General features: G+C 64.8%; 183 protein-coding genes and 5 tRNA genes (1 of these 188 only partly in view). 95 read left to right on the top strand and 93 right to left on the bottom strand.

Annotated features, from left to right (window positions below):
• From BLP96_RS07495 to BLP96_RS07410, 18 genes are all read right to left on the bottom strand, one after another.
• Positions 1 to 267, bottom strand: a 267-nt coding sequence (locus BLP96_RS07495) for a hypothetical protein (protein ID WP_218118588.1), incomplete at its 3' end; no start/stop codon positions are given.
• The gene (locus BLP96_RS07490) at positions 268 to 603 is read right to left on the bottom strand and encodes a hypothetical protein (protein ID WP_089684660.1); all 336 of its coding nucleotides are present in this window, start codon (positions 601 to 603) and stop codon (positions 268 to 270) included.
• A gap of 3 nt (positions 604 to 606) precedes the next feature.
• Positions 607 to 1,284: a phage tail protein gene (locus tag BLP96_RS07485; RefSeq protein ID WP_089684658.1), complete on the bottom strand. Its 678-nt coding sequence runs from the start codon at positions 1,282 to 1,284 to the stop codon at positions 607 to 609.
• Between the two features lie 18 nt (positions 1,285 to 1,302).
• Positions 1,303 to 1,926 (bottom strand): phage tail protein I, encoded by a 624-nt coding sequence (locus BLP96_RS07480; RefSeq protein WP_089684656.1) that lies wholly within the window; start codon positions 1,924 to 1,926, stop codon positions 1,303 to 1,305.
• Positions 1,919 to 2,830, bottom strand: a complete 912-nt coding sequence (locus tag BLP96_RS07475) for a baseplate assembly protein (protein ID WP_089684654.1) — start codon at positions 2,828 to 2,830, stop codon at positions 1,919 to 1,921. Before BLP96_RS07475 ends, BLP96_RS07480 begins: the two co-directional genes overlap by 8 nt.
• Positions 2,827 to 3,156 carry a GPW/gp25 family protein gene (locus BLP96_RS07470; RefSeq protein WP_245682192.1) on the bottom strand — a complete coding sequence of 110 codons (330 nt, stop codon included), beginning with the start codon at positions 3,154 to 3,156 and terminating at the stop codon, positions 2,827 to 2,829. Before BLP96_RS07470 ends, BLP96_RS07475 begins: the two co-directional genes overlap by 4 nt.
• Positions 3,157 to 3,167: 11 nt before the next feature.
• Entirely contained in the window at positions 3,168 to 3,458 is a 291-nt protein-coding gene (locus BLP96_RS07465) for a PAAR domain-containing protein (RefSeq protein WP_089684650.1), read from the bottom strand.
• A 9-nt stretch (positions 3,459 to 3,467) separates the two neighbouring features.
• Entirely contained in the window at positions 3,468 to 3,971 is a 504-nt protein-coding gene (locus BLP96_RS07460) for a phage baseplate assembly protein V (protein ID WP_089684647.1), read from the bottom strand.
• 73 nt (positions 3,972 to 4,044) lie between these two features.
• Positions 4,045 to 4,491 carry a phage virion morphogenesis protein gene (locus BLP96_RS07455; RefSeq protein ID WP_089684645.1) on the bottom strand — a complete coding sequence of 149 codons (447 nt, stop codon included), beginning with the start codon at positions 4,489 to 4,491 and terminating at the stop codon, positions 4,045 to 4,047.
• Complete coding sequence (locus BLP96_RS07450; RefSeq protein ID WP_089684642.1) at positions 4,481 to 4,975, bottom strand: phage tail protein; 495 nt, start codon at positions 4,973 to 4,975, stop codon at positions 4,481 to 4,483. Before BLP96_RS07450 ends, BLP96_RS07455 begins: the two co-directional genes overlap by 11 nt.
• Complete coding sequence (locus BLP96_RS07445; protein WP_218118587.1) at positions 4,972 to 5,406, bottom strand: 3TM-type holin; 435 nt, start codon at positions 5,404 to 5,406, stop codon at positions 4,972 to 4,974. Before BLP96_RS07445 ends, BLP96_RS07450 begins: the two co-directional genes overlap by 4 nt.
• Positions 5,403 to 6,218 carry an N-acetylmuramidase domain-containing protein gene (locus BLP96_RS07440; RefSeq protein ID WP_089684640.1) on the bottom strand — a complete coding sequence of 272 codons (816 nt, stop codon included), beginning with the start codon at positions 6,216 to 6,218 and terminating at the stop codon, positions 5,403 to 5,405. The genes BLP96_RS07445 and BLP96_RS07440 overlap by 4 nt, the downstream gene beginning before the upstream one ends.
• A complete protein-coding gene (locus BLP96_RS07435; RefSeq protein ID WP_089684638.1) occupies positions 6,215 to 6,493 on the bottom strand; it encodes a hypothetical protein in 279 nt (92 codons plus the stop codon). Before BLP96_RS07435 ends, BLP96_RS07440 begins: the two co-directional genes overlap by 4 nt.
• Before the next feature lie 38 nt (positions 6,494 to 6,531).
• Complete coding sequence (locus tag BLP96_RS07430) at positions 6,532 to 6,744, bottom strand: tail protein X (protein WP_089684636.1); 213 nt, start codon at positions 6,742 to 6,744, stop codon at positions 6,532 to 6,534.
• Positions 6,744 to 7,214 carry a head completion/stabilization protein gene (locus BLP96_RS07425; protein WP_089684634.1) on the bottom strand — a complete coding sequence of 157 codons (471 nt, stop codon included), beginning with the start codon at positions 7,212 to 7,214 and terminating at the stop codon, positions 6,744 to 6,746. The genes BLP96_RS07430 and BLP96_RS07425 overlap by 1 nt, the downstream gene beginning before the upstream one ends.
• 102 nt (positions 7,215 to 7,316) lie before the next feature.
• On the bottom strand, positions 7,317 to 8,018 hold the full coding sequence (gene gpM, locus BLP96_RS07420; protein WP_089684632.1) for a phage terminase small subunit: 702 nt from the start codon (positions 8,016 to 8,018) through the stop codon (positions 7,317 to 7,319).
• Between the two features lie 9 nt (positions 8,019 to 8,027).
• Positions 8,028 to 9,038 carry a phage major capsid protein, P2 family gene (locus BLP96_RS07415; protein WP_089684631.1) on the bottom strand — a complete coding sequence of 337 codons (1,011 nt, stop codon included), beginning with the start codon at positions 9,036 to 9,038 and terminating at the stop codon, positions 8,028 to 8,030.
• 13 nt (positions 9,039 to 9,051) lie between these two features.
• On the bottom strand, positions 9,052 to 9,873 hold the full coding sequence (locus tag BLP96_RS07410) for a GPO family capsid scaffolding protein (RefSeq protein ID WP_089684629.1): 822 nt from the start codon (positions 9,871 to 9,873) through the stop codon (positions 9,052 to 9,054).
• 159 nt (positions 9,874 to 10,032) lie between these two features.
• Between BLP96_RS07410 and BLP96_RS07405 the strand changes: the two genes are divergently transcribed.
• Complete coding sequence (locus BLP96_RS07405) at positions 10,033 to 11,811, top strand: terminase large subunit domain-containing protein (RefSeq protein WP_089684627.1); 1,779 nt, start codon at positions 10,033 to 10,035, stop codon at positions 11,809 to 11,811.
• A complete protein-coding gene (locus tag BLP96_RS07400) occupies positions 11,808 to 12,905 on the top strand; it encodes a phage portal protein (RefSeq protein ID WP_089684625.1) in 1,098 nt (365 codons plus the stop codon). The genes BLP96_RS07405 and BLP96_RS07400 overlap by 4 nt, the downstream gene beginning before the upstream one ends.
• Before the next feature lie 868 nt (positions 12,906 to 13,773).
• Here the strand turns inward: BLP96_RS07400 and BLP96_RS07395 are convergent.
• The 6 genes from BLP96_RS07395 to bioB all read right to left on the bottom strand — a co-directional run bounded on the left by BLP96_RS07395 (position 13,774) and on the right by bioB (position 18,441).
• A tRNA-Leu gene (locus tag BLP96_RS07395) sits at positions 13,774 to 13,858 on the bottom strand.
• A gap of 44 nt (positions 13,859 to 13,902) precedes the next feature.
• Entirely contained in the window at positions 13,903 to 14,604 is a 702-nt protein-coding gene (bioD, locus tag BLP96_RS07390; protein WP_089684623.1) for a dethiobiotin synthase, read from the bottom strand.
• Between the two features lies 1 nt (position 14,605).
• Positions 14,606 to 15,409, bottom strand: a complete 804-nt coding sequence (locus BLP96_RS07385) for a malonyl-ACP O-methyltransferase (protein ID WP_089684621.1) — start codon at positions 15,407 to 15,409, stop codon at positions 14,606 to 14,608.
• The gene (locus BLP96_RS07380; protein WP_089684619.1) at positions 15,406 to 16,152 is read right to left on the bottom strand and encodes an alpha/beta fold hydrolase; all 747 of its coding nucleotides are present in this window, start codon (positions 16,150 to 16,152) and stop codon (positions 15,406 to 15,408) included. The genes BLP96_RS07385 and BLP96_RS07380 overlap by 4 nt, the downstream gene beginning before the upstream one ends.
• The gene (gene bioF / locus BLP96_RS07375) at positions 16,149 to 17,327 is read right to left on the bottom strand and encodes an 8-amino-7-oxononanoate synthase (RefSeq protein ID WP_089684617.1); all 1,179 of its coding nucleotides are present in this window, start codon (positions 17,325 to 17,327) and stop codon (positions 16,149 to 16,151) included. The genes BLP96_RS07380 and bioF overlap by 4 nt, the downstream gene beginning before the upstream one ends.
• A gap of 7 nt (positions 17,328 to 17,334) precedes the next feature.
• The gene (gene bioB, locus BLP96_RS07370; protein WP_089684615.1) at positions 17,335 to 18,441 is read right to left on the bottom strand and encodes a biotin synthase BioB; all 1,107 of its coding nucleotides are present in this window, start codon (positions 18,439 to 18,441) and stop codon (positions 17,335 to 17,337) included.
• A 70-nt stretch (positions 18,442 to 18,511) separates the two neighbouring features.
• Between bioB and BLP96_RS07365 the strand changes: the two genes are divergently transcribed.
• Both BLP96_RS07365 and BLP96_RS07360 read left to right on the top strand, forming a co-directional pair.
• A complete protein-coding gene (locus BLP96_RS07365; protein WP_245682191.1) occupies positions 18,512 to 19,225 on the top strand; it encodes a ComF family protein in 714 nt (237 codons plus the stop codon).
• A 67-nt stretch (positions 19,226 to 19,292) separates the two neighbouring features.
• The gene (locus BLP96_RS07360) at positions 19,293 to 20,279 is read left to right on the top strand and encodes a serine/threonine protein kinase (RefSeq protein WP_089684613.1); all 987 of its coding nucleotides are present in this window, start codon (positions 19,293 to 19,295) and stop codon (positions 20,277 to 20,279) included.
• A gap of 61 nt (positions 20,280 to 20,340) precedes the next feature.
• Here BLP96_RS07360 and BLP96_RS07355 read toward each other — a convergent pair whose 3' ends face one another.
• Complete coding sequence (locus tag BLP96_RS07355; RefSeq protein ID WP_089684612.1) at positions 20,341 to 20,901, bottom strand: hypothetical protein; 561 nt, start codon at positions 20,899 to 20,901, stop codon at positions 20,341 to 20,343.
• A gap of 286 nt (positions 20,902 to 21,187) precedes the next feature.
• Here BLP96_RS07355 and folE point away from each other — a divergent pair, with 286 nt between their 5' ends.
• From folE to BLP96_RS07340, 3 genes are all read left to right on the top strand, one after another.
• Positions 21,188 to 21,745 carry a GTP cyclohydrolase I FolE gene (gene folE, locus BLP96_RS07350; RefSeq protein ID WP_089684610.1) on the top strand — a complete coding sequence of 186 codons (558 nt, stop codon included), beginning with the start codon at positions 21,188 to 21,190 and terminating at the stop codon, positions 21,743 to 21,745.
• A 64-nt stretch (positions 21,746 to 21,809) separates the two neighbouring features.
• Entirely contained in the window at positions 21,810 to 22,220 is a 411-nt protein-coding gene (gene folX / locus BLP96_RS07345; protein WP_089684607.1) for a dihydroneopterin triphosphate 2'-epimerase, read from the top strand.
• Between the two features lie 79 nt (positions 22,221 to 22,299).
• Entirely contained in the window at positions 22,300 to 23,757 is a 1,458-nt protein-coding gene (locus tag BLP96_RS07340; RefSeq protein ID WP_089684605.1) for an NAD-dependent succinate-semialdehyde dehydrogenase, read from the top strand.
• 133 nt (positions 23,758 to 23,890) lie between these two features.
• On the opposite strand, the gene purH is transcribed toward BLP96_RS07340, so the two are convergent.
• The 7 genes from purH to dsbD form a co-directional block, all read right to left on the bottom strand.
• A complete protein-coding gene (gene purH / locus BLP96_RS07335; RefSeq protein WP_089684603.1) occupies positions 23,891 to 25,474 on the bottom strand; it encodes a bifunctional phosphoribosylaminoimidazolecarboxamide formyltransferase/IMP cyclohydrolase in 1,584 nt (527 codons plus the stop codon).
• Positions 25,475 to 25,532: 58 nt separating this feature from the next.
• Positions 25,533 to 25,883, bottom strand: coding sequence for a DNA-binding transcriptional regulator Fis (fis, locus tag BLP96_RS07330; protein WP_245682190.1), 351 nt, complete (start codon positions 25,881 to 25,883; stop codon positions 25,533 to 25,535).
• Entirely contained in the window at positions 25,880 to 26,935 is a 1,056-nt protein-coding gene (gene dusB, locus BLP96_RS07325; RefSeq protein WP_089684601.1) for a tRNA dihydrouridine synthase DusB, read from the bottom strand. The genes fis and dusB overlap by 4 nt, the downstream gene beginning before the upstream one ends.
• A gap of 118 nt (positions 26,936 to 27,053) precedes the next feature.
• Positions 27,054 to 27,968: a 50S ribosomal protein L11 methyltransferase gene (gene prmA / locus BLP96_RS07320; protein WP_089684599.1), complete on the bottom strand. Its 915-nt coding sequence runs from the start codon at positions 27,966 to 27,968 to the stop codon at positions 27,054 to 27,056.
• Between the two features lie 72 nt (positions 27,969 to 28,040).
• Positions 28,041 to 29,381 (bottom strand): acetyl-CoA carboxylase biotin carboxylase subunit, encoded by a 1,341-nt coding sequence (gene accC / locus BLP96_RS07315; protein ID WP_089684597.1) that lies wholly within the window; start codon positions 29,379 to 29,381, stop codon positions 28,041 to 28,043.
• 26 nt (positions 29,382 to 29,407) lie between these two features.
• Entirely contained in the window at positions 29,408 to 29,869 is a 462-nt protein-coding gene (accB, locus tag BLP96_RS07310) for an acetyl-CoA carboxylase biotin carboxyl carrier protein (protein WP_089684595.1), read from the bottom strand.
• Positions 29,870 to 30,077: 208 nt separating this feature from the next.
• Complete coding sequence (gene dsbD / locus BLP96_RS07305; RefSeq protein ID WP_089684593.1) at positions 30,078 to 31,946, bottom strand: protein-disulfide reductase DsbD; 1,869 nt, start codon at positions 31,944 to 31,946, stop codon at positions 30,078 to 30,080.
• Between the two features lie 190 nt (positions 31,947 to 32,136).
• Between dsbD and BLP96_RS07300 the strand changes: the two genes are divergently transcribed.
• Positions 32,137 to 33,276 (top strand): DUF2333 family protein, encoded by a 1,140-nt coding sequence (locus BLP96_RS07300; RefSeq protein ID WP_089684591.1) that lies wholly within the window; start codon positions 32,137 to 32,139, stop codon positions 33,274 to 33,276.
• A gap of 70 nt (positions 33,277 to 33,346) precedes the next feature.
• Here the strand turns inward: BLP96_RS07300 and ppa are convergent, their stop codons facing one another.
• Positions 33,347 to 33,877 carry an inorganic diphosphatase gene (gene ppa / locus BLP96_RS07295; protein ID WP_089684589.1) on the bottom strand — a complete coding sequence of 177 codons (531 nt, stop codon included), beginning with the start codon at positions 33,875 to 33,877 and terminating at the stop codon, positions 33,347 to 33,349.
• Between the two features lie 475 nt (positions 33,878 to 34,352).
• Here ppa and BLP96_RS07290 point away from each other — a divergent pair, with 475 nt between their 5' ends.
• Complete coding sequence (locus BLP96_RS07290) at positions 34,353 to 36,083, top strand: bifunctional protein-serine/threonine kinase/phosphatase (RefSeq protein ID WP_089684586.1); 1,731 nt, start codon at positions 34,353 to 34,355, stop codon at positions 36,081 to 36,083.
• Between the two features lie 137 nt (positions 36,084 to 36,220).
• Here BLP96_RS07290 and BLP96_RS07285 read toward each other — a convergent pair whose 3' ends face one another.
• A complete protein-coding gene (locus tag BLP96_RS07285; protein ID WP_089684585.1) occupies positions 36,221 to 37,480 on the bottom strand; it encodes a 6-phosphofructokinase in 1,260 nt (419 codons plus the stop codon).
• Positions 37,481 to 37,653: 173 nt separating this feature from the next.
• Here BLP96_RS07285 and mpl point away from each other — a divergent pair, with 173 nt between their 5' ends.
• From mpl to BLP96_RS07270, 3 genes are all read left to right on the top strand, one after another.
• Entirely contained in the window at positions 37,654 to 39,036 is a 1,383-nt protein-coding gene (gene mpl, locus BLP96_RS07280) for a UDP-N-acetylmuramate:L-alanyl-gamma-D-glutamyl-meso-diaminopimelate ligase (RefSeq protein WP_089684583.1), read from the top strand.
• Complete coding sequence (locus tag BLP96_RS07275) at positions 39,026 to 39,640, top strand: flavin prenyltransferase UbiX (RefSeq protein WP_089684581.1); 615 nt, start codon at positions 39,026 to 39,028, stop codon at positions 39,638 to 39,640. The genes mpl and BLP96_RS07275 overlap by 11 nt, the downstream gene beginning before the upstream one ends.
• Positions 39,641 to 39,729: 89 nt before the next feature.
• The gene (locus BLP96_RS07270; RefSeq protein ID WP_176761482.1) at positions 39,730 to 40,356 is read left to right on the top strand and encodes a LysE family translocator; all 627 of its coding nucleotides are present in this window, start codon (positions 39,730 to 39,732) and stop codon (positions 40,354 to 40,356) included.
• 5 nt (positions 40,357 to 40,361) lie between these two features.
• On the opposite strand, the gene BLP96_RS07265 is transcribed toward BLP96_RS07270, so the two are convergent.
• The 3 genes from BLP96_RS07265 to BLP96_RS07255 are packed head-to-tail and all read right to left on the bottom strand — an operon-like array spanning position 40,362 to position 43,581.
• Entirely contained in the window at positions 40,362 to 41,759 is a 1,398-nt protein-coding gene (locus BLP96_RS07265; RefSeq protein ID WP_089684579.1) for a bifunctional DedA family/phosphatase PAP2 family protein, read from the bottom strand.
• A gap of 33 nt (positions 41,760 to 41,792) precedes the next feature.
• Positions 41,793 to 42,725 carry a diguanylate cyclase domain-containing protein gene (locus BLP96_RS07260; protein WP_089684577.1) on the bottom strand — a complete coding sequence of 311 codons (933 nt, stop codon included), beginning with the start codon at positions 42,723 to 42,725 and terminating at the stop codon, positions 41,793 to 41,795.
• On the bottom strand, positions 42,718 to 43,581 hold the full coding sequence (locus BLP96_RS07255) for a hypothetical protein (RefSeq protein ID WP_089684575.1): 864 nt from the start codon (positions 43,579 to 43,581) through the stop codon (positions 42,718 to 42,720). The genes BLP96_RS07260 and BLP96_RS07255 overlap by 8 nt, the downstream gene beginning before the upstream one ends.
• 95 nt (positions 43,582 to 43,676) lie before the next feature.
• On the opposite strand from BLP96_RS07255, the gene BLP96_RS07250 reads away from it, so the two are divergent.
• From BLP96_RS07250 to lipB, 11 genes are all read left to right on the top strand, one after another.
• Complete coding sequence (locus tag BLP96_RS07250; RefSeq protein ID WP_089684573.1) at positions 43,677 to 44,981, top strand: glutamate-5-semialdehyde dehydrogenase; 1,305 nt, start codon at positions 43,677 to 43,679, stop codon at positions 44,979 to 44,981.
• Between the two features lie 5 nt (positions 44,982 to 44,986).
• The gene (gene nadD / locus BLP96_RS07245; protein WP_089684571.1) at positions 44,987 to 45,646 is read left to right on the top strand and encodes a nicotinate-nucleotide adenylyltransferase; all 660 of its coding nucleotides are present in this window, start codon (positions 44,987 to 44,989) and stop codon (positions 45,644 to 45,646) included.
• A 67-nt stretch (positions 45,647 to 45,713) separates the two neighbouring features.
• A complete protein-coding gene (rsfS, locus tag BLP96_RS07240; RefSeq protein ID WP_089684567.1) occupies positions 45,714 to 46,091 on the top strand; it encodes a ribosome silencing factor in 378 nt (125 codons plus the stop codon).
• Positions 46,088 to 46,555, top strand: a complete 468-nt coding sequence (gene rlmH, locus BLP96_RS07235; protein ID WP_089684566.1) for a 23S rRNA (pseudouridine(1915)-N(3))-methyltransferase RlmH — start codon at positions 46,088 to 46,090, stop codon at positions 46,553 to 46,555. Before rsfS ends, rlmH begins: the two co-directional genes overlap by 4 nt.
• Positions 46,556 to 46,597: 42 nt before the next feature.
• Positions 46,598 to 48,508, top strand: a complete 1,911-nt coding sequence (mrdA, locus tag BLP96_RS07230; protein WP_089684711.1) for a penicillin-binding protein 2 — start codon at positions 46,598 to 46,600, stop codon at positions 48,506 to 48,508.
• Positions 48,509 to 48,511: 3 nt separating this feature from the next.
• Entirely contained in the window at positions 48,512 to 49,672 is a 1,161-nt protein-coding gene (gene rodA, locus BLP96_RS07225) for a rod shape-determining protein RodA (RefSeq protein WP_089684564.1), read from the top strand.
• 44 nt (positions 49,673 to 49,716) lie between these two features.
• Positions 49,717 to 50,781 (top strand): lytic murein transglycosylase B, encoded by a 1,065-nt coding sequence (gene mltB, locus BLP96_RS07220; RefSeq protein ID WP_089684562.1) that lies wholly within the window; start codon positions 49,717 to 49,719, stop codon positions 50,779 to 50,781.
• Positions 50,778 to 51,755 (top strand): septal ring lytic transglycosylase RlpA family protein, encoded by a 978-nt coding sequence (locus BLP96_RS07215; protein ID WP_089684560.1) that lies wholly within the window; start codon positions 50,778 to 50,780, stop codon positions 51,753 to 51,755. The genes mltB and BLP96_RS07215 overlap by 4 nt, the downstream gene beginning before the upstream one ends.
• A gap of 96 nt (positions 51,756 to 51,851) precedes the next feature.
• Positions 51,852 to 52,994: a D-alanyl-D-alanine carboxypeptidase family protein gene (locus tag BLP96_RS07210; protein ID WP_245682195.1), complete on the top strand. Its 1,143-nt coding sequence runs from the start codon at positions 51,852 to 51,854 to the stop codon at positions 52,992 to 52,994.
• A complete protein-coding gene (locus BLP96_RS07205; RefSeq protein ID WP_089684709.1) occupies positions 52,994 to 53,302 on the top strand; it encodes an HP0495 family protein in 309 nt (102 codons plus the stop codon). The genes BLP96_RS07210 and BLP96_RS07205 overlap by 1 nt, the downstream gene beginning before the upstream one ends.
• The gene (lipB, locus tag BLP96_RS07200; protein WP_089684557.1) at positions 53,302 to 53,976 is read left to right on the top strand and encodes a lipoyl(octanoyl) transferase LipB; all 675 of its coding nucleotides are present in this window, start codon (positions 53,302 to 53,304) and stop codon (positions 53,974 to 53,976) included. Before BLP96_RS07205 ends, lipB begins: the two co-directional genes overlap by 1 nt.
• Here lipB and lipA read toward each other — a convergent pair.
• Complete coding sequence (gene lipA, locus BLP96_RS07195; protein WP_089684555.1) at positions 53,963 to 55,018, bottom strand: lipoyl synthase; 1,056 nt, start codon at positions 55,016 to 55,018, stop codon at positions 53,963 to 53,965. The genes lipB and lipA overlap by 14 nt on opposite strands.
• 338 nt (positions 55,019 to 55,356) lie before the next feature.
• On the opposite strand from lipA, the gene BLP96_RS07190 reads away from it, so the two are divergent.
• The 7 genes from BLP96_RS07190 to BLP96_RS07160 all read left to right on the top strand — a co-directional run bounded on the left by BLP96_RS07190 (position 55,357) and on the right by BLP96_RS07160 (position 63,660).
• A complete protein-coding gene (locus BLP96_RS07190; RefSeq protein WP_089684553.1) occupies positions 55,357 to 57,759 on the top strand; it encodes a DUF3141 domain-containing protein in 2,403 nt (800 codons plus the stop codon).
• 443 nt (positions 57,760 to 58,202) lie between these two features.
• On the top strand, positions 58,203 to 60,830 hold the full coding sequence (gene topA, locus BLP96_RS07185; protein ID WP_089684552.1) for a type I DNA topoisomerase: 2,628 nt from the start codon (positions 58,203 to 58,205) through the stop codon (positions 60,828 to 60,830).
• Complete coding sequence (locus BLP96_RS07180; protein WP_089684550.1) at positions 60,827 to 61,291, top strand: DUF6586 family protein; 465 nt, start codon at positions 60,827 to 60,829, stop codon at positions 61,289 to 61,291. Before topA ends, BLP96_RS07180 begins: the two co-directional genes overlap by 4 nt.
• Before the next feature lie 181 nt (positions 61,292 to 61,472).
• Positions 61,473 to 61,937 carry a hypothetical protein gene (locus BLP96_RS07175; protein WP_089684548.1) on the top strand — a complete coding sequence of 155 codons (465 nt, stop codon included), beginning with the start codon at positions 61,473 to 61,475 and terminating at the stop codon, positions 61,935 to 61,937.
• Between the two features lie 45 nt (positions 61,938 to 61,982).
• A complete protein-coding gene (locus BLP96_RS07170; protein WP_089684546.1) occupies positions 61,983 to 62,441 on the top strand; it encodes a hypothetical protein in 459 nt (152 codons plus the stop codon).
• Between the two features lie 153 nt (positions 62,442 to 62,594).
• Entirely contained in the window at positions 62,595 to 63,209 is a 615-nt protein-coding gene (locus BLP96_RS07165) for a L,D-transpeptidase family protein (RefSeq protein ID WP_089684545.1), read from the top strand.
• A gap of 187 nt (positions 63,210 to 63,396) precedes the next feature.
• Positions 63,397 to 63,660, top strand: coding sequence for an Lpp/OprI family alanine-zipper lipoprotein (locus BLP96_RS07160; protein ID WP_089684543.1), 264 nt, complete (start codon positions 63,397 to 63,399; stop codon positions 63,658 to 63,660).
• A gap of 82 nt (positions 63,661 to 63,742) precedes the next feature.
• Here BLP96_RS07160 and BLP96_RS07155 read toward each other — a convergent pair whose 3' ends face one another.
• Both BLP96_RS07155 and mfd read right to left on the bottom strand, forming a co-directional pair.
• Positions 63,743 to 64,750, bottom strand: coding sequence for a L,D-transpeptidase family protein (locus BLP96_RS07155; protein WP_089684541.1), 1,008 nt, complete (start codon positions 64,748 to 64,750; stop codon positions 63,743 to 63,745).
• Positions 64,751 to 64,884: 134 nt separating this feature from the next.
• A complete protein-coding gene (mfd, locus tag BLP96_RS07150; protein WP_089684707.1) occupies positions 64,885 to 68,334 on the bottom strand; it encodes a transcription-repair coupling factor in 3,450 nt (1,149 codons plus the stop codon).
• Between the two features lie 209 nt (positions 68,335 to 68,543).
• On the opposite strand from mfd, the gene BLP96_RS07145 reads away from it, so the two are divergent.
• On the top strand, positions 68,544 to 70,007 hold the full coding sequence (locus BLP96_RS07145) for a glyceraldehyde-3-phosphate dehydrogenase (protein WP_089684539.1): 1,464 nt from the start codon (positions 68,544 to 68,546) through the stop codon (positions 70,005 to 70,007).
• 16 nt (positions 70,008 to 70,023) lie between these two features.
• On the opposite strand, the gene BLP96_RS20485 is transcribed toward BLP96_RS07145, so the two are convergent.
• Entirely contained in the window at positions 70,024 to 70,146 is a 123-nt protein-coding gene (locus BLP96_RS20485) for a hypothetical protein (RefSeq protein ID WP_281182591.1), read from the bottom strand.
• A gap of 236 nt (positions 70,147 to 70,382) precedes the next feature.
• Here BLP96_RS20485 and BLP96_RS07140 point away from each other — a divergent pair, with 236 nt between their 5' ends.
• The 8 genes from BLP96_RS07140 (at position 70,383) to sthA (ending at position 78,411) form a co-directional block, all read left to right on the top strand.
• On the top strand, positions 70,383 to 71,732 hold the full coding sequence (locus tag BLP96_RS07140; protein ID WP_089684537.1) for a Na(+)-translocating NADH-quinone reductase subunit A: 1,350 nt from the start codon (positions 70,383 to 70,385) through the stop codon (positions 71,730 to 71,732).
• Complete coding sequence (locus tag BLP96_RS07135) at positions 71,732 to 72,958, top strand: NADH:ubiquinone reductase (Na(+)-transporting) subunit B (protein WP_089684536.1); 1,227 nt, start codon at positions 71,732 to 71,734, stop codon at positions 72,956 to 72,958. Before BLP96_RS07140 ends, BLP96_RS07135 begins: the two co-directional genes overlap by 1 nt.
• Positions 72,958 to 73,776, top strand: coding sequence for a Na(+)-translocating NADH-quinone reductase subunit C (locus BLP96_RS07130; protein WP_089684534.1), 819 nt, complete (start codon positions 72,958 to 72,960; stop codon positions 73,774 to 73,776). Before BLP96_RS07135 ends, BLP96_RS07130 begins: the two co-directional genes overlap by 1 nt.
• Before the next feature lie 2 nt (positions 73,777 to 73,778).
• Positions 73,779 to 74,447: an NADH:ubiquinone reductase (Na(+)-transporting) subunit D gene (locus BLP96_RS07125; protein WP_089684532.1), complete on the top strand. Its 669-nt coding sequence runs from the start codon at positions 73,779 to 73,781 to the stop codon at positions 74,445 to 74,447.
• A 1-nt stretch (position 74,448) separates the two neighbouring features.
• The gene (gene nqrE / locus BLP96_RS07120; protein ID WP_089684530.1) at positions 74,449 to 75,066 is read left to right on the top strand and encodes an NADH:ubiquinone reductase (Na(+)-transporting) subunit E; all 618 of its coding nucleotides are present in this window, start codon (positions 74,449 to 74,451) and stop codon (positions 75,064 to 75,066) included.
• 71 nt (positions 75,067 to 75,137) lie between these two features.
• Positions 75,138 to 76,370, top strand: coding sequence for an NADH:ubiquinone reductase (Na(+)-transporting) subunit F (gene nqrF / locus BLP96_RS07115; RefSeq protein WP_089684527.1), 1,233 nt, complete (start codon positions 75,138 to 75,140; stop codon positions 76,368 to 76,370).
• A gap of 315 nt (positions 76,371 to 76,685) precedes the next feature.
• Positions 76,686 to 76,937: a (Na+)-NQR maturation NqrM gene (gene nqrM / locus BLP96_RS07110; RefSeq protein WP_089684525.1), complete on the top strand. Its 252-nt coding sequence runs from the start codon at positions 76,686 to 76,688 to the stop codon at positions 76,935 to 76,937.
• 82 nt (positions 76,938 to 77,019) lie between these two features.
• Positions 77,020 to 78,411, top strand: a complete 1,392-nt coding sequence (gene sthA, locus BLP96_RS07105) for a Si-specific NAD(P)(+) transhydrogenase (RefSeq protein WP_089684523.1) — start codon at positions 77,020 to 77,022, stop codon at positions 78,409 to 78,411.
• A gap of 14 nt (positions 78,412 to 78,425) precedes the next feature.
• Here sthA and BLP96_RS07100 read toward each other — a convergent pair whose 3' ends face one another.
• The 8 genes from BLP96_RS07100 to leuS all read right to left on the bottom strand — a co-directional run bounded on the left by BLP96_RS07100 (position 78,426) and on the right by leuS (position 86,328).
• Positions 78,426 to 78,851, bottom strand: a complete 426-nt coding sequence (locus tag BLP96_RS07100) for a DUF488 domain-containing protein (RefSeq protein ID WP_089684521.1) — start codon at positions 78,849 to 78,851, stop codon at positions 78,426 to 78,428.
• A 30-nt stretch (positions 78,852 to 78,881) separates the two neighbouring features.
• Complete coding sequence (locus BLP96_RS07095) at positions 78,882 to 79,856, bottom strand: PA2778 family cysteine peptidase (RefSeq protein ID WP_089684519.1); 975 nt, start codon at positions 79,854 to 79,856, stop codon at positions 78,882 to 78,884.
• A 12-nt stretch (positions 79,857 to 79,868) separates the two neighbouring features.
• Positions 79,869 to 80,264 carry a PA2779 family protein gene (locus BLP96_RS07090; RefSeq protein ID WP_089684516.1) on the bottom strand — a complete coding sequence of 132 codons (396 nt, stop codon included), beginning with the start codon at positions 80,262 to 80,264 and terminating at the stop codon, positions 79,869 to 79,871.
• Between the two features lie 117 nt (positions 80,265 to 80,381).
• A complete protein-coding gene (locus BLP96_RS07085) occupies positions 80,382 to 81,512 on the bottom strand; it encodes a GGDEF domain-containing protein (protein ID WP_176761479.1) in 1,131 nt (376 codons plus the stop codon).
• On the bottom strand, positions 81,509 to 82,009 hold the full coding sequence (locus BLP96_RS07080; RefSeq protein ID WP_089684513.1) for a hypothetical protein: 501 nt from the start codon (positions 82,007 to 82,009) through the stop codon (positions 81,509 to 81,511). Before BLP96_RS07080 ends, BLP96_RS07085 begins: the two co-directional genes overlap by 4 nt.
• 148 nt (positions 82,010 to 82,157) lie before the next feature.
• Positions 82,158 to 83,216 carry a DNA polymerase III subunit delta gene (gene holA, locus BLP96_RS07075; protein ID WP_089684511.1) on the bottom strand — a complete coding sequence of 353 codons (1,059 nt, stop codon included), beginning with the start codon at positions 83,214 to 83,216 and terminating at the stop codon, positions 82,158 to 82,160.
• Between the two features lie 10 nt (positions 83,217 to 83,226).
• The gene (locus BLP96_RS07070) at positions 83,227 to 83,718 is read right to left on the bottom strand and encodes an LPS-assembly lipoprotein LptE (RefSeq protein ID WP_089684510.1); all 492 of its coding nucleotides are present in this window, start codon (positions 83,716 to 83,718) and stop codon (positions 83,227 to 83,229) included.
• Positions 83,719 to 83,733: 15 nt separating this feature from the next.
• The gene (gene leuS, locus BLP96_RS07065; protein ID WP_089684508.1) at positions 83,734 to 86,328 is read right to left on the bottom strand and encodes a leucine--tRNA ligase; all 2,595 of its coding nucleotides are present in this window, start codon (positions 86,326 to 86,328) and stop codon (positions 83,734 to 83,736) included.
• A gap of 227 nt (positions 86,329 to 86,555) precedes the next feature.
• Between leuS and BLP96_RS07060 the strand changes: the two genes are divergently transcribed.
• A complete protein-coding gene (locus BLP96_RS07060; RefSeq protein ID WP_089684506.1) occupies positions 86,556 to 87,071 on the top strand; it encodes a zinc ribbon-containing protein in 516 nt (171 codons plus the stop codon).
• 4 nt (positions 87,072 to 87,075) lie between these two features.
• Here the strand turns inward: BLP96_RS07060 and BLP96_RS07055 are convergent, their stop codons facing one another.
• Together BLP96_RS07055 and BLP96_RS07050 are read right to left on the bottom strand one after the other, a co-directional pair.
• Positions 87,076 to 88,401 (bottom strand): hypothetical protein, encoded by a 1,326-nt coding sequence (locus BLP96_RS07055; protein WP_089684504.1) that lies wholly within the window; start codon positions 88,399 to 88,401, stop codon positions 87,076 to 87,078.
• Between the two features lie 29 nt (positions 88,402 to 88,430).
• Complete coding sequence (locus BLP96_RS07050; RefSeq protein WP_089684502.1) at positions 88,431 to 89,336, bottom strand: LysR family transcriptional regulator; 906 nt, start codon at positions 89,334 to 89,336, stop codon at positions 88,431 to 88,433.
• Positions 89,337 to 89,502: 166 nt separating this feature from the next.
• Here BLP96_RS07050 and leuC point away from each other — a divergent pair, with 166 nt between their 5' ends.
• The 17 genes from leuC to BLP96_RS06965 all read left to right on the top strand — a co-directional run bounded on the left by leuC (position 89,503) and on the right by BLP96_RS06965 (position 108,477).
• Positions 89,503 to 90,939, top strand: coding sequence for a 3-isopropylmalate dehydratase large subunit (gene leuC / locus BLP96_RS07045; protein WP_089684499.1), 1,437 nt, complete (start codon positions 89,503 to 89,505; stop codon positions 90,937 to 90,939).
• 11 nt (positions 90,940 to 90,950) lie between these two features.
• Positions 90,951 to 91,604, top strand: a complete 654-nt coding sequence (gene leuD, locus BLP96_RS07040) for a 3-isopropylmalate dehydratase small subunit (RefSeq protein ID WP_089684497.1) — start codon at positions 90,951 to 90,953, stop codon at positions 91,602 to 91,604.
• Positions 91,605 to 91,760: 156 nt separating this feature from the next.
• Entirely contained in the window at positions 91,761 to 92,840 is a 1,080-nt protein-coding gene (leuB, locus tag BLP96_RS07035) for a 3-isopropylmalate dehydrogenase (RefSeq protein ID WP_089684495.1), read from the top strand.
• 72 nt (positions 92,841 to 92,912) lie between these two features.
• A complete protein-coding gene (gene asd, locus BLP96_RS07030) occupies positions 92,913 to 94,025 on the top strand; it encodes an aspartate-semialdehyde dehydrogenase (protein ID WP_089684494.1) in 1,113 nt (370 codons plus the stop codon).
• Between the two features lie 263 nt (positions 94,026 to 94,288).
• Complete coding sequence (locus BLP96_RS07025; RefSeq protein WP_089684492.1) at positions 94,289 to 96,820, top strand: FimV/HubP family polar landmark protein; 2,532 nt, start codon at positions 94,289 to 94,291, stop codon at positions 96,818 to 96,820.
• Positions 96,821 to 96,857: 37 nt separating this feature from the next.
• Positions 96,858 to 97,772, top strand: a complete 915-nt coding sequence (gene truA / locus BLP96_RS07020) for a tRNA pseudouridine(38-40) synthase TruA (protein WP_089684705.1) — start codon at positions 96,858 to 96,860, stop codon at positions 97,770 to 97,772.
• A gap of 48 nt (positions 97,773 to 97,820) precedes the next feature.
• Positions 97,821 to 98,462, top strand: a complete 642-nt coding sequence (locus BLP96_RS07015; RefSeq protein ID WP_089684703.1) for a phosphoribosylanthranilate isomerase — start codon at positions 97,821 to 97,823, stop codon at positions 98,460 to 98,462.
• A 71-nt stretch (positions 98,463 to 98,533) separates the two neighbouring features.
• Positions 98,534 to 99,748, top strand: coding sequence for a tryptophan synthase subunit beta (trpB, locus tag BLP96_RS07010; protein WP_089684490.1), 1,215 nt, complete (start codon positions 98,534 to 98,536; stop codon positions 99,746 to 99,748).
• A gap of 8 nt (positions 99,749 to 99,756) precedes the next feature.
• Positions 99,757 to 100,572: a tryptophan synthase subunit alpha gene (gene trpA / locus BLP96_RS07005; RefSeq protein ID WP_089684701.1), complete on the top strand. Its 816-nt coding sequence runs from the start codon at positions 99,757 to 99,759 to the stop codon at positions 100,570 to 100,572.
• Between the two features lie 72 nt (positions 100,573 to 100,644).
• The gene (gene accD / locus BLP96_RS07000; protein ID WP_089684489.1) at positions 100,645 to 101,673 is read left to right on the top strand and encodes an acetyl-CoA carboxylase, carboxyltransferase subunit beta; all 1,029 of its coding nucleotides are present in this window, start codon (positions 100,645 to 100,647) and stop codon (positions 101,671 to 101,673) included.
• A gap of 71 nt (positions 101,674 to 101,744) precedes the next feature.
• Positions 101,745 to 102,974 (top strand): bifunctional folylpolyglutamate synthase/dihydrofolate synthase, encoded by a 1,230-nt coding sequence (locus BLP96_RS06995; RefSeq protein ID WP_245682189.1) that lies wholly within the window; start codon positions 101,745 to 101,747, stop codon positions 102,972 to 102,974.
• A 30-nt stretch (positions 102,975 to 103,004) separates the two neighbouring features.
• The gene (locus BLP96_RS06990; RefSeq protein WP_089684485.1) at positions 103,005 to 103,712 is read left to right on the top strand and encodes an SPOR domain-containing protein; all 708 of its coding nucleotides are present in this window, start codon (positions 103,005 to 103,007) and stop codon (positions 103,710 to 103,712) included.
• A gap of 2 nt (positions 103,713 to 103,714) precedes the next feature.
• Positions 103,715 to 104,266: a CvpA family protein gene (locus BLP96_RS06985; protein ID WP_089684483.1), complete on the top strand. Its 552-nt coding sequence runs from the start codon at positions 103,715 to 103,717 to the stop codon at positions 104,264 to 104,266.
• 69 nt (positions 104,267 to 104,335) lie between these two features.
• Entirely contained in the window at positions 104,336 to 105,859 is a 1,524-nt protein-coding gene (purF, locus tag BLP96_RS06980; protein WP_089684481.1) for an amidophosphoribosyltransferase, read from the top strand.
• 11 nt (positions 105,860 to 105,870) lie between these two features.
• Positions 105,871 to 107,064: an O-succinylhomoserine sulfhydrylase gene (locus BLP96_RS06975; RefSeq protein ID WP_089684479.1), complete on the top strand. Its 1,194-nt coding sequence runs from the start codon at positions 105,871 to 105,873 to the stop codon at positions 107,062 to 107,064.
• A 234-nt stretch (positions 107,065 to 107,298) separates the two neighbouring features.
• A complete protein-coding gene (locus tag BLP96_RS06970) occupies positions 107,299 to 107,850 on the top strand; it encodes a cytochrome b (RefSeq protein WP_089684476.1) in 552 nt (183 codons plus the stop codon).
• Between the two features lie 42 nt (positions 107,851 to 107,892).
• Positions 107,893 to 108,477, top strand: coding sequence for a YceI family protein (locus BLP96_RS06965; protein WP_089684474.1), 585 nt, complete (start codon positions 107,893 to 107,895; stop codon positions 108,475 to 108,477).
• Positions 108,478 to 108,569: 92 nt separating this feature from the next.
• Here the strand turns inward: BLP96_RS06965 and BLP96_RS06960 are convergent, their stop codons facing one another.
• The gene (locus BLP96_RS06960) at positions 108,570 to 109,364 is read right to left on the bottom strand and encodes a 2OG-Fe dioxygenase family protein (RefSeq protein WP_089684472.1); all 795 of its coding nucleotides are present in this window, start codon (positions 109,362 to 109,364) and stop codon (positions 108,570 to 108,572) included.
• Between the two features lie 283 nt (positions 109,365 to 109,647).
• Here BLP96_RS06960 and BLP96_RS06955 point away from each other — a divergent pair, with 283 nt between their 5' ends.
• A complete protein-coding gene (locus tag BLP96_RS06955; RefSeq protein ID WP_089684470.1) occupies positions 109,648 to 111,486 on the top strand; it encodes a putative bifunctional diguanylate cyclase/phosphodiesterase in 1,839 nt (612 codons plus the stop codon).
• Positions 111,487 to 111,617: 131 nt separating this feature from the next.
• Positions 111,618 to 112,913 (top strand): MATE family efflux transporter, encoded by a 1,296-nt coding sequence (locus tag BLP96_RS06950; protein ID WP_089684700.1) that lies wholly within the window; start codon positions 111,618 to 111,620, stop codon positions 112,911 to 112,913.
• Positions 112,914 to 112,949: 36 nt separating this feature from the next.
• On the opposite strand, the gene BLP96_RS06945 is transcribed toward BLP96_RS06950, so the two are convergent.
• Together BLP96_RS06945 and BLP96_RS06940 are read right to left on the bottom strand one after the other, a co-directional pair.
• Positions 112,950 to 114,491, bottom strand: coding sequence for a SulP family inorganic anion transporter (locus BLP96_RS06945; protein ID WP_245682188.1), 1,542 nt, complete (start codon positions 114,489 to 114,491; stop codon positions 112,950 to 112,952).
• Between the two features lie 199 nt (positions 114,492 to 114,690).
• Positions 114,691 to 115,878, bottom strand: coding sequence for an amino acid aminotransferase (locus BLP96_RS06940; RefSeq protein WP_089684468.1), 1,188 nt, complete (start codon positions 115,876 to 115,878; stop codon positions 114,691 to 114,693).
• A 381-nt stretch (positions 115,879 to 116,259) separates the two neighbouring features.
• Here BLP96_RS06940 and BLP96_RS06935 point away from each other — a divergent pair, with 381 nt between their 5' ends.
• Positions 116,260 to 116,868, top strand: coding sequence for a hypothetical protein (locus tag BLP96_RS06935; RefSeq protein ID WP_089684466.1), 609 nt, complete (start codon positions 116,260 to 116,262; stop codon positions 116,866 to 116,868).
• A gap of 29 nt (positions 116,869 to 116,897) precedes the next feature.
• Here BLP96_RS06935 and BLP96_RS06930 read toward each other — a convergent pair whose 3' ends face one another.
• Together BLP96_RS06930 and cfa are read right to left on the bottom strand one after the other, a co-directional pair.
• On the bottom strand, positions 116,898 to 117,806 hold the full coding sequence (locus tag BLP96_RS06930; RefSeq protein WP_245682187.1) for a GGDEF domain-containing protein: 909 nt from the start codon (positions 117,804 to 117,806) through the stop codon (positions 116,898 to 116,900).
• Between the two features lie 183 nt (positions 117,807 to 117,989).
• Positions 117,990 to 119,141: a cyclopropane fatty acyl phospholipid synthase gene (cfa, locus tag BLP96_RS06925; RefSeq protein ID WP_089684463.1), complete on the bottom strand. Its 1,152-nt coding sequence runs from the start codon at positions 119,139 to 119,141 to the stop codon at positions 117,990 to 117,992.
• Positions 119,142 to 119,290: 149 nt separating this feature from the next.
• On the opposite strand from cfa, the gene pyrF reads away from it, so the two are divergent.
• Entirely contained in the window at positions 119,291 to 119,989 is a 699-nt protein-coding gene (gene pyrF / locus BLP96_RS06920; protein WP_089684461.1) for an orotidine-5'-phosphate decarboxylase, read from the top strand.
• On the opposite strand, the gene lapB is transcribed toward pyrF, so the two are convergent.
• Genes lapB through BLP96_RS06905 form a run of 3 tightly spaced genes read right to left on the bottom strand, consistent with a single transcriptional unit; the run spans position 119,990 to position 121,860 of the window.
• The gene (gene lapB, locus BLP96_RS06915; protein ID WP_089684459.1) at positions 119,990 to 121,177 is read right to left on the bottom strand and encodes a lipopolysaccharide assembly protein LapB; all 1,188 of its coding nucleotides are present in this window, start codon (positions 121,175 to 121,177) and stop codon (positions 119,990 to 119,992) included.
• On the bottom strand, positions 121,178 to 121,483 hold the full coding sequence (locus tag BLP96_RS06910) for a LapA family protein (protein ID WP_089684457.1): 306 nt from the start codon (positions 121,481 to 121,483) through the stop codon (positions 121,178 to 121,180).
• Between the two features lie 32 nt (positions 121,484 to 121,515).
• On the bottom strand, positions 121,516 to 121,860 hold the full coding sequence (locus tag BLP96_RS06905; protein WP_176761478.1) for an integration host factor subunit beta: 345 nt from the start codon (positions 121,858 to 121,860) through the stop codon (positions 121,516 to 121,518).
• A gap of 155 nt (positions 121,861 to 122,015) precedes the next feature.
• Here BLP96_RS06905 and BLP96_RS06900 point away from each other — a divergent pair, with 155 nt between their 5' ends.
• Together BLP96_RS06900 and BLP96_RS06895 are read left to right on the top strand one after the other, a co-directional pair.
• Positions 122,016 to 122,312, top strand: a complete 297-nt coding sequence (locus BLP96_RS06900; RefSeq protein WP_089684453.1) for an FAD assembly factor SdhE — start codon at positions 122,016 to 122,018, stop codon at positions 122,310 to 122,312.
• A gap of 37 nt (positions 122,313 to 122,349) precedes the next feature.
• Positions 122,350 to 122,670 (top strand): hypothetical protein, encoded by a 321-nt coding sequence (locus BLP96_RS06895; RefSeq protein ID WP_143005082.1) that lies wholly within the window; start codon positions 122,350 to 122,352, stop codon positions 122,668 to 122,670.
• A 20-nt stretch (positions 122,671 to 122,690) separates the two neighbouring features.
• Here the strand turns inward: BLP96_RS06895 and nadB are convergent, their stop codons facing one another.
• The 8 genes from nadB to uvrY all read right to left on the bottom strand — a co-directional run bounded on the left by nadB (position 122,691) and on the right by uvrY (position 128,967).
• Complete coding sequence (gene nadB, locus BLP96_RS06890) at positions 122,691 to 124,268, bottom strand: L-aspartate oxidase (protein WP_089684449.1); 1,578 nt, start codon at positions 124,266 to 124,268, stop codon at positions 122,691 to 122,693.
• A complete protein-coding gene (locus BLP96_RS06885) occupies positions 124,252 to 125,397 on the bottom strand; it encodes an FUSC family protein (RefSeq protein ID WP_089684446.1) in 1,146 nt (381 codons plus the stop codon). The genes nadB and BLP96_RS06885 overlap by 17 nt, the downstream gene beginning before the upstream one ends.
• A gap of 59 nt (positions 125,398 to 125,456) precedes the next feature.
• Positions 125,457 to 125,543 (bottom strand) — tRNA-Leu (locus BLP96_RS06880).
• 39 nt (positions 125,544 to 125,582) lie between these two features.
• Positions 125,583 to 125,656, bottom strand: a tRNA-Cys gene (locus tag BLP96_RS06875).
• 36 nt (positions 125,657 to 125,692) lie between these two features.
• Positions 125,693 to 125,767, bottom strand: a tRNA-Gly gene (locus BLP96_RS06870).
• A 66-nt stretch (positions 125,768 to 125,833) separates the two neighbouring features.
• Positions 125,834 to 126,382 carry a CDP-diacylglycerol--glycerol-3-phosphate 3-phosphatidyltransferase gene (pgsA, locus tag BLP96_RS06865; RefSeq protein ID WP_089684445.1) on the bottom strand — a complete coding sequence of 183 codons (549 nt, stop codon included), beginning with the start codon at positions 126,380 to 126,382 and terminating at the stop codon, positions 125,834 to 125,836.
• Between the two features lie 67 nt (positions 126,383 to 126,449).
• On the bottom strand, positions 126,450 to 128,264 hold the full coding sequence (uvrC, locus tag BLP96_RS06860; RefSeq protein ID WP_089684696.1) for an excinuclease ABC subunit UvrC: 1,815 nt from the start codon (positions 128,262 to 128,264) through the stop codon (positions 126,450 to 126,452).
• Between the two features lie 55 nt (positions 128,265 to 128,319).
• Positions 128,320 to 128,967, bottom strand: a complete 648-nt coding sequence (gene uvrY / locus BLP96_RS06855) for a UvrY/SirA/GacA family response regulator transcription factor (protein WP_089684443.1) — start codon at positions 128,965 to 128,967, stop codon at positions 128,320 to 128,322.
• A gap of 216 nt (positions 128,968 to 129,183) precedes the next feature.
• On the opposite strand from uvrY, the gene BLP96_RS06850 reads away from it, so the two are divergent.
• A tRNA-Ala gene (locus BLP96_RS06850) sits at positions 129,184 to 129,259 on the top strand.
• 133 nt (positions 129,260 to 129,392) lie between these two features.
• Here the strand turns inward: BLP96_RS06850 and BLP96_RS06845 are convergent.
• The gene (locus BLP96_RS06845) at positions 129,393 to 130,214 is read right to left on the bottom strand and encodes an AraC family transcriptional regulator (RefSeq protein ID WP_176761477.1); all 822 of its coding nucleotides are present in this window, start codon (positions 130,212 to 130,214) and stop codon (positions 129,393 to 129,395) included.
• Entirely contained in the window at positions 130,214 to 131,227 is a 1,014-nt protein-coding gene (locus BLP96_RS06840) for an AraC-like ligand-binding domain-containing protein (protein WP_089684439.1), read from the bottom strand. The genes BLP96_RS06845 and BLP96_RS06840 overlap by 1 nt, the downstream gene beginning before the upstream one ends.
• A 303-nt stretch (positions 131,228 to 131,530) precedes the next feature.
• On the opposite strand from BLP96_RS06840, the gene BLP96_RS06835 reads away from it, so the two are divergent.
• From BLP96_RS06835 to BLP96_RS06800, 8 genes are all read left to right on the top strand, one after another.
• Positions 131,531 to 132,868: a TolC family outer membrane protein gene (locus BLP96_RS06835; protein ID WP_245682186.1), complete on the top strand. Its 1,338-nt coding sequence runs from the start codon at positions 131,531 to 131,533 to the stop codon at positions 132,866 to 132,868.
• Between the two features lie 67 nt (positions 132,869 to 132,935).
• Positions 132,936 to 133,775, top strand: coding sequence for a hypothetical protein (locus tag BLP96_RS06830; protein WP_143005081.1), 840 nt, complete (start codon positions 132,936 to 132,938; stop codon positions 133,773 to 133,775).
• A 19-nt stretch (positions 133,776 to 133,794) separates the two neighbouring features.
• Positions 133,795 to 134,610 carry a SapC family protein gene (locus tag BLP96_RS06825; protein ID WP_089684434.1) on the top strand — a complete coding sequence of 272 codons (816 nt, stop codon included), beginning with the start codon at positions 133,795 to 133,797 and terminating at the stop codon, positions 134,608 to 134,610.
• Between the two features lie 99 nt (positions 134,611 to 134,709).
• The gene (locus BLP96_RS06820; RefSeq protein WP_089684432.1) at positions 134,710 to 161,334 is read left to right on the top strand and encodes an LEPR-XLL domain-containing protein; all 26,625 of its coding nucleotides are present in this window, start codon (positions 134,710 to 134,712) and stop codon (positions 161,332 to 161,334) included.
• On the top strand, positions 161,331 to 163,190 hold the full coding sequence (locus BLP96_RS06815) for a GAF domain-containing protein (protein WP_089684430.1): 1,860 nt from the start codon (positions 161,331 to 161,333) through the stop codon (positions 163,188 to 163,190). Before BLP96_RS06820 ends, BLP96_RS06815 begins: the two co-directional genes overlap by 4 nt.
• 26 nt (positions 163,191 to 163,216) lie before the next feature.
• On the top strand, positions 163,217 to 165,367 hold the full coding sequence (locus BLP96_RS06810) for an HlyD family efflux transporter periplasmic adaptor subunit (protein ID WP_089684427.1): 2,151 nt from the start codon (positions 163,217 to 163,219) through the stop codon (positions 165,365 to 165,367).
• Between the two features lie 4 nt (positions 165,368 to 165,371).
• A complete protein-coding gene (locus BLP96_RS06805) occupies positions 165,372 to 167,336 on the top strand; it encodes a preprotein translocase subunit SecA (RefSeq protein WP_089684425.1) in 1,965 nt (654 codons plus the stop codon).
• Positions 167,337 to 167,384: 48 nt separating this feature from the next.
• The gene (locus tag BLP96_RS06800; protein WP_089684424.1) at positions 167,385 to 168,140 is read left to right on the top strand and encodes an efflux RND transporter periplasmic adaptor subunit; all 756 of its coding nucleotides are present in this window, start codon (positions 167,385 to 167,387) and stop codon (positions 168,138 to 168,140) included.
• A 15-nt stretch (positions 168,141 to 168,155) separates the two neighbouring features.
• Here the strand turns inward: BLP96_RS06800 and BLP96_RS06795 are convergent, their stop codons facing one another.
• Positions 168,156 to 169,871 carry a GGDEF and EAL domain-containing protein gene (locus BLP96_RS06795; RefSeq protein WP_089684422.1) on the bottom strand — a complete coding sequence of 572 codons (1,716 nt, stop codon included), beginning with the start codon at positions 169,869 to 169,871 and terminating at the stop codon, positions 168,156 to 168,158.
• A 241-nt stretch (positions 169,872 to 170,112) separates the two neighbouring features.
• On the opposite strand from BLP96_RS06795, the gene BLP96_RS06790 reads away from it, so the two are divergent.
• Positions 170,113 to 172,143 (top strand): diguanylate cyclase, encoded by a 2,031-nt coding sequence (locus BLP96_RS06790; RefSeq protein ID WP_245682185.1) that lies wholly within the window; start codon positions 170,113 to 170,115, stop codon positions 172,141 to 172,143.
• Between the two features lie 117 nt (positions 172,144 to 172,260).
• On the opposite strand, the gene BLP96_RS06785 is transcribed toward BLP96_RS06790, so the two are convergent.
• From BLP96_RS06785 to flgA, 3 genes are all read right to left on the bottom strand, one after another.
• On the bottom strand, positions 172,261 to 172,716 hold the full coding sequence (locus BLP96_RS06785; RefSeq protein ID WP_089684420.1) for a flagella synthesis protein FlgN: 456 nt from the start codon (positions 172,714 to 172,716) through the stop codon (positions 172,261 to 172,263).
• Positions 172,713 to 173,003, bottom strand: a complete 291-nt coding sequence (gene flgM / locus BLP96_RS06780; RefSeq protein WP_089684418.1) for a flagellar biosynthesis anti-sigma factor FlgM — start codon at positions 173,001 to 173,003, stop codon at positions 172,713 to 172,715. Before flgM ends, BLP96_RS06785 begins: the two co-directional genes overlap by 4 nt.
• A 123-nt stretch (positions 173,004 to 173,126) precedes the next feature.
• Entirely contained in the window at positions 173,127 to 173,765 is a 639-nt protein-coding gene (gene flgA / locus BLP96_RS06775) for a flagellar basal body P-ring formation chaperone FlgA (RefSeq protein ID WP_245682184.1), read from the bottom strand.
• A gap of 246 nt (positions 173,766 to 174,011) precedes the next feature.
• On the opposite strand from flgA, the gene flgB reads away from it, so the two are divergent.
• From flgB to flgL, 11 genes are all read left to right on the top strand, one after another.
• Positions 174,012 to 174,425, top strand: a complete 414-nt coding sequence (gene flgB / locus BLP96_RS06770; protein WP_089684413.1) for a flagellar basal body rod protein FlgB — start codon at positions 174,012 to 174,014, stop codon at positions 174,423 to 174,425.
• A gap of 41 nt (positions 174,426 to 174,466) precedes the next feature.
• Positions 174,467 to 174,874, top strand: coding sequence for a flagellar basal body rod protein FlgC (gene flgC / locus BLP96_RS06765; protein WP_089684411.1), 408 nt, complete (start codon positions 174,467 to 174,469; stop codon positions 174,872 to 174,874).
• Positions 174,875 to 174,879: 5 nt separating this feature from the next.
• Positions 174,880 to 175,590 (top strand): flagellar hook assembly protein FlgD, encoded by a 711-nt coding sequence (gene flgD, locus BLP96_RS06760; protein ID WP_089684409.1) that lies wholly within the window; start codon positions 174,880 to 174,882, stop codon positions 175,588 to 175,590.
• Positions 175,591 to 175,656: 66 nt separating this feature from the next.
• Positions 175,657 to 176,943 carry a flagellar hook protein FlgE gene (gene flgE / locus BLP96_RS06755; RefSeq protein ID WP_089684407.1) on the top strand — a complete coding sequence of 429 codons (1,287 nt, stop codon included), beginning with the start codon at positions 175,657 to 175,659 and terminating at the stop codon, positions 176,941 to 176,943.
• A 26-nt stretch (positions 176,944 to 176,969) separates the two neighbouring features.
• A complete protein-coding gene (locus tag BLP96_RS06750) occupies positions 176,970 to 177,725 on the top strand; it encodes a flagellar basal body rod protein FlgF (RefSeq protein ID WP_089684405.1) in 756 nt (251 codons plus the stop codon).
• A 27-nt stretch (positions 177,726 to 177,752) separates the two neighbouring features.
• Entirely contained in the window at positions 177,753 to 178,535 is a 783-nt protein-coding gene (gene flgG / locus BLP96_RS06745; RefSeq protein ID WP_089684403.1) for a flagellar basal-body rod protein FlgG, read from the top strand.
• A gap of 90 nt (positions 178,536 to 178,625) precedes the next feature.
• Entirely contained in the window at positions 178,626 to 179,249 is a 624-nt protein-coding gene (locus BLP96_RS06740; protein WP_089684692.1) for a flagellar basal body L-ring protein FlgH, read from the top strand.
• 80 nt (positions 179,250 to 179,329) lie between these two features.
• Entirely contained in the window at positions 179,330 to 180,421 is a 1,092-nt protein-coding gene (locus tag BLP96_RS06735) for a flagellar basal body P-ring protein FlgI (RefSeq protein WP_281182598.1), read from the top strand.
• Complete coding sequence (flgJ, locus tag BLP96_RS06730) at positions 180,421 to 181,542, top strand: flagellar assembly peptidoglycan hydrolase FlgJ (RefSeq protein ID WP_089684400.1); 1,122 nt, start codon at positions 180,421 to 180,423, stop codon at positions 181,540 to 181,542. Before BLP96_RS06735 ends, flgJ begins: the two co-directional genes overlap by 1 nt.
• A gap of 102 nt (positions 181,543 to 181,644) precedes the next feature.
• Positions 181,645 to 183,567: a flagellar hook-associated protein FlgK gene (gene flgK / locus BLP96_RS06725; RefSeq protein ID WP_089684398.1), complete on the top strand. Its 1,923-nt coding sequence runs from the start codon at positions 181,645 to 181,647 to the stop codon at positions 183,565 to 183,567.
• Positions 183,568 to 183,588: 21 nt separating this feature from the next.
• Complete coding sequence (flgL, locus tag BLP96_RS06720) at positions 183,589 to 184,812, top strand: flagellar hook-associated protein FlgL (protein ID WP_089684396.1); 1,224 nt, start codon at positions 183,589 to 183,591, stop codon at positions 184,810 to 184,812.
• A gap of 91 nt (positions 184,813 to 184,903) precedes the next feature.
• Here flgL and fliR read toward each other — a convergent pair whose 3' ends face one another.
• The 13 genes from fliR to fliF all read right to left on the bottom strand — a co-directional run bounded on the left by fliR (position 184,904) and on the right by fliF (position 196,313).
• Entirely contained in the window at positions 184,904 to 185,704 is an 801-nt protein-coding gene (gene fliR, locus BLP96_RS06715) for a flagellar biosynthetic protein FliR (RefSeq protein WP_089684393.1), read from the bottom strand.
• A gap of 7 nt (positions 185,705 to 185,711) precedes the next feature.
• Positions 185,712 to 185,981 carry a flagellar biosynthesis protein FliQ gene (gene fliQ, locus BLP96_RS06710; protein WP_089684391.1) on the bottom strand — a complete coding sequence of 90 codons (270 nt, stop codon included), beginning with the start codon at positions 185,979 to 185,981 and terminating at the stop codon, positions 185,712 to 185,714.
• Positions 185,982 to 186,027: 46 nt separating this feature from the next.
• Positions 186,028 to 186,774, bottom strand: coding sequence for a flagellar type III secretion system pore protein FliP (fliP, locus tag BLP96_RS06705; protein WP_089684389.1), 747 nt, complete (start codon positions 186,772 to 186,774; stop codon positions 186,028 to 186,030).
• A complete protein-coding gene (fliO, locus tag BLP96_RS06700) occupies positions 186,774 to 187,214 on the bottom strand; it encodes a flagellar biosynthetic protein FliO (RefSeq protein ID WP_089684388.1) in 441 nt (146 codons plus the stop codon). Before fliO ends, fliP begins: the two co-directional genes overlap by 1 nt.
• Entirely contained in the window at positions 187,211 to 187,798 is a 588-nt protein-coding gene (gene fliN, locus BLP96_RS06695) for a flagellar motor switch protein FliN (RefSeq protein WP_089684386.1), read from the bottom strand. Before fliN ends, fliO begins: the two co-directional genes overlap by 4 nt.
• Complete coding sequence (fliM, locus tag BLP96_RS06690; protein ID WP_089684385.1) at positions 187,791 to 188,837, bottom strand: flagellar motor switch protein FliM; 1,047 nt, start codon at positions 188,835 to 188,837, stop codon at positions 187,791 to 187,793. The genes fliN and fliM overlap by 8 nt, the downstream gene beginning before the upstream one ends.
• Before the next feature lie 15 nt (positions 188,838 to 188,852).
• A complete protein-coding gene (fliL, locus tag BLP96_RS06685) occupies positions 188,853 to 189,329 on the bottom strand; it encodes a flagellar basal body-associated protein FliL (protein WP_089684383.1) in 477 nt (158 codons plus the stop codon).
• A 150-nt stretch (positions 189,330 to 189,479) separates the two neighbouring features.
• Positions 189,480 to 190,904 carry a flagellar hook-length control protein FliK gene (locus BLP96_RS06680; RefSeq protein ID WP_176761476.1) on the bottom strand — a complete coding sequence of 475 codons (1,425 nt, stop codon included), beginning with the start codon at positions 190,902 to 190,904 and terminating at the stop codon, positions 189,480 to 189,482.
• A gap of 19 nt (positions 190,905 to 190,923) precedes the next feature.
• The gene (fliJ, locus tag BLP96_RS06675) at positions 190,924 to 191,382 is read right to left on the bottom strand and encodes a flagellar export protein FliJ (RefSeq protein ID WP_089684381.1); all 459 of its coding nucleotides are present in this window, start codon (positions 191,380 to 191,382) and stop codon (positions 190,924 to 190,926) included.
• Positions 191,379 to 192,773, bottom strand: a complete 1,395-nt coding sequence (gene fliI / locus BLP96_RS06670) for a flagellar protein export ATPase FliI (RefSeq protein ID WP_176761475.1) — start codon at positions 192,771 to 192,773, stop codon at positions 191,379 to 191,381. Before fliI ends, fliJ begins: the two co-directional genes overlap by 4 nt.
• Before the next feature lie 12 nt (positions 192,774 to 192,785).
• Entirely contained in the window at positions 192,786 to 193,535 is a 750-nt protein-coding gene (locus BLP96_RS06665) for a flagellar assembly protein FliH (protein ID WP_089684378.1), read from the bottom strand.
• Entirely contained in the window at positions 193,528 to 194,538 is a 1,011-nt protein-coding gene (fliG, locus tag BLP96_RS06660; RefSeq protein ID WP_089684376.1) for a flagellar motor switch protein FliG, read from the bottom strand. The genes BLP96_RS06665 and fliG overlap by 8 nt, the downstream gene beginning before the upstream one ends.
• Entirely contained in the window at positions 194,535 to 196,313 is a 1,779-nt protein-coding gene (gene fliF / locus BLP96_RS06655; RefSeq protein ID WP_089684374.1) for a flagellar basal-body MS-ring/collar protein FliF, read from the bottom strand. Before fliF ends, fliG begins: the two co-directional genes overlap by 4 nt.
• Positions 196,314 to 196,613: 300 nt before the next feature.
• Between fliF and fliE the strand changes: the two genes are divergently transcribed.
• Complete coding sequence (gene fliE / locus BLP96_RS06650) at positions 196,614 to 196,943, top strand: flagellar hook-basal body complex protein FliE (protein WP_089684372.1); 330 nt, start codon at positions 196,614 to 196,616, stop codon at positions 196,941 to 196,943.
• Between the two features lie 33 nt (positions 196,944 to 196,976).
• Here fliE and BLP96_RS06645 read toward each other — a convergent pair whose 3' ends face one another.
• Entirely contained in the window at positions 196,977 to 197,345 is a 369-nt protein-coding gene (locus tag BLP96_RS06645; protein ID WP_089684370.1) for a flagellar protein FlaG, read from the bottom strand.
• A gap of 259 nt (positions 197,346 to 197,604) precedes the next feature.
• Here BLP96_RS06645 and BLP96_RS06640 point away from each other — a divergent pair, with 259 nt between their 5' ends.
• The 5 genes from BLP96_RS06640 (at position 197,605) to BLP96_RS06620 (ending at position 206,789) form a co-directional block, all read left to right on the top strand.
• Positions 197,605 to 199,260 carry a methyl-accepting chemotaxis protein gene (locus BLP96_RS06640; RefSeq protein ID WP_089684368.1) on the top strand — a complete coding sequence of 552 codons (1,656 nt, stop codon included), beginning with the start codon at positions 197,605 to 197,607 and terminating at the stop codon, positions 199,258 to 199,260.
• 56 nt (positions 199,261 to 199,316) lie between these two features.
• Positions 199,317 to 201,095 carry a putative bifunctional diguanylate cyclase/phosphodiesterase gene (locus tag BLP96_RS06635; RefSeq protein ID WP_245682183.1) on the top strand — a complete coding sequence of 593 codons (1,779 nt, stop codon included), beginning with the start codon at positions 199,317 to 199,319 and terminating at the stop codon, positions 201,093 to 201,095.
• A gap of 34 nt (positions 201,096 to 201,129) precedes the next feature.
• A complete protein-coding gene (locus BLP96_RS06630; protein ID WP_089684366.1) occupies positions 201,130 to 203,643 on the top strand; it encodes an EAL domain-containing protein in 2,514 nt (837 codons plus the stop codon).
• A gap of 192 nt (positions 203,644 to 203,835) precedes the next feature.
• Entirely contained in the window at positions 203,836 to 204,816 is a 981-nt protein-coding gene (locus tag BLP96_RS06625) for an OmpA family protein (RefSeq protein ID WP_245682182.1), read from the top strand.
• Between the two features lie 149 nt (positions 204,817 to 204,965).
• Positions 204,966 to 206,789 (top strand): methyl-accepting chemotaxis protein, encoded by a 1,824-nt coding sequence (locus tag BLP96_RS06620; protein WP_089684362.1) that lies wholly within the window; start codon positions 204,966 to 204,968, stop codon positions 206,787 to 206,789.
• Between the two features lie 88 nt (positions 206,790 to 206,877).
• On the opposite strand, the gene BLP96_RS06615 is transcribed toward BLP96_RS06620, so the two are convergent.
• Genes BLP96_RS06615 through BLP96_RS06600 form a run of 4 tightly spaced genes read right to left on the bottom strand, consistent with a single transcriptional unit; the run spans position 206,878 to position 211,731 of the window.
• The gene (locus BLP96_RS06615; protein ID WP_089684360.1) at positions 206,878 to 208,167 is read right to left on the bottom strand and encodes a CsgG/HfaB family protein; all 1,290 of its coding nucleotides are present in this window, start codon (positions 208,165 to 208,167) and stop codon (positions 206,878 to 206,880) included.
• Entirely contained in the window at positions 208,167 to 209,558 is a 1,392-nt protein-coding gene (locus tag BLP96_RS06610) for a DUF6844 domain-containing protein (RefSeq protein WP_089684358.1), read from the bottom strand. Before BLP96_RS06610 ends, BLP96_RS06615 begins: the two co-directional genes overlap by 1 nt.
• 9 nt (positions 209,559 to 209,567) lie before the next feature.
• Positions 209,568 to 210,167: a penicillin-binding protein activator LpoB gene (gene lpoB / locus BLP96_RS06605; RefSeq protein ID WP_089684357.1), complete on the bottom strand. Its 600-nt coding sequence runs from the start codon at positions 210,165 to 210,167 to the stop codon at positions 209,568 to 209,570.
• A gap of 55 nt (positions 210,168 to 210,222) precedes the next feature.
• Complete coding sequence (locus tag BLP96_RS06600; RefSeq protein WP_089684354.1) at positions 210,223 to 211,731, bottom strand: COG3014 family protein; 1,509 nt, start codon at positions 211,729 to 211,731, stop codon at positions 210,223 to 210,225.
• A 384-nt stretch (positions 211,732 to 212,115) separates the two neighbouring features.
• On the opposite strand from BLP96_RS06600, the gene fliD (BLP96_RS06595) reads away from it, so the two are divergent.
• The 5 genes from fliD (BLP96_RS06595) (at position 212,116) to BLP96_RS06575 (ending at position 221,121) form a co-directional block, all read left to right on the top strand.
• Positions 212,116 to 213,480 carry a flagellar filament capping protein FliD gene (fliD, locus tag BLP96_RS06595; protein ID WP_089684352.1) on the top strand — a complete coding sequence of 455 codons (1,365 nt, stop codon included), beginning with the start codon at positions 212,116 to 212,118 and terminating at the stop codon, positions 213,478 to 213,480.
• A 131-nt stretch (positions 213,481 to 213,611) separates the two neighbouring features.
• A complete protein-coding gene (gene fliD / locus BLP96_RS06590) occupies positions 213,612 to 214,985 on the top strand; it encodes a flagellar filament capping protein FliD (protein ID WP_089684350.1) in 1,374 nt (457 codons plus the stop codon).
• Between the two features lie 268 nt (positions 214,986 to 215,253).
• Entirely contained in the window at positions 215,254 to 216,204 is a 951-nt protein-coding gene (locus tag BLP96_RS06585) for a flagellin N-terminal helical domain-containing protein (RefSeq protein WP_089684348.1), read from the top strand.
• Positions 216,205 to 216,351: 147 nt separating this feature from the next.
• Positions 216,352 to 217,233 (top strand): flagellin N-terminal helical domain-containing protein, encoded by an 882-nt coding sequence (locus BLP96_RS06580; protein ID WP_089684346.1) that lies wholly within the window; start codon positions 216,352 to 216,354, stop codon positions 217,231 to 217,233.
• 129 nt (positions 217,234 to 217,362) lie between these two features.
• A complete protein-coding gene (locus BLP96_RS06575) occupies positions 217,363 to 221,121 on the top strand; it encodes an O-linked N-acetylglucosamine transferase family protein (RefSeq protein ID WP_176761474.1) in 3,759 nt (1,252 codons plus the stop codon).
• A 47-nt stretch (positions 221,122 to 221,168) separates the two neighbouring features.
• Here the strand turns inward: BLP96_RS06575 and BLP96_RS19825 are convergent, their stop codons facing one another.
• Together BLP96_RS19825 and rfbB are read right to left on the bottom strand one after the other, a co-directional pair.
• The gene (locus BLP96_RS19825; RefSeq protein ID WP_143005079.1) at positions 221,169 to 222,293 is read right to left on the bottom strand and encodes a hypothetical protein; all 1,125 of its coding nucleotides are present in this window, start codon (positions 222,291 to 222,293) and stop codon (positions 221,169 to 221,171) included.
• A gap of 91 nt (positions 222,294 to 222,384) precedes the next feature.
• On the bottom strand, positions 222,385 to 223,063 hold the 3' portion of the coding sequence (gene rfbB, locus BLP96_RS06570; protein ID WP_245682181.1) for a dTDP-glucose 4,6-dehydratase. It continues 341 nt past the right edge of the window; only the last 679 of its 1,020 coding nucleotides appear in the window; its start codon lies off the right edge, out of view; the stop codon is at positions 222,385 to 222,387.

Raw genomic sequence — 223,063 nt, 5'->3', positions numbered from 1 at the left:
GACCAGGGCGGCCAGTCCGCTGTAGTCGCGCACGGCGTAGAGGTAGATGTCGTCGCCCAGGGCGAGGCTCGAGAAGCTGCCATCGCTGTTGGCGGCGGGGTCCCAGTTGGCCCGCGAATCGAGCAGGAAGCCGAGGCCGTTACCGCCGATATTGAGCATCCCCTCCGGAATATGGAGGGTGTCGCCGGTGCCCTTCTCGATGTGGCCGAATAGGCTGGCAAAGCCGGCGGCCTGGGCGGGGATGATGAACTTGTCGCCAGTGGCCATTTACTGTGCTCCCTCGATGGTGGTGATCAGGCTGTCGACTTCTTCCACGGTGAAGCCGAGGCGGAAGATGGGGGCGCGCGGGTTTTCCTCTAGTCGGTACTGGTGGCGCTCGCCTTCCTCGTCTTGCATGACGCGATAGGCGGGCTCGGCGCCGTCGGGTTCCTCGCCCTCGGCCAACGCCCGGTCGAAGACATAGACGGTGGTGTTGTCGCGCAGGCCGCGCAGGAAAGCGAGGCCGCGGGCGATGTTCTCTTGCGTGGCCCATTTGCTGCCCAGGTAGCCGACGAGGTACTCCACGTCGTGCCGGGTCTGGATGATCTTGGGGTAGCCGTACATGGGTTAGATCTCCTCCATGGCGAGGGCGCCGTTGATGACGACGAGCTTGTGACTGGTGATGGGCATGCGGTTGTCCAGGGCAGCCTTGAGGCCGGCAGGGTGCACGGCGCGGTCGGTGCGGGTGCCGTCGCGGTGCTGCTGGCTGGTGGCGAGTTGCAGCATGCCCTGGGCGGCTTCGGTGGCGGCCGGGTGGGCGCGACTGGCCTCGTGCTCGGCGCGCTCGTCATCCACGTATTCGCGGGTGGCGAGCACCACGCTGGGATCGACCTTGAGGGTGACGGCGGCGGTGTCGCTGACCTCGAGGACGAAGCGCACGGTCTGGGTGCGCGAGCTGCCTTCGCTGAGCACCGGCTTGTAGGTCTCGGGGTAGTTGCCGTAGCCGATCAGGTCGCCGTCGACGTCATATATGCCGATCTCGCGGATCGTCCAGCCACCGACGTCGGGCGGCAGCACCTGCTCGACCACGATCCAGCTGGGGTTGTCGGGGTGGGTCTGGCTGGCGTTGATGGCCGCGCGGCGCACCTCGTTGACGAGTGATTCGGCGCTGCTATCCGGCGTAGGCAGGCTGCCGCCGCCGTCGCCGACGGCCAATTCGGTGATCTCGATCGTGCCGCCCAGGGCGACGGCATTAGCCAGCTTGTTCTGACCAACGTCCGTGAGCAGGGTGTAGAACTGGGGCATGCGTGGCTCCTCTCGCTATCAGAGCGGGTAAACGGTGGCGGTATCGATGCTGTCGGTGGCGGCGCCGAGATACATGAGCCCGGTGACCTCGGTCTCGGTGGCGACGAAGGGCATGACCGAGGTGACGTCGCCGTCGTAGGCGGCGGTGGCCACGTAGGTTTTGCCGCGGCTCTCGCCGGCGAGATCGAGTCCGACGATGTGGCGTGTCAGCGGCTTGGCGTCGTCGATGAGCCGCTCGAGCTCTGTGTACATGGCCTCGGTGATGCCGGTGTCGAGCACGCCGATGCGCAGCGAGAAGGTGCCGGGCGTGCCGGCCGGCTCGGTTTCCCACCATTCCACGACCTCGAGCAGATAGCCCAGCGGCTCGACCACCCGGCGCAGCGCCGAGATGGTGCCTTTCTTGCGATGCACATAGAACGCGGTGGCGATGACGTCGCGCTTGGCGGCCTCGGACCAGGCGGGATCCCAGCGGTCCACCGAGAAGGCCCAAGCCAGATAGGGCAGCAGGTGGGCCGGGCAGGTGGCCGGGCGCCACAGATCGCGCAGCGGTACCGGCACGCGCTGGATCTCGGCCAGTGCCTCGGCGGCGGCACGCTCGAGCGGCGTGCCGTTGGGCGGCAGCAGCGGCCGGCGATCACTCATCGCTGCCCCCGATCACGAGCTCGACGCCGGTGCAGTGGGCGGCCTGGGTATCGTCGAGCACGACGTCGGCGGCGGGCGCGGCGAGCTCGACGCGCTGAACCCCCTCGACGTGCAGGGCGGCGTGGATGGCAGAGATGCGGATGTCGCGGCCGAGGCGTCGCTGCTCGGTGATGTAGGTGGCGAGCGCCGCCTCGGCGGCCTCGAGGATGGGCTCCTGCTCGGGCCCCGGGTAGACGTAGAGGGTGGCGTCGATGGCGTAGTCGGTGATGGCGGCCGACTGCACGGTGAGGCGGTCGCCCACGGGGCGGATGTCCTCGGCGGAGAGGGCCTTCTCGACGATCTCGATCAGCTCGGCATCGGCGCGGCCGTTGCCCTCGGTGCTGAGCAGGGTGACCAGGGCCTCGCAGGGCTCGGGGCTGATGGCGGTGGCATCGGCCACGCGCCCATCGGCGGAGAGGGCGTGGTACTCGTAGGCGCCGCGCGGGCCGGCGACGCTCAGGCCCTCCCAGGCCTGCTGGGCGCGCAGGCGCAGGTCGTCGTCAGACTCATAGGTTGGCGGTACCGGCGGGGTGGCGTCGGGGTCGCCCTCGTCGATCACAAGGCGCTCGACCTCGTAGTTGGCCACCAGGTTGTCGAGGTCATCCTCGCGGGCGTAGGCGAGCATGACGGCCTTGGCGGCCTCGTTGACGCGCTGCCGCCAGACCAGTTCGCGGTAGGCCGACTCCTCCAGCAGCTTGGTCAGCGGCTCGCTTTCCAGCGCGAGGGTTTCCTCGACCTCAGTGCGCTGGCTGGCCGGTACCAGATCGAGCAGGCGCGCCTTGCGCTCGGCCAGCACGCTATCGAAGTCGAGCGCTTCGACGACCCGAGGCGCGGGGAGCTGGGAGAGATCGATGGTGCCGCTCATGCGATGGGCGCCTCCACGCGGATGGGCTGGCCGTCGACGGTCTGGCCGTCGATCTCGAGCGTGGCGCGGCCAGACTGGCTGGCCGAGACGCTACGGCGCACGGCGGTGACGCGGATGCGCGGCTCCCAGCGGATGATCGCCATCACCGCCGCGGCGTAGGCCTGCAGCAGCAGGGCGTCGGTGAGCGGCCGGTCGATCAGCTCGGGCAGCAGGCTGCCGTACTCGCGGCGCATGACGCGTGTACCAATGGGCGTAGTGAGGATATCGCGCCCGGACTGGCGGATGTGCTCGAGGCGTTCGAGGCGGCGGCCGGTGGTGGCGTTCATGCCTGACATGCTCAGCCCCCCGCGTAGACGTTGCCGGAGCCGGCGGCGACAGACGAGCCGCAGTCGACGGGGTCGCCGATGCGGCCAAGCTGGGCGCCGTTGGCGTAGACGCTGGAAGAGCCGGCGGCCAGGCTGCCGCCGTGGCAGCTGGGCACGCTGTTGCAGTGCGTGGCCCAGCCATCACCCTGGCGGTGCACGGCGATGCCGTTGGCATAGACGTTACCGCTGCCGCCGGTGCTGGCCCGGGGCGGAAAATCGCCGTGGCCGGTGCAGCTGTCGCCTTTGCGTGTCACTGCGGGCATGCGGTGTCCTCAGTTCAGGTGAATCTCGGCGCCATTCAGGCGGATGCCGCTTTCGTCCAGCTCCAGGGTGCTGCCGTTGCTGGAAAGCAGGATGCGGTCGCGGTCCATGGTGACGCGGCTGCTGCCGGTCTCGGCGATGTACTCGTGGGCGGCGCTGTCGTACTGAAACCGCGCGCCGTCGTCGAACTCGATCAGGTCGAGGTCGGGGTTGTCAGAGGGTGCAGAAAGCGCCGAGCTGTACAGCATGCCGGTGATCTTGGCCTGGACGAGATCGCCCCCGGGGCACGAGAGCACGACCTGTTGGCCCTTCCTCAGCGGCCGCCAGCGGCGATAGTTGCGGCCCATTTCGACGGGCCAGTCGAGCCAGGCAGTGGTGATCTCGCCCGCCCGACCCACCTGCACGCGCAGCTTGCGCGCGGAATGATCCACCTCGGCGATGGTGCCCAGGCGGACCAGGTTGTGGATCAGGCGCAGCAACTCGGCGGCGCTGTGCGATGCGGGGGATCGGCTCATGCGGCCATGCTGTGCGGGCCGCGCGCGCAGGGGTAGCGCCGGGCGTTGTACCGGCGGGGCGGGACAACAGCGGCTAGGTGAGGTGGTCGATCAGGCTGTCACGGATGAACTCGCGGTCCTCGCGGCTGACGCCGAGCAGGCGCCGCTCGGGGTAGTGGTGGGTGGGCCCGCCGGGCTCGACGCGGTCGCGCAGGCCGTAGTGGTGCACGCGGGCGATGCGGGCCACGCGGCCGATGAAGCTGATGGTCGCCGCCGAGGCGCTGCCCTTGGCCTTGAGGTACTTGGCGGTGCGTAGCTTCGAGAACATGGCCTTGCGGCGGATGCTGCCGCTCTGGCCGCGCAGGGTGGCACGCGGCTCGTAGGCGGTGCCGTCGGGGTTCTGCTGGGCCTTGATGCGTTGCCGCTGGTTGATGCGCAGCTGCCGGGCGATCTGGCGGGCGAGGCGGGCGCGCTCGCGGGGTTCGATTCGCTCGAGCAGCGGATCGACCCAGTCCTCCAGGGCGCGCAGATCATCCGCCATCGGTTGGGCTCTCCCACTCGCTGGCGAGCCGGTAGTCGTCGTCGCCGGGGGCTTTGACGTGCAGCTGCCAGCTGAGTGCCGGGCAGGCCTCGATGGGGTAGGCGGGCATGCGGTGCTCGGCGTTGATGGTGCCGGCGTCGCAGTCCACCAGGGCGACGACGCGCTCGGTGAGGCGCACCGTCAGGGCGAGATCCCACGACTGATTGCTGAGGATCTCCGCTTCGAGGCGAATGGCCTCGTCGGGCTCGAGGTCGGGCTGGTAGCGGCTGAGCCACTGCAGCAGCGGGATCATGAGCGTGTCGAGAGAGCCCGAATAGTCGGTGACGACGAGCTGGGCGTCGACGCGGTACTCATGGCTCAAGTGCTGGCCGCGGGCGAAGGCGATGGTGCCGTCCTGCACGAAGGTGAGCAGCTTTTCCGGACCGCGCTTGAGCTCGGGCACGGCGTCGATCAGGTGCTTACGCAGGGCGTGGAGCTTGTTCACTTGTCGACCTCATCCAGGAAGTTGCCGCGCTTTCCCTTGATCTGGCCGACGATCTTCTCGCCGCTGCGCCCGGCGATGTAGCCGCCCACGCCGAGGGTCATCAGGTTCCACAGCGCCTCGGGCAGCTCGAGCTGCAGGCCGACGCCGAACATCGCGCCGAGGTAGGGGGCGAGCAGGTAGTTGTTGGCGACGATGGCAACGATGGTGAGCATCAGCACCGGGCGCCAGTTGCGCTGCGCCCAGCTTTCGCCGGTGGCCTCGGCCAGGATGATCTTCATCTGTGCCTGCAGGGCGGCGTCCTGCTGGTCGATCAGGCGGCGCTGGATCTCGGCCTTGAGGCGGTTGGCTTCGTCCTTGTCGGTGACGGCCTTGTCGATGACGTCGAACATCGGGCCGGCGACGGTGCCGAGGATATTGCCGATCAGTTTCATGCGGCGCGCTCCAGGTCGTGGCTGTGCCGCCGATGGGCGGCGGCGAGCTTGGTGTCGTAGTCGTTCTTGGCGTAGGCGGGGCCGTTATAGCGGCGGGCGAAATCGCGCCAGTCGTGCTCCTTCAGGGCGCGGTGCAGGGCGCGGTCGGCTTCGATGAAGCGCACGAAGGCCTCGAGCTGGCGGGCTTCGCTGTGCGCCATGGCGTTGGCCCAGTCACCGACAGTGCGGTAGCCGAGCCGCTCCCAGTGGAATCCCATGATCTGGAATAGCCCCCAACTGGCGGATTCGATGGCAGAGGTGGGGTGCAGGTAGGCGGCCTGGTCGAGCCGGTCGTGCTCGCGGTGGCCGCCGATGTAGCCGCCCGGCTTTGCGTTGACCAGGCTGGGATGGCTGCGCTCGTACTCGACGGGGCTCACGCCGTGGTGCTCGAGCCGGCGGCGCATGATGTGGCGCTCGAAGAGGATCACCGGCTCGCCATTGCGTGGGCCGCCGTGGTGCATGCCCACGCCGCGGCTCTCGACTTCGTTGACGGCCATCACCGCGGCGAGATCGACCTCGAGGGTCTCGGCGGCGCCGACCAAGTCGATCTGGCGCAGGGCTTTGGGGTCGTCGCCTTGGGTGAGGGCGCGGCGCGTCTTGCGGCCGACCACGCCGTCGATCACCAGCCCGTGTTCGCGCTGGAAGCGGCGCACGGCGGCCTCGGTGGCGGGGCCGAATACGCCGTCGATGGCCAGGTCGAGGCCGTGGCGCGCGAGATCGCGCTGGATGGCCTCGACGGGGTAGCCGGTGTCGCCGTGGCGAATCAGGGTCATGGCTCGCGCTCCTCCAGATCGGTGACGCGCTCGCCCAGCCGCTGGACGTCGCGCTTGAGGTTGCCGATTTCGCGGTCGGCGTCGCTCTTGCGGTAGTAGAGGTTGCTCCAGTCGCGCAGCTCTTTTCGCAGCTCTTCGATGAGCTGGCCTTGGTAGGCGAGGCGCTCTTGCAGCACGGCGGTATTCTTGCCGAGGTTGACGAGCTCGAGCCCGGCCCAGCCGAGCAGGGCGACGAGCAGTATCTGAATGCCGGTTTGCAGGTGTCGCTCGAACATGGTCGGGTTTCCGTCGGTCCGGGGCATGCGAGTCCTTATCAGCTCCAGAGGTTGATGGTGTCATTGCGCTCGGGCTGAGGGGCGGCCTCGGGCAGGGTGACGGCGTGGCCCTCGGGCAGCACCGGACCGAGCTCGGCCAGGCCCGGGTTCAGCGCGAGCGCCTGCTCGGTGACGGCGGCCGTGGCGCGCAGATGGCGGTGGCAGAGCGCGTCGAGGGTGTCGCCTTGTTGGGCGCGTACCGTGATCGTCATCAGATCAACTCCACCGTGGTGTGGGTGCGTCCGGTGAGCTCGGCGATGGCCCAGCGCGCGTCGGCGCGCACGTCGTCAGCGGCGAGATCCTTGGCTTCGCCGCGCTCGTCGCCCTCGGCGGTGGCGGAAACGTCGCGGTAGCGCTCGAGCAGCTCGGCGTGGGCCTGGCTGTACACGGCGCGGCGGTAGAGCTGGGCGTGGTGGCCCTCGATGTGCCAGGGCTCTAGGGGAATCTCCGCGACGGTGGCGATGCCCTCGGCCTGCTGCTCGAGCTGGTAGTCGGCGAGCTGGCGGTTGACGTCGGCCATGGCCACGCGCAGGGCGTGCAGCAGGCGGGCGTCGGTGACGGTGCCGTCGATGCGCTGCACGTCGCGGAACTCGGTCGGTGAGACGGCAGGCCAAAAGCCGTTGTTGGCCAGCTCTTCGAGTGGCGTTTCGGCGGTTCCGGTACCGGCGGCGATGAGGGACATGGCGGCGTCTCAGATAAGAAGGGGGTGGGCCGGGATCGACGAGATGGGGCGTTTGGCCCGCTCTCCCCCGGCGCCCCCTTGGCGTCGGCGTACGACTCGGTGTCAGCCCTGGGCGGTGTCGCCCTGGGCGGTGTCGCCCTGGGCAGCGTTCTTCAGCTCGCGCTCGAGCTTTTCGATGTCCTTCTTCACGCCCACGCGCTCGTTGAGGGCGAGGGCTTCCTGGAGGTGATTCAGCGCTTCCGTCGGGTATCCGCCTGCACGGAAGGCGTAGCCGAGGGCCTTGTGCAGCTTGGCGCGAATCTCGTCGTGCATGTCGTGGTCGTCGGTGATGCGCCGTGCGCGGACGAGGATGTCGACCAGGGCAGGGGCGTCGGCGCCTTCCTCGGCGAGCATGCGCAGGGCCTGGTCGGCGATCTCCTCGGCGATCAGGCTGGGGGTGTCGCGCTCGTAGCGGTCGGGCGTCTGCAGGTTGTGCTTCATGGCGTACTCGGCGATGTCCAGGGCGTCGGCGAGGTCGCCGGTATCGATGCGCCACACCAGGGCGGTCATCAGCACGTCGTCTTGGGCGCCGTTGCCGGCGGCCAGAACGCCCTCGATGTAGGGCGTGAACTCGGGCAGCAGCTCGCGCTTTTTCTCGATCTTGGCCTGGACGGACTTGATGCCCTTGAGCGTGCGGCGGGCTTCCCAGAGAACGGCGGCCATCAGCTCGTACTGCTCGCCGTTCTGGGGGAGTGTGGGCTCGGCGGCCCCCGCCGCTTTCGCGGCGCGGGCACGCTGGTAGTGCTTGCGGGCGGGGCTCAGCATGTCGGATCCTTACTCGGCGAACTCGATGTTCTCGACCACGCAGCCGAACCCGTAGTCTTCGACGACATAGGCGTCGTTGCTTGACTCGTAGTTCTCGATGCGGTTGCGCTTGGGGTTGTCGAGAATGTGCCGACGGCGCGAGCCGCGCTGCCAGTACATGGAGAGGTTGGCCAGCGAGGTGATCAGCAGGGTGCCGTCGGGAACGAAAGGCACCCGCACCGCCTGCAGGCCGCCGACACGCTTCTGGCTGATGATCAGATCGAGGGCACGCGCTTCGGTGGGCGTCTCGGCGTGCTGCTGAATCAGCGGGAAATATTTGTCGGCCAGAAGCTGGCGGCCCATGATCGCGACGAGATCGGTGCTCTCGCGGTGCCAGGGATCGACCATCTCGTTGACGGCGTCGAACACCAGGGCATCGAGGTTTTTGTAGTCACCTGAAGGTCCGATGACGACCTTGCCGGCCGTGGCACCTTCGGTGAGCACGCGCTCTGAGGAATGGTCGCGGTACTTCTGCAGCCAGCCCTTGTTGACGTCCTGCAGCATGGGGTTGGCGCCGCGGTCTGTCTCGGTGGCAGCGGAAGTGCCGTTGAAACCGATCATGATGCGGTCGAGTGCCTGCTGGCGAACGATGGCGTTGCGCACCCGGGTCTGGAAATCGCGAAAGCGCGACCAGGCGTCGAGCTGAGCCCAGCGGATGTAGGTATCGAACTCGGTCGACACACACTCATAGGTGGCATCGGTGAGTTCTGACACGTCGCGCGGTGAGCGGTCATTGGCCGTGACATCCGTGCGCCCGGCGATGGGGCCGGTAACGCCCAGGCCGATCTTCTGGCCCTTGAGCTCGTCGACGCCGACCACGTTGATGCGGCCCAGGAACTCGGAGCTCTCCTGGATGCGGCTTTCCAGCGTCTGCTGGACGCTGGGCTCTACCGCGAACTGCTCGGCCGCCGAGGTGACGCCGGAGAGATGCGCGACGCGTTCGCGCATCTGGTTGAATTGCTTGCGGGTATCGTTGCGCATGGGGTGGTGATCCTCAGCAGTCGGTCAGTTGGGCGTCGCCACCGCCGGTAGCCGGCGTGCGGGGCGGGGTGTCCGGGGTTTGGTCGAGCTTGGTGTAGAGCTCGTCGAGCTTGGCCTTGGTGGCCTCGTGGGCCTCTTTCAGCTCGTTGAACGCCTCGGCGGTGGGGCGTGCTTCGAGATCGGCGGCCAGGGCGCTGTGCTTTTGCACGAACAGCTCGAGGGTCTGCTCTAGCTCGCCGCGGAAGGCGGCGAACCCTTCCTTCGTCTTGGCGTCGTGCTTCCTGAACAGCGCCTTAACGCGGTCGGCCAGGCTCGGGCCCTGGTCCGCCGGCGGCGTGGCGTCGGAGAAATCGAGCTCGGTTTCCACCGCCTCGGAGAAGAGGTTGTCGGGGTGCTGCTTGCGCGCAGCGAGCGGCGACTTGTCGCCGGCGCCGCGGCTGAACTGCAGCATCTCGGTGCCGAGGCTCGCAGGGGAGTCGGTCACCGCCAGGCCCTCGAGGTAGGCTTCGCCGGTGTCGGCGAACTTGGGGTTCACCTCGATGCTGGTGTAAACCTTCTGGCGCTGCTTGTTGATCTCTTTCAGCCGCTCGGTGGGGTCGAGCTGCACGAACAGCGCGAGCTTGCCGTCCTCGACCTCTTCGGCCTTTGCGGCGATGACGTCGCCCAGGGCGCCGAAATGGCTGTCAGCCCCCAGGGCGCGCATGTGCTCCATCCACACGCGGGCGCCGTACTTCTTGGGGTCGTAGTTGTCGGCCATCTGCTGGATCCACTCGCGTGAGATCTCGCGGCCGTCTGTCGTGGCGCCTTGTGTGGCGACGCGGAACCATTTATCCATGTGGGGCCTCGGTGCTGGCTGGTCGGCAGTCGGTCTTTAGTGCTAGTGCCGTCAGGTTCCGCGCGCGGCGTTGCGGGCTCAATGCGGGGGCGTTGTGCCGGCGGGGCGGGACAACATGCCCGCCACGGCGCGATTTACGCGCGCGGGTACGCTGGCGGCATGACAACCGTGCCCCCCGACACCCTGGATTCACCGCGCGTCACCGCCCGCCATCTCTATTGGCAGGGGTGGCGCATCGCGCGTATCGCCGAGCTGCTCGGCGAAAAAGTGAAGACGATCCATAGCTGGAAACGCCGCGACGACTGGGACAGCGCCACGCCCATCGAGCGGGTCGAGGGCGCGCTCGAGGCGCGGATGGTCCAGCTGATCGGCAAGGATCCCAAGGAGGGGAAGGACTACAAGGAGATCGACCTGCTGGGCCGGCAGATCGAGCGGCTGGCCCGGGTGCACAAGTACAGCGAGACCGGGCGCGAGGCGGACCTGAACCCCAACATCAACGCCCGTAATGAAGCCCCGCGCCGCAAACAACGCCGCAACGCCCTCGACGAGGAACAGATCGAGCAGCTCAAGGCGGCGTTCCTCGAGACCTGCTTTCAGTACCAGCTCACCTGGTATGAGGCGGGCCAGAAGCACCGCATCCGCAACATCCTGAAGTCACGCCAGATCGGCGCGACCTTCTTCTTTGCCCGCGAGGCGATCGTCGACGCCTTCGAGACCGGCAGGAACAAGATCTTTCTCTCGGCGAGCAAGGCGCAGGCGCACATCTTCAAGAGCTACATCGTCCAGTTCGTGAAGGAGGTGTGCGACGTCGACCTCAAGGGCGACCCGCTGATTCTCGACAACGGCGCCGAGCTGCACTTCCTGGGCACCAACTCGAAAACCGCTCAGGGCTATCACGGCGACGTATACCTCGACGAGTATTTCTGGATTCACCGCTTCCAGGAGTTCCGCAAGGTCACGTCGGGCATGGCCATGCACAAGAAGTGGCGGCAGACCTACTTCTCGACGCCGAGCTCGCTGGGCCACGAGGCCTACCCGTTCTGGTCGGGCGATCTGTTCAACTCTCGCCGGCCCAAGGCCGAGCGGCAGGAGTTCGACGTGAGCCACGCCGCCCTGGCCGAGGGGGCGCTGTGCCCCGACGGCCAGTGGCGGCAGATCGTCACCGTGGAGGACGCCATCGCCGGCGGCTGCGACCTGTTCGACCTCGAGCAGCTGCGGCTTGAGTACAGCGTCGACGAGTTCAACAACCTGCTGATGTGCCAGTTCGTGGACGACAGCCAGTCGGCGTTCCCCCTGGCGATGGTCCACCCCTGCATGGTCGACAGCTGGGAAGAGTGGGACGACTACCGGCCGTTCGCGCCTCGCCCGGTGGGCGACCGCGGCGTGTGGATCGGCTACGACCCCACCGGTACCGGCGAGGATGGCGACGGTGCCGGCCTGGTAGTGGTGCTGCCGGCGCGCACCCGTGATGAGCGGCACCGCATCCTCGAGCGGCACAGGCTAAAGGGCGAGGACTACGAGGCCCAGGCGGCTTTCATCAAGAGCTTCCGCGAGAAGTACAACATCGAGCATATCGGCATCGACATCACCGGGCTGGGCGAGGCAGTGGCCGAGCACGTGGAGAAGTGGTTCCCCACCCTAGTGCGCTTCCGCTATGACCCGGCGGTCAAGGGCATGCTGGTGATGCAGGCGCAGCAGATCATGCGGAAAAACCGACTGGAGTTCGATGCCGGTTGGGCTGACATGGCCCAGTCGTTCATGGCCATCAAGAAAGAGCTGACCCCGAGCGGGCGCCAGTGGACCTACAACAGTGGGCGCAGCAAGGCGACCGGCCACGCGGATCTCGCGTGGGCCACCATGCACGCCCTCAGTCACGAACCTATCGACGGCCCGGAAGAGACAGGCACCGGGCAGTCCATCATGGAGATGTCAGAATGAGCGAGACCATTACCGCCAAGCCACGCGTGCGCGTGCCGGCCTACCGGGCCGAAGAACCCGGTGCCGTGTCAACCGAATCGGGCAACCTGTCAACGGGAACGGCGGAGGCGTCACGCTCGCACATGGAGGCGTTCACCTTCGGCGATCCCGAGCCGGTGACCAGCATGCGCGACATCTGGTATGAGGGCGTCTGGCTCTCGCCCGACGAGTGGTATGAGCCGCCGATCCCGCTCTCGATCCTGGCGCAGAGCTACCGCGCCACCGCACACCACGGCAGCGCCATGCAGGTGAAACGCAACATCTTGCTTCGCACATTCGAGCCCCACCCTCTGCTGAGCCGGCAGGTATTCAGCGGCCTCGCCCTCGACTACCTGGTGTTCGGCAACGCCTACCTCGAGGACGTGCGCGGCCGGCTCGGGCGGCGGCTGCCGTTCCGCCATCTGCGCGCCAAATATGTTCGCCGCGGCGGCATCGAGGCTGACCGCTACTGGTGGGTGCCCAATTACCTGGACCGAGTCGAACTCCCCCAGGGGCGGGTGATCCACCTACTCGAGCCGGACATCGATCAGTCGATCTACGGCGTGCCCGACTACATCGGCAGCCTGCAGTCGGCCTGGCTCAACGAGAGCGCGACGCTGTTCCGGCGGCGCTACTACCTCAACGGCAGCCATGCCGGGTTCATCCTCTACGTCAACGACCCCGCCCAGGACCAGAAGGACATCGACGAAATGCGCCAGGCCCTGAAGAATTCAAAAGGACCGGGCAACTTCCGCAACCTCTTCCTGTATTCGCCCAAGGGAAAGAAGGACGGGGTGCAGCTGATCCCTATCAGTGAGGTGGCCACCAAGGACGACTTTCTCAACATCAAGAACATCACCCGGGACGACCAGCTCGCCGGCCACCGGATCCCCCCGCAGTTGATGGGCATCATCCCCATGAACACCGCCGGATTCGGCGATGTAGAGAAAGCCGCTCGCGTGTTCGTGGCCAACGAGCTCGAGCCGCTCCAGGAGTCAATGAGGGAGATCAACGAGATCGTCGGCGAAGAGGTCGTGCGCTTCCGGCCCTACTCCCTGCAGGCCGAGAGCGTTTGATACTCATGATGGATGCGCCTATCATCTCCGTAGCCAGGAAGCCGTGCCCCGTGGCGAGCGGATGAACGGGGCCGCCAGCCCAGCTTGGGCGGGTTAGAAGACGTTCCCGATATACGTCGTCACCGCACTGGCCAAAAAGCCGCCCATCTTGGGCGGCTTTTTCGTGCGCGCTTGCCAAACGCTACTCACCGCCCCGAAGCCCCTGGCCACCCCCCTGGCGCCCCACGGCGCGCCGTCGACACCCCGCCCCGCCTGCGGTCTTCGCGTGTCATTTTTTCTGCGCGCCTGCGGCTGCGCTGGAACAGCGTCAGCAGAGGCGGAAGCAATGATTGTAAGTGCTTGGGAATGCTTGCGTTTTTCTGCGAAATCGGCGGGATCGACAGCGTAGAAGCCAGCGGGCCGACTCTGAGAAGGTGGGGGGGGGCTCGGAAAAAGGTAATATCGGTAATATCGCCGATTTTCAGCCGTAACCCACTGAAATAACAGGGCATGCGCATTACCCCCAAAAGGTAAGAAGAGGTAATGCAAAAGGTATTTTCCTCGTAAGCATCTGATTTCATTGGGTTAGAGAAAACAAAGAAATCACCTTTCCAAAAGGTACGATCTTACCTTTACGATACCTTTTTAATACCTTTTGGACGCCCGTTCGAATCGCTGAGAAATCATACGGTTAGGCTAGTTTTCGGCCTCGCATTACCTTTCGTACCTTTTTCCGAGCCCCCCACGGATTCTAGGATTCCTGCGCGCATGACGTGTGCACGCACGCGTCATGCGCATCGTCTTCGTGCTCGCGGGGACTCGGCGGGGACTAGAATCGAGAAGGGAAGCGACTGTATGCCTATATAAAACAGTAGGTTAAAGCGATAAATGGTGCGGATGGGGAGACTTGAACTCCCACGCCCGAAGGCACCAGAACCTAAATCTGGCGTGTCTACCAATTCCACCACATCCGCACGGACAGGCAGGCGACCACATTGTACGGACGCCCCCTGGCAAGTCAATCGACATCGGGTAGCTCCAGGTAAGCGGAAGCGGCCGCAGCCATGCCGCCCGGGTCGCTCGCGGTCAGGCGAGGCAGGATGCCCAGGCAGGGGGCATCGAGCGTGCGCGCCAGAGTGGCCAGGTTGTCGTCATGGAGCGTGCGGTCGGCGGCAAAGGCAGGGTCTACCAGGCTCCCGGCCCAGCCGGCCAGGCGCAGACCGGAGGCCGCGATCGCCTCTGCCGTCAGTCGCGCATGGCTGATACAGCCCAGCCGCAGACCCACCACGAGAATCACCGGGAGCCGGAGGTGCAACGCCAGCTCGGCGAGGTCCTCGCGGTCGTTCAGCGGTACGCGCCAGCCACCGGCGCCCTCCACCAGGGTCAGGTCGCGACGGCGGGACAGGCCCTCCCGAATCCGCTGTGCCAGGGTGTCGAGGGTGATCGTGACTCCCGCACGGCGAGCGGCCAGGTGGGGCGCGATGGCCGGGGCGAAAGCATGGGGATTCACCACGGCATAGGGCACGGTGGGATGGCTCTGGGCCTGCAGGGCCAGGGCGTCGGCATTGCGTAGACCTTGGGGTGTCGTCTCGCAGCCCGAGGCGACGGGCTTGAGGCCGAGCGTAGTGAGCCCGCGGCGCCGAGCCAGGGCGAGCAGGCCGGCGGTGACCAGGGTCTTGCCGGCGTCGGTGTCGGTACCGGTGACGAAGTAGGCAGCCATGTCAGCGTTTCAGCTCCAGGGTCAGCAGCCGGTAAGTGACCGGCAGTCCCGCGGGCTCGCGCAGCGCCTCGTAGCGCTCTGTGGCGCGGGCCAAGTCGGCGCGTGTCAGCCCGGTTCCGCGTCCGGCGGTCTGGGCGCCGATGCCCTTGATGGAGGCCATGACCCCTGCCAGGTCGGGATAGTGGAAGCGCGGTCGACCGTCCGTGACCGTTACCCGTCGGAAGTTGGCCAGACGGGCGGCGGCCAGATGCCGGTCGCGGTTGCGAAAGTCGAGCAGATCGGCAGGGCGCCCAGGGCGCGCCCAGGCATGGGCCACCTCGGCCAGGGTGCCAGGGCCCAAGGTGTTGATCAGCGCGAGGCCGCCGGGCCGCAGGATGCGGTAGAGTTCGGCTAGCACCTCATCCAGGTCAGGGCACCACTGGATGGCCAGGTTCGAAAAGACCAGGTCGTGGCTGGCGTCGGCCAGGGGCAGGGCACCGGCATCGGCGCACAGCCAGCTCACCCGCCGCCCTGAGCCCTGGCCACGGCGCGCTACCGCGAGCATGCCTTGAGCCAGATCGAGCCCGGTGACATGGCCGTCCGGCGCATATCGTTCGGCGAGCCGGGCGCTCCACTGCCCTGGACCGCAACCCAGATCGAGGATGCGTGTCGCCCGCTCCGGCAAACGGCTCCAGAGCCGTTCGCCCATGGCGTGCTGGGCGCTGGCCAGACGCGCGTAGTCGGGAGCGGCGCGCGAGAAAGCGTGTGCCACCCGACGCGGCCAGTCGGTTGGTGTCGCGGTGCGTGGCTGCAGTGCGTTGCTCATGTCGGATATGCCTCATGACGCGCCGCGCTGCCGCCTGCCGGGTGGCACTCTCGGGCCAGTGCCGTCAGGACATCGGCCAGGCGGCGCGGCCGCGAGAGCATGGGACAGTGCCCGGCGTCGTCGAGGCACCGGTCGGCCGCCTCACGCAGGGATGGCGCCAGGAGCGGGTCGTTGGCGCCTACCAGGCGGTGGACGGGACAGGGGACTTCGGCGATTGGGCGTTCGACATCGAGCGTCGCGAGCCAGTCGAGACCGGCAGCCAGGGTGAGCGTGTCGGCATTGAGGGCATCGCCCAGCAGATCGCGCAGGCGCCGGTGCGTGAGGAGCGGTGCCGGCTCGCCGGCAAGTTGCCAGCGCCTGAAGTGGATCAGCGCGGCTGCGGGGTCGCGGAGGAAGGCGCGTCGGAAGGCGGCGAGTTCGCCGGCCGTGATGCCGCAAGGGTGACAGAACCGTGGCCCCATCCCCAGCAGGATCACGCCTGCCGGGGCGGGAAGGTGGTCGAGGAGGGCGCCGGCCAGCAGACCGCCCAGCGACCAGCCTACCCAGACGGCGTCTTGCGGCAGGTCGTCGGCCATCGCCTCGGCCAGAGCCGCGATGGAGGTGGGGTCGGCGAGAGCCTCGCGGCCCGCGTAGCCCGGCCAGTCCGGAGTGTGGATTTCCCAGCCCTCCGGCAAATGGGGCGCCAGCAGCTCCCAGATGCGCGCATCGCAGCCCCAGCCCGCGAGGAGTACCAGTCGTTTCATGGGGCCGTCTCCCGTATCACGGCACCCTCCTTGGCCTGGCAGGCGCTCAGCGCGTCCAGCAGGGCGTCCAGGTCATCGTCGCTGTGGGCGGAGGAGAGGGTGATGCGCAGGCGGGCCTGGCCGCTGGGTACCGTGGGTTCGCGGATGGCCCCCACCGCTAGGCCTTGTTCGGCGAGCCGTTTCGCCCAGGCCATCGCCCGGGCGCTGTCGCCCAGCATCAATGGCTGGATTGGCGTGTCGCTCTCGCGCAGTGGCAGGCCCAGGCGGCCGGCTTCATGGCGGAAGCGGGCGATCCGAGTGTGCAGCCGCTGTCGGCGTTCCGGTTCGGTAGCGAGAATGTCCAGCGCTGCCAGGGTGGCTGCCGCCAGCCCCGGCGATTGGGCCGTGGTGTAGACGTAGGGACGGGCGAACTGGATCAGATGCTCGATCAGTTCATGGCTACCCGCCACGAAGGCACCCTCGGTGCCCAGCGCCTTGCCCAGGGTGCCGATCAGCACCGGTACCGTCTCGACGCCATGTGCACGACCCACGCAGCCGTCGCCGGCCTCGCCCAGCACGCCCAGGCCGTGGGCATCATCGACCATCAGCCAGGCACCGTGACGGCGGGCGGTTTCGGCCAGCCCGGCGATGTCGGCGATGTCGCCGTCCATGCTGAACACTCCATCGGTGGCCACCAGCCTGGGCATGTCTTGCGTGGCCCGGGCCAGCAGGCGCTCGAGATCGGCGCGGTCGCGGTGGTGGAAGCGTCGCGACCGGGCGCCGGCGAGTGCGGCGCCGTCGAGCAGCGAGGCATGGTTGAGACGGTCCTGGTAAAGGAGAGTGTGACGGTCGCAGAGCGCCTGCAGGGTGCCCAGGTTGGCCATGTAACCGGTGGAGAAGAGCAGTGCCCTCGGGCGATCGACGAGTTCGGCCAGGCGAGCCTCCAGCGTCTCGTGCACGGCGAGATGGCCGCTGACCAGGTGCGAGGCCCGGGCACCAGCGCCGTAGCGGCGTGCGCCGACCGCCATGGCTTCGGCAAGCCGCGGGTCGCGGGCAAGACCCAGGTAGTCATTGCCGGCGAAGTCCAGCGCTGCTTCGGGGGCGTGGCAGTGGCGCTGGCGCCACAGCCTCGCGGTGCGGCGCTCAGCCGCCCGCTCGGCGAGTCGGGCGTGCCAGTCGTACGGTGACGATACCATGCTCGGCTCAGCCCTCGGCGGCATCGTAGGCGAGGTCGGCGGCGGCCCGGTCGGTCGCCTGGCGCTGCATGGCTGCCTCGAGCCCGGCCTGGGCATCGATGTCGTCGGCGTGGGTGTGCCGCTCCTCCGGGTGAAGGCCGAGTTTGGCGAACAGCGCCTGGTCGCGCTCTGCCTGGGGGTTGGACGTGGTCAGCAGCTTGTCACCGTAGAAGATGGAGTTGGCGCCGGCCAGGAAGGCCAGCGCCTGGGTCGATTCATCCATCTGTTCGCGACCGGCGGAAAGTCGTACGTGGCTTGCCGGCATCAGGATGCGCGCCACGGCGATGGCGCGGATGAAGTCGATGGGATCGAGATCCGGGACGTTCTCCAGCGGCGTGCCGGGAACCTTGACCAGCATGTTGATCGGCACCGACTCCGGGTGCGGGTCGAGAAGGGCCAGCTGTTGCAGCAGCGCGGCTCGGTCGCGGGGAGCCTCGCCCATGCCGAGGATGCCGCCGGCGCACACCTTCATGCCCGCCTCGCGCACGTGGCCCAGGGTCTCCAGGCGGTCGGCATAGGTACGGGTGGTGATGATCTCGCCGTAATACTCCGGCGAGGTGTCCAGGTTGTGGTTGTAATAGTCGAGTCCGGCCTCGGCCAGGCGATCGGCCTGGTCGCCGTCGACCATGCCCAGGGTCATGCAGGTCTCGAGCCCCAGCGCCTTGACCCGGCGCACCATCTCGAGCACCACATCGAGGTCGCGCTCGCGTGGGCTCTTCCAGGCGGCGCCCATGCAGAAGCGGCTGGCACCGGCGTTCTTCGCCGCCTGGGCCTGTTCCACCACCTTTTCGATCTCGAGCAGCTTCTCCTTGCCGAGGCCGGTGTTGTAGTGGCCGGACTGGGGGCAATACTTGCAGTCTTCGGGGCAGGCGCCGGTCTTGATCGAGAGCAGGGTGGAAACCTGGACGGCGTTGGGGTCGAAGTGGCTGCGATGCACCCGCTGGGCCCTGAATAGCAGGTCGTTGAAGGGCAGGGCGAAGAGAGATTGGATCTCATCGAGGGTCCAGTCGTGGCGCACCCCGGTGGCGGGCGGGAGGCTCGCATCGGGAGCGACGGCGTGGGAAGCTGTGGGCATGATGGGCTCGCTCGAGGTCAACATGAATTGGAAAGTCAGGTTGACGGACAGGGTAGAGGGCCGGCGTCTCTTGTCAACCCTTTCGGAAAACTGGGTTGACAAGGCTCTGCGGTACGCCCTGCCCGGGCGCTGTGCCTTCTGTCTGGGAGCGACCGACCCCGGCCAGCCCTGGTGTACCGGCTGCTTCGCCGAGCTGCCCTGGAACTTGGCGGCTTGCCCGCGCTGCGGGGAGCCTCAGTACGGTGCGGCAGGGCGAGTGTGCGGTGCCTGCCTGAGTCGGCCGCCAGCGTTCGATCGTACCCATGCGCCACTATGCTACGCCGGTGAAGTGCTGGGGCTGGTGCAGCGCTTCAAGTTTCATGCCTCGCCGCGTGCGGGCACCGTGCTGCTGGCGTTGTTGGAAAGCGCTCTGCCGGAAACGGTCCGGGCCTGGCCCGAAGCCATGGTGGCCGTGCCGTTGCATCCGCAGAGGGCGCGGCAGCGGGGTTTCGATCAGGCCGAGTGGCTGGCCCGGCGTCTGGTGCGCCGACTGGGGTGCCCGCTGAAACGAGCGGTGCGCGTGCGCGATACCCGCAGCCAGCGTGGCCTGGACCGTACGGCGCGGCGCCGAAATCTCAGCGAGGCCTTTCGAATCGGGGGAGTGCTGCCGCGTCGCGTGGTGCTGGTCGACGACGTCATGACCACGGGGGGCACCCTCGATGCCCTGGCACGGGCTTGCCGGCAGGCCGGGGCAGAGGCCGTCGAGGTCTGGGTCGTCGCCCGCACGCCACTGGACAGGGGTTGATCCAAGCGGATACAGCCGAGCGCTTCCCTGTTAGCATGGCGCCGGTGATCTTGTCGGAGTGCCCCCCATGCAAGCCTCGTCTCATCCCTTCGCCGAGCTGTCCCCCGCCCGCGTGGTCGATGCCGTGGAGTCGCTGGGGTTCTGGCTGCCCGGAGAGCCCTTCGCGCTGAACAGCTACGAGAACCGCGTCTTCCTGGTCCATGACGAGGAGCGGCGGCGTTGGGTGGTCAAGTTCTATCGGCCCGGTCGTTGGAGCGATGCCGAGATCCGCGAGGAGCATGCCTTTCTGCAGGAGCTGGTTGCGTCGGACGTGGCCGTGGCGGCGCCTTGGCAGGATGTCGGTGGCGAGAGTCTGCATTACGCCGAAGGCTTTCGCCTGGCGCTGTTTCCGCACTTGCCCGGTCAGGCGCCGGAGCTGGAGAATCCGGCACACCTCTTCGCGCTCGGCGAATTGATCGGAGCGGTGCATGCCGTTGGTGCGAGCGGTCGTTTCCGGGAGCGCGGCAGTCTCGATCTCGTGCCCATGGCGCGCCAGGCCAGCGAAGCGGTGCTACAGAGCCCTTGGCTCGATCGCCACCAGCGGCGAGCCTATGCAAGGATCAGCGAGGCGTTGCTGAACGCACTGGAGCCTCATGCCTGGGCCGACGAGCGAGCGATACGCGTTCATGGCGACTGCCACCTGGGCAATATGCTGGGGCGCGATGAGGCCTTCGCCCTGGTCGATTTCGACGATTGCCTGATGGCGCCGGCCGTGCAGGATCTGTGGATGCTGCTCACTGCCGAACACGATGCGGAGTGGCAGATGCAGCTCTCGGAGGTCGTGGAGGGATACGAGCAGCATCGCGACTTCGATCGCAGCGAACTGGCGCTCATCGAGCCGTTGCGCACCCTGCGGTTGATGCGCCACAGCGCCTGGCTGGTGGCGCGCTGGGACGATCCCGCCTTCCCGCCCGCCTTTCCCTGGCTTGCCGATTCCGGCTACTGGGACGGCCACATCCGCCTGCTGGAGCAGCAGCGTCAGGTACTGCTGCGTGCCCCGCGCTGGCTGGCTTGAACGTCGCCTCGGTGATTCCCCGGCCGTCAGGCGATGGCCCTCGTCTTACGGCCATGCTCTTTCAGTCGGGAGCCGGAGCTTCACTGGGAATCGGATTGGCGACACCTTCGCCGTCGGCCTGGCGGCGTTGCTCGTTGATCTCCGCCGAGGGATTGGGTTGCTGCTCCAGGCTGAGGGCGTCCGACAGCTGCAGCACGAAGGGCGTGTCGGGAGCGAGTTCGCAGCGCCCATCGACGCAGTTGGCCAAGACGCCGTAGCTGCCGTCGTCCTCATAGGCGGCGGCAGATATCTCGCCGCTGTATATCTCGCTGTCGCTGTTCTGCGCTTCGATACAGGTCAGCGCATGGGTGGTGATGCGAATTCGCTCGTCGTCGAGGCGGGCGTTGCCGACCAGGACACAGTGCTCGGGCAGCGCATGATTGGCCGCGGAGTGGCCGCCGACCGGGCGCAGGAGGATGTCGTTGCGTTGGCCCTCGGCGTCATCCAGGGTGATGCTGTCGACCACGGCCACGGCCACCCGTGCATCGGCGGGAAGGGTCAGAGTATCGGCCAGAACGGCTGTCGGCAGGACCAGCAAGCCCAGGCCGACGGTGGTCAGTAGGCTGTTCGGGGTCTTGATCATCGCAGGATCTCATTTCGGCGAACGGCGCTCGGCGCCATGGAACATGCAAGACAGCTTACCATAGTGGCTCCAGGCCAGGCAGCGGGCGCATCGTCGCAGGGGCGTGAGGCGTGCTCGCAATGCCAGTGGCGTTGCAGGTCGGCGATCCGGTCCCGCTTGAGCTAGAATGGAGCTCAAGCATGCCTTAATTGTACATTCTAGATTTTATGTATAGTATTTGCATAGAATGTGGCGGGCCATTGCGCCCGCAACCGGCTAACGCTCGCTACTGGCACAGGGCCTGACCATGACAGAAGAACTCGCCAATCATTACCGCCAGATCATCCAGGATCTGGGGGAGGATCCCGATCGAGAAGGGTTGCGCGATACCCCCAGGCGGGCTGCCAAGGCGATGCAGTTCCTCAACCGTGGCTACACTCAGCGTCTCGAGGAGATCATCAACGGGGCGGTCTTTGCCTCCGAGACCGACGAAATGGTTCTGGTCAAGGACATCGAGCTCTACTCGATGTGCGAGCACCACCTGCTGCCCTTCATCGGCAAGTGCCATATCGCCTATCTGCCCAACGGCAAGGTACTGGGACTATCCAAGTTCGCCCGCATCGTCGACATGTATGCGCGGCGCATGCAGATTCAGGAAAACCTCACCCGCCAGATCGCCGAAGCGGTTCAGCAAGTGACCGAGGCGCGCGGGGTGGCCGTCGTGATCGAGGCACGCCATCTTTGCATGATGATGCGCGGGGTGGAGAAGCAGAATTCCAGCATGACGTCATCGGTGATGCTGGGCGCCTTCCGCGAGAATCAGCCGACGCGTCAGGAATTTCTCACCTTGGTCAACGGTCGCTGACGCGGTGTCGCGCTACGCTGACGACCTTTCGACAGGCCCCGACTCGCCAATCAGGGAGACCACCATGGCGCTGCATGCCCTCGATGACCAGCACCTCGATCACGACCTCGCCACGATTCACATCAAGAACCTACGGCTGCGTACCTATATCGGCATCAAGGAGGACGAAATCAATAACCGCCAGGATGTGGTGATCAATGCGGTGATCCGTTACCGGGCTGATCAGGCGGTCGCCTTCAACCACATCGAGCAAGCGCTGAACTATCGCACCATCACCAAGGCGGTGATCGCCCATGTCGAGGACAACCGGTTCCTGTTGCTGGAGCGCATGACCCGCGAGGTGCTCGACCTGATCATGTCTTACGAACCCGTGCTCACGGCGCAGGTGGAAATCGACAAGCCGCATGCGCTGCGCTTCGCCGACTCGGTCTCTATCACGCTGTCGGCGAGCCGTGAACCGCGTCGAGCACGGTGATTGGCTTGGTGCCGCGGGGTCTTTGCGCTTAGCATGGTAGGCAAACCGACAACGAGGCCGACCTCGGCCAGGAGACCCCATGGAAGCCCTCAAGGAAACGCAGCTCTACTGCCCATTCGCCTATATCGACGGCAGTTGGGTCGCCGCCGACAGCGGCGAGCAGATCGACGTCGTCAATCCGGCCACCGGTGAGTCGTTCGGCAACGTGCCACGACTGGGGCGTGCCGAAACCGAGCGCGCCATTGCCGCCGCCGATACGGCCCTGCCGGCTTGGAAGGCCCTTACCGCCCTCGAGCGTGCCGACATTCTCATGAAATGGCACGACCTGATGTTCGAGCATCAGGACGATCTGGCCATGATCATGACCCACGAGCAGGGCAAGCCGCTCAAGGAAGCGGCAGGCGAGATTGCCTATGCCGCGAGCTTTCTGCGCTGGTTCGCCGAGGAGGCGCGGCGCGTCTATGGTGAAACCGTGCCAGCGGCCAAGCCCAATCAGCGCATCGTCGTCACCAAGCAACCGGTGGGCGTGGTGGGTGCCATCACACCGTGGAATTTCCCGGCGGCGATGATCACCCGCAAGGCCGGTGCCGCTCTGGCCGCAGGCTGTACCTTCGTGGTCAAGCCCGCCAGTCAGACCCCCTTTTCGGCCACGGCCCTGGCGATGCTGGCCGAGCGGGCCGGCGTACCGCGTGGCGTGTTCAACGTGGTGCCCGGACGCGCCAGCGAGATTGCCGCAGCGCTCACCGAGTCTTCGCTGGTACGCAAGATCACCTTCACCGGCTCCACCGAGGTGGGGCGCGAACTGATGGCCAACGCGGCCCAGCATATCCAGAAGATATCGCTCGAACTGGGCGGCAATGCCCCTTTCCTGGTCTTCGAGGACGCCGATCTGGATGCCGCGGTAGAGGGTGCCATGGCTGCCAAGTTTCGCAATGCCGGCCAGACCTGCGTCTGCACCAACCGTTTCCTGGTTCAGTCCAGCGTGGTCAATGCGTTTTGCGAGAAGTTGGCCGTCGCCATGAACAGCGAGCTGAAGGTGGGGGACGGGACCCAGCCGGACATCAATATCGGGCCGCTGATCGACGAGCGGGCCGTGGCCAAGGTCAGCGAACATGTTCACGACGCCGTCGACCATGGCGCCGAGTTGTTGCTAGGCGGTCATCCACACCCGCTGGGCGGCAATTTCTTCACGCCGACGCTGATCAGTTTCGCCAACCAGGACATGAAGGTGGCCCAAGAAGAGACGTTTGGCCCACTTGCGGCAGTCTTCCCGTTCGAGGACGAAGCCGATGCCGTCCAGATGGCCAACGATACACAGTATGGTCTGGCCGCCTATTTCTACTCCCGCGACCTGGGGCGCGTGTGGCGCGTTGCCGACGCTCTGGAATACGGCATGGTAGGCATCAACACGGGGTTGATCTCCAACGCCGCCGCGCCTTTCGGTGGGGTCAAGGAGTCGGGCCTCGGTCGTGAGGGCGGCCATCAAGGCCTGGATGAGTTCCTCGAGACCAAGTATCTGTGCATCGACCTGGGCTGACCGGGCTTGGCCCGGTCCGACTTCGTCGGGAGCTCGAAGCCATGAGCTGGAAGCTTGAAGAACCCACTTGACCTAGGCTCTGAAGGCGGCAATCTGCTTCCAGCTTCCAGCTTCCAGCTTCCAGCTTCCAGCTTCAGTGCCTAAAATGGCGCATGCCGGTGAACACCATGGCGATGCCGGCCTCGTTGGCGGCGTCGATCACTTCCTGGTCGCGCATCGAGCCGCCGGGCTGGATCACCGCGGCGATACCGGCGGCGGCAGCGGCGTCGATGCCGTCGCGGAAGGGGAAGAAGGCATCGGAGGCCATCACCGAGCCGGGTACCGGAAGTTCCTCGTCTGCCGCCTTGATGCCGGCGATCTTCGCCGAATAGACGCGACTCATCTGGCCGGCGCCCACGCCGATGGTCTGGCCGTTCTTGGCATAGACGATGGCGTTGGACTTGACGTACTTGGCGACCTTCCAGGCGAAGGCCAGGTCGCGCAGTTCCTGCTCGTTGGGCACGCGTTCGCTGACCACGGTGAGTTCGTCGCGGCCGACCATGCCCAGGTCGCGATCCTGAACCAGCAGGCCGCCGGTGACGCGCTTGAAGTCATGGGCGTGCTCGCGCTCGCCGGGCCAATGTTCGCCCACGTCGAGCAAGCGCACGTTGGGTTTCTCGGCGACGATGGCGCTGGCTTCTTCGTCGACGCCGGGGGCGATGATCACCTCGACGAACTGACGGTCGATGATGGCACGGGCGGTTTCGGCATCCAGCGGCACGTTGAAGGCGATGATGCCGCCGAAGGCGCTGGTGGGGTCGGTGGCGAACGCCTTGTCGTAGGCTTCGCGGGCGCTGCTGCCCACTGCCACGCCACAGGGGTTGGCGTGCTTTACGATCACGCAGGCGGTGTCGGTGAACGCCTTGACGCATTCGAAAGCAGCATCGGTGTCGGCCACGTTGTTGAAGGAGAGCGCCTTGCCCTGCCGTTGGGTGGCAGTGGCCACGCTGGCTTCCCGCGCGTCGGCCTCGACGTAGAAAGCCGCGTTCTGATGCGGGTTCTCGCCGTAGCGCATCGACTGCTTCTTCACGAACTGCAGGTTGTAGGTGCGTGGGAAGCCATCCTCGCCTCCCGGTACCCGCTGGCCGAGATAGTCGGCGATGGCGGCGTCATAGCCGGCGGTGTGCTCGAAGGCCTTCACCGCCAGATCGAAGCGGGTGGCATCACTCACCGTACCGTCCAAGGCGGCGATTTCGCCAAGCACCCTAGCGTAGTCGCCGACATCCACCACGACGGTGGTATGCGCGTGGTTCTTGGCGCAGGCGCGCACCAGCGTGGGTCCGCCGATGTCGATGTTCTCGATGGCGTCCTCCAGGGTGCAGCCCGCCTTGGCCACGGTCTGCGCGAAGGGGTAGAGGTTGACCACCACCATGTCGATGGGAGCGATGGCGTGCTCCGTCATCACCGCGTCGTCCTGCCCGCGGCGACCGAGGATGCCGCCATGGATCTTGGGATGCAGGGTCTTGACCCGGCCGTCCATGATCTCGGGAAAGCCAGTGTGCTCGGACACTTCGGTGACGGCGATGCCGTTCTCCTGGAGCAGACGAAAGGTACCGCCGGTGGAGAGCAGCTCGACGCCGCGTTCACGGAGGCCGCGGGCGAAATCGACGATGCCGGTCTTGTCGGAGACGCTGATCAGAGCGCGACGGATCGGCTGGGGGCGGTGAGTGTCGGACATGTGCAACTCTTGGTAGTGGTGGACGGAAAGCGGCTGAGCGAGCAGGGAGCGCTCCCGCTCAGATCAGGTCATGCTGCTTGAGTTTCTTGCGCAGCGTCCCGCGGTTGAGGCCGAGAATCTCGGCGGCCCGGGTCTGATTGCCTTGGGCGTGGTCCATCACGGTGGCCAGCAATGGCGCCTCGACCTCGGCCATCACCATGGCATAGAGGTCCGTGACGGTACCGCCATCCAGGTGGTCGAAGTAGCGCCGCATGGCGGCGTCCACGGCCTCTCGCAGCGGTCGTTCGGCCACGGGGGCAGAGGACTCGCCCGAGGGCGGGGAAGCGCTGCTGGGCACGGAGAGTTCAGTGGGCGGCTGCTCGCTCTCCGCCACGCTGGAAAAGGGGGATTGGGTGGGTTGCTGATTCATGCGGCACTGGTTCCATGCGTTGTCCGCGGTGCGACGAGTCGAGCTGGCGACGTCGCCCCTGGGCGAAAGAGTTCGTCGATGAAGCGGTGCTGTGCGTCCGGCTGCTCCAGCGCATTGAAGTCCGTTTTCAGGGCGCGTCGCTCTTCGGCATCGAAGCGGGGGTCCGAAGCGAGGTACCAGCCCACATGCTTGCGAGCGATGCGCACCCCCATGTAGTCGCCATAGAAGCGATGCAGTTCGATCAGGTGGTCCTTCAGAACCGCGGCGCGCTCGGCGTGGTTCGGCGGCGACAGCCGCTGGCCGTGGCGCAAGTAGTGATCGATCTCCCGGAATATCCATGGATTTCCCTGGGCGGCACGACCGATCATTACGGCATCCGCACCAGTATAGTCGAGAACGGAGGTGGCTTTCTCCGGCGAGTCGATATCGCCATTGGCAAAGACCGGGATGGTTACGGATCGTTTGATGGCGGCGATGGTGTCGTATTCGGCGTTACCTGCGTAACGCTGCTGCCGGTGACGGCCATGTACGGAAAGCGCCTGGATGCCGGCGGACTCGGCGAGACGGGCGATGCGCACGCCGTTGTTGCTCTCCGCGCACCAGCCGGTGCGGATCTTCAACGTCACCGGGACGTCGACTGCGGCGACCACGGCATCGAGGATCTCCGCCACGAGCCGTTCGTCGCGCAACAATGCCGATCCCGCCGCCTTGTTGCAGACCTTCTTGGCCGGACAGCCCATGTTGATGTCGATGATCTCGGCGCCCATCCCGGCATTGAGCCGGGCTGCCTCGGCCAGCATCGCGGCGTCGCCGCCGGCGATCTGCACGCTGCGAGGCCCCGGTTCGCCACGGTGATCCATGCGTAGCCGCGATTTGCGGGTATGCCATAGGGCGGGGTCCGAGGTAACCATTTCGCCGACCACCAGGCCTGCGCCCAGACGGCGGCACAGCGCCCGGAAGGGCCGGTCGGTGATGCCGGCCATGGGGGCGAGGACTACCCGGCTGGACAGGCGGTGCGGGCCGATCTTTGGCAAGGGACGACTGTCGGGCATGGTCGGGCCTGATGGCATGCGGGGGGCATATCATACGCCCCCGTCCGAAGATGGTGAAGGTGCGATGCTGCCCAGGCGGCTCACGATGTGACTAGCCGTGATTGCCCGAGCGCGGCGTTCAAGGTGCGCGTCGCCCGGTGAGGCGGACCCACCCTTCGCGCCGGCACGGCGGGTCCATGATCAGGCCCTGGTCGGTATAGGCGTCGATCACGTCCTGAGCCTGACCGTCGAGGATGCCCGAGAGAGCCAGATGTCCGTGTGCCGCGACGTGCCCGGCGATGATCGGCGCGAGCTCGATCAGCGGCCCGGCCAGGATGTTGGCCATGACGATGGGAAAGCGGCGCGCGTGCGTGAGTTGCTCGGGATAGCAGAGGTCGAACCGGGAGGCATCGATGCCGTTGCGTTCGGCGTTGTCACGGCTGGCGGCGAGCGCCTGGGGATCGATGTCGGTAGCGCTGGCGTGCGATGCACCGAGTTTCAGCGCGGCGATGGCCAGGATGCCCGAGCCGGTGCCCACGTCGAGCACCTCTTTCGCTTCCAGGTCGCCGTTCGTGGCCAAGGCGTCTAGCCAGGCCAGACATAGCGCCGTGGTGGGGTGCGTGCCGGTGCCGAAGGCCAGACCCGGATCGAGATGCAGGTTGACGGCCTCGGGTTGCGGCGGGGCATGCCAGCTCGGCACGATCCACAGCCGCTCGCCCATGCGCAGCGGTTGGAAGCCGTCCATCCATTCGCGCTCCCAGTCGCGGTCGGCGACGAGTTCATGCTCGATTTCCGGGCAGGGCTCGCCAGGCAGCGTTTCGGCCCAGGCGGCGGCGAGTCGCTCGAGCATTCCTTCCAGGCCTTCCAGGTCGTCGTAGAGGCCGGTGAGGACGGTCTCGTTCCACAGCGGCGTGGTGCCCCGCTCGGGCTCGAATACGGGGTCGTCGTGGGCATCCTGCAGGGTGATGGCGGTGGCGCCCTCTTCGAGCAGTAGCTCCTCGAGCAGCTCCGCCTGGTCGGGGGCGATGCGCGCCTTGAGTTGCAGCCAGGCCATGGGCTCTCCTGGGTGTCGGCAACGCAGGCGGGGCGGCCTTGGCCACCCCGCCTGCGTTAGTGGAGGAGCGGCTCACTCGCCGAGCTTCTTCTCCAGATAGTGGATGTTCACGCCGCCCTGCTGGAAGTGGCCGTCACGCACGAGGTCCTTGTGCAGGTCGATGTTGGTCTTGATGCCTTCGACCAGCAGCTCGTCGAGCGCGTTGCGCATGCGCACCAGGGCGTTGTCGCGGTTCGCCCCCCAAGTGATCAACTTGCCGATCAGCGAGTCGTAGTGAGGCGGCACGGTGTAGCCGGTGTAGACGTGCGAGTCCATGCGCACGCCGAGCCCGCCCGGTGGGTGGTAGAGGGTGACCTTGCCGGGAGAGGGCATGAAGGTGCGCGGGTCCTCGGCGTTGATGCGGCACTCGAAGGCGTGGCCGTTGAGTTCGACGTCTTCCTGGCGGATCGACAGGGGCAGGCCCGAGGCGATGCGCAGCTGCTCGCGGACGATGTCCACGCCGGTGACCATTTCGGTGACCGGATGCTCCACCTGGACGCGGGTGTTCATCTCGATGAAGAAATACTGACCGTCTTCGTAGAGGAACTCGAAGGTGCCGGCGCCGCGATAGCCGATCTTGATGCACGCCTGACGGCACGCCTCGAGTACCTCGGCACGGGCGGCCTCGTCGAGGCCCGGTGCGGGAGCCTCCTCGAGCACCTTCTGGTGGCGGCGCTGCAGCGAACAGTCGCGGTCGAAGAGATGGATGGCATTGCCCTGGCCGTCGGCGATCACCTGTACCTCTACGTGGCGCGGCCGTTCGAGAAACTTCTCCATGTAGACGGTGCCGTCGCCGAAGGCCGAATGGGCTTCGGTGCGGGTCACGTTCACCGCGGAAAGCAGGTGCGCCTCGGTGTGCACCACGCGCATGCCGCGTCCGCCACCGCCAGCGGCGGCCTTGATGATCACCGGATAGCCGATGCGGCGTGCCGTGGCGACGATGTCGCCTTCGTCGTCGCCCAGTGGGCCGTCGGAGCCGGGCACGGTGGGCACGCCCGCCTGCTTCATGGCTTCGATGGCGCTGACCTTGTCGCCCATCAGGCGAATCGTCTCGGCCTGGGGACCGATGAACACGAACCCCGAGCGCTCCACCTGCTCGGCGAAGTTGGCGTTCTCGGAAAGAAAGCCGTAGCCGGGGTGAATGGCGCTGGAGTCGGTGACCTCCGCGGCGCTGATCAGCGAGGGAATGTTGAGATAGGACTGGGCCGAAGGGGCAGGCCCGATGCATACGGCTTCGTCGGCGAGACGCACGTGCATCAGTTCGCGGTCGGCCTTGGAGTGCACCGCGACGGTCTTGATGCCCAGTTCCTTGCAGGCGCGCAGGATGCGCAGGGCGATCTCGCCGCGGTTGGCGATGAGTACCTTGTCCAGCATGATGGATCCGCCCGTGTCAGTGGGTATCAGGAAATGATGAGCAGCGGCTGGTCGAACTCGACCGGTTCGCCATCCTCGGCCAGGACCGCCTCGATCACGCCGTCACGGTCGGCCTCGATCTGATTCATCATCTTCATCGCCTCGACGATGCATACCGTCTCGCCCTTCTTGACGCTCTGCCCCACTTCCACGAACGGTTTGGACCCGGGAGCCGGGCTGCGATAGAAGGTGCCGACCATGGGCGAGTTCAGCGCGTGACCCTGGGGTTCGGTCGCTGCGGCGGGTTCGGCGTCGGCTGCCGGAGCGGCGCCGGCAACCGCCGCCGGCTGGGCAGCGACGGCGGGTTGCGGCATGCTGGCCTGTGGCCAGCTCACGCCGTCGGGGTGACGGCTGATGCGCACCGACTCCTCGCCTTCCTGAATCTCGATTTCGCTGATGTTGGATTCTTCGAGTAGCTCGATCAGTTTCTTGACCTTGCGAATATCCATGAGTCTGTCTCGATCGGTGGGTAGTTGGCGGCAGTCTCGGGCGCTGTCAACCTGCGCCGTCTTTCGATAGATCGCCGCAAGATGGCATATTTTGCCGGCGCTATCGGCCGTGTTAGGCATTGTCGGCGGAGTTTGCCTAAAATTCGCGGCGATGTCCAGCTGGCTTCGAACGGTGTTCGCCTTGCCGCGCGAAGGCAACGAGAATGCCCTATCCGCTTTGTCGCGAAGGCATCATTCCCAGGACTTCATCGAGATGGCGCGCCAGCTCTGCGGCATCCACTTCGCCCTGTATGCGCGCTTCGGTCAGTTCCTCGCCGTCGGCGAAGAACAGCAGGCTGGGTGGGCCGAACAGGTCGAAGCGGTCGAGCAGGGCACGGCTGACGTCATCGCTGCGCGTGACGTCGAGATTGATGCGACTGAAAGCGGTGAGCGGCTCGGCGACGCGAGGGTCGGGGTAGACCTTGCGTTCGAGCTGTTTGCACGAGATGCACCAGTCGGCAGTCACGTGCACGAAGGCGGGCTGTCCGCGGTTGCTGGCCCGTTCGAGGGCTTCTTCCAGGCCTTCCCGAGTCTCGACGGTGGTGACGGTCTGGGTTTCGTTCGGCGCGAACTGGCCGAATGCAGTGAGGGGCACCAGCGGTCGCAACGGATCCTGGGCGCCGCTTGCCGCGCCGATCACCAGAGCCAGCCCCCAGGCCAGCAGCAGCAGTCCGGCAGCCTGCCGTACCCGTGGCCATCCTTGGGCCTGATTGACGGTCAGTGCGCCCAGCGTCAACGCGCTCCCGATGGACAGGCCAGCCCATAGCAGCAATGCCACCGGCGCCGGCACCAGGCGCTCGATGAGCCAGATGGCCACGCCCAGCAGCAGGATGCCGAAGGCCACCTTGACGCCGTTCATCCAGGCACCGCTACGCGGCAGTGCCGTCGTGCCGAAGGTGCCGACGAGCAGCAGCGGTATGCCCATTCCCAGCCCCAGCGCCAGCAGGGCGGCGCCACCCATGAGGGCATCGCCAGTGGTGGAGATGAACACCAGGGCGCCGGCCAGAGGGGCCGAGACGCAGGGTGAAACCACCAGTACCGAGAGCGCTCCGGCGAGTGCCAGGCCACCCGGGCCGCTGCGTTGTGCACGGGCCTGCCAGCGTTCGACGCGCCCGGCGAGTCGAGGTGGCAACCGCAGCTCGAAGGCACCGAACATGGCCAGAGCGAACGATGCGAAGAGAACGGCGAAGGTGATGAGTACCGGTGCCGACTGCAGCCGGGCCTGGAGGTTGAGGCCGGCGCCGAACAGCCCCATCAGCACACCGACCACCGCGTAGGTGGCGGCCATGCCCCCTACGTAGCTGGCCGAGAGCGTGAAGGCTCGAGATCGGCTGGGGTTCTGGCCGACGATGATCGACGACAGGATCGGTACCATGGGCAGCACGCAGGGCGTGAAGGTGAGCCCCAGGCCGGCGAGGAAGAAGAGCCCCAAAGCCAGTGGCAGGCTGGCCTCGCGCATCAGACTGCTGAAGCGGCCGTCCCCACTCTGGGCGGTGAAGGCATCGTCATCGGCATCTCCCGATCCGGCTTGCCGCGGGCCGTCGTCGCTGGCACCGCCGTCACGCCAGCCGGCGAAGGCCGCGGGCATGTCGCCTTGCGGTGCCTCGAGGTCGACGGTCTCCGGTGGATAGCAGAGGCCGGCATCGGCGCAGCCCTGGAAACTGACGCGCACGTCCAGCGGGCCGGAGTGGCCATTCTCGATCGGCGCTTCGAAGACGACGCGTTCGTAGAAGACGTAGACCTCGCCGAGAAACTCGTCCTCCTTGAACTCGCCGGGTGGGACCGAGGCATCGCCGAGTTCGACGTCGGCATGTCCGCTCTCGACATCGAGACGGTGGCGATAGAGGTAGTAGTCTTCGGCGTTTTCGAAACCGATGTAGAGCGTCTCGCCGTCATGCCAGGCACTCGGCTTGAAGGCCTCCATGACCGGCAGGAACTCCTCGTCATCGTCGGAGGAGAACCACTGGGCATGCGCGAGCAGCGGCCCGAGCAGCAGAAGCAGTGCGGTCAGCCAGCGCAATGTGGGTGAAACGGTCAACGCAGGATTCCTTTTGTCGAGCGGCGGCGGCGCAGTTGTGACTGGCTCCGGCAGGGCGAGTTCCGGCCGGCTCGTGCTAGGATAACTCAAGTCGTTCGTCGTGTTGATCGACGTCCCGGAGGGAGGCTGCGCCGGATTGTCGCGCCGCTGCGTTCCGGTATCGCTCCACCCGAGACAGGGAGTCCTCGTTATGGCCTCGAAATCGCGCAGTGCCGACCGCCCCCGCAGCCGGGCGGATGTGCTCGAACGCCCCGACTATGGTTGGATCTGGAAGCCCCTCGCCGCTCTGGCCGGCATCTATCTGGTCGCGGTCGTGGCTCTGGGTATGTGGTGGAGTCGCGCTCCGGCGCCCTTCGACGTGGAGCGAGCCACGGCCACCCAGCGTGACGCCGTCGCCGCCAGCGCGGCAGAAACGGCCACCGCGCCAGCGCAGCGTGGTGCCGTTACCGTGGCCACCTTGATGACGCTGATCGATACCCTGCTCGACAAGCCGGGCGGTTACCTGCGCAACGACGTGGCTCCCCCCGGTGTCTGGCTCGACAACATGCCTGCCTGGGAGTACGGCGTGCTGATCCAGGCGCGTGAGCTGGCCGCGTCGTTACCGGCCATGTTCGCCGACGAGGCCGCGGGTCTGGATGCGGTGCAAGCGCCGCTTCGCCACGATAGCCGTGACTGGCTGTTCCCCGGCACCGAACGCAAGCTGGCACAGGCCCGCGATGCCTTGGGCGATCGACTGGCCGGCCTTGCTGGGGAGGCAACGGGCTTCGCGGCTACGGGGGAGGGCTTGGCGCTGTGGCTCGATCGCGTGGCTGAAAGGCTGGATGAGCAAAGTCGACAGCTGTCGGCGAGCGTCGCCGATGACGAGATCGTGAGCCAGTTGGACGTGGAGGCCGCCCCCGAAGAGACGCCCTGGTATCGGGTCGATGACGTCTTCCATGAGGCGCGCGGCACCGGTTGGGCATTGGGGCAACTGATGGAGGGGGTACAGCGCGATCATGCCGACGTGATCGCCGCTGCGGGCGCTACCCAGCGCTGGGAGCGACTGCGGATGCTGCTCGAGCGTACCCAGCGCCGCATGTGGAGCCCCGTGGTGTTGAATGGTTCCGGGTTCGGGGTCTTTGCCAATCACTCCCTGGTGATGGCCAGTCACCTGCTTCAGGCCCGCGATCTGGCCCGTTCGCTGGCCGACGATCTGGCGCAACGGCGTCTCGAAGCGGATGCCTCGGAAGAAGCGGAAGGGGAGCCGGCGTCGACTTCCGGCGCTGAGGTTTCCGAGCCGGAGGAAGGAGGGGCGACTGCCTCCGGCGAGGACGAAAAGGACGAGAGTTGACCGCCAACCGAACGGGCCACCCGCGGGTGGCCCGTTCTTCGTTCAGCGGTCAACTGTGCCGCGACGTCGTTCAAGCCTTTTCGTAGGCGGCCACGGACTTCTCGATCGCCTTGCGGGCAGCGTCGGCCCCTTCCCATGACTCTACCTTCACCCATTTGCCCTTTTCGAGATCCTTGTAGTTCTCGAAGAAGTGGGCGATCTGCTGGCGCAGCAACTCGGGCAGGTCGGTGACTTCCTGTACCTCGTCATAGAGGGTGGACAGCTTGGCATGGGGCACGCAGACCAGCTTGGCGTCCTCGCCGGCTTCGTCGGTCATGTTGAGGATGCCGACCGGACGAGCGCGGATGATGCTGCCGGGCTGAACCGGATAGGGCGTCACCACCAGGGCATCCAGAGGGTCGCCGTCGTCGGCCAGGGTATGGGGAATGAAGCCGTAGTTGGCCGGGTAGAACATCGGCGTGGCCATGAAGCGGTCGACCAGCAGGGCTCCCATGTCCTTGTCGATCTCGTACTTGATCGGCGAGTGGTTGGCGGGGATCTCGATGGCAACGTAGACATCGTTGGGGAGATCCTTGCCGGCAGGGATGTTGTCGAAGTTCATCATCGCTTCCTTGGTTGGCGGAAATGCGGGTTGGCCGAGAAATGCTGCAAATTATACGGAGCCGCTAGAGTGATTACCAATGCGACATAGGTGCGGTGCGGGTGGCTTGCAGGGCCATCGCCGTTGAACACGACGAGGTGCGCCGAGGACAGATCGAAGAGGAGATCTCATGCCATGGGTGAGGAGCATGGCTCCGAACGGGCTGGCCATGGATGGTCGGCCCCGGTCCTGCGAGCGGAGCCGGATGCGAGAGCGAAGCAGGGCAACCGTAGCGCCCAGGGAGGGGTCACAGCGCCTCCTCGGAGACCTGTCGACGGATCAGCACCGAGTCAACTGGCTAACTGCGATAGCCCTGGGGGTGGCTTGGGCTTTGGTTGACAGGCCCGGTTTCCGGCAAGCGTGTATGATGGCCGGTGCGGGCGGGGTGCCGTCGACCCCGTTCCAACAAGGGACCACCGGCCATCAGGAGCGCGACTTGTCATCGACCCAACTGTCATTGAGCATTGGACAGGCCTTCGTTGCCCCGGACCGGCGTCATCATCGCAGCTCCATGTCGGTTCGCCTCCCCGACGAGGCGGGGCTGTTGACGGCGAAGGGCGCCTGCGCCGTGATCAGCGACACCAGCTCGCGCAATGCCATCGCCAAGCAGGCCGGCGATCTGAGCGTGCGGGGCTTTCTCGCCGACTATTTCTCCACCCCGGATCACTGGGACGTCAAGACCTCCGCCACACGAGTACTGCGTGCACTCAATGCCTGGTGCTACAGCCAGAGCCACTTCGTCGAGAACGGCAGTTTCGTCGCCGCGCTCTCGGCCATGGTCTATCGTGGCCAGGAGGCGCACCTGTTCCACATGGGGGACACTCTGGTCTTTCGCCTGCGCGGCGCCGAATTCGAGCAACTCAGTCGCGATCATGTCTCCGACCTGGGCGGCTACCGCTATCCGTCGCGGGCGCTGGGCCTCGACGGCAGCATCGATATCGACTATCTCCGGCTGCCTCTCAAGCAGGGCGACATCTTTCTGTTCACCACCCAGGCGGTGCGGGGCACCCTGATGCCCTCGGACTACGTGCAGCTGATCCGCATGGATGCCAGCGATCTGGATGCCGCCTGCGAGCGCATGGCTCAGGCGGCCCGCGAACGCGCCCAGTCGCGAGGCTACGGTGCCGACCAGTTCTGCTTCCAACTGGTGCGCGTCGATGCACTGCCAGAGGAGCAAGAGGACCATCCCGGCAAGATATATGGGGATCTGCCGATTCCCCCCGAACTCGCCGTAGGGGACCGCCTAGAGGGCCTGGAAGTGCAGGAGGTGCTGTCGCGCACCGCTCAGTCGCGCGTCTACCGGGTGCGCGACGTGCGCACCGAGCGAGAAATGGTCATGAAGGCGCCCAGTCCCGAACTTTCCAACCGTAACGCTTACCTGGAGCACTTCCTGCTGCAGCAGTGGGTCGTCGAGCGAGTCAAGTCGCCCTTCGTGGTGCGGGTCATGGAGCCTTCCCGGCCACGCCGCTACCTGTACTATCTGATGGCCTACGTCGAGGGGGAAACGCTCACCGAGTGGGCTCGACGCCACCCCCAGGCGAGTCTGTCCCAGCGTCTGGACATCGCGGTGCAGCTGGGCAAGGCGACACAGGCGCTTCATCACCGCGACCTCCTGCATCAGCGCATCCACCCCGACAACGTACTCATCGATGCGCATGGGCAAGTGGTGCTCACCGACTTCAGCGCCTGTCACCTGCGTGACCTGGATGGACATCGTCGTTCCCGCGAACTGGCGAGGCAGGTGGGGCTCAACGAACACAGTGCTCCGGAATATGCCCTCGATGACAGCGTGGGACGTCGCAGCGATCAGTATTCGCTGGCTTCGACCGTCTACTGGCTGCTCACCGGCGAGCTTCCCTATGCCCGGGTGCCCAGTCAGCTGCGCAGTCATACCGACCTGGAACAGCTCGCCTATCGCAGCGCACGCACCGTGAATCCGGAAGTCTCGGCGGCGCTCGACGATACCCTGCGTCGGGCGCTCGACCCGCAGCGCTCGCTGCGCTTTCGCCGCATGTCGGAGCTGCTTTACGCGCTGCGTCACCATGACGACCGGCCCGGCGCGTCGCAACGCCAACGACGCCGGTGGGTGGGCGATCCGGCGAGTTTCTGGCAGGGGGTCGCCGGCCTCTTGCTGCTGTTGCTGGTGCTGTCCTGGCTGCTGCGCTAATCGTGACCACGAGCCTCGAGCCTCGAGCCTCGAGCCACGAGCCACGAGCCACGAGATACGAGATACGAGCCACGAGATACGAGCCACGGGTTTCGAGGGGCGAGTTAGACTATTGCCCGCAGCCCGCAGCCCGCAGCTCAGATCGTGAACTCGGGCAGCTTGCGCTCGACGCGGTGCTTGGCGAGCCTGGCGACCTTGGGCAAGCCATTCTCGAACGGGGGGTATTCTTCGCCCTGGATCAGCGGAGCCAGGTAGGTGCGGCACGCTGCGGTGATGCCGAAGCCGTCCGCGCGGATGAACTCGCGGGGCATGAATTTCTCGCGATTGGCGATTTCGGCGAGCGGCGCCGCTTCGATACGCCACTCATAGGGGGCATCGCTGACGCGCCGGATGGTCGGCATCATGGCGTTCCTGCCCTCCAGTGCCAGCTCCACGGCCTTTTCGCCCACTGCGTAGGACTGTTCCACGTCGGTCTTCGAGGCCAGGTGGCGGGCGGCGCGCTGCAGGTAGTCGGCCACCGCCCAGTGGTACTTGTAGCCCAGGTCCTGCTTGACCATGCCGGCGAGGGTGGGTGCGACGCCGCCCAACTGGCGGTGGCCGAAGGCGTCGGTGTTACCGGAGTCGGCGAGGAAGGTGCCGTCCTCGTAGCGGGCGCCCTCTGAGACGACGATCACGCAGTAGCCATACTGCTTGACCGCTTCGTCGACCCGGGCCATCACCGCCTTGCGGTCGAAGTTCACCTCGGGGAAGATCACCAGGTGCGGCGGTTCGCCTTCGCCTTGGCCGGCGAGAGCTCCGGCAGCCGCGATCCAGCCGGCGTGGCGGCCCATCACTTCGAGCACGAACACCTTGGTGGAGGTGGCGCACATGGAGGCGATGTCCAGCGACGCCTCCAGCGTGGAAGTGGCGATGTACTTGGCCACGCTGCCGAAGCCCGGCGAGTTGTCGGTGATCGGCAGATCGTTGTCCACGGTCTTGGGGACGTGGATGGCAGTGAGCGGATACCCGAGCTTCTCGGATAGCTGGGATACCTTGAGGCAGGTGTCGGCGCTGTCGCCGCCGCCATTGTAGAAGAAGTAGCGAATGTCGTGGGCCTTGAAGACCTCGATGAGGCGCTCGTACTGGGTGCGGTGCGTCTCGATGTCCTTGAGCTTGTAGCGGCACGAGCCGAAGGCGCCGCCCGGGGTGTGGCGCAGGGCAGCGACGGTCTCGGCGGATTCCCGGCTGACGTCGATCAGATCTTCGGTGAGAGCGCCGATGATGCCGTTGTGGCCGGCATATACCTTGCCGATGCGGTCGGGGTGACGCTGACAGGCCTCGATCACGCCGCAGGCGCTGGCATTGATCACGGCGGTGACACCGCCGGACTGGGCATAGAAGGCATTATGCGGGGCCATGGGGCTGTCCTGCTCCTGGATCGTGGGCGGGGTTGGCAATCGGGCGAAGAATTCTAGCGCAAAGCGCCTCAGGCTGCATCCGCTGGAGGGCCCCCGGCCAGCGTGCTAGTCTGCCGCTTCCTGAGTGCGGGCCGCGGCCGGCCCGCCTGACTGGCGATGGAGTCGACGTCGGCATGCACCTGCACATTCTCGGAATCTGCGGCACCTTCATGGGTAGCCTGGCGCTGTTGGCACGCGAGGCCGGCTTCACCGTCAGCGGCTCGGACGCCGGCGTCTATCCGCCGATGAGCACCCAGCTCGCCGAGGCGGGCATCGCCTTGTGCGACGGCTATGCGGCGGCCAATCTCGAGCCGCATCCAGACCTGGTCGTGATCGGCAACGCCCTGTCGCGCGGCAACCCCGAGGTGGAGGCGGTGCTCAACGTCGGGTTGCCCTATGTCTCCGGCCCCCAATGGCTCGCCGAGCACGTCCTCCCCGGTCGGCGGGTGATCGCCGTGGCCGGCACCCACGGCAAGACCACGACGGCGAGTCTGGTTGCCTGGCTGCTGGAATCCGCAGGGCTCTCGCCGGGTTTCCTGATCGGCGGGGTGCCACGCAACTTCGGCGTTTCGGCGCGCCTCGGGGCAGCGGATGCCCCCTTCGTGGTGGAGGCCGACGAGTACGATACCGCTTTCTTCGACAAGCGCTCCAAGTTCGTCCACTACCGCCCCGAGATCGCCGTACTGGGCAACCTGGAATTCGATCACGCCGACATCTTCGACGACCTGGCCGCCATCGAGCGGCAGTTCCATCACTTGGTGCGTACCGTACCCGGCCAGGGACGGTTGCTGGTGGCCGATGGCGAGCCGGCGCTGGATAGGGTGTTGGCAATGGGCTGCTGGACGCCGGTGGAGCGCTTCGGCAGTGAACCCTCGAGCCCTTGGCGCTTCGAACTCGAACGCGACGACGCCTCGCGTTTTCGGGTCGTTCACCAGACGGCCGAGGTCGACGAGGATGCCGTCGTCGATTGGCCGCTCACCGGTGCCTACAATGCCTGCAATGCTCTGGCAGCACTGGCTGCGGCCCATGCCTGCGGCGTCGACCTCGTGCGCGGTGCGGCGGCTCTCGCCCGTTTCGAGACGCCGCGTCGTCGCCAGGAGGTCCGCGGCGAGGTGGCCGGCATCCAGGTCATCGACGACTTCGCCCACCATCCCACGGCGATCGCCGCCACCCTCGAAGGGTTGCGGGCCGCCACGCCGCGCGGGCGGCTGCTGGCAGTGATCGAACCGCGCTCCAACACCATGCGGCTGGGTACGCTGCGCGATCGCTTGGCCGCCAGCGTGGCGGCCGCCGACGCGGCCTGGTGGTACCAGCCGGAAGGGCTCGACTGGTCGCTGGAATCGGTACTCGAGGCGTGTGCGGTACCGGGGCGGCTCGCCACTACCCTGGACGACCTGGTGGCGATGGTAGTGGCCGAGGCGCGACCTCTCGACCGTGTGGTGGTGATGTCCAACGGCGGATTTGGCGGCATCCATGACAAGCTGCTCGCCGCCCTGGAGGTAGCGCATGGGCGTTGATTTCCAGCGACCGGTCACGGTGGCGCTGACCGGTGCTTCCGGTGCCCAGTACGGTCTGCGTCTCATCGATGCCCTGGTGGCCGCCGACCATGAGGTCTGGGTGATGATCTCCAAGGCCGCCCACCTGGTCATCGAGACCGAGACGACAGCGGAACTGCCGGCGCGTCCGGCACGCCTGGCCGAGGCGCTCGCGCAGCGCAGCGGCGCGCGCCACGGACAGGTCCGTTGCTTCGGTCGCGAGGAATGGATGGCGCCGGTGGCGTCCGGTTCCGGGGCGCCATCCTCCATGGTGATCTGCCCCTGCTCCACCGGCACTCTCTCGGCAGTGGCGACGGGAGCCAGCAACAACCTGATCGAGCGCGCCGCCGACGTGGCGCTCAAGGAGCGGCGCCAACTGATCCTGGTGCCGCGCGAGACGCCGCTGTCGGCCATCCATCTCGAGCACATGCTCAGCCTGTCCCGGCTGGGGGCGGTCATCCTGCCTGCCGCACCGGGTTTCTATCACCAGCCGCGCTCGGTGGACGATCTGGTCGACTTCATCGTCGCTCGCATTCTCAACCAGCTCGGCATCCATCACCGGCTGATGCCGCGTTGGGGCGAGTAGGCGGGCGGCTCGTTGCCACCATGCCGGTGTCATGCAGCGATGGTATGCTGTGTGGTTCCTGAACCTTCCAGGGATGGAGAATGGCGACGATGTTGCAGCTGTCGATGCTTTCGGTCTTCGTGCCGACCTTCCTGCTCGTTTCGCTCACCCCGGGGATGTGCATGACGCTCTCCATGGTGCTGGGCATGACGCAGGGCGTGCGTCGCACCCTGTGGATGATGGCCGGGGAGCTCGCCGGCGTGGGGCTGGTGGCCGCCTCGGCCGGGGCCGGCGTGGCCACGCTGATGCTGCGCCAGCCGGCGCTGTTCGCCATGTTCAAATGGGTGGGCGGAGCCTATCTTGGCTATCTGGGCATCATGATGTGGCGTTCGCGCGGGCGCATGGCGATCCCACTGACCCTGGACCGCGATGCTTCCCCGGTCGCCCGCGGTCAACTGGCCCTGCAGGGGTTCGTGACGGCCGTTGCCAATCCCAAGGGTTGGGCGTTCTTCGTCGCCTTGCTGCCCCCCTTCCTGGAAGCTTCACGCCCCTTGGCGCCCCAACTGGTCATGCTGGTGGCGGTGATTCTGGTGATCGAGTTTCTCGCCCTGATGCTCTACGCCAGCGGCGGACGCACCCTGCGCCGGCTGCTGGGCGAGAGCGGCAACGTGCGGCTGCTCAATCGCGTGGCGGGTTCGTTGATGGTGGGGGTGGGGATATGGCTGGCGCTGGGGTGACCTGGCTAGGCTAGCGGCAGCCAAACCACACGGACCGTGGCCAGCAGCAGCGAGGCGAGCAGCAGCCACGTCCAGGGGCAGGGGGCGAGAGAGGCGCGCGGGCGTCGCTGCCAGGCAAGCTGCACCAGCGCGCATGCCACCAGGCCCAGCAGGGCTCCGCCGACCACGTCGCTCAGCCAGTGCACGCCGAGCGTCAGGCGCGACAGGGCCATGGGCAGGGCCAGGAGGATGGCGGCCCAGTAGGGCCAGAAGCGCTGCCGGTGGGGTAGTTCGCTGGCCACGAAAGCGGCCACGGTGCCGAGCAGCACCACGGTCGTGGAGGTATGGGCACTGGGATAGGCCAGAGAGTCGGCCAGGTGCTCCGGGGCGAAGGGGCGCGCCCGGCCGATCAGTTCCTTGCTCAGGACGTTGAGCAGTGCGATGCCCATCAGGCCGGCAGCACCATGCGTCAGTGCGTCCAGCCGACGGCGGGCCAGCAGCCATATCGCCCAGGGCAGAATCAGCGCCACTATGCCGTAACGATCGCCGAGCCGCGCCAGCACCTCGCTGCCGGTGCGTAGCCAGGGCGTATCGAGTGCTTGGAACAGCGCCTGCACCGCCAGATCCGTCTCCAGCGGGCCATCGTGGTGAATGACCAGGATCGTCCAGCCGGAAAGCCCGCCCAGCGAGAGCACCAGCAGCAGCCAGATGCCGAGCGGTACCTCCCCGTGTTCGCTCTGGTCCAGCCACAGGCGGCGCAGCAGAGGATAGCGACGCGCTCCGCTCAGCAGCAAGCGGTAGAGTCGGCCAGAGCGACTGACCTGCTGGCGCAGCCAGGAGAACGTCACGGCCAGCGAGATCACCAAGATCCCCAGTATGATCAGCCAGCGTTCCAGGCCCGGCGGCACGTCCAGGCGCCGCTGCCAGGCCTGGCCGAGCAGGTAGCCCGGCAGCACGTAGGCGGGTGCCCACAGGGCCGCCGATGCCAGATTGGCCCAGGTGAAGGTGCGCGGTCGCATGTGGAGCATGCCGGCGGTCAGCGGAATGACCGGCCGCACCGGGCCGACGAAACGCCCCAGGAACACCGAAAAGCTGCCGTAGCGCTGGAAGAAACGAGCTCCCAGGGCGAGCCATTCCGGGTGGTGCGAGAACGGCCAATGCTGCGTCACGCGCCCGCGCAGCCTGTAGCCCAGCGCAAAGCTCACGCCATCGCCGGTGACGGCGCCGACAAAGGCTGCCAGGAGTACCGCAGGAATCGACAGTTCCTGATGGCCGGCCAGTGAGGCGGCGGCGGTCATCAGCACCACGCCCGGCACCAGTAGTCCCACCATGGCCAGGGATTCGATCATGGCGATGGCGCCGATGATCAGCAGCAGCATGCCGGGGGAGGGGGTCAACTGGTAGAGAGTGGCGGTGAGGCTCAAGCGGCGGCTCCGAAGCGGCAGTGAAACGGTTTCCTACTGCGTTTCCAGGCGTTGGGTCAGATCCTGCAGTCGACGGCGGAAGCGCTGCCAGTCTTCGCCGGGAAGGCGTTGACATAGCCCCATGCGTGAGCGTAGCGGACCGGTATCCACCAGCACCACCGGCTCCAGAGCCTGGAGAATGCGCTGCTGCACGAGCTGTGCGCCGCTTTCGCTGGTGTCGGGCAATACCAGCCAGAAGGTCGAGAGCGTCTGGCGTCCCAGGAAGTCGTGGCGACGCGAGCAGCGACGGACCTCGCGACACAGGGTGTCGAGCAGAGCCTGGCGGGCGCGACTGCCGAACTGTTCGTTGGCCATCTCCACCTGGGGCAGATGGATCACCACGATCGCCAGTGACTGATGCAACAACTCGGTGCGCTGGAATTCGCTGTCGAGATGGGCATGCAGGCCGTCGCTGGAGAGCGCTTGGCAATCTCTGTCGCGAGGGTCGGTGGCCAGCATCAGGGCGCGTTGTCGTCGCTGCTCCCACAGAGCCAGTGGCACCAGCGCCATCGACGCCAGGTAGGCCAGGGAAAGGTCGCTGAACGGCGGAGCTCCGCACAGCAGCAGCCAGGCCGGGGCCAAGGCGACATTGAGCGTCAGCGCCGGCATCAACGGCAGCAGGAGTGCCGACAGCACCGGGGCCAGGCCCACCCATAGCGTAGCGGACTCCTCCAGCCACGGCAGCTCCAGAGCCAACAGCAGGTAGCCGGCGATGAGCGCAAGGTAGGCGGGCAGACGCGGGTGGTTGACGACGGCCAGGCGCAGTACGGCGGCCACCAGCATCAGCAGGCCCAGCAGTGCGGGAAGCAGGATGCGAGCATAGTGGCCCATCAGATAATGCCATGCGGCATAACTGGCCAGCAGCAGGGCTCCCGTGACATAGGCGAGAGCGAAACGTCCCGCCGTGTTGGGGGCGTTCTCATCCATGCTCGAACTCCCGGCCGACGGCAGGCGTCACAGGCTGGCGCTGGAAATCGGCCAGCGGGGTCTCGAGGTCATCGGTCGTCGCCAGCGACATGAAGCGGGTCTTGCGTGGCGTCGGCAGAGTGTCCATCAGCGCTGCTCTGCGCTGGCTGGCCTGGTCGTCATCGCGGCTGAGCAGCAGGGCGGCCAGGGTGCGCGAGTCGAGGCGATAGCAGCTTTCGAAGTCATATAGTTGGTGGCACAGCATGCGTGCCGTCGCCCACAGTTGGTGGCGCGGCACCTCGAGCAACAGCAGCTCGCCATGCACGCCTTCGCGTTGGCAGCGGGCACGTTCGCGGGGAAGGTCCTCGGTCAGCTGGTGTGCCGACCACAGTGGCAGTCCCGGTACCAGGCGGACCCGTTGACGGACCACCGGTTGCTGCGTCTGATGGCGACGCGCCATGGCGATGGCCGTCAGCACGCCCAGTGCTAGCCCGGCGAACACCGCCTGGAAGGGTCCGAGCAGCGGATAGAGCGTCCACCAGGAAACGCCCGCCAGGCACAGGTTGACGGCCAGCGTCCAGGTGGGTTGCGGCATCAACAGTACGGCCGGCCATAGCCAGAGCCACAGCGCGAAGCGTTCCGGCGCCGTCCAGAGCACCCCGGTGAGCAGCAGGCCGGGCAGCAGTTGCCAAGGCAACATGCCGGGCCGACGGTGGCTGAATTCGAGCAGTGCTGCCGTCAGCGTCAGCCAGAGGACGCCCAGCCACAGCAGCAGCGCATCGGCCAGCTGCGGCTGGCGGGAAGCGATGAGGGCCAGCAGCAGGGCTCCGGCCAGCAGATTGAGGCGCATCAGCCCGACTTTGTACTTGCTTTGCATGGTGCCTTACTATGAATGGTCCCATTGCAGGACGGTCTGCCCACAGTATAACGACCAAAGCGCGCTTTGCGCTTTGGCCAGGAGAGCCACAACGCATGTCAGTTCCCGTTTCTCGACCCGAAGGTAACGCTGCCGGTGATGGTGGCGATGTCGTCGCCTACATGAACCGACTCGGGCAGGCCGCACGTGATGCTGCCGCGCACATGCGTCGCGCGCCTACCGCCACGAAGAATGCCGCCCTGTTGGCCATGGCCGCCAGGCTCGAGCAGGGGCGAGGCGAGGTGCTGGCCGCCAATGCGCGGGATGTGCATCACGGCCGCGCGGCGGGACTCGATGCGGCCCTTCTCGATCGTCTCGCTCTCGATGATGCCCGTATCGATGCCATGGTGGAAGGGCTGAAGCAGGTGGCCGCTCTGCCCGACCCGGTGGGTGAGATCGATGGTTTGAGGGCGCGTCCTAGCGGTATCCAGGTGGGGCGGATGCGAGTGCCCCTGGGTGTGATCGGTATCATCTACGAATCGCGCCCCAACGTCACCCTGGAAGCGGCGAGCCTGTGCCTCAAGTCCGGCAATGCCGCCATCCTGCGCGGCGGCTCCGAGGCGCGAGAGTCGAATGCCGCGATCGCCACCTGCCTCGCGGCGGGACTCGCCGAGGCTGGGCTGCCGGCGGCGGCCGTGCAGGTGGTGGCGACCACCGACCGTGAGGCGGTGGGGCGCTTGATCGCCATGCCCGAGTACGTCGACGTGATCATTCCTCGCGGCGGCAAGTCGTTGATCGAGCGTATCGCCCGTGAAGCGCGAGTGCCGGTGATCAAGCACCTCGACGGCGTCTGTCACGTCTATGTCGATGCCACTGCCGATCCCGAGAAGGCGCTGGCGATCGCGGTGAATGCCAAGACCCACCGCTACGGTACGTGCAATACCATGGAGACGCTGCTCGTCGATGCCCCGGTGGCCGAAGCTCTGCTGCCGCAGCTGGCCGTTGCCTACGGCGAACATGGCGTCGAACTGCGAGGCTGCGAGCGCACTCGTGCGATCCTGCCCGATTGCGAGCCGGCCGAGGAGAGCGACTGGCATGCCGAGTACCTGGCGCCGCTGCTGGCCATCCGCGTCGTGGATGGCATCGAGGCGGCCATCGCCCACATCGAGCGCTACGGCTCTCATCACACCGACGCCATCGTCACCGAGAACTATGGGCTGGCACGGCGTTTTCTGGCCGAGGTCGATTCCAGTTCGGTGATGGTCAATGCGTCGACCCGCTTCGCCGATGGTTTCGAATATGGGCTGGGTGCGGAGATCGGCATCTCCACCGACAAGCTGCACGTCCGCGGCCCCGTGGGCCTCGAAGGGCTGACGACGTGCAAGTACGTGGTACTCGGTGACGGACAGGTGCGTCAGTGAGCGAAATGTCCCATCGGGCGTCGCCGCGTATCGGCATGCTGGGCGGCACCTTCGACCCGGTTCATCTGGGGCACTTGCGCAGTGCCGTGGAACTGAGCGAGGCGCTGTCGCTCGATCGTCTCCACCTGGTTCCCGCTGCCATGCCGCCGCTGCGTGGGGAGCCTCGCGTCTCGCCCGAAGAGCGCCTCGCCCTGCTGCGTCTGGGCATCGGCGACACCCCGGGTCTCGTCGCCGATCCGCGGGAGCTGGCGCGCGACGGCCCTTCGTACAGCGCCGACACCCTGGCCAGCCTGCGCGAGGAGTCGGGTAGCGAGGCGCGACTGGTCATGGCGCTGGGTCATGATGCGTTCCTGCGGCTCGCCGACTGGCATGCCCCCGAACGGCTCTTCGAGCTCGCCCACGTGGTGGTGATCGATCGCCCCGACCATGAGGCGCCGCTGCCACGGGCGCTGGAGGCATTGATTCGCGGACGCGAAGCAGCGCATGCCGAAGCGCTCATGGCGCAGCCGGCCGGAGGGCTGTTGCGGCTGACGCTGCCGACGCGCATGGCGATTTCCGCCACCGCGGTGCGACGTCGCCTGGCGGAACGACGCAGCGTGCGCTATCTGCTGCCGGAAGCCGTGGAAGCTCGGATCCTCGAATGCGACCTCTATCGGCACCATTGACCGCTGCCAGTGGCTCGGCAAGACGCTACAATGGACGCCGATCCGGACTTCCCATCGACGAGGGGCTATGCACAACCATTCGCACACCACGGAATCCCTGAAAGCGCTGGTGCTCGATGCACTGGAGTCGCTCAAGGCCAAGGACGTGGCCACTCTGGACGTCTCGCGGTTGACCAGCGTCACCGACGTGATGGTCGTGGCCAGCGGCACTTCCACTCGTCACGTGGCGGCGCTGGCCGAGCGTGTCATCCAAGAGGCCAAGGAACACGGCCTCCAGCCGCTGGGTGTCGAGGGACGGGCCGGGGCCGACTGGGTGCTCGTCGATCTCGGCGACCTGGTGGTGCACGTGATGCTCGACGAGACCCGCCAGCTGTACGACCTCGAACGCCTGTGGGCCGACCTGCCCAGCGATGCCGACGTCGGCGGTCGGCAAGGTGGCCTATGAAGGTCCGCCTGCTGGCGGTGGGAACGCGCATGCCTGGCTGGGTGACCGAAGGCGTCGAGACTTATCGCCGACGTCTGCCCCGCGACTTCGCTCTGGATGTCGAGGAGATATCTCCGGGATCGCGTGGCAAGAACGCCGACGTGACGAAGGCCGTGTCCCTGGAGGGGCGTCGGCTTCGCGAGCGCCTGCGGGGTGACGAACTCACGGTGGCGCTGGAGGAGGGGGGGCAGGCATGGAGCACCCGACGCCTGGCACGAGAGGCCGAGGAGTGGCGTCTCGAAGGGCGCGACGTGGCACTGCTGGTGGGGGGGGCCGATGGGCTCGACCCCGCGCTTAGTGCTGCCGCCGACCGGCGCTGGTCGCTGTCGCCGTTGACCTTGCCGCATCCCCTGGTCAGGGTCATCGTCGCCGAGCAGCTCTATCGCGCCTGGACGCTGTTGGTGGGCCACCCCTACCACCGCTGATGGCGGTGCTTCTGAAACGACGGTTCGAGGTCAATGACCGGCATGCGTCTTCGCCGTGACACTCTCAAGAATCCCCAGCAAGAGCTGCGCATCTTTCGGTCTCGCTCGCTGCTGGCGGCGCTGGTGGTCACCACGCTGACCGGCCTGCTGATGGGGCGATTGGGTTACCTTCAGGTGGTTCAGCACGAGGTCTATACCACGCGCTCGGAGAAGAACCGCGTGCGTGTCGAACCGTTGCCGCCCACTCGCGGACTGATCCATGATCGCAACGGCGTACTGCTGGCCGACAACCGGCCCACCTACAATCTGATGCTGATCCGCGAGCGGGTCGAGGATGTCGACGCCACTCTGCGGCAACTGGAAGAGTTGCTGGAGCTGTCGGAAGAGGAAGCCGACGCCATTCGCGTGCGCGCCGGCCAGCGCCAGCGGCCCTTTCAGCCGGCGCTGCTGCTGAGCGATCTCGACGAGGATCAGATCGCCAGGTTGGCGGTCAACCGCCATCGCCTGCCCGGCGTCGAGGTGGAAGCGCAACTGTTGCGCTACTATCCCGATGCCGAGATCATGGCCCATGCTCTGGGCTACGTGGGGCGCATCAACGCCGAAGAACTGAAGTCGCTGGATGCGGGGCGCTATGCCGGCACGCACTTCATCGGCAAGACCGGCGTGGAGCGCTACTACGAGGACTTGCTGCACGGCCAGGCGGGATTGCGCAAGGTAGAGACCAACGCCCGCGGACGCGTGCTGCAGGAGCTGGGCCGTACCGACCCCGTACCCGGCAAGGACTTGACGCTGACCCTCGACAAGGAGCTGCAGACACTCGCTTACGAGCTGCTCGAGGAGCGTCGGGGTTCCATCGTCGCCATCGCACCCCAGACCGGCGAGATCCTGGCCATGGTGTCGGCGCCCGGCTTCGACAGCAACCGGTTCGTCACGGGCATCGACGTCAGTACCTATCGCGGCCTGCAGGAAGATCTCGACCTGCCGCTGTTCAATCGTGCCATTCGTGGCCACTACCCGCCGGGTTCGACGATCAAGCCGTTCCTGGCCCTGGCCGGTCTGGCCGAAGGCGAGATCACCCCGGAGGAGACCATCTACGATCCCGGCTACTTCCAGTTGCCCAACGATTCGCGGCGCTACCGGAACTGGCTGCGCTGGGGGCATGGACGCGTCGACCTGGAGCGCTCCATCGCCGTTTCCAACAACACCTACTACTATTCCCTGGCCCATGAGCTGGGCATCGATCGTTTGCATGAACGCATGAGTGCGCTGGGCTTCGGGCAGCGGGTGGCGCACGATGTTCAGGGCGAGAGCCCGGGACTCATGCCTTCGCGGGAGTGGAAGCGCGGACGTTTCGATCAGCCCTGGTACCCCGGCGAGACGCTGTCGGTAGGCATCGGTCAGGGCTACTGGCAGGTCACTCCGCTGCAGCTGGCTACGGCCACTGCGGTACTCGCCAATCGCGGCGAGTGGGTCAAGCCGCGCCTGGCCCGGCGCATCGGCGATGAACCCGTGCCCGTAGAGCTGCCCGAGACTCCGCCCGACATCACCGTGGAGAACGATGACTGGTGGGATCGCATCTTTTCCGGCATGGAGAAGGTCGTCAGCGGCCATGAAGGTACGGCCCGGCGCACCGGGGAAGGGCTCGAGTATCGCATGGGCGGCAAGTCGGGCACGGCACAGGTTTTTTCGCTGGGCCAGGATCAACGCTATGACGCCGAGGAACTCGCCGAACGCTTGCGAGACCATGCGCTGTTCGTCGCTTTCGCTCCCCTCGAGGATCCCGAGATCGCGGTGGCCGTCATCGTCGAGAATGCCGGTGGCGGCAGCGCTCACGCCGCTCATCTGGCGCGGGCCATGACCGATGCCTGGCTGCTGGAGGAAGAAGAGGTGCCCGATGTCGACGAGCTGCGTGAAACGATGGAAACCGACGACGGTAGCGTGGCGGGGAACTGACGCATGGCGATGAGCTACTTGAGCCGACGGCTGCGGGGCTACCCGGTGCGTCCCCCGAACAGTGGCATGACGCGCCGCAAGCGCTTCTGGGAGCGCATCCATATCGATCCTTGGCTGCTGATCCTGCTGCTGGTGCTGATGACGGCGGGACTGGGCGTACTCTACAGTGCCAGTGGGCAGCGTCTGGAGACGGTGATCGCCCAGGCAACGCGCTTCATGGTGGCCATTGGCGTGCTCGTGGTGCTGGCTCAGGTGTCGCCGGCCACGCTGTTGCGCTGGACTCCCCTGGCCTACGTCATGGGCCTGCTGATGTTGGTCGCCGTGGAGCTGGTGGGCGACATGGGCATGGGAGCGCAGCGCTGGCTGGTGATTCCTGGCGTGATCCGCTTTCAGCCCTCGGAGCTGATGAAGCTCGCCATGCCGATGATGGTCGCCGCCTGGCTGAGCCGGCACGAGCTGCCGCCGCGGTTGCGTGACGTGGCCATCTGCGCCCTCATCATCGGGGGCCCCGTGGTGCTGATCGCCAAGCAGCCGGACCTGGGTACGTCGTTGCTGGTGGCCTCGGCGGGGGTTTTCGCGGTGTTGCTTGCCGGCCTTTCCTGGCGTTTCATCCTCGCCCTGGGCATGATGGCGGCGGCGGCTTTGCCACTGCTGTGGATGAACCTGCACGATTACCAGCGTCAGCGCGTGTTGACCTTCCTCCATCCCGACAGCGATCCGCTGGGATCGGGGTGGAACATCATCCAGTCGACCACGGCCATCGGCAGCGGCGGGCTATGGGGCAAGGGATGGCTGGAGGGCACTCAGTCGCAGTTGGAGTTCCTGCCCGAGCGCCATACCGACTTCATCGTCGCGGTGCTCGGCGAGGAGTTCGGCCTGGTCGGCATGCTGGTGGTGCTGATGGTGTATCTGCTGATCGTCATGCGCGGGCTGTGGCTGGCCGCCACGGCACACGATACCTTCGGGCGCCTGGTGGGTGGGGCCATCATTCTGACGTTCTTCATCTACGTCTTCGTCAACGTGGGCATGGTCAGCGGCATCCTGCCGGTGGTCGGCGTGCCGTTGCCCCTAGTGAGTTTCGGCGGCACCTCCAGCGTGACCTTGATGGCGGGTTTCGGTATTCTCATGTCCATTCACGGACACCGCCGATTCCTGCCGCGCTGAGCGTAGTCGCAGTCGGTGGCTTCCCTTCCAGGAGTGGCAAACGCATGATGCCAGCGGGCAGATGGAACAAAGGCGTCGTCGTCGGCGCGGTGGTTCTGACCCTGTGGGGGACCTCTTCGCTCTCGGTTGCCGGTGAGTTCGATCCGGTGAGTCACGATGGCGCCCGTAGCCTGGTCGAGGAACTCGGTGGTCGCGGCCTCGAGCGAGACTGGGTCGCCGCGGCCCTGCGCCGGGCCGTGCTGCAGCCGGGAGTGCTGGAGGCGATGGCCGGCGCGGCCGAAAGGCATCTTCGCTGGGACGAATATCGGGCCATCTTCCTGACGCCCGAACGCATCGCCCAGGGTGTGGCCTTCATCGATGCCCATGCACGGGCCTTCGAGCGGGCCGAGGCGGTCTACGGCGTGCCACCGGAGGTCATTGCGGCGATCATCGGCGTCGAGACGGCCTATGGTCGCCATACCGGTCGCCACCGCGTGCTCGACTCCCTGGCGACGCTGGCTTTCGAGCACCCCTCGCGAGGCGACTTCTTCCGCGGTGAGTTGGCCGCCTTTCTGGAGATCACCCACGAGCAAGAGGTCGATCCGGGCAGCATCGACGGGTCCTACGCCGGGGCAATGGGCTATCCGCAGTTCATACCCACCAGCTACCGTGCCTATGCCGTGGACTTCGACGGCGATGGCCAGCGCGACCTTTGGGCCAATCCCGTCGACGCCATCGGCAGCGTGGGCAACTATTTCGCCGAGCACGGCTGGCAATCCGGTGCGCCGATCTACCATGAGGCCGAAGGGCCACGGGTGCCGCCCGATGCGATCGCATTCAATCGCACGACGACGCCCTATGCGCACATGGCGGAATTGCGAGAGGCTGGAGTGACCAGCGAAACGGCTCTTGGCGACGATCAGCGGGTCATTCCCCTGGCGCTGCAAACCGACGAAACCGCCTGGCGCTATCGCCTGGGGCGAGACAATTTCCATGTGATCACGCGGTACAATCACAGTCATTTGTATGCGATGGCGGTGAGCGAGTTGGCCGAGGCGATCGAGTCGAGACGCGAGCTGGTGCCGCATCGGCTCGAAGTCACCCGCACCGAGCGTGAGGAGGACGCATGAGAATCGCGCTGATCGGTCTCGTCCTGATGTCGCTACTCGCAGGCTGTGCCGGTCGCGGGGGAACTCAGCCGGCCGTGGACCGCGACGGCGCCGAGCCGGCGTCCAACGGCGGGCGCTACGCCCTCAGCGGCGATGCCTATCCCGAAGAGCCGCCCGACGTCAGCGAGATTCCCGATGCCGTGCCGCGCGTGGAGCCGCCGTCAGCGGGCGGCAACCGTGAGACCTACCGAGTGTGGGGCAAGACCTATCACGTGCTGCCCGACGCCCGCGGCTATGCCCGCGAAGGCACGGCCTCCTGGTATGGCGAGAAGTTTCATGGCTACGCCACCTCCAATGGCGAGATCTACGACATGTACAAGATGAGCGCCGCCCATCGCTCGTTGCCGCTGCCCAGTTACGTCAGAGTGACCAGCCGCGACAACGGACGCTCGGTGATCGTGCGCGTCAACGATCGCGGCCCCTTCCACAGCGACCGCGAGATCGATCTTTCCTATGCCGCCGCCGCACGGCTGGGTTTCCTGGAGCAGGGTACCGGGCGAGTGACCGTGGAGGCCATCGACCCGGCCGAGTGGCTGGCGGAGAATCGGCCCGATGAACAGAAGTCCCGCGAGCAGGCGGCTCCGGCGCGCGACGACGGTCAGGCCCCGGTCCAAACCGTGGCGACCCAGCCCGAAGCGGTGAGGACATCGTCAGCGACGAGCGCCGATGCACGCGAAACGCGCCAGGAGGGCAGCTCCGTGGAAGGCCGTCCCCTGTATCTGCAAGTGGCTGCGCTCGGCTCGGCAGACAATGCCCGTCAGCTCAAGGTGCAGCTCGAGGATGAGCTATCGCACCCGGTGCGGGTCACCAGTGGCGCCGGCGTGCACCGAGTCCAGGTCGGCCCACTGGCCCATGCCGATCAGGTCGCTCCGGCCCGCGACGAGCTTCGACGTGCCGGTTTTTCCCAGAGTTTCATCGTCAAGGATGCCGATTGACGGTGCTCGTTTTCCCTGAACCCCAATGACGTCAAGAGACCAAGCCCAATGAGAGTGCCGATCCCCGTTTTCCGCCCATGGCTGCTGCTGAGTCTGATGCTGTTCGCTTCCCAGGTGCTGGCTCAATCGGTGCCGGTGCCCCAGACGATGATCCCGGCGCCACCCCAGCTGGCTGCCACGTCGTGGATACTCATGGATGCCGACAGCGGTCGTGTGCTGGCCGAACACGATGCCGATGAGCGCTTGCCGCCGGCCAGCCTGACCAAGCTGATGACGGCCTACCTGGTGGAACGCGAGCTCGATCGTGGCAACATCCAGCCCGACGACACGGTACCCGTCAGCGAACAGGCCTGGCGCACGGGTGGCTCGAAGATGTTCATCGAAGTCGACACCCTGGTGTCGGTGGCGGACCTACTCAAGGGGATCATCGTCGTCTCGGGCAACGATGCCAGCGTGGCGGTCGCCGAGTACCTGGCCGGGGGCGAGCGCCCCTTTGCCGACATGATGAACCAGCATGCGTCTCGCCTGGGCATGCACAACACCAACTTCGTCAATGCCACCGGGCTGCCCGACGAGAACCACTATTCGTCGGCGCGCGATCTCGCCCTGCTGTCGGAACACATCATCAACGACTATCCGGCCCACTACGCCACCTACGCCCAGAAGGAGTTCACCTACGCCGATATCACTCAGCCCAACCGCAACCGCCTGTTGTGGCGTGACCCCAGCGTCGACGGTCTCAAGACCGGGTGGACCGAGGAGGCAGGCTACTGCCTGGTGGCCTCGGCCGAGCGCGACGAGATGCGGCTGATCTCGGTGGTGATGGGAACCAGCTCGGAAGAGGCGCGCGCCCAGGAGACCCAGAAGCTGCTCAGCTACGGATTCCGCTATTACGAGACGCTGCGTCTCTACGACCAGGGCGCCGTGCTCACCTCACCGCGCGTCTGGGGCGGCGAGAAGAACGAGCTGCGCGTCGGCGTCGACGAGGACGTGCACATGACGGTGCCGCGCTCGCGCAACGAGGAACTGGGTGCCCGTCTCGACATCCGTGCCGACCTCACGGCTCCGGTCGCGGCCGGAGAGGAAGTGGGCACGCTGCAGGTGATGCTGGGTGAAGAGGTGGTCGGCGAGCAGCCGCTAGTGGCTCTGGAGAGCATCGCCGAGGGCGGCCTTTTCAAGCGCCTCTTCGATCAGGTCCAGCGCTTCTTCAGCAACCTCTACGATGAATGGTTCGGATGATGAGCGATCGACGCCTGCGTGATCTGCGTGGCTCGGTGCGCCCCTCGCGCCCGGCGGCCAAGATCACCTTTCCGTGCGACTACCCGATCAAGGTGGTGGGCGACGCCGCCGACGATTTCGCCGCCACCGTCTGCCAGGTGGTGGTACGCCACGATGCCACCTTCGATGCGTCGTCGCTAGAGGTGGTGGACAGTCGCAACGGCCGTTTCCAGTCCGTGCGCCTGACCCTGCGTGCCACCGGCGAGGCGCAGCTCAAGGCCCTGTTCGCCGAGCTGAAGGCGACCGGCCGCGTGCACATGGTGGTGTGATGACGGCCGACAGCCCGTTGCCCATCGAACTGCATCGTCTTGGCCGGCGCCGCTACGAGCCGGTGTGGCAGGCGATGCGCGAACTCACCGACACGCGAGATGCCGACACGCCCGACCAGTTCTGGTTGGTGGAGCACGAGCCGGTGTTCACCCAGGGGCAGGCCGGCAAGCCCGAGCACCTGCTGATGCCGGGCGACATTCCGGTGGTGCAGACCGACCGCGGCGGCCAGGTCACCTTCCATGGGCCGGGACAGGTGGTGCTCTATCCGTTGCTCGACGTTCGCCGTGCCCGACTCGGGGTGCGCGACCTGGTGAGCGCCATCGAGAATGCGGTGATCGCGCTGCTCGCCGAGCAGGGCGTGGCGGCTCGGGCGCGTCCCGACGCACCCGGGGTCTACGTGGGGGAGGCCAAGATCGCCTCGCTGGGGCTGCGCATTCGTCGCGGGGCGAGCTTCCACGGCGTGGCGCTCAACGTCGACGGCGACCTCTCGCCGTTCTCGCGCATCAATCCCTGCGGCCATGCCGGTCTGGCGATGACGCGGCTGGCTGATCTGGCGAGCGACTGTCCCGGCGTCGAGGCGGTGGGGGAGACGCTGGCAGTCTGTCTGGCCCGTGAACTGGGGCGCGAACTGCGCCCCGCACGCGTGGAGCGCGAGCCGATCAGCCCACGTTGATGGCGTCGATGCGGTTCGGGTCCGGCGCCTGGCCCGGTATCTCGGCGGGAGCGGCCAGGCCCAGGTTGTTCTTCTCGAACACCCGGTCGGCGCGATAGCTGGAGCGTACCAACGGCCCCGAGGCGACCTCCATGAACCCTTTCTCCAGGCCGAGCTGGCGATAGCGTTCGAACTCCTCGGGGCTGACCCAGCGTTCCACCGGGAGGTGGTTGCGGGTGGGGCGCAGGTACTGGCCGAGGGTGACGATATCCACGCCGATGGCACGCAGGTCGTCGAAGGTGGCCAGTATCTCCTCATCGCTCTCGCCGAGACCCAGCATCAGGCTGGTCTTGGTCAACACCGCGGGCTTGTAGGCCTTGGCGTGGGCGAGTACGTCGAGGGTCTTGCGATAGCCGGCCCGTGGGTCGCGCACCCGGCGCGTCAGGCGCTCCACGGTCTCGACGTTCTGTGCGAACACCTCCAGGCCGGAGTCCACCACCCGCTCGATGGCGGCCGGGTCGCCGTCGAAATCGGGAGTCAGCGCTTCCACGACCACGTGGGGGGTATTGGCCTTGATGGCGCGGATGCAGTCGGCATAGTGACCGGCGCCGCCGTCGTCGAGATCGTCACGGTCCACCGACGTGAGGACCACGTAGCGCAGCCCCATCAGCTCCACCGACTCGGCGGTATTGGCCGGCTCTTCGGCATCCAGCCAGCCGCCGGGATTGCCGGTATCCACGGCACAAAAGCGGCAGGCGCGGGTGCATACCGAGCCCATCAGCATGATGGTGGCGGTGCCGTTGCTCCAGCATTCGCCCATGTTGGGGCAGTGGGACTCGGCGCACACCGTGCTCAGGCGATGCTCCTTGACGTTGCGCTTGACCGCCTCGAAACGCTCGCCACCGGGAATCTGGGCGCGCAGCCACTTGGGCTTGCGCCCCGGTTCTCCGCTGCCCCCGGCCGATGGCTTGCCCTGCTTGATGCCATCCTTGATGGCGGAAAAGCCGTGTTCGGTGCGGAACTTTTCGCCGCTGGGGATGCGCTTTTCGGTGTCCTCGCTCATAGGGTGAGCCTCTCCACTCGGCGTTTGCCGGACCATGCCGCAGCGGGCACGGTGGGCCGATTGATACGTTGGTCGCAGGCCGTCAATCTACCACATTCGCCGCTGGGCGGCACAGGGGCTTGCCGCGCCAGGCAAGGGCGCGGCGCGTCGTGAATGGGCGAGCACGAAGCCGTGTCATGCGCAGGAAAATGCAGCGCCATGAAAAAAAATCGATGTCAGGGGGCTGCGAACCCGACGGAGAGGGCGTATCCTGAGAATGTTGCAATGCAACATTCCCACTCGTCGGCGGACTTCCGCGCCACCGACGAGCCATGGAGCCTTGAACCATGGAGTCGAACATGAATCCCCTGATGCCGATACCGCCTGCCCAGGCACTGCCGTTTCTGGATCCGTTCGGTTTCGGCCGCGCCGCCTTCGACTACTGGCGAGATGCCGTCGAACGCAGCGTGCTCTACATGGACGTGATGCGCCAGCGCGGCAACCAGTACCTGGAGCACATCGAGAAGACCAAGCCCAACGTCCTCGGTTTCGAGGCCGAGGTGGTGATGGACGGCCGCCAACTGCCGCGGCCGGTCAACTACGAGCTGCTGCGCATCCTGCCGCCCGAGGGCGTGGAGGTCGACCTGCAGGCCAGGCCCTTCGTGGTCGTGGACCCGCGTGCCGGCCACGGTCCCGGCATCGGCGGCTTCAAGCCGGACAGCGAAGTCGGCGTCGCACTGCGAGCTGGGCATCCCTGCTATTTCATCGGCTTTCTGCCGTTCCCCGAGCCGGGCCAGACGGTGGAGGACGTCGTGGAGGCGGAAATCGCCTTCCTGCGCCACGTCGTGGCCAGTCATCCCGAGAGCTCCGAGAAGCCCATGGTGGTGGGCAACTGCCAGGCAGGCTGGCAGATCATGATGGCCGCCGCCCTGGAGCCGGAGGCATTCGGCCCCATCCTGATCGCTGGGGCGCCGCTCTCCTACTGGGCGGGGGAACGCGGGCATGCACCGATGCGCTACTCCGGCGGTGTGACCGGTGGCAGCTGGCTCACCGCTCTGGTCAGTGACATCGGCAGCGGGCTCTTCGATGGCGCCTGGCTGGTACAGAACTTCGAGCGCCTGAACCCGGCCAATACCTGGTGGGACAAGCAGTATCGACTCTACGCCCAGGTGGACAGCGAGGCCGAGCGCTACCTCGATTTCGAGCGCTGGTGGGGCGGCCACGTGGTGCTCGGCGGCGAAGAGATTCAGTACATCGTCGACAACCTGTTCATCGGCAACCGTCTCTCCACGGCCCAACTGGTGACCTCGGATGGCCGGCGCATCGATCTGCGCAACGTGCGCTCACCGGTGGTGGTGTTCTGCTCTCGAGGCGACGACATCACGCCTCCGCCCCAGGCGCTGGGCTGGATTCGCGACCTCTACGAAGATGCCGACGACGTCATTGCCAGTGGGCAGACCATCGTCTACTGCGTGCACGATACCACTGGCCATCTGGGCATCTTCGTGTCGGGCAGCGTGTCGCGCAAGGAGCACACCGAGTTCACGGCCAACATCGACTACATCGACGTTCTGCCGCCCGGGCTCTACGAAACCACGGTGTCGAGTGCCGCCGAGCGCAGCGACGCCGATCTCATCGAGCGCGACTACCTGCTGGAGTTCAAGCCGCGTTCCATCGAAGGGCTCAATCGCGAAATCCAGCATCGCGACGACGACGATACCCGGTTCGCCACGGTGGCGCGGGTTTCGCAGATCAACATGGGCATCTATCGGCTCTTCGTCCAACCCTGGATACGGGCGGTGATGACGCCGGAGGCCTCGCGCTGGATTCGCCGCATGCATCCCATCCGGCTGGGCTACAAGCTGCTCTCCGATCGCAATCCGCTGTCGGTGCCGCTGCCGGTATTGGCCGACTGGGTCCGCCAGGACCGCCATCCGGTGGCAGAAGACAACCCGTTTCGCGTCTTCGAACGCGCCGCTTCGAACCAGGTCTCTCGAAACCTCGATGCCTGGCGAGTATTGCGCGATCAGAGTACCGAGCACCTCTTCCTGCATGTCTACGGTCAGCCGCTGCTGCAGGCCATGGTGGGACTTTATGGCGATGCCTATGCGCAGCGTCGCCGACCGGGCCGCGAGCCGGAACACCTGCGTTTCCTCGAACAGCGTCATGCCGAGCTCGAGGGGCGCATTGCCAAGGGGGGCAGCCATGCAGCGGTGATGCGCTCGGTGATTCATGTGCTGGGGGGCTCGCCCACCACCGACGAGCGCAACTTCAAGCGTCTGCGGGCCTCGCGTGCCGAGCTGGAACCCGGCAGTACCCTGGCCGACTTCAAGGGGTTGGTGCGCGAACAGTTCTTCATTCTCAAGCACTACCGCGAAGCGGCACTGGCCGCCATTCCTGCACTGCTGCGCGGTGACAGCGTCGAGGCGATCGAGGGCCATCTGGCACACATCGATCACGTCCTCGCCGCCAGCGGTGGTCTGTCGGAGCACGCGCGCCGTCGTTACGACCACATCAAGGCCCTGTTCTTGCAGGCGCTCGAGTCAGCCGCACCTCGCGAGTGCCCGGAAGCCCTGGCCGAGGTGCACGGCGAACTCGAGAGCGGCGCCCGCGCCCAGATCGTGGCTCGAGGCGAAGTCGAGCGTCTGCTCGATCAATGGAGGGTGCCGGTCGCCGAAGGAAGGGCGGAGAGTGCCGAAGACGAGGAGGCCGTCAGCGAGGCGCGCAAGCCGCCGACCCGGCGCCGACCACGCAAGCGCTGATGAGCCCCGCTGGCCATCGCGCCCCCTCCCGGCGCCGGGAGGGGGCGCTCTGCATTGACCGGCGGGTGCTTGCGGCGGCCCGGGCGTGCGGTCTAGGCTCTCCGATACTGCGTCGCAGGGCTATCGCAGTCAGGCGAGTTGACTCGGTGCTGACCGGTGACTGCTCCGGGGCGCCGGATCGTCGACGAGGCGCTGTGTGAACCGGTTACTGGGCGCTGCTTTTGTCATCCATGGCAACGGACCTCCTCTTCGAGCTGTGCCCGGCGCCTCTCGTCGTGTTCACCCGAGATTGCCCTCTACTGCGTCGGCCGCGACTGGCACTGAGCCGATGCCTGGGGTAGGGTAAGCGGATTTTTCACCCTGCAGGCAGCGTTCGTCAGGAAGCGCGAGCGTAAACCGTCAGGCGGGATCCGTGGGTCCCGCCCTGCACAAAGTGGAGCACTATGGGCAAGTCACTGGTCATCGTCGAGTCGCCGGCCAAGGCCAAGACGATCAACAAGTATCTCGGCAACGAGTTCATCGTGAAGTCGAGCGTGGGTCACATCCGCGACCTGCCGACCAGCGGCTCGGGCAAGACGGCCACCGACCCGAAGGAGCGGGCACGCCAGGCCGCCGCGACGCGCAAGATGTCGCCGGAAGAGAAGGCCGCCTACAAACAGCGCAAGGCGAGCGAGCAGTTGATCCGGCGCATGGGCATCGACCCGGAGCACGGCTGGGAGGCTCGCTACGAGATCTTGCCGGGCAAGGAAAAGGTGGTGGCCGAACTCGCCAAGCTCGCCGAGAAGGCCGATGCCGTCTACCTCGCCACCGACCTAGACCGTGAGGGGGAGGCCATCGCCTGGCATCTTCGCGAGACCATCGGCGGCGAGGAGTCCCGGTACAAGCGCGTGGTGTTCAACGAAATCACCAAGAATGCCATCAAGGACGCCTTTCAGGATCCCGGCACGCTGAACATCCCCCGCGTGGAGGCCCAGCAGGCGCGGCGTTTCCTGGATCGGGTGGTGGGCTTCATGCTGTCGCCGCTGTTGTGGGCCAAGATTGCCCGCGGGCTGTCGGCGGGGCGGGTGCAGTCGGTGGCCATGCGCTTGATCGTCGAGCGCGAGCGCGAGATCCGCGCTTTCGTGCCCGAAGAATTCTGGGACGTTCACGCCGACCTGGTCTCCCCGGACGGAGAGCCGGTACGTTTCGAGCTCATGCGCCAGGATGGCAAGGCTTTCCGGCCCACCGCCGAGGCCGAGACTCTGGAGCGTATCGCGGGTCTGCGCGATGCGCGCCTGGCGATCACCTCGCGCGAGGACAAGCCGACCCGCTCGAAACCGAACGCGCCCTTCATCACCTCCACGCTGCAGCAGGCGGCGAGCGGTCGCCTGGGCTTCTCGGTGAAGAAGACCATGACCCTGGCCCAGCGCCTCTACGAGGCGGGTTACATCACCTACATGCGCACCGACTCCACCAACCTCTCCAACGATGCGGTGGCCAGCGTGCGCGACTTCATCGACGGCGAGTTCGGCAGTCGCTACCTGCCCGAGTCTCCCAACCGCTACGCCAGCAAGGAGGGTGCGCAGGAGGCCCACGAGGCGATCCGTCCTTCCGAGGTGACGCGCCGCGCCGGCGACCTGGCCGGAATGGAACGCGACGCCGAACGCCTGTACGAGCTGATCTGGCGCCAGTTCGTGGCCTGCCAGATGACGCCGGCCGAGTACCTCTCCACGACGCTGACCGTGGAGGCCGACGGCTATGAGCTCAAGGCCAAGGGGCGGGTGCTGAAGTTCGACGGTTACACTCGGGTGATGAAACCGAGCGGCAAGAACGAGGATCAGGCGTTGCCCGATCTGGCCGAAGGCACGCCAATGACCCTCGATGCGCTGGACCCGCAGCAGCATTTCACCAAGCCGCCGGCGCGCTACACCGAAGCGAGCCTGGTCAAGGAGCTGGAGAAGCGCGGCATCGGCCGTCCCTCCACCTACGCCTCCATCATCTCGACCATCCAGGAACGCGGCTACGTCAAGCTCGAGAACCGCCGCTTCTATGCCGAGAAGCTCGGCGACATCGTGACCGAACGTCTCAAGGAATCCTTCCCCGACCTGATGGACTACTCCTTCACGGCGCGCATGGAGGACGGCCTCGACGAAGTGGCCGAAGGCGAGCGCAATTGGCGCGAACTGCTCGATGCCTTCTATGCCGAGTTCAAGCAGGAGCTCGAAGCGGCAGAGAGCGAAGAGGGCATGCGCCCCAACCAACCGGTGCCCACCGACATCGACTGCCCGAGCTGCGGGCGCAAGATGCAGATCCGTACGGCATCGACGGGCGTCTTCCTGGGCTGCAGTGGCTACAACCTGCCGCCCAAGGAGCGTTGCAAGACGACCATCGACCTGCTGCCCGGAGAGGAAGCCGTGGCCGCCGACGCCGACGAAGAGGCCGAAACACAGGCGCTGCGCGCCAAGCACCGCTGCCCCAAGTGCGGCACGGCCATGGACAGCTATCTGATCGACGAGACGCGCAAGCTGCACATCTGCGGCGACAGTCCGGATTGCGACGGCTACGAGGTCGAGGCGGGGCGCTTTCGCATCAAGGGTTACGATGGCCCGACCATCGAGTGCGACAAGTGCGGCAGCGAGATGCAGCTCAAGAGCGGGCGCTTCGGCAAGTATTTCGGCTGCACCAACGGCGAGTGCAAGAACACTCGCAAGCTGCTCAAGAACGGCGAGGTGGCGCCGCCCAAGATCGATCCCATTCCCATGCCGGAACTGGCCTGCCAGAAAGTGGATGACCACTATGTGCTGCGCGACGGTGCCAGTGGCTTGTTCCTGGCCGCCAGCAAGTTCCCCAAGAACCGCGAGACGCGTCCGCCCCTGGTGCGCGAACTCAGGGCGCACGCAGAAGAGTTGCCCGACAAGTACCGCTACCTGCTCGATGCCCCCAGTGAAGACCCTGACGGTCGTCCGGCGCAGATTCGCTTCTCGCGCAAGGCCAAGTCGCAGTACGTGATGACCGAAGAGGCCGGCAAGGCGACGGGATGGAAAGCCACTTTCGAGGATGGGCGTTGGCGAGTGGAGGACAAGCGCAAGTGACCCCGCGAGGACGCACCAATCAACTGCTGTACCAGGCCGAGTTGCTGCTCGACGTGGACCCGGGTGACGACGAGCACGCCGAGGCTCGGCGCATGGCCGCGGAGGAGGGCGCCCTGGCCTTGGTCGAACTGGCGCTGGAGTCGCTGCTGCGCGAGGTGACAGAGCACGCCCATCTCGAACGGCATGACTGGCGCGAGCTGCTCGGCGCCGAGGTTGCCGGCATTGCCGAACTGCAGCGTTTGCGCGAATTGGCTCTTCGCGACGATAGCTGGCTGGCCTGGCTGTTGCCCAGGCTCGCGGCCTTGCACGAGCCGGATGGCGTGGCACGCCGCATGCCTGCCACCGCACCGGGCATGATCGCGGTGGGCAGCGCTGCCGCGCTGGCCGAGGAGCTCCGTGACTGTCTGGCGCAGGCCAAGAGCGAGATCGCCTCTCTGCGTGAAACCAGCGCGGAGTGGTGACGCGGCGGCGCGTTGACCGGCGTCGGCCCCCATGCGCATGGCTTCGTGGGTTCCGGCCGCTGATGATGGCGGGCATGGACGCTCGTGTTGATGTGCATCAAGCGGTTTTGGTGCGTCTTGGCTAGGATGAAGGCAAAGGCCGCCGGAATGGCCGCGGCGGCAGGGCAAGGAGGAACTGTGCATGCGCTTTCATCAAGTCAAGGAACTGGTGGCCTGGGCCGCTCGCTATCATGCCCAGCTCGCCGACCGCTACGCCGGGCTGGCGAAGGGCGAGGTCGCCGAGCGGGTAAGCATGGCACTCGACTACCTGGCCGAGCACGAGCGTAAGCTGCAGGCGGATCTGGAAGGCTATCTCGCCGAAGGCGGCGATCATCGCGGGGTCCTTGATACTTGGTTCGACGATCCCCATGATTTTTCCCATGCGCCCGTGCTGGAGCGGCTCCCGTCGAGCATCGACTGCGATAGCGTGCAGAGCGTGCTGGCCACCGCCTTGACCGCCCATCGTACGCTGCAGGATCTCTACGCTCAGCGCAGCGAACTCGCGACCGGGCAGGACGAGCGCCAGTTCTTCGAGTCCCTGGCTCAGGGGCAAGAAGCCGAAGTGCGGCGCCTGGCGCGCGACATGCAGCGACTCGAAGCCTATTGAGCCAGCAGTGATCGTCTCGCCATCCACATCATCGAGGAGAGCGCCATGCCGGAACATTTCATGATGAGTCCCACCTCGAGCGGCTTGCTGTCGCCCAAGATGCTGGGGTACTGGACGGGGGATCAGCTTCACGACGTGCCTGACGAGTCGGGCATCTACTGCGTATTCCGTGCCGCCCGTGATCCGGAGACCGGGGAGATGCGCGTGCAGGAGCTGCTCTACGTGGGCGAGCATCGCAGCGCACGCTATGGCGTGGAGCACAACGAGCAACTCGACCGTTGGCGGGGCTACCTGTCTCCCGGCGAGGAGCTCTGGGTCTCGATGGGACTGTGTGGTCAGGCCAACCGTGAGCGGCTTGCCGCGGCCCTGATCAACGCCCACAAGCCGCGCTTCAACGGCCACAGTCGGTACCTTGAGCACTTCCCCTTCGATGAGACCACGGTTCATATCTACGGCAAGAAGGACAAGTTGCAAAGCATCTTTACGGTCTATCCCCAGCCCTGACGACGAAGACGTCTCGAACACGCCGCCTCGGTGCGCCGGGGCAGCGCGTTCGCGGAGGGCTTGAACGGGGAGGGGCGTTCGGCGCTGACAATGGGGAAGAGATGCGGTATAACGGCCCTGCTTCTACTCAGCCTTTCCGTCAGTGAGTGATCGATGTCCCTGCTTTCCCGTCGCCGTTTCTCCACCCTGGCCATGCTGTCGCCGTTGCTGCCTTTCGCCAGCCATGCGGCTGAGGCCGATCTCATCGAGTCACTGCTGGCCAAGGCCAACGTGCCGCGCCATGACGACGAGCTTTGGGTGTTGATCGACGATGGCGAGGCCAGCTTGACCGTTTACCGCGGCAATCGACAGGTCGAACGTTTCTCCCCGGTATCCCTGGGGCGAGGCGGCGCGCGCACCGCGCGGCAGCGCGGCGACAAGGCGACCCCGATGGGCGAATTTCGCGTCAACCGCTTCAATCGCGAGAGCCAGTGGCACATCTTCATCGGCCTCGACTACCCGACGCCGGCCCATGCGCGCATGGCATTGAAGTCTGGCATCTATACGGAGCGAGACTACGACGACTATTTCACTTATTACAAACGTTACGGCCACCCGCCGCAGGAAACGGTGCTGGGCGGCTATATCGGCATTCATGGCCTCGGCGGTGCAGACCCCGACATCCACGCCAGCTATCACTGGACTCAGGGCTGCGTGGCGGTGACCAATGCGCAGATCGAACGACTCGAAAGCTTGATCGACATTGGCACTCGCGTCGTGATCCGCTAGTCTTCAAATGACGCAAGGGACGTTTCAAGCTATGGACAAGCGCCGTTGGCTATAATAAAACAGCGTTTGACTCCTGTGCTTGGCAGCAGTCGCTGCAAGAACCTGCATGAGCAGGACGCCTGACCTCAGGCTTCATCAACACCGCTGCACTGACGTGCAGTACCAAGGAAGACTCAAGGAGAACATCATGACTCTGAAGACCACTCTGAAGCTGTCTGCCGCTGCCGCCTCTCTGGCGATTCTGGCCGGCTGTGCTTCCACCAGTGATCTGGAAGACGTTCGTCAGACCGCTGAAGCCGCACAGGCCGACGCTGCCGAAGCACGCAGCATTGCCGTCCAGGCCCAGAACACCGCCAACCAGGCGCAGCGCGATGCTCAATCGGCTCTGCAGATGTCCGAGCAGAACCGTGAGGAGATGGATCGCATGTTCGAGCGCTCCATGCAGAAGTAATTCTGCCGGAACGCTGGCCCTTCCCGGTCGGGAAGGGCTCATGGCAGGACCTAGAACCCCGCTACGGCGGGGTTTTTTCGTCTCAGCGTTGGCCCAACACCAACTCGTCGTACAGCGTCACCGGTTCGGGGGCCGGCTCGGCACTGCGCAGCAGCGAGATCAGCTGGCCATCGGGCTGCTCCACGGCCTGGCGGAGCCGAGCGTAATCGACCGGTGGCTGGTCGTCGCCGAAGGCCTGACTGACCACCTGGATGGCCTCGAGGATCGGCTCGACGCTGCCTCGGTTTTCTTCCAGCCGGGGAAACGACTGGGCGTAAAGCACGCCATCCTGCGACCAGGCGGCCTTGAAGGGCTGGTCGACGATGTTGACCTGGGTGCCGCTGGGGACGCGCTCGTAAAGCGACTCGATGTCCTCCGGGTACATGCGGATACAGCCGCGGCTGACACGCATGCCGACGCCTTCGGGTTTGTTGGTGCCGTGGATCAGGTAGCTGGGCAGGCCGAGCAGGATGGCATGGCGTCCCAATGGATTGTCGGGACCGGGGGGCACCACGGTGGGCGGTGGCTCCCCGCGTGCAGCGGCCTCCTCGCGCATGGAGCGCGGCGGGGACCAGTGCGGATCCTTGACCTTGACGGTGGTCTTGGTCAGGCCGACCGGCGTGGCGTACCCCTCGCGGCCCACGCTGATCGGGTAGGTTTCCACCACGCCTTCGGCACTGTAGTAGTACAGCCGCAGCTCCGACAGGTTGATCACGATGCCTTCGCGAGGCGCGTCGGGAAGGATGTGGCGATTGGGAATCGTCACCTCGGTTCCGGCGTAGGGAGCCCAGAGGCTGACGTCGGGATTGGCCATGCGAATCGCCTCGTAGCCCACGTTGTGTCGGCGGGCGATGTCGACCAGGGTGTCGCCGTCTTCGACGGTGACGGTATAGTTCTCGCCGATCACCTTGCCGCTCTCGGCAAGGAGGAAGTGGCCGCGTGGCAATTCGCCTTCCTCGGCGGAAAGCGGGTCGACAAGCAGCACGGCAAGGGCGGCAACCAGGGCCGTCACCGTCTGGCGGAATGGCGTTGGGCGGGTTTTCAGCGTCATGGTCTCGTGAGCCGTTGGGGCGGCGGGGCCGCCGGGTAGCGATGCTCGCCCTGTCCTTGTGGCGGCACCGGTGTTGGGGTGGCGATGAAACGCTTGATGGCAGTATAGCCTGGCTTGGGCTGTGTCTGGATGCCTCAGGCGGCTTCGACCTTGCGATTGAGCGTATCGAGCAGGCGTTCGACGACCTGGAAACGTTCCTCGTCGCGCGCCATTTCCGCTTCGAAGCGCAGGGTATCCGCGCCGTCGAGACGGTAGATCTCCGGCGAACGCTGAATCATGTCCACCAGCGTCAAGGGGTCGACCCGAGTATGGCCGCCGAAGATCACGCGGCCGCGTTCGGCACCGGCCTCGACGCGCACGATGCCGAGCGCCTCGGCGCGCTGGCGCAGGCGGGTCTGGCGCAGCAGGGTCTTGACCGGGGCGGGCAGCAGGCCGAAGCGGTCGACCATCTCCACCTGAAGCTCCTTGAGTTCGGCCTCGTCGGCGGCATTGGCGATGCGCTTGTACATCACCAGGCGTTGCTGGACGTCGTGCAGGTAGTCGTCGGGAATCAGCGCTGGCAGGTTGAGGCTCACTTCCACTCCTTCGTCCAGCGGCGCTTCGATGTTGGGCGTCTTGCCGGCGCGAATGGCGGCAACGGCGCGGTCGAGCATCTGCATGTAGAGACCGTAACCAATGGCTTCCATCTGGCCGCTCTGTTCATCGCCGAGCAGCTCGCCAGCTCCGCGGATCTCCATGTCGTGGCTGGCCAGCGTGAAACCGGCGCCCAGATCCTGGGAGGCGCCGATCGCCTCCAGCCGCTTGACGGCATCCTTGGTCATGGCGCGCGGCGGCGGGGCGAGCAGGTAGGCGTAGGCCTGATGGTGGCTGCGCCCCACGCGGCCGCGCAGCTGGTGCAACTGGGCCAGGCCGAACTTGTCGGCGCGCTCGATGACGATGGTATTGGCACTGGGCACGTCGATGCCGGTCTCGATGATGGTGGAGCACACCAGTACGTTGAAGCGCTTGTGGTAGAAGTCCGACATCACCCGTTCCAGGGCGCGCTCGGGAAGCTGGCCGTGCGCCACGGCGACGCGAGCCTCGGGCACCAATTCGCGCAGCCTGTCGGCGGCGCTCTCGATGGTGCGTACCTCGTTGTGGAGGAAGTAGACCTGGCCGCCGCGGAGGATCTCGCGCAGGACCGCTTCCTTGATCACTGCTTCGTCGCGCTGCTGGACGAAGGTCTTCACCGAGAGTCTGCGTGCCGGCGGAGTGGCAATGATCGACAGATCGCGAATGCCGCTCATGGCCATGTTGAGGGTGCGCGGAATGGGCGTGGCGGTGAGCGTGAGAATGTCCACTTCGGCGCGCAGGCTCTTGAGGCGCTCTTTCTGGGACACTCCGAAACGGTGTTCCTCGTCGATGATCAGCAGCCCCATGTGCGGGAAGTGCATCGACTTGCCGAGCAGTTTGTGGGTGCCGATGACGATATCCGCCTGCCCCCCTTCGATGCGTTGCTTGGCGGATGCCTGGTCCTTGCCTCCGGTGAAACGCGACACGAGCTCGATCTGCACGGCCGTGTCGGCGAAGCGGTCGCGAAAGTTCTCGTAGTGCTGGCGGGCCAGCAGGGTGGTGGGCACCAGAACCACCACCTGGCGGCCGGCCTGCACGGCCAGAAAGGCGGCACGCATGGCGACTTCGGTCTTGCCGAAGCCGACATCGCCGCAGACGACCCGGTCCATGGGACGGGGCGAGGTCATGTCCTCGATCACTCGACCGATCGCCTCGCGCTGGTCGGGAGTCTCCTCGAAGGGGAAGCTGGCGGCGAAGCGGGCGTATTCGTCGTCGGGCGGCGTACAGGCGAACCCCTGCTTGGCTTCTCGTCGCGCGTAGACGTCGAGCAGTTCGGCGGCGGTGTCGCGTATCTTCTCGGCGGCCTTGCGACGTGCTTTGTCCCACTGGTCCGAGCCCAGCTTGTGCAGCGGAGCGAGCTCGTCATCGGCGCCGGCATAGCGCGAGATGAGGTGCAGGCTCTCCACGGGCACGTAGAGCTTGGCGCCGCCGGCATACTCGAGGGCCATGAACTCCGCCGCCTGACCGCCGGCCTCGAGCGTCTCGAGACCGGTATAGCGCCCCACGCCATGGGTCTGGTGGACCACCGGCGCCCCTGGCTTGAGCTCGGCGAGGTGGCGAATGGCCAGTTCGCCATCGTCGGTGGCCTTTTCGCGGCGTCGGCTCTGGCGCACCACTTCGCCGAAGAGCTCGGTTTCGCTGATGACTGCCAGGTCCGGTTCGGTCAGCCACAGGCCGGCATCGAGTTCGCCCTCGGTGACGCCCAGGCGAGCGTCGCCAGAGAGGAAGTCGGCGAAGCTGGCCTCATGGGGTATGTCGAGCTTGAGCGGGGCGAGCGTCTCTTCCAGCGCCTCGCGCCGGCCCCGTGACTCGGCAACGAACAGCACCCGGGTCGAGGGTTGCTCTTCGAGGAAGCGCGACAGCGCCGTCAGCGGCTGCCTGGCGCGGGCGTTCACCGTCACGTTGGGCGGTGCCTTGGCGGCGGGGGACTGGGCGTGGCGATGCTGGTCGTCGTCGGTCAGCTCGACGCGCGGATGGCGCTTGACGGCGGCGAACAGCTCCGCCACCGGCACGAAGGCGCGGTGCGGCGGGAGCAGCGGACGGGTGGGGTCGACACCGAGATTGTCATAGCGACTCTCGATGGATGCCCAATGGTGTTCGGCGGCCGCGAAGACGCCGGGGAGCATGGCCACTCGTGTACTGGGCGCCAGGTGGTCGAACAGCAGGGCCGTCTCTTCGAAGAACAGCGGCAGGTACTGCTCGAGCCCGGGAGCGGGAATGCCCTTGAGCGCATCCACGTAGAGCGGGCACTGGCGCGGATCCACGTCGAACAGGGTTTCGAAGCCCTCGCGAAAGCAGGCAATGGCACCGCGCGACAGCGAGTATTCGTGAGCCGGCAGCAGTTCGATGCGCTCGACCTTCTCGCGGCTGCGCTGCGTGTCGGGATCGAAGTGGCGCAGGGTGTCGATCTCGTCGTCGAACAGGTCGATGCGCAGCGGCGATTCGCTACCCATGGGAAAGAGATCGATCAGTGCACCGCGCAGCGCGTATTCGCCAGGCTCATAGACGGTTTCCACGGCGCGATAGCCGGCGCGGGCGAGGGCATCGCGGAAGCTCTCGCGGTCGAGCCTCTGGCCGACCTCCAAGGTCAATACGCGTCCGGCGATGTAAGCCACCGGAGGCAGGCGTTGCATCAGTGTGTTGGCGGCCACCAGCACGATGCCATGCTCGCCATCCTGGAGTCGCCGCAGGGTGCGCAGGCGGGCCGAGACGATGTCCTGATGCGGCGAGAAACTGTCGTAGGGCAGTGTCTCCCAGTCGGGAAAGGGCAGCACGGAGGCCGTGGCGTAGAAGCCCAGGTCGTTCTCCAGGCGCTGTGCCGTGGCGGTGTCGGGCGTGACCACCAGCAGAGGCGCGTCGCTGGCCAGGTTGGCCAGAGCCAGGGCAGTGGCGCTGCCGGGCGGCGTGCGCCAGTAGAGAGTGTCGCGCAGGCCCTTGGGGCGCGGCGGGTCGAGCGGGCTGAAATCGGGCATGGTGTCGAAACGTATCGGCAAGCTGGAAGGCTGGGCGCGGAGGCCGGGTGCGGTATCGAGAGGCATCATATCAGCCTAGAGCCGCGCGTGTAGTCAAGCCGGCGTTCCTGTAATCCCCCTACACCACCTGCGACCATCCTGCGATTGCCCCGGGCGGGGCGTGCCGGGATAATGCGCGCGTATCCCGATCCCTACCAGAGAGGCTTCACGTGAGTCAGCAACCCCTCGATACCGTCTTTCAGGAATGGCATGACAACCAGGCGCTCGCCGAGCAGATGATTCCGCTGATCGGCAAGCTCTACCGCCATCACAATGTGGTCACGACCCTGTATGGCCGTTCGCTGTTCAACCGTAGCGTCATCCGCATCCTGAAGGACCACCGTTTCGTACGGAAGGTCGAGGGTACCGAGCTTTCCGTCAGCGATACTTTCCCGCTGGTCGAGGCGCTGATCCGCTTGAACCTGGGGCCGGCTCACGTCGACGTTGGCAAGCTGGGGGTGGCTTTCAAGAAGCGTGGCGGCGGTGACGTCGAAGCCTTCCTGCGCGAAGAGCTGGCCGAGATCGTCGATGCCCATGACCCCAGCGGCGGCAACGGCCAGTCCAAGGACGTGGTGCTCTACGGCTTCGGGCGCATCGGTCGCTTGCTGGCACGCATCCTCATCGACAAGGCGGGTGGCGGCAACCTGTTGCGTCTGCGTGCCATCGTCGTGCGCGGCCGAGGCGACATCGCCAAGGATCTGGAAAAACGCGCGAGCCTGCTGCGCCGCGACTCGGTGCATGGCCCCTTCGACGGTACCATCAGCGTCGATAGCGAGGCTCGTACGCTCACCGCTAACGGCAACGTCATCCAGGTCATCTACGCCGACTCGCCGGCCGAGGTGGACTACACCGCTTACGGCATCGACAACGCCGTAGTGGTCGACAACACCGGCATCTGGCGCGACGAGGCGGGGCTCGGACAGCACCTGGAGTGCCGGGGCGTTTCCAAGGCGTTGCTCACCGCGCCGGGCAAGGGCGACATCAAGAACATCGTCTACGGGATCAATCACCAGGACATCGCCGAGAGCGACAGCATCCTGTCGGCGGCCTCTTGCACCACCAATGCCATCGTGCCGGTGCTCAAGGTGCTCAACGACGAGTACGGCATCGAGTGTGGCCACGTGGAGACGGTGCATGCCTACACCAACGACCAGAACCTGATCGACAACTACCACAAGGGTGACCGGCGCGGGCGAAGCGCGCCGCTCAACATGGTGCTCACCGAGACGGGGGCCGCCAAGGCGGTGGCCAAGGCGCTGCCCGAGCTTTCCGGCAAGCTGACGGGGAATGCCATTCGCGTACCGACCCCCAATGTCTCCATGGCCATCCTCAATCTGACCCTGCAGCGCGAGACCGATGCCGAGGCGCTCAACGACTTCCTGCGCCGCATGTCACTGGACTCCCCGTACCAGAAACAGATCGACTTCGTCGATTCGCCCGAGGTGGTCTCCACCGACTTCGTGGGCAATCGTCATGCGGGCATCGTCGATGCCAAGGCGACCATCGCCAATGGCAAGCATGCCGTGCTCTACGTCTGGTACGACAACGAGTTCGGCTACAGCTGCCAGGTCGTGCGCATCCTGCAGCACATTTCCAACGTGCGCTTCCTCAAGCTGCCTCGCGCCAAGGCCTGAGGCCTTCGTTCGACGCTCAGATGTCATTCCCGACCGTCCAGGTCGGGAATGTCGTGATCCAGATCATCTCGTCGCGATTGGGGCGGTCGTCGAAGCGATCGCCCCAATCGCATTCGGCAGCTACGCTGCGGCGCGCCATCAGCGCCTTTCAACGCCTCTTCGACCTTGCCGACAGCCCGCCATGGTGGGCCGCGTAGACCTTTTTCCACCATCGGTCGTGTGGTCATTGGTCGCGCTTGTCTTTATAATGCTCGGGATTTTCGGGGTGGTCCGAGCTCGCCTCGGGCCTGACTGGTAACGTACTGACACGACAAGAATTCGCATCCATTCGCACCCCTTTCCTTCGTATATCCGATCCATCAACTGGGCGAGACTATGATCGAAGTCAAGAAAGGCCTGGATCTCCCCATCACGGGGGCGCCCGAGCCGCGCATCGAGGATGCGCGACCCGTGCGTCACGTGGCCGTCCTGGGCACCGACTACGTCGGCATGAAGCCGACCATGGAGGTCCGGGAGGGGGACAAGGTGAAACTGGGCCAGCTGCTCTTCACCGACAAGAAGAACGACGGCGTGCGCTTCACGGCCCCGGCTGCCGGCGAGGTGATCGCCATCAACCGTGGCGAGAAACGCAAACTGCTCTCGGTGGTGATCGAGGTCGACGAGAACGAAGAGGCAGAGAGCTTTACCGCGCACGGCCGCAATGAGCTCGAAAGCCTCGAGCGCCAGACGGTGGTCGACCAGCTCGTCGAGTCGGGCCTGTGGACCGCGCTGCGTACGCGCCCTTACTCGCGCAGCCCGGCCATCGACAGCGAGCCGGCCGATATCTTCGTCACTGCCATGGATACGCATCCGCTGGCGGCGGACCCGGCGCTGATCATCAACCAGCAGACCGAGGCCTTCGAGGATGGCCTGAAGGTGCTGGCGCGGTTGACGCAGGGCAAGGTCTATCTGTGCAGCGCTCCCGACAGCGACATCCCCGGCGGCAACGTCGAGGGCGTCCAGGCGGAGTCCTTCGCGGGCCCGCATCCCGCTGGCCTGGTCGGCACCCACATCCACTTCTTGTCGCCGGTCTCGTTGCAGCGTCGCGTGTGGTACATCGGCTACCAGGACGTCATCGCCGTCGGCAAGCTGTTCAGCGAGGGCAAGCTCGACGTCAGCCGCATCATCGCCCTGGGCGGGCCGCGTGCCGAATCGCCGCGCCTGCTGCGTACGCGTCTGGGGGCCAGCACCGAGGAACTGTTGGCCGGTGAGGTCATCGAACCCGATGAAACCCGCGTGATCTCGGGTTCGGTATTCTCCGGATTCACCTGCGAAGGGGCGCTGCGTTACCTGGGTCGCTTCCACAATCAGGTGAGCCTGCTCGAAGAAGGCAACAAGCGGGTCTTCCTGGGCTGGCTGTCGCCGGGCAGCAACCGTCACTCGGTCATGGGTATCTACCTGTCGAAGTTCAAGGGCCTGCGCAATTATGCGCCGACCACCTCGACCAACGGCTCCGAACGCGCCATGGTGCCGGTGGGTGTCTACGAGGAAGTCATGCCGCTGGACATCCTGCCGACCCAACTGCTGCGCTCGCTGATCGTCGGCGACATCGAGGTCGCCATGCAGCTCGGGTGCCTGGAACTGGATGAAGAGGACCTCGCCCTGTGCACCTACGTGTGCCCCGGCAAGTACGAGTACGGTCCCATCCTGCGCGACAACCTCACCCTTATCGAGAAAGAGGCCTGATGATGGGTATCCGACAGACACTCGACAATCTCGAGCCGCACTTCCACAAGGGCGGCAAGTACGAGAGGCTCTACCCGCTGTACGAAGCGGTCGACACCATCTTCTACTCGCCCCCCGACGTGGCCAAGACCACGGCCCACGTGCGCGATGGCATCGATCTCAAGCGCATCATGATCACCGTGTGGCTGTGCACCTTTCCAGCCATGTTCTTCGGCATGTGGAACGCCGGCTGGCAGGCCAACATGGCGATCGCCGACGGCTTTGCCTCGATGGATGGCTGGCGCGAAGCCATCATGATGACCCTTTCGGGCGGCCACGATCCAGATAGCCTGTGGGCCAACTTCGTGCTCGGGGCGACCTATTTCCTGCCCATCTATCTGGTCACTTTCGTGGTCGGGGGCTTCTGGGAAGTGCTGTTCGCCGTCAAGCGCGGCCATGAGGTCAACGAAGGCTTCTTCGTCACCTCCATTCTCTATGCGCTGATCCTGCCGGCTACGATCCCGCTGTGGCAGGTGGCGCTCGGCATCACCTTCGGCGTGGTGATCGGCAAAGAGGTCTTCGGCGGCACGGGCAAGAACTTCCTGAATCCGGCGCTGACCGGTCGCGCCTTCCTCTACTTTGCCTATCCGGCACAGATCTCCGGCGATGCGGTATGGGTCGCGGCTGACGGGTTCACCGGCGCAACGGCATTGTCCGTCGCCTACCAGGACGGCGTAGCGGCGCTTTCCAGCCAATGGAGCTGGTGGGACGCCTTCCTCGGCTTCATGCCGGGCTCCATCGGAGAGACCTCGACCCTGGCCATCCTGATCGGTGCCGCCGTGCTGCTGTGGACCAAGATCGCCTCGTGGCGGATCATGCTGGGCTGCTTGCTGGGCATGGTGGCGATGAGCGCGATACTCAATCTGGCCGGTTCGGAGAGCAACCCGATGTTCGCCATGCCCTGGTATTGGCACCTGGTGGTGGGCGGTTTCGCCTTCGGTACGGTGTTCATGGCCACGGACCCGGTGTCTGCCTCCATGACCAATCCCGGCCGCCTGATCTTCGGAGCGCTCATCGGCGTGATGACCGTACTGATCCGCGTGGTCAATCCGGCGTTCCCCGAGGGCATCATGCTGGCGATCCTGTTCGCCAACCTGTTCGCCCCGCTCATCGACCACTTCTTTGTTCAGGCCAACATCAAGCGCCGCCAGCAGCGCACCGGTGTGCCGGCCGAGGAGACCGCCTGATGGCTCAGAGCAACAACTCCATCAAGAAGATCCTGACGGTGGCGTTCGCACTCTGCATCGTGTGTTCGGTCATCGTCTCAACCGCCGCGGTGGCGCTGCGTCCTCTGCAGCAGCTCAACCAGGAGCTGGATCGCAAGACCAACATCCTCAGCGTGGCCAACCTCTACGAAGAGGGCATGGATGTCGAGTCTCGCTTCGAGGAAACCATCACGCCGCGCGTGGTGGACCTGCGCAGCGGCGAATACACCGACGAGTTCGATCCCGACACCTACAACGCCTTCGAAGCGGCCAGCGATCCGGCGTCTTCCCGCACGCTGTCAGGCGATCAAGACATCGCCGGCCTGTCGCGTCAGGAAAACTTCTCCACCGTCTACCTGGTCGGGGAGGCCGACGATCCCGAACAGATCATTCTGCCGATTCGCGGTCAGGGGCTGTGGGGACTGATGCGCGGCTACGTCTCGTTGAAAGGCGACGGCAATACTTTCGTCGGTATCACCTACTACGAGCACAGCGAAACGCCCGGTCTGGGCGCCGAGGTCAACAATCCGCGCTGGCAGGCCCAGTGGGAAGGCAAGAAGATCTTCGCGGATGACGAAGCCGTGGCACCGGCGATCAGTCTGGTCAAGGGGGGTGCCAGCGAAGCGACCGAGGTCGATGCTCTATCGGGAGCGACCCTGACCAGCCGTGGCGTCACCAACATGCTGCAGTTCTGGCTCAGCCCGGAAGGCTTCGGCGAGTACCTGGCCCGCTTCCGCGACGAGGTGAGCCCGGGCGAAGCCGAGGACGCTGACGTCGAACTCGAATCTGAAGGAGCCTGACCATGTCCGCTGCGACTCCCAAGGGCGTCCTGACGACGCCGATCTTCAAGAACAACCCCATCGCCCTGCAGATCCTGGGGATCTGCTCGGCGCTGGCGGTGACGACCAGCATGAGCGTCTCGCTGGTCATGACGATGGCCGTGATCTTCGTGACAGCGTTCTCGAGCATGTTCGTGTCGCTGATCAGGAACCACATTCCATCGTCGATCCGCATCATCGTTCAGATGACCATCATTGCCTCACTGGTGATCGTGGTCGACCAGATTCTCAAGGCCTTCGCCTATGAGATGTCCAAGCAGCTCTCGGTATTCGTCGGCCTGATCATCACCAACTGCATCGTGATGGGGCGTGCAGAAGGTTTCGCCATGACGAACCCTCCTCAGCTCGCCTTTCTGGACGGTGTCGGCAACGGCCTGGGTTACGGTTTCATCCTGATGACCGTCGGCTTCGTGCGCGAGCTGCTCGGTGCCGGCAGCGTGTTCGGCTTCACCGTGCTGCAGCCGATTCAGGATGGTGGCTGGTACGTACCCAACGGCCTGCTGCTGCTGCCGCCGTCGGCGTTCTTCATCATCGGCCTGATCATCTGGGCACTGCGCGAGACGCATCCGGAGCAGGTCGAGGAGAATGAGTTCAAGATGAAGGAAAACTCCCAGCCGAAGGAGGCCGTCTGACATGGAACACTATCTGAGCCTGCTCGTCGCCGCGGTCTTCGTCGAGAACATGGCCCTGGCGTTCTTCCTGGGTATGTGTACCTTCATTGCCGTATCCAAGAAGGTCTCCTCGGCCATCGGTCTGGGCATCGCCGTGATCACGGTGCTGACCATCACGGTGCCGGTGAACAACCTGATTCTGCACTACCTGCTGGCCGAAGGTGCGCTGACCTGGACCGGGATCAGCGGCACCGAGAACATCGATCTGACCTTTCTCGGCTATCTGAGCTACATCGGCGTCATCGCCGCCATCGTGCAGATTCTCGAGATGTTCCTCGACAAGTACGTGCCGGCGCTCTACAACGCGCTGGGCGTGTTCCTGCCGTTGATCACGGTCAACTGCGCGATCCTGGGTGGCGTGCTGTTCATGGCCGAGCGCAACTACAACTTCGGTGAGTCGGTGGTCTATGGCTTCGGTGCCGGCCTCGGTTGGGCCCTGGCGATCGCGGCGCTGGCCGGCATCCGCGAAAAGCTCAAGTACAGCGATGTGCCCGCCGGCCTGCAGGGCCTGGGCATCACCTTCATCACCGTAGGTCTGATGTCGTTGGGCTTCATGTCCTTCTCCGGCATCCAGCTCTGAGACAGGGTGCGTTACCGATGGCGCCGGGCGCCATCGGGAAACCGGTCACTCACAGCAAATAGGAAACCGACATGGTTGGTACAGCTATCATCTTGCTCGGTGTGGTCATGTTCACCGTGGTCGTGATCAGTCTGGTCATGGTCATCCTGGCGGCGCGCAGTCGGCTCGTCAGCAGCGGCGACGTGACCATCGAGATCAACGGCGATCCCGAGCACACTCTTCAGACCCAGGCCGGCGGCAAGTTGCTCAATACCCTGGCGGCCAACGGCATCTTCCTGTCGTCCGCGTGCGGTGGCGGCGGGTCCTGCGCCCAGTGCAAATGCCGTGTGGAAGAGGGCGGCGGCGCCATTCTGCCTACCGAGGAGTCGCACTTCACGCTGCGCGAGAAGAAGCAAGGCTGGCGTCTCTCCTGCCAGGTGCCCGTCAAGCAGGACATGAAGATCGAGGTGCCCGAGGAGGTCTTCGGCGTCAAGAAGTGGGAGTGCGAGGTCATCGAGAACCCCAACGTCGCCACCTTCATCAAGGAACTGAACCTCAAGCTTCCCGAGGGCGAGGAAGTCGCCTTCCGTGCCGGCGGTTACGTGCAGCTGGTGGCGCCGCCCTACGACATTTCCTTCTCCGATTTCGACATCGAGGAGGAGTATCGCGGCGATTGGGAGAAGTTCGATCTCTTCAAGATCCGCCACAAGAACAACGAGGAGGTCATTCGCGCCTACTCCATGGCGAACTACCCGGAAGAGAAGGGCATTCTCAAGTTCAACATTCGTATCGCCACGCCACCTCCCGGCACCAGCCACCCGCCGGGTCTGATGTCCACCTATGTCTTCAACCTCAAGCCGGGCGACAAGGTCACGGTCATGGGGCCCTTCGGCGAGTTCTTCGCCAAGGATACCGATGCCGAGATGGTCTTCATCGGCGGCGGTGCGGGCATGGCGCCCATGCGTAGCCACATCTTCGACCAGCTCAAGCGGCTCAAGACCGATCGCAAGATCAGCTTCTGGTACGGCGCACGCTCCTGGCGCGAGACGTTCTACAACGAGGAGTACGACCAGCTGGCCGAGGAGTTCCCCAACTTCGAGTGGCACCTGGCGCTCTCCGACCCGCTGCCCGAAGACAACTGGGACGGCCCGACGGGCTTCATCCACAACGTGCTCTACGACAACTACCTCAAGGACCATCCGGCTCCCGAGGATTGCGAGTACTACATGTGCGGGCCGCCCATGATGAACGCCTCGGTCATCAAGTTGTTGATCGATCTGGGCGTCGAACCCGAGAACATCATGCTGGACGATTTCGGCGGATGATCTCACGCCGCCGGGCGATACCGGGGCTGGCCCATGACGGGCCGGCCCTTTCCGTCATTTCACCCTGTCTGCCGATCTGGACTTGAGTGCCCGATGAGCGGTGGATCGGCATACAAGGTGATCTGTGTAGCGTTGAGTGCGTCAGCCCGCCATGGTTGCCGGTGTTGACCTTTCCCCAGAATGAATGCGTTGTGCATGACGTGCGTGGAGCATGACTGACGTGCGGTTGTCTCAATGATGGAGACAACGAACCTTCATGACAGGCGTTCCCGTGCTGACGGACACCGTCGGCGCCAGGCGCAAGGAGCTTTCTCGATGACGATTTTCTTCGTAGTACTCGGTTTCATGCTGCTGATCATGGCTGCTATGGCCATCGGCGTGATCATGGGGCGCAAGCCGATCGCCGGCTCTTGCGGCGGCCTCAACAAGCTCGGCCTCAAGGATGGCTGCGAGGTCTGCGGTGGCCGCGACGAAGTCTGCGAGGAGGAGAATCGCAAGGCTGGCGCCCGGCGGCGCAGCGACGAAAGCCGCGGCGCCGATCTCGGCTACGATGCGACCCGGCGTTGATGGGATCGGCCGATGGCAGTTCGGTAGCGCTTGATGCGTGCGTCTTGACCTCCCCTTGGTGGCGAAGGAGATCCGCGGGTACATGGCAGTCTACAACTACGATGTGGTGGTGATCGGGACCGGTCCGGCGGGCGAGAGCGCTGCCATCAATGCCGCCAAGCACGGCAAACGGGTTGCCGTGGTGGAGAAGCAGCCGCTGGTGGGCGGCAACTGCACGCACTGGGGAACCATCCCATCCAAGGCGTTGCGCCACCAGGTCAAGCAGATCATGGCATTCAACACCAATCGGATGTTTCGCGACATCGGCGAGCCGCGCTGGTTTTCCTTTCCCAAGGTGATGGAGCGTTCGCGGGTCACCATCGAACAACAGGTGGCCATGCGCACCAACTTCTATGCGCGCAACCGGATCGATCTGTTCAGCGGCGTGGCACGCTTCCAGGACGAGCATACCCTGCTGGTGCGCGACGGCCAGGATGCGACCGATCAACTGGTGGCCGAGAAGGTCGTCATCGCCACCGGTTCGCGGCCCTATCGCCCGGCGGACATCGACTTTCGTCATCCGCGCATCTATTGTTCGGACACCATTCTCAGCCTCAACCACACACCGCGCACCCTGATCATCTTCGGCGCCGGCGTGATCGGCTGCGAGTATGCGTCGATCTTCTCGGGACTGGGCGTCAAGGTCGACCTGATCAACAACCGCGGCAGCCTGCTCTCGTTTCTGGACGACGAGATCAGCGATGCGCTCTCCTACCACCTCCGCAAGCATGGCGTACTCATCCGCCACAACGAAGAATACGATCGCGTCGAGGGGGATGAGTCGGGGGTGATCGTGCACCTCAAGTCAGGCAAGAAGCTGCGCGCCGATGCCTTTCTCTGGGCCAACGGCCGCACGGGCAATACCGATCAGCTCGGACTGGAGACCATCGGTCTCGAGGCCAACGGCCGTGGACAGCTCGCCGTTGACGAGCATTATCGAACGGCCATCGGGCACATCTACGCCGCAGGCGACGTGATCGGCTGGCCGAGCCTGGCCAGTGCGGCCTACGACCAGGGGCTCAATGCCTGCGACGAGCTGCTCGATCGTGACTACCGTTTCGTCACCGAGGTGCCCACCGGTATCTATACCATTCCCGAGATCAGTTCCTTTGGTCGTAACGAGCGGGAGCTCACCGAGGCCAAGGTGCCTTACGAGGTGGCCCAGGCGTTCTTCAAGGACACCGCCCGTGCCCAGATCACCGGCGACACCGTCGGCATGCTCAAGATCCTCTTCCATCAGCAGAGCCTGGAGATCCTGGGCATCCACTGCTTCGGTGACCAGGCCTCCGAGATCGTCCATATCGGCCAGGCGATCATGCAGCAGAAAGGCGAGGCGAATTCTCTGAAGTACTTCGTGAGCACCACCTTCAACTACCCGACCATGGCCGAGGCTTACCGAGTGGCCGCTCAGAACGGGCTCAACCGGGTGTTCTAGGGATGCCTCGGGCGTCAGTCGCTACGAAACTCGTGTCCATAGCAGGGCGATGACGCCGGTTCGGCGTCGGCGGCATCTTCCTGGTGGAGTGCCGTCAGCAGTGCCTCACGCAGGATGGGAAGGTGCGAGTCCTCGATGTTCCGGGTCGCGGTGAGCAGCGTGAGTCGGCCGCGGCGGGCGTGGCGCATCAGGGGGACCAGATAGCCCGGATCATCACGCAGTTCGCCGCGATAACGGGCGGCGAAGACCGCGGGACTGATCGTGCCCTGATGATACTGGCGACGCAGGGCCGGTGAGGGTGAGGCGTCGCGGTACCACTCGGTGAGGGCGAGGCTTTCGCGCCGCTTTCCGCGTGGCCATAGCCGGTCGACGAGGATGCGCGCCCCGTCGTCCGAGTCGGCGGGAGCGTAGACGCGCTTTAGAACGATCTCGTAGCTCATGAAACCTCCACGTTAGTGGTAGCGGGTCGACTAGTCGCTCGCGACCCCGGTTTCCAGCGATGACAGTGCCTCCCTTGCCCGCTCCTGCCATGGGCCGTCGTCTTCGCTGGCCCGTTTCAGGGCCTGACGGGCTGCGGCGACGTCGCCGCGCTCGCGTAATGCCAGCCCGAGATTGAGCCAGCCCACGGCCAGGTCGTCTTGCCGGGCCACCGCGCGTCGGAAGGCGGCGATGGCACCCTCGGCATCGTCGTTGGCGTAACGCGCGTTGCCCAGGGCGAAGTGCGCCATGGGCGCTTCCGGGAAGCGTTCGGCAATGGATTCCCAGCCCGGCAGGGCGGTTTCGGCTCCCTGAACCCGTTCGAAATCGGCGGTGGCCTCGATGGCCGCCTCCGCATCGATGGCGCTCGGCAGTTCTCCCGGTGGCAGGGCGACGAAGGCCCAGCGCTCGCTGCGCGACCAGGTGGCGTCGAAACGCCGGAACGACTCGCGACGGCGGGGTTCCTCTCCGCTGTGCAGGATCAGCTCGCCAGTCTGTCGATCGTAGCCGATGACCACGGCGTAGTGCCAAAGCGGCCAGGCTGGCAACGAGAGGTTCTGCAGCACCACCACCGGATGGTCGCCCTCTGCCAGCTCCGTCAGCAGGCTCTCGAAGCGGTTGTCGATCACGAAGGGGATGCGCCCCTGGCGGCGCACGGCGGCGAGCATTTCCGGTTGCACGCTGCCCTCTCGGCCGGGCAGAAAGACTTGAGGAATCAGTTCATCGACACTGACTTCGACCCCCTGGTGTTCGAGCACCATGGCCAGGGAAGCTGGGCCACACTGATAGTCGCGCTGCCCGTGGAAGGGCACGTCATCGTGCAGGACTCGGGTGGGCAGTGTCTGGGCGGTATCGTCGCTCAGGCGTGGAGCACTGGCGCAGCCGCCGAGCAACGTCGACAGGACCAGGAACAGCAGAACGCCCGCCAGGCGGGCGTTCTGCTGGGTATGGGATGCACGGTTGCGCATCGCCCTGGGCATTCAGCGCGTGAAGGGGAAGACGTTGGTCAGGCCGAGGATGTCGGTGACCAGCAGAATGACGAAGACCGCGAAGAGGGCGCCCACCACGCTGGCACCGGCGGGCATCTCGTCGAGCCGGTCGGCCATCTGACGAGCCTCGGCATCCGAGAGAGCGGCCACGCGGGCTTCGACCTCGGCGGGATCGACGCCCTGGACGCTGAGCTGCTCGCGGACGTCGTCACGCGCCAGCACTTCATGAATGCGTTCGCGGGCGTCGTGACTGCGCTCGGCCTCCAGTGCTGCCTGGGTCCCGATCAATTCCCCGCTGCCTGCCTGTGGGGCGGCGACAACCGGTAGGCTGCCCAGGACCAGGGCGAGAATCAGCAGAGGGCTGAGAAAGCGACGAAGCGTGGTCATGATAAGGCTCCTTCTCTTGTGCAGTGAGCTTCCAGTTGGGAGTGTTGGGCTGCGATGCATCCGATGCGGCGTCCTGCCATTATAAGAGCCAAGTGTGGGGTATTTCATGTCCCAATGTCACGCCTTGCTGACTTCGGTACGGTTGCGTCCGTTGGCCTTGGCGCGGTATAGGGCTCGGTCGGCCCGCGAATAGAGACGATCGAAGCCTGCAGCGCTGCCGGTGCCGGTGGCGAGTCCGAGGCTCACGGTGATCGAGGCGGGAATCCCGAGGGCCGCTTCGTTCAGTTCGGCGATACGATGGCGGACGCGCTCGGCCAGGTCATGCGCCCCTTCGAGGGGGGTGTCGGGCATCAGGATGCAGAATTCTTCGCCGCCAATGCGCGCCACTATGTCGGCCTGACGGGTCTCTTCCTGAAGCGCCTGGGCGAATGCCTCGAGTACCCTGTCGCCGGCCGGATGGCCCCAGGTGTCGTTGAGGTGCTTGAAGTGATCGAGATCGAGCAGGGCGAGGCTCATGGGGCGTTCGTTACGCAGGCTTTGCTGGTACAAGCGTTCAGCGGTTTCCAGCAGGTAGCGACGATTGCCCAGTCCCGTCAGGTCGTCGACCAGACTCAGCCGTGAAACGAGTTCGCGCTGGCGGCTAAGACGAATCAGTGCCAGCATCAGGCCGGCTACCACGGCCAGAGCCAGCAGAACCAGCAGGCCGATGGCGAGGCTCAGCCGTTCCATGATTTGGCGCTGTTCGCCGGCGGCCACGTGGATGAGGTCGTTTAGCTCGCCGTAGGCCCAGGCCAGCTCCGTCTCGAGTTCGTAGCCGAGTGCCTGCAGGGCCTGCCTGTCCTCGTCCGTTTCGATGTCGGCATCGATCAGTGCCGCCAGTTCGGCCAGACGGGTTTCGACACGAGCGAGGGTGTCGAGCGCCGGCCGATAGTCCGACGGGGCGAGCTGGCTTTGCGAGAGGCCATGGCTGACGCCCCGAATGTGCTGGGGAATGCGCCACACCAGATTTGCCAATCGCTCGGCATGCAGGTGATGGGGATGTTCCTGCATCGCATTCAGGGTGGCGCGAAGCAGCACGGGATGCTGCTGGGCACGAACCACGTCGGCGACCAAGGCCGTGTAGTTGGCGCCCACGTGCTGGCGAGCGTTGGCCACGTATAAGCCGATGGCCATGGCGCAAATGCCCGAGAGCAGGCTGAACCCCAGTGCCATGCCCCAACCGAGTGCAAAGGTGCGCCGGTCTTTCATGGAGCGTGGATTTCCCGGATCGACCAGATCCATCGCGTCATGGTCTCGCTGCCCTCGGTCACGGCTTCGGCATCTTCGGGAACGAGCAGCATGGTGGGGCCGAAGGTTTCGCGGGTCAGTGGGTCGCCATCGAGTCGGGTGGCGAGCAGGTAGCGTTTCTGCTCACGGTGCTCCGGGGTGAGAAAGACCGTGTAGTCATCGTGGGCGATGAAGCGCAGCCGCGGCGCGTCTTCCAGGCCTCGTTCGGCAAGGAAATCATCCAGCCAGACGCCGGCGAAACGGCCCTCCAGCCCCTCGAAGTGGATCAGGCTCACTTCGTGTAGACCCAACGACTCGATCTGCGCCCGGCTGATTCGGTGTTGCTGACCGTCGTGGCGCACGGTGAGTATCGGAGCGTCATCCTGCGAAGGTGCCAGTGGGCTCTCGGTGACCGTTGCTGCGGGTGCCAGGCGGGAAGTGAATATCAGCAGCAGGAGTGCCGCGATGGGGGTTCGCAATAGGCAGTCATGCCACGCAGAGAGGGAAACGTCCGGTGGCATTGGCAATCGGCGCATGGGCGTACGCTCATCGTCAGGGCTTAAGCGGATTGTGGCAGAAACCTATGACTCGGAAATGACGCCCAGCCAACGCTAGATACCCTCGCTTCTAGCCGATGCGGTACGAGCTGGGCATTTCGGCGAGCAGCCCGCGTCCGCCAGCCAGCGTCAGGGCCAAGTCGTGCAATCCATCCCAGGGCGGCAGTGTCGAGGCACCCTTGATGGCGAGGTCGAGACGCTGGGCGAAGAGCAGCAACTTGTGCAGGCGGCGGATCGGTAGACGCGCAATGGCCTGCTGGTAGGCGGGGCGACGTTTCTCGAAGATGGCCGGCTTCTGGGCCTTGCAGGCATGCTCGAAGCTCTGGCCCTGGTCGAGGTGCTGATGGAGCGAGAGCAGGGTGCGGAGCTCGCGGCTCAACGCCCACAGCACGATGGGGGCCTCCACGCCCTCGCCGCGCAACCCGGCGACGATGCGCGAGACCCTGGCGGGGGTTCCCTGCAGGCAGGCGTCGGTCAGGGTGAAGACATCGAAACGTGCGCTGTCTTCGACGTCGCCGGCCACCTGGCGAGCGCTGATCCTGCCGCCGGGGGGCACCAGCAGGGCGAGCTTCTGCAGCTCCTGGTCGGCGGCCAACAGGTTGCCTTCGGTGCGTTCGCCGAGCAGCCGTGCGGCATCCAGGTCGAGGCTGAGTCCATGGCGTTGGGCGCGGTCGCGCAGCCAGAAGCCCAGGCGTGACAGGTCGACGGGCCACACCGGCACGAACAGGCCGACCTTGTCGAGCGCCTTGAACCAGGCGCTCTTCTGCTGGCGAAAATCGAGCTTGCCCATGCTGACGAGCAGCACGTCATCGCTGCCGGCCAGCCGTTCGGCATGCTCCTTGAGGGCCCGGCCGCCTTCCTGGCCCAGGCCGTGGTTGCCCAGGCGAAGCTCGATCAGCTTACGGGTACCGAACAGCGAGAGGTTGTTCGCCGTTTCATGCAGCTGGCTCCAGGCGAAATTGGCCTCGACGTGGAGAACCTCCCGTTCGTCGATGCCCTTCTCGCGGGCGGCGGCACGTACCGCATCGCACGCCTCCATGTGCTGGAGGGGCTCTTCCCCGGCGACTATCACCACCGGGGGCAGTTTCTTGGCGAGCGCGTCGGGAAGCTTGTCGGCAAAGACTTTCATGGAGCTGCCTTCATGCCCTGTTCAGCCCACGCAGCCGCTCGAGCAGCTGGCGGATGGCTTCGCGATGCAGCGCCGTTTCTGCTTCACGGCGAATCTCTTCCTGAGCCAGCAGATTGTCGTCGCTGACCGTGAACCGCTCGCTCACCTCCAGCATCTGCTCGGGCAAGACGAAGGCGCCGTCACTGCGGCGCTGAACCGAGAAGGGCAGGCTCAGCACCATTTCGTGTTCTTGCGACCCGGCGTCGAGTACGCTCAGGCGACGCTCGTCGAGAGCCGGGCGTCCCAGGGTGAGTATCCAGGGCGCCTGTGCGTGGAGTCGCGTGCCGTCTCGACGCAGACGCTCGGCGAGTTGCCGCGACAATTCGCTCTCCGGGCCGGCCAGCTCGAGTTCGTCGATGACCGTGCCGCTCTCGCCGAAGCCGCGCAGGCGAAAGCCGCAGCCGGTCAGCGCCAGGGCAGTGCCGCCGGCCAGTACGCGGGTGAGAAAGGTGCGACGCTGCATATCGACTCCCTGCGATCATCCGACCACGATGTTGACCAGCTTGCCGGGCACGACGATGATCTTGCGTACCGACTTGCCCTCGGTGTGGCGCTGGACGTTCTCGGCGGCCAGCGCCTGCGATTCGATGGTGGCCTTGTCCGCCTCGGCCTCTACCTCGATGCGTGCCCTCAGCTTGCCGTTGACCTGCACCACCAGTTCGATGGTATCGCGGGTCAACGCCGATTCGTCGACCTCGGGCCAGGTGGCGTCGATCACCGGGTCGTCATGGCCGAGAGCCTGCCACAGGGCGTGGCAGGCGTGCGGGGTGATGGGGGCGAGCAGCAGCACGCAGGCCTCCACGGCCTCGCGGGTCACGGCGAGCCCTTGGGGCGAAGCGTCCTTGCCATCGTTCTGAAAACGGCCCAGGGCATTGGTCAGCTCCATCACCGCGGCGATGGCGGTATTGAAGGTGGTGCGCCGTCCGATGTCGTCGCTGGCCTTCCGGATCGTCTCGTGGGTCTTGCGGCGCAGCTCGCGTTGGGCATCGTCCAGGGACTCGGGGTCGAGGCGTTCCGGCTCGCCGGCCTCTAGGTGCTCGAAAACGAGGCGCCACAGGCGTTTGAGAAAGCGGTGGGCCCCTTCCACGCCGGAGTCGGACCACTCCAGGGACTGTTCGGGCGGTGCGGCGAACATCATGAACAGCCGCACGGTGTCGGCGCCGAAGCGGTCGATCATCGACTGAGGGTCGACGCCATTGTTCTTGGACTTGGACATCTTCTCGATGCCGCCCATCTCGACGGGCCGACCGTCGCTGACGAGAGTGGCGCTGACCGGGCGACCCTTGTCATCCCGCTTGACCTCCACGTCGGCGGGGTTGAACCACTCCTTGCCGCCGTTTTCGGTGTCGCGGTAGAAGGTCTCGGCGATCACCATGCCTTGGGTGAGCAGGCGCTGGAAGGGCTCGTCGGACTTCACCAGGCCGAAGTCGCGCATCAGCTTGTGGAAGAAGCGCGCATAGAGCAGATGCAGGATGGCGTGCTCGATGCCGCCGATGTAGAGATCCACCGGCAGCCAGTAGTCCGCTCGCTCGTCGAGCATCGCTTCGCGGTTGTCGGCGCAGGCGAAGCGCGCGTAGTACCAGGAAGACTCCATGAAGGTGTCGAAGGTGTCCGTCTCGCGCGTCCAGCCGTCGCCCAGGTCATAGAAGGCGGGCATCTTCTTGAGCGGTGAACCGGTGGCGTCGACGGTCACCTCCATGGGCAGCTCCACCGGCAGTTCGTCGTCGGTGAGCGGTACGGTCTGCCCTTCGGGACCGTATTTGACGGGGATCGGTGCCCCCCAGTAACGCTGACGGGCTACGCCCCAGTCGCGCAGGCGGAAGTGGGTCTTCACCGTGCCGCGTCCCAGGGACTCGAGCTTGGCGGCGATCGCCTCGAAGGCCGCCTCGAACTCCAGGCCGTCGAACTCGCCGGAGTGGATCAGCTTGCCGGTCTCGACGAAGGCGCCTTCGGAGAGGTCGGGCGCCTGGCCGCTCTCGTCGGCGATGACCGCCTTGATGGGCAGATCGTACTTGGTGGCGAATTCCCAGTCGCGCTGGTCGTGGCCGGGGACCGCCATCACCGCGCCGGTGCCGTACTCCATCAGTACGAAGTTGGCCACGTAGACGGGAACTTCGTCGCCGGTCAGCGGGTGCACCGCGACGTGCCCGGTGGGCATGCCCTTCTTCTCCATGGTGGCCAGCTCGGCCTCGGAGGTGCCGCCGCGGGCGCACTCGTCACAGAAGGCGGCCATGTCGGCATCGCGTTCGGCGACCTCCTTGGCCAGCGGGTGGCTGGCGGCCACCGCCATGTAGGTGACGCCCATCAGGGTGTCCGGGCGAGTGGTGTAGACGCTCACCGGGGTGTCCGAGCCGCCGTCCGGCGCCTTGACCTCGAAGGTCATCTCCACGCCGCGCGACTTGCCGATCCAGTTGCGCTGCATGGTCTTGACCTGTTCCGGCCACTCGACCTCGTCCAGGTCGGCGAGCAGTTCCTCGGCATAGTCGGTGATCTTGAGGAACCACAGCGGAATCTCCTTGCGCTCCACGAGCGCACCGGAGCGCCAGCCGCGTCCCTCGATCACCTGCTCGTTGGCCAGCACCGTCTGGTCGACCGGATCCCAGTTCACCGCGGCCATCTTCTTGTAGACCAGCCCTTTTTCCACCAGCTTGGTGAAGAACCACTGTTCCCAGCGGTAGTAGTCGCTGTCGCAGGTGGCGAATTCGCGGTTCCAGTCGTAGGCGAACCCCAGCGCCTTGAGCTGGCGGCGCATGTAGTCGATGTTGTCGTAGGTCCACCTGGCCGGTGGCACGCGGTTCTGGATGGCGGCGTTCTCGGCCGGCATGCCGAAGGCGTCCCAGCCCATGGGCTGCATGACGTTCTTGCCCTGCATGCGCTGGAAACGCGATACCACGTCGCCGATGGTGTAGTTGCGCACGTGCCCCATGTGCAGCTTGCCGCTGGGATAGGGGAACATCGACAGGCAGTAGAACTTCTCGCGGTTGGCGTCTTCCACCGCCTTGAAGCATTCATGGGTTTCCCAGAACTGCTGGGCGTCGCGTTCGATAGCAAGGGGCGTGTACTGTGCGTCCATCGGTATTCGGCTGAGCCTTTTCGGAAGTGCTTGAAATGGTATGCGAAACGCTGAGCGTGGCAGCAGCGCGACGGCGCGCCTGCCCGGCGCGTTGCATGGCCACCTTTTCACGATAAAACGTTGAACTGGCGGCGAGATAGCGTCTAAATGGTAGCCAAGGATACCCCAGACGGACGGGAGCGGCCATGCCTGTTGCCGTCCGCGAGCCGCTTCGAGGAGAGTGAGGCATGAGCAAAGAGTCTGATCCCAAACGCGAACACCGCCTGCGCGAGGGTTACGAACGCCTGTTGGCGCAGCTGCAGAATGGGCGTCGCGACCTGACCTGGGAAAACCTCCAAAAGGAGCTGGATGAGGCGGTGGAGTTCGAGGCAGAGCTCGAGGAGTTCACCAAGGACGAACTGGCCCTGCTGCGTGCCTGGCTGGAGCGCGACCTGGTCGACATGCGTCGCTATTTGAGCGCCGGTGGGCGTGGCGTGGCGAGCTGGCTGGGCATCGATCTCGACCAGCTGTCGCGCCGGGTCGTGGAATCGCTGCTCTCCATCGCCGATCGCAGCCAGGTCGACAAGGCGCGTTTCGAGGAGGATCTCGAGGCCGCCCGTGCCGACTACTGCGAGGGCGAGATGGCCGCGCCCGGGCGCATGGCCTGCGTTCATTGCGATGCGGTGGTCGAGCTGGAGGGCGTGGCGCGTATCGAGCCTTGCCACCAGTGTGGCCATCGCTACTTCTACCGGGTGTCGCAGTAGCCCGCTACGCCCAGCCATCCAGTGCTAGGAGGGTGCCGATGACCAGGCCGCTCATTGCCAGCGCATAGCCCAGGTTGTGACGCATCATCCGATAGCCGCTGATGCCGTAGCGCCCCTGCAGCGAGAGGTTGATGCCGGAGAGTGGCCCTACCGAGGTACCCACCGCCCAGGAAGCCAGGGCGACGAAGGCGAACAGCGTCTGGCGCGCCGGCTCGAGGTCGAGCATCGAGGCGAGCACCGAAACGCCGATGATGGGGTGCAGTCCCGCGACGGCGCTGGCCACGATGGCCACGAAACTCACCACGGCCTCGCGAGCGCCGAAGCGATCGAAGAGCGTCCACCCGCTGCCGGTGGCGGCATCGATCAGCGTGGAGAGTCCCAGCGTCAGCAGTCCCGCGGCAAGGAACAGCGCGATTTCGCCACGCATGGCCGGTAGCCGCATGAGGGTGTGCTGGCGTACCCGGCGCAGCGTCCAGCGCGGGCCCTGCGGAAGGTTGGTGGCCAGGGCCGCTGCCGGCAGCAGGAAGGTGATGATGCTGACGATGCCGAGCCTGGGCGTCAGGGCGTAATGGAAGAACAGTACCAGCAGGGCCATGATCACCGGCATGAGCAGGCTGCGCGGCGAAAGCGAGAAGCCGGCAACGTCGCTGAGGTCGAAGCGTCGCGAGAGCTCGATGGTGGTCAGGGTGCCGGCGACGAGAGCCAGGGGCAGGCCGGCCGCGAGCACCTGGGTGTAGTTCATGTCCGGCGCCAATGTCATCACCACGCCCATGGATGCGAAGAATGGCGACCACAGGGCGGCGCTGGAGAGCCCACGATTCAGTGCCAGGAACTGCGGCAGCGTCAGCGGCCCACGACGGGCGAGACGGTCGCCGATCATGAATACCGTCGAGAGGTTGAGGATGATGCCCAGCAGGTGCACGCCCAGCCAGGTGCCGGCAATGCCGGGTGCGCCGGTCATGGCGCGGCCCAGCGGGCGACTGCCGCGACGGTTGCCGATCAAGCCGATGAAACTCACTCCGACCAGCATGGCGACCACGTAGGTGTTGCCGTCGAGCACCGCCGGCCAGTCGATTGCGGCATCGTAACGAAGCCTGGCCGTGATCAGCAGTGCCAGACCGATGGCGATGAGCGCGCCGGCCTGCCAACGGGTGCGCTGCGGGATGTCGCGCCATAGCAGGGCAGTTGCCAGCCACAGTGCATAGCCGACCAGGTGCGACGGCAGCGAGGGCGCGGGAAAGCTCAGGATCTGCAGCAGCAAGCCTGCGAGGATCGAGACGCCGGCCAGTGCTTGGCGGGGCGAGGTGGATGGCGTGGCGGGGTCGGACACGACGGCTCCTGGCGCAAATGATGAGCAGTCTAACCGTTTTTCGGGTCGACTTCCCGGGCGGCCTGCTCGCGCACCCGTTCCAACTGGGTTAGCAGGGCGCGGGCGGCGTTGGAGAGAGTGCGACCCTTGTGCACCAGATACCCCAGCGGACGGTGGATGGGGGGGGGCTCCACCGCCAGCTCGTGCAGTTCGCCGGCTACCAGTCGCTCCGGCAGCAGGCTCCAGCCCAGCCCGATGGCGGTCATCATCTTGAGCGTCTCCAGGTAGTTGGTGGAGAGCGTCACCGGCAGGGTCAAGCCGGCTGCGGCGAAGCGCGATTCGATCAGCGTGCGGGTGAAGGTCAGCGGGCCGGGCAGCACGGCGTCGAAATGGCAGAGTTCGTGCAGCGTCAGCGGGCCGCGCTCGGCCAGCGGGTGGTCGTGGGCGCAGACGAAGCACAGCCGGTCGACCCATATCGGCACCACCTCGAGTTGCGGGTCAGGGTGGGGTGCCAGCGTCACCACGGCGATCTCCAGCTCGCCGTCGAGCACGCCCTGATAGGCCTGCTCGGAGTCGAGAAAGTGCAGGTCGAGGCGCACCTCGGGGTGCTCTTGGGTGTAGGTCTTGAGCAGCGGCGGCAGGCGGTGCAGGCCGACGTGATGACTGGTGGCCAGCGTCAGGCTGCCGCCCACGTCGCCGCGGAGATCGGTGAGCGCTCGGCGGCTGTCGTCGACCATCACCAGTATCTGGCGAGCGCGGGGCAACAGCACCCGGCCCGCCTCGGTGAGGCTGACCGTGCGCCCGATGCGGTCGAACAGCCGCGCATCGATCTGGCTCTCGAGCACGGCGATGCGCTTGCTCACTGCGGGCTGGGTGAGGTGAAGCTGATCGGCCGCGCGGGAGAAGCTGCCGCTGTCGGCCACGGCGAGAAAGGCCTGCAGACTCTGGGTGTCCATGGGCGGGCTCCTCGGGAGGATTTTCGAATTCCGGTATGGAATCTATTGAATAAATAACATGAATTGATTTTATGAGCACGTCGCGTGACACTGCTGTCACAACCTAGAGGGCCTTGAGCCCATCGTGACGAGCACAAGTGGGCGACGATGCCCGGGAGGAGACCGCATGGCAGGCCAGACGCTTTACGACAAGCTGTGGTCGCAGCACCTGGTGAAGGCGCGCGACGACGGCACCGCCCTGATCTACATCGATCGGCAGTTGCTGCACGAGGTGACCTCGCCCCAGGCTTTCGAGGGCCTGCGTTTGGCTGGCCGCAAGCCGTGGCGGCTCGACGCCAACCTGGCCACGCCCGACCACAACGTGCCCACCACGCTCAAGGAGCGTGCCGAAGGCAACGCCGGCATCAGCGACCCCGTGTCGCTGATCCAGGTGCAGACGCTGGACGATAACTGCGTCGAGTTCGGCATCGAGGAGTTCAAGATCAACGACCCGCGCCAGGGCATCGTCCATGTGGTGGGTCCCGAGCAGGGCGCCACGCTGCCCGGCATGACCGTGGTGTGCGGCGATTCCCATACCGCCACGCATGGCGCCTTCGCCGCGCTCGCCCATGGCATCGGCACCTCCGAGGTCGAACACGTGCTGGCCACGCAGTGTCTGCTCGCCCAGAAAATGAAGAACATGCAGGTGCGCGTCGAGGGCGAGCTCGGCGTCGGCGTCACCGCCAAGGACATCGTGCTCGCCATCATCGGTCGCATCGGCACCGCCGGCGGTACCGGCTATGCCATCGAGTTCGCTGGCAGCGCCATTCGCGGTCTCTCCATGGAGGGGCGCATGACGGTGTGCAACATGGCCATCGAGGCGGGCGCCAGGGTCGGCCTGATCGCCGTGGACGACACCACCATCGACTACCTGCGCGAGCGACACTACGCGCCTCGGGGCGAGCAGTGGGATGCCGCGGTGGCCGACTGGCGCCACCTGATCTCCGATGCCGACGCCGAGTTCGACAAGGTGGTGACGCTGGATGCCGCCGAGATCGAGCCTCAGGTGAGCTGGGGAACCAGCCCAGAGATGGTCACCGGCGTTTCCGGCGAGGTTCCCGATCCCGCCGCGGCGCCCGACGAGACCGTGCAGCGCAGCTATGCCCGGGCGCTGGAGTACATGGGGCTGGCACCCCGGCAGAAGATCACCGACATTCGCCTCGACAAGGTGTTCATCGGCTCCTGCACCAATTCGCGCATCGAGGACCTCCGCGAGGCTGCCAGGGTGGCCCGCGGCAAGAAGGTGGCCGACTCCATCAAGCTGGCCATGGTGGTTCCCGGCTCCGGCCTGGTGAAGCGACAGGCCGAGGCCGAGGGCCTCGACAAGATCTTCATCGAGGCGGGCTTCGAATGGCGCGAACCGGGCTGCTCCATGTGCCTGGCCATGAACGCCGACAAGCTCGGTGCCGGCGAGCACTGCGCCTCGACCTCGAACCGCAACTTCGAGGGTCGCCAGGGTTACGGCGGACGCACCCATCTGGTCAGCCCTGCCATGGCCGCTGCCGCCGCCATTGCCGGACATTTCGTCGACGTCCGCGAATTCGACGCGCAACCCGCCGCCTAGGAGCCTGCACCATGAAACAGTTCGAACGCATCCAGGGCCTCGTCGCGCCGCTCGACCGGGCCAACGTCGACACCGACCTGATCATTCCCAAGCAGTTCTTGAAGTCGATCAAGCGCACCGGCTTCGGCGTCAACCTCTTCGACGAGCTGCGCTATCTCGACGAGGGGTACCCGGGCCAGGACTGCTCACAGCGGCCGTTGACCCCCGATTTCGTGCTCAACCAGTCGCGCTACCAGGGGGCCAGCGTCTTGCTGGCGCGGCGCAACTTCGGCTGCGGCAGCTCCCGCGAGCATGCCCCCTGGGCGCTGGAGGATTTCGGCTTCCGGGTGGTGATCGCCCCGAGCTTCGCCGACATCTTCTACAACAACGCCTTCAAGAACGGCCTGCTGCTGATCACCCTGCCGGAAGAGACGGTCGACCAGTTGTTTCGCGAGGTCGAAGCCAACGAGGGCTATCGCCTGGACGTGGATCTGGAGAAGGAGCGGGTGATCACCCCGGCTGGCGAGATCCTCGAGTTCGAGGTCGACCCCTTCCGCAAGCAGTGTCTGCTCGAGGGCCTCGACGACATCGGCATCACGCTGAAGGACGAGGACGCCATTCGCACCTTCGAAGCGAAGCATCGGCAGGCGCGTCCCTGGCTGTTCCGCGATACGGCTCAGGCTTGACGCCTTCGTCACTCTGACACAGTGGAGCGTCGGGGGAAGGCCGATGAGGAGGTCCGATGCCAGGGATGGCATCGGTAGCGCCCAGGGATGGGTTCACAGCGCCTCCTCGCAGGCCTTCACCCGAGGTAGCTCCACGGACCCAGCAAGGAAGAACCAATGACGCAGAAGATTCTGGTACTGCCGGGCGATGGCATCGGCCCCGAGATCACCGCCCAGGCCAGCCGCATCCTGTCGGCCTGTCAGGCCCGCGGCCTGGACGTGGAAATCGAGGAAGGCTTGCTCGGCGGTGCCGCCTACGACGTGCACGGCGAACCGCTCCCCGCCGAAACCCTGGAGAAGGCCCAGGCAGCCCGCGGCATCCTGCTCGGCGCGGTGGGCGGGCCCAAGTGGGACAAGATCGAAGACCTCGCCAAACGCCCCGAGAAGGGTCTGCTGGGCGTGCGCAAGCAGCTGGGGCTGTTCGGCAATCTGCGGCCGGCCATCACCTACCCGCAGCTGGCTCAGGCCTCCAGCCTCAAGCCCGAGCTGGTCGCCGGGCTCGACATCATGATCGTGCGCGAGCTCACCGGCGGCATCTACTTCGGTCAGCCGCGCGGCATCGAAGAGCGCGACGGCGAGCGCGTGGGCTTCAACACCTATGTCTATTCCGAAAGCGAGATCGAGCGCATCGGCCGGGTGGCCTTCGAAATGGCGCAGAAACGGGGCAAGAAGCTCTGCTCGGTGGACAAGGCCAACGTGCTGGAGGTCACCATCCTGTGGCGCGAGGTGATGGAGCGCCTGGCGCCGGAGTACCCTGACGTCGAACTCTCCCACATGTACGTCGACAACGCCGCCATGCAGCTGGTGCGCGCGCCCAAGCAGTTCGACGTGGTGGTCACCGGCAACATGTTCGGGGATATTCTGTCCGACGCGGCGGCGATGCTGACGGGCTCCATCGGCATGCTGCCTTCCGCCTCGCTCAACGAGAGCGGCCAGGGCATGTACGAGCCCTGTCACGGCAGCGCGCCGGACATCGCGGGCCAGAACGTCGCCAACCCGCTGGCGACCATCCTCTCGGTGGCCATGATGCTGCGCTATTCGCTGAACGAGCCGGCGTTGGCCAGCCGTATCGAGAAGGCCGTGGGCAGGGTGCTGGACGAGGGCTTGAGGACCGCCGACATTGCCTCCGAGGGTACCCGCACCGTCTCAACCACCGAAATGGGCGATGCCGTGCTGGCGGCCTTCGAACGTCAGTAGCCGGTCCTTCGCCTGCGTGTCGCGGGCAATTCCTGTATAATGACGGGTTCATTCTTTCCTGGAGGACTTCACATGTTGAAAGTCGGTTTCGTGGGATGGCGAGGCATGGTGGGCTCCGTGCTCATGCAGCGCATGGTGGAAGAGGGCGATTTCGACGGCATCGAGCCGGTCTTCTTCACCACCTCGCAGGTCGGCCAGGCCGGTCCCGACGTCGGCGTGGACGTGCCTCCGCTCAAGGACGCCTTCGACCGGCAAGCGCTCGAGGCGCTGGACGTGATCGTCACCTGTCAGGGCGGCGACTACACCAAGGAGGTGTACGGCGACCTGCGTGCCGGTGGCTGGAAGGGATACTGGATCGATGCCGCCAGCACCCTGCGCATGGCCGATGAGGCGACCATCGTGCTCGACCCGGTCAATCGTCGCGTCATCGACGACCAACTGGCGCGCGGCGCCAAGACCTTCGTGGGCGGCAACTGCACCGTCAGCCTGATGCTGATGGGACTTGGCGGGCTGTTCGAGGCCGGCATGGTCGAGTGGATGACCTCCATGACCTACCAGGCCGCCTCCGGCTCCGGTGCCAAGCACATGCGCGAACTGCTCGGTCAGATGGGGGCGCTGCACGACAGCGTCGGCGGCGAGCTCGCCGACCCCTCCAGCGCCATTCTCGACATCGACCGCAAGGTCACCGCGGCGATGCGCAGTGGAGAGTTTCCCACCGAGAACTTCACCGCTCCGCTGGCCGGCAGCCTGCTGCCGTGGATCGACACCAAGCTCGACAACGGCCAGAGCAAGGAGGAGTGGAAGGGCAGCGTCGAGAGCAACAAGATTCTCGGCCTGCAGGACAACCCCATTCCCATCGACGGCCTCTGCGTGCGCATCGGCGCCATGCGCTCGCACAGCCAGGCCTTCACCATCAAGCTCAAGCAGGACGTGCCGCTCGACGAGATCGAGGATCGACTCGCCAAGCACAACGACTGGGTCAAGGTGATCCCCAACGACAAGGAGGCCACCATTGCCGAGCTCACGCCGGCCGCGGTCACCGGCACGATGAGCGTGCCGGTGGGGCGTCTGCGCAAGCTGGCCATGGGCGGCGAGTACCTCTCCGCCTTCAGCGTCGGCGACCAGTTGCTGTGGGGTGCCGCCGAGCCGCTCAAGAGAATGCTGACGATCCTGCGCGAGCAGTGAGAGTCATGGCTGCGCTCGCTGCATGAATCGGCGGTGCATGTTGTGAAACGGGGCGTCTCCTGCGGGAGGCGCCCCGTCCTTTTGCGTTGGCGCAAGAATTTTGCCGTCGCCTCGCATTGACATAGGTTGAATAGAACGAGAAAAACCGCCCGCCACTCGGGGCCAGCCATACCAGAGTGTGGTACATAGAGATCAGGTGGCATCACCATCCGTTTGGTTAGGCGCCTCTCAGGCGGCGCCACCGGGAGACGCAAGGGAGCTCCATGAGCCGTAAGCTGACATTCGCCTCGTTGCTGTCATTGTCCTTCGTGAGCCCCGCGAGTTGGGCATTGGGGGTTGGCGACGTGGACGTGCATTCGTCCCTCAATGCGCCGTTGCGGGCCAGCGTGCCGCTGACCGACGTGGCCGGTCTGGATCTTCGGCGGCTCAAGGTCTCGCTGGCGGAGCCGGCCGCCTTCGAGCGTGCCGGGCTCGAGCGCATGCCGTTGGCCTCCGATGTGACCATGGCCGTGCGCGAGCGTAATGGGCAGTGGGTCGTCGAGCTCGAGAGCGACAGGCCGGTACGCGAGCCCTGGCTGGACCTATTGCTGCGCTTCGATTGGCCGGAAGGGCGCCAGCTTCGCGAAGTCACCCTGCTGCTCGACCCCCCGAACTACGCCGAACTGCCGGTGCTGGCAGGTTCGTCGGGCCGGTCGCCCGGTGAGGCGGCCGTGTCGACAGGCTCCGAGTCATCGGCGTCGCCGGGGGCGTCGACGTCGACCGAGCGTGGTGACACCTGGGTCGGCAGCGGCGACACCCTGTGGTCGATAGCCGACCGGCTACGGCCAGACGACGCCATCAGCATGGATCAGATGATGGTGGCTCTGGTGGAGGCCAACCCCGAGGTCTTTCCTTCGGGGAACATCAATTCCATGCGGGCCGGTCATTCCCTGTCGGTGCCGTCACGGGACGCCATCCTGTCGCGGACGGCGGAACAGGCCGACCGTGTCGTGGCGGCGATGAACCAGGCATGGGCCGAACGAGACGGCGGCACTGCGCAGCGCGTGGCGTTGACGCCTGCGCCACAAGACGCAGGCGGCACTCCGGAGGATGCCGCCGATCCGATGGAAACGGCAGGCACCGAGCCCGAACCGACGCTTTCCGATGCGGCCATCGAGGCGGCCGAGTCCGTGCCGGTACCGCGTTTGACGTTGCTCAGCGATCGGGAGCTGGCCGCCGAAGGACAGGCGCGAGGCGAAGTCGAAGGCGAGAGTCAGGGAGCGCCAGTCGCCGGTCATGGCGGAATCGACCCAGGCGTGGTGGCCGAGCTGGCCACGCCGGAGCTGGCGCTGTTGGACGATGCCGGAAGGCAGGCCGTTCGGCAGCGTGAGAATCGGCAGGAACTGGAATCCCAGCGTGATGCGTTGCAGGCCGAACTCGAGGCCATGCGGGATGAGCTCGATGTCCTGCGCGGCCAGCTGGCCTCGGTGATGGCCGAGCGTGCGGCAGAGTCCGACCCGGCGGGTACGTCACCGGCAGCCGAAGAAGGCGCCGACAGCGCGCCTTGGTGGGGGGCCGTTCATTCGCTGGAACCGAACCGGCCGCTGTGGCTCGGTGCGGCCGGCATCGCGGCGTTGCTTGGCTTGTGGCTGGTGATTCGCTGGCGCCGAGGCCGCGACGAGGCTGTCTCGGCCGGCGGTTTCGTGACGATGCCGACGGTTTCCCCCGCCGGTGCCAGTCCCGAGATGGCCGAAGAGCCTGCGCCGACTGCCGGAGCGGGGCTAGCCGAGGAGCCTCCGGCACGACCGACCATGCCCCAGGCCGAGGCCATCAACGAGGCCGACATCTTCATGGCCTATGGCCGTTACGATCAGGCACGCGAGCTGCTCGAGGCCGGAATCGCAAGAGCCCCAGAGCGTTCCGATCTGCGTTTCAAGCTGCTGACGGCGTGCGTCGAGCAAGGGGACTGGACCAAGGCTCAGCGCGAGGCGCAGTGGCTGCGCGACCATGCCGAGCCTTCGCTGATTGCCGAAGTCGAGCGCCTGATGGCGCGTCCTCCATCGGAGGTGGAAGCGCATGCTGCGACGGATGAAGGTGCGCCCCCGTCCGCCTCCGACGATGATGCCGAACGCGATGCACCGGACGCTTCCCGTGAGGTGTCGGACGATACGCGCAGTGGAGCCGGTGACTGGCCGGATCTGTCACCGGCAATGGAGGCCGTCCCCGACGATGCCGAACCGGCAACCCGGTCTGAGCCTGAGGCGAAGCCGGAGAGCGAGCCGGATTCCCAGCCGGCATCATCGTCGGAGCCGGCTGAGGAGCCCCTTGCCGAGTCGGCGCCTCGGGCTGGCGGACGGGAGGAGTCCGTAGCGGAAACGCCGACTCTGGCCGAGCCCGCCGGCAACGTCATCGACTACCAGCCCCCGGCGCTGGATTCACCGGCGGCGACGCCGGAGGAAACGCCCATGCAACCCAGCGTGGACTTCACTCCCCGGGACGGCACGACCGATGATCCGGGGGCCGCCGAGAGTGGCCGTTCCCCCGCGCTGGGCGACGAGTCGCCGTCCCCGGTCGCGGCGGCAGCATCGGGTGAGGATTGGGAGGTCGAAGAAGTGGCCTTTCCGCCGCTGGATGACGATAATGGGCGACCGTTCAGTGCCGCACTCGCCGATGATAGCCTCGATGAGGCGCGGCGTCTGATCGACGCCGGCGAATCCGAACGGGCCCGGGCATTGCTGCAGAGACTGCTCGTCGAAAGCGGCGATGATGAACTGTGCGATGCCGCCCGGGGTCTGCTCGACCGGCACCGCCTGTGACGACATTCTCGCTGACACCCACGATGCCGATGGCCGAATGACCCTGTTCCAATCGCTCGATGATCGTCGCCCGCTGACCGGACGCTTGGCCCTGGGCGTGGAGTATGACGGCTCCGCCTACTGTGGCTGGCAGCGCCTCAAGCATGCCGCCTCCGTGCAGGCAGCGCTGGAGACGGCCCTGTCGAGAGTGGCCAGCCAGCCGGTCAGAGTTCACGCCAGCGGGCGCACCGACTCCGGCGTGCATGCCACCCGCCAGATCGTGCACTTCGATGTGCCGGCGCCGCGCTCGCAGAAGGCGTGGGTGTTCGGTGCCAACGCCAACTTGCCGCGAGATGTGGCGGTGCGCTGGGTGCGCGAGGTGCCCGACGATTTTCACGCCCGCTTCAAGGCTCTGGCACGTCGCTACCGCTACGTGCTGCTCAATCAGCCGAGCCGCCCGGTGCTGGAGCGGGCCAACGTCACCTGGTGCCGCGACCCGCTCGACGCACTGGCCATGCACCGCGCTGCCCAGGTGCTGGTGGGCGAGCACGACTTCTCGAGTTTCCGCGCTGCCGGCTGCCAGTCGAAGACGCCCTGGCGCCACTTGCACTTCATCGAGGTCCACCGACACGGTCCGCTGGTGGTCGTCGACGTGCAGGGCAACGCTTTCCTGCATCACATGATTCGCAATATCGTCGGTGCCCTGGTCACCGTGGGGCGGGGGGAACGCGGCGACGACTACCTGGCCGAATTGATGGCACTGAAGGATCGGACTCTGGCCGACGTGACCGCGCCGGCCTGCGGCCTGCACTTCGTCGATTCGCGCTATGATGATCGTTGGGGCCTGCCCCATGAGCCGCTCGGGCCCAATCTGCTCGCCTTCCTCGGCGAATGGAGCGGCGAGCGGCCGTTGCCAGACTGTCCCATGGTCGAATTTCGGCGCGGCACCCCTGCACGGGGCTGTCGCCGGTAAAGCCGTCATCGGAGAGGACGAGCCCCGAAGGAGCCACTCTTGCACGCTATCCAATCATCTCGAGCGCGTACCCGGGTCAAGATCTGTGGCCTGACTCGCGAGACGGACATCGATGCCGCCGTGGCCTTCGGTGCCGATGCGCTGGGGTTCGTGCTCTGGCCCGGCAGCCGGCGCGCCGTCGACGAGGCGCGGCTGGCACGACTCGCCGCCCACGTGCCAGCCTTCGTGACTCGGGTCGGGCTGTTCGTCGACCAGGATCGCGAACTGATCGAGCGCTGTGCGCGACATCTCGACCTGCTGCAGTTCCACGGCACGGAGCCCCCGGCTTTCTGTGAGGCGTTCGGCCGGCCCTGGATCAAGGCGCTGCGCATGCGCGACGGGCTCGACGTGCCCGCCGCCGCGACGGCGTATGCCAGTGCTCAGGCGCTGCTGCTGGATGCCTATCGGCCTGGCGTTCCCGGGGGGACCGGCGAGACGTTCGACTGGTCGCGAATCCCCGCAAACCTGGCAAAACCTGTTATTCTCGCGGGTGGGCTGACCCCGGACAACGTGGCCGCGGCCATCGATGCCGTGCATCCCTTCGCGGTCGATGTCTCCGGCGGCGTGGAGGCCGCACCGGGACGCAAGGATCCGCGACGGATCGCGGCATTCTTCTCGGCGGTGCGGGATGCCGACCGCGGTACCCGGTGAGGCTCCTCTGCCCGCGTGAATCACCGAGTTTCCAACCCCGTTCCTATTGACGACCCTGTGAGGTGTCTTTCGTGAGCAAGTTCAGCGACCTGACCCGACTGCCGGACATTCGCGGCCACTTCGGCCCCTACGGCGGCCGGTTCGTCTCGGAGACCCTGAGCTTCGCCCTGGACGATCTGGCCGAGACCTACCTGCGTCTGCGTGACGACCCGGATTTCCAGGCGGAATTCGACCATGACCTGGCCCATTACGTGGGCCGCCCATCTCCGCTCTATCACGCCGAGCGCTGGTCGAAGCAGCTCGGCGGGGCCCAGGTCTGGCTCAAGCGCGAGGACCTCAACCACACCGGCGCCCACAAGGTGAACAACACCATCGGCCAGGCGCTGCTGGCCAAGAAGAGCGGCAAACCGCGGGTGATCGCCGAGACCGGTGCCGGCCAGCACGGCGTGGCAACGGCCACGGTAGCGGCTCGCCTGGGTCTGCGGTGCGAAGTCTACATGGGTGCCGAGGACGTCGAGCGCCAGAAACTCAACGTCTACCGAATGCGTCTGCTGGGCGCCAACGTCATCCCCGTGGAGTCCGGTACCCGCACGCTCAAGGACGCCATGAACGAGGCGCTGCGCGACTGGGTCACCAACGTCGACGACACCTTCTACATCATCGGTACCGTGGCCGGCCCGCACCCCTACCCGATGTTGGTCCGCGACTTCAATGCCGTGGTGGGGCGCGAGGCGCGTCGCCAGTCGTTCGAGGAGTTCGGCAGACTGCCCGATGCGTTGATCGCCTGCGTGGGTGGCGGTTCCAATGCCATGGGGCTGTTCTATCCCTTCGTCGAGGACGACGAGGTGGCCATGATCGGCGTCGAGGCCGGCGGCGACGGCGTCGAGACCGGCCGCCACGCCGCACCGCTCGCCTCGGGGGCGCCGCGCGGCGTGCTGCACGGCAATCGCACCTATCTGATGTCCGACGAGGGGGGGCAGGTTTCCGACACCCATTCGGTATCCGCCGGACTCGATTACCCAGGCGTCGGCCCCGAGCATGCCCTGTGGAAGGACGTGGGGCGTGTCGAGTACGTGGCCGCCAACGACGATGCGGTGCTCGAGGCGTTTCGCGAGCTGACCCACGTCGAGGGCATCATGCCGGCGCTGGAATCCGCTCACGCCCTGGCCCATGCCAAGGTGCTGGCGCCGACGATGCGGCCCGACCAGCACATCGTGGTCAACCTCTCGGGCCGCGGCGACAAGGACATCATGACGGTCGCCAAGATCGATGGAATAGAGCTCTGAGGATGCCGATGAACCGTATCGACCAACGCTTTGCCGATCTCAAGGCCCAGGGCCGCCGCGCGCTGATTCCCTATCTCACTGCCGGCGACCCGGCGCCAGCGCACACCGTCGGCTTCATGCACGCTCTGGTGGCGGCGGGCGCCGACGTGATCGAGCTCGGCGTGCCGTTCTCCGACCCCATGGCCGACGGCCCGGTGATCCAGAAAGCCTGTGAAAGGGCGCTGAAGCATGGCGTGCGCCTCGCCGATCTCTTCGAGATGGTGCGCGAGTTCCGTGAGCAGGATAGCGAGACGCCTGTGGTGTTGATGGGCTATCTCAATCCCGTCGAGCGCATCGGCCTCGACGCCTTCGCCGACCAGGCCGTTGCCGCCGGCGTCGACGGCGTGCTCACCGTGGACATGCCGCCGGAGGAGGCCGAGGAGTTCGGCCCCGTGCTCAAGGCGCGCGGGCTCGCCTCGATCTTTCTCGTCGCCCCTACCACTTCCCGCGAGCGGGCCGCTACAATATGCGCCCATGGCGAGGGCTATCTCTACTACGTGGCGCTCAAGGGCGTGACCGGTGCCGCGACCCTCAACGCGGCGGACGTGGCCGAACATCTGGCACCGTTGCGCGAACTGACGACGCTTCCACTGTGCGTGGGCTTCGGCATCCGCGATGGAGCCTCGGCAGCGGAAGTCGGTAGGGTGGCCGATGGCGTGATCGTCGGGTCGGCACTGGTCAACCGCATTGCCGAGAACGTCGAGCGGCCGGAGGCGATTCCCCAGGCGCTGCAGGCCGTGCTCGGTGAGATGCGCACGGCGCTCGATGCGCTGCCGCCGCGTTGATGGCGCTCGCCGAGCGAATTCATATCCGCCCGGTCGTGCCGGGTGCAACAGCCTACGGAAGCCTTATCTGACATGAGCTGGCTTGACAAGATCGTACCTTCAGTGGGGCGTATTCAGCGCAAGGAACGCCGGGCCAGCGTGCCCGACGGCCTGTGGCGCAAATGCCCCAAGTGCGAAGCGGTGCTCTACCTGCCCGAACTGGAAAAGCACCATAACGTCTGTCCCAAGTGCGACCATCACCTGCGGCTGACGGCGCGCAAGCGACTCGACTGGTTTCTCGATGCCGATGGACGCGAGGAGATCGCTGCCGAGCTGGAGCCGGTGGACCGGCTCAAGTTCCGGGACTCCAAGAAGTACAAGGATCGCTTGAGTGCCGCCCAGAAGGAGACCGGCGAGAAGGATGCGCTGGTGGCCATGCGCGGCTACCTCGACGGTCTTCCGGTGGTCGTGGTGGCCTTCGAGTTCACCTTCATGGGCGGTTCCATGGGTGCCGTGGTGGGGGAGAAGTTCGTACGTGCCGCGACCCTGGCCCGCGAGGAACGCGTACCGCTGATCTGCTTTTCCGCCTCCGGCGGGGCGCGCATGCAGGAGGCGCTGTTCTCTCTGATGCAGATGGCCAAGACGTCGGCTGCACTGGAGCGGCTGCGCGAGGCCGGCGTGCCCTACGTTTCGGTGCTCACCGACCCGGTGTTCGGTGGCGTCTCGGCGTCGCTCGCCATGCTCGGCGATCTCAACGTGGCCGAGCCCAACGCGCTGATCGGTTTCGCCGGGCCGCGGGTCATCGAGCAGACGGTGCGCGAACAACTGCCGGAGGGCTTTCAGCGCAGCGAGTTCCTTCTCGAGCACGGTACCGTGGACATGATCGTGGCGCGTGGCGAGATGCGTGACCGACTGGGCGGCGTTCTGCGCAAGTTGATGCATCAGCCACCGGCAGGCGTTGATGCGCCCCTGGCATCGGTAGAACCGGATCTCGTCGATGCCGCCGAACAGGCGGAAGCGGGTTGGGAAGAGACCTCGTCGGAGAGCGCCGAGGCATCCGGCTCGAGTGAGGCGGAAACCTCGCACGACGGCGGGTCCCAGCGACCCGACGACGCGCGCTGACGTCCGTGGGGCGCTCGGCGCACGCTTGCACGCTGGATGAATGGCTGGCACGTCTGGAAGCCGCTCATCCAGTGAGTATCGATCTGGGCCTCGACCGCGTGGTTGCCGTCGCCCGGCGCATGGCCCTGCTCGATCGGCCCCTGGCCGGCGGCGTGATCACGGTGGCGGGCACCAACGGCAAGGGCTCCACGGTCGCCTTGCTCGACGCCCTGGCGCGCAGCCACGGCCTCACCACGGCGACATACACCTCACCGCACCTGCTGCGCTACAACGAGCGTCTGCGCCTGAACGGCCGCGAAGCCGACGATGCCACCCTGATCGCCGGTTTCGAGGCCGTCGAGACCGCGCGTCTCGATGGCGAGCCCGTCAGCCTCACCTATTTCGAAGCGGGCACTCTCGGCGCCCTCTGGGTCATGGCCCAGTGCCCGCCGGATCTGGCGATTCTCGAGGTGGGGCTGGGCGGCCGCTTGGATGCGGTGAACGTCATCGACGCCGACGTGGCGGTGATCACCACCGTGGCTCACGACCATGCCGCCTACCTGGGCGACGACATCGAAGGTATCGGCCGCGAGAAGGCCGGCATACTTCGTGCAGGTCGCCCGGCGGTGCTGGGTAGCTCGACGCTACCGGCCAGCGTGCATGATGCCGTGCGCGAGCGTGGTGCCGTGCCCTTCGCGCTGGGCGAGCAGTATCGGCGTAGCGAGTGCGGTGCTGCCGGCTGGCGCTGGACGGGCATGGGGGCCCGTGGCGAACCGCTGGAGGTCGACGGCTTGCCCGACCCGGGCCTGCCGCTCGACAATGCAGCCACGGCGCTGCAGGCGCTGGCCCAGGCCAAGGGCGAACTCGATGCGCAGGCCTGCCGACAGGCGCTGGGCAGGGTGACTCTGCCCGGTCGTTTGCAGTGGCTGGGACAGTGGTGCCTCGACGTCGGACACAACCCCCACGCAGCGAGCTACGTGGCCGAGCGGTTGGCTGCGCGTCCTTGCAGCGGACGCACCTGGGTGCTGCTGGGCATGCTGGCCGACAAGGATGCCGACGGGGTGATTGCCGGTCTGGCGCCGTTGGCCGATGCTTGGGTGACCGTATCGCTCGAAGGTGAGCGGGCGCGTTCGGCGGCCGATCTGGCCGAACGCATCGTCGAACGGGGAGGGCGGGTAGCCTACCAGGCTGCCACGCCCGTAGCGGGCGGCGCCTGGCTCGCCGAGCGCCTCGCTGCCGAGGATCGCGTGCTCGTGTGTGGCTCCTTCTTCACCGTGGCAGCCATACTGGCATGGAAGCGGGCTGGTACGGCGCCACCGTGACGGCGCCACGGCCGCGTGCAGGAGGGCAAGATGAAGTACGGAATGCGCGAACGAATCAGCGGGGCGGTGATACTCACGGCTCTCGCCGTGATCTTCGTCCCCATGCTGTTCGACGAGCCGGCACCCCGGGAAGAGCGTCCCGAGCCGGTGTTGACCATCGAACAGCCGGTGCCGGTCGAGCGTCACGACGTGCCTGAGCCGCAGCCGCCGGATAGCCTCGACGCGGGGGCCGACAGTGACGCCCCTGCCGGCGATTCCGCCGACGGCGAGTCGGCGACCGCTGACGAGACGGTCGCCTTGGACGGTGCCGAGGCGGTGTCGGAGGGCAGTGCTGATGAAGCCCAGGATACCGATGCCTCCATCGTTGCCGACGAGGCGGACGCCACCGAACGAGCTGCGTCTGCCGATGACGCGACCCAAGAGGCGCCCGTCGACGATCCCATCGCCGAACTGGCGCGAACGGCTTCGGCGCGCCTCGAGGGCTCTGCCGCGTCGGCCGAGGAAGGCGAAGGGGCATGGGCGGTGCAGGTGGGCAGCTTTGGCGATCCGGCCAATGCCGAACGTCTCGAGAATCGGCTCGCGGAGCAGGGTTACTCCGCCTATCGGCGTCAGCGCGATAACGACCTGACGACGGTCTACGTGGGCCCCTTCGCCTCTTCCGAGGAGGGAGAGCGAGTGATGGGCGAACTCAAGCAGAATGCCAACCTGCAAGGGTTGCTGGTCCGGGTGAGGGAGTGAGCATGACGCTGACCTGGATCGACTGGCTGTTCCTGGCCGTGCTGGCGGTGTCGACCCTGGCCGGCGTGATGCGCGGGCTCGTTCGAGAGGCGTTGGGCCTGGCCGCCTGGATCACGGCACTGCTGGCGGCGCGACTGCTCGCCGAGCCGGTGGCCGACCTGCTCAGCGGGGTCATCGACAGCCCGGACGGTCGCCTGGTGCTGGCTTTCGTGGTGGTGATTCTGGGCGTTGTGCTGTTGTGCGGGGTGATCATCCGCATGATCCACGCCGCCGTCGAGTGGGTGGGCATGGGGCTGTTCAACCGCCTCGCCGGGGCGGCGTTCGGCGTGGCACGGGGGGCGGCGATCCTGGTACTGGCCACGATCCTGATCAGCCTGACGCCCCTGGTCCAGTTGCAGGCCTGGCAGGAGGCAGAACTGCGCCCCGCCTTCGAGCAGCTGCGCGACTGGGCGGTGAGCCGTCTGGAGGCATGGGAAGGGCGCTTTCCCGAGCCGTCGGCGCTGCGCGAACTCACCCTGCCGAGCAGCGACGCGGCACCCCCTGACGAGCGATGAACCCGGGTTGGGCCGCAGGCGGGCCGCCGACCCTTCAACATGAATTCCAGGCAAGCGAGGTAAGGTGGAATGTGCGGTATCGTCGGCCTTCTGGCCAAGCAGACCGTCAACCAGGCGATCTATGATGCCCTGACCGTGCTCCAGCATCGCGGCCAGGATGCCGCCGGCATGATGACCTGGAACGAAGGGCGTTTCCTGCTGCGCAAGAGCAATGGCTTGGTGCGGGACGTCTTCCACACGCGCCACATGGCACGCCTCAAGGGCAACCTGGGGATCGGCCACGTCCGCTATCCCACCGCGGGTTCCTCCAGCGAGGCGGAGTCGCAGCCGTTCTACGTCAACTCGCCCTACGGCATCTGTCTGGCGCACAATGGCAATCTAACCAACTCCGATCAGCTCAAGCAGGAGCTGTTCTCCTCGGATCTGCGCCATATCAACACCAGTTCCGACTCCGAGGTGCTGCTCAACGTCTTCGCTCACGAGCTGGGCAAGCAAGGGCCGCACCTGGCGCCTGGCGACGTCTTCGACGCGGTGCGCCGAGTGCATCGTCGCTGTTGCGGCGGCTACGCGGCGGTGGCCATGATCAACGGCGTGGGCCTGGTGGCCTTCCGCGACCCCCACGGCATTCGTCCAGTGGTGTTCGGCACCCGTGACGAAGGAGGCGGACAAGACGTGATGATCGCCTCCGAGTCGGTGGCGCTGGACGTCGGCGGCTTCGAGCTGCACCGCGATCTGGCACCGGGCGAGGCGATCTTCGTCGACATGGAAGGGCATATCCATACCCAGCAGTGCGCCGATGCTCCGCGTCTGGCTCCTTGCATCTTCGAACACGTCTACCTGGCGCGTCCCGACTCGATCCTCGACGGCGCCTACGTCTACGGCACGCGCATGCAGATGGGACGCAAGCTGGGCGATCGCATTCGCAATGAGTGGCCGGAGCACGACATCGACGTGGTGATCCCCATTCCCGACACCTCGCGCACTTCGGCGCTGGAGCTTGCCCAGCATCTGGGGGTGACCTACCGGGAAGGGTTCATGAAGAATCGCTACATCGGACGCACCTTCATCATGCCGGGTCAGACCCAGCGCAAGAAATCGGTCCGTCAGAAGCTCAACGCCATCGGCATCGAGTTCCAGGGCAAGAACGTGCTGCTGGTGGACGATTCCATCGTTCGCGGTACCACCTGCAAGCAGATCATCCAGATGGCTCGGGAAGCCGGCGCCAACAAGGTCTATTTCGCCTCCGCCGCGCCACCGGTGCGCTACCCCAACGTCTACGGCATCGACATGCCGGCGGCCAGAGAGCTCATCGCTCACGGGCGCAGCGAGGCCGAGGTGGGCGAGCTGATCGGAGCCGACCGGATCTTCTATCAGGATCTGGACGATCTCAAGGCGGCGTGCCGTGAAGTCAATCCCACGCTCGACGCCTTCGACTGTTCGGTCTTCGATGGTCACTACGTCACCGGCGATATCGACGAAGCGTATCTCTCGGCGCTGGAAGCGTCGCGCAACGACGAGGCCAAGGAGCAGCAGAGCGCCGGCTATCATGCCCTGGTGGGAACCCACAATCTGGACGATGACATCGACGACTGAGGGGCAGCAGAATGGATCCGCAGCGAGACCAAGACGACTGGGCTCTGGAAACTCTGGCCATTCGTGCCGGGCATCATCGCACCGGAGAGCAGGAACACGGCGAGCCGATCTTCCCCACGTCGAGCTTCGTCTACGGCAGCGCCGCGGAGGCGGCGCGAAAGTTCAACGGCGATGAGCCGGGCAACGTCTATTCCCGGTTCACCAACCCCACCGTTCAGACGTTCGAGCGTCGCTTGGCGGTGATGGAGCGTGGCGAGCGTTGCGTGGCGACGAGTTCGGGCATGGCCGCCATCCTGGCCACCGCTTTGGCGCTGCTTCAGGCCGGCGACGAGATCGTCGCCTCGCGCTCGCTGTTCGGCTCCACCGTCAGCTTGTTCGACAAGTACCTAGGCAGGCTGGGTATCGTCACGCGTTACGTGGAGCTCTCCGACCTCGACGCCTGGGAGGCGGCCATCACCCCGGCAACCCGGCTGCTGTTCGCCGAGACGCCGTCCAATCCGCTCTCCGAGGTGGTCGACATCGCTGCCCTGGCCGAGATCGCCCATCGTCACGATGCATGGCTGGCCATCGACAACTGCTTCCTCACCCCGGCTCTGCAGCGTCCCCTCGATCTGGGAGCCGATCTGGTGATCCACTCGGCGACCAAGTATCTGGACGGCCAGGGCCGTGCAGTGGGGGGCGCCGTGGTGGGCCCCCACGAGCTGCTGGATGAAGTGTTCGGCGTGGTACGTACCTGTGGCCCCTGCCTGAGCCCCTTCAATGCGTGGATATTCACCAAAGGGCTGGAGACCCTTGGCCTGCGCATGCGGGCCCACTGCGAGAATGCCCAGCGGCTGGCGGAGTGGCTGACCGCTCATCCGGCGGTGAAGCGGGTACACTATTCGGGGCTTGCGGATCATCCCCAGCACGCCCTCGCCAAGCGCCAGCAGGCGGGTTTCGGCGCCGTGCTGGGCTTCGAGGTGGTCGGTGAACGCGAGGGCGCATGGCGGGTGATCGACGCCACCCGCCTGCTCTCCATTACTGGCAATCTGGGTGACGTGAAGTCCACCATCACCCATCCCGCTACGACCACCCATGGGCGCCTTTCCGATGACCAGAAGGTCGCGGCGGGCATCGGCGAGGGGCTGATCCGCGTCGCCGTCGGCCTGGAAGCCATCGCCGACATTCGCGCCGATCTCGCGAGGGGGCTGGACTCCCTAGCGTGATCGGCAACCCGCTTTGCCCTGCTCGTGCCGTTGCATGGCGTGGGCGGGGCGTTTTGCGTTGCCGGTGGTGTGACCCGATGTCCCTTGCAGGAACCGCTGCTGCGGTCTGAACTGGTCCTGGCATGAACCCGAACTGACGGTTTTTCCGAATGCTGCATTCGGGTTTTTTCAGCGGCGCCGTTTGGTGCACTGCGGTAGGCTGGGCGCCATCGATCACGCACTCGAGGTGATGCCATGTGGCGCAATACGCGAAGCGGATGGGGGCTGGTGAGCATTCTGCTGCACTGGATTCTGGCCGTCGCCATCGTTGGCTTGTTCGTGCTGGGCTGGTGGATGACGGGCCTCGGGTACTATCACGACTGGTACAACCTGGCCCCCTGGTGGCATCGCTCCATCGGCATGCTGGTGCTTCTCGCCACGCTGCTGAGGCTGGCCTGGCGATGGGTCAATCCAACGCCACGCGCCCTGGGACACCGCTTCGAACGCCTGGCCGCGCACCTCGGGCACCTCGGCCTCTACGCGTTGATGCTGGTCGTGCTCGTCAGCGGTTACCTGATTTCCACCGCCGACGGCCGCGGCATCGAGGTCTTCGACGCGTTCGAGGTGCCCGCACTCATCAGCGATCTGCCCAATCAGGCAACGATTGCCGGAGAGGTTCACTGGTATAGCGCCTGGGCGCTGATTCTGCTGGCAGCAGGCCACGGACTCGCCGCCTTCAAGCACCATTGGATCGATCGCAACGAGGTTCTCAAGCGAATGATCGACCCACGTCTGAGCCATCGCTGAGACGATCGATACACTTTCATCCAAGCGCAAGGAGAGAGCACGATGTTCAACAAGACCGTTATGGCCACGGCCCTGAGTACGGCGGCCCTGGTGGGGATCAGCCAAGCCCAGGCCGCTGACTACGTCATCGACACCGAGGGTCAGCATGCCTTCGTCCAGTTCAAGATCAATCATCTTGGCTTCTCCTACATCCTGGGTAGCTTCGAGGAATTCAGCGGCGAGTTTCACTACGACCCGGAGGACCTGGAGGCGTCCAGCGTCGAGATGGAGGTGCAGGTCGATAGCCTCAACTCCAATCATGCCGAACGCGACAAGCACATCCTCAGCGATGATTTCCTGCATGCCAGCGAGTACCCCACGGCAACGTTCACTTCGACCGGCTTCGAGGCGACCGGCGACGGGGAAGGCGTGCTGAGTGGCGAGCTGAGCCTGCATGGCGAGACCCGCGAGATCGACATGCCGGTGACTCTGGTCGGTGAAGGCGAGGACCCCTGGGGTAGCTACCGTGCCGGTTTCGAGGGTTCCACGACCCTGACGCTGGCCGATTTCGGCATCGACATGAGCGATTTCCCGGAGACGATGCATGAACTCGAGCTCTATGTGACCTTCGAAGGCGTGCGTCAGTAAACCGGACGACACTCTCGATCAGAAAGCGAGCCCCCGGCCCTTGGGCCGGGGGCTCGCTGCGTGAAGGGCGCAGGATTCAGCGCCCGGTGGGTTCAGGCCGATGCGTCGAGCACGGCATCGGGGAAGTGGCGTCGCAGGATGCGGTTCTGGAAGTCATCCACGAAGCGACTGTTGATGATGACGATGAAGCGTTCGAAGGGCGCTGCAGCGTCTCGTTGCGCGATGCCATCCACGCTGTGAAAGACCTGGTCGTCGCGCAAGTGGAGGATGTCGCCAGGGACGAGCTTGGTATCCGCCAGACGTTGCGTGCCGGCCTTGTCGGCGAACAGGTGGTTTTCCGCTCCTGCCACGTTGTCGCGCGTCAGTACCAGGATGCTCAGCGCCCGGCATCCATCCGCATGAATGCCTTGCCCTTGCAGGGGGTCCACTTGGCCCTCGCCTCGGACCCCGGTGATCTGCATGAGGACCGGTTCACGGGGCTCGATGCCCCACAGCCGACACCAGGCGCTCACGAAAGCCTTGACGTCCGCACGCTCGAGAAAGGCGGGGGTCAGGGGGTCGTAGTAGCGCAGCCGGTCGGCCATGCTGTCGGCATCGTTGAAGGCGCCGCCCTGTGCCATGGGGCAATGGCCCATGGTGGTCACGTTTCCCTCGTCATCGAGCGTCAGCCAAGACATGCGCTTCCAGCGTCGATTGACGTAGGGGTCGCGAGGCAGGTCCGTGGTGAAGCTCTGCCAGGCTGAAAGGTCGATATGGCGTCGGATGTCGGTCTGGCTCCATCCTTGGCGGCGCAGATCGTCCATGACTTCGGGGCTCCAGTAGGAGACGTCCGGAGCGACTGGCATGCCGGTGACGTCGAAGCCGTGCTTGAGGGTATCGAGTTTCATGATGGTATTCTCCTGTTGCATGGGCGGTATTGCCCGGCTGCCGCTCGCGGAATGAGCGAGCAACAGAAGAAAAATGAAAAGGTATGCAACAAAATGTCAAAGGAATGTATGAAAAAAACGCCTATGCTGGTATCAGTGCGATACTGATTCACTGACTGAGCGGTATCAGTTCGTTGGTACCTGATATGTAGGTCCAGGCTGACAATGACCTGTAGGATGTGCCGTGACGTCTCTCGATCAGGCCATGCCATCGAGTGACGCCGTGCCATTGACGAGGAGACCCATGATCGGCCGTGATACCCGAACCGGGCAGCCCTCAGCGAATGTGACGCAAGCCGGGAGTCCTTCCGGCGGCGATGCGTCGGTGCTCAGGGCGACGACCGGGGCTCAGTCCGAAGTGGCGCTGGTGCGTCGCCAGTATCTGGAGAGCGAGCAACGCTTCCGTGCCCTGCTGGAGAGCCTGCCCAAGGTGGCGGTGCAGGGTTATGATCGCGAGCGTCGCGTCATCTACTGGAACGAAGCCAGCACCCGCCTATACGGCTACACCGCCGACGAAGCGCTGGGCAATCTGCTCGAGGATCTGATCATTCCCGATGCCATGCGTCAGGGAGTGATCGAAGCGCATCGCGCCTGGATCCGCGAGGGCATTGAAATTCCTCCCGAAGAACTGGAGCTTCGTCACAGGAGCGGTGAACTGGTGCCCGTGTTTTCGCACCACGTGATGCTCGGCGAGCATACCGAAGCACCGTTGATGTTCTGCGTCGACGTGGATCTTTCCGATCAGAAAAGGGCGCATCGCGCGCTGGAGTTCGCGACCCGTTTCGACAGCTTGACGCACCTTCCCAACCGGCAGACCTTCGAAGGCGAGCTGGATGTTCTGTTGGCGGACTGCTCGCGACATGGTGGCTTTCTGGCGCTGGTCTATCTGGACATCGACCATTTCGTGGAGATCAACGACGCCTTGGGTTACGAGCAGGGGGATCGCTTGCTCGTCGAGTTGACGCGGCGACTGCGCGATCGGCAGCGGATGAGCGATCTGCTCGCCCGGGTATCGAGCGACGAGTTCGTGCTCGCCTTTCCCGAACTGCATCGTCAGGCCGATCTATGGCGCCTGGTGGAGAGCGTTCAGCGTTCCCTTCGTGATCCTTTCGTGCTCGATGGCCACAGCCGTCAAGTCACGGCTTCCCTCGGCGTTGCCCTCTATCCCGACAATGGTCTCAATGCCCGAGAGTTGATTCGCAACGCCGATGTGGCCAAGAACCGTGCCAAGCTGGAAGGACGAGGTGCACTACGCTTCTTCGAGCAGCACCTGCACGATGAACTGGTGCGTCAGCATCATCTGGTGGCGCAGTTGGAACAGGCCCTGGAGCGCGGGGAGCTCTGCCTGCACTACCAGCCCCAGGTATCGGCGGTGAGCGGGTGCATCGAGAACCTCGAAGCGCTGCTGCGCTGGATTCCTGCCGAGGGCCCTCCCATCTCCCCGGCGGAATTCATTCCGCTGGCCGAGCGCTCTGGGCTGATCCACCGGTTGAGCGACTGGGTGATCGAAGAAGCCTGTCGGCAGCAGCGGTCATGGCGCGACCGGGGGTTTGCCACACAGCGCATCGATATCAACGTCTCGGGTCGCCAGCTGTTGCACAAGGGGGCACTGGCGCGATTCGAGGCCTGCCTGCTGCGCCATGGACTGGAACCGCAAGACATCGGCATAGAGCTGACCGAGAACGTGCTGATCGAGGCGGACGATTCGGTGCTCGAGGAGCTGCGCAAGCTGTATCACCGCGGTGTGCGCATTGCCATCGACGATTTCGGCACCGGCTACTCCTCGCTGAGCTACCTCAAGCACTTCCCTGTCACGGCGCTCAAGATCGACCGTAGCTTCGTGCGCGATGCCCCCTGCCAACCCGAGGATCGCGCGATCATGGAAGCGGCGATCTTCATCGGCCATCGACTGGGACTGGAAGTGGTTGCCGAAGGCGTGGAGAATGCCGAACAGCTCACCTTGCTGCGGGAGATGCGCTGCGATCTGATCCAGGGCTTCTATTTCTATCGGCCGATGCCGGCGGAAGCGATCGAGCGATTGCTGGCCGGCCTGGTCCCCGGTCACGGCCACCTGTCAGGCTGACTCCTTCGGGCTGATATGGCGGGGACGGTGGCGTAGAATGCCCGCTCCCTTCGTTTCGTGGAGTGCTCGTGACCGCTACGGATTCATCCCGCCCTGCGCTTGGCCGCGTGCTGTGGCGCCAGACTTGGCCCATGGCCATTGGCGTGCTGGCGCTGCTTGGCTTCCAACTGGTGGACAGCGCCTTCATCGCCCGCCTGGGTACCGCACCGCTGGCGGCCCAGTCCTTCACCTTTCCACTGTCGTTCTTGATCATCGGCGTGCAGGTCGGCATGGGCATCGCCATTGCGGCGCTGATATCCCGTGCCATGGGAGCCGGTGAGGCGTTGCAGGCTCGGCGCCTGGGCTCGCTGGTGCTGTTGGTGGGAATGAGCGTGATGGCGTGCCTGACGCTACTGCTGTGGGCGCTCCAGACGCCGATTTTCACTCGTCTGGGTGCGGATGCCGCAACCCGTGAGCTGATCCGGGGGTACTGGGCACCGCAGCTTCTGGCCGCTTGGGTCGGGGCGCTGCTCTATTTCGGCTACAGCCTGTTTCGCGCCCACGGCGACACCAGGCTGCCGGGCAAGCTGATGGTGATGACGAGCTTCATCAACCTGTTGCTCGACCCCCTGTTGATCTTCGGGCTCGGTCCCTGGCCCGGGCTTGGGCTGCCTGGGGCGGCTTGGGCAACGACGATCGCCTTCGCGGTGGGGGCGGTGGTATTGGGACAGCGCCTGAGCCGTACCGACTGGCTCGCTCGTCGGGGATTGAGCGCCGAGCTGCGTCGCTCCGCTCCCGTCTTCGCGGGCATCGCCGGGCCGGCCATGATCAGCCAGCTGATGCCGCCGCTGGCCGCCATGCTGGCGATCTCGACGGTGGCCGCTCTGGGGGAGTCGGCAGTGGCCGCCTGGGGACTGGCCAGCCGACTGGAGACGTTGTCGCTGATGGTGGTGCTGGCGATGACCATGTCGTTGCCGCCCTGGCTCGGGCGCTGCTACGGGGGCGGTGACTGGGCCCAAATTCATCGCCTGATGCGCCTGGCGCTGCGGGTCGTGGTGGTGTGGCAGCTGGCTCTGGGTCTGCTGATGGCGCTGGCATCTTCCGGGGTTGCCCAACTGTTGGCGGGGAGTCCGGAGGTGCGCGACGAGCTGGCTCTGTTGATTCGCTTCCTGCTGCCGAGCTATGCGGCACTGGGGGTGTGCATGATCGTCGTGTCGGCCGGCAATGCCCTCGGATGGCCCATGCGTGCCATGCTGATGTCCGGTGCGCGGTTGTTCGCGTTCTACCTGCCGTGCCTGTGGCTGGGCAGCCGGCTGGGGGGATTGACCGGTCTGGCCGCCGGCGCGGCGCTGGGCAACCTCATGGCAGGCGTGGCGTCATGGCTGGTGCTGCGACGCATCCTCGCCAGCCCGCATCGACGGCCGGCATTGAGCGCTGGCGAGGGGTAGCCCGGCACTCGGTGCCGGGCGAATGCATGCCCAGGATCAGTCGTTGGCCGTCGGCGCAGTACCTTCCGCCGGCTGCTTGGCCGGCGCTGGTCGGGGGGCGGCCAGTCGCTCCTGTTGCCAGGCGAAGTAGAGGAAGAGTCCGCCCATCACCAGGTAACCCGTCGCGAAGTCCGGAGCGGCGTTGAAGGCCAGCTCCGGGGCGTGCATCAGACCGATGAAGGCGAATACGGCAGCCACGCCGGCGAAGGCGGCGGCACGGCGGAACTGATGGTCGATCACCGAGACGGTCATGGCACCAATGAAGATCGCGGTGAACATGGCGCCCTGGCCCAGTGCCACGATACCGCCCGAAATGTCTGCCACGACCTCCTCGGCTCCCCGGTTGAAACGCGTCATCACGTAGTTGGCGAAGTAGGGCAGCATGGCCAGCGCCACGGCGGGGTAGTAGCGGCTGTCGTTGCCCTGGAAGGCGGTGGCGATCATCGACATGCCTACGAACACCAGAATAGGCGCCACGACCGATACCGGAATGAGCGCGGACAGGGCGGCGATGAGGCCGAACATCGTGGCCAGGCCATAGACGGCACCATTGAGCAGGCTGTAGCCGCGACCGGCGCCCATCCACTTGGCGCCTACGGTGGCGATGTAGACGGTGGTGGGGAAGACGCCGCCGAAGAGGGCGCCGAGCATGGTGCCGGCGCCGTCGACGGCCTGACACTCGCGCACGTCGTATTTGTCGCCGGCGGCTTCCATGGCTTCGACGTTGTTCATGGTCTCGATGGCGTTATAAAGGGTGATCGGCAGCACCACGGTGAGCACCGCCAGCATGCTGGTGAACAGCAGGCCGAGCCCCTCGAACCAGGCGAGATTGGGCAGCAGAGGATAGAAGCCGAGATGGGTGAAGGCTCCGCTGAACTGGCCGTCCTCGGTGGCACCGATCAGGTAGGCGAGCGCGGTGCCGATGACGATGGCGAACAGCGAGGTGGGAATGCGAAACGGCATCGTCACCCGGCCGATCAGGCCGACGATGATGATCGCCAGCACCAACAGCCCGATGATCGGAATCTCCAGGGTCTTGAACAGCATCTCGCCGGCGATGAAGGTCAGGGCGACGCCGGCCACGGCACCGAGCATGGCTGCGCGCGGCAGGTGGTATTGCACCCAGCGTCCGATCACGCTGATCGATGCTTCGATGGCGCCGCTGATGAAACAGGCGGCCACCGCTACCTTCCAGGCCAGCTGCGGGTCGCCGGTGAGCTGCTTGGCCGGCAGTAGCACGCCGAACAGGAAGACGAACATTACCGGCGTGGAGATGCCGTAGGAGAGGGCAGTGACGTCGCTGCGGTTCTCGCGGCGAGCCAGGCGCGCCGCGCTCCAGGCGTAGTAGAAGTTGCCGACCATCACCGCCACGGCGGCGCCGGGCAGCACCTGCCCGAAGACGATCGACGCCGGGAAGTCCATGCCCAGCATGGTGATGGCGATGACCACGAAGTTGGCGATGTTGTTCTGGAACAGGGCGAAGAAGGCGTCGGTGTCTTCCTTCTTGTACCAGGGGTAGTGCACGGGAGTTGCCGCCATGGGAAGCCTCTTGGTTGTCGGGGTTGTATTCAAGGCAGCTTGCAGTCTGACCAGCATCTGACTGATCGGTCAAGTCCTGCTCTGCCATGGGCGCCGCAAGGCGCCCCGAGCCCCCGGCGGCAAGGCCGGCATTCTACTCGAAAACGACGGCGCCCGGGCAGGGCCCGGGCGCCGTCGTTCTCGGCTTTTGGCATGTCGGTCAGTTGACCGCGGCGATCGCCTTGGCCAGGTAGGGCAGGTTCTCCTGGGAGAAGCCGGCCACGTTGGCGCGGCCGGAACGCACCATGTAGATGCCGAACTCGTCGCGTAGGCGGTCGACCTGTTCGGGCGTCAGGCCGGTATAGGAGAACATGCCGCGCTGTTCGGCCACGCAGGCGTATTTTTCGTCCAACCCGTAGGGCGCCAGCGCTTCGACGAATTCACGGCGCAGAGTGTTGATGCGGTCGCGCATCTCGGTGAGCTCCTCGCGCCACAGGGCAGCGAGTTCGGCGGATTGCAGGATCTCGCTGACGATGGCACTGCCGTGGGCCGGCGGGTTGGAGTAGTTCTCGCGCGCCACGATGGCGATCTGCGAGCGTACGTTCTCCATCTGCTCGTGGTTCTTCGCCACCATGATCAGGCAGCCGGTGCGCTCGCAGTAGATGCCGAAGTTCTTGGAGCAGGAACTGGTGATGATCGCTTCATCGAGATTCTCGACCAGCAGGCGCACCCCGTAGGCGTCTTCGTCGAGTCCCTCCCCGAAGCCTTGATAGGCGAAGTCGATCAGCGGCAGCAGGCTGCGCTCGCGCACCACCTCAAGCACGGACTGCCACTGCTCGCGCGAGAGGTCGAAGCCGGTGGGATTGTGGCAGCAGGCATGGAGCACCACCACATCGCCTTCGGGGATCTGCTCGAGGGCGCCCAGCATGCCGTCGAAGTCGAGGCGGTTGTCGGCGTCCACGTAGGGGTACTTGTGCAACTCGATGCCGGCGGCGGTGAAGATGCCCAGGTGGTTCGGCCAGGTCGGGTCGCTGACCCAGATACCCTTGCCGGGAAGCTTCTTGGCAATGAAGTCGGCCGCCAGGCGCAGGGCGCCGGTTCCGCCCGGCGACTGGGTGGCGCTGGCACGCCCCGCTTCCAGCACCGGAGAGCTCTCGCCCAGTACCATGGGCAGGATCACGCTGCCGTACTCCGGCGCCCCGTGGGAGCCGATGTAGGTCTTGGTGGTCTCGTTCTTGAGCAGCAGGGCCTCGGCCTCCTTGACGGCGCGCATCACCGGGGTGTTGCCATGGGCATCCTTGTAGACCCCGACGCCGAGATCGACCTTCTGCGGATTGGTATCCTTCTTGAAGGCCTCGATCAGACCGAGGATGGCGTCCCCGGGTACCCGCTCAATGTGCTCGAACATGTAATTCGCTACCTCGTCGATTCTCGCGGCAAAGGAGTGACATACCCCTACCATGATGCCATCGCGGCGGGCGAACTGCCACCGGGAGACTGGCTACGGTAGGCCTGTTGCAGTGGCAGACGAGGGGGAGCGCTGGGGACAAGCCGGAGTGCAGGTCCTACGCCAGGGGGGGAGGAGCATGGCTCCAACGGGCGGGCCAAGGATGACCCGCACCGGTCCTGCCAGCGGACCAGGAGGCGAAAGCGCCGCAGGGCGTATTAAGCGCCCAGGGAGGGGCACAACGCCTCTGCGGAGGCTCGTTCCCCAGTCTCGGCTCCCATGCCAAGCCCTTCTTGCTACAGTGACGGCAGGCCGAGGGCGGAGAGAGCGAGGGAGGACACGATGCGAGCGCGGCTGCCATTGTGGCTGAAGCTGGCGTTCACGGCCTGGATTCTGGGCTGGGCGCCGACCTATGCGTTGCTGCTCGGGCCACAGAACTACTTCTGGCTGTGTAATTTCGCCAACTTTCTGATATTGTTGGGGTTATGGACCGAGAGCCGTCGCCTGCTCTCCATGCAGTGGCTCGCCGTGGCCCTCGTCGGTACCCTGTGGGCCGTGGACGTTGGCACGGCCTGGCTGGCCGGCGTGCACCCGATCGGGGGCACGGAATACATGTTCGATCCCGCCCACCCCCTGACGACCCGGCTGCTTTCGCTGTATCACCTGCTGCTGCCGCTGGTGGCGGGCTTCGCGGTGCTGCGCCTCGGCTACGATCGGCGGGCTCTGCGGTGGCAGACGGGGCTGACCTGGTTGGTGATTCCGGCCAGCTATCTGTTCACCGCCGCCGAGCGCAACATCAACTGGGTCCATGGCCCGTTCGGCGTTCACCAGGAGTCGCTCGACCCGTTGCTCTACCTGGCAGGGCTGATGCTGGCCTGGCCTCTGGCCGTCTACCTTCCGGTGCATGCCTTGACGTGTCTGCTGCAGCGCCGGGGGTGGCTGAAGGGGTAGGTGGCATGGCGCGGACAGCGGCGAGGCGGTCAGGTGACGACGCGGTTGCGACCCTGACGCTTGGCGGCATAGAGGCTGGCATCGGCGCGCTCGATCAGGCTGTCGCGGGGTTCGCCGAGACGGTATTCGGCCAGGCCGATGCTGACGGTGACCGCGCCGGGGGCGATGCTGAACGCGTGTTCGGCGATCTGCTGGCGCAGGCGTTCGGCCAGCGGGTAGCCACGCACCCTGGGCGTGAGAGGCAGCACCACGGCGAACTCTTCACCCCCGAGTCGCCCCATGGTGTCCTCGTGGCGCAGCAGCTGACGGCATAGCCTGGCCAGTTCGACGAGTACCTGGTCTCCCTGGAGATGCCCCCAGGTATCGTTGACGCGCTTGAAATGGTCGATGTCGAGGAGCATCAGCGACAGAGGCGTGCCATGCCGGCTGGACATCGATGTCTCTTCATCGAGGCGGGCGATCAGCTTGCGCCGATTGGCCAGCCCAGTGAGGGCGTCGGTGTCGGAGAGACGACGCAAGCGGGCCTCCTCGACCATCTGCTCGGTAATATCGATCATCATGCCATGCCAGAGCACGCCATGCTCGGCCGGTTCGGGCTGCGCGCGCAGGGCGATCCAGCGCGAACGGCCTTTGACCAGGCGTAGACGGAACTTGGTGGCGATGGGGATTTGCCAGCGTGACGAGCGCTCGATGGCGGTCATCAGACGTGGGTAGTCCTCTTCGTCGAGGCGCTCGAGCATGTGGCGGGCATCGAGAGCCAGCTTGGCAGGCTCGATGCCGGGCAACTCGGTGCCGCTGCCGGCCAGGTAGGGGAAGCGCATGTGGCCGTCTCGGCCGCGATAGAACTGAAAGATGACGCCCGGCAAGCGTGAAGCGAAGTCGCGAAGCTGCTCCGTGGCGTCTAGCCCCCCATCCGGCATGACGTCGTGCTGTTCCATGCGGGATCCCTTGCGGTCGACGGGATGGCCGGACCGCGCGCTGAGTTGTTGTTGGCACACACCAGCGCCGAGCCAGGCGCTAGTCAAAGGCGCTAATATACGCCTGCCAAGGGCATCGTGCACCCCACACGACTCGTAGGACATGGAGTACAGGAGGAGTCCCTTGACTTGCATCAGGCCTCGTCAGCGCGGTGCGTCGTAGCGACCGGGACGGCCCCGCGAGAAGAGGATCTGCCACAGCTGCAGCTCGCGAGCGCGGAAAGCGCCGGCACATACCGACAGGTAGTAGCGGAACATTCGCTGGGTGCGTTCGCTGTAACGGTCGGCGATCTCGTGCCAGTGGGCATCGAAGTTGGCCAGCCAGGACATCAGCGTGGTGTCGTAGTCGGCGCCGAAGTTCTGCCAATCCTCCATGATGAGATGGCCTTCGCTCGCTTCGGCGATCTGGCGTACGGATGGGAGCTGACCGTTGGGAAAGATGTAGCGGTCGACCCAGGGGTCGGCTCCCACGTCAGAGCGATTCGAGCCGATGGAGTGCAGCAGGAAAAGCCCATCGCGGTCGAGAAGATGCGCTACCGTGTCGAAATAGGTGGCGTAGTTGCGGTGACCGACGTGTTCGAACATGCCGATGGAGACGATGCGGTCGAAATGGCCCGCCAGGTCGCGGTAGTCCTGAAGGCGTATCTCGACGGGGAGTCCCTCGCAGCGCTGGCGGGCCAGGCGTGCCTGTTCGCGGGAGATGGTGATGCCGGTCACCTCGACCCCGTGACGCCGGGCGGCATGCTCGGCGAAGCTGCCCCAACCGCAGCCGATGTCCAGCACGCGCATGCCGGGGGCCAGCTCGAGCTTGCGGCACGCCAGTTCCAGCTTGGCCAGCTGTGCCCCGTGGAGAGTGTCGGCGTTTTTCCAATAGCCACACGAGTAGCACATGGTAGGGTCGAGCATGCGCTCGAAGAGGTCGTTGCCGAGGTCGTAGTGCCGCTCGCCGACGATATAGGCGCGGGCCTTGCTCTGCAGGTTGAGAAAACCGGACTGCAGACGATACATCAGTCGGTCGGCCGGGGTCTTGGCGCGCTCGCCTAGCCCGTGGGTGAGCAGGCGGCAGGCCATCTCGTCGATGCGCTCGCACTTCCACCAGCCATCCATGTAGGCCTCGCCGAGACCGAGGGTACCTTGGCGCAACACCCGCGCACAGAAGTCGGGGTGATAGATCTGCGGATCCCAGGGGTTGTCGCCGTTGAGGGCGACTCCCGAGCCGTCCAGCAGGGTATCGAGCACTCGGCGGGCGCGCGTGTCGGGCAGGGCGATGGGTGCCATAGGGTGATCGCTGGTCATGGAGTCCTCCCGGTCCATCTGGTTCGGCGCTGACGTGCATCACAGGCTCATGGTTTTGGTATAGAGCATAGACCAAGCGGCCTGGAGCGGATCAACTGGGTGGACTGGTATACTGGTGCATACTCATTTTTCCGATTGGAGTCCCGGACGTGCCCTGTCATTCGCCCTTGATCATTGCCTTGGACCACCCCTCTCTGGATGCCGCGCTGTGCCTGGCCGACCGCCTCGACCCGATGCGCTGTCGAGTGAAGGTGGGCAAGGAGCTGTTCACCCGGAGCGGGCCGGATGTCGTGGAGGCCTTGCACGGTCGTGGCTTCGAGGTCTTCCTCGATCTCAAGTTTCACGACATTCCCAATACCGTGGCCGGTGCGGTGCAGGCGGCTGCGGAGCAGGGGGTGTGGATGGTCAACGTCCATGCCAGCGGCGGGCGGCGCATGATGGAAGGCGCGCGGGAGCGGCTGGATCGTCATGGCCTGACCACGCGCCTGATTGCCGTTACCGTGCTGACCAGTCTCGAACGGGCGGATCTCGTGGAAGTGGGCGTCAACGAGCCGGCCGAGACTCAGGTCGAGCGTCTGGCGCTGCTGGCCAAGGAGAGCGGCATGGATGGGGTGGTGTGTTCCGCCCATGAGGCTGGCCGGCTACGCGAGTGCTGCGGCGATGACTTTCTCAAGGTGACGCCGGGGATTCGGCCGCGCTTCGCCGCTGGCGACGATCAGCGGCGGATCATGACGCCAGGACAAGCTTTGGTCGCGGGCAGTACCCATCTGGTGGTGGGGCGACCGGTAACCCAGGCGGACGATCCCATGGCCGCTTTGTCGGCCATTGAGAAGGAGTTGGCGCAGTAATCACTCCCCTTCGATGCCGGTGATGGGGCGAGTGGTGCCCCAGCTGCGGCAGCGCGGGCACTGCCAGTGCAGCGGTTCTCCGGTCAGCCCACAGCGCTGGCAACGGTGGCGTGGTCGCGCCTGGAGCAGCGCGTGGGTGTGCTGCTTGAGCAGCCGGATGCGCGAGTCGGGTTCGCCGCTCGACTGCTGTTGCTGATAGTAGAGGTCCAGGAGATAGTCCAGGCCGCCCAGGCTGGGTGTGCGGTCGAGTTGCTCGGTGACCAGATCGATGGCGGCCTGCACGCCCTCCTGGCGACGGCGGGTCTCTGCCAGCAGAATCACCAGGCTGGTGAATGCCGCGCGGGCCAATAGCTGCTCCAGGCAGGTGGCCAGGCCGGCGTCGTCATCCAGCAGGCGATGGGCGTGCTGGAGTGGCTCGAGCATCGTCGGCACGAAGTCCAGGTCCTGATCGGGGATGCGCATCAGCACGCGAATCGCCTCGCGATAGCGAGCGGTATCCATTGCCAGTGCGGCGAGCGACAGGTTGGCACGGACGCACTTGGGATCGATGCTGAGCGCTTGGCGCAATTGCTTGCGAGCGACGCCTGGGCTGGCGGTCTGCCTGGCTTGTGCGGCGAGCTCGCACAGCCAGTGGGCGGCGGCGCGACGTATTTCGTCGTGCTGGCGCACCAGCGTTGGGTGGGCGACGTCCAGGGCGGCCTGCCACTCGCCCTCGCGGTCGAACAGCTCTACCAGCAGCTGCTTGGCAGTGTGTCGCGTCGGGTCGTGGCTGGACTCTCGAACGAGCTGTTGCAATAGGCGTTCGGCGCGATCCAGCAGCCCCAGCTTGAGGAAGTCGCGCGATAGCTCCAACTGGACCTGTTCACTCTGACCAGTGGTGAGGGTGGGACGGGCGAGTAGGTTCTGGTGGATCTTGACGGCGCGATCCGCCTCACCTCGGGTACGAAAGAGATTGCCCAGCGTGATGTGGGTGTCGATGGTGTCGCTGTTGACTTCGAGGGCGGCGACGAAGGCCTCGATGGCGCGATCCGGCTGTTCGTTGAGCAGATAGTTGAGGCCGACGAAATAATCCCGCGTCAGCGTGGCCGGCTGCGCGGGATCGGAAGTGCCGTGGCGTTCGCGGCGGCCTAGCCACCAGCCGATGGCAACGGCTGCCACCAATAGGCTCAGCAGCAGGGCGTCGGGCATTTAGGGTAGTTCCTTGAGCTCCTGGACGCGCAGGCGATCGAGCTCCTTGCGCTGTTGGCGGTTGTGGCGCTGGGCGCGGGTCAGAAGCGTGCGCAGCCTGAGCCAGACTCCGGTCATCGCCAGCATGCCGAGCACCACGCCACTGGCCAGCGCACCGAGCAGCCATACCGAGAGCGAAGCAGCCGGTAGCTCGAGCCAGATCAGGTTGAGCGGCACCGTCTGCTGGTTGTTGACGGCAAACAGGATGCCAATCAGCAGCACCCCGAGCAGAATGATGGCCAGGAGGAGGCCTTTTAGCCAACGCATGGGCTTGTTCCCTTGTCAATGGTGGAGGCGGATCAGTATCCGAGGGCTCGGCTGGCATTGACTTGTTCGCGCAGTTCCTTGCCGGGCTTGAAGTGTGGCACGAACTTGCCGTCCAGCGCGACCGGGTCGCCAGTCTTGGGATTGCGGCCGATGCGCGGTTCGCGGTAGTGCAGCGAAAAGCTGCCGAAGCCGCGAATTTCCACTCGACCGCCTTCGGCCAGGGTGTCGGTGATGTCGTCGAGGATGAGGCGTACCGCGGACTCGACTTCCTTGAGCGACAGGTCTGGCTGCCGCATGGCGATCTGCTCGATCAACTCGGATTTGGTCATCGTCTCTCTCCTGGCGGTTGCCGGCTCCGCATCGGAGCTGGTCGACATTGTTATTCTGCTCTCAGCATACTGTGCAAAGCGTGAGAAAACAACGCACTACGACCATGGTCAAGCGAGCGGCCGGAAACCGGTCGCGAGGCTGCTGCCGACGCGTACCTTGGGTATACTGAGCGCACCATTCACCGCGACTGTCGAGGCCGACGTTGAGCGATGCAACCAACCCCGAGTCGCTTGCCCAGCGCAAGCGGCTGCACTGGCACTCCCGCCGAGGCATGTGGGAGCTGGACCTGCTGCTGATCCCCTTTCTGGAACACTGTTATGACCACCTGGATGCGCAGGATCGAACCGCGTACCAGGCACTGATCGAGGAGGAGGATCAGGATCTCTTCGCCTGGCTGCTGCGTCGGGAGGAGCCGGAGGATCCGGCCCATCGGCGCATCGTGACGCTGATTCAGGCTCATGCCGAGAACGCCGAGAACGATCCGCGTCGTCCCGTCTAAGTTGGCGGGTGGCTTTCACTGGCTCGCGAGTCTGGCGGTGATGTCGTTGCTGGTGGTCTACGCGCCCCCCTGGCTGTGGTTTCCGGGTGGTTTTGCGCTCGCGGCGATGCTGATTCGCTGGCATCGAACGGAGCGTGGCGGCGAGCTCCGTTGGCAGCCTGCGGCGTCCGGTGGCGGTTGGCACTGGCAGCCGCAGGGAAGCCGAGAATCTCAGCCGGTCGCATTGCATTGCCACTATCTGGGGCCGTGGCTGATCGGGTTGCGCATGGGACGTGAAATGCGCTGGTTATGGCCCGACAGCAGCGACCGAGACGCCTTGCGTCGGCTGCGGCGCTGGCTGGTCGGGGAAGGGCCGTGAGGCCTGGCAGGAGCGACCGCTCAGCCGGTTTCGAGATCGCCGAGTCGACGCCGCGAGGGGCGTGGAGGCGTCTCGGCATGTGGCGGGCAGTCCGGGTTGTAGTGCAGTCCGCGAGATTCGCGGCGTTCACGGGCACTGACCACGGTCAAACGAGCCAGGCGCACGGCGTGCCACAGGCTGGCAAGAGCCGGGTCGGGGGCGCTGCGTTTCACGGCCAGGGCGATTTCCGCTGCCAGATCGGCAAGTTCCTGGTCGGCGTTTTCCAGGCCGACGTCGTGGCGGACGATCGCCACGTGTCGGCTCATCAGCTCACGCATCCTTTGCCGCCAGGCATGAATGCGTTCGGCCGCGATCGTCGCGTTGCCGGCAGGCGCAGCGATGAGGCTCGCCGACGAGGTCGGTTCCGGGTGGGCCAGCCGTGCGGCACAGCTGCGCGCGAATACCAGGCACTCCAGCAGCGAGTTGCTGGCCATGCGATTGGCTCCGTGCAGGCCGGTGCAGGCCACCTCGCCGATGGCATGCAGGTGCGGCACCTGGGTGGAGCCGTCCAGGCCGGTGGCCACGCCACCACAGCTGTAATGCGCTGCCGGTACCACCGGGATCGGCTGGCGGACGATATCGAGCCCGCGCGTCATGCAGTGGGCATGTATCGTCGGGAAGTGGTGACGGATGGCGGCCTCGCCGAGATGGCGCACATCGAGCCACACGTGCGATTCGCCGCTACGCTGCATTTCGGCATCGATGGCTCGGGCGACGATGTCGCGGGGGGCCAGTTCGGCTCGAGCGTCCACCGTGGGCATGAAGCGCTCTCCGGCGACGTTGATCAGTCGCCCCCCTTCACCACGCACCGCCTCGCTGATCAGAAAGGGCGGGCCCTCTGGGTCGTAGAGGCAGGTCGGGTGGAACTGCTGGAACTCGAGGTTCACCAGCTCGGCGCCCAGTTCGGCGGCCATCGACATGCCTTCGCCGCTGGCGGGTCTGGGGCTGGTAGTGTGACGGTAGAGGCCGCTGGCGCCGCCGGTCGCTAGAACGGTGTCCTGCGCCATCAGGGTGATGAGGGTTCCCGAGGCATCCAGGCAGCGAGCGCCACGGCAATGCCCCGCCGCGTCGCCGACCAGGCCGATGGCGGTGAGATCGTCACGCACGATGATGGACGGATGGGCCTCGGCGTGCGCCTTGAGCGTATCGAGCACGGCACGCCCGGTGGCGTCCTCCACGTGGATGACGCGACGGGCGCCGTGTCCGCCCTCTCGGGTCAGGTGATAGGGGTAGTCGGCGCCGGGCGAGGCATCGCGGGTGAAGGGCACCCCCAGGGAGAGCAGCCATTCGATGGCGGCCGGCCCCCGTTCGACCGTGAAGCGGACGGCGTGCTCGTCGCACAGACCATCCCCTGCCACCAGGGTGTCGGTAACGTGGGCATCGAAGTCATCCTGGGGCGAGAGCACCGCCGCGATGCCCCCCTGGGCCCAGCGACTGGCTCCCCGGTCGTCGCTGGCCGGACGAACCAGGATTACCCGGCGCGCGTCGGCGCAATGCAGCGCCAGGGTCAAGCCGGCCACGCCGCCACCGATGATCAGCACGTCATGGTTGCCGTTCATTCTCTTGCTCTCCTTGTACCGGCTCTGTGCGGTCCGCAATGAAGCGTGAACGGCCCGAGGCGCGCCGCAGACGTCGGCTAGGCAGCCGCTCCAGGCTGCCCAGCTGGCTGACCAGCGCCTGCGCCAGTCGAGCCAGCTCACGATTGAGCCATAGATAGCCGCTGGGGCTGAACAGGACGCGGCCGTCTTCGCTTCTGGCGTTGCAGGCCAGCTCGGCATGGCGCTGCAGGTCGAATGGGCTGATGGCGACATCGATCGGCTGGCCGGTACGCACCTGGTAGGCCAGGGTGTCGAGCTCCGATGCCAGGCGAAACTGTTCTTCGCGCAGCCCAACCATCGCGGCGATGCGTTCGTGACCGGCACGGGTCGTCCAGTGAGTCTCCAGCAAGAGTTCGATGGTGGACAGCATGCGACGCTGCAGCGAGATGAGCTCGTCGAGCTCGTCACGCCGCAGACGACGTTCGCGATGAATGGCATCGACCAGGTTGCGCTGCTTGACCAGCAGCTTGCTGGCGGCCTTGAGGAGCCGCTGAGTATCGACATCCGGCGCGTGGGTCGATTCCGTATGCGCCTGGTAGAGCCGGGCCAGCCGCTCGAGGTTGTCTGCCAGAAGGAAGCGCATCATGTCGGTGGCCTTTTGCGGCAGCACCAGCGCGGTCACGGCGATGCCCACCAGGGTGCCCAACAGTACGTCGAAGGCCCGCCACAGGGCGACATCGAGCTCCTGGTTGCCGGCGCCGATGACCAGCAACAGGCTGATGGCGAACATCAGGCCGCTGTAGCCGTGACGACTGCCGAAGGTCAGCCACGTCGCCGCACCGATGCCGATCAGGGCGCCCAGCGGTATCACCAGAGTGGGTGACAGCGGCACCAGGATCAGTAGCAGCCCCCAGCCGGCCCCCAGCAGAGAGCCGAGCAGCCTCTGTCGGCCCTTGTCGAGGACACCGCCGACGTGAGGGAGGTTGCCCATGACCATGACGGTACTCACCAGCGCCCAGCCAGAATGTGGCAGCTCGAATAGGGAGATGATGGCGAAGGTGACCGAAAGTGCCAGCAATACCCGAACGACGTGCAGCCGTCGTCGGTAACGGTAATTGAGGTGGGGGTCGCGCAATGGGGGCAGATTCATCAGCGGTTGCCCTGTTCGGGCGCAATGCGCAGCATGTCCGGATCGGAAGGCGATGCACTTGGTGCCCGGAGCCGGGCTCGAACCGGCACGGTGTTGCCACCGAGAGATTTTAAGTCTCTTGCGTCTACCAATTTCGCCATCCGGGCGTGAGCGTTCGGGCAGGCGGCGGATGCCGTTGGGAAAGATGGAGGCTGGAGTCGGAATCGAACCGGCGTACACGGAGTTGCAGTCCGCTGCATAACCACTCTGCCATCCAGCCTCGGCGAGTCGAGTCATCCTTGAAAGGGGACAAGAATGGAGCGGGAAACGAGATTCGAACTCGCGACCCTCGCCTTGGCAAGGCGATGCTCTACCACTGAGCTATTCCCGCTCGACTCGAGAGCGCATTATACGGACAATCCGGGTACTGTCAATGGCTTGAGAAAAAGCGCCGACGCTACATGGAACGGCTCAAGTGCGGCCAGGCAGCGCGCAGATAGAGCATCATCGACCATAGCGTGAGCAGAGCGGCAGCATGGAGCGTCAGCAGACCGAGCAGCGCCAAGGGGGTGCCTGGCGAGAAGGCGATGAGCAGTAACAGGGCGCCCATCTGCAGGGTGGTCTTGATCTTGCCCAGCCAGGAAACGGCCACGCTGCTGCGCTTGCCCATCTCGGCCATCCACTCGCGCAGTGCGGAGATGACGATTTCGCGGCCGATGATCACCAGCGCCGGCAGCGTCAGCCACAGGCTGTCGTACCGTTCGATGAGCAGGGCCAGAGCCACGGCGACCATCACCTTGTCGGCCACCGGGTCGAGAAAAGCGCCGAAGGGAGTGGCCTGGTTCCAGCGACGAGCCAGGTAGCCATCCAGCCAGTCGGTCACCGAAGCCAGGGCGAACAGTGCTGCCGCCACCGGCAGGCTCCAGGCGAAGGGCAGGTAGAAGAACACCACCAACAGTGGAATGAAGACGATTCGGCCGAGCGTCAAGAGGTTGGGGATGTTCATTATGGGCGGTGTCCTTGGGGTATTGGGTGTTCGTCCGAGCTTGCCATTCTAGCGACCCGCTTCGGCTTCATCCATGCAGGGCGCGATGAATGGTGTCGGCGAGCGCTGCGCTGATTCCCGGCACGCGGGCGAGTTCCGCGCGGCTGGCCCGTTTGACGCCCTGCAGACCGCCGAAAAAGCGTAACAATTCCCGCCGGCGCTTGGGGCCGACGCCGGCAATCCCCTCCAGCGTCGAGCTGCGGCGGTGCTTGTCGCGCCGCGTGCGGTGGCCGGTGATGGCAAAGCGGTGCGCTTCGTCGCGCACGTGCTGGACCAGATGCAGCGCCGGGGAGGTGGCTTCGAGGTCCAGTGTTCTGTCGACGGTTTCCAGGAACAGCGTCTCCAGGCCCGCCTTGCGAGTCGTGCCCTTGGCCACGCCCAGTAGTCGAATGCGTTCCAGTCCCAGCTCGGCGAGCACGTCGCGAGCCTGGTTGAGCTGCCCCTTGCCGCCATCGACCAGCAGAATGTCCGGTGTTGCCCCTTCGCCCTCCGCCAGACGGCGAAAGCGACGCTCGAGCGCCTGCCGCATGGCGGCATAGTCGTCTCCAGCGGCCACGCCGGCGATGTTGAAGCGACGATAGTCCGATTTTCGCGGTCCGTTTCGGTCGAAGACCACGCAGGAGGCCACGGTGGCTTCGCCTTGGCTGTGGCTGATGTCGAAGCACTCCAGCCGCTCGGGCATCTCGTTGAGTTCGAGAGCGTCACGCAGTGCTGCGAAGCGGCGATCCAGTTCGCCTTGATTGGCCAGTTGGCTCGCCAGGTGCTGTTCGGCATTGGTCCGGGCGAGTTCCAGCCACTGGCTGCGGTGGCCGCGAACCCGATGGGTGACGCGCACGCGGCGTTCGGCCCGGGCGCTCAGCGCGCTTTCGAGGACGTTGGGGTCGGGAAGCGAGTGGCTGGTGATGACTTCGCGGGGAATTTCACGACCCTGCCCCAGATAGTACTGGCTGATGAAATCGCCGAGCAGAACCTCGGGTGCGAGGTCGAGGCCGTTGCTCGGGGTATGGTGCCGGGCGCCGAGCAGACGTCCCTGACGCACCGCAAGCACGGAAATGCATTGGGCCCCGGGGCGGCTGGTCAGCGCGAATACATCGGCATCGCCGCCTTCGGTATCGACGAACTGGCGTTGCTGAAGCTGGCGCAACTGCTGGACCTGGTCGCGCAGGCGGGCGGCTTCCTCGAAGGCCAGTGCACGACTGGCTCTCTCCATGGCGTCGGTGAGCTCTTGAGTGACCGCCTCGCTCTTGCCTTCGAGGCACATGACGGCATGCTCCAAGTCGCGCCGATAGTCGGCCTCGCTGATGTAGCCGACGCAGGGGGCGCTGCAGCGCTGGATCTGGTACTGCAAGCAGGGGCGTGTGCGGTGAGCGAAGACGCTGTCTTCGCAGTTGCGGATGCGAAAGATCTTCTGCATCAACGACAGGCTCTCGCGTACCGCACCGCTGCTGGGGTAGGGCCCCAGGTAGCGGCCATCGTCATGGCGGCGGCGGGCGCGTTTGTACTCCAGCGCCGGATAGGGATGACGGTCGCTGACGAACACGAAGGGGTAGGACTTGTCGTCGCGCAGCAGGATGTTGTACGGCGGGCGCAGCTCCTTGATTAGGGTCTGCTCGAGCAGCAACGCTTCGGTTTCGCTTTGCGTGACGGTGACCTGAACATCGGCGATGCGCGATACCATCGCCTGGGTCTTGGCGTTCAGGGTGCCGCGGAAGTAGCTGGCCAGTCGCGCCTTGAGTCGCTTGGCCTTGCCCACGTAGAGCGTGTCGCCCTGGTCGTCGAGCATGCGATACACGCCCGGTGCCTGGGTGAGGTTGGCGAGGAATTGCCGAGAATCGAAAGGCATCTGGCGAATGGAATGCGTGGCGAACGAAGGCGTCCAGCGTAACAGATCGAGTGGCTCAATGGGTGGTGTCGAAGCCGGCCACCAGCCCATAGCGCAGCCCGAGGTGGGTCAGCTCCACGTCGGTTTCCACGCCAAGCTTCTCGAAGATTCGGTACCGGTAGGTATTGACCGTCTTGGGACTGAGAAACAGCCGATCGGAGATCTCGGCCACGCGCTGGCAATTGACGATCATCATCGCCACCTGAAGTTCGCGGTGGGAGAGCTGATCGAATGGGTTCTCGTCGGGGTCGAAGCGCGACAGGACCAGACGCTGGGCAATGTCCGCACTGATGTAGCGGCGTCCGGCGAAGACGCTGCGCACGGCATCGACCATGTCGGCAACCTGGGTTTCCTTGCTGATGAAGCCCCCCGCACCGGCCTCCAGGAGTCGCTGGGCGAAGCTGTCTTCCATGAAGCCGGTCAGAGCGAGGACGCGAATGTCGGGGTCGCTGCGCACGATCTTGCGAGTGGCCTCCAGGCCGCCGATTCCCGGCATGCGTAGGTCCATCAGCACGACGTCGGGCTTCAGGCTGCGGCTGAGGCTGATCGCTTCCTCGCCATTGGCGGCTTCGCCGATCACCTGCAGGCCGTCTTCGCCATCCAGCAGGCGGGCGAGGCTGGTGCGTACCAGGTGGTGGTCGTCGACGATAAGAACCTTGATCAATGCTGATGCTCCTCGGCGCGGCGGATGGACCCCGGAACCTGCCTGGCACGACACTCAAACCGAGATAAGCTTGCCACAGTCGGCGGCCCAGGAAAATTAGTCATCAACGATAACCCGGAGTGTCATCAAAAAAGAAGGATTCGCGTTGCATCGGGTGTTGACGGTCGCCATCGGGGTGGTATGATACGCCTCGTTCTCGCCGAGGCGAGACGAAGTGGGGCCTTAGCTCAGCTGGGAGAGCGCAACACTGGCAGTGTTGAGGTCAGCGGTTCGATCCCGCTAGGCTCCACCAACAAGTTTCATCGAATCAGCCGCTTAGCGCATCCCGCTAAGCGGCTTTTTCGTGTGCTCGTAAAACTCCCGGAAAACTCCAACCTGTTTCAGGGCCTTCGTCAGCCGGGCGGTGGGGACATCTGCACAAGCCATCAAAGGTGGACTGGGACGGGGGCGATGGTTGCGGGCAACGTGGGGAGCGGTGCGCTGCGCCACCGTCTGGCCGTTTCGGCGTAGCGCTGCTTGAACAGGCGGTGAAACTGGTCCGCTCGCGTGAAGGGCGTGTCGTGAAGGATTTCCTTGATCGAGTGATCGGCGTATTCCGGCATCAGCAGGCGGCGTGCCACGCGATCCAGGCGAGCGGCATTCAGCAGCGTGTGAAAGCCCCCATAGGGGCGTAGCGTTTCGTAGAGCCGGGAGCGCGACACGCCCAGCGCCTTGGCGCTGTCGGCGACATTGGCATCCGTCTCGCCTTCGGCACGCAGGATGACCGAGGTGATGTCCGCTGACTCCTCGGGCTCGTGGCCTTGCACCAGCGGCTGCAGCAGAGACTCGATGGCCAGAGCGGCGTGACGCTGGCCCACGGGCGGCAGGTGGGCCGCATCGGCGAGAATGGCGGGGATGCTGAAGAGCAGCACCTGCATCTCCTGAGCCATGGCTATCATGGGCAACGACAGAGGACAACCGCTCAGGCGGAAGGTCGGCAACCGTAACACCCAGGTTGGTTCACTGACGGTGATGCGTTGCGAAACGTGGTGGGTGAGCAGGCACGCCGTGCTGGCCGGCAACTGCCGTGGCACGGTGCCATCCTCGTCACTCAGTTGGCAGCCGGTCGACTCCGTTAGCAGTAGCGACGCATAGCGCAGGGTGCTGCGGTGTCCCTCGGGGGTGGCGAGGCAGTAGCTGCCCGCGTCCAGTCGGTAGAGGGCCAGGTCGGCGATGCGCAGGGCCTGGACAATGGTGTGCTCGGACATCATGTCGGCGTGTGGGGAAACTGACCAAGGCGAGAAAAGAGGCGGGTCAGCCCTTGTCGGCTCGTCGTTGGAAACGACGCGGTGTCGGCGTGCCAGGTATCCTCCATCGATACTGAAAAATAGCCCCGGTATGCTGTTTCCAAGGCCTTGCCACTGGCGAAGCCGCACATCAGCGCCAGGGTTTCCGTATCGGGTTTGGCCCCACCCTCGCCTCGACACAACTGGTCATGTACCCAGTCGAGACGTTTGCGCAGGATGACTTCCTTGATTCCTCCTTGCTGTCGAAACAGCCGGTAGAGCTGCGTGCGTGACAGTCGATAGTGCCGGCAGAGGCTGGCGTTACCCAGCCGGGTGTCGAACAGATGACGCTCGATGAAACGCTCGATGTCGTCTCGCAGGGTGCGTCGTATTTGACGTCGTGACTGGACGTCGCCATCACCGGCGCAGGCGGCGATCAGACGCTGAAGGGTTTTCAGGGTGTCGTCGCAGTGCCGTGCGTGCAGCGTCGGAAGGCTCTCCAACAGGGCGTGGACATGTCGGCTCAACAGCCTTGCCGGTGCACTGTGGCGCTCCAGGATGCTGCCATGCAGCCCCTCGTCGAGCCCCTCCCTGGGTACCATCAGGTTGATGGATCGGCTGTACGTAGGGGTGGTGATGGTGCGTTTTTCTGTCAGGTCTTCGATGAGCAGGTCGCCGGGTTGCAGGGTGCGATCGCGACGGCCGTCTTCGTAGCGCATCCGGCCCTCGAGGACGAAGAGCAGGTTGTAAGCGGGAAGCGGCCCGGCAGCCAACTGGCGTCGATTGCGGACGGTTCTCTGCGGCGAGGCTTGAGCTTCGCTGATCAGCATGTCGCCATACAGCCAAGCGTCGACGCGCCCCACGGTTGGTGTGCGATGCAGTCGTTGTGGGGTCGTGATGGGAGTCAGCAACTCATGCCACAGCGCCTCTCCATCGCAGGTCGGCAGATGGTCGGTGTACAGCGATTCTCGTATCGGTGTCTGGGTCGTGGTCATGATGATGCCATGGGGGACGACTGGGGGATGTCGAGGATCTGGACGGAATGGAGGTTTTTACGAAACGGCATGGGATGAAGATTAGGTTCCGACGAACTAGGTTGTTCATTACAAAGTGCTACGTTCGCGGTTGTCTCATCGCGCATTGTAACCTAACGTTACTGGCAATGGCGACGCTTGACCGCCGTCAACCGCCTACGCTAGCCCAAACCATCGACAAGGAACAGCATGACAGCCAACGTCCCCTGCCGACCCGATTCCGTTGCTCCACGCGTTTTTTCCCGCCTTCCGATGGCTGGCGCCGTGGCCGTATCGTTACTGGCCGTGAGTGGGTTCGCCTTGGCCGTGGGGCTCAGCGACTCCTTGGCGCTGGCCGAGCGCAACGACCCTGAATACCGGGAGGAGTTCTACGGCAGGCAGGCGGTCGACGAGCGCTACGTGCAGGCTCGAGCGGCACTATTGCCCCAGGTGACATTGACGGCCGAGCGCATCGAGCGCCAGCAGGACATCGTCAGTTCCGACAATGAGGAGTATGCCAGTGGCAGTACCTCATTCCCGACCACGACCTATGGCGCTTCCATCGAGCAGTCCATCTACGACTATTCCCGATGGGCCGAGCTCGACAAGGCCAAGCTGGAAATTCAGCAAGCCTCGGCCGAGCTGGAAGTGGCCCGTCAGGATCTGTTTCTGCGAGTCGCTCGCCGTTATTTCGATGCCCTGTCGCTGTACGAGACCCTCCACTTCGTGAGAGCGGAGAAGTCTTCCGTGGAGGCCAACTTCGAAATGGTAAAGACGCGACACGAAGACGGTCTGGCCAGGGAGGTCGATCTGCTCGATGCCGAAGCGCGTCTACAGCAGGTAGTGGCACGTGAGCTGGAAGTCGAGAACGAGCTTCGCGATGCTCTCGAGGGGTTGGCCGAAGTCACCGGCGAGCGGCCTTCTGCGCTGAGGCCGGTCAACGACTCTCTGGAACTCTCGCGACCCGATCCCGACTCCGTGGATGCCTGGCTGGAATTGGCCGTCGAACGCAGTCCCCGTCTCCAGGCGGCAAGGCTGGCCGGTGACGTGGCAAGCCAGGAGGTGAAGGTGCGTCGTGGTGGCCACTACCCCACCCTGGACCTGGTGGTCAGCTACGACTCGGAAGAGACTGAGGGATCGCTGTTCGGGGGTGGCAGTGAAGTCGAAACCCAGGACATCGCGGTTTCACTCAACGTGCCGATCTACCGGGGTGGAATGACCTCATCACGGGTTCGTGAAGGCGAGAGTCGCATCAGTGCCGCCCAGTCCCGCCTGGAAGGCGTGGTCCGCAATATCGACCGTCAGGTGCAAGGGGGGTATCAGGGCATCCTCACCGCCATGGCCCGGGAGCGCTCGCTGACCGAATCCCTCGAAGCCAGCGAACGCGTGGTCGAGTCGCGCGAGGTGGGGGTCGAGTCTGGCGTCATCCCGGTGCTCGACCTGCTCGATGCGGAGCGCGATCTCTTCTTTGCCCGCAGCGAGCTGGCGTCGGCGCGCTACGATTATCTACTCAGCGTTCTCGAGCTGAAACATGCAGCCGGTGTGCTGGCGCCGGAAGAGTTCGAACGCATCGATGCCCTGCTGGGAGACGAGGCCAATGTCCTTGCCATGGGCCAACGCTGATCCCGGCCGCTTCGATGCCGGAAACCGAGCCGCCGAAGTACTGCAAGCAATGCTCGGAAGCTTTGACGTGCCCTATTTGAGCGAGATGTCGGCTAAATGCCGGCCCGGGCAGTGGTCGACCCAGCGTTGCCTGTTCAGTCTGCCGGTATCTTCGATGGCGCCGCAACGGCTGGCATCCGTACTCGGAGACACTCTGGCGACGCTGGGCATGCTCGAGGCGGATCGAGAGGCGTTCCTGGCAGGCTTGGCCGATCCCGAGGCGCTGCCGCACTTTCTTCACCTCGGGGTCGAGGACGATCGCTGCAAGGTTTACTGGGAAACCGACTCACCCAGTGAGCCTCTGCCCGCTGCACGACGCCATGTCATGTATCGCGCCTGGAAATGGCGTGCCGATGAGTGTGCCGCCAGTTCGGATTACGTCTTGCTGCCTACCGCTCATGAGGCGCGTGAGGCCATCGAGGCCGAGCTGGAATGCCATCCGATGAGCCCGATGCACGATGTGATCGAGCAGTTGCAGATCAGCTTCGCCCTGGCTCAGGCGGCGTGGCCGCCGGTGACGGTGCGTATCGAGGAGATGCAGGCCGGCGAGCCGACCGGACGTGATTCTCTCAACCTGCACCTGCATCGTGCGGGGCTGCCGCTCGGCACCTTGGCGGGGCCGCTGTTCTCGCTGGCTCGCGAGTGGCAGACGACGAGCCGGCAGACCTTGATCGACTGGATGGCTCGCCATGGCAGCGAAACGCTGGGCAACCTTTCATTCGGCCGGGGGGCGGGTGAGGAGCCCTTCTTGACCTGCTACCACGGCACCAAACGCCACCGCAGCCATCAGGTCGAACCGCCACGGCGCAGCAACCGCATACCCGGCACCACTCCACAACGAAAACGACGACACAAGACGCAAGCCTGACCAACCACTGGAGAACACGATGGCGACACAGCTACTGATCTATCGCAACGTCCAGCCGATCACCCGCGACAAGCACGGCCCCTACTCGCTCAAGGTGGGCACCGACTTCGGCTTTGCCGCCACGGTCAACTCCGTGCCGCTGATGGCCGCCGAGTTTCCGGCCGCGGCCACCGACCTGCCCATCGTCTTCACCGAGGCCGAGGAAGGGGCCGTGGTACCGGTCGCGGTACTGGGGCTGACCCAGGACAGCAACCTCATGGTGGATGCCGAGGGCCAGTGGCGGGGCGAATACGTACCGGCCTTTCTGCGTCGCTACCCTTTCGTCTTCGCCTCGAGCGAGGGCGGCAAGACTTTCACCTTGTGCATCGACGAGGAGTACGAGGGCCTCAATCAGGATGGCAAGGGCGAGCGCTTCTTCGACAGCGACGGTGAGCGCACCCAGTATCTCGAGCGCGTGCTGACCTTTCTGCAGGACTACCAGGCGCACTTCCAGCGCACGCGGGCGTTCGGCAAGCGCTTGGTGGAGCTCGACCTGCTCGAGGACGTCCAGGCCCAGGTGCGCCAGGCCGAGGGCGGTGCGCGAACGCTGACCGGCTTCAAGGCGGTCAATCGCAACAAGCTCAAGGCCCTGGACGACGAGACGCTCAAGACCATGCTGGGCAATGACGAGCTCGAGTTGCTGTTCATTCATCTGCAGTCGATGCGCAACTTCAATCGGCTGAGTCGCCTGGCTCGTGGCGGTGCCCGCGTCGGTGCCCAGCGCAAGGGCGACCCCGCCGATGAAGGCATGCCCGCAGAAGCCGAAGAAGAGAACGCGGATCCATCCGTGCACTGAGCAGGACCGATTTCCCCATGACGCCGTGCCGTTCGCCAGAGCGGCCGCGAATAACGACAAAAGCCGCTGACGGCGCCTCGACAACGCAGGAGAACTGCCATGAAACGCCCCTTCCGTCCCCTCCGGAAGCCGCTTTCGCAATTCGTCTCGCGCCTGGCGCGCCGCACTCAACGAGCTCGGCGGGCCAGGGCCGAGCGTTCTGCCTTCGTGTTCGAAGGCCTGGAACCGCGCATGCTGCTCTCCGCCGACCCGCTGACCGCCAGCGTAGCGGGCGGTGGCGACTTCGCCCTGCGCATGGCCGAACAGGACGGCGAGCCGGCGCTGGAGCTGGTCGAGCGTACCGAAGATGGCTCCGAGCGGGTGGAAATCTTCGACCTCGACAAGGCAAAAGCGGATGGCATCGAGATCGAGGGCAGCGACAGTGACGATGCGTTGAGCTTCGACGGCCACTTCGACGATGTCGATGGGGTGACCTTGACCTTCCTGGGGGGGGAAGGCAACGACACTCTGGACGTGACCGGCGCCGACGGCTTCGAGCTGATTTTCACCGGTGGAGACGGCGACGATCGCGTCGTCGACAGCGGCAGCGACGATGCCACCTGGACCTTGGATGGCGACGAGGCGGGGGCCGGCTCGCGTGGCGATGCGCTGTCGTTCACCGGTGTGGCGGCAATCGCTCTGGACGACAGCAGCGGTGACCACACCGCCGAAGCCGAGGGCAGCGGTACGCGCTTCGGCGTGCTGGGTGAAAGCCGCGTGCTCATCGGACCGGCACCCGCCGACGGGGCACAGGCCGAGGGTGTGACCTTCTCCGCTCTGGAGGCGCTGCGCGGGCGTGCCGAGGATACCCTGAGCTACGCGGACTTCGAAGAGGGCGTGAGCGTCGACCTGGGCGACGGCACCGCCACTGCCATAGCCGGCGGCGTCTCCGGCTTCGGCACCGTGGAGGGCTCGGATGCCGACGACACCCTGGCGGGCGGCAGCGATGACGTCATTCTGCGCGGTCTGGCCGGCAGTGACATTCTGGAAGGCGGTAGCGGCAACGACACTCTGGAGGGCGGCAGCGGCGCCAACCTGCTGATCTCCACCGGCGGGCAGGACGAGTTCGTCAGCGCCGCGGAGGCCAGCGACAGCTACCTCGTCGAGCGCTCTAGTGGCACCATTACGCTGGCCGACGACGAGAACAACGGCGACGGCGTCGTCACGGTCGACGGTGACGAGGTGCTGCGCTTTGGCGAGCATCCCGAGGAGATCCTCCTCGGGGCAGCGGCCGGAAGTTCCGGGGTGACGCTCGATGCCAGCGGCTACACCCTGGGCGGCGTGACCTTCCAGGTCCAGGGCGAAAACGTCACCGCCACCGGCAGCGATCAGGACGACCTCTTCCTGCTCTCTGCCGACGGCAGCGGCGACATCAGCGGTGGTGGGCTCGACGACGAAGGCGACCTGATCCGCCTCGAGGCCGATGCTGACATGACGCTGACCGACTCGGCTCTATCGGTGAACGGCAACGATCTCTATGAACTGGACGGCATCGGCCTGGCCAACCTGATCGGTGGCGACAGCGCCAATACGCTGGATGCCGGCGCCTTCAGCGGTGACGTGCGTCTCGAGGGTCGTGGCGGTGACGACACTCTGATCGGCGGCAGCGGCGATGATCTGCTGGATGGCGGTGCCGGCAACGACGATCTCCAGGGCGGCGCCGGCGACGACGTGCTGCTCGGCAACGCCGGCGACAACATGCTCGACGGTGGCGAGGGCGACGACAGCGTATGGGGAGTCTCCGACAGCGCTCTGAGACTCGAGAACGACGAACTCGTCCACGGCGATGCCGTCGAGGAGCAGCGCCTCGTTTGGGACGGCGACAGCGGCGAAGCGATCCATTTCTTCTTCGATGATGACAGCAGTGAAGCCATCGCCGCCGATGCCGAGGCGCTGGAGATCCAGCGGGTGCTGGAACGTATGGACGGCATCGGTGCGGGCAATGTCCAGGTGGCCCGCGAACTCGATGCCGACGATGGAAGCGTGGCCTGGACGGTGCGCTTCGTCGGCGATTTCATGACTCAGGCCGAGCCGGGTGACGCTCAGCTTGCGCTGCTTGGTGTGGCCGCATCGGCTCAAGGCCCGGCGTCTCACACGGCAAGCCTCAGTCAGGAACGTCGGATCGGCAAGGATACCCTGTCCAATATCGAGGGCGGTTTGCTGCAGGCCATCGATGGTGGCAACACCCGACTGGATGCCAGTGCCTTCACCGGTGACGTGTATCTGCAGGGCGGCGGCGGCGACGACACCCTGATCGGTGGCCAGGGCGAGAGCGAGTTCGATGCCGTGGCCGGTGACAACCGCCTGGTGGCCGGAGCCGGAGCGAATACCGTCGTTGGCGGCACCGGGGAGGATCACCTGGAACTCGCCGTGGCGGATGCCATCGATGAGGTCATTCTGGATGGTGCGGGCTTCACTCTCGTCGATGACGGCACCGAGACCGAGTCGACGTACCAGAGCATCGAGAAGGTGAGCGTGACCCGCGCCGGGAGCGGCGGGGATCTCGAGGTCGATGCCAGCGGCTACCACGGTGTTTCAGTCGATACCGCACTGGTCGAGCTGATCGGCACCGACGACTACGCCAGCGTGCTCGAGGCGGAGGAGCGCGGCGGCGAGATCGACGACGAGAATGGCGATTTGCTCGATGCACTGCGGCTCGGTTTGAGCGTGGGCGCCGCCGAGCAGCAGGCTCTCGGTCTGGACAACGTGCGCACCCTGGGCGAGCTGGTCGAGGTGCTGGACGGCGCCGAAGGCGTTTCCGCCGAGTTCGACCTCGAGACAGGGCGCCTCGATGTCACCGCCGATGGCGATCTCGCCGTCGAGGGACTGGGTCCCGAAGCGGCCGCCGTGGCGACGCTCTTCGATGCGCTGGGCATGAGGCTGACCGATGTCTCGGGCACGACCTGGCAGAGCGATGCCCTGCAGGCCGGTGGCGTCAGCGTGGCGATGCTCGCCGATGCCAAGCTGACCGCCACCGGCAGCGCCGGCGACGACCGCTTCCAACTGACTGCCATGGCCGAGCACGACATCGATGGCGGCGGCGGCAGCGACACCTTGGTGGCCACCCATGCCGGCGACATGCAGCTCAGCGATAGCGAGCTGGTCTACGATTTCAACGAATCCGATGGTGGCGTCACGGCGTTGCTGGCGGGTGTCGAGTCTGCCGTCTTGATGGTCGATGACGGTGCCACCGCAGCCGATGTCGATGCCTCGGGGTTCGGCGGCGAGGCGCTGCGCCTTCAGACCCATGTGGTGGGCGAACTGGTCGGTTCGAGCAGCGTTGCCACCCGGTTCGATATCCGCATTCAGGATCTGGATGCCGCCAGCGACACCGTCGATGTGACCAGCCACCATGCGGGGGATCGCATTCAGGTCATGGCATCGGCGCAGACTCAGGGCGACTCGCTGGATGCGTTCGGTGCGGTGGACGTCAGCGGGGATGCGGATCTGACCTACGCCTGGGATGGCGACGTCACTCTGGATGACAGCGTCAACGATACCCAGATCGATCATGCGGTGACCCTGGCGGCTGACGGTACCTTGACCCTCGAAGGTGCCCGCATCGGTACCCAAGGACATGAACTCACGCTGGCCGCCAATGCCATCGAGGTACTGGGTACGTCGTCTTATACGTCGTCTTTGGTCACCAATGGCGGCGATCTGACTCTCGAGGCAGCGGCCATCGAGATCGACGACGGCGCCATCCTGAACGCGTTGGGCGACGATGATTCGACGGCCGGTGACGACGGTACCCTGGCCCTGCATGCCCAGCCGATGAGCTACTTCAACGGCGGGCCGGCCAACGGCTTCGTGGATGTGGGCCTGTTCGATCTCAGCGTCACGATCGGTGAGGCGACCCTCCAGGGGGGTGACATCGTCATCGATTCGCGCATCGTCGATCCCGACCGCTCGCTAATACAGGTGGAGAGCGGCAATGCCACTTTCGATGGTGCCGTCGACTCGACGCTGGGATTCCTGGAGGGGCTGTCGGTATTTGCCAGCATTTCCACGCTGATCGCCGATTCCTCCATCGAGATCGGCGAAGAGGCCAGCCTGACGGCGACCGGCGACATCGACATCGATAGCGAAATCGAGCTGGCGGCGTCGCTGAAACCCACGGAGGCATGGGGGCTAGGCGTTTCCGTCAGCGTGCTGACGGCGCGCAGCAACGTCCATGTGCATGGCGAACTGTCGGCTGCGGGCGACATCACCCTCAACAGTCGGGTCGATACCACTCAGAGCGTGACCGCCGCGCCGTCGGGGGTGGCCGGTGTGGCGGGCTCTGCGGTGGTGGCCGTGCTCGATACCGAGTCGCGCGTCATGGTCTGGGACGAGGCGACGCTCGATGCGGGTGGCGACATCGTGGTCGATGCCGCCACCGTGGACCGTAGTGCGCTCACCGCCATTTCCGGTGCCTCGAAGGGCAAGGTGGGAGTCGCCGTGGCCGTCGGGGTGGAAAACGGCCTCACCGAGGCCCAGTTGGCAGGAACCGCCACGGCCGGGGGCTCGATTACCGTGGAGGCCACTACCGAGCGCGAAGGCATTTCCGGCACTCAGTTCTTTGCCTTGCCGACGTCCGGCAATGGCGTGACCGCCTCGGCAGGGACGGCCGAGGTCCAGGGAAGCGGCTTGCTGGATGGTGCGGAGAAGACCGCCAAGAGTACCGGCAAGAGTACCGCGAAATCCCCACTGGTGGTGTTCGACCCGGTCAAGGATAAGTTGAAGAGCTGGGCCGGCAGCGTGGGCGACAAGCTCAAGGTTTCGTCGCTGAAGGACAAGCTTTCCGGGGGCGACGGCGAGTCGCTCGACCTGGCGGCGGCCGTGGCCGTGCTGGTCGACAGCAACGTGGCCGAGGCGCGTCTCGGTCTCGACGAGGACCGCAATCGTGATGGCGAGCTGGTCGCCACGCGTAGCGACATCGAGGCGGGCGGGAGCGTCGAGGTCACCGCCCTCAGCCAGCATCGACCCAGCGTGAGCGCCTCGGGTTCGGCGGCCAAGGATGGCGTGGCCGGCCCGGACAGCAAGAGCAATCCATTGTCCGATCGGGTCAAGAACAAGATCGCCAGCAAGACCGGCACCAGCGGCACCGCAGACGGCAGCGCCAAGGACAAGAAGCAGACGGAAAACGGCACGGAGAAAGAGGACCAGACCGCCAAGGTCGCCATTTCCGGTGCTGCCAGCGTGGGCATTCTCGACAACGGTGCCACGGCCACCATCGAAGGCAACGTCGACCTGGATGCCGGCGAGACGATCGACGTCGATGCCCAGAGCCTCAACGAGATCGATCCGGGCAGCCTATTCGGCGCCAATCTCGTCAGTCAGATCGAGGACATGGTCGACGGTGAGGCGAATGCCACCTACCAGAGTGATAACGGAGAGGTCACGCTCGACAAGGGCGAGTCCGTGCTGGTGGCCGACGACCACTCGGCCGGCGGCGATGCCGGCAACGTCTACGAGTTCACTGGCGATGACGATACCACCATCGATCTTTCCGCCGAGGATTTTGGCGATACGGATCGCTGGGAAAAACTGGGCACGCCGCTGGAGCAGCAGATCCCGGCTCTGATAGCCACGGTTGGCGGCTATCTCGGCTCCACCTTCGGGCTCAAGGGCAGTTTCGACAGCTGGACCCAGGCCACGGCCAATGGCGAGAAGCTGGCACTCGCTGCCGCGGCCAACGTCTTCGTGCTCGATCAGCATAGCGATGCGCGCATTCGAGACGGCGCGCGGCTCAACGTCGACGGCGCGGCGTCGATCGCCGATGGCCTGGATCCGCAAGACGGCCAAGCGGTGTCCGTTACCGCCGAGAGCGTCAACGACCTCTTCAACGCGGTGGGCAATCTCAACCTGCCGGGTCTGGGAGGGGGCAACGACCTCAACGCGCGCAAGTGGCAGAAATCGCTGGTCCAGAAGCCGTCGGTGGGCACCGAGTCCGACGGAGTGGCGATCGGCGCCGGGTTCACCGCCAACGTGCTTGGCAGCAAGGCCAACGCCGAGATCGAGTCCGGCGTGACGTTGCTCGCCGATAGCCTCGATGTCCGAGCCGACAATGGCGGTCTGGTGCTGGGCATCGGTGCGTCGGGCGGCAAGGCGCTGAAGGTCGCCTTCAACGCCTCGGCCATCGCCAACGTGGTGGACAACCAGACTCATGCCGGCATCGGCAACGACGGTGCCATCAAAGTGGGCAATGGTCACGTCGACTCCGATGACGCCGATAGCCCGGCGCTGCGGGTGAGCGCCAACGACGACAGCTACGTCATCAATCTCACCGGCAGCTTCTCGAGTTCCGGTCAGGCCGCCGTGGGGGCCTCGGCCGGCGTCAGCGTGGTCGAGCGCGATACCCGTGCCTGGATCGGCAGCGCCGACGAGAACGCATCGCCGCTGGGCAGCCTCGCGGTAGGCGGCAACGTCGAGGTGTCGGCCGACAACGGCGGTGTCATCGTCGATGTGGCCATTGCGGGTAGCGTGGCCGGCAGCAAGACCCAGGCGCCGCAGGATAGTGGTGGCAGTAGTGGCGGAAGTGGTTCCGGGGAAGACGATCCTGGCAAGTGGCCCAACAATCAGGCCAAGTACGACGACGTCATCGCCGAACTGCAGGGCAAGCTCGGCCAGGGCGGTGGCAGCGGTGGCAGTCAGCAGTCCAGCACGGGGGTGGGGCTGTCCGGCTCGGCACTGGTGCACGTCGGCAATGACGTGACGGTGGCAGCGATTCGCGGTCTGGAGGCCTTCGACGCCGAGGGCGATGTCAGCGTGGCGGCCAACGACAGCACCCACCTGGGGCTGCTTTCCGGCGGCGCTGCCGTTTCCAAGGGCTCCGGCAAGTCGGTGGCCGTGGCCGGCGCTGCTGCCATCGCCATTCAGGATGGCGAGACCCTGGCGGAAGTGGCCGACATCGATGACTGGACCAGCGGCGATCTGGCCATCAATGCCGTGCGCGATGGCTGGAGCGTGCTGGCTTCCGCCGCCGTGGCCGTGGCGACCGGCGCCAAGGGCGCGGGGGTGGCCGGTTCGGCGAGTGCCCTGGTGTCCCAGCGTACGGTGGATGCACGCCTGCTGCGCCTGGATGCCGGCGAGATGGGGGTGCTGGGCGTGAGCGCGCGCGATGCCGCCAACACGGTGCTGATCGCCGGTGGCGTGGCGGCTGGCGGCAATGCCGGGGTGGGCGGCTCCGCGGCAGTGAGCTACCTGTCCCATGAGGTCAACGCCGAGGTGAGCGAGATTGCCGCGGCCGCTAGTCGTCTCGCGGTCGAGAGTGTCGAGGTGCTGGCCGACAGCGATGCGCTGGTGGTTTCCCTGGCCGGCTCCGCTGGGGTGGCCACCGGTGGCAAGGGCTTCGGTCTGGCCGGTTCGGTGGGCGTCAACATCGTCGAGAATACGACCACGGCGCGCCTCGATCAGGCCCACTTCGACCTCTCTGACTCGTCGGCCAGTGAAGCCGACGTCAGTGTGATCGCCCGCGATCGGGCCAGTATCTGGAGTCTGGCCGGCGCCGTGGGAGTCGGCTCTAGCGCCGGCTTCGGGGCCGGCATCGGTGTCAACTCCGTGGCCAATGACACCACGGCAGCGGTCGAGGGTGGATCGCTGCGCGGCGCCGAGCAGGTCTCGGTGCTTGCCGAGGCGACCGGCCTGATCCGCAGCTTCGCGATCGGCGTGGGCGCCAGCAACAAGGTGGCCGGCTCCGGCAGCGTGGCGGCCAACCTGCTCGCCAACGGCCTGACCGCGCGGGTCGAGGATGCCGACGTCGAGGTCGTGGAGGACGCCGACCGCGACGACAGCGGCGGTCTGGCAGTGGCCGTCGACGATACGGCCCAGGTGATCTCAATCACCGGTGCGGCAGCCGGCGCCGGCAAGGCAGCGCTGGCCGGCAGCGTCAGCGTCAACGTGCTGGGCAACGATCGCGTGGCCGAAATCGAAGGTGGCACGATCGATGCCGCTGGCGACGTGCTGCTCGACGCCCGTGGCGACACCCTGGTAGTGGCCGTGGCGCTGGGCGGTGCCGGGGCCGGCAAGGTAGGACTGGCCGGGGCGGTGACCGTTGCCGTGGTGAGCGGCGAGACCCGAGCCCAGGTGTTCGGCGGCGCCGATATCACGGCTGGTGGCGGCATCACCGTGCAGGCGGTGGATGCCTCGCGCCTGGTGGTGGTGTCGTTGGGGGCCGCTGGGGCCGGCAAGGTGGCTGGCGGGCTCTCTTCCAGCACGACCCAGCTCGACAACGCCATCCTGGCCAGCGTGGCCGACAGCGATCTGACGGCGGGAGAAGACGTCAGAGTATTCGCCGGCCTGGCCGACGACCAGGCCTTCGACGAGTTCGACTTCGCTGCGGTGGGACTCGACGTCGACCTGGCTTCCTACGGTACCGAACCTGCCGACGGCGAGGACGATTCCGACATCGCCGAGCGCGATACCGGCAAGCTCGACATGAGTGCCGGCATCATCAACGTCAGCATCGCCGGGGCCGGCGGCGGTTCGGCGGCCGGGGCCGGCGCGGTGGGTCTCAACTGGCTGCGCACCTCGGTGCGTGCCGAGATCGAGGGCAGCGACAGCGTCATCGAAGCGGACAACGACGTCAGCGTCGCGGCTCGTGACCGCAGTCAGCTACTCAACTTCGCCTTCGGAGTGGCGGGTGCCGGCAAGCTGGCCGGTGGCGCCGCCATCGCTTTCAACTACATCGGTGGCGACCCATCCAATCCCTCGCGCAGCCTGCAGTCCGACGACGGAACCGATACCTCGCAGGACATGCGGACCGTGGACAGTGAACCCACCGGGGCCAACCCCGGCGAAGTGGCGGCAGTCATCGATGGGGCGACGGTGACGGCCGATGCGGATGACGACGGCTCTGGCGACGTGAGCGTCACCGCCAGCGCCGAAAGCACGCTGTTCAACCTTACCGCGGGCGGTGCCGGGGCCGGCAAGGTGGCCCTGGCCGGCTCCATCGGCATCAACTTCGTCAAGCATGACGTCAAGGCGCTGATCGAGGGCGGTGCGGACGTCCACGGGAGCAGTGTGTCGGTGCTCGCCGACGTGGCGCCGATCAGCATCAACGTGGCCGGGGCCGCCAGCGGTGCCGGGGCTGCGGCCATCGCGGGCGCTTCCGCCACCACGGACCTGAACTCCTCGGTCATCGCCCGGATTTCCGGCGCCGATACCAGCGTGACGGCGACTCATGGCGACGTGTCCGTCGAGGCCGAGCTGCGTCGCCTGCATAGCGATTCGATCATCAGCAACGACGACCTGACCCAGGACGGTGACGTGGACGACGAAGACGTTCGGTCGCCGGAAGATGTCGATACCGGTGACGACGAGCTCAGCGCACCGTCGCCCACCGAGGCGGACGATCAGATCTTCAGCTTCGCGCTGAGCGGTTCCGGGGCGGGCAAGGCGGCAGTGGCCGGCGCCCTGTCGCTGAACTGGCTGCGCAGCACTGCCGAGGCGTCGATCGAGGGGGCCACCGTCGAAGCGATGCAAGGGGCGGTGACGGTGGCCGCCCGCGACGACATCGGCATGAGCTCCTTCACCGTGGCGGTGGGCGCGGCTGGGGCCTTCGCGCTCTCCGGCTACATGTCCTACAACTACGTCGGCGGCAACCCCGGCGACAGCGGTGACGACGAGACGAACCGAGTCTCGGCGCGCATCGAAGATGGTGCCGAGGTGACCGCGCAGTCGATCGGCATCGAGGCGACCTCCGATTCGGCGATCTCCAGCTACGTGCTTGGCGCCTCGGTCGCGGGCTTCGCGGCCATCGCCGGCTCCACCTCGCTCAACTTCACCCGCAAGCTCGTCGAGGCCGAGGTCGACGATGCCTCCTTGACGGCCACCAACGGCGATATCGCCATCGAGGCCAATGACACCAGTACCATTCTCTCCGCTGCCGGCCAGGTCTCGGTGGCGGTCAAGGGAGCGGCCGCCGGTCTGACCGTGGCCTACAACGACATCGCCAATACCGTCCGGGCGGGAGCGACCGACGCCTCTCTCGAGACGCAGTCCGAAGGCGACGTGCTGATCGACGCGAATGCGGCCACCAGCGGCCTGACCGTGGTCGCCGGCGTCAGCTACGGCACCTTTGGTTCAGCGGCGGCCAACGCCGTGAGCGCCCTGGTCGGTAACCAGGTCGATGCCTTCATCGACGGTGGCAGCGTTACCGCCGACGGTAACGTGCGCGTGCACGCCGACAGTCAGGATCGTAACCTGATCGTGGTGGGCACCGTCTCCGTGGGCATCGCTGCGGTGGGCGGCAGCGTCGGCGTCAACCTCATGGATACCCATACCGCAGCCTGGGTAGGCGGTGGCGCCAGCGTGACGGCACGCGGCAACGGCGATGCCATGACGGTGCGCAAGAACGGCGACGCCGGCTTCGAGGATGCCTCGCGCAGCGGTGTGGCGGTGCTGGCCACCAGCCAAGCCAGCTTTGACAGCTTCGCCGTCTCGGTGGCGGGCTCCGTGGGCGGTGGCTTGGCCGCCAACGTCACCGTCGATGGCATCGCTGGCTCGACTCGGGCCTACGTCGACCGCGCAGCAGTGAACAGCGATGCCGATGCAGTGGTGCGTGCTCTGCACCGCAGCGTAGGCGACAGTGGCGGTGGTTCCGCCAACATCAGCGGCGGCGCCTCACTGGTTGCCGGGGTCGATACGTCGCTGATGAGCCACCAGACGACGGCCTATGTGCGGGGGCAGGGCGATGAGGATGTCGTCGATGTCTCAGCCGATGGCGACGTCATCATCGAGGCCCAGGCCGATCTGGATCTGACCAGCGTGGTCGTTGGCGTCGGCGGCGGTGCCGTGGGGGCCGCCGGTTCGGCGGGTGCCGTCAAGCTCGATCTCGCGACCCATGCCTATGCAGAAGATGCGCGACTCGAAGCGGGCAACGATATTCGTATCGATGCCGGCAACGAGGTCGAAGCCCGTTTCGTGGTCGGCGCGGTCAGCGTCGGCAGCGTCGCGGCGGGGGCTTCGGTGGCAGTTGGGCTCCTGGACCCGGTCGCCGAGGCCGAGGTACTGGGCAGCCAGTTGACGGCCGGCCGGGATATCGCCGTCAATGCCGAGCAGAAACTGCAAACCGGCATTACCGTGGCGACAGCGTCCATCGGCAGTGCGGCCATCGCCGGTTCGGTGTCGGTGATGACCTCCAATGCCGAGACGACCGCCCATGTCGGCGCCTCGGATGCCGGCCGTGCCAGCGCGCTGGATGCCGGCAACGACGTCGATATCGCGGCGGTGACCCAGACGCGCATGAATCCACGCGACAGCGCGGGCGACTATGCCCAGGCGGTGGGGTCCGCCACGGCGGGTTTCGTCGGAGCCGGGGCCTCGGTGGACGTGATGGTGCTGCGCGAGAATACCGCCGCCACCATCGGAAACGGTACCCGCGTGGAAGCGGATGGCGACATCACCGTCGATGCCGAGCTCACGCGCACCATCAATTCCACGGTCATTGCCTTCGGTCTCGGTGCCGGTGCCGCCTTTAACGGCTCGATTTCGGTGATCAGCCTGGGGTCCGGGCTCACCGAGGCAAACCAGGAAGAGATCGAGGAACTCGATTCGCTACTCGGCGACGCTTTCGGCAACAGTGGCGATTTTGCCATGCCGGGGCAGGACGATGACGTGTCCGAGCCTGAAGACGAGCTCGACGAAGACGAGCAGGCCGAGTTCGAAGAGAATTACGACGAGCCCGACAATCCCGGGGGAGATACCCAGGCCAACCGCCAGCGCAACAATGATGCCCTGACCCGGCTCAGCTTCGATGTGGCACTACCCGAGCAAGACGCCGACGGCCAGACCGTGGGCGATACGGCGGCCACCGTGGGGCGCGACGTCACCCTGGAAGCCGGCGGAGACATCACCGTCGAGGCCGACGAGACGCTGGACTCGTCCACCCTGACCGGGGCCGGAGGAGCCAGCCTGGTCGCTTCGGTGGGGGCATCGCTTTCGGTGCTGGAGCAGAAGGGGGCGGTGACCGCCAGCGTTGGCGCCGGCAGCACGCTGGAAGCCGGCGGCGACATCAGCGTCGATGCCGGTTACGACGGCGATGCTTCCCTGGAATCCTATGGCGGTACCGCGTCGCTGAAATATTCGGTCGCCGGTCAATCCGCCACTCTTCTCGACAGCAGCGAGCAGTTGGCCTATTTGGAAGGCGAAACGGGCAATCGGGATGGCGTGTCCGTCACCCAGGCCGAGACGCTGTCGGTGCTGGCCAACGCCGATCGCGACTACTCGCTCGAAGCGGCCGGTGGTGCCGTGGGACAGATCGCCGTCGGCTTGTCGGTGGCCATCGTCGAGGTGACCGGCGGCACCGAGGCCCATATCGGCCAGGGTGCGACCCTGGGAGACAGGCATGCAGTCGACGATGATCAGAATCTCGATGCCATCGTCGACGAAGTCACGGTATCGGCGTCCTCCGACGACACCATCGATGTGCTGGCCGTGGCGGTCGGCGCCGGCGCGGCCGGGGGTGCCGGCGTCGACATGGAGGTCACGCTCGACAACGCCGTCACGGCTTATCTCGCCAAGGGCAGCAGCACCCTGGCGGGCAGCGTGGCCATCGAAGCCTATCAGACCCCGGAGATCAGTGCCGAAGTGTTTGGCGTCTCCGCCGGTGGCGGTGCCGTCGGCGTTTCCGGCTCCTACGTCACCCTGGCTGCCGATATCGAGGCCTGGCTGGGCACCCCGGATGGCAATGCCGAGGGGCTTTCGCTGACCGCAGAGCAGTTGCGTGTCGAGGCTTCACTCAAGCGGCCCGACGGCGGCAATGGCGATACCGTTCACGCCGAGGCAACCGGCATCAGTGGTGCCGTGCTGGGCGTGGATGCCTCTTTCCTGAGGCTCACCGATACCACCCGTGCCATCGCCACCATCGGGGCCTCCGCGTCCGTGACGCTGATGGCCCTGCCGGCCTATCAGCAACAGCGCCTGAAGGCGTTGCAGGATCGGCTCAGCGATGACACCTATGCCGACGATGACCTTTGGGGCGATTGGGACGTTCCCGACGATCCGGCCGATTCGCTGACCGTGGACGACCTGCCCGCGCCGACGGTCCGGCTCAGCGTCGAGGCTAGCCAGGCGAGCCGCCTGGTTGGTGATCTCGGCAGCTATGCCGGCGGCGGGGTGGCCGTGGGCATGGCCCTGGCCAGCCTCGATCAGCGTACCGAGACCGAGGCGCGTGTCGATGATGGTGCCGAGGTCGAGGTCTTTGGCGCCGAGGCGGCCAATGACGCTTCCGGCTCCCCGGTGTCCGTCGTAGCCTTGACCGAACAAGTCTCGCGCCTGCACACCGAGGCCATTGCCGGCGGCCTGGGCGCCGGCGCCGGGGTGGAAGTGGAACTCGTCAGCGATGGCAGCGTACTTACCGAGGTGGGTGACGAGGCACGCCTCAACGTCTTCGCCAGCGATGCCACCCTGACGCTGACGGCGACCCAGACCCTGGACGTCGACGGTACTCTGCGTGCCGTGGCCGGCGGGGTGATCGCCGGTGCTGGTGCCAACGCGGATTACTTCCTGTCGCCGGATACGCAGGTGACGATCGGCGCTGGCGCTGATCTGGATGCCGGCGCCATCAGCGCCAAGGCCACCTCCAACGTGCTGAAGACGGCGGTGGCCGGCGCCGGCGACTACAACAGCGATGGCGAGGTCTACGGCCTGGCCGCGGGCGGCGGTGCCGGCACGCTGATGACCGTCGAAACCACCACCCGCGTCGAGGTGGGGGAAGATGCTACCCTCACCGCGCGGACGGACACCGGCAGCGGCGATATCAACCTGCGCGCCTTCAACGACATCGACGTGCGCGATCAGGGCAGCCTGATCGCCGGTGGCCTGCTCAGCGGCGGTGGCATGAATACCGAGATCGATGCCGATGCCGTCACGGCAACGGTCTCCGTTGGCGACGGCAGCAACGTCACCGCTCACGGCGATCTCTACCTGGCAGCCAATACCCAGGCCAACCTGGCGGCGGTCATCTACATCGATTCCTATGCCGGGGTGTCGGTCAGTGTGGGCACCTCGAGCGCCAGTATTTCACCCCTCAACCAGGTGCAACTCAACGGCGCCAGCGTCACGGCGCTGGACACCGCCTGGCTGATGGCCGGGCGCAACAGCAGCCAGATCAGCGACGAATACCGTGTGGTAGCCACGGTCGACACCTTCTCGACCAGTGCGCTGCCGATCGATGACGTCGATGCGACGGCCACCCTGCATCGAGACAATCGCATCCATGTGGATGCCGATTCGGAGGTGTTGACCCGTGGCGACATCAATCTGCTGGCGGAAGACTTCGACGGCGCCGCCATGCTGGCCCGGGCCAAGGCGGTCAACTGGGTGAATGCCGCGGCGGGTGCCATCGATGCCGCCCTGGGCGGCGGCGGTACCGAGAATACCGGCGGCACGGCGGATGCCGAGTCGACCGGGAGCGTGACCGTCGACGGCCACCTGGAGACGGGGCTGGACCGCAACCAGCGGCTGGTGATCGATCTTGCCGATGGGGTATCGCTCGATGAGATCGACGAGGGCAACCTGCCGCTTGATGAGCTGTTCGAAGCCGTCGACGGCTTCGATGACATCGGCTTTAGCCTGCGCATCGGCGGCGTCGATACGGAGCTCTTCGATGACCTGAAGGAGGCCAAGGATCGTCTCGAGAACTACCTGGGCGTCGGGTCCGACCGCGTGATCGAGGAATTCCGTGCCGAGGTCGAGCGTCTCGAACAGAGGCTGATCGACCAAGGGCTGGCCGAAGAGGTCGACGGGGAGACCGTCCTGCTCAATCCCGACATCGTCGAAATCGTGCTCGACGATATCGACGCCACCGCAGGGCGCATCGACGTGCGGGCCGATCACCTGGTCGGCAGCGGCGACTTGGTCTCGCCCAAGGGCTCCAACGTTACCGTCGTCAACAAGACGCCGGGCTGGATCGTGGTCAACGACATCACCATTCCCGAGACTCTGGGCGGACTCTACTTCAACGGCGTGGAGATGGCTTCCGATGACACCATCGTCGAGGCCAATATCGCCACGTCGGCCGGCCAGGCCCCGAACTTCGGCTACTCCGGCGACCCGGACGCCAACCCAACGCCCACCGTCACCATCGTCAATACCTATGCCAACGTGCCCGATTCGGAACACGAGGCCGAGATTCGCGAGGCGCTGGGCGTCGGCGAGGGGTTCGAGCTGGTCATCGACGCGTTCGATCGCGATGCGGTGATGTCCAGCGTCAAGATTCAGGGCAACGTCTATGCGCCGCTGGCCGATGCGCTGATTCTGGCCGGCAAGGACTTCGTGCTGGACAACGACGCCGAGTCGATCCTCGATGGCGATGGCGCCTCCATGGTGCTGGGCAGCCTGGATCTGGCGGCGGAAGACACCATCGAGATCAGTGGCGCGAGCCGCCATACCCTGGGCGAACTGCCCTACAAGACCATTCGGGAGTTCACCGAAGGCTGGACGGCACCGGCCGGCATGGAAACCTTCGACACGTCCGACATGCCTGACTGGCTGGCGGACTTCTTCGAGAAGATCAACGAGCGCATCGAGGAGAACGATCGCACCGACGAGATGTTCGAGGCGCTGGAGGACATGTCGCGCGGCGATCTCACCGTGGCGCGCACCATCAACATCGAAGCGGATCTGATCAACCTCAACGGACGCATCGAGAGCGGCGTCGATCATTTCGACGTGACCATCACCAGCGACGATGCCGATATCATCCGTCGCAACCTGGCCCGGGGCGAATCCAGCGCCTTCCGGCTCAAGGATGCCTCCCAGCGCAGCGGCCTGGATATCGGCTTCAATCCGGAAACCCTGCAGATCGAGCTCACCGATGCCGTGGTGGGAGGCGGCGATGTCACCATCGACGGGCGGCTGATCAACACGGGCACGGGGGAAATCGACGTCATGGCCGGTTACGGCTCGATCGACGTCGACAATCAGACTGCCTATGCCCTCTCGCTGGCGGATCTCAACGTGGAGAACCCCGGTGACGGCAGCCTTACGCTGATCGATCGCTACCGCGATTCGGGGGACGTCATCAGCAAGCTGGAAGTCTCCCGCCAAGAGGACGGTAACTTCCGGGTCGAGCAGGATGGCAGCGAGTCGATCTATACCCTGAGTCAGATGCTCGGCAACGAGGCCATCAACGACGACGGAGACACGCTGGATCTGGAGTTCCTGCCCAAGGCCAATACCCGCTATGCCTTCGAGGTACTGCAGGTCGAGGAAACCCGCAAGAAATACGTCATCAGTACGTCGGAGTGGGCAGGCATCGACGCCCTGGCGTCGGATCCGCCGGACGACTACGAGTCGTCAACCCAAACCCTCTCCAAGAAGTTGCTGCCCGAAGGAGAGAGCGACAAGGGTTATATCTACCTGGGGGATGACGACCAGAACGATTACCAGTACCGCAGCGAGACCACCGACGAAGACGACTTTCCCGACGATGGCGGCGATGGGGTACGCTACGTTGGCGACCCGGACAGCGATGACGAGGACGTTCGAAAACAAGCCATCAAGCTGAGCGACGACGAGTACGTCGACGAAGGCTATTACTACACCTCCGGCCTCGAAGAGGTGGACTCCACCTGGTACGGCAAGAAGACCTACGAGCTGGAGCTCACCAGCCGGACCATCGAGTCGATTCGTCACACCCACGACATCGCGGCGGACAACGCCGTCGGCATCGACTTCTTCGGCCGCGAACAGGGCAGCATCACGGTCAGTTCCGTGGGCGACATCGTCCTGGACGGCGATGTGGCCGCCGGCGCTACGGGCAGCGTGACGCTGGAGAGCACCCAGGGGCGCATCGTCAACGGTGCCGACGATACGCCATCGGTGAGCGGTGCCGAAATCGATCTGGATGCCGCTAGCGGCATCGGGCACGTGTCGGCCGACGAGCCGTCGCCGGTGGTGGTCGAGATGCTCGATCCTGCCGACGATACGGACTTCCGCGGCTCCTTGAGCGCCACCAGTGACAGCGGCGACATTCTGCTCCACGGCAATGGTTCGCTGACCATCGATCAGGTCGTGGCCAATCGCGGCGACGTCGAACTCTCGGTGGTTCGTTCGCTGCAGGGCGATGACGACGACTCGCTGGTTGCCGGCCAGGCGATCACCCTCAGCGCCGGCAGCGACATCGGCAGCCAGGAACAACGCCTGCGCCTGGACACCAGCCATCGCGACGCCAGCGCCACCGAGGTGCAGCGCGCCAACGACGTGCTGGTCATCGACAATGGCCAAGGTGGCGGCGATGTCTTCATCGAGGAAATCGACGGCCATCTGCGCGTCGACAGCATCGAAACCGCCGGCGATGTCACGGTGCACGTGACCACCGGGGATCTGCTCGACGTCAATGCCACCGCCGAGCGCGACGAGCGGACCTACGAAGAGCTCAAGGATGGTGTCTGGGCGGCATTGTCGCTGACCGATGGCACGCGCCAGGAAGAGGCCATCGAGCGCAAGGAGAATCGCCGTACCGGTGAATATGAAGAGTATTGGCGAGTTCGCCTCGATCAGTCCGATGACCGTCTCGGCGAGTTGGAGCACGGTCAGCGCTACCAGTTCCGAGAAGTTGGCGAGCATGCCGTGCTGGTCGTGCTCGACGAAGACGGCGAACTCGTTCGGGCTGCCGACCTGGCGCCGAGCGGAGACGAGGGTGCGGAACATCGTTTGTATACCGGGCATGCGAGCTACCAGACGCTGGCTCGCGATGCACTGGAATCGGTGGACACGCTGGATCTCGACGACCTTGGAGATGCCGACCTGGCTGCGGCGCTGGAGGTATTGGCCAGCAATGGCGGCCATGTCATCAAGCGCGATGAACTGGCGCTGAGCGATGGAGCGGAGGTGACCTATCGGCGTTGGGTGGCTTACGACCCCGACACCAGCTTCCGCTTTAGCGAGTCACGGCGCACTGCCTATGCGGAACAAGGGATGGGCGAGGAGGAAATCGAAACCCTCGAAACGACACGTACCGAACGCTATCACGAGTTGCACGACAATTATGCCGGTGAGACCGATGTGTACCGCCAGGATCACGTCGTCGAGCTGAGCGATGAGGAACGCGAAGACACCATCGGCAACATCAAGGTCTGGACGGAGAAGCAGCTGCTGAGCCTGGTGGGCGAGGGACTGCTCAAGGAGACCACCGATACTCAGGTGGAGATCGAGGAGCCCAACATCGACGCCGGTGGGGCGATCACCATCGTGACCCAGTCCGGCAGCGTCGGCTCCGTGGATGGCTACGAGGTCATTTCTCTGGATGGCGGCGAGAACGCCTTCCAGGGCCTCACCGACGATCAGCGGGTGATGCTCTCCGCTGCGGAGCGCAACGACATCACCTACATCGAGGGCGGCCTGCTCGACACCGAAGTGGATTTTCGGGTCGAAAGTCTGGGCGACGATGGCAACCGCCTGATCGCCACCTTCACGGGCGATGGCGACTGGAACGACAGCGGCTTCGAGATAGGCGACACCCTTTATCTCAACGGCGAAGAAACCCTCAATTACACCGAGAACGGCCGCTATCTGACCATCGAGTCGATCGATGGGCGCGAACTGGCCATGTCCACCGAGGCCGACGTTCAAGCCGAGACGGGGCAGTCCATCCAGCTCGGCAAGGTATTGCTGGATCCCCTGGGTGCCGGTGACGATGTCGACCTTACGCACATCGTCATCGACCAGCGCGAGGACGTGAACGTCGCGCAGCGCGACGCGTCGTCCGGCATCAGCGTGGATGCCGCCGAGGCGCTCTACCTGGGTTCGGAAGATGACCTGGTGTTGAGCCATATTCGTGCCGGTGCCGACCTGCGCATCAAGGTGGGTGGCGGCATCGTGGCCGACGGAGCGGTCATCGAGGCGACGGATGCCATTCTCGAGGCAGCCACGGGTGGCATCGGCACTCGGGCCAACCCGATCGAACTGCGCCTGGGCAGCGACGGCGACGGCCTGATCACGGCCCGGGCCCAGGAGAGCATTCACCTGGAAACCGTCGACGGTCGGGATATCACTGTCGCGTCGCTCTACTCGGAGCGTGGCGACGTGGTACTCGATTCCGCTGGCGACATCCGCGACGGCCTCGCCCACGACCTGCTCAAGGTGCTGGCCGACACCATCACCCTGACCGCCGCTGGCGGCATCGGCGACCTCGCCGCAGGCGACGCCCTCGAAGTCGAAGCGCGCGAGCGGGTCGACGCCACGGCCCATGGCGGCGACATCAGCCTCGACTCGCCCGACAACGACCTGCGGGTGGGGCATGTGCAGACCGATGGCGACGTGCGGTTGGCGGCGCTCTCGTCGATTCTCGGTACCAACGGCGAGGACGACCTGCTGGCGTCCAACGTTACCGCGCACGACCTGTTGCTGGTCACCACCGTGGGTGGCGTGGGCAGCGTCGACCGTGATCTGGTCACCGATACCAGCGGTCGTCTGGACATCGACAGCAACGACTCGCTCTATCTCACGGAACTGAGCGATTCGCTGGGCCTGGGCACCGTGTCGGCGGGTGGCGGCACCGCCAGCGGCAACAACCTGGCCTTCATCACCGCCCTGGGCGCCATTCGCAACGCGCTGGAGGCCGACGAGGACTTCAACCTGCTGTCGGCCAACGTACATCTCATTGCCTCCGGCAATGTCGGTGAGCGGAACGACGTCATCACCGCCAAGATCGGCCAGCTGGAGGGCCGCTCCACCGAGGGCAGCGTTTTCTTCGACAACAGCGGCGAACTGCGCGTCAGCGCCAGCGGGCTGAATGCCGCCGGTGACATCGAGCTGACCACCAACAGCCCGGTGATCGTCGAGGAGGACATGTCGAGCGAGACCGGGAACATCGTCCTCACCGCCAAGGAAAACCCGCATGGGCCGAACGACAACGGCGATACCGTCACCTTCACCAATGGGGCGACGGTCGACGCTGCCGAGGATCTGCTCATCCATGCCGCCGACGGCGTGATCGTCGACGATGCCGACGTCACGATCCTTGCGGGGCGCGACATTCTCGCCGAGATCGAACTTCCCTCCTCGGTGGGCGATGCGTCGAACCTGGACGACGTCACGGCCACCAGCGAGCTGCAGGGCTCCTGGACAGCCGGCGATCGCTTCCGCGTCGACATGAGCGACGAGGCGCAGAAGTTCACCGTCGTCGATGGAGCCGACATCGAAGCGAACGAGATCGTCATCGATGCCGGCGACGGCGACAATCGGCTGACGCTGGATGGCAGCCTCGAGTCACGAGACCGTGGCATCGAGATTCGTACCGGCACCGGCGACGATACGCTGGAACTGGACGGTGCAGGCATTGCCCAGTCAGGCGACATCGACGTTCTCACCGGTGACGGTAGCGATCACCTGGTGCTGGGTGGTCAGCTCACTGCGCGGACGGGTGATATCAACGTCCTTTCCGGAGCGGGCCGCGACGACCTGACGTTGATCGGCAGTCTCACCGCCGAGTCGAGCAATATCGGGATTCACACCGGCAGTGGCGACGACAGGCTCGAACTGGGCGGCACGCTGGCCGCCGAAGCCGGCGAGATCTTCATTCGCACCCAAGGCGACTCCGATACCTTGACGGCCACCGGCTCCATGGTGGCGACGCGTATCGCCATCGATGGCGGTGGCGGAGACGACGACCTCGGCCTGGCCGCCGAATCGATCGAGGGCGAGCTGCATCTGCTGGGCGGTGAAGGCGACGACTTCCTGGAAGTCGTCGAACTCAACGACCGCGAGACGCGGCTCTACATGGATGGCGAGGCCGGCAGCGATCGCTACCGGATCGTCACCCGCGACCAGGCGGGTGCAGACGACAACGGCAACTACCGCATCACGGTCAGTGACAGCGGCCCGTTGAATCGGGGAACCGACGACCTGGTGATCGAGGGCCGCGGTGTCGACGGCGGCGAAGGAGAGGGCTTCGATGACTTGTTCCTGATTCGTCGCAACTTCATCGCTCGCCTCGATGGCAATGTCGATACCGGCGTCATGGGTGATGACGTGGAGCGCATCGACTACGACGATTCGCTCAACTCGCGGATTCGCATCAATGGCTACGGCGGCGACGATGCCTTCATCGTCGACGATACCGCGACGCTGATGACGCTGGACGGTGGCGACGGCGACGATCGCTTTCAGGTCGGGCAGGTATTCGCCGAGAATCCCAGCGACCCCGATCGGCTCGAAGACGGTGTCTACCAGAACTCCGGCGTGCGCGAAGAGGATCGCATCGAGACCAATCGCGTGACCCAGGGCTGGCTGAGCACCGGCAACCGCGAGTCGATGGTGATCTACGGCGGCGATGGCGAAGACGAATTCGTCGTCTACAGCAACAAGGGTCTGCTGCGCATGGAGGGCGAAGCGGGCAACGACAACTTCGTGGTGCGCGCCTTCGTCACCGAGAGCGACATCGAGGTGCGCGGTGGTGCCGATGACGACAACATCGAGTACAACATCAACGCGCCGGTGGATATCGACGGGGGCAGCGGCTACAACACCCTGACGGTGCTGGGCACCGAGGTGGGCGACAACTTCGTCATCACCGAGGACGGCGTCTTCGGTGCCGGGCTGAACATCGGCTTCGCCAACATCGAGAAGGTGGAAGTGGATGCGCTGGAAGGCGACGACACCTTCTTCGTGCTCTCCACGGCCTTCGATGTGACCACCGAATTGATCGGCGGTCTGGGCAGCGACAGCTTCATCATCGGCGGCGACGTGACCGGCCGTGTGGTCAGTCAGGATGCCGAGGGTACCAGCAGCCTGATCACCCATGGTCTGTTCAGCGATGACGAGGCCTATGCCGCATTGCTGGGTGGCGGTGTCCCGGTCAGCGTGGCGACGCCCGACCAGGGGGCCGTATCCATCGATCAGGGCGACGGTACCGTCCTGCTGGAAGGCAGCGACGCAGGCAGCTACTGGCTCGACCTGGCACTCCCCGAGAGTGACGACATCGCCGACGGTACCCTGGTCAGTCTGACGGTCTCCGCGGCACTTTCCTCCACTCAGGACCGCCTCAACGCCCAGCGTCGCGTGGGCAACGGTGATCCGGCGACGGTGCTGCTCTCTGCGGATGGCGAGAATTTCCAGCGCGCCCTCAACGTGGACTTCGTCTACGACGCCGAGCACGGCTGGACGCAGAAGCAGGAGATTCACGTTCAGGCCCCCGAGGATGGCGTCATCGAGGGCACGCGCCAAGTCACGATCAGTCACATGGCGCGAGTACAGGCTCCCGACGGCGAGGAGACGCCGGAGGCGCTGGCCGCGATCGAGAGCCAGCCCATCGCCAATGCCATGATCACGGTGTTCGACCGTGACCAGGGGGACATCTTCCTCGACGTGCCGGGCGAGCGGCTCGACCTCATCGAGGGTGACGCCACCACCGGGCAGGCGCAGCGCTTCGAGTTCTCGCTGTCGACGCCGCCGAAGCCGGGTGAAGAGATCACCGTGACGCTCAGTTACCCGACGGATCAGTTGGAGGTCGATCAGGAGACTTTCACTTTCACCGAGGACGACTGGGATGAGCTGCGTAGCGTACTGGTCAGCGCCGTTGCCGACGGCGAGACCGAGAATCGCCTGGACACGCAGATCGACTTCGAGATCGCCAGCAGTCTCGACGCCGGCGATTCGGTCTATGACGATGCGGAGCCGGGGAGTGCCCGCGTTGCCGTGTACGACGGCGACAGTGCCGGTCTGGTGATCGAGCAGAGTGGCCAGGGCACGACAGTGGGAGCCGATGGAACGACCGACAGCTATCATTTGCGACTCACCAAGGCGCCCGATGGCGATGTCACCGTTCACGTCAACAGCGATGGCTATACCGACGTCCAGATTGGGGGCGAGGTCTTCCTCGACGAAGTGCTCGGCGAGGACGAGGCCTTCGCGGTGGCGGTGAAGTCTGCCGAACATGCCGGTTCGCGCCTGGTGTTGAACGATGGTGAGTGGAGCGAGCTCGGCGTTCGTGTGGGCATGCTGCTCGACATCGATGGGCAGGGCGGTTTGTTCAAGGTCAACGACCTGGATGGCGACGAGCTGCACCTCACTGCCGATCACGTCTTCGACGAGACGGTCGGCAGCTTGACCGTCAACCGCGTCCAGGCGCCTGCGGTCACCTTCACCGCCGACGACTGGTACGACAAGGTCGAGGTGACGCTGGCCTACGATCCCGACTACGTGGCGGCCGAGGGCAGCGAGTTCGACAAGGTCTTCGCTCCACGGGAACACATCCTCGATCGCATCCGTGGCCCGCTGATCCTAGAGGGCGGCACCAGCGACACCGACCGCTCGCTGTCCGACGCGATCATGCTGCCGACCGAGGATGCCGGGGAATTGAGCGATGAGGCGCGCGGCATCGTCACCGGTGAGGTGGAGATGACCGACACCGACGAAGTCATCTTCTATGGAGATGCCAGCGTGGCCGATCTCGAGGGCGAACTGACGGCCACGACCCTGACCGGCCTGGGCATGGAGGAAGGTTCGCTCGAGCAGGACGATGGCTACGGTGGCACCGTCGTGACGGAGCGTGGTGTGACCTACCATGGTTTCGAGGTGGTCGACCTGCGCCTCGGCAGCGGCAACGACGAACTGGCCATCGACGCCGATCCGGTTCGCTTCCAGGGTGAAGTGACTCTCGAGTCCTGGGACGAAGGCGAGAGCGTTCTGCAGAGGATGGATGCCGAAAGCTGGTACGACCACGGGTTCCGCCGTGGCGACAGCGTGCTCATCGACGGCGAGCGGTTCACCATTCGCGATCTCGTCGAGAACGGTCGTGGACTGGTGCTCACCGCTACGCTTGACGAACTGGGCTTCGTCGATCCGCTCGATGTCGATCTGATTCGCGAGATGCCGCTCACCGTGGTGCACGGAGGAGGCAACCGCAGCGAGCATGGCGAGCGTGGCGGCGACACCATCGCGGTTTCCGGCGGCTACGCTGCCCAGATGCCGCTGGTCGTGTTCGGCGACACCTCGCGCAGCGGCGAGCCCTACAGCGCTGAAGGCGGCTACAACACGGCGTTGTCGCAGCGCTTCACGGAGTTTGGCAACAACACTCTGGATGCGTCCGAGGCCATCGGTGGCGTCACCCTGGTCGGCGGTGCCGGTAACGACACCTTGATCGGCGGCGCGGGCAACGACCAGCTGTTCGGCGGCGGCGGTGACGATACCCTCGATGCCAGCGCCGGAGGAAACAACCACCTGTATGGTGACGGAGGGGTGGACATCGCTACCTCGGTGCGCCTGGATCTGGCCGAGGCCGTCCTGTCTCTCCATCGGTCGACGGGCGACGTGGAACTTCCCACCGGCGATCGCCTGGTCGTCGGCGATGACACTCTGATCGGCGGTGACGGCGAAGACATCCTGCTTGGCGATCACGGCGAGATCGCGCTCGAATCGCGCGAGGGGGCGGCCGATCTTCGCCTGCTCGACAGCCGGCGAGTGGTTGCCGTGCGCAGTGCCGATGTCGCATCCGCGGGCGACGATACGCTCTCCGGCGGTCGTGGCGACGACATCCTAATAGGCGGCGGCGGTAGCGATGCACTCTACGGTCGTGCGCAGGCTCAGGCCGACGATGCCGGCACGGACGTGCTGGTCGGCGACATGGCCGAACTGCATTGGATCGATGGCGTGCTTCGCGAGCTGACCGCCTTGCCCCATGAAGCGGGAGGCAACGACCGGCTGAACGGCGGTGACGGTGATGGCGTCATGCTCGCTGGCGAGGGCGACGACGTGCTGTCGGCCGGACCGAATGCTACCCGTACCGTTGCCATCGGTGATCATGCCGAGCTGCGCTGGAGCGCTTCGGGCGTGCTCGAACGCCTGGCCAGCATCGCTACGGCCACCGGCGGTCATGACAGCATGACGGTTGGCGGAGGCGATGTGGTCTGGGTCGGCGGTGCCGGCAACGACGAGCTCAGGGTTCGGGATGCCGCCGATTCGAGTCGTCATGCCCTGTTCGGCGACAACGTCGAGCTGGGCTGGACCGATGATGGCGTGATCGTCGAGGCCACCTCGATAGCGCCCGATCAGGGAGGCGATGACCGGATCGAGACCAATGCCGGCGAGGCGGTGGTGATTGCCGGTGCAGGCGACGATACCGTCACCCTGGGCGATCAGGATGGCTGGGTGCTGGCTGACCATGGGCGTTTCGCTTGGCGCACCGATGGAACTCTGCGGGAAGCTCTCTCCACCGACCTCGGCGCCGGGGGCGATGATCGAGTCGAGACGGGACACGGCAGCAACCTCGTGATCGCGGGCGACGGTCGGGATACGATCGTCAGTGGCAACGGCCGCGATGTCATCGCTGGGGATCATGCCCGTGTCCGTGTCGACGAGAGAGGGCAAGTCCGCGAGTTCATTTCGCAGGGCTTTGCCATCGGTGGCAGTGACGTGATACTGAGCGGTGCCGGCGACGATTGGGTCATTGGCGGCACCGGCGGTGACGAGATCGCACTGACCGCCGGCGACAACGTCGTGCTGGGCGACAATGGGCGCATCCTTGCCGTCGATGGCGTGCGCTCGCTCGCCGAAAGCCTCGATACGCGCGCCGCCACAGGGGGGAGCGACTATATCGAGACGGGCCTGGGCGATGACCAGGTCATTGCCGGTGTGGGCAGCGACGAGACTGACAACTCCGGCGGTGAATCCATCGCCATCGGCGACGACGGTCGCATCCAAAGCGATGCTCAGGGACGCTATGTGGTCGTAGAGACCGGCAATCCATCGCTCGGCGGAGCGGATCGCCTCTTGGGTGGTCATGACCGCGACCTGCTGTTCGGCGGTGCCGGTGGCGACCGGCTCGAAGGTGGCGATGGCAAGGACATCCTGTTCGGCGATTTCGGCAAGATCAGCCGCATGAGCGGCATGCTGACCGTGGCCGCAACCAGCCTCTTCGAAGGCGGTGACGATGCCATCTACACCGGTCGCGGTGGCGACATCGCCATCGGCGGTGCGGGCGGTGACGGTTTCTCCGCCAACTTCAGCGAAGACTACGTGGTCGGCGATTATGGCCGCTTCCGCTTTGCCATCGAGCCACCCGCCGAGACCGAACGCTTCGTGTCGCTGGTCACCTTGGCGCAAGGCCGTCTCGATCTGCTGCGCTCCTCTCAGGAATCGCTCTACAGCCGGGACGCCGAGGATAGCGCCAACAACGAAGAGGGCGACGACGTGCAGGCCCCGCTGTGGCTGCTGGGTGCTGCTGGCGGTGGCAACGCCGAACGCTATGGCGGTCTGGGGGGTGCTCCCGGGTTGGCCGATTCGGGCATCCAGCGCATGCAGACACTGATTGCCGAATGGCAACAGCGTGAAGGACGCTCCTTGCGCGGCACCATTGCCTCTCAGGTGGCTGCCGATGTGAGCGGTCTGGATCGCCTGTTGCAGGACAATCCTCCAGCGGGTGGAACGGCGGCCACGACCGGCGGAGAACCCACGAACGAGGCGACCGAAACCAGTGAGACTCCCGCCGTCGATGGTGAGTCATCGGCCGGGGAGGAGGCGCCGGCCGCCGAGGATGAGGTGCCGTCCGCGGATGTCTCCGATGCCCATGAGCTGATCGAGCAAAGTGGGCTGGAGATGCCAGAAGAGTGGCTTGCCACCTTGAGTGCCAGCCTTGGATGGGGCCTGGTCAAGACCCGCGCGGGCGGTTCGGCATCGGCCGATGGACGCCTCGAGGCGCTGCGTCGCGAGTGTGCGGCCCGCGACTGGCAGCGCTTGAGTGATGACGAGGAGTCGCCATGACCGCCAGTGCCGGTCACCTGGATGCTACGCAGGACTCGGTGTCGGAATCCACCGTCGATATTCAGGCCTGGCTGTCCAGATGCGGCCAGCGCCTGACCAATGCGCACCCAGCGGTGTCACTCGATGAAGGCATCGTGTTATGGCATCGGGCCGAGGGCTGGTTGCCGGTGGCGCTGTGGCCGGCCAACGCCGACGGCGTATCCTTGCTCGACCTGGCCGGACAGGTTCGCGAGGCGGGCAGGGGGCTGGTGTCTCCCTTGGCGTCGGGTGGCGTGGCCATCGGCTATCCGGTTCGCGACTCGGGCGAAAGGTCGGATGACGCCCTGGTCGGCGCAGTGGCGTTTCGTGTCACGGCAGTTCGGGCCGCGAATGCCACGCCGGACGAGCATGATCTGATGCCCCTGATGCAGCATCTCGAGGATGCCGTCGCCACTCTCGAGCGCGATATTCTCGTCGGGCAGGCGACCCGTATGCGCACCCGCCATGCGCGACTCGGCGAACATCTCACCTTGCTGGCATCGATGCTCGAGCAGCCTGGCTTCGATGCGGCGGCCATGCAGCTCACCACTCGGTTGGCAATCGCGTTGGATGCCGAGCGGGTAAGTCTTGGGTGGCGACGCGGTAGCCGGACTCGCCTGCGGCAGATCTCGCACAGTGCGCGCTTCAATCGCAAGATGAATCGCATCCGCGCCACCGAGGCCGCCATGGACGAAGCCCTCGATCAGCGGCGCCCCGTGTGGTGGCCGCTATCCGCGTCGACGGAGCGCGAGGTCTCGACCCCTGTCAATCGAGCTCATGGTTCGCTTTGCGAGATGACGGACGTGCCTCATGCCCTGAGCGTACCCTGCCTGGATGAGGGCAGGCCACGTGGCGCAGTGACCATCGAGCGTGAGCGTCCCTTCGATGCTGAGGAAGTCGAGGCATTGCAGGGCCTGATGGCGCTGTGTACGCGGGCATTGGAAGAGAAACGTCGCAATGATCGCCCCTTGCCGGTCAAGATGCTGGCGGCGCTGGGCGAGCAGAGCGGCAGACTGCTGGGGGCCGGACATCTTGGCTACAAGTTGTCGGCGCTGGTGCTGGTGGCCATCGTGGCTTTCGCCTACCTGGCCACTGGGACGGAGCATGTCTCGGCCGATGCCGTCCTGAAGAGCGAGGTGCAGCGGGTCGTGGCGGCTCCCTTCCAGGGCTACATCGAGGAGGCGCGCGTGCGTGCCGGCGACGAAGTGCAACAGGGAGACCTTCTGGCCATCATGGATACCCGCGACCTGCGCCTACAGCAGCTCCAGGCACAGAGCGAGCTTGCCAAGCTGGCGAGCGAGGCTCAGGAGCTGCGCGCCGAGGGTGAGCGAGCCTCGCTCAATGTGATCGACGCGCAGCGCCAGCAGGTCGAGGCCGAGCTGCAGCTGATCCAGTCGCGGCTCGAGCGCGCCAATCTGCGCGCTCCCTACGACGGCGTAGTCGTTGGCGGCGACCTCACGCAGCGTTTGGGCAGTGCGGTCGAGGCAGGCGAGGAGCTGTTTCGCGTCGCGCCGCAAGGCGGCCATCGGATCGAGCTGGAAGTGAACGAAGCGCGAATCGGCGATATTGCACCTGGGCAGCAGGGCGAACTCGTTCTTTCGGCAATGACCGACGTGCCCATCGACTTCGAAATCACCCGAGTCACCCCTCAGACACGGCGGCGAGAGGGCAGCAACCGTTTCGTCGTCGAGGCACGGCTCGAGGAGTCGCCGCCGGCGTTGCGCCCCGGCATGGAGGGCGTCGGCAAGGTCGAGATGGGCGAAGCGCGGCTGATCGCTATCTGGACGCGGGAACTGGTCGACTGGTTGCGCCTCAACGTCTGGCGATGGTGGGGCTGATGCCGCTTGATGGAAGGGTGTGAGCCATGGCCGGAACTCTCTATAGCCAGCACTGGCATCGCGTTGCGGACCTTCGCCTGCGGCTGCGACGGCACGCTAGCCTGCATCGTCACGAATACCGTGGAAAGCCCTGGTACGTATTGCACGACACCCTGACCGGGCAGGTGCATCGATTCACGCCGGAAGCGTATCAGGTCATTGGACGTCTCGACGGCCAGCGCACGCTGGGCGAGATCTGGCAACAAGTGAGCGCGTCGCTGGGCGATGCCATGCCGACCCAGCAGGAAATGATCGGTCTGATCGGCCGACTGCACAATGCCAACGTGCTGGCAGGCCATCGCGATATCGATATCGGCGAGCTGTCTCGGCGCCAACGCAAGCTCCAGCGGAGCAAGTGGCAGCAAGTGATACGCTCGCCGTTGGGCATTCGAATCCCGTTGCTCGATCCCGAGCGTTTCGTGGCTGCCACCTATCCGTTGGTCAAGCCGCTGATCGGCCCGTTCGGCGCTTTCCTGTGGCTGGCCACGGTGGGGCTGGCGCTGGTGGTAGCGACGCTGCATTGGCAGGCATTGACCGAGAATCTCGCCGACCGGGTGCTGGGTATCGACAATCTGCTGTTGATGGCGCTGGTCTACCCACTGATCAAGGCGCTGCATGAGCTCGGGCACGCTTGGACGACCAAGGATGCTGGCGGAGAGGTACATGAGATCGGCATCATGCTGCTGGTCTTCTTTCCCGTACCTTATGTGGATGCCAGTGCCGCGGCGGCGTGTCCCGAAAAGGGCAAACGCATGCTCGTCGGTGCCGCGGGCATCCTGGTCGAGCTGTTCCTGGCGGCGCTGGCCATGCTCGTCTGGGCAATGGCCGAACCCGGCGCGCTGCGCTCGCTGATGTTCAACGTCATGCTCATCGCCGGGGTTTCCACGTTGCTCTTCAATGGCAACCCGCTGCTGCGTTTCGATGCGTACTACGTGCTGGCAGACTGGCTCGAAATTCCCAATCTCGGCTCGCGGGCGAACCGGCAGCTCGGCTATGCGATCAAGCGCTACCTGCTGGGACGGCGCGATGTCACCGGAGAGGCGGGGTCTCGTCGCGAGGCGATGTGGCTGGTGCTCTACTCGGTGATGTCGTTCGCTTATCGCCTGGTGATCATGGTGGCCATCGCCGTCTTCGTGGCGACGCGCTATCTGTTCGTCGGCGTGTTGCTGGCGCTCTGGTCGGTCTTCATGACGCTCGTGTTTCCTGCTCTCAAGCTGCTCAAGGCCATCACCATGGATTCTCGTCTGGAAGGCTCGCGTCGGCGTGCTTGGTCCTGGCTGCTCGGCACCCTGGCCGTCCTGGCCCTGTTGTTGTTCGCACTGCCGCTGCCCTATGCCACCGTCGTTCAGGGTGTGGTGGATAGTGCCGAACCCACGCACGTGCGGCTCGGAGCGTCGGGTCGGCTCAACGACATTCTCGTCGAGGACGGCGATTGGGTGGAACGTGGAGATGTCCTGATGCACCTGGATGCGCCGGAGTTGGCCTCCGAAGTGAGTCGACTCGAGGCTCAGCGCCGCGAGGCCGATCTGCGCTTGCAGGCGAGCGTTCGCGAGGCGCAGTCGGTGGCCATGGAGCGCGAGAATTTGGAACTCGTGGAAGAGCGCCTGGCGGATGCGCGTTTGCGGGCCGCTGCCACTCTGGTGACGAGCCCGCGCGACGGACGACTGTTGATGCCTCAGGGGCGACCCGAACTCGGGCAGTTTTTGCAGCGCGGCGAATCGGTGGCGGTCGTGGTTCGCGACGAAGACTTGCGCGTGCGGGCGTTTCTTCCCGTCCATCGCCGAGCTGCGGTGAACGAGCGGGCGCGCGAGGTGACGCTTCGCTTGCCCGGTGCCGATGCCGAGGTGGCGTCCTCCCTGCAGTGGCTATCGCCCAGGGCAACGCGCGAAGTGCCGAGCGAGACTCTGACTCGTGAGGGTGGCGGGCCGATCGCTCTGGATCCGCAGGCACGTGAACCCTTGATCGCCTTTCGTCAGCACTATTTGGCCGATTTCGACGCTCGAGGCCTGATTCGGCAGGAACTGCCGCTACGACTGGACGAGCGCGTCTACGTGCGAATCGAACACCCGCCGGAACCGATCGGCCATCGCTGGTGGCGGGAGCTACGTCGCCATTTCCTGCGGCTCTTCGACCGGTGATGCCATGACCGCCGCCTTGTTGCAAAGATATCCGGTCGATGTGTTGCATCGTCCGGAGCGCCAGGTGCCGCCTCCCGGCGCGTTGGAAATGCCCTGGCATCGTATCCGGGCCGTCTGCCGCTTACCGGGCGGTTGGCAGCGTTGGCGTCTGCGCCGTGCCCTGCCGGCCATCCACCGCCTTGGCGAGCGTCTGTCGGCGCTAGGAGATGTTGCACTGGATGCGTACATCGAGTCGCTGCGAGATCGCCTGCTGGCCGAAGGGCTATCCCCCAGGCTGTCGCGTGAAGCCTTCGCCACGGTGCGTGAGGTGGCATGGCGCGAGCTGGGAATGGCGCATCATGACGTACAGTTGATGGGTGGGTTGGCTCTGCTGGAAGGAAAGGTCGCCGAGATGCCCACCGGTGAGGGCAAGACGCTCACCGCGACGCTACCTGCTGCCACGGCGGCCTTGGCGGGCGTCCCGGTGCATGTGGTCACCGTCAACGACTACCTGGCCGGCCGCGATGCCCAGGCGATGACGCCGATCTACGCGCGCCTGGGACTGACGGTAGGCGTCGTGACCCACGAACGATCGCCGCGGCAACGACGAGCGGCCTATGCCGCCGACATCACCTACTGCACCAACAAGGAACTCGTGTTCGACTATCTGCGCGATGGGCGTGAGCTGGGAAGCGAGTGCACCCCGCTGCAAGCCCATGCGGCCAGCCTGCGCGGGGCGCTCGACCAGCATCGGTTGTTGTTGAGAGGGCTGCATTTCGCCATTGTCGACGAGGCGGACAGCGTGATGCTCGACGAAGCTCGCACACCGTTGATTCTGTCGGGGCCGGATGAGGGCGAGCCGCTGGACATCGCGTTGATCGATGAGGTGCTGACGCTGTCCGAACGGTACCGGGAAGGCGAGGATTTCGTACGCGAGTCCGGGCGTCTGCACCTGACCGAGGCTGGCAAGGTGCGGCTGGTTGAGCAGGCCGAGCGACGGCTGGCTGCGCAGGGCGAGCGCAGCGGCTGGCTCGGCAAGGCGCGCCGCGAATGGCTGCTGCAGCAGGCCTTGGTTGCCCGCCATCAGTTTCAGCGCGATCGTCATTACCTCGTTCGCGACGGTCAGGTACAGATCATCGATGAGCATACCGGGCGGGTGCTGGCCGATCGGCGCTGGGAGCGGGGGCTGCAGCAGATGGTGGAACGGCTCGAAGGGTGCCGGCCCAGCGAGCCCAATCGAACCCTGGCGCGCCTTACCTATCAGCGCTTCTTTCGCCGCTATCAGCATCTCTCGGGCATGACCGGTACGGCCTGCGAGGTGCGCGGTGAGCTGTGGTGGACCTATCGTCTGAGGGTGGTATCGATTCCTCCTCACCGGCCCTCTCGCCGCCGTCATCTGGGTGTGCACGCCTTTGACGATGACGATGGCCGATGGCAATGGGTGGCCGAACGAGCTGCTCAGTTGGCAGCCCGGCGACGCCCGGTACTGATTGCCACCGCCTCGCTGGCGGATTCGGAGGTGCTGTCCCGGCGCCTTGAAGCACGCGGGCTGGAGCATGCCGTGCTCAATGCCCGTCAGGATGCCGAGGAGGCCGCCACCGTGGCTCGGGCCGGGTGCGCCGGTGCCATCACGGTTGCCACCAGCATGGCCGGGCGCGGAACCGATATCGCCCTCGATGAGGAGGCGCGTGAGGCGGGCGGTTTGCATGTGATCATCGCCGGGCGCCATGATGCCTCGCGCATCGACCGCCAGATCGCCGGGCGCTGTGCGCGACAAGGCGACCCGGGTAGCGTGGAGTACGCTCTCAGCGATACCGATCCGTTGCTCGACGAGCTGGCCGGCTGGCAACGGCATATTGGGCCGCTGCCAGTCCGGCTATCCCGGGCACAGCGCCAGCGGGAACGTCGCCATGCGCGAGAGCGTGCGAGACTGCTCGACGCCGACTGGCGCGAGAACGAGCTGCTGGGTTTCAGTGGCAAAACGGAGTGAAGGCAATGTCGGCAAGCCATGCCGCTGCCAAGATGAACAGGAGACCTCATGCGTTTCGCCAATCTCTGTCATGGGGCATTGCTGGTGGCCCTGTCGGTATCTGTCATCGCTGGCCCGGTGCAGGCCCAGCAGGATGGGGGGGCCGAAGAGAAGACGTTCGATGAAATCAGTTGCCTGGTGGAGCCAGGTCGCGAGGCGACCCTGTCGAGTCACACGCCGGGAGTCATCGACGAGATTCTGGTGGAGCCCGGTGAGCGTGTGGAAGCCGGCGACCGCCTGTTCGCTCTGAAGCGTGACGTGGAGCGTGCCAATCTCGAACTGGAGCGTGCACGGGTCGATTACGCGTCGCGCCAGTTGCAGCGCAATCAACGCTTGATCGAGCGAGGCATGCTCAGCGACAGCGAACGCGACGAGATCGATACCGAGTTGAGGCTTGCCCGGCTTCAGGCGAACCTAGGGGAGGCGCGCCTCGATGACATGGTGGCCGAGGCGCCTTTCAGCGGGATGGTCGCCCGCCAGCAGGCCGAGGAGGGCGAATACATCGATGCGACCCCGGTGCTGGATATCGTCCAGTTGGACCCTTTGCGGGTCGAGGCCATTCTTCGGCTGGAAGCCTACGGGCATATCGCCGTTGGCGATGAGCTCGAAGTCGCCTTGCTGGAACCGGTCAATGAAACCGTGGTTGCCGAGGTGGATAACGTCGATGGGGTGATCGACCCGACCAGCGGTACCTTTGCGGTCGAGTTGGTCTTCGCCAATCCGCGCGGTGAGTGGCCGGCGGGTATCAACTGTCGGTTGCCCTGATCGCGGTGCCGGAACTCATGCACTCGGCGATATGTTCTGGGTGCCCAGCCAATCGTCAAGCGCTTGAGTCGACATTGCCAAGCCGTAATGCTCACCCTGGACACGGGGCAACGACAGGGCTTCGATGGCCAGGGCGTCCTCCAGGGTATCGACGTGCGTCACCCCTGGCTCGATCGCCAGGGCCTCGAGCAGGCGGCATAGCGCTGCGGCCAGTGAGCGTTGCGATTCTCTGGCCAGGCTGGCCCGGAAACGTGCCCGATGCAGTGGCAAGCGCGCCAGGCGGGCCAGATCGAAGGCGCCATCCCCGAGATCGTCCACGGTCAGTCGTACACCGAGCGTGACCAGTCGCTTGAGCAGATGAGCGGCATCTTCCAGCTTCAGTCCCAGGCATTGGCTGGGAATCGCCAGCGTCAGCCACGTCAAGGGGTCGGGATGGTGTTGACGAAGGAAGCGGTCCAGAGGACGACCGTCGAAGGTGTTGTGCGCCAGGTGGCTTTCCGACAGCGGCAGGGTGATGGTCAGCATTCCGAGCGGAGAAGCATCGGCTTGCCAGCGGTGATGGTCGTCGATCGTCTTCAGCAGCGCCCAGCGATCGAGCCGCACGCCGAGGCCTAGCCGGTTGGCGGCGTCGCGAAAGGTCTCCGGTGAGCGCCAGCCATGATGCGGCTGGTGCCAATAAAGCCTCGCCTCCAGGCCGATGCAGGCTCCGCTGCGCGGGTCGAACTCGGGCTGATAGTGCACCGCAAAATGCTTCTCGGGAGCGTGCGCTGCCTCACTGAGCTGACACTCCAGGCGGAATTTTTCCTTGAGCTGGGCAGTCAGCCGATGATCCACGAAGGCCAGGCGTCCGGGGCCCTTCTGGCGGGCGGTGAGCATGGCGCCTTGGGCACCGTTGATCAGACCTTCTTCGTCTTCGGCATCGAACGGAAAGAGGGCGATGCCGATGGAAACGGTCAGCAGCAGCTGGCCGTTTTCCACGGCGAATGGTGGTTCGAGCGCTTCCTGAAGGCGTTCGGCGACGATCTGCGCCGCTTCGGCAGAGCCGTCGAGGATCATCACGAACTCGTCACCCCCCAGACGGGCCAGCGTGTCTCGGTTGCGCAGTGCGCCCTGCATGCGTCGGGCCAGGTCTCCCAGCAGTCGATCTCCCTCGATGTGACCCACGGCATCGTTCACGGCCTTGAAGCGATCGACATCGATGAACAGCAGTGCCAGGCCATGGTCGGTACGTTCGGCGTGAGCCAGGGCGTGGCTAAGCCGGTCGCGTAGCAGCAGCCAGTTGGGCAAGCCCGTCGTGGGGTCGACGTGCACCCAGTGGTGAGTGCTTGGCCTGTCGCTGTGGCTGGTGATCAGGTTGACGAAAGTGCGCAGGAAGTGCGTTGCCTGGTCGTGGGTGGAAGGCAGAGCGTCCACCGTCATGAGGACCGGGTGCGATTCGCCATCGGCATGCCGGCACAGCACTTCCTGCTGCCAGGCGTGGGGCATGGCGTCGTCCAGACTCATGGGCATCGGCGTGCGCAACGAGGCGAAGAAGTGTTCGATGGGCCAGCCGGTGGCTTCCCGGCGTTCGCAGCCAGCGATTCGACAGAACGCTTCGTTGGCCAGCACGATGTGGCCTGTGGCATCGGTGATCACCATGCCGTTGTGGCTCTGGTCGAACGCATGCTGAATCAGTCGGGCGGGGTGCCCGGATAGCGAACGAATGCGTTCTTGGGGGTGGTGATGGCTCATCGTGGGGCATCGCTTCACAGTAGTCGGGTCGCGTGGCCATCGGCCAGGCAACGATTGAATAGACTATCGTCCGCTGCGAACTCGACTTGAGGGGGCGAGTCTCGAAAGTGGTGTAATGAATGCTTGATTCAAGTTGTCTGGCAACTTGCCGATACCGAAGACTTGGATCTCCGTGTGAGTCGCAAGTTTCGCCCCTCATCGCGATGTCCGTGTGGATGTCGCCCGGTAAAGAGGACTGGGTTTGCCAGCGCCGATTCGTTTCATCACGTTGAGCCGCGCGTTCTGCTCGTTGCAGGGGCGCTTGCTGCTCGGGCTGGCGGCTACCTGGCTGGTGATCGTCGGGTTGCTGCTGGCGCTGGCCTGGCTGTTCGGCAAGGATCTCGTCAACGAGACGAACCTCTCCCACCTGCGCTACGAGGCGCGACTGGTGGCCGAAGGGTTGAACGATGAGGTGACTCAGCGCCAGGATGCGCTGATCCGACTCGCCGAGCAGTTGAACGAAGCGCCAGCGGAGGAGCTGGGCGAAAGGCTTCGGGATGGCCAGGCGCTGTTGGCCTGGTTCGAAGGCATCATGGTGACCGACCGCCAGGGTACGGTGATCGCCGACTGGCCGGTCGTCGAGGGGCGCGTCGGCCTCGAAACCCGGAATACCGAATACTTTCCCATGGTGCGCCACACCCGATTTCCCTATGTCAGCGAACCTTTCGTGGGCCGGGCCAGCGGTGAATCGATGGTGCTGATGCTGGTGCCGCGTCTGGATGAACACGGCGAGTTCTTGGGTATGGTCGGAGGCATGGTCAATCTCGAGCGCAGCAGGCTGTTTCGTGGGCTCGAGTCCATTCGGCTAGGTGAAGGCGGCAATGTAGGGGTCTTCACGGCCTCGGGCGAACGGTTGTTTCCCGCTTCTGTCGGTGACTCGGCGGAGGATGCGACCGAGTGGCGGGCGTCGCCTCAGCTGTCGATGGCACTCGATGGCTGGCAGGGGGAGGTCGTCGTTGAAGGCTCGGGGAGAGCATCGGCCCTGGTGGCGTTCCGCCAGATCTGGCCGGCAAACTGGGTGGTGGGGGTCACCCTGCCGGACTCTCAGGTCTATGCGCCGCTGGGCGATTTCCTGCGCAAGCTGTGGTGGGTTTGGCTGGGCGTGGCGTTGCTGCTGCTGGTCAGCATTGGCTGGCTGGTGAGGCGATTGCTGACCCCGCTGCATCATCTGGAAGCGCAGATCGCTCAAGTCGGGTCCGGTCAGCGTCGCTACCTCGAGCTGGCCACGCAGATGGACGAACTGCGCCAGGTCGCCGATACCTTCAACCGTCTCGAGGGCGAACGCCTCGCGGCTCTGACCGATCTACGCGATCGCGAAGCCTTTCTCGATGCCGTGCTGGCATCCACGCCGGTGGGCATGTTCGTCGCCGACCTCGATGGTCGCCTGACCTACATGAATCCCGCGCTGCGCGAACTGCTGGGGTTGAGCGAGACCCCGCTTGCCAGCGACTGGTGGCAACGCATTCACCCCGATGATCGCGTCGGCACCCAGGATTTGTGGCGGCATACCCTGCACACCGGCAGCGACTTCATGCGTCAGTTGCGCTACCTCGATGATCGCGAAGGCACTCTGTGGCTCGAAGTGCATGCCTCCCAGGTACGTGGCAATGGCCAGCCCCTGGGGTTCGTCGGCATGGCCAAGGACATTACCGAGCGACGCCAGCAGGAGGCGTTGCAGCGTTGGGAGGCCGAGCACGATCCACTGACCGGGCTGCTCAATCGGCGCGGTTTCGAGCGGCGTTTGGAAGAAGCCCTGGCGGAATGCACCAAGACCGGCACCCCTTCGGTGTTGATCCTGTTCGACCTCGATCATTTCAAGCCGATCAACGATGAAGGCGGCCATGCCCTGGGCGACGAGATGCTGCGCCGGGTTGCCCAGGTGGTGGCCTGGGAGGTTCGGCGCAGCGATCATGTGGCTCGCCAGGGCGGCGATGAGTTCGCCGTGCTGTTGCCGAGCTGTACGCTGAAGCAGGCAGTGCGTATCGCAGCGTCACTGCGCCAGGCAGTCTCGGAGGTAGAGGTGAAACAAGGAGCCAGAACGTATCGCGTCACCCTCAGCGCGGGGCTTGCTGCCCTGCACGAGCAGGATGCCACTATCGAGGCGGTCCTGGCGCGTGCCGATGACGCCGGTTATCGGGCCAAGGCGAAGGGACGCAACGCCGTAGTGGTCAGCGCAACGGGGGGGAGTTCCCCGGGTGACATGCAAGAGGACGTAGATGCGCTGTTTCGCTGAGTGCTGGGTGAGCGCAGTCAGCAGCTTTCGGGCAAGGCCTTGCAGTCCGTTCGATGCGATCGCGCGTAGCGAGGAATGCGGATTTCGCAGTAGTCCGGCGTCAGGCTCGGTCGTCTGCTAGACCGAAGTGTTGAGACGTCCCGATTGAGCGCCGACCTGGCCGCTGGCGCCGTACAGCGTCTTTTCAGCGGCATCGTGGATGAAGTCGAGCAGCCGCTGGTTCTGGCTCATGCGCAACTGTATTAGCTGGCCGTTCGTGCCGTTCAGGCGTTCGGCCTCGCGGGTACGTTCCAGCGTTTGTTCCCAGGCGGCCAGACAGCCGGCATCCTGTGTTGCATCGCGAGCGCCGACGGAGCCGGCAGCGTAGCCCAGCCGCTTCTGTATGCGCTGGCGCAGCGTTTCGGTGGCCTCGAGCGCTTCCAGGCGTTCCCGCTTCTGCTGGGCGATATCGGCAAGTGTCTGGCCGTCGATCTCGGCGTCGGCCAGCAGGAGTCGCTCCCGCTCGAGCAGTTCGATCAGGGCGTCCAGGCGGTGTCGCTGCTCCTGTAGTAGCTTGGCCAGGCTGGTGCTCATTCGTTGCCTTCGTTGCCGGTCGTCTGTTGCAGAGTCTCGATCAGCGCGTCGGCGATGCGGTCGGCGCGAATTTCCAGGCGGCCCTCGCGGATGGCCTCACGGATCTCATCGACGCGAGCGGCATCGATATCGTGCGAGGTGTCCGTTGCTGCCTGGCGCAAGTGCGTCTGTGCGGCCGGGCCGGCATCGCTGTGGCTGGTGCGTTCGGCGCCCCTGGCTGGCTGCGACTCTTCTCGTGGCGCCGTCGACGCTGGGCGAGCCAAGGGATTCTGACTGTTGATCTTCACGGTATGGGCCTCGTGACCGGTGCTTTTCCCTGCTATCGGCCTTGGCGATCGAAACTTTAGGGCAACCCGAGCGATTTGTCGCCCAAGCAGCCCATCAGGCTCCCAGCGTAGTCCCTATCGTCTCTAGAAGTCCACGCTCAGCGTGGCTTCGCCGCTCACGACGGCGGTGAGCGTCTCCCGCGAGCCGAAACGCACGCGGACCTCGTCTCCCATCGCGCCGGGCTCGAGGGCGCGGCCTTCGCGCGATACCCGAAAGGCGTTGCCGCGGGCTACGACGGTGACGCGCTGGTTGCGCTCGACCAGAGGGCGTTCGCGTACCTGATGCTCTTGCAGTGCCTCACCGGCACGCAATGGCCGTGTCGTCATCTTGCCGACCAGTTCCTCGGAATCGAGGATGGTGCGGCGTGGTAGCTCGGCCAGATTGCCACGGCGGGCCTCGAGGTGTTCGGTGGCTAACGTGGTTCCCACATCGATATCGGATGCCAGCACCGGGTAGGAGCCGATGACGCCGATTTCCGCCTGCAAGTAGCGAACCTGGCGTCCGTCCTCACCGCAGCGAACGCCCACCGAGACGCGACCCATCATCTTCTCTCCGCTGCGCGGCAGAAAAGGTTCCGGTGCTTCGCAGGCCGGCAGCCGGGCGGAAGGCGGGTACACCTCCACCACGATCTCATCGCCCAGCGTTTTCGCCTCGTCGTAGAGAAAGCCCTGCACGGCCTCGATCAACCGACCATCCGCTGAGGCCAGCAGAGGGGTGGGCAACAGCCAAAGGCTCAGAGCAAGACCGAGAAGGTGACGTTGGTGCGCGAAACGCGACATGGCGAAGCCCGAAACGGTGTCATGGATACCTGAAGCGCATTCTAGCCCGCGCCCGAAAGGCAAATCAGCGGAAATGCCCGTGGAATCGTCGTCTGTTCATGCCATTGATGTGACGTCAGCCTGGCTATTCTGCACCCTCAGAAAGTTGCGTATTCGTTCTCGACCGATGCGAACACAGGGAGCGCCGGCATGATCGACCAGCTCGAAGCCGCCTTTAACTATCATCAGCAAGCCCTGGGCTTGCGCCAGGAGCGCCACAAGGTGTTGGCCAGCAACATCGCCAATGCCGATACGCCGAACTACAAGGCGCGCGACATGGACTTCGCCGGCGAGCTCAAGAAGGCGGTGGCGCAGGGCGAGCGCAATGCCGGCGGCCTTTCGTTGGCGCGCACTTCGCCACGCCACCTCGAAGGGCAGGGCATGCCGCCGGGTAATCGCGACTTGCTCTATCGGGTACCCGACCAACCGAGCCTGGATGGCAATACCGTCGACATGGATCGCGAACGCACCGCCTTCGCCGACAACGCCGTTCGCTATCAGGCGGCGCTGACCCTCATGAACCGCCGCATCCAGGGGTTGAAGGGTGCCATGCAGCCCGAGTGATCGGTTGCTGACCACGCAGTGAGCATGAAGAGAGAGTCGCCATGACGATGTTTTCCGCTTTCGATATCTCCGGCTCGGCGATGAGTGCCCAGTCGCAGCGCATGAACGTGACCGCCAGCAACCTCGCCAATGCCGACAGCGTTGCCGGCCCCGATGGCGAGGCGTATCGCGCCAAGCAGGTGCTCTTCGAGTCGCGCATGCAGGGTCGCCAGGGCATCGGCGGCGTAGGGGTTCGCGAGGTGGTCGAAGACCCCTCGCCCATGCGCCAGGAGTATCGCCCAGAACACCCGCTGGCGAACGACGAGGGCTACGTGACCATGCCCAACGTCGAGCCCGTTCACGAGATGGTCAACATGATCTCGGCGTCGCGCTCCTACCAGGCCAACGTCGAAGTCATGAACACCAGCAAGCAGATGATGATGAAGACACTCACGCTCGGGGAGGGCTGATCGCCATGTCCACGACCATCGATTCCGGCGTGCTCAATGCCTTGAACGCAGGCGGTAGCTCGGGTTCGGACAGCAGTAGCGGCCTGGGCGCCAGCGGGTCGGGCGATCTGCGCGACAATTTCATGACGCTGTTGATCACTCAGCTGCAGAACCAGGATCCTCTCAACCCCCTCGAGAACAACGAGATGACCTCGCAGCTGGCGCAGATCAATACCGTCAGCGGCATCGAGGATCTCAACGAGACGCTGGCGGGCATCACTAGCCAGCTGGATGAGAACCGCGCGCTTCAGGCTTCCGGCCTGATCGGCCAGGGCGTGATGGTGCCCGGCGATCGCGTACTGCTCGAGAAGGGTGACGACGGCTCCCTGCACACCACGCCCTTCGGCATAGAGCTGGGCCAGAATGCCGAGAACGTGCGCGTGACCATCACCGGCAGCGATGGCCAGGTGGTCAACCGCTATGACATCGGCTCGGTCAGCGCCGGCGTCGAATCCTTCTCCTGGGACGGCAAGACCAGCGAAGGTGCCGACGCCGCCTCCGGTGCCTACACCGTCAAGGTCGAGGCGACCCGCGGCGACGACACCCTCGATTCCGAAACCCTCAACTACGCCGTCGTCGGTGGCGTCACGCCGACCGACGACGATGGCGGTGTGCGGCTCGACCTGGGCGCCGTCTATGGCCAGGTGAGCCTCGACCAAGTCAAGCAGATTCTTTGATACGCACCCCATACCAATAGAACCGCGCAAGCGGCACCCGTCAGCCGGTAGGCAGAGGAACGAAAAATGAGCTTTTCCCAAGCATTGAGCGGTCTGAATGCCCAGAAAGACAAGCTGGGAGCGATCGGCAACAACATCTCCAATTCGCAGACGGTGGGCTTCAAGGGCTCCAACGTGCAGTTCGCCGACGTGTTCGCCAACTCGCGGATCGGCCTGGGTACCCAGGTTTCCTCGGTACTGCAGAACTTCAACGAAGGCAACGTGGAGTCCACCAACCGCAACCTCGACCTGGCCATTTCCGGGCAGGGCTTCTTCCGCTTCCAGGGTGAAGGCGGCGAAGTGCTCTATTCACGCAACGGCCAGCTCTCCATGACCGCCGAAGGCGATCTGATCAACGCCCAGGGCGCTCAGATCATGGGTTACGGGCTCAATGCGGCCGGCGAAGTGCAGGCCGGTGGCCAGCCCGAGCCGCTCAACGTCTCGGCGGAAGAGCTGGCGGCCAGCGCCACGACCGATGCGTCGATGACTCTCAATCTGGATTCCCGCGAGCAGCCTGGTGAAGGCCTCAGCGAATCCCAAGTATTTACGGATGCTTCGGATCCAGAGAATACCCAACAGCCGATTGATTACCACTACTCCAACAATTTCACCGTTTACGACTCCCTGGGTAATCCACGCAACATAACCGTCTACTATGAAAAGGTCGGTGCCAATACCTGGAACGGTAGTGTTGCCATGGATGGTTACTATAATAGCGCGAACGACTTCAGCGTTGAGTTTGACACCAATGGTTCCATCGAGCAGGTCTATAGCGCTCATGGTGCTACTGCAGGCGATGAAATTGCCACCGAAGACTTGGCAATGACCTTCGCCAGTAGTGGTACGACACCGCTCAATGGTGAACCTGCCCAGCTGGATTTCGGCCTCAATCTCGCCGGTTCTTCCCAGTTCGGTAACACTTCCAATACCGGTGATCTGAGCCAAAACGGCTACACCTCCGGCACCATGGTGGGCATCTCCATCGAGGACGATGGCACCATCATGCGCAACTACTCCAACGAGGAGTCGCGCCCGGCCGGGCAGATCGCGCTGGTCAACTTCCGCAACGAGGAGGGCCTGGTGCCGGCCGGCGACAATGCCTGGACGGCTAGCGCCGAGTCCGGCCCCGAGCTGGTCGGCGAGCCGGGGACCGGGGTATTCGGCAACGTGGTGTCCGGTGCGGTCGAGACGTCCAACGTGGACATGGCCCGCGAGCTGGTCGACATGATCGTGGCCCAGCGCGCCTACCAGGCCAACTCCCAGACCATCAAGACCCAGGACGAGCTCCTGCAGACCGCCATCAACCTGCGTTAAGCCCACGCTGAGACGGAGCCCGAGCCATGGATCGCATTCTCTATACTGCCATGAGCGGTGCCAAGCAGAGCATGGACCAGCAGGCGGTGGTCAGCCACAACCTCTCCAACGTCTCCACGGCGGGGTTTCGCGCGCAACTGCATGCCATGCGCGCGGTGCCCGTACAGGGCGAGGCGGCGCACGCCACCCGAACGTCGGTGGTGGCCAGCACGCCGGGTACCGACTATTCCCAGGGCCCCATCACGCGCACCGGCCGTGACCTCGACGTGGCCCCGGAAGGCAATGGCTGGTTGTCGGTACAGGCCGATGATGGCACCGAGGCCTACACGCGGCGTGGCGATTTGCAAGTCGATGGCGATGGCGTGGTGACGATCAACGGTCGTCCGGTGATCGGGGCGAATGGACCGATCATCGTGCCGCTGGGTTCCAGCGTGTCGGTGGGTGCCGACGGTACCCTGAGCGCCATCGGCGCTGGCGAAGACCCCGATGCCTTGGTCGACGTGGGCCGGCTCAAGCTCGTCACGCCCGAAGAGGGGTTGGTGCGCGGTGACGATGGCCTGTTCCGGGCGCCACCCAACGCACAAGGCGATGCTGCCCCGCTTCCGGCTGACGAGGAGGCCCGCGTGGCCAGCGGCTCGCTGGAAGGCAGCAACGTCAGCGCCGTGGAGGCCATGGTCTCCATGCTGGACGTCGCCCGCCGCTACGAGATGCAGATGAAAGTGGTCAGCACCGCCGACGAGAACGCCCAGCGCGCCAACGGGCTGCTGTCAGTACAGGGCTGATCGGCCCACGCACGAGGAACCGAATACATGATCAAGTCACTCTGGACTGCCAAGACCGGCCTGGAATCCCAGCAGGTCAAGCTCGATGTCATCTCCAACAACCTGGCCAACGTTAGCACCAACGGCTTCAAGCGTTCGCGTGCCGTTTTCGAGGATCTGCTCTATCAGAACCTGCGTCAGCCGGGTGCCCAGAACGACGTGCAGAACCGCCTGCCTTCCGGCATGCAGGTCGGGACCGGCGTGCGCCCGGTGGCCACCGAGCGTCTGCACACCCAGGGCGGGCTGGAGAACACCGGCAATTCTCGCGACCTGGCCATCAACGGCAATGGCTTCTTCCAGGTGCTGATGCCGGACGGCTCCACCGCCTACACTCGCGATGGCAGCTTCCAGCTCAACGAGAACGGCCAGATGGTCAACGCCAACGGCTATCCGCTGGAGCCGGCCATCATCATTCCCGAAAATGCCCTTTCCATTTCGGTGGGCGAAGATGGCGTGGTGTCCGTCCGCCAGCCGGGCGATAACCAGAGCCAGGAAGTCGGGCAGATCACCGTTTCCACCTTCGTCAACCCGACCGGGCTCGAGAGCATCGGCGGCAACCTCTACGTCGAGACGACATCCTCGGGGCCGCGCAACGAGACCATGCCGGGCATGAATGGCGCGGGGCGGCTGTCTCAACGTTACGTGGAAACCTCCAACGTCAACGTGGTGGAGGAGATGGTCAGCATGATCCAGACCCAGCGTGCCTACGAAATCAACAGCAAGGCGGTGCAGACCAGCGATGAGATGCTGGCCCGCCTGGCACAGCTGTAAGGCCCTAGCCTGGAGAATTGCGTGAAATCTCAGTGGTTCCCTGCGTTGAGGCGCCCGATCATCGCTGGCTTGGCACTTGGCGTGCTCGTCATGGCCGGCTGCGCGCAGATTCCGCGCGCTTCCATCGTCGGCGAGCAGGAGAAGCTGGCCATGAACGAGCCGCCGCCCCGCAAGGCCAACGGGTCGATCTACCAGCCCCAGCGCGGCTATCAGCCGCTGTTCGAGGATCGGCGACCGCGGCAGATCGGTGACATCCTCACCATCGTGCTCGACGAAGAGGTCAGCGCCAGCAAAAACTCGCGCTCGAACGCGGATCGCGATGGCTCTTCCTCTCTGGAATTCGAGCAGTTGCCCGATGCTCTCGATACGCTGGCCGAATACGGCTTCGACATATCGGGAGAGAGCGACTTCAGCGGTGGCGGCGGCTCTCAGGCCAACAACACCTTCACGGGCACGATCACCGTGTCGGTCCTCGAGGTGATGCACAACGGCAATCTGCGCGTGCGGGGCGAGAAGCAGATCGCCATCAATCAGGGGGTCGAGTTCATTCGCTTCTCGGGTGTGGTCAATCCGCGCTCCATCACCGGGCAGAATACGGTGCCCTCCACCAGCGTGGCCGATGCGCGCATCGAGTACGTGGGCGACGGCTACATCAGTGAAGCCCAGCATATGGGCTGGCTGCAGCGTTTCTTCCTCAACGTGTCACCGTTCTGATGGTTTCAGGCTACCGAGGCAACCCCATGACGACTTCCTTCACTCTTGCTGGATGCCCCGAGCGGCTGCGTCGCTGGCTGATGAGGTTCGCCGTGCTGCTGCTGGTCGGCTCGGTAGCCTTGCCGGCCAGTGCCGAGCGCATTCGCGAACTGGCCAGCTTCGCTGGCGTGCGCGACAACGTTCTGGTCGGCTATGGCCTGGTGGTCGGTCTCGACGGCAGTGGCGACCAGACCATGCAGGCGCCCTTCACCGGGCAGAGTCTGACCAACATGCTCTCCCAACTGGGCATTACCGTGCCGGAAGGCACCAACATGCAACTGCGCAACGTGGCAGCTGTGATGGTGACCGCGGATCTGCCGCCCTTTGCGCAGCCGGGCCAGCGACTCGATGTGAACGTGTCGTCGGTCGGCAATGCGCGCAGCTTGCGTGGCGGGACGCTGTTGATGACGCCGCTCAAGGGGGCGGACGGCGATACCTACGCCATTGCCCAGGGTAATCTGTTGGTGGCCGGTGCCGGTGCCGAAGCGGCGGGCAGCAGCGTGCAAGTCAATCAGCAGGCCGGTGGCCGTATCGCGGGCGGCGCCATGGTCGAGCAGGAGGTCCCGGTGAACCTGGGAGGCGAGAACGGCCTCATCGAGCTTCAGCTCGACGAGGCCGATTTCGGAACCGCGCAGCGCGTGGTCAGCGCCATCAACCAGGAATTTGGACGTCCCGTGGCAGCAGCCCGCAACGGCGGGGTCATTGCGCTGGATGGCCCGCTGAATGCCAACTCACGCGTCAATTTCATGGCCCGGGTCGAGCAGATCGACGTGACGCCGACGGATGCGCCCGCCAAGGTGGTATTCAATTCACGGACGGGGTCGGTAGTTCTGAACAGCCGTGTCACGCTGCGTCGCGCGGCGGTCGCCCACGGCAACCTTTCCATCATCATCGACACCCAGTACGGGGTCAGTCAGCCGGCGCCGTTGGGTGAGGGCGAAACCGTGGTCGTTCCGGATGCCGATATCGAGATCCAGGAGCAGGACGCCTATCTTCGCGTCGTGGAAGGTGCGGAACTCACCGAGGTCGTCAATGCGCTCAATGCGCTGGGGGCCACGCCGCAGGATCTGATGGCCATTCTCGAGGCGCTCAAGGCGTCGGGTTCCCTGCGGGCCGAGCTGGAGATCATCTGATGAGCATTCAGAACACCAGCGGCCAGTTCGCCCTCGACATGCAGGGGCTGCAGCGGCTCAAGCACACGGCGAAGCAGGATGCCGGAGCCGGACTGCAGGAGGCCGCCAAGCAGTTCGAGGCGATGTTCCTGCAGATGATGGTCAAGAGCATGCGTGATGCGGTGCCCTCTTCGGATCTGACGTCCAGCAAGCAGACCGAGTTCTATCAGTCGATGCTCGATCAGCAGTGGGCGCAGACGATGTCGGAGCGTGGCGTGGGGCTGGCCGATCACCTGGTCGAACAGCTTCAGTCGCGTGGGCTGGTGCCTCCCTCTCATGCCGAGGGCGATCGGGCCGACATCGACGCGCTCGTTGCCGGCATACCTCGCGGCACGCCACGGGTGCTGGAAAACGCCATTCAGCCCGATTCGTCGACGCCGGAAGCCAAGGGTGATGCCAGCTCGTCGGCTGTCGACGATTCGCCATCGCACTTTCTCGATGCCCTGGATGCCCAGCGTGGCGGATTCATGAATGCGATTCAGACCGAGTCGACCGTAGCGGCATCGGCACCGTCGGCCACTTCCGCCTCGACGGCTGAGCCGGACGATCACCGGCGGCGTTTCACCGAGCGACTCGTCGAACCGGCTCAGGTGGCCAGCCGGCGTACCGGCGTACCGGCCGAGCTGATTCTCGCCCAGGCAGCTCTCGAAACCGGCTGGGGACGCCATGAGATCCCCACTGCCAGCGGTGGCAACAGCCACAATCTGTTCGGTATCAAGGCAGGGTCGAGCTGGAACGGTCAGACCACCGAGATCACCACCCATGAGTATGTCGACGGTCGGCGCACCCGGGTGACTGACGCTTTCCGGGTCTACGATTCCTTCGAAGAGGCCTTCACCGACTATGCGGGGCTGATCGGTGACAATCCGCGCTATGCGTCCGTGACCCAGGCCGGCAGCCCGGAGCAGGCGGCGCGTGCGCTGCAGTCCAGCGGTTATGCCACGGACCCGGCCTACGCCGACAAGCTGGTCGCCATCATGGGGCAACTGCGTGATGCGGCGGGCACCGCTCTGGCCGACGCCGGTACCGGCAACGGCAACGATCTGAGCCTGGCCCAGTCGCTGTATCGCGGTACGCCGTGATAGCCCTTCACGGAGTGCTTTTCAGGATGAATTTTCAGTGGCGGGCCTAAAGTTGCCGCTATCGCCGCCGATACCAGGGACATTGGCAAAGGAATCGAGACCATGAGCATGTTCTCCATCGGCCTGAGCGGCCTAAACGCCGCTCAGAACGCCCTGAAGACGACCAGCAACAACATCAGCAACGTCAATACTCCCGGTTACAATCGCGAGCTGACGATTCTCGAACAGGGAAGTGGCGACGGTGGCGTCAACGTCAGCGACATTCAGCGCCAGTTCAATCAGTACGTGGCCTCGCAGCTCAATGCTGCTACCAGTCAGTCCAGCGCGCTCGAGACCTACGAGAATCAGGTCAGCCAGATCGACAATCTGCTGGCCGACCGGGACGCCGGCCTGGCCCCCTTGATGCAGGACTTCTTCTCGGCCCTCGAGGATCTGGCCAGCGCGCCTTCCGATCCCGCCTCGCGGCAGGGCGTGCTCGGCAGTGCCGATACGCTGAGCGCTCAGTTCCGTTCCTTCGACGGCTACCTGCAGGACATGCAGGAAGGCATCAATGGTCAGATCGCGGACGAAGTCACTCAGATCAACAACACCACCGAGCAGATCGCCGGACTCAATCGTGAGATCGCCCTGGCTCGGGCGCGTCAGGGCGAGGCGCCGAACAGTCTGCTGAATCAGCGGGACCAGCTGGTCAACGAACTCAGCGAGCGCATGGACGTGCGGCTCAACATCCAGGATGGCAAGAGCTACAATATCAGCTTGCCCAACGGTCAGCCGCTGGTCTCCGGTACCGACAGCAAGCCGCTGGAAACCCTGGAGTCTCCGAGTGACCCGCAGCGCACCATCCTGGGATATCGCGATTCCGGCGGCACGTTGCAGCCCCTGTCAGAGGGAACCGTCTCCGGCGGCAGCCTCGGCGGCCTGATGACCTTCCGTAGCGAAACCCTGGACAAGACCCAGAACCAGATCGGGCAGATGGCCGTCTCCATGGCCGTTGGCTTCAACGAGCAGCATCGCCTGGGTCAGGATCTCGACGGCGATCAGGGTGAAGACTTCTTCGCCATCGGCCAGCCCCGCGCCTATACCGACGAAAGAAACACGGGCACCGCCGAAGTGACCGCGACCGCTTTCGATGCGCAGAACATCGATGAGCTGCGTGCCAGCGACTACGAGATTCGCGTGACAGGGGACGGCCCCACCGATGCCACCGGCTTCACGGTCATCCGCAAGGACAACGGCGAAGCGCTGAATCTCGATCCAGAGGCTTTCGACGCGGCCAGCAACACGCTGAGCTTCGGCGGCATGACGCTGACCTTCAACGACAGCATGGCGCTGGAGGAGGGCAACCGTTTCGAGGTGCAGCCCGTGCGTCAGGCCGCGGCGGACATGGAGACGCGAATCGCCGATCTCGACAAGATCGCGGCGGGTAGCCTGGTGGCAACCGATGGCGACATGGCCGTATCGGGTACGCGTGCACTGGACGGGGCCTTCTCCAGCCAAACGGCATACGAGCTCGAGCTGGAAGGTGACGGCACGCTTTCGGTGGATCCCAATGAGCCGGTACTGCGCAATGGCGAAGCGTTCGATCCTGCGACGGACACCTTGAATGCCGGTGATACCGTGACCTTGGATGGCATCGAGTTCGTCGTCTCCGAACTGCCCGCAGCTGGGGAAACCTCCACGCTCGACATTCAGCGTGCGGCGGCCGGATCCGGCGACAACACCAATGCCCTGGCGATGCAGGATCTGCAGGATGAGGCGCTCGTCGCCGGCAACGCTTCGCTGAGTCAGGCATACGCTGGCATGGTCAGCGACGTGGGCAACCGTACCAACATCGTTCAGGTCAATCTCGATGCTCGGCAGGGGCTGACCGACCAGCTGCGCGCGGTGCAGCAGTCGGAGTCCGGCGTCAACCTCGACGAGGAGGCGGCCAACCTGATTCGCTACCAGCAGTTCTATCAAGCCAATGCCCGCGTCATCGATACCGCCTCCACGGTGTTCGATACCATCCTCGGTCTGCGCAACTGAGTCTGAAAGGGAGTCATCACCATGCGAGTCAGCAGCGTCACCATGTACGAGCAGAGCGTTGCGTCCATGAATCGCCAGCAGAGCGACTTCCTCAAGGTCGGTCAGCAGATCGCCAGCGGTCGTCGGGTGGTCAACCCCTCCGACGACCCTCAGGATGCATCGCGGGCGGTGGGGGTGTCGCAGGCCATGTCGATCACCGAGCAGTTCGCCGATTCCCGGGTATCGGCGCGCAATTCGCTGGCTCAGGGCGAAAGCGTGCTCAATAGCGTCAGCGATGCCATCACCAGCGCCAAGTCGCTGCTGGTTCAGGCGTCCAGCGATACGCTCAGCGATGCCGACCGCGAGTCAGTGGCGTCCGAGCTGCGGGGAATCTACGAAACCGTGATCGGCCAGGCCAATGCCACCGACGGCAACGGTCGCTATCTGTTCGGCGGCTATCAGGACAGCAGCCCCCCCTTCGTTCAGGATGACGCTGCTGGCGGTATCGTCTACACCGGGGACAGCAACGATCGCGAGCAGCGCATCGATGCGTCTCGAAAGATGCCCGTCTCCAACAATGGCGACACGATATTTCGCAGCGTGCCCAGCGGTGCCACCCATGTTGCCGAAGCCGATGGTGGCAATACGGGTAATGTGACCTTCAGCAAGCTGCAGGTCGTCGATGCCGACGAGCTGGTGGCGGGGGAGGCCTACACCATCAGCTTCAACGATAGCACCGACCCGGCGACCTATACCGTGCAGGACAGCAGCGGCACGCCTCTGACGAATCATGACGGGGAAGACTATACGCCGGGAATGGCGATCAGCTTCGATGGGCTGCGCGTCAACCTGGACGGCGAGCCGGGTAACGGGGACGAGATTCGCGTGGGTGCCGCCGACCAGATGAACACTAATCTGTTCCGAACCTTCGAGCGTGCACTGTCGGTACTGGAAAGCCCGGCCACTACCGATGCGGAGGTCGCCGAACTGAAGAATAGCCTGAGCACGTCGATGCGCGAGCTCGATAACAGCCTCGACAACGTGCTGACGGTGCGCGCTTCCATGGGTGCGCGACTGAACGAGCTGGATGTGGTCGATTCGGTCGGTAGCAATCGTACGCTCAACTACGAGCAGACGCTTTCCGATCTCGTGGATCTCGACTATGGCGAAGCCGTCTCCGAGTACAGCTTGCGCCAGGTCGGCCTGCAGGCTGCCCAGAAGGCCTTCGTGGACATCAAGGGCATGTCGCTGTTCGACTACCTGTAACTTCCTTCCCTACGCTTCCCTGCCGGTCATGGCCTTGTGCCATGGCCCTTGTCCCGCCCCGGTTTGCCAGGGCGGTTTTTTCGTTTCTCGATCAGGTGACGGGAGGCAGTGGAGCCAGACTCTCGATCATCTGGTGAAGGAAGGCCAAACCGGTACTGAAAAGGCGTTCCAGGAAACTGGCGAGGTTGGTCATCAGCACCATCATCAGTACCAGACCGGCCAGCAGCGTCATGGGGAAGCCGATCGTGAATATCGTGAGCTGCGGCGCGGAGCGGTTGAGAATGCCCAGGGCCAGCTTGATGATCAGCAGCGACCCCATGAGGGGGAGTGCCATCGACATGCCGGTGACGAAGATGGTGCCGCCGTAACGTACCAGCAGCTCAAAGGCGGCAGGGTCGAAACGGCCGACGCCGATCGGCAACCCCTCGAAGCTGGCAACCAGGGTCTCGAGCACCATCAGGTGGCCGTTCATGGCCAGGAACATCAACAGCGTGATCATGTAGAAAATGCGTGACAGTACCGCAGAATTGGTGCCGCTGCCGGAGTCGAAGAAGGTCGCGAAGGCCAGGCCCATCTGCATGCCGATGAACTCGCCAGCGGCCTGCACGACAGCGAAGGTGACGCGCATGACCAGCCCCATGGCGATACCGATGATCAACTGCTCGATCATCAGTCCGAAGCTGGCCCAGGAAACCATCGGGACATCGGGCATGGGAGGAAGAACGGGAGCGATCACCACGGTGATCATGAAGGCCAGGCCCAGCTTCACCTGGCGAGGTACGCTGGAGTGGCCCCACAGTGGAGAGGCGCCAAAGAAGGCGAGAATTCGCACGAAAGGCCAGAAGAAGGCAACGAGCCAGCCCTGAAGCTGGGCGAAGGTCACCTCTACCATGGGCGAATCACTGCAGCATGCTGGGGATGTTGGTGAAAAGCTCCCGCGTGAAGTCGGTGATGATCTGCAGCAGCCACGGACCGGTGAGCACCAGGACCACGAACACCGCCAGGATCTTGGGAATGAAGGAGAGCGTCATCTCGTTGATCTGGGTGGCAGCCTGGAACAGGCTGACGATCAAACCCGTCAGCAGAGCCGTGAGCAGCAGCGGCCCACCGAGGAAGAGTGCCGTGCGCATGCCCTTGTAGGCAATTCCCATGACCATTTCGGGGGTCATCGGCTTGACTCCTTTCCGCCGGTCCGACGGAGGGGGGTGAACGTCGTCATAGGTAGAAACTCTCAGCCAATGAGCCCACGATCAGCTGCCAGCCGTCCACGAGCACGAACAGCATCAGCTTGAAGGGCAGCGAGATGGTCACCGGCGGTACCATCATCATCCCCAGCGCCATCAAGGTACTGGCCACGACCAGATCGATGATCAGGAAAGGAATGAAGATGGTGAAGCCGATCTGGAAGGCGGTTTTCAACTCGCTGGTGACGAAGGCCGGTACCAGAATGTGAAAGGGCACGTCTTCCGGTCCTTGCAGGGTGCCCACTTCGCCGAGACGGGCAAACAGGGCGATATCGGGCTCTCGGGTCTGGGCGAGCATGAATTCCCGTACCGGTATCTGAGCGCGAGCCAGGAACTGTTCGAAGTTGATCTCTTCGTTGGAGAGTGGCACCCAGGCCGTTTCATAGACGTTACCGATCACTGGCGACATGATGAACAGGGTGAGAAACAGCGCCAGGCCCAACAGCACCTGATTGGGGGGTGTCGCCTGAGTGCCCATGGCGGTGCGCAGCAGGCTGAAGACGATGATGATACGCGTGAAGCTGGTCATCATCAGCACGACCGCCGGCAGAAAGGCCAGCGAGCTGAGCAGCAGCAGTGTTTGCAGAGAGAGCGACCACTGCTGGCCACCATCTTCCAGCGGTTGGCTGACGATGCCCGGGATCTCCTGAGCCAGGGCGGCGTTGCCAACGGCGAGCGACAGCAGGGCGCCAAGCGCCACGATTGCCAGGGCGCGCATCACGACTCCCTCCGGCCACTGCCCCCTAGGCCGGTATTGTGACGCAGTGCGCGGGCAAAACGGGTGGCGAAGCGCGAATCGTCGGTGTCAGAGGCGGCTGGCTTGGTAGTGCCCGAAGCCGGCACCGGCATTTCGTGCAGCTTGGTGACCTGACCGCCGCCCACGCCGAGTACCAGCCAGGTGTCCTCGATTTCGACGATCACCAGCCGTTCTCGTCCACCCAGGGTGGTGCTGGCCACCACGCGTAGATGACGGCCGATGCCCCGGGAGTGACCGCCCCAGCGGCGCAGCAGAGCCGTGCATACCAGTATGATGGCGATGACCAGCGCCAGGGCAGCCGCGGTCTTGCCCAGGGTGGCCATGCCGACCAGGCTGTCGCCGCTGGAGGCCAGGGCGTCGAGGCCGCTTGCCGACGCCTCGGTTGCCGGGGTATCGCTCATCGATTGAGTTTCTGAACGCGTTCGGAAGGCGTGATGATTTCGGTGATGCGGATGCCGTACTTGTCATCGACCACCACCACCTCACCCTGGGCGATCAGATAGCCGTTGATGAGGATGTCCATGGGCTCCCCGGCCAAGCCGTCCAGCTCGACGACCGACCCCTGGGCCAGCTCCAGCAACTGCTTGATGGTCAGCTTGGTGCGGCCCAGCTCCACGGTGAGCTGAACCGGGATGTCCATGATCATTTCCAGGTCGCGGGGGGCCGTGCTGTCGGCGCCCTTGTCCAGGGGGCGGAACACCTGGTCGCCAGCGGACTGCGCGGGCGCCTTGGGCTGAGCCTCCTCGGCAGGGGTATCCTGGGCAGCGGCTTCCGCCGATTCCTGTTCGGCGAGGGCTTCTGCCCAGGGGTCTGCCTCATCTCCGCTGGCGGTGTCGCCGTCCGAGCCTTCGGCGGCGCGCTGTTCGGCCATGGCTTCCGCCCAGGGGTCGTCCTCGGCGGGCGTGTCAGCGTCTCCCTGCTCGGACATGGCGGCCGCCCAGTCATCGTCGGAGACGTTCTGATCGGGTTTCTTGGGATCAGTCATGCTTGGAGTCCTTGGCTTGCGGCGCAGTGCCCTTGATGAAGTCGTCGGGTGATGAGGCGTGCTGCGCTCCATGGTCGATGATGCGGAGGACGCGCAAGGCACGCTGCTCGTGTTGGCTGCCGTATTCGCATTCCATCACGGGCACGCCATCCACATTGGCCGTCACGGTTTCGGGAAGCTCGAAAGGCAGGACGTCGCCCACCTTGAGAGCCATCACGTGAGCGATGCGGCTGGAGATGGTGGCGAAATTGGCCACCAGCTCCACCTCCGAGTGGCGAAGCTCGCCTGCCATGCGCTGGGTCCAGGTGCCGTCCTGGTTCTGGCTGCCGTCGCTCAGCGGGTTGGCCAGCAGATCGCGCAGCGGTTCGATCATCGAGTAGGGGATGCAGATCTGGAAACTGCTGGTCAGATTGCCCACCTCGATGTTGAAGCTCGTGTTCACCACGATCTCGTTGGGCGAGTTGGTGATGTTGGCGAACTTCGACTGCATCTCGCTGCGCAGATAGCTGATCTCCAGCGGATAGACCGATTTCCACGACTCGGAGTAGGCGTCGATGGCCAGCGAAAGCAGCCGCTGGATGATGCGCTGTTCGGTATTGGTGAACTCGCGCCCCTCGGATTTGGTGAGGAACCGGCCGTCACCGCCGAACAGGTTGTCCACCACCATGAAGACCAGGTTGGGCGGAAACACGATCAGCGCCGAACCGCGCAGCGGTTTCATGGCGATGATGTTGATGTTGGTGGGTACCGGCACGTTGCGCGAAAAATCGCTGTAGCTCTGGTACCGCACGCTGTCCACGGTGATGTCGGCACTGCGCCGCAGCAGGTTGAACAGACCCATGCGGAAATGCCGTGCGAAACGCTCGTTGATGATGTCGAGTGCCTGCAGGCGCTCGCGAATGATTCGATGCTGGGTGGCCGGGTCGTAGGGGCGCACGCGCGAGTCACCGTCGCCGTGCGAGGTGGACTCCTCATCACCGCTCACGCCCTTGAGCAGCGCGTCGATCTCTTCCTGTGACAGCAGGTCGTCTTGGGACATGGTTGTCGGCCAGCGCTATTGGACGATGAACTCGGTGAACAGGACTTCCCGTATCTCCAGGGGAGGCTGCCGTTCGGTGAGGGGCTCGGAAAGCGTTGCGATGACTTCCTGGGAGAGCTGGCGCTTGCCTTCCGGCGAGGTCAGATCCTGGGCTTGCTTGCCCGAGAAGAGCGTCAGCAGTCGACTGCGCACCTGGGGCATGTGTTCCTCGAGGAGAGTGCGCGACTCCTCGTTGTCGACCTTCAGTGAAATGCCGGCATACAGCAGCCGCGAGCCGTAGCGGTCATCGGCGAGATTGACGGTGAAGGGGTCGATGGTCACGAAGATGGGCGACCGACGTTCGACCTGCTGCGACTGGAGGTTGTTGTCGTCTGCATTGCCTTCGTCGCTCATCACCATGTAGATGGCCACGCCTGCCGCCGTGCTGGAGAGCAGAACCAGCACCAGCAGTAGCCACAGAAGCTTGGAAGAGCCACCCTTCGAGTTTGCCATTGCCCTGCCTTTCGTGATCGATTGTCGTTAAAGAGTCGTTGTGCGAAAAATCGCCATTGTGTCCTGGCGATCATGATGGCGATGGCGAAAACACGCCACGCGAACGCCGCCATCTCGTGTTTTCATCGTCGCCAGCGATGATGGTGCGCCTCATGCATAGAGGTTCACACGGCCGTTCAGCGTCATCTCGGTGGCCACGCCGTCGGATGCCGGAATGCCTTCAGCCGCGGCGGAACCATCGGCAGCCGGCTCGACGCCAGCCTGGTTGCGTCCGCCTTCGTTGCCCGCAAAGGCTTGCCCCTCGTGCTGGCGCTGTTCGCCGACGGAGGTCTCGCTCAGGTCGATGCCCTGTTCGGCCAGTGCGTCGCGCAGTTGAGGCAGCGCCTGTTCGATGGCCTGGCGCACCTGGGCATGGGCCGAGAGGAACTGCGCCTGGGCGCCCTGCTCGGTCATCTTGAGCGTCACCGATAGCGGCCCGAGTTCAGCGGGGTGCAGTCGCATCTCGATCTGCTGCTCGCCAGCACCCTGGCGTGCGAACTGTACCAGCTGCTGGCCCAGTTGACCCGGCCAGGCAGGGCTCTGAACGGGAGCGCTCAAAGTGGCTTGGCCGGGCGTGCCGCCGGTAGCGCTGGGGTTGGCCGAAGCCATGCTCTGCGAAAAAGTCGCACTACCCTGGGTGGGGAGAGCACCGCCAGCCAATGCCGATGCCGCCTCGTTCGTCACGTTGCGTCCGCTTTCGCCGCCCAGCCCACGCGGCATGGCGTTCTGGCGCTCCGTCATCAGTGCCGCTTCGACGGCCTTGGCATCCAGTGACTGAGCGGCAGGACGTGAGGCGCCGTTATCGGCGGCCGGCACTTCCCGGCGCTGGCTTCCCAGCAGGGTCTCCAGCGAAGCGGCATCGGGTCGCTGCGAAGTCGGTGCCGTGGAGGCGGTACGACCCGCGGCGGTTCGCTCGCCGGCCGATGCCGTTCGAGCCTGACGGTTGTCATTGGCCACGGCGGCCAGGGCTTGCTGGAGTGCGGCCACGGTGGTTTCGTCAGCGGTTTGGGGCCCGGTTTCGTCGCGCTGGATGGCCGCTTCGATGGCCTTGGCCGTCGCCGGGTCGAGCGTTCCCTCGTCAACCAGGGCCGCCAGTGCTTCCTCCAGTTCGGAATCGGAGAGGGGGGCGGCTTCCACCAGTTCGTCCTGGGAGGTGGCGCTCCGGTCAGCCATGACCGCCTCGATGCGCTGCCGAATGGCTTCCAGATCCGCCTGGACTTCGGGTAGTTGCGCCTGGAGGGTTTCGGCCGCAGCGCTGGAGAGTCCATGTGCCGCCAGCGCTTCGGCCAGCGCATTGGCTTGCCCCGCCTTGCCCGGTTGGGGAGCGGCGGAAGCGTGTGCTTTGGCTTGCTTGGCCAGCGTGGCCAGGTCGGCTCCGGTTTGCTGTCCGGCACTGACCAGCTTGGCCAGGTCGTTGCCACCATGGCGACCGGCATTGGCCAGGTTCTGGGCAAACTGCCCGGTGTCGGTAGCCCCGCCCTGCATCTTGGGTGCGGACTTGCCCGCCTGGGCGGCCAGCATCATTCGAATGTCCATAGCCATCTCCCGATTCACCTCAGGTCTCGCGCGGGGCGTTGCGCTCGCGCAACAAGCGTCCCGATGCCAGTTCGTCGCTCAGGCGCTGTTCACGACGCGCTTCGCGTTTGTGTCGTTCGGCTTCGCGGCGTGACGACAGGGTATCGTAAGCCGAGAGTCGTTGCTGCTCCTCTTGCCATTCATGCTGGCGTCGGGCCACGCGCTGGCGCTGCTCGTGCAGGGCCTGGCGAGCGCGCTGCAGCGCAGCGTCGAGCGAAGCGAGGAACTGCTGGTAATTGTGCATGCTGGCCGGGTCGATGCCGTTGCGCATCGCCTGCTGCAGGCGTTCTGCGTATTCGTAGCGGTAGCGGGTCAGCGATTCGAGCTGGGCGTTGACCTGCTGTTCGCTCTGGCGCTCTCCCGCCAGTGCCTGACCCGCCTGGTCGCGGGCATTGCGCGCCAGCTCGCTGAGCATGTCGAGCTGTGAGGTGGCACTCATGGCTTGCCTCCCACGGTGTTTTCCAACTGCTCGCGTGCCGAATCGATCGAGGCGCTCTCCTGCATGCCCTGCTGGAGGAAACGCTCCAGCGAGGGATAGCGTTGCACGGCATCATCGAGCTGCGGGTCGTGGCCGGGCGTGTAGGCGCCCACGCTGATCAGGTCGCGATTGCGCTGGTAGCGTGAAAAGAGCTGCTTGAAGGATTGCGCCATGGCGAGCTGTTCGTCGTCGATGATGTGCGTCATGGCGCGGCTGATGGAAGCCTCGATGTCGATGGCCGGATAGTGGCCCGCTTCGGCGAGGGTGCGTGACAGCACGATGTGGCCGTCGAGAATCGCGCGAGCCGAATCGGCGATGGGGTCCTGCTGGTCGTCGCCTTCGGTGAGTACCGTATAGAAGGCGGTGATCGAGCCGCAGCCGCGTTCCGCGTTGCCGGCGCGTTCCACCAGGCCGGGAATCTTGGCGAACACCGAGGGCGGATAGCCCTTGGTGGCCGGCGGCTCGCCGATGGCGAGGGCGATCTCGCGCTGGGCCATGGCGTAGCGGGTCAGCGAGTCCATGATCAGCAGGACGTTCCGTCCCTGATCGCGGAACCCTTCGGCGAGTCGCGTGGCATAGGACGCGCCCTGCAGGCGCTGAAGCGGCGAGGTGTCGGCCGGTGCGGCGACGACCACGGCCCGCTGGCGGCCTTCCTCGCCCAGAATGTTGTCGATGAAATCCTGAACCTCGCGACCGCGCTCGCCGATCAGGCCCACCACGATGACGTCGGCGCGGGTATAGCGAGCCATCATGCCGAGCAATACCGACTTGCCCACGCCGGAGCCGGCGAACAGCCCCATGCGCTGGCCGCGGCCAATGGCCAGCAGGGCGTTGATGGCGCGTATGCCCACGTCGATCTGCTCTTCGATGGGGGCGCGCGACAGCGGATTGAGGGGCGGCGAGGTCAGCGGAGCGCGCGGGGCGGATTCCAGTGGCCCCAGGCCGTCGAGTGGCTGGCCGTTGCCGTCGACGATGCGCCCGAGCAATGTTTCCCCCAAAGGGAAACGGCGTGCCGCGTGGTCGGGACCGTCGCCGAGCGGAAAGACCCGGGCGCCGGGCATCAGGCCGGTGATCTCGGAAAGCGGCATCAGGAAGAGTTTTTCCCCGGCAAAGCCGACCACTTCCGCCTCCGCGAAGCGGGGCGGTTCGTTGCCGCCGGGGGAGGGCAGCTCGATGCGACAGGCGTTGCCCAGTGCCACGCGCAGCCCCACGGCCTCGATGACCATGCCGGTGGCGCGCAGCACGCGGCCGCTGGTGCGGTAGGCCGGCACGCTCTCGACCCGCTGGCGCACGTGAGCCAGCGTCTGTTGCCAGCGCGCCCGATGCGGATTGTGTGCCACGGCCTCGTGCATGGTGCTCTCCGATTACTCGCTGCTGTCCGCTGAGGCGGTACGACGGCGGACCTGGGATTTGACCGCCTGCCAGCGGCTTTCCCAGGTGGCGTCGAGTTCGCCACTGGCACTGGTCACGCGGCAGCCGCCGCGGGTCAACTGGTCGTCGGGCTGCAGCTTCCAGCCGGCGGCCTGCAATTCCTCGCCCAAATGCTTCTCCACCAGCTTGTGGTCCAGCGGATGCAGCCACAGGCGTTGCTGACCGGTCATTGGCGGCTCGCTGTGCAGCAGGGCGCGAATCAGCTCGAGGATCTGGCGCGGACGCGTCTTCAAGGCGTCGCCGGCCAGCTGCTTGCCGGTCGACAGGGCCAGTGCCACGAGGTCGTCGCCGATCTGCTCGTCGAGTTCGTTCAGGGCCTCGCTGAACGCCTGGGCCAGCGGCGTCAGAGGGGCGAGAGTTTCACGAGTGCGTTCGTCGAGCTCTCGCTCGGCTTGCCGTCGGCCCTCTTCGAGCCCCTGGGCATGACCCTCGTGCCGGCCTTCCTCGAAGCCTGCCCGATAGCCTTCTTCGCGAGCCTGCTTGCGGACCGATTCATGCAGGGCCTGAAGTTCGGCGCGCTGACGTTCGGCGGCCCGGCGGCTCGCCGCTTCGCGCTGGGCCCGTTCCGAAGGATGCGAGTCTTCTTCGGCTGACTGGCGGCGCACGCCGGGTGCCAGCTCGCCCATGCGCCAGCGCTGCCAGGCGCCGTTGCGTTCGATGGACGCGGAAGACCGGTCAGACATAGGTCTCGTCTCCGCCGCTCAGCACGATCTCGCCGGCATCGGCCAGGCGGCGCACCACCTGCAGGATCGCCTTCTGTTCGGCCTCCACCTGGGAAACCCGGATGGGGCCGCGTGCCTCCATGTCTTCGCGCATGAGGTCGGCGGCGCGGCGCGACATGTTGCGCAGGAACTTCTCCATGAGCGAATCCGGTGCTCCCTTGAGCGCCACCACCAGGGAGTTGGTGTCGATCTCCTTGAGCACCAGCTGGATGCTGCGATCGTCCAGGTCGAGCAGGTTCTCGAACAGGAACATCTCGTCGATGATCTTTTGCGCCAGATCCTCGCTGTGGGCGCGCACCGTCTCGATGGCGGTCTCTTCCTGATTGGAATTCATCAGGTTGAGGATTTCCGCAGCGGTTCTCACGCCGCCCATCTTGCTGCGCTTGAGGTTCTGGCCGTCGAGCATGCCCGACAGTACCTCGGTGAGTTCCTGCAGCGCAGCCGGCTGAACGCCGCTGAAGGTGGCAATGCGCAGGACCACGTCGTTGCGCAGTTTGTCGTCGAACAGCTCGAGCACGTCGGCGGCCTGGTGACGCTCCAGGTGGACGAGAATGGTGGCGATAATCTGCGGATGCTCGTCGCGGATCAACTCCGATACCATGGAGGGTTCCATGAGGTTGAGGGAGTCGATGCCGGAGCTGGTGCTTGAGCTCTCGAGGACGTCCTCGATCAAGCTGGTGGCCCGTTCGCTGCCGAGGGCCTTGGTCAGCACCGAACGAATGTGCTCGCTGGAGTTGAGGTTGAGCGCGATGAACTCTTCGGTCTCGTCGCTGAACTCCTGCAGCACTTTCTGCATGTCCTCATGGGAGACTTGACCGAGCTCGGCCATCTCCATGCTGAGCTGCTGGATCTCCTTGGGCGGCAGGAACTTGAACACCTCGGCCGCGCTGTCCTCGTCCAGCGCGAGCATCAGGATGGCACTGCGGCGCATGCCGCTCATGGCTTTGGTCGGCGCGGCACTCATTCCTTGTTCATCCAGTTGCGTACGATCATGGCTATCATGCGCGGATCCTCCTGGGCCATTTCGCGCAGCTCGGTCAGGTGGTCCTCATACGCAGAGGACTTGCGACGCCGTTTGGGCTTGGGATAGGGCCGGTCTTCCTCGCCCTCGACCATCGATTGGTCGCCATCGTTGCCCGCTTCGTCGTCGCCGACCCGCACGCTCAGCGCGCCGCCCGGCGTGGCCGTAGAGAGTACCGGCTGCTGGGTGTAGCGCTTGATCAGCGGGCGCAGGATGAGCAGATAGGTGAGCAGGATGCCCAGAGCAACCAGCAGGTAGCGGCCGATGGTCAGCGCCAGGGCGTGCACCTCGGGCGATTGCCACCACTCGACGACTTCTTCCTCGTCGTCGCTGTGGCTGAACGGGCTGTTGACCACTTCGATCTCGTCGCCGCGCGCCTGAGAGAAGCCGATGGCCTGACGAATGAGTCGTCGAATCTGCTCGATCTCCTCGTCGCTGAGCGGGTTGCTCTCCCATTCGCCCTCGTCGTTGCGCTCTTCACGATAGTCGACCACGACGGCCGCGGAGAGGCGTTCCACGCGGCCACGACGATGCTGGATGTGCTCCACGCTGCGGTCCACCTCGTAGTTGACCACGTCGTCCTGGCGTAGATTGCGAAGCGCCTGCTGCTCTTCCTGCTCGGCCGCATTGCCTTCGCCGTCGTCGCCTTCGGCTGCCTCTTCGTCCTCGCCCGCGTCATCGTCGGGGGTGGCGATGGGGGAGGGCGCAGTGCCGGGCGGCGTGTTGCTGAGTGCACCGGGAATGCCCATGGCGAGATCGTCGCCACCATCGTAGGAAAGCGATGACTGGCGGCTGCGCACGGCAGCGTCGTTGGGGGCCTGGTTGGGGGCGTAGCGCTCGGCGGTCTGCTCACGGCGCGAGAAGTCGATCTGGGCGGCAACCTGGGCGCGCACCCGCTCGCGGCCCAGCAGGGGAATGAGGATGTTCTCGATGCGCTGCTGGTAGGAGTGCTCGACTTCGGCGATGTAGTCGAGCTGGGTGCCGTCGAGGTCGCTGCCGGCAGCGCTCTGGCGCGAGAGCAGGTTGCCGTCCTGGTCGACGACGGTCACGTCCTCGGCCGCCAGATCGGGGACGCTGCTCGAAACCATGTGCACGATGGCGCTTACCTGGCCTTCGCCCAGCACGCGTCCCGCTTCGAGGGTCAGCACCACCGAGGCTTCGGCGGGTTTGCGGTCGCGCACGAATACCGAGGAGCGGGCCATGGCCAGGTGTACGCGGGCCTGGTTGACCGGGCCGAGAGCCTGAATGGAGCTGGCCAGTTCGCCTTCCAGGCCGCGCTGGAAGTTCACCTGCTCGGCGAACTGGCTGACTCCGAATGCCTGGTTGTCCATCAGCTCGAAGCCGACGTTGCCGCCCCGCGGCAGGCCTTGCTCGGCAAGCTGCAGGCGCAGGGCATGCACCTGATCGCTGGGGACCAGCAGTGCCTGACCGCCCTGGCTGAAACGGTAGGGCACGCCACGGCTGTCCAGCTCGCTGATGATGCGTCCGCCGTCCGCTTCGCTGAGATTGCTGTAGAGCACCCGGTACTCGGGGCTCTGGGCCCACATGATCAGCGCCGTCACGATGGCGATGAAGGCGGCGCCGCCAATGAGGAGAGCGACCAGAGGGTTGTTGCGCAAGGGGGCGAGCACGCGCTCCAGCGATCCCCGATCCGAGGGATTCGCTTGCGAGTTGGTGCTGGCATCCTGGCGGTTTGGCGTCGTCGCGCCATTGCTCATGCGCACCCCCGTGAGAGCGCCATGCCCGCCTGGTGAACCCTGAATTCCCTGCTCGTTCGAGATGAAGGCATCGACTGCATCCGTCCATCGCTGTTATGGCGCCCGGCCACGCGTCTCGGCTCGCGGACATTGGCGCATTTGTGATGGACGCCATTATCCAAGGCGCCGTCCATGCCAAAGGCAGGAAAAGCCAGGTTTTTGAGTGCCATTTGGGGGCTTGGCCGGCTGGGCGGAGCTGCTAGCCTGGCGACACTTTCCACCTATGCCCGCCCGCGAAACAGCCGATAGGGGTAACGCCGCATGAGTTCACCAGGCATCGAGTCCGCGCTTTCCCAGATGCAAAGCCTCGCCAGCCAGGCTGCCGGTCAGTCCGATAAGGGACAGCATGTGACCACCAGCGTGGGGCAGGGCGGTTTCGCCGATGAGCTCCAGGCGTCGATTCGTCGCGTCAACGAACTGCAGCAAACCGCCAATAGCCAGGCCGAGGCCTTCCAGGCCGGCGACCCCGGCGTCGAACTCAACGACGTCATGGTCGACCTGCAGAAGGCCAGCGTTGCCTTCGAGATGGGCAAGCAGGTCCGCAGCCGCCTGGTTACGGCCTACAAGGACATCATGAACATGCAGGTATGAGCGGCTTTGCCGTGCCGCTGCATGCCCGATGCGTCAGGCTTCCAGGTCGATCAGTCGTCCTTGGAATTCCTCCAGACGCTCGGAAATGGCCAGCACCTCTTCTGGAGGAATCTGGCGTAGTACTTCGCCCGATTCCTGATCGACGATCCGAGTGATCACTCGAGACGACTCCTGGTTGATCTCGAAAGACACGCCGTACTGACGCAGCACCTCGTTGACCCGCTGCACGGGCTCGACGAGGTCGGCCTGGCTAGGTGCTTGTGCGTGGCTCTGAGCGTCGGCCAGATTGCCGCCAGCGGTGGGCAAGGCACCCAGCACGTTTTCCTTGCGCTCTCTGGGCGTGGCCTCCGGCACTACGGACGATACGGAAATTCCCTTGGCGTCGGACAGTGGCGATGTCATGGCGCTGTTTCCTTTTTGGTTATGGTCTGTTCCACAAGCAAAGTCCTGCTCTTCTGTCGTTATCGGCGGCGTTAGCGGGAACTTTAGAGGCTAATTGTCTTGTCTAGCTTTTCTTAGGCTGTCAAGCCGCATTGGCACGGCCTTGACCTGGGTCATGGCGCCTTGGGTAGGGGTTGACTAGTTTCCCTGCTACGTCAGGTGGGCGAATGCTAATGCAGCGTCTGCTACATCCCATTGGCCAGGCAGGGGCACGGAAGCGATGCGCGACAATCAGCCGGTGACGGACAACGAGTACGTGATACGGGAGGATCAGAACCTCATCTCCCGCACCGACATGAAGGGGCGCATCACCTATGCGTCTCCTACCTTCTGCGAGGTCAGCGGCTACTCCCGCGAGGAGCTGGTGGGAACTCCGCACAACGTCATCCGTCATCCCGACATGCCCGAGATCGCCTTTGCCAACCTTTGGGAAACCATCGAGGCGGGTGAGGTGTGGTCCGGCCTGGTGAAGAATCGACGCAAGAACGGCGATTTCTATTGGGTACATGCCAACGTGGTGCCCATCGTCGAGGAGGGCGAGGTCAAGGGCTACACCTCGGTGCGGGTCAAGCCGCGCGACGAGGACAAGGCGTATGCTGAAGATACGTACGCGCGCATTCGCGAGGGGCGAGCCCGTGGGATTGGCCTCGAACGCGGGCGCATCGTGCGTACCGGCATGCTGGCCCGGCTGCGACGATGCTTTCCCCGCGGCCTGCAGGGGCGGTTGTCGGCGGCGCTGCTGGTCTCCGGGGGCGGTCTGCTGGCAGCCGATGTCCTGGCCTGGCAGTGGCGCTCGTTGGCGGCGCTGATCGTGGCTTCGCTGCTGGTCGGTGCCTGGCGTCGTCATGCGGCGGCCGTGGCGCACACGCGAGATTTCGCCATGCAGGTGGCAGCGGGCAACCTGGCCGCAGCGCCGCCGCCGGTCAATGGCGATGGCCTGGGTCAGGTGATCGACGCCATGGCCATCATGCAGCGCAGCTTGGCCAATATTTCCGTGGACATCCACGACATTCTCGACACCGTGTCGAGCGAAACCACCGAGCTGGAGCGCGACAACCGCAATTTGGCTTCGCATACCCGGCAGCAGTCGGATTCGCTGCAGCAGACCGCCGCCAGCATGGAAGAGCTGATCACTACCGTTCAGCAGAACGCCGCCAACACCGAGCAGGCGGAAAGCGAAGCGGACAAGGTGCGCCGGGCGGTGGGCGAGAGCGATCTCGTCGTCAGCGAGCTGGTGGAGAGCATGCAGCAGATCGCCGCCAGCGCCGGCAAGATGACTCAGGCCATCGAGGCGATCGAGACCCTGGCTTTCCAGACCAACTTGCTGGCGCTCAACGCCTCCGTCGAGGCCGCCCGCGCTGGCGTTCATGGCCGCGGCTTCGCGGTAGTGGCTCAAGAGGTGCGCCGCCTGGCGGAGAGCTCCGCCGATTCGGCCGAGCACGTGCGTTGGCTCATCGACACCACTCTCGAGGACGTCGGTGTCGGCGAGCGTCGCATCGCCAGCCTCGAAACCCACAACCGCGGCGTGGTACAAGCGGTCAGCGGCATCGACACGCTGATTCGCGAGATCGCCACCGCGTCCCGGGAGCAGGCCATCGGCCTCGAGCAGATCAATCAGGCCGTGGTCGGCATGGATTCCTCGATCCGCCAGAATGCCGAGCGGGTGTCGCATGCGGCGTCCCTGGGTACGCTGCTGGCCGAACAGGTCGATCAGTTGAGCGTGGCCATTTCGGCGCTGCGCCAGGCCGACGAGGGCAACGAATGGGTGAGTCGCGAGCAGCGTTTTCAGGCGCGCCGCACCCTGGAAGAGGGCAACGAGGCAACGGCAGCACCGGTTGTGGCAGAGGTCGAATCGCTGCCCGCTCAAGCGCTGTGATAGGCTTTATGTTTTTTGAAACGCACGTCGAAAGGTCGAAAGGAGTCGCGGGATTCATGATGCAACCAGCGGTCGGTTCGATGTCGTTGACCCCTGTTGCCGGCCAGGAAGGATCGTCGGCATCGGGGAGCTGGTCCAGCGCCTCTTTGCCCGACTGCTGCCACTATATCGAGCAGGCCAACGAGGCGCTGCTGCTCACCGATTCCGAGCACTGCATTCTGGCGATGAATCGCGCCTTTGGCGACTTCATCGGTTGTGCGGCCCACTCACTCGTCGGTCAGCCGCTGTCGGATCATCTGCTTTCGCCGAGTGCGTTGCTGCGCGATGAGTTCGATGACCGATTCCGCGTGCAGGTGGAGTGTCGTCATCTGTCAGGGGAGCGGCGTCCCGCGCTGTTGTCGGTGAGCCGGCTGCGTAACGCCATGGGCGCGGTCGAGCGTCACGTCATCGTGGTGACCGACCTCGCCGCGTTGCTGGATAGCGGCAGGTCCCAGAGCACGGGGCGGGAAGTCTATTTCGATGCGCTGACCGGTCTTCCCAACCTGCAGTTGGTCACCCAGCTCATTCAGGATGCCATTCAGCATGCCGAGCGTACCGGCGGCGACCTGGCCGTGTGCTCTCTCGATCTCGACCACTTCAAGGCGATCAACGACCGGCTGGGCGAGTCGGCCGGCAACCTGTTGCTGTCTGCGTTGGCCCAGCGCTTGAGCCATCTGCTGGGTGGCGACGAGGTGCTGGCGCGCATCGGTGGCGACGAGTTCGTGGTGGTCATGCATCGCCGTGCCGAACACGCCTTCCTCGATCGGTTGCAGTGCGCGATTCGCCAGCCCATCTTGATCGGCGATCAGTCGGTCCGGATGTCGGCGAGTCTCGGAGTGACCCATTATCCGTGCGATGCCGTGGACGGCGAGGTACTGCTACGCCATGCCACCCAGGCGATGTACCGCGCCAAGCAGCGCGGCCGCGACACCTACCATTGCTTCGATCCGGATCTGGACCAGGCCCTTCAGGTGCGCCAAGAACGGCGTCGGCGCTTTGCCCAGGCCATCGATGGCGACGAGCTGCGTCTCCATTATCAGCCCCAGGTGGACATGGCCAGTGGCGAGGTGGTCGGTGTCGAGGCTCTGGTACGCTGGCAGCATCCGCAGGAGGGACTGCTCGCCCCGGGGCAGTTTCTGCCCGATATCGCCGGCACGTCGCTGGAAGTCGACCTGGGCGAGTGGGTGCTGTCCCAGGCCCTCTGTCAGCTGCAGGCTTGGCGCGAGGCGGGCATCACCTTGCCGGTGAGCGTGAACATCTCGCCTGCCCACCTGCTCCAGGAGGCCTTTCCCGAGCGTCTTGCCGTGCTGCTCGAGGGCAATCCGCAGGTGCCGGCACGGCTGCTCAATCTGGAAGTGCTGGAAACCGCCGCCATGCATGATGTCGATACGGCCATGGCCGTCATTCGCCGCTGCCAGACCCTGGGCGTTCACGTGGCCATCGACGATTTCGGCACCGGCTTCTCGTCGCTCACCTACCTGCGCCAGCTGCCGGTCGACCTGATCAAGATCGACAAGAGCTTCGTGCGCGACATGCTCACCGATCCCGGTGACATGGCCATCATCGAGAGCATCATCTACATGGCCAACCGCTTCGACCGCGCCATGCTGGCGGAAGGCGTGGAAAGCCTGGAACATGCCCGCGCACTGTTCCGGGTCGGCTGCACGTTGGCCCAGGGTTTCGGCATCGCGCGCCCCATGCCGGCCACGCACGTGCCCAAGTGGTTGGACGAGTGGCCGTTGCGTCAGGAATGGGCCGACCTCCAGCGGCCCATCGACGGTTCTCACCTCGTGTGATTGGCCAGCGACTCAGATACTCCAGCGAGGCCTCATGAGCCACGAACTGCCCATCGAACGCATCATGCAGACCGGTCTGCTCACCTGCCAGCCCTCCACGCCGCTGTGCGAAGCCGCGGAGCGCATGGCAAAGCGGCAGTGCAGCTCCATCGTCGTCGTCGAGGCGGGACGGGCGCTGGGCATCTGGACCGAGCACGATGCGCTGGCGGTCGACTTCTCCGATCCCGCCAGCGTGCGGCGTCCCATCGGCGAGATGATGAGTCAGCCGGTCGTCAGTCTGCCTCTCACCACGCCGCTGGGTGAAGCGGCCATGCGCTTCGCCGCCGAGGGCCGTCGTCATTTCCTGGTGGTGGACGACCGGGGAACGCCGCGGGGCATCCTCACCCAGACCGACGTGGCACTCAACCAGGGGCTCGAGCCGTACCTGCGACTGCGTGAAGTCCAGGGCGCCATGCATCAGCGTCCGCTGGTGCTGATGGGCAGCCAACTGCTCTCCGAGGCCGCTAGCCAGATGCGTGAGCTCGGCGGCGATGCTGCCGTGGTGCGTTGCGTCGACGGAGAGCTGGGCATTCTCACCGAGCGCGACCTGGTGCGCTTCGTGGCTCGGTACCCCGGCAATACGCCGATCGACGGGCTGGTCAGCCGGCCGCTGCTGACCGTGCACCTGCGCGATACCTTGATTGCTGCGCGGGACAGCCTGCTCGACAATCGCGTTCGTCATCTGGCAGTGCTCGACGATGCCGGCGAGATCGTCGGTCTGCTCGGTTTTCGCGACATGCTGGCCGGCGCCGAGCAGCTCTACCTGCAGGATCTTCGCGAGGCGTTGGAGCAGCGCGACCATGCCCTGGCGCAATCGCGTCACAATCTCCAGCTGGCCGAACGGGTGATCGATTCCTCCCTGGAGGGCATCATCATCACCGATGCGCAAACCCGCATCGAGTTCGTCAATCCGGCGTTCACCCACATGACCGGTTACGCCGTGGAGGAAGTGGTGGGGCGTACGCCGCAGATTCTCTCATCCGGTCGCCACGATGCCGCCTTCTACCGGCAGATGTGGGATACCTTGCAGCGCTGTGGCTACTGGCGAGGCGAAATTTGGAACCGCCGCAAGAGCGGCGAGCTCTATCTCGAGCTGCTCACCATCACCGCCATCAGCGACGAGGAAGGCAATACCACCCACTATGCGGCACTGTTCAACGATATCACCCACATTCGCGAGAACGAGGAGCGCATCAAGCGACTGGCCTACTACGACGCCCTGACGGGCCTGCCCAATCGCCGTCTGCTGGAGGACCGCCTGGAACTGGCGATTCGTCACGCTCACCGCAACCAGTCGCGGCTGGCGGTGATCTTCCTCGACCTGGACCACTTCAAGCAGGTCAACGACACCCTGGGTCACGCCATGGGCGACGAGCTGCTGGTGGTCATCGCCGAGCGTCTACAGACCCGCCTGCGCGAGGACGACACCCTGGCGCGCCTGGGCGGTGACGAGTTCCTGGTGCTATTGCCCGATCTGGAAGAGGTCGACGAGGCGACCCGCATTGCCCGCCGCCTGATCGAGGCGGTCAGCGAGCCGAGCCAGATTGGCGAGCACAGCTTCCGGGTGGGCGCCAGCCTGGGCATCAGCCTCTACCCGGACGATGCCGATAGCGCCGAAGCGCTGATTCACGACGCCGATACGGCCATGTATCGCGCCAAGCAGGAGGGGCGCAACGCCTACCGCTTCTTCCGTATCGAGATGAACCAGCAGGATGACCGGCAGCTGATGCTGGAGACGGCGCTGCGCAACAGCCTGGAAACCGGGGAAGGCATCGAGGTCCACTATCAGCCGCTGTTCGAGCGTGACGGCGGCCGCTTGCACAGCGCCGAGGCGCTGGTGCGCTGGCATCACCCGCTGTTCGGTAGCGTCGCACCCGGCGACTTCATCCCGCTGGCCGAACGAGTGGGACTGATGGTGCCGTTGGGCGAGCGCGTGCTGCAGATGGTGTGTGCCCAGTTGGCTGCCTGGCAACGTGAAGGGCGCGAGCCGGTGCCGGTAGCCGTCAATCTGTCTGCCCGCCAGTTCTGGCACAACGACCTGCCCGGCCAGGTGGCAGCCATGCTCGAGGCGCATGGCCTACCGCCGGGCCTGGTGGGTTTCGAGATCACCGAGAGCACACTGCTCGACAAGCAGCAGCAGGCCACCAAACTGCTTCAGGGGCTGCGCGACTTCGGTTGCAGCCTGGCCATCGACGACTTCGGCACCGGCTACTCTTCGCTGAGCTATCTACAGGATCTACCGGTGACCACCCTCAAGATCGACCGCAGCTTCATCCAGCGCCTGGGCGAAGGCGAAAGGGGCAGCGCCGCCATCGTCGCCGCGGTGACGGGCATGGCTCACGAACTGGGGCTCAGCGTGGTTGCCGAGGGGGTGGAAACCGAAGCGCAGCGCCGGGCGCTGGACCGCTATCCGGTCGACCTGCTGCAGGGCTTCCTGCTCGGCTACCCGGTGACAGCGGCCCGGTTCGCGCGCAGTCATCTGGCCAGCCGACAGCACGCCAACGCCTAGCCTGGCTTCCCCATGTCTTCTCGGGCGAAATAGCCTCTGAGCAGCGCCGCCAAGGCAGCGCAAATTGCGCTTTCGGTTGGCAGCCGATGCCAGTAGGCTAGTTGGCTGTTTCGCGTACATCACGGCCCCATGACCCGATCCGCATTCACCGGCAGCAGCGATCATCGCGGCCCCCTGCGCCACGAGTCCCTCATGCCCTCGCAGCCTGGCGACGAGGAAGAGGGCGGCTGGATGATCGGTTACCTCGATGTGATGACGCTTCTGGTGGCCCTGCTGGTGCTGATCTTCACGCTGTCGTTTGCCGAACGACGCGACGAGGCGGATTCACCGTCCGCCAGCGTTGTGGAGGAGCCCGGCCCGCTCAGCGTGCCGCTGCCCGAGCGGCTGGAGCGGGTGCTGGCCGCACGACCGACACAGGATCCGCCACCGGAAGGTTGGCTCGCCAACGGGGCCGTCTCCGCTGCCCTGGGCGTTGCCGGGTTGCCGCCGAGGCCACCCAGTACTCAGCCGCCACCGATGCTGGCGCGGCAAGCATTGCCAAGGGTTGCGTATTCGCCAACCGAGCCCCCGCCGCCCAGCAACTGGCTGGCCACTGTCTCGCCCCAGTCTCTGTTGCCACAGCCGTTGGTGCCGGAAGCGACGGCACTCGACCTCCCGTCGGCCGATTTCCTGCTGGTGCTCACCGATCGCCCTCCCGAAGGCATGCGCGAGGTTTCTCCCGAGGCGATAGCCGGAGCCGAAACCCTTGCCGAGCGATTGGCGAATGCACCCTACATGCCCGATCTCGAAGGCGTGGCGGTTTCGCGCGTGTCCGAAGGGATTCGCTTGCGCGTCGAGGATCAGTGGCTGTTCCCCACCGCCGAGGCCGAGCTCACCGACGACGGCGAGGCGTTGGTGCAGCGCATGGTCGAGATCGTCCAGCGTCACGATGGCGAAGTGGCGGTAGAGGGGCACACCGATAGCCGCACCATCGATACCGAAGAGTTTCCGTCCAACTGGGTGCTCTCCAGCGCTCGGGCTATCGCCATCGTCCATGCTCTCGAAGAAGCCGGCGTCGATGCCCGCCGCCTGCGTGCCGTGGGGCTCGCCGACACCCGGCCGCTGGCCGACAACGATACCGCCGAGGGGCGGGCACGCAATCGGCGCGTGGAAGTGATCATCCACGCGCGGTGACCCCCTCAAGTCACTCCACTGCCTGCCGATAGAACGTCACTCATGCCCGTGGCACCCGCGGGTGGCATCCTTTGCCTCCAAGGAAGCGCTGAACGATTTGCCCGCGCAGACATTTGTGCAGTGTTTCCCCAACGATGAGTGATCCTCGCATGCCTACATCCCTACGACTCCGTATCCTGCTGGCGACGGTGGTGGTCATCGTCCTGGCGCTGCTGGCCAATGGCCTGGCCAACTTTCTGACGGTGCGCTCGCACAACGACGATCAGGTGGCCCGCAATCTCACCGCCGTTTCCCAAGGCAATGCCAAGGCCATCAGCGAGTGGTTCGCTACGCGTATCTCCATGATGGAAGCGCTGCGCGTCGGCGACGACATCGACGATTCCCTCGGCGACCTCGAGCTCGTCGAACAGTCCGGCGACTTCTTGGCCGTCTATCTCGGCGATCCCCGCGACGGCAGCACCATCTTCTCCGACGGTTGGGAGCCCGGCGACGACTTCGACCCGCGGGAGCGGCCCTGGTACCAGGCCGCCGTGGAGGCCGAAGCAACCATCGTCACCGCACCCTACGCGGATGCGCAGACCGGCGATCTGGTGGTGACCATCGCCACGCCTTTCTATGACGATGGCGAGCTTCAGGCCGTGGCCGGGGGCGACATCGTCATCACCGACATCGTCGACATCGTCACCGAGATCGCCCCGACGCCCTCCAGTCTGGGTTTTCTGACCACTGCCGACGGAACTCTGGTGGCGCATCCCGATCCGGCGCTCAGCCTCGCCTCGACCACCGAGTTGGCGCCCACCCTGGATGCCACGCGTCTCGCTGAGCTTGCCGAGACGAGCGAGCCCGTCGAGGTCGCACTGGGCGACGAGACCAAGCGCCTGCGCAGCGCCGACGTAGCGGGCACCGACTGGCAGTTGGTGGTCGCCCTGGACGATCACGAGGCCACTGCCGGCCTGCGTGCTGTGCTCGGCACCTCGGCGATCACGCTGCTGGTGGTCGCCGGCGGTGCGACGCTGGTGCTGGGCGCGCTGCTGCGCGTGATGTTCCGTCGCCTCAAGACGGTGCGCGGTGCCATGATCGATATTTCCAGTGGGGAGGGCGACCTGACCCGGCGCTTGCCCGAGGATGGCAAGGATGAGGTGGCCGAGATCGCCGCGGCATTCAACGCCTTCGTTTCGAGGCTGGAGGGGGTGATGTTGACCATTCGCGATGCCAGCGAGTCGGTCAACGTGGCGGCCGGCGAGATTGCCACCGGCGGGCAGGATCTGTCGCGGCGAACCGAGAACGCGGCCTCCAGCCTGCAGCAGAGCTCGGCTTCCATCGAGGAGATCTCCGGCACCGTGGAACATACCGCTCAGTCCTCGCGTCAGGCCAACGAGCTGTCGCAATCGGCCGTGCAGATGGCTTCTCAGGGGGGCGACGTGGTCGATCGCGTGGTATCGACCATGGAGGAGATCACCGACTCGTCACAGCGCATTGCCGAGATCGTCAAGGTGATGGATGGCATCGCCTTCCAGACCAACCTGCTGGCCTTGAATGCCTCCGTGGAAGCCGCCCGTGCCGGCGAGCACGGCAAGGGCTTCGCCGTGGTGGCCGGCGAGGTGCGCCAGCTGGCCACTCGCAGTGCCGAGGCCTCGCGCGACATTCGTGGCTTGATCGACGATTCCGGCCAGAAGGTCACCGCCGGTACCGAACTGGTGCGCCAGGCTGGCAGCTCCATGCAGGAATTGGTGGCCAGCGTGAACCGCGTGGCCGAGGTGCTGGGCGAGATCAGCGTGGCCGCCGGCGAGCAGAGCGACGGCATCGGCCAGGTCAACGTGGCGGTGGCCGAGCTCGACCGCATGACCCAACAGAACGCCGCTCTGGTGGAAGAATCCACCACCGCCGCCGAGCAGCTCAAGGATCAGGCCGAGCGTCTGGCCGAAGCGGTGGGGGGCTTCACCTTGAGCGAGACACGGCCGGTGCAGGCGTAAGCCGCCGTAGCCGATCGGTCGAAACGCAGCAGGCCAGCGGCATTGCCGCTGGCCCGTCGTCTTGTGGAGCCGATGGAAGTCGTCGCTATCAGCACGGATCCATGGGCAGGCAGACCCGCTCACGGGTGCCACGCACCGCTTCCCGTTCGGCTTCGCGAGTGGCCTTGCCGGTAGCGTCCACGCGCCGAAGCACCTGGCCATTGCCCTCCACTGCGCCGCTGACGATTCGCGCATGAGCGACCTTGTCGGCCACGCGGGTGATGTCGACGTCGGCTACCCAAGACTCCCGCGGTCCCAGGCTCTCGCCGTGGTAGGGATCCGAATAGGTCTTGCCGATGTCGTATACCGCCCAGCGCTGGCCGGGCTTGACGATCACGCCGCCCTGGTTGAGCACGATCTCGTTGCCGCGACTCTCCACCACGCGCACGGGGTAGATCACGTTCAGCGCACGGAAGGTGAGCTCGCTGCCCAGGGCATCGAAAACCCGCTGGGCGAAGCCCCCGTTGGCAGGGCTGTCGATACCCAGCTCCGCGAGATCGGTGCTCAGGGTGTGGCTCCACATTATCTGGCCGGTGGCCGGGATCACCACGCGCGCCTCCAGCGTGGCCACGCCGTCGCCTTCGTGCGAGCGCTCTCCGGTGATCGGGTTGGCCACCTCGCGCAGAACCATGTCGAGCTCGGTGAGGCGTGTGACCACCAGGTAGTCGGCGCCCAGGTTGCGACCCAGCATGGCCTTCTCGGCCAGCGGCACGCGACCCGAGGCGACGAACGCCTGCTCGGCGCGGATCGCCTGCTGCATGTCGCGATCGAGCACGTTGAAACGCCGCGAGCCGACCAGTGCCTGCACCAGTGACTGGGTGAGGCGCGCCGAGACGTCGCCAGTGGCAAGCGTTTCACCTCCCAGCCTCAGCTGGGCGGTGTCGATCTCCACCGGGTAAACGGCCAGGCGACGGCGGTTGCTCTGGGCGCCGGCGCCGGGCACACGGTACACCGGCACACGCACCTCGAGTCGAGCCAACTGACCACCCCCGGGTGCAGGGGCTACCTCGAGCACGTCATAGCCGCTGATCAGCCCCTGGCTGCGTACCTTGGTGCCGTTTTCCACCTGCGACTCATGAGTGACCGAGGCTTCGCGTCCGTCGCCGTCGCGAACCGAGAGACGGTTCATCGAGCGGCGCAGCTCGCGGCTGGCGTCTACCTGGGCGCCGTGCACCTGGCGTACGGCCTCGCCCAGAGCGTTGAAGATCGCCTCTTCGCGATCTACGCCCGTGGCTTCGGCCTGCACCACGCGGGTTTGTAGGCCCCCCTGGGCGGTCAGCGGCAGGGCAGCGACCAGCAACCAGAGCAGCAGCCGCAGGGTCGTTCTGAAACTGCCCATCACCACTCTCCGAACGAGCCGGTGGCCCGCGAGCTCGCCGGGGTGCTCGGCGCCGTGCCGTTGCTGGAAGCGCTTTCGGCCGTGTCGTCACGCGCGGTCAATCCCTGGGCTTTGGCCGAGGTGCCCGGCGACCAGTACTTCACGTAACCGAGATAAGGGTGGCCGGTGCTGGGATCGCTGGTGTTCCACTGCCCGACGGTCTGCACGCCCTGCAGATGGGCGTCGGCCTCGGATCGCAGGACGCTGTTGACCATGCGGCCCACCCCCTCTTCGGTGAGAAGTCGCGAGCTGCCGTCGCCGCGGGTCTCGCGTACCTGCTCGCGCAGTTTGCGCTTGGTGCTCTCCTTCTGGCCCTGCACGGTCATGCTGGCGAACTGGGCGAGCCAACCGTCGGCCATCATCTGGGCGCTGGTGCGTGCCGCTTCGAGCTCGGCACTGATGGCGAACTCGTCCATGCTGCCGCGCACCAGGGCCGGCGCCCCCATGCCGAAGGAGAGCAGGCCGTAGCGGCCCTCGCCGTCGACGATCGGCTGCACACCGAAGTAGCCGAGCATAGGCGTGCCTTCCTCGAGCTGGGGCGCCAGGCGTGCCTGGATGCTCTCCACCGGGATCGCCTGACCCGGGGCCACGTCGCCGGTGCGCAACTGGCGGCCGAACTCGCTGAAGCGCGCCGACTTGACGACTACAACACTCACCCGGCCGTTGTCGACCGGCCCATCGCCGCCCACTTCCTCGATGACGCCGAAGATGCCGATACCGGAGAGCTCGCCCATGGCGCGCCAGGTGGTGTCGGTGACGAACTCGTCATAGATCAGCTGCTTGCGCTCAGCCAGGTTGAGCTGGGGGAGCTGGCTGGCATCGCCACCGAGCTCCTCGATCACCTTGTTGAGGGTCTGTACCGAGGCTTCGGCCAGGCGGCTCGCCAGGGCTTCGCCCAAGTCGGCGAGGTTGCTGGTGTCGGCCACGTCTTCCGGCAGGCCGTTCTGCATGAAGCGGTCAGCCATGCTCTTGCCGATGTTCACCGAGTCCTGTGAGACGAGTTCGCCCATGGCCTGCAAGAAGGCCTCCTCGGTGGCGATCAGGCGTGCCTGGCTGAAGTCGATGCTGGTGGGGTCCATGGCGATGTCCGCCGAGGCGACGACCAGAGTACCGCCCGCCGGGTTGTTGGCCGACTCGCCTTGTACCCAGCCGCGATCTTGCAAGAACGCCTGGATCTTCTCGTCGCTCTGGGAGACCTCGTCGATGGCATAGAACGGCGAGGGTGGGGTGGCGGCGGCGTCCGTTTGCGCGGCACGGCTCTGCTCGGCCAGCTCCTGAGCCGTTGCGGTGGCCGGCAGCAGCAGGGCAAGCGCGATGGCGGCAGTCAGCGGTTTCAGCGTGCGTTCGAACATGGGGCCTCCTTACCAGCTGACCGAGGCGTTGGAGCCCCGCTTGATGACCTGGGTCTCGTCCTCCCACAGCGCCAGGCCGGTGGCCAGGTCGGTGAGGGAGAGCTGCACGTAGTACTCCACCTGCTGTTCACGACCCACCTTGCGGTTGCGCTGCAGGATCTTGCCGGAGAGGCTCAGGTCGGGCGCCTGCAGGGTGCCTTTCTTTTGCACGCCACGCTGATCGAATTCGTCGGAGTCGCGCAGGGTGCGCGAGAGCATGTTCATCTCGTCTTCGGCGCCATCGATGCCCACGGCGGTGGTGGTCACCACGCGACCGGAGCGCAGCAGATCGACGCGGATCTTCTTCACCAGTTGGTCGGTATCCAGGCGTTGCATGGTGTCGTTGACGATGCGGCTGACCACCAGCACGTAGCGACCGCCGTTGGGATTGTCCACAGCGCCGCTCTCGAGCATGGAATCCACCGAGCGGCGGGCGGCGTTCTCGAAGTCGCGATAATCCAGCGCCATGCTGACTGGGCCGTCGTCGTTGGCGGGGTCCACGTAGCGCGGGGTGGTGGCGCAACCCGCCAGCAGGGCCAGGCTGGCGAGCAGGATGAGAGGGAGTCTCATGGTGTCATTCCTTGGATGGATGAAAAGAAATCGGTGTGATGGCCGCGGTTCCCGGTCAGGTGGCGTCTGCGACCAATTCGTCGGTTTCGTTGTCGCTCGGCGTGCCGTGCAGCGAGAATTGTTCGCCGCCGTGCTCGCCCTGTAGGTCGATCAGCGATACCTGTGCCGGGCTGTGAGCGCTGGGACGCTTGACGTAGACGAGGGTGTAGGGCCAATCGGGCAGGTTCAGTTCGCCCAGGGCCGTGCCATCGGCTTCGAGCGTCAGCCGGCCGGAGTCGGGACGGGCCACACGGGCGACTTGCCAGTGATCGGGAATGGCTTGCCAGCTGCGCAGGTCGGCCTGGGTGGTGGCGGCGGCGAACAACGCCGTGCCGAGCTGACCCACGGCACCCATCTCTTCTGCGGCGGCATTCTGGATCAGCGCCTTGATGGCCGCGGAGGCCACGGCGCGGCCCAGCACGGCCGGGAAGCGTGCCTGCATTTCGGTGTGGATCACCTTGCCCATCTCGGAAAAAGGCTCTGGAACGATCGTCTCGCCGTTGTCGTCGCGCAGGGTAAGGGGCTCGCTCACCGCAGAACGATTGGCATAGCGGGGCAGGGCGATGCCGGTGTAGGCGGGGCTAGTCGCATTGCCGTGGAAGAGCAGCAGCGGTACGTCGAAGCGCGTTTCCTCGGCTACCGGGCCAAGACCGTTCTCATAGACTACCCATACTTGGTTGCCCAGGGCCTCTCGCGTTTCTTTGCCTGCAGCGAGTGCCGTGGCGAGTTTGGCATCGGCAGCCAGTGTCCGGTTGCCGGGGCTCATCTCGGCAACGCGCTTCAGCGAAGTGGCCGCGCGCTCCAGGTCGCCGGCATCGCGGCTGGCCAGAAAGAAGAGACCGTGCAGGTAGGTGGCGGAGGGCACGATGAACTCGGGGTAGACGCTCCACTGCGAGGTCTCGCCATAGTTGTCGGCGATGCTTTCATGAAGTTCGTCGCTTTCCAGGCTCTGCCTGATCGATTGCTGCTGGTCGTCCGCTTCTTCGTCCATCGCCTCTTGCTGGGCGGCGATTTCCTCGGCGAAGGTATCCACTGCTCGGCGGGTACGGTCGTCGGCGCGGTTGAACTCGATGCGTGCATGGTCGCCGTTGCCTTCCTGCAGGAAAGCGAGCCCCTTGTAGGTGTTGACCAGCACCGTTTCGGCGAGCATGGGCGTATAGTCGCGCTCGGCGTCGTTGAGCAGTACCGACTTGCCCCCCTCCAGTAGCCCAGCGGCAAGACCGGTGGTGTCATCGAGCTTCATGCCCGTTTCGGCGCGATCGTAAAGGCTGATCGCTGTAGTCGTGTCGCCGGCCAGGCGGTGGGCTTCTGCCTGATGCAGCAGCTCGAGTAGCTGCTTGTCTTCCGCTTTGTCGCCGCCCGTCAGCGTGGCCGTGGCCTCCATGGTCGCAGCGGCTCCCAGGTAATCGCCTTGCACCCAGGCAGCGTTGAAGGCTTCCATCTGGCTGCGCTGCTGGTGTGCGGCGCAGCCACTCAGCCCCAGCGCCAGCGTGGCGACGGCCAGAGCCTTGATCGTGTGTGTCATACGTTTCCCTTGCGTAGCGTCAAGCGTGCCCGACCGTTCTCCGACGGTGGGGGCGTGGTAGGCAGGAAGACGCGCAAGATGACGTATGGGGAGGCAACTGCTGATACGTTGCCAGGTAAGGGGAGCGCGCATTGGCGCCTTGCCGATCCCTGGTCATGGCCTCGAGGCGTCTTCCTGAGCCTCAAAACCTATATCGACTTAGCCTCAGGGAACTTTAGGCATTTTTCATGCAACCTAGGATTCAAAGGCCGTCAATCCGTTCAGCTAGAGCCATGGCTGAACGCATCCAACTGCAATAGCACCGAAATTCTTCCTAAAGTTCGCCAGCGAGCAGCCGATGCTGGTAAAACGGGAGGCAAATTCACCGGCCAAAGGCTGTATCGTATGGCTAGTATTTCATCGCTCGGCGTGGGTTCCGGGCTCGATCTGAACGGCTTGCTCAGTCAGTTGCAGGAGGCGGAGCGGGCAAAGCTTCAGCCCATCCAGCAGCAAGTCCAGGAGCAGGAAGTCAAGATCTCCGCCTATGGCGAGTTGCAGAGTTCGCTATCTTCCTTTCAGGATGCGGCCAGCAAGCTCAGCGATTCATCGCTATTCCAAGGCCATAACGCCAGTGTCACCGGCGATGCCTTCGAGGCCGCGGCGAACAGCGATGCCGCAACGGGCGAGTACAGCGTCACGGTCAACGATCTGGCCACCGCCGGTAGCCTGGCCACCCAGCGGGTGAGCGACCCCACCGCCGAGATCAGCAGTGGCGCCACCGACCTCGATCTCACCTTCGAGGATGCCACCCTCGATACCACGGTGACGATTGCCGCCGATAGCACGCTGGAAGACATCCGCGATGCCGTGAATGCCGATTCCGAAGCCGCGGTGAATGCCTCCATCGTCAATGACGGCGAGGGTTACCGGCTGGCACTGATGTCCGAAGATACCGGGCAGCAGGCCAGCATCACCGGTACCAATTTCGCCACCGTGGCCGATCAGGCGACCCTGACCGATGCCACCGTGGCCCAGGCCGGCCAGGATGCCAGCCTGGACGTGAACGGTATCGCGATCTCCAGTACCACCAATCAGGTCGAAGACGCCATACAGGGCGTCACGTTGAACCTCGAGCAGCAAGGTTCCGGGACCCTCAGCGTGGCCCGAGACGACGACTCGATCCGCGAAGCGGTAACCGGTTTCGTGGAGAGTTACAACGACCTGAAGGGCACGGCCGGAAGCCTGAGTGCCTTCAACGGTGAAGAGGGCGAGGCAGGCGCGCTGATCGGCGACAACGCCGTGCGCACCATCGAGTCGCGCCTGCGCAGCGACCTCGCTGCCGGGGTGAGCGTGGATGGCGAACAAAGCTTGCTCTCCGACGTGGGGCTGTCGATGACCGTCGACGGCACGCTCGAACTCGACGAGGGCAAGCTGGATACCGCACTCGCCGAGGATCCGGCCGCCGTGGAAGCCTACTTTGCCGGTGACGAAACCTCGCCCGGCCTGGCCGGGCGCGTAACCGAGACGGCCGAGCAACTGACCAGCGAGAATGGTGCTCTGACCACCTCCCTCGACGGTGCCGAAAACCGCATCGATAGCCTCAACGATCGCTATGCCCGTGTGGAAGACAGCATCGAGCAGACGATCGACCGCTACCGCACCCAGTTCAGCCAGCTCGATGGCATGGTCGCCGAAATGAACCAGACCAGTTCCTACCTCACCCAGCAGCTGAGCAACCTGGGCGGTGGCCAGTCCGGCGGCCTGTTGTAGGTTGCCAGTCTGAATCCTCGCGTTTGATGACCCTGGTTTCGGCCGGGGTTTTTTCTTTAAAGTTTTCGCCAAGGTTGCCGATAAGCCCCTTTACAAGGCCCATGTTGGGTGTTCACGGAAGGTCAACTACCATGGCAAGTATCTCATCCCTTGGCGTTGGTTCAGGTCTCGATCTCAGCGGGCTGCTCGACCAGTTGCGCGCCGCCGAGCGCCAGAAACTGCAGCCCATCACTGCTCAGAAGACCCAGGAGCAGGGCAAGATATCGGCCTATGGCCGGTTGCAGTCAGGCCTCAGCAAACTGCAGGACGCCGTGGCCAAACTCAACGATGGCGGCCTCTATCAGAGTCTTTCCGCCAGCGTGCAGGGCGAGGGCATGACGGCTACCACCACCGAAGAGGCCAGCCCCGGCCGCTACGAGGTTACCGTTACTCATACCGCTCGCGCGGGCAGCTTGGCTAGCACGGGAGTCGCCGACCTCGAAACGACTCAGATCGCAGCGGATGCCATCGACCCGAAGCTCACGGTGACCTTCGGCGACGACACCACCAAGGACATCGCCTTGACGCCAGGCGCCACCCTGGAAGAGATTCGCGATGCCGTCAATGCCGATGCCGAGGCGGGCGTGGATGCGTCGATCATTTTCGATGGTGCCGACCATCGCCTGGTGCTCAGCTCCCGGGAGAGCGGTGCCGATGCCGGCGTCAAAGACATGGCCTTCTCCGGCCTGGAGGGCGGCGTGACGCTGGCTGGCGACCCCGATACCCACCAACCCGGGCGCGATGCACTGCTCGATATCAATGGCATCGAAATCACCAGCACCACCAACACGGTGGAAGGAGCCATCCAGGGGGTGACTCTGACGCTCGACCCGAGCGCCTCGGGTGAAACCATGAGTCTCGTGGTGGAGCGCGACCGCGAATCGGTCAAGGAGGCGGTAACGGCGTTCGTCGATGCCTACAACGAGATGAAGTCCACCGTGGGCCGCATGACCAACGTGACCGGCGATGCGGAGACGGCCGGCGAGCTGGTTGGCGACCGTACCGTGCGCAATGTCGAAAGCCAGTTGAGCCGCAACCTGGTCGACCCGGTAGCCGGCGGCGACATCACCATGCTCTCGCAGTTGGGGATTTCCCTCCAGGCGAACGGGCGACTGGAGATGGATGCCGACAAGCTGGATGAGGCCTTGGCCGACAACCCTCAGGCCCTGGTCGACTTCTTCGCCGGCGATAGCGAGGAAGCCGGCATGGCCGGTCGTCTGGAAGGAACGCTAGGACGCATGCTGGGTGATGACGGGACGATTCAGAGCGCCATCAGCAGCTCGGAAACCCAGGTCAGCAGCCTGGAGCGGCGCTATGACCGCACCGAACAGAGCATCGAGCGCACGATCGACCGTTACCGCAAGCAGTTCAGCCAGCTGGATGGTCTGATCGCCCAGATGAACTCTGTCAGCTCCTATCTCGGGCAGCAGCTCACCATGCTGAACAACCAGTTCAGCCAGAACTAGCGCAGCTCCTCCCTCGATCTCCTTCCCGATGCGCCCGCCTGGGCGCATCGCTATTTCAGGCCTTGGTCGATTGGCGCCGTTCATCGCGGCTCCTTGGGTTGGCGTGCGGCTGCCCTTGCCGGCAATGCGGAAAATTCCTACTTCACCCTAAAGTCAAACGCTCATTGGCCGTTATAGAGAGTAACGGCCACTGGCGCCGTTGCGGCAGGCCCCACCGTTGCAGGCTCGGGGCAGCCAATGGAGCCCTCAACGAAGAAGGAATGATCTCATGTCCGTGATCAATACCAACATCACCGCCCTGATCGGGCAGAACAACCTGAAGGGCGCTCAGAACTCCCTTCAGCAGGCACAGGAGCGCCTCTCCTCCGGCCTGCGCATCAACGGTGCCAAGGACGATGCCGCCGGCCAGGCCATCGCCAACCGCATGACCAGCACCGTCACTGGCTTGAACCAGGCGGCGCGAAACGCCAACGACGGTATCTCCCTGGCCCAGACCGCCGAAGGCGCCCTGGACCAGATCAACGACAACCTGCAGCGTATCCGCGAGCTGACCGTACAGGCTCAGAATGATACCAACACCGCACAGGACATCGACTCCATCCAGGAAGAGGTGAACGAGCGCCTGGCGGAAATCGATCGAGTGACCTCGCAGGCCGAATTTAACGGTCGATCGATTTTTGACAATGCTTCTGATGGCACTCAAACAGATACAAGCTTTAGTATTCAGGTTGGTGCTAATGATGGGCAAGAAATCAGCATTTCTATAAGCGCTGCTCGTGGTGATGACTTGGGAACTGCACTCGCCACTGCAGCTGCTGACGGCGGTTGGAATATGTACACTGATGAAGCCGGTACTGCTGGTACATCAGGGAATATATCAGGTACGCGTGAAGTCAATGCGAGCGGCTTTGATGTTCTTAGCGGGCGTGATGCTGCGGGTGCACAAGGTGATGCACTCGAAATTCTCGATAATCGCATCGCGGCTGTTGATGAGGCTCGCAGCAACCTGGGTGCCATGCAGAATCGTTTTGAGACGGCTCTCGACAACATCGAGACCACCTCGACCAATCTGCAGGCGGCCCGTTCGCGGATCGAGGATGCCGACTATGCCGTCGAGGTTTCCAATATGACGCGGGCGCAGATTCTGGAGCAGGCGGGGACTTCCATCCTTGCTCAGGCAAACCAAAGCCCGCAGAGCGTGCTCTCGCTGCTGGGTTAACCGGTGCGGGCGGCTCAAGTTCTGGATGAGCCGCCCTATCTGAAGTCGAATCCGTATTCTTTTTTGCACAACGGCCCTAAAGAATCGCGCCTTTCAGCCGTTAACCAATAGTAAGTAGCTAGAAACCTATCGATTCGGAGGTTTGACATGTCCGTCATCAATACCAACATCACTGCCCTGATCGGGCAGAACAACCTGAAGGGTGCTCAGAACTCCCTTCAGCAGGCCCAGGAACGTCTTTCGTCAGGCTTGCGCATCAACGGCGCTAAAGACGATGCCGCCGGTCAGGCCATTGCCAACCGCATGACCAGCACCGTGACGGGCCTGAACCAAGCGTCACGCAATGCTAACGATGGCATCTCTCTGGCTCAGACCGCTGAAGGAGCCCTGGACCAGGTCAATGATAACCTGCAGCGCATTCGCGAGCTGACGGTTCAGGCCCAGAATGATACTAATACTGCGCAGGATATCGATTCCATCCAAGAAGAAGTGAACCAGCGCCTTGCGGAGATTGATCGGGTTACGACCCAGACTGAGTTCAATGGACGTAGCCTATTCGAGGCAAATGCAACTTCCAGCTTCTCAATTCAGGTGGGGGCAAAAGACGGCCAAGATATTACGGTCAATATCGAATCGGCTTCTTCTTGGAATACTTATGATGATACCGCCACAGGAGCTGAGCCAGGTAATCTGACTGATACGCGTGACGTTGATGCACTTGGTTTCGATGTTCTGGAGCGGACGAGTACCGGGACGTCAACAGCACTTGGCACCGTCGACGATATGATTTCGGCTGTCGATGAGGCTCGCAGTAACTTAGGTGCCATGCAGAACCGTTTCGAGACGGCGCTGGACAACATCGAGACCACCTCGACCAACCTGCAGGCGGCTCGATCGCGGATCGAGGATGCCGACTATGCCGTCGAGGTTTCCAACATGACGCGGGCGCAGATTCTGGAGCAGGCGGGCACCTCCATCCTTGCCCAGGCCAACCAGAGCCCGCAGAGTGTGCTTTCACTGTTGGGCTAAGCTAGCTCACAGCCTCAAACGTGAGATAACCCGGACCTTGGTCCGGGTTTTTTTGTGATTGGTCTTCGCTAAGGTCTGCTAGATTGGGCAGAAATACTACCCATGCCCAACCGAATCATCGAGGGTTCCATGGCCAGGAAGAAGACGCGCCAGAAACAGTCGGTTCGCAAGTCGTCAGCGAAGCGCACCAGCCCAGCCCCGAATCGCATGCCCCGGCATGCGGATCTGGGCGTACCCAAGCCTGAAGTCGACCATTTCATGGCGCTCTACAAGGCCAAGCGGTTGAGCGAGGCCGAGCGGGAAGCTCAGGCAATGACGGAGCGCTATCCTGAAAGCGCTTTTGCCTGGAAAGCTCTCGGTACCACGCTACTCGAGGACGGTCGAGTCGAACCCGCCTTGAAATATCTGCATCGGTCGGTAGAGCTCGATGACTCGGACCCCTTGTCGCTGACCAGTCTGTCCGCAGTTTACTATCAGCAGGGTGATAATGAGCAGGCCGTTCGTTACCAGAGTCGAGCCGTTGACCTTCAACCCGACTACGCCCCCGCCCAGTACCGCCTTGCTGAAATGTTGCAGATGGCGGGCAAGCACTTCAAGGCGCTTGAGCATGCCAAGAAGGCACAGGAGCTTGGCTACGACGATTTCCGCTCAAGGGTATTGGTAGGCGCGCTGCTCTACCAGACAAAGTATTTTAGTGAGGCACTGGTAATATATGAGCAGTTGGAAAAAGATTATCCAGGCAGTGCGCCTGTTTACAATAATTTAGGCAATCTTTATAAAGATATAGGCCAGTACGAACTTTCTGAAGTCTATTATAAAAAGGCTTTGGATGCGCAGCCGAGTTACGTGATGGCGTACTCCAATATCTTTTTTGCCAAGCATTACAATCCGAATGCCTCCCAGCAGGAGATCATCGAATTTGCCAAGGGCTGGGATCAGCATTTTGCCCTTGCTGAAATGCCTGCGCCAGATAGCTCACGAGACGTGGCGAAGCCCCTGCGCGTTGGCATGATCTCGTCCGGTTTTCGCATCCATCCAGTTGGGCAGATGATTGCCACAGCTCTGGAGCATAGCCGGCCCGATATCCATTTTTATGCTTATGCTACTAACGATTACGATGACTATGTCACCCAGAAGATTCGCGAGTCGACCAGGGTATGGCGCCCCGTTCGTCACCTGAGTCAAGAAGCGTTGGCTCAGCAGATCCGTGACGACGCTATCGATATACTGATCGATCTGTCAGGCCATGGAGATGGCAACTGCCTTCAGGCTATTTCCATGCGCCCGGCGCCGCTTTGCATCAAGTGGGTGGGTGGCTTGGTCAACACGATGGGGCTCTCCTCCATCGACTATCTGCTTTCGGACTCCATCGAGACCCCTGAAGGAGTCGATGACCAGTACACCGAGAAGCTGATCCGGCTGCCCGATGATTATATCTGTTATATGCCGTGCCCCTATGCGCCCAACACCTCTTCATTGCCGGCCATCAAGAACGGTTACATCACTCTAGGCTGTTTGAACAATCCGGCGAAGATCGGTGAAAGGTTGCTGGCCGAATGGGCCAGACTCATGCTCGAGTTGCCGGAAAGCCGCTTGTTGCTCCGCGGAGCTCAGTACGAGAGCGAAGACTTCTGCCGGGGGATTCGTGAAACCTTAGGCGAGCAGGGCATTGAAGAGTATCGGATCATCCTAGAGGGACCTGCCAGGCATCAGGAGTTTCTGGAAACCTATCAGCGTATTGATATTGCCTTGGACACTTGGCCATACTCAGGCGGCCTGACGACCTGTGAGGCCATGCTGATGGGCGTGCCGGTCGTGACTCTTCCTGGGCCGACGTTTGCCGGCCGACATAGCGCTACCCACTTGATTAACGCCGGCCTTCAGGAGTTGGTTGCGAGTAACTGGGAGGAATATCGCCAACGCGTGCTGGAACTGGCCAACGACTTGCCCAATCTGGCAGTGATCCGAGCAGGGCTGCGTACCATCCTTCACTATTCACCGGTATGTGACGCTCCGCGCTTCGCGAACCATTTCAACAATGCCCTACGTGCAGTATGGGTTCGCTACTGTGAAGGAAAAGAACCAGAGGCGCTCACGTTCAACAAGGAAGGCGAGCTCTGGTTCGAGGACGACAAGCAGCCTATCGAGCTTCCCGAAGCTCGCAGCGAAGAGGAAGTGGAGAGCGAGTCCTTCGAATGGCAACTCGACGAGCCCATCACCATCATCGACAACGCTGCCGTGCTTCCTCGTCACCCTGACTATCCCAAGTGGATGGCCAGCGGCCACTTAGCGGTGATCAGTTTCGATCCAGCCAGCTTGCTCAACAATCGAGTGGAAAAGCTTCAGGAATATGGCGAGTTGCACCATTATCCGCACGCTCTGCTCGGTGACGGCCATCCTGCCACCCTCTACGCCACGCTGGATGCCGAAAAGGGCAGCACGCTAAGGCCGCTACCGGAAGATTTGCAACCCGAATATCTGCGCGACAAGCTCAAGGTGTTGACGGAGCTTTCCATCAACACCGTTGCGCTCGATCAGATTGAAGGTCTGCCCAGCGTTGATATGTTGGTACTGGATGACCTTCACGATGCGATGAAGGTGCTGGAGAATGGAGAGCAGACGCTTAAAAACACACTGTTGCTTCAAATGAAAGTCTCGTTTCAGCCGACCCACGAACGCCAGCCTAGCTTGGCAGAGATGCAGCACTGGGCCATTCGTAACGGCTTTCGTTTCTATCGATTCAACAACGAGTATCATCGCAACTATCTGCCGGAAAGCGTGCCGATAGAGAAGCGTCAGGCATGCGAGCTGGTCAGTGCCGAGGCGATTTTTCTACCAAGTCATCAACGACTTTCCAAGCTAAGCAGCTTAGAGAGGAAGAAGTTAGCATTTTTCTTGGACACTGTTTTAGGATATTCGGATATTGCTTATTTCTTGATGTTTCATTTGGGTAGTCAAGGGATGGAATGTATAGGGATAAGTGAAGTTGAAAGAAATTCGTTGGCACTAAGTAGGTCTGGATGTGTGCCTAATGTGAACCCTGAAGAGCAATGTTTGTCTCTGGAAGAAATAGAAAGGTTGGCTGGGGAAAGCAGTGATGACGAGCATTGTTTTTATCACTATCCTTATAATTCAGAATACTTTATCTCAAACAAATCTAGCTTTTGGAATTCTTTAGACATTGTTTTTGTTGTGGGGTGTGGTCATAGTGGAACAACACTGATTTCTAGTATTTTGAGTAATCATCCTGATATATACTGTCTCCCTTATGAAAGTGAAGCTTTTATAAATGGAAACTCATATTCTATAATTTTAGATTATGCCTATAAAGAAATTTATGATAGTGTAGGTGCCGAGCCTAAGGTGGTGGTTGAGAAAACTCCAAGGCACATACATGAGTTTGACAGAATCTCTCGTTTGTTTCCTAAAGCTAGATTTATTGTCCCAGTGAGAGATGGGAGAGATGTGGCTTATTCAATTAATAAGCGAATCGGAAGCTTGCGAGAAGGAATTAGTAGATGGGTCAGGGATAATTATGAGGTATCGCGAATAAAAGATAGCAGCAATGTTTTTTTCTATCGGCATGAGGACCTTGTCGATGCTCCCGATAAAACTATGGAAGAAATGCTTAGATTTATTGGGGTAGAATATGTGCCTGAGTTAGCAAATGCTAAGCGCGAAAATAAATGGCGTGCTAACAATCATAAAGATCGAAGAGGCCTGAGTGATTCTTTAATTAAAAAAAGAAATAACCAGATAAGATCAAAGCTTTATAGAAATACAGGCGAATGGAGAGAGGGGCTTTCACCTGTTGATATAAGTTTTTTAGAAGGTGCTTTTAATAAGGGGGAGGCATTTGATTTGATGCGAGAGTTTGGGTATTTTTGATAGATATAGGCTGATTTATATTAGGGTATAAATCAGCCTTTTGGGTTTTATAGCGAATTGTATATTTTTTTTACGTAGCTGGATGGGTCGAATTCGTCAAGGAGGTTGTTGTGAAAAATGTTCTCGTGAATTTTATCTAGATAGTTTGTATCTCTCGATAGATCCAAAGTGCGTTCGATGTCTTCTTGTTCAATGCTTGTAAAAACAGCTTTTAGAGCTGTGTGCTTTTCGATGGATTTATTCATGGTTGTAAATGGTATGCAGCCTGCAGCGGCAGCTGTGAGCTGACGTTCGCTCAAAGCAGATCCAAAATTATTGATCACCATCCACATGACTTGGCTGTGGTGCATTAGCTGTACAGTCTGAGAGTAATTTTTTGGCTTTAGAATTTTTGTATCTTTATGGAATTTTATGCCCTCGGGTAATTTGCCATTCCATACTAGCGTGAAGGGAATTCTAGGTGCGGTTTTACGTAAGAAGCGTTCGCGACGTAAAGATCTGGCGACCTGATTTAATAAAAAACATATATCTACCATTTCTTGTTCTTTCGAGAAATTTATGTTCCTCTCAAATGCTTTGCAAAGTGCAGTATTTGGAGGTGTGTTCTTTGTTTCTATAATAATATCTAAAGCAGTGGATAATTCTTTATTGTTTCGTATGCGATGTAAATAGTGGTTGTTGTCTTGGTAACTTCCCACGTATAAGTTTTTAATTGGCCTATTTGAGGGCTTTGTTAGGCGATTTTCTTTGAGTAATGAAGATGTATATAGGCTTGGGTGATACTCTCCTTCATGTTTTCTATTTACTTGTCTTGCTAGTTCAATAGCAGCAGGTTCGACATAAAAGAATTTAGATTTTCCTCTGGTTTCTATTATGTTTTCTTTGATCCAAGGGTAAAAAGGCATGTCTCTTACTAGTGAGAAGTAAGGTGGTGTCGTTTTCTTTTCTTGATGTGCTTTTTTTATTAGACTAGAGCCATGACTTTGCTCTAAATGGATTGCATCGAATTGGATGGTAGTGATTGCCGTGTAGGCTTCTTCCGGAAATCGATTTATATCAATTATAAGTGGTTTGCACCCTTGGTTTTTTGCAGCAATAGCAATGCTGTTTGAAAATGATAAGTGTGTTCCAAAAGGGTCTAATCTTGAGTTGAATAGTATTAATAGCTTCATGATTTGTTTAGAGTTGAATAGTGGATTTTGGCGGAGAGGCGGTGGGTTTTAAAGATTCGTTTGTTAATATCAAATTCTACTTGATTCGTTGTTAGAAGTGGAGTTGGTTTATCCTGTTTATACAATGGCGGTGTTCACCTGCGGAACCTGACACCTGCTCCGTGAGCTCCTTATAGTTAAACAGTATTTTCTTCTGTTTTACTGGCTTCCTTCTTCGTAGCCTTGAAGGCCTTTCTTGAAGACGGCCTAAATATAGGCGCCTACATACTGGCAGGAAGTTGAAAGATGCATGCCTCATCTCGTCTATCAGCTTGCAGATGGCATGCACGACATCGATGTTTCGCTTTTCGTTGTGGCCGCCGATATTGTAGGTTTCAACTACCTGACCTTCCTTCACGACTGTGTAGAGCGCCCGGGCGTGGTCTTCCACATGGAGCCAGTCGCGGACCTGCTCGCCTTTGCCATAAACGCGCAAGGGTTTATCTTCCAGCGCGTTTAGGATCGTCAGCGGTATCAGCTTTTCTGGGAAGTGGTAGGGGCCGTAGTTATTGGAACAGTTGGTGATCAGCGTCGGCAGACCATAGGTCCGTTGCCAGGCACGCACCAGGTGGTCGGAGCTGGCTTTGCTGGCGGAGTAGGGCGAGCTGGGTGCGTAGGGAGTCTCTTCGGTGAATAGTCCTTCAGATCCTTCCAAATCGCCATATACTTCATCGGTCGAGATATGATGAAACCGGAAGGCATCACGGCGCTCGATACCTAGACCGTTCCAG

The organism is Billgrantia gudaonensis, from assembly GCF_900100195.1.
GTDB lineage: Bacteria > Pseudomonadota > Gammaproteobacteria > Pseudomonadales > Halomonadaceae > Halomonas > Halomonas gudaonensis.
Note: the sequence above shows the minus strand (reverse complement) of the source record. Positions and strands in the feature narration are given on the sequence as shown.

What these genes read in the sequence shown, in the direction of transcription:
- BLP96_RS07490 (WP_089684660.1), bottom strand. Translation starts at nt 603, where the DNA reads ATGTACGGCTACCCCAAGATCATCCAGACCCGGCACGACGTGGAGTAC.
- BLP96_RS07485 (WP_089684658.1), bottom strand. Translation starts at nt 1,284, where the DNA reads ATGCCCCAGTTCTACACCCTGCTCACGGACGTTGGTCAGAACAAGCTG.
- BLP96_RS07480 (WP_089684656.1), bottom strand. Translation starts at nt 1,926, where the DNA reads ATGAGTGATCGCCGGCCGCTGCTGCCGCCCAACGGCACGCCGCTCGAG.
- BLP96_RS07475 (WP_089684654.1), bottom strand. Translation starts at nt 2,830, where the DNA reads ATGAGCGGCACCATCGATCTCTCCCAGCTCCCCGCGCCTCGGGTCGTC.
- BLP96_RS07470 (WP_245682192.1), bottom strand. Translation starts at nt 3,156, where the DNA reads ATGAACGCCACCACCGGCCGCCGCCTCGAACGCCTCGAGCACATCCGC.
- BLP96_RS07465 (WP_089684650.1), bottom strand. Translation starts at nt 3,458, where the DNA reads ATGCCCGCAGTGACACGCAAAGGCGACAGCTGCACCGGCCACGGCGAT.
- BLP96_RS07460 (WP_089684647.1), bottom strand. Translation starts at nt 3,971, where the DNA reads ATGAGCCGATCCCCCGCATCGCACAGCGCCGCCGAGTTGCTGCGCCTG.
- BLP96_RS07455 (WP_089684645.1), bottom strand. Translation starts at nt 4,491, where the DNA reads ATGGCGGATGATCTGCGCGCCCTGGAGGACTGGGTCGATCCGCTGCTC.
- BLP96_RS07445 (WP_218118587.1), bottom strand. Translation starts at nt 5,406, where the DNA reads ATGAAACTGATCGGCAATATCCTCGGCACCGTCGCCGGCCCGATGTTC.
- BLP96_RS07440 (WP_089684640.1), bottom strand. Translation starts at nt 6,218, where the DNA reads ATGACCCTGATTCGCCACGGCGACACCGGCTACCCCGTCGAGGCCATC.
- BLP96_RS07435 (WP_089684638.1), bottom strand. Translation starts at nt 6,493, where the DNA reads ATGTTCGAGCGACACCTGCAAACCGGCATTCAGATACTGCTCGTCGCC.
- BLP96_RS07430 (WP_089684636.1), bottom strand. Translation starts at nt 6,744, where the DNA reads ATGACGATCACGGTACGCGCCCAACAAGGCGACACCCTCGACGCGCTC.
- BLP96_RS07425 (WP_089684634.1), bottom strand. Translation starts at nt 7,214, where the DNA reads ATGTCCCTCATCGCCGCCGGTACCGGAACCGCCGAAACGCCACTCGAA.
- gpM (WP_089684632.1), bottom strand. Translation starts at nt 8,018, where the DNA reads ATGCTGAGCCCCGCCCGCAAGCACTACCAGCGTGCCCGCGCCGCGAAA.
- BLP96_RS07415 (WP_089684631.1), bottom strand. Translation starts at nt 9,038, where the DNA reads ATGCGCAACGATACCCGCAAGCAATTCAACCAGATGCGCGAACGCGTC.
- BLP96_RS07410 (WP_089684629.1), bottom strand. Translation starts at nt 9,873, where the DNA reads ATGGATAAATGGTTCCGCGTCGCCACACAAGGCGCCACGACAGACGGC.
- BLP96_RS07405 (WP_089684627.1), top strand. Translation starts at nt 10,033, where the DNA reads ATGACAACCGTGCCCCCCGACACCCTGGATTCACCGCGCGTCACCGCC.
- BLP96_RS07400 (WP_089684625.1), top strand. Translation starts at nt 11,808, where the DNA reads ATGAGCGAGACCATTACCGCCAAGCCACGCGTGCGCGTGCCGGCCTAC.
- bioD (WP_089684623.1), bottom strand. Translation starts at nt 14,604, where the DNA reads ATGGCTGCCTACTTCGTCACCGGTACCGACACCGACGCCGGCAAGACC.
- BLP96_RS07385 (WP_089684621.1), bottom strand. Translation starts at nt 15,409, where the DNA reads ATGAGCAACGCACTGCAGCCACGCACCGCGACACCAACCGACTGGCCG.
- BLP96_RS07380 (WP_089684619.1), bottom strand. Translation starts at nt 16,152, where the DNA reads ATGAAACGACTGGTACTCCTCGCGGGCTGGGGCTGCGATGCGCGCATC.
- bioF (WP_089684617.1), bottom strand. Translation starts at nt 17,327, where the DNA reads ATGGTATCGTCACCGTACGACTGGCACGCCCGACTCGCCGAGCGGGCG.
- bioB (WP_089684615.1), bottom strand. Translation starts at nt 18,441, where the DNA reads ATGCCCACAGCTTCCCACGCCGTCGCTCCCGATGCGAGCCTCCCGCCC.
- BLP96_RS07360 (WP_089684613.1), top strand. Translation starts at nt 19,293, where the DNA reads ATGCAAGCCTCGTCTCATCCCTTCGCCGAGCTGTCCCCCGCCCGCGTG.
- BLP96_RS07355 (WP_089684612.1), bottom strand. Translation starts at nt 20,901, where the DNA reads ATGATCAAGACCCCGAACAGCCTACTGACCACCGTCGGCCTGGGCTTG.
- folE (WP_089684610.1), top strand. Translation starts at nt 21,188, where the DNA reads ATGACAGAAGAACTCGCCAATCATTACCGCCAGATCATCCAGGATCTG.
- folX (WP_089684607.1), top strand. Translation starts at nt 21,810, where the DNA reads ATGGCGCTGCATGCCCTCGATGACCAGCACCTCGATCACGACCTCGCC.
- BLP96_RS07340 (WP_089684605.1), top strand. Translation starts at nt 22,300, where the DNA reads ATGGAAGCCCTCAAGGAAACGCAGCTCTACTGCCCATTCGCCTATATC.
- purH (WP_089684603.1), bottom strand. Translation starts at nt 25,474, where the DNA reads ATGTCCGACACTCACCGCCCCCAGCCGATCCGTCGCGCTCTGATCAGC.
- fis (WP_245682190.1), bottom strand. Translation starts at nt 25,883, where the DNA reads ATGAATCAGCAACCCACCCAATCCCCCTTTTCCAGCGTGGCGGAGAGC.
- dusB (WP_089684601.1), bottom strand. Translation starts at nt 26,935, where the DNA reads ATGCCCGACAGTCGTCCCTTGCCAAAGATCGGCCCGCACCGCCTGTCC.
- prmA (WP_089684599.1), bottom strand. Translation starts at nt 27,968, where the DNA reads ATGGCCTGGCTGCAACTCAAGGCGCGCATCGCCCCCGACCAGGCGGAG.
- accC (WP_089684597.1), bottom strand. Translation starts at nt 29,381, where the DNA reads ATGCTGGACAAGGTACTCATCGCCAACCGCGGCGAGATCGCCCTGCGC.
- accB (WP_089684595.1), bottom strand. Translation starts at nt 29,869, where the DNA reads ATGGATATTCGCAAGGTCAAGAAACTGATCGAGCTACTCGAAGAATCC.
- BLP96_RS07300 (WP_089684591.1), top strand. Translation starts at nt 32,137, where the DNA reads ATGGCCTCGAAATCGCGCAGTGCCGACCGCCCCCGCAGCCGGGCGGAT.
- ppa (WP_089684589.1), bottom strand. Translation starts at nt 33,877, where the DNA reads ATGAACTTCGACAACATCCCTGCCGGCAAGGATCTCCCCAACGATGTC.
- BLP96_RS07285 (WP_089684585.1), bottom strand. Translation starts at nt 37,480, where the DNA reads ATGGCCCCGCATAATGCCTTCTATGCCCAGTCCGGCGGTGTCACCGCC.
- mpl (WP_089684583.1), top strand. Translation starts at nt 37,654, where the DNA reads ATGCACCTGCACATTCTCGGAATCTGCGGCACCTTCATGGGTAGCCTG.
- BLP96_RS07275 (WP_089684581.1), top strand. Translation starts at nt 39,026, where the DNA reads ATGGGCGTTGATTTCCAGCGACCGGTCACGGTGGCGCTGACCGGTGCT.
- BLP96_RS07270 (WP_176761482.1), top strand. Translation starts at nt 39,730, where the DNA reads ATGTTGCAGCTGTCGATGCTTTCGGTCTTCGTGCCGACCTTCCTGCTC.
- BLP96_RS07260 (WP_089684577.1), bottom strand. Translation starts at nt 42,725, where the DNA reads ATGGATGAGAACGCCCCCAACACGGCGGGACGTTTCGCTCTCGCCTAT.
- BLP96_RS07255 (WP_089684575.1), bottom strand. Translation starts at nt 43,581, where the DNA reads ATGCAAAGCAAGTACAAAGTCGGGCTGATGCGCCTCAATCTGCTGGCC.
- BLP96_RS07250 (WP_089684573.1), top strand. Translation starts at nt 43,677, where the DNA reads ATGTCAGTTCCCGTTTCTCGACCCGAAGGTAACGCTGCCGGTGATGGT.
- nadD (WP_089684571.1), top strand. Translation starts at nt 44,987, where the DNA reads ATGTCCCATCGGGCGTCGCCGCGTATCGGCATGCTGGGCGGCACCTTC.
- rsfS (WP_089684567.1), top strand. Translation starts at nt 45,714, where the DNA reads ATGCACAACCATTCGCACACCACGGAATCCCTGAAAGCGCTGGTGCTC.
- rlmH (WP_089684566.1), top strand. Translation starts at nt 46,088, where the DNA reads ATGAAGGTCCGCCTGCTGGCGGTGGGAACGCGCATGCCTGGCTGGGTG.
- mrdA (WP_089684711.1), top strand. Translation starts at nt 46,598, where the DNA reads ATGCGTCTTCGCCGTGACACTCTCAAGAATCCCCAGCAAGAGCTGCGC.
- rodA (WP_089684564.1), top strand. Translation starts at nt 48,512, where the DNA reads ATGGCGATGAGCTACTTGAGCCGACGGCTGCGGGGCTACCCGGTGCGT.
- mltB (WP_089684562.1), top strand. Translation starts at nt 49,717, where the DNA reads ATGATGCCAGCGGGCAGATGGAACAAAGGCGTCGTCGTCGGCGCGGTG.
- BLP96_RS07215 (WP_089684560.1), top strand. Translation starts at nt 50,778, where the DNA reads ATGAGAATCGCGCTGATCGGTCTCGTCCTGATGTCGCTACTCGCAGGC.
- BLP96_RS07210 (WP_245682195.1), top strand. Translation starts at nt 51,852, where the DNA reads ATGCTGTTCGCTTCCCAGGTGCTGGCTCAATCGGTGCCGGTGCCCCAG.
- BLP96_RS07205 (WP_089684709.1), top strand. Translation starts at nt 52,994, where the DNA reads ATGAGCGATCGACGCCTGCGTGATCTGCGTGGCTCGGTGCGCCCCTCG.
- lipB (WP_089684557.1), top strand. Translation starts at nt 53,302, where the DNA reads ATGACGGCCGACAGCCCGTTGCCCATCGAACTGCATCGTCTTGGCCGG.
- lipA (WP_089684555.1), bottom strand. Translation starts at nt 55,018, where the DNA reads ATGAGCGAGGACACCGAAAAGCGCATCCCCAGCGGCGAAAAGTTCCGC.
- BLP96_RS07190 (WP_089684553.1), top strand. Translation starts at nt 55,357, where the DNA reads ATGAATCCCCTGATGCCGATACCGCCTGCCCAGGCACTGCCGTTTCTG.
- topA (WP_089684552.1), top strand. Translation starts at nt 58,203, where the DNA reads ATGGGCAAGTCACTGGTCATCGTCGAGTCGCCGGCCAAGGCCAAGACG.
- BLP96_RS07175 (WP_089684548.1), top strand. Translation starts at nt 61,473, where the DNA reads ATGCGCTTTCATCAAGTCAAGGAACTGGTGGCCTGGGCCGCTCGCTAT.
- BLP96_RS07170 (WP_089684546.1), top strand. Translation starts at nt 61,983, where the DNA reads ATGCCGGAACATTTCATGATGAGTCCCACCTCGAGCGGCTTGCTGTCG.
- BLP96_RS07165 (WP_089684545.1), top strand. Translation starts at nt 62,595, where the DNA reads ATGTCCCTGCTTTCCCGTCGCCGTTTCTCCACCCTGGCCATGCTGTCG.
- BLP96_RS07160 (WP_089684543.1), top strand. Translation starts at nt 63,397, where the DNA reads ATGACTCTGAAGACCACTCTGAAGCTGTCTGCCGCTGCCGCCTCTCTG.
- BLP96_RS07155 (WP_089684541.1), bottom strand. Translation starts at nt 64,750, where the DNA reads ATGACGCTGAAAACCCGCCCAACGCCATTCCGCCAGACGGTGACGGCC.
- mfd (WP_089684707.1), bottom strand. Translation starts at nt 68,334, where the DNA reads ATGCCCGATTTCAGCCCGCTCGACCCGCCGCGCCCCAAGGGCCTGCGC.
- BLP96_RS20485 (WP_281182591.1), bottom strand. Translation starts at nt 70,146, where the DNA reads ATGGCGCGCCGCAGCGTAGCTGCCGAATGCGATTGGGGCGATCGCTTC.
- BLP96_RS07140 (WP_089684537.1), top strand. Translation starts at nt 70,383, where the DNA reads ATGATCGAAGTCAAGAAAGGCCTGGATCTCCCCATCACGGGGGCGCCC.
- BLP96_RS07135 (WP_089684536.1), top strand. Translation starts at nt 71,732, where the DNA reads ATGATGGGTATCCGACAGACACTCGACAATCTCGAGCCGCACTTCCAC.
- BLP96_RS07130 (WP_089684534.1), top strand. Translation starts at nt 72,958, where the DNA reads ATGGCTCAGAGCAACAACTCCATCAAGAAGATCCTGACGGTGGCGTTC.
- BLP96_RS07125 (WP_089684532.1), top strand. Translation starts at nt 73,779, where the DNA reads ATGTCCGCTGCGACTCCCAAGGGCGTCCTGACGACGCCGATCTTCAAG.
- nqrE (WP_089684530.1), top strand. Translation starts at nt 74,449, where the DNA reads ATGGAACACTATCTGAGCCTGCTCGTCGCCGCGGTCTTCGTCGAGAAC.
- nqrF (WP_089684527.1), top strand. Translation starts at nt 75,138, where the DNA reads ATGGTTGGTACAGCTATCATCTTGCTCGGTGTGGTCATGTTCACCGTG.
- nqrM (WP_089684525.1), top strand. Translation starts at nt 76,686, where the DNA reads ATGACGATTTTCTTCGTAGTACTCGGTTTCATGCTGCTGATCATGGCT.
- sthA (WP_089684523.1), top strand. Translation starts at nt 77,020, where the DNA reads ATGGCAGTCTACAACTACGATGTGGTGGTGATCGGGACCGGTCCGGCG.
- BLP96_RS07100 (WP_089684521.1), bottom strand. Translation starts at nt 78,851, where the DNA reads ATGAGCTACGAGATCGTTCTAAAGCGCGTCTACGCTCCCGCCGACTCG.
- BLP96_RS07095 (WP_089684519.1), bottom strand. Translation starts at nt 79,856, where the DNA reads ATGCGCAACCGTGCATCCCATACCCAGCAGAACGCCCGCCTGGCGGGC.
- BLP96_RS07090 (WP_089684516.1), bottom strand. Translation starts at nt 80,264, where the DNA reads ATGACCACGCTTCGTCGCTTTCTCAGCCCTCTGCTGATTCTCGCCCTG.
- BLP96_RS07085 (WP_176761479.1), bottom strand. Translation starts at nt 81,512, where the DNA reads ATGAAAGACCGGCGCACCTTTGCACTCGGTTGGGGCATGGCACTGGGG.
- holA (WP_089684511.1), bottom strand. Translation starts at nt 83,216, where the DNA reads ATGAAAGTCTTTGCCGACAAGCTTCCCGACGCGCTCGCCAAGAAACTG.
- BLP96_RS07070 (WP_089684510.1), bottom strand. Translation starts at nt 83,718, where the DNA reads ATGCAGCGTCGCACCTTTCTCACCCGCGTACTGGCCGGCGGCACTGCC.
- leuS (WP_089684508.1), bottom strand. Translation starts at nt 86,328, where the DNA reads ATGGACGCACAGTACACGCCCCTTGCTATCGAACGCGACGCCCAGCAG.
- BLP96_RS07060 (WP_089684506.1), top strand. Translation starts at nt 86,556, where the DNA reads ATGAGCAAAGAGTCTGATCCCAAACGCGAACACCGCCTGCGCGAGGGT.
- BLP96_RS07050 (WP_089684502.1), bottom strand. Translation starts at nt 89,336, where the DNA reads ATGGACACCCAGAGTCTGCAGGCCTTTCTCGCCGTGGCCGACAGCGGC.
- leuC (WP_089684499.1), top strand. Translation starts at nt 89,503, where the DNA reads ATGGCAGGCCAGACGCTTTACGACAAGCTGTGGTCGCAGCACCTGGTG.
- leuD (WP_089684497.1), top strand. Translation starts at nt 90,951, where the DNA reads ATGAAACAGTTCGAACGCATCCAGGGCCTCGTCGCGCCGCTCGACCGG.
- leuB (WP_089684495.1), top strand. Translation starts at nt 91,761, where the DNA reads ATGACGCAGAAGATTCTGGTACTGCCGGGCGATGGCATCGGCCCCGAG.
- asd (WP_089684494.1), top strand. Translation starts at nt 92,913, where the DNA reads ATGTTGAAAGTCGGTTTCGTGGGATGGCGAGGCATGGTGGGCTCCGTG.
- BLP96_RS07025 (WP_089684492.1), top strand. Translation starts at nt 94,289, where the DNA reads ATGAGCCGTAAGCTGACATTCGCCTCGTTGCTGTCATTGTCCTTCGTG.
- truA (WP_089684705.1), top strand. Translation starts at nt 96,858, where the DNA reads ATGACCCTGTTCCAATCGCTCGATGATCGTCGCCCGCTGACCGGACGC.
- trpA (WP_089684701.1), top strand. Translation starts at nt 99,757, where the DNA reads ATGAACCGTATCGACCAACGCTTTGCCGATCTCAAGGCCCAGGGCCGC.
- accD (WP_089684489.1), top strand. Translation starts at nt 100,645, where the DNA reads ATGAGCTGGCTTGACAAGATCGTACCTTCAGTGGGGCGTATTCAGCGC.
- BLP96_RS06990 (WP_089684485.1), top strand. Translation starts at nt 103,005, where the DNA reads ATGAAGTACGGAATGCGCGAACGAATCAGCGGGGCGGTGATACTCACG.
- BLP96_RS06985 (WP_089684483.1), top strand. Translation starts at nt 103,715, where the DNA reads ATGACGCTGACCTGGATCGACTGGCTGTTCCTGGCCGTGCTGGCGGTG.
- purF (WP_089684481.1), top strand. Translation starts at nt 104,336, where the DNA reads ATGTGCGGTATCGTCGGCCTTCTGGCCAAGCAGACCGTCAACCAGGCG.
- BLP96_RS06975 (WP_089684479.1), top strand. Translation starts at nt 105,871, where the DNA reads ATGGATCCGCAGCGAGACCAAGACGACTGGGCTCTGGAAACTCTGGCC.
- BLP96_RS06970 (WP_089684476.1), top strand. Translation starts at nt 107,299, where the DNA reads ATGTGGCGCAATACGCGAAGCGGATGGGGGCTGGTGAGCATTCTGCTG.
- BLP96_RS06965 (WP_089684474.1), top strand. Translation starts at nt 107,893, where the DNA reads ATGTTCAACAAGACCGTTATGGCCACGGCCCTGAGTACGGCGGCCCTG.
- BLP96_RS06960 (WP_089684472.1), bottom strand. Translation starts at nt 109,364, where the DNA reads ATGAAACTCGATACCCTCAAGCACGGCTTCGACGTCACCGGCATGCCA.
- BLP96_RS06955 (WP_089684470.1), top strand. Translation starts at nt 109,648, where the DNA reads ATGATCGGCCGTGATACCCGAACCGGGCAGCCCTCAGCGAATGTGACG.
- BLP96_RS06950 (WP_089684700.1), top strand. Translation starts at nt 111,618, where the DNA reads ATGGCCATTGGCGTGCTGGCGCTGCTTGGCTTCCAACTGGTGGACAGC.
- BLP96_RS06945 (WP_245682188.1), bottom strand. Translation starts at nt 114,491, where the DNA reads ATGGCGGCAACTCCCGTGCACTACCCCTGGTACAAGAAGGAAGACACC.
- BLP96_RS06940 (WP_089684468.1), bottom strand. Translation starts at nt 115,878, where the DNA reads ATGTTCGAGCACATTGAGCGGGTACCCGGGGACGCCATCCTCGGTCTG.
- BLP96_RS06935 (WP_089684466.1), top strand. Translation starts at nt 116,260, where the DNA reads ATGCGAGCGCGGCTGCCATTGTGGCTGAAGCTGGCGTTCACGGCCTGG.
- BLP96_RS06930 (WP_245682187.1), bottom strand. Translation starts at nt 117,806, where the DNA reads ATGGAACAGCACGACGTCATGCCGGATGGGGGGCTAGACGCCACGGAG.
- cfa (WP_089684463.1), bottom strand. Translation starts at nt 119,141, where the DNA reads ATGACCAGCGATCACCCTATGGCACCCATCGCCCTGCCCGACACGCGC.
- lapB (WP_089684459.1), bottom strand. Translation starts at nt 121,177, where the DNA reads ATGCCCGACGCCCTGCTGCTGAGCCTATTGGTGGCAGCCGTTGCCATC.
- BLP96_RS06910 (WP_089684457.1), bottom strand. Translation starts at nt 121,483, where the DNA reads ATGCGTTGGCTAAAAGGCCTCCTCCTGGCCATCATTCTGCTCGGGGTG.
- BLP96_RS06905 (WP_176761478.1), bottom strand. Translation starts at nt 121,860, where the DNA reads ATGTCGACCAGCTCCGATGCGGAGCCGGCAACCGCCAGGAGAGAGACG.
- nadB (WP_089684449.1), bottom strand. Translation starts at nt 124,268, where the DNA reads ATGAACGGCAACCATGACGTGCTGATCATCGGTGGCGGCGTGGCCGGC.
- BLP96_RS06885 (WP_089684446.1), bottom strand. Translation starts at nt 125,397, where the DNA reads ATGAATCTGCCCCCATTGCGCGACCCCCACCTCAATTACCGTTACCGA.
- pgsA (WP_089684445.1), bottom strand. Translation starts at nt 126,382, where the DNA reads ATGAACATCCCCAACCTCTTGACGCTCGGCCGAATCGTCTTCATTCCA.
- uvrC (WP_089684696.1), bottom strand. Translation starts at nt 128,264, where the DNA reads ATGCCTTTCGATTCTCGGCAATTCCTCGCCAACCTCACCCAGGCACCG.
- BLP96_RS06845 (WP_176761477.1), bottom strand. Translation starts at nt 130,214, where the DNA reads ATGTCCGAGCACACCATTGTCCAGGCCCTGCGCATCGCCGACCTGGCC.
- BLP96_RS06840 (WP_089684439.1), bottom strand. Translation starts at nt 131,227, where the DNA reads ATGACCACGACCCAGACACCGATACGAGAATCGCTGTACACCGACCAT.
- BLP96_RS06825 (WP_089684434.1), top strand. Translation starts at nt 133,795, where the DNA reads ATGGCGACACAGCTACTGATCTATCGCAACGTCCAGCCGATCACCCGC.
- BLP96_RS06820 (WP_089684432.1), top strand. Translation starts at nt 134,710, where the DNA reads ATGAAACGCCCCTTCCGTCCCCTCCGGAAGCCGCTTTCGCAATTCGTC.
- BLP96_RS06815 (WP_089684430.1), top strand. Translation starts at nt 161,331, where the DNA reads ATGACCGCCAGTGCCGGTCACCTGGATGCTACGCAGGACTCGGTGTCG.
- BLP96_RS06810 (WP_089684427.1), top strand. Translation starts at nt 163,217, where the DNA reads ATGGCCGGAACTCTCTATAGCCAGCACTGGCATCGCGTTGCGGACCTT.
- BLP96_RS06805 (WP_089684425.1), top strand. Translation starts at nt 165,372, where the DNA reads ATGACCGCCGCCTTGTTGCAAAGATATCCGGTCGATGTGTTGCATCGT.
- BLP96_RS06800 (WP_089684424.1), top strand. Translation starts at nt 167,385, where the DNA reads ATGCGTTTCGCCAATCTCTGTCATGGGGCATTGCTGGTGGCCCTGTCG.
- BLP96_RS06795 (WP_089684422.1), bottom strand. Translation starts at nt 169,871, where the DNA reads ATGAGCCATCACCACCCCCAAGAACGCATTCGTTCGCTATCCGGGCAC.
- BLP96_RS06785 (WP_089684420.1), bottom strand. Translation starts at nt 172,716, where the DNA reads ATGAGCACCAGCCTGGCCAAGCTACTACAGGAGCAGCGACACCGCCTG.
- flgB (WP_089684413.1), top strand. Translation starts at nt 174,012, where the DNA reads ATGATCGACCAGCTCGAAGCCGCCTTTAACTATCATCAGCAAGCCCTG.
- flgC (WP_089684411.1), top strand. Translation starts at nt 174,467, where the DNA reads ATGACGATGTTTTCCGCTTTCGATATCTCCGGCTCGGCGATGAGTGCC.
- flgD (WP_089684409.1), top strand. Translation starts at nt 174,880, where the DNA reads ATGTCCACGACCATCGATTCCGGCGTGCTCAATGCCTTGAACGCAGGC.
- flgE (WP_089684407.1), top strand. Translation starts at nt 175,657, where the DNA reads ATGAGCTTTTCCCAAGCATTGAGCGGTCTGAATGCCCAGAAAGACAAG.
- BLP96_RS06750 (WP_089684405.1), top strand. Translation starts at nt 176,970, where the DNA reads ATGGATCGCATTCTCTATACTGCCATGAGCGGTGCCAAGCAGAGCATG.
- flgG (WP_089684403.1), top strand. Translation starts at nt 177,753, where the DNA reads ATGATCAAGTCACTCTGGACTGCCAAGACCGGCCTGGAATCCCAGCAG.
- BLP96_RS06740 (WP_089684692.1), top strand. Translation starts at nt 178,626, where the DNA reads ATGGCCGGCTGCGCGCAGATTCCGCGCGCTTCCATCGTCGGCGAGCAG.
- BLP96_RS06735 (WP_281182598.1), top strand. Translation starts at nt 179,330, where the DNA reads ATGAGGTTCGCCGTGCTGCTGCTGGTCGGCTCGGTAGCCTTGCCGGCC.
- flgJ (WP_089684400.1), top strand. Translation starts at nt 180,421, where the DNA reads ATGAGCATTCAGAACACCAGCGGCCAGTTCGCCCTCGACATGCAGGGG.
- flgK (WP_089684398.1), top strand. Translation starts at nt 181,645, where the DNA reads ATGAGCATGTTCTCCATCGGCCTGAGCGGCCTAAACGCCGCTCAGAAC.
- flgL (WP_089684396.1), top strand. Translation starts at nt 183,589, where the DNA reads ATGCGAGTCAGCAGCGTCACCATGTACGAGCAGAGCGTTGCGTCCATG.
- fliR (WP_089684393.1), bottom strand. Translation starts at nt 185,704, where the DNA reads ATGGTAGAGGTGACCTTCGCCCAGCTTCAGGGCTGGCTCGTTGCCTTC.
- fliQ (WP_089684391.1), bottom strand. Translation starts at nt 185,981, where the DNA reads ATGACCCCCGAAATGGTCATGGGAATTGCCTACAAGGGCATGCGCACG.
- fliP (WP_089684389.1), bottom strand. Translation starts at nt 186,774, where the DNA reads ATGCGCGCCCTGGCAATCGTGGCGCTTGGCGCCCTGCTGTCGCTCGCC.
- fliO (WP_089684388.1), bottom strand. Translation starts at nt 187,214, where the DNA reads ATGAGCGATACCCCGGCAACCGAGGCGTCGGCAAGCGGCCTCGACGCC.
- fliN (WP_089684386.1), bottom strand. Translation starts at nt 187,798, where the DNA reads ATGACTGATCCCAAGAAACCCGATCAGAACGTCTCCGACGATGACTGG.
- fliM (WP_089684385.1), bottom strand. Translation starts at nt 188,837, where the DNA reads ATGTCCCAAGACGACCTGCTGTCACAGGAAGAGATCGACGCGCTGCTC.
- fliL (WP_089684383.1), bottom strand. Translation starts at nt 189,329, where the DNA reads ATGGCAAACTCGAAGGGTGGCTCTTCCAAGCTTCTGTGGCTACTGCTG.
- BLP96_RS06680 (WP_176761476.1), bottom strand. Translation starts at nt 190,904, where the DNA reads ATGGACATTCGAATGATGCTGGCCGCCCAGGCGGGCAAGTCCGCACCC.
- fliJ (WP_089684381.1), bottom strand. Translation starts at nt 191,382, where the DNA reads ATGAGTGCCACCTCACAGCTCGACATGCTCAGCGAGCTGGCGCGCAAT.
- fliI (WP_176761475.1), bottom strand. Translation starts at nt 192,773, where the DNA reads ATGCACGAGGCCGTGGCACACAATCCGCATCGGGCGCGCTGGCAACAG.
- BLP96_RS06665 (WP_089684378.1), bottom strand. Translation starts at nt 193,535, where the DNA reads ATGTCTGACCGGTCTTCCGCGTCCATCGAACGCAACGGCGCCTGGCAG.
- fliG (WP_089684376.1), bottom strand. Translation starts at nt 194,538, where the DNA reads ATGAGTGCCGCGCCGACCAAAGCCATGAGCGGCATGCGCCGCAGTGCC.
- fliF (WP_089684374.1), bottom strand. Translation starts at nt 196,313, where the DNA reads ATGAGCAATGGCGCGACGACGCCAAACCGCCAGGATGCCAGCACCAAC.
- fliE (WP_089684372.1), top strand. Translation starts at nt 196,614, where the DNA reads ATGAGTTCACCAGGCATCGAGTCCGCGCTTTCCCAGATGCAAAGCCTC.
- BLP96_RS06645 (WP_089684370.1), bottom strand. Translation starts at nt 197,345, where the DNA reads ATGACATCGCCACTGTCCGACGCCAAGGGAATTTCCGTATCGTCCGTA.
- BLP96_RS06640 (WP_089684368.1), top strand. Translation starts at nt 197,605, where the DNA reads ATGCGCGACAATCAGCCGGTGACGGACAACGAGTACGTGATACGGGAG.
- BLP96_RS06635 (WP_245682183.1), top strand. Translation starts at nt 199,317, where the DNA reads ATGATGCAACCAGCGGTCGGTTCGATGTCGTTGACCCCTGTTGCCGGC.
- BLP96_RS06630 (WP_089684366.1), top strand. Translation starts at nt 201,130, where the DNA reads ATGAGCCACGAACTGCCCATCGAACGCATCATGCAGACCGGTCTGCTC.
- BLP96_RS06625 (WP_245682182.1), top strand. Translation starts at nt 203,836, where the DNA reads ATGCCCTCGCAGCCTGGCGACGAGGAAGAGGGCGGCTGGATGATCGGT.
- BLP96_RS06620 (WP_089684362.1), top strand. Translation starts at nt 204,966, where the DNA reads ATGCCTACATCCCTACGACTCCGTATCCTGCTGGCGACGGTGGTGGTC.
- BLP96_RS06615 (WP_089684360.1), bottom strand. Translation starts at nt 208,167, where the DNA reads ATGGGCAGTTTCAGAACGACCCTGCGGCTGCTGCTCTGGTTGCTGGTC.
- BLP96_RS06610 (WP_089684358.1), bottom strand. Translation starts at nt 209,558, where the DNA reads ATGTTCGAACGCACGCTGAAACCGCTGACTGCCGCCATCGCGCTTGCC.
- lpoB (WP_089684357.1), bottom strand. Translation starts at nt 210,167, where the DNA reads ATGAGACTCCCTCTCATCCTGCTCGCCAGCCTGGCCCTGCTGGCGGGT.
- BLP96_RS06600 (WP_089684354.1), bottom strand. Translation starts at nt 211,731, where the DNA reads ATGACACACACGATCAAGGCTCTGGCCGTCGCCACGCTGGCGCTGGGG.
- fliD (WP_089684352.1), top strand. Translation starts at nt 212,116, where the DNA reads ATGGCTAGTATTTCATCGCTCGGCGTGGGTTCCGGGCTCGATCTGAAC.
- fliD (WP_089684350.1), top strand. Translation starts at nt 213,612, where the DNA reads ATGGCAAGTATCTCATCCCTTGGCGTTGGTTCAGGTCTCGATCTCAGC.
- BLP96_RS06585 (WP_089684348.1), top strand. Translation starts at nt 215,254, where the DNA reads ATGTCCGTGATCAATACCAACATCACCGCCCTGATCGGGCAGAACAAC.
- BLP96_RS06580 (WP_089684346.1), top strand. Translation starts at nt 216,352, where the DNA reads ATGTCCGTCATCAATACCAACATCACTGCCCTGATCGGGCAGAACAAC.
- BLP96_RS06575 (WP_176761474.1), top strand. Translation starts at nt 217,363, where the DNA reads ATGGCCAGGAAGAAGACGCGCCAGAAACAGTCGGTTCGCAAGTCGTCA.
- BLP96_RS19825 (WP_143005079.1), bottom strand. Translation starts at nt 222,293, where the DNA reads ATGAAGCTATTAATACTATTCAACTCAAGATTAGACCCTTTTGGAACA.